227 protein-coding genes, 2 tRNA genes, 1 pseudogene and 1 riboswitch (2 of these 231 only partly in view) are annotated in these 220,851 nt (G+C 64.7%); of the genes and pseudogenes, 119 read left to right on the top strand and 111 right to left on the bottom strand.

Going from position 1 to position 220,851, the window contains the following annotated elements:
• Positions 1 to 113 carry the 5' portion of a flagellar basal-body rod protein FlgF gene (gene flgF, locus GDN70_RS14380; RefSeq protein WP_152102701.1) on the bottom strand. Its footprint begins 652 nt before the window's first position, so only the first 113 of its 765 coding nucleotides appear in the window; the start codon lies at positions 111 to 113; its stop codon lies off the left edge, out of view.
• A 378-nt stretch (positions 114 to 491) separates the two neighbouring features.
• Between flgF and fliL the strand changes: the two genes are divergently transcribed.
• The 5 genes from fliL (at position 492) to GDN70_RS14410 (ending at position 4,238) form a co-directional block, all read left to right on the top strand.
• Positions 492 to 992: a flagellar basal body-associated protein FliL gene (gene fliL / locus GDN70_RS14385; protein ID WP_038971605.1), complete on the top strand. Its 501-nt coding sequence runs from the start codon at positions 492 to 494 to the stop codon at positions 990 to 992.
• 30 nt (positions 993 to 1,022) lie between these two features.
• On the top strand, positions 1,023 to 2,225 hold the full coding sequence (gene fliM / locus GDN70_RS14390) for a flagellar motor switch protein FliM (RefSeq protein WP_018321852.1): 1,203 nt from the start codon (positions 1,023 to 1,025) through the stop codon (positions 2,223 to 2,225).
• Positions 2,222 to 2,668 (top strand): DUF6468 domain-containing protein, encoded by a 447-nt coding sequence (locus tag GDN70_RS14395; protein ID WP_028142759.1) that lies wholly within the window; start codon positions 2,222 to 2,224, stop codon positions 2,666 to 2,668. Before fliM ends, GDN70_RS14395 begins: the two co-directional genes overlap by 4 nt.
• Before the next feature lie 10 nt (positions 2,669 to 2,678).
• Complete coding sequence (locus GDN70_RS14400; RefSeq protein ID WP_028142760.1) at positions 2,679 to 3,443, top strand: MotE family protein; 765 nt, start codon at positions 2,679 to 2,681, stop codon at positions 3,441 to 3,443.
• Between the two features lie 597 nt (positions 3,444 to 4,040).
• Entirely contained in the window at positions 4,041 to 4,238 is a 198-nt protein-coding gene (locus GDN70_RS14410) for a hypothetical protein (protein WP_018321856.1), read from the top strand.
• 22 nt (positions 4,239 to 4,260) lie between these two features.
• Here the strand turns inward: GDN70_RS14410 and GDN70_RS14415 are convergent, their stop codons facing one another.
• Positions 4,261 to 8,409, bottom strand: coding sequence for a VCBS domain-containing protein (locus tag GDN70_RS14415; RefSeq protein ID WP_244625883.1), 4,149 nt, complete (start codon positions 8,407 to 8,409; stop codon positions 4,261 to 4,263).
• A gap of 396 nt (positions 8,410 to 8,805) precedes the next feature.
• Between GDN70_RS14415 and GDN70_RS14420 the strand changes: the two genes are divergently transcribed.
• The 3 genes from GDN70_RS14420 (at position 8,806) to GDN70_RS14430 (ending at position 14,374) form a co-directional block, all read left to right on the top strand.
• Positions 8,806 to 9,432, top strand: a complete 627-nt coding sequence (locus GDN70_RS14420) for a FecR family protein (protein ID WP_312017544.1) — start codon at positions 8,806 to 8,808, stop codon at positions 9,430 to 9,432.
• A 105-nt stretch (positions 9,433 to 9,537) separates the two neighbouring features.
• Positions 9,538 to 10,440, top strand: a complete 903-nt coding sequence (locus GDN70_RS14425; RefSeq protein ID WP_063712061.1) for a tetratricopeptide repeat protein — start codon at positions 9,538 to 9,540, stop codon at positions 10,438 to 10,440.
• Positions 10,441 to 10,621: 181 nt separating this feature from the next.
• Positions 10,622 to 14,374, top strand: coding sequence for a tetratricopeptide repeat protein (locus tag GDN70_RS14430; protein ID WP_173015812.1), 3,753 nt, complete (start codon positions 10,622 to 10,624; stop codon positions 14,372 to 14,374).
• 34 nt (positions 14,375 to 14,408) lie between these two features.
• On the opposite strand, the gene fliP is transcribed toward GDN70_RS14430, so the two are convergent.
• Positions 14,409 to 15,167: a flagellar type III secretion system pore protein FliP gene (fliP, locus tag GDN70_RS14435; protein WP_028142765.1), complete on the bottom strand. Its 759-nt coding sequence runs from the start codon at positions 15,165 to 15,167 to the stop codon at positions 14,409 to 14,411.
• Complete coding sequence (locus GDN70_RS14440) at positions 15,164 to 16,138, bottom strand: flagellar biosynthetic protein FliO (RefSeq protein WP_038971613.1); 975 nt, start codon at positions 16,136 to 16,138, stop codon at positions 15,164 to 15,166. The genes fliP and GDN70_RS14440 overlap by 4 nt, the downstream gene beginning before the upstream one ends.
• Positions 16,139 to 16,490: 352 nt before the next feature.
• Here GDN70_RS14440 and flgB point away from each other — a divergent pair, with 352 nt between their 5' ends.
• From flgB to GDN70_RS14490, 10 genes are all read left to right on the top strand, one after another.
• Complete coding sequence (flgB, locus tag GDN70_RS14445; protein WP_152102703.1) at positions 16,491 to 16,895, top strand: flagellar basal body rod protein FlgB; 405 nt, start codon at positions 16,491 to 16,493, stop codon at positions 16,893 to 16,895.
• Positions 16,896 to 16,935: 40 nt separating this feature from the next.
• Positions 16,936 to 17,361, top strand: a complete 426-nt coding sequence (gene flgC, locus GDN70_RS14450) for a flagellar basal body rod protein FlgC (RefSeq protein ID WP_018321863.1) — start codon at positions 16,936 to 16,938, stop codon at positions 17,359 to 17,361.
• Positions 17,362 to 17,377: 16 nt separating this feature from the next.
• Positions 17,378 to 17,686 (top strand): flagellar hook-basal body complex protein FliE, encoded by a 309-nt coding sequence (gene fliE, locus GDN70_RS14455; protein WP_018321864.1) that lies wholly within the window; start codon positions 17,378 to 17,380, stop codon positions 17,684 to 17,686.
• Between the two features lie 138 nt (positions 17,687 to 17,824).
• Entirely contained in the window at positions 17,825 to 18,088 is a 264-nt protein-coding gene (gene fliQ / locus GDN70_RS14460) for a flagellar biosynthesis protein FliQ (protein ID WP_018321865.1), read from the top strand.
• Between the two features lie 17 nt (positions 18,089 to 18,105).
• Positions 18,106 to 18,882: a flagellar biosynthetic protein FliR gene (gene fliR / locus GDN70_RS14465; protein WP_152102704.1), complete on the top strand. Its 777-nt coding sequence runs from the start codon at positions 18,106 to 18,108 to the stop codon at positions 18,880 to 18,882.
• Between the two features lie 4 nt (positions 18,883 to 18,886).
• Positions 18,887 to 19,966: a flagellar biosynthesis protein FlhB gene (flhB, locus tag GDN70_RS14470; RefSeq protein WP_028142769.1), complete on the top strand. Its 1,080-nt coding sequence runs from the start codon at positions 18,887 to 18,889 to the stop codon at positions 19,964 to 19,966.
• 155 nt (positions 19,967 to 20,121) lie between these two features.
• A complete protein-coding gene (gene cckA / locus GDN70_RS14475) occupies positions 20,122 to 22,701 on the top strand; it encodes a cell cycle histidine kinase CckA (RefSeq protein ID WP_038948109.1) in 2,580 nt (859 codons plus the stop codon).
• Between the two features lie 359 nt (positions 22,702 to 23,060).
• Positions 23,061 to 24,068 (top strand): Tim44 domain-containing protein, encoded by a 1,008-nt coding sequence (locus tag GDN70_RS14480; protein WP_152102705.1) that lies wholly within the window; start codon positions 23,061 to 23,063, stop codon positions 24,066 to 24,068.
• 144 nt (positions 24,069 to 24,212) lie between these two features.
• A complete protein-coding gene (locus GDN70_RS14485) occupies positions 24,213 to 24,896 on the top strand; it encodes a lectin (RefSeq protein ID WP_028142772.1) in 684 nt (227 codons plus the stop codon).
• Positions 24,897 to 25,076: 180 nt separating this feature from the next.
• Positions 25,077 to 25,784 (top strand): glutathione S-transferase, encoded by a 708-nt coding sequence (locus GDN70_RS14490; RefSeq protein WP_028142773.1) that lies wholly within the window; start codon positions 25,077 to 25,079, stop codon positions 25,782 to 25,784.
• A 1-nt stretch (position 25,785) separates the two neighbouring features.
• Here GDN70_RS14490 and GDN70_RS14495 read toward each other — a convergent pair whose 3' ends face one another.
• Positions 25,786 to 27,411, bottom strand: a complete 1,626-nt coding sequence (locus GDN70_RS14495; protein ID WP_095425273.1) for an AMP-binding protein — start codon at positions 27,409 to 27,411, stop codon at positions 25,786 to 25,788.
• 2 nt (positions 27,412 to 27,413) lie between these two features.
• Positions 27,414 to 28,058, bottom strand: a complete 645-nt coding sequence (locus GDN70_RS14500) for a TetR/AcrR family transcriptional regulator (RefSeq protein ID WP_028142775.1) — start codon at positions 28,056 to 28,058, stop codon at positions 27,414 to 27,416.
• A gap of 85 nt (positions 28,059 to 28,143) precedes the next feature.
• On the opposite strand from GDN70_RS14500, the gene GDN70_RS14505 reads away from it, so the two are divergent.
• A complete protein-coding gene (locus GDN70_RS14505; RefSeq protein WP_152103697.1) occupies positions 28,144 to 29,040 on the top strand; it encodes a crotonase/enoyl-CoA hydratase family protein in 897 nt (298 codons plus the stop codon).
• A 77-nt stretch (positions 29,041 to 29,117) separates the two neighbouring features.
• Here the strand turns inward: GDN70_RS14505 and GDN70_RS14510 are convergent, their stop codons facing one another.
• Both GDN70_RS14510 and GDN70_RS14515 read right to left on the bottom strand, forming a co-directional pair.
• Positions 29,118 to 29,411 carry a DUF1330 domain-containing protein gene (locus GDN70_RS14510; protein ID WP_152102706.1) on the bottom strand — a complete coding sequence of 98 codons (294 nt, stop codon included), beginning with the start codon at positions 29,409 to 29,411 and terminating at the stop codon, positions 29,118 to 29,120.
• Positions 29,412 to 29,445: 34 nt separating this feature from the next.
• Positions 29,446 to 30,438 (bottom strand): NAD(P)-dependent alcohol dehydrogenase, encoded by a 993-nt coding sequence (locus GDN70_RS14515; RefSeq protein ID WP_028142778.1) that lies wholly within the window; start codon positions 30,436 to 30,438, stop codon positions 29,446 to 29,448.
• Positions 30,439 to 30,541: 103 nt separating this feature from the next.
• Between GDN70_RS14515 and GDN70_RS14520 the strand changes: the two genes are divergently transcribed.
• Positions 30,542 to 31,507 carry an AraC family transcriptional regulator gene (locus GDN70_RS14520; protein WP_038971620.1) on the top strand — a complete coding sequence of 322 codons (966 nt, stop codon included), beginning with the start codon at positions 30,542 to 30,544 and terminating at the stop codon, positions 31,505 to 31,507.
• A 417-nt stretch (positions 31,508 to 31,924) separates the two neighbouring features.
• Here the strand turns inward: GDN70_RS14520 and GDN70_RS14525 are convergent, their stop codons facing one another.
• From GDN70_RS14525 to GDN70_RS14535, 4 genes are all read right to left on the bottom strand, one after another.
• Complete coding sequence (locus tag GDN70_RS14525) at positions 31,925 to 32,599, bottom strand: isoprenylcysteine carboxylmethyltransferase family protein (RefSeq protein ID WP_028142779.1); 675 nt, start codon at positions 32,597 to 32,599, stop codon at positions 31,925 to 31,927.
• Between the two features lie 83 nt (positions 32,600 to 32,682).
• Positions 32,683 to 33,804 carry a helix-turn-helix transcriptional regulator gene (locus tag GDN70_RS14530; protein WP_095425270.1) on the bottom strand — a complete coding sequence of 374 codons (1,122 nt, stop codon included), beginning with the start codon at positions 33,802 to 33,804 and terminating at the stop codon, positions 32,683 to 32,685.
• A gap of 362 nt (positions 33,805 to 34,166) precedes the next feature.
• Entirely contained in the window at positions 34,167 to 34,340 is a 174-nt protein-coding gene (locus tag GDN70_RS34935) for a hypothetical protein (protein WP_018321873.1), read from the bottom strand.
• A gap of 339 nt (positions 34,341 to 34,679) precedes the next feature.
• Positions 34,680 to 35,153 carry a hypothetical protein gene (locus tag GDN70_RS14535; RefSeq protein ID WP_095425268.1) on the bottom strand — a complete coding sequence of 158 codons (474 nt, stop codon included), beginning with the start codon at positions 35,151 to 35,153 and terminating at the stop codon, positions 34,680 to 34,682.
• Positions 35,154 to 35,275: 122 nt separating this feature from the next.
• Between GDN70_RS14535 and GDN70_RS14540 the strand changes: the two genes are divergently transcribed.
• The 3 genes from GDN70_RS14540 to GDN70_RS14550 all read left to right on the top strand — a co-directional run bounded on the left by GDN70_RS14540 (position 35,276) and on the right by GDN70_RS14550 (position 37,582).
• Positions 35,276 to 35,497 (top strand): hypothetical protein, encoded by a 222-nt coding sequence (locus GDN70_RS14540; RefSeq protein WP_152102707.1) that lies wholly within the window; start codon positions 35,276 to 35,278, stop codon positions 35,495 to 35,497.
• Positions 35,498 to 35,560: 63 nt separating this feature from the next.
• Positions 35,561 to 35,788 carry a type II toxin-antitoxin system RelE/ParE family toxin gene (locus tag GDN70_RS14545; protein WP_244625900.1) on the top strand — a complete coding sequence of 76 codons (228 nt, stop codon included), beginning with the start codon at positions 35,561 to 35,563 and terminating at the stop codon, positions 35,786 to 35,788.
• Positions 35,789 to 35,926: 138 nt separating this feature from the next.
• Entirely contained in the window at positions 35,927 to 37,582 is a 1,656-nt protein-coding gene (locus tag GDN70_RS14550; RefSeq protein ID WP_038948099.1) for a fumarate hydratase, read from the top strand.
• 57 nt (positions 37,583 to 37,639) lie between these two features.
• On the opposite strand, the gene GDN70_RS14555 is transcribed toward GDN70_RS14550, so the two are convergent.
• The 7 genes from GDN70_RS14555 to GDN70_RS14585 form a co-directional block, all read right to left on the bottom strand.
• Positions 37,640 to 38,689, bottom strand: a complete 1,050-nt coding sequence (locus tag GDN70_RS14555; RefSeq protein ID WP_152102708.1) for a DUF3616 domain-containing protein — start codon at positions 38,687 to 38,689, stop codon at positions 37,640 to 37,642.
• An 83-nt stretch (positions 38,690 to 38,772) separates the two neighbouring features.
• Positions 38,773 to 39,693, bottom strand: coding sequence for an SH3 domain-containing protein (locus GDN70_RS14560; RefSeq protein ID WP_152102709.1), 921 nt, complete (start codon positions 39,691 to 39,693; stop codon positions 38,773 to 38,775).
• A 14-nt stretch (positions 39,694 to 39,707) separates the two neighbouring features.
• Positions 39,708 to 40,004: a hypothetical protein gene (locus GDN70_RS14565; RefSeq protein ID WP_028142787.1), complete on the bottom strand. Its 297-nt coding sequence runs from the start codon at positions 40,002 to 40,004 to the stop codon at positions 39,708 to 39,710.
• A gap of 187 nt (positions 40,005 to 40,191) precedes the next feature.
• Entirely contained in the window at positions 40,192 to 40,746 is a 555-nt protein-coding gene (locus GDN70_RS14570; RefSeq protein ID WP_028142788.1) for an inner membrane-spanning protein YciB, read from the bottom strand.
• A 12-nt stretch (positions 40,747 to 40,758) separates the two neighbouring features.
• Positions 40,759 to 41,334: a hypothetical protein gene (locus GDN70_RS14575; protein ID WP_038948095.1), complete on the bottom strand. Its 576-nt coding sequence runs from the start codon at positions 41,332 to 41,334 to the stop codon at positions 40,759 to 40,761.
• Positions 41,335 to 41,410: 76 nt separating this feature from the next.
• On the bottom strand, positions 41,411 to 41,674 hold the full coding sequence (locus GDN70_RS14580) for a hypothetical protein (protein ID WP_028142790.1): 264 nt from the start codon (positions 41,672 to 41,674) through the stop codon (positions 41,411 to 41,413).
• Positions 41,675 to 41,749: 75 nt separating this feature from the next.
• Positions 41,750 to 43,147 (bottom strand): carotenoid oxygenase family protein, encoded by a 1,398-nt coding sequence (locus GDN70_RS14585; protein ID WP_152102710.1) that lies wholly within the window; start codon positions 43,145 to 43,147, stop codon positions 41,750 to 41,752.
• Positions 43,148 to 43,252: 105 nt separating this feature from the next.
• Here GDN70_RS14585 and GDN70_RS14590 point away from each other — a divergent pair, with 105 nt between their 5' ends.
• On the top strand, positions 43,253 to 43,993 hold the full coding sequence (locus tag GDN70_RS14590) for a TetR/AcrR family transcriptional regulator (RefSeq protein WP_038971628.1): 741 nt from the start codon (positions 43,253 to 43,255) through the stop codon (positions 43,991 to 43,993).
• Positions 43,994 to 44,114: 121 nt separating this feature from the next.
• On the opposite strand, the gene GDN70_RS14595 is transcribed toward GDN70_RS14590, so the two are convergent.
• Positions 44,115 to 44,720 (bottom strand): hypothetical protein, encoded by a 606-nt coding sequence (locus tag GDN70_RS14595; protein WP_038948092.1) that lies wholly within the window; start codon positions 44,718 to 44,720, stop codon positions 44,115 to 44,117.
• Positions 44,721 to 44,883: 163 nt separating this feature from the next.
• Between GDN70_RS14595 and GDN70_RS14600 the strand changes: the two genes are divergently transcribed.
• Positions 44,884 to 45,447 (top strand): SET domain-containing protein, encoded by a 564-nt coding sequence (locus tag GDN70_RS14600; RefSeq protein ID WP_038948090.1) that lies wholly within the window; start codon positions 44,884 to 44,886, stop codon positions 45,445 to 45,447.
• Between the two features lie 42 nt (positions 45,448 to 45,489).
• Here GDN70_RS14600 and GDN70_RS14605 read toward each other — a convergent pair whose 3' ends face one another.
• Positions 45,490 to 45,888 carry a hypothetical protein gene (locus GDN70_RS14605; protein ID WP_152102711.1) on the bottom strand — a complete coding sequence of 133 codons (399 nt, stop codon included), beginning with the start codon at positions 45,886 to 45,888 and terminating at the stop codon, positions 45,490 to 45,492.
• Positions 45,889 to 45,927: 39 nt separating this feature from the next.
• Positions 45,928 to 46,157: pseudogene (locus tag GDN70_RS14610) on the bottom strand (hypothetical protein).
• A gap of 100 nt (positions 46,158 to 46,257) precedes the next feature.
• Here GDN70_RS14610 and GDN70_RS14615 point away from each other — a divergent pair.
• Together GDN70_RS14615 and GDN70_RS14620 are read left to right on the top strand one after the other, a co-directional pair.
• The gene (locus GDN70_RS14615) at positions 46,258 to 47,079 is read left to right on the top strand and encodes a helix-turn-helix domain-containing protein (RefSeq protein ID WP_028142797.1); all 822 of its coding nucleotides are present in this window, start codon (positions 46,258 to 46,260) and stop codon (positions 47,077 to 47,079) included.
• 92 nt (positions 47,080 to 47,171) lie between these two features.
• Positions 47,172 to 47,837: a DsbA family protein gene (locus tag GDN70_RS14620; RefSeq protein WP_152102712.1), complete on the top strand. Its 666-nt coding sequence runs from the start codon at positions 47,172 to 47,174 to the stop codon at positions 47,835 to 47,837.
• Here GDN70_RS14620 and GDN70_RS14625 read toward each other — a convergent pair.
• The 3 genes from GDN70_RS14625 to GDN70_RS14635 form a co-directional block, all read right to left on the bottom strand.
• Positions 47,815 to 49,008 carry a GNAT family N-acetyltransferase gene (locus GDN70_RS14625; RefSeq protein ID WP_152102713.1) on the bottom strand — a complete coding sequence of 398 codons (1,194 nt, stop codon included), beginning with the start codon at positions 49,006 to 49,008 and terminating at the stop codon, positions 47,815 to 47,817. The two genes, GDN70_RS14620 and GDN70_RS14625, sit on opposite strands and share 23 nt — an antisense overlap.
• A 151-nt stretch (positions 49,009 to 49,159) precedes the next feature.
• Entirely contained in the window at positions 49,160 to 50,599 is a 1,440-nt protein-coding gene (gene ccoG, locus GDN70_RS14630) for a cytochrome c oxidase accessory protein CcoG (RefSeq protein WP_152102714.1), read from the bottom strand.
• Positions 50,600 to 50,630: 31 nt separating this feature from the next.
• Entirely contained in the window at positions 50,631 to 50,948 is a 318-nt protein-coding gene (locus GDN70_RS14635) for a helix-turn-helix transcriptional regulator (protein WP_152102715.1), read from the bottom strand.
• A gap of 93 nt (positions 50,949 to 51,041) precedes the next feature.
• Between GDN70_RS14635 and GDN70_RS14640 the strand changes: the two genes are divergently transcribed.
• Genes GDN70_RS14640 through GDN70_RS14650 form a run of 3 tightly spaced genes read left to right on the top strand, consistent with a single transcriptional unit; the run spans position 51,042 to position 52,323 of the window.
• Positions 51,042 to 51,470: a YeeE/YedE family protein gene (locus tag GDN70_RS14640; protein ID WP_028142802.1), complete on the top strand. Its 429-nt coding sequence runs from the start codon at positions 51,042 to 51,044 to the stop codon at positions 51,468 to 51,470.
• Positions 51,471 to 51,475: 5 nt separating this feature from the next.
• Positions 51,476 to 51,943: a DUF6691 family protein gene (locus tag GDN70_RS14645; RefSeq protein WP_152102716.1), complete on the top strand. Its 468-nt coding sequence runs from the start codon at positions 51,476 to 51,478 to the stop codon at positions 51,941 to 51,943.
• Positions 51,944 to 51,966: 23 nt separating this feature from the next.
• A complete protein-coding gene (locus tag GDN70_RS14650) occupies positions 51,967 to 52,323 on the top strand; it encodes a carboxymuconolactone decarboxylase family protein (protein WP_038948083.1) in 357 nt (118 codons plus the stop codon).
• 68 nt (positions 52,324 to 52,391) lie between these two features.
• On the opposite strand, the gene GDN70_RS14655 is transcribed toward GDN70_RS14650, so the two are convergent.
• Positions 52,392 to 52,718: a hypothetical protein gene (locus GDN70_RS14655; RefSeq protein ID WP_028142805.1), complete on the bottom strand. Its 327-nt coding sequence runs from the start codon at positions 52,716 to 52,718 to the stop codon at positions 52,392 to 52,394.
• Positions 52,719 to 52,831: 113 nt separating this feature from the next.
• Complete coding sequence (locus GDN70_RS14660) at positions 52,832 to 53,236, bottom strand: hypothetical protein (protein WP_028142806.1); 405 nt, start codon at positions 53,234 to 53,236, stop codon at positions 52,832 to 52,834.
• 177 nt (positions 53,237 to 53,413) lie between these two features.
• Between GDN70_RS14660 and GDN70_RS14665 the strand changes: the two genes are divergently transcribed.
• A complete protein-coding gene (locus tag GDN70_RS14665; RefSeq protein WP_038971667.1) occupies positions 53,414 to 53,638 on the top strand; it encodes a hypothetical protein in 225 nt (74 codons plus the stop codon).
• 13 nt (positions 53,639 to 53,651) lie between these two features.
• Entirely contained in the window at positions 53,652 to 55,688 is a 2,037-nt protein-coding gene (locus GDN70_RS14670; RefSeq protein ID WP_038971635.1) for a pyrroloquinoline quinone-dependent dehydrogenase, read from the top strand.
• A gap of 44 nt (positions 55,689 to 55,732) precedes the next feature.
• On the opposite strand, the gene GDN70_RS14675 is transcribed toward GDN70_RS14670, so the two are convergent.
• Positions 55,733 to 55,981: a PilZ domain-containing protein gene (locus tag GDN70_RS14675; protein WP_370092662.1), complete on the bottom strand. Its 249-nt coding sequence runs from the start codon at positions 55,979 to 55,981 to the stop codon at positions 55,733 to 55,735.
• A 176-nt stretch (positions 55,982 to 56,157) separates the two neighbouring features.
• On the opposite strand from GDN70_RS14675, the gene GDN70_RS14680 reads away from it, so the two are divergent.
• Entirely contained in the window at positions 56,158 to 56,451 is a 294-nt protein-coding gene (locus GDN70_RS14680) for an HdeA family protein (protein ID WP_026201704.1), read from the top strand.
• A 133-nt stretch (positions 56,452 to 56,584) separates the two neighbouring features.
• Here GDN70_RS14680 and GDN70_RS14685 read toward each other — a convergent pair whose 3' ends face one another.
• On the bottom strand, positions 56,585 to 57,049 hold the full coding sequence (locus tag GDN70_RS14685; RefSeq protein WP_028142810.1) for a PaaI family thioesterase: 465 nt from the start codon (positions 57,047 to 57,049) through the stop codon (positions 56,585 to 56,587).
• A 375-nt stretch (positions 57,050 to 57,424) separates the two neighbouring features.
• On the opposite strand from GDN70_RS14685, the gene GDN70_RS14695 reads away from it, so the two are divergent.
• Positions 57,425 to 57,721, top strand: coding sequence for a hypothetical protein (locus tag GDN70_RS14695; RefSeq protein WP_018316631.1), 297 nt, complete (start codon positions 57,425 to 57,427; stop codon positions 57,719 to 57,721).
• A 127-nt stretch (positions 57,722 to 57,848) separates the two neighbouring features.
• On the top strand, positions 57,849 to 58,103 hold the full coding sequence (locus GDN70_RS14700) for a hypothetical protein (protein ID WP_028142811.1): 255 nt from the start codon (positions 57,849 to 57,851) through the stop codon (positions 58,101 to 58,103).
• A gap of 82 nt (positions 58,104 to 58,185) precedes the next feature.
• Here GDN70_RS14700 and GDN70_RS14705 read toward each other — a convergent pair whose 3' ends face one another.
• Positions 58,186 to 58,419: a hypothetical protein gene (locus GDN70_RS14705; protein WP_028142812.1), complete on the bottom strand. Its 234-nt coding sequence runs from the start codon at positions 58,417 to 58,419 to the stop codon at positions 58,186 to 58,188.
• 167 nt (positions 58,420 to 58,586) lie between these two features.
• Positions 58,587 to 58,784 carry a hypothetical protein gene (locus GDN70_RS14710; RefSeq protein ID WP_028142813.1) on the bottom strand — a complete coding sequence of 66 codons (198 nt, stop codon included), beginning with the start codon at positions 58,782 to 58,784 and terminating at the stop codon, positions 58,587 to 58,589.
• Between the two features lie 351 nt (positions 58,785 to 59,135).
• Between GDN70_RS14710 and GDN70_RS14715 the strand changes: the two genes are divergently transcribed.
• Positions 59,136 to 59,393: a DUF2798 domain-containing protein gene (locus GDN70_RS14715; RefSeq protein ID WP_028142814.1), complete on the top strand. Its 258-nt coding sequence runs from the start codon at positions 59,136 to 59,138 to the stop codon at positions 59,391 to 59,393.
• A gap of 636 nt (positions 59,394 to 60,029) precedes the next feature.
• Here the strand turns inward: GDN70_RS14715 and GDN70_RS34940 are convergent.
• Positions 60,030 to 60,197, bottom strand: a complete 168-nt coding sequence (locus GDN70_RS34940; RefSeq protein ID WP_085971717.1) for a hypothetical protein — start codon at positions 60,195 to 60,197, stop codon at positions 60,030 to 60,032.
• 156 nt (positions 60,198 to 60,353) lie between these two features.
• Positions 60,354 to 60,554, bottom strand: a complete 201-nt coding sequence (locus GDN70_RS14720) for a hypothetical protein (protein ID WP_081494305.1) — start codon at positions 60,552 to 60,554, stop codon at positions 60,354 to 60,356.
• Between the two features lie 299 nt (positions 60,555 to 60,853).
• Here GDN70_RS14720 and recA point away from each other — a divergent pair, with 299 nt between their 5' ends.
• Both recA and GDN70_RS35495 read left to right on the top strand, forming a co-directional pair.
• Positions 60,854 to 61,942: a recombinase RecA gene (gene recA / locus GDN70_RS14725; protein ID WP_028142816.1), complete on the top strand. Its 1,089-nt coding sequence runs from the start codon at positions 60,854 to 60,856 to the stop codon at positions 61,940 to 61,942.
• A 617-nt stretch (positions 61,943 to 62,559) separates the two neighbouring features.
• Positions 62,560 to 62,856: a hypothetical protein gene (locus tag GDN70_RS35495; protein WP_028142817.1), complete on the top strand. Its 297-nt coding sequence runs from the start codon at positions 62,560 to 62,562 to the stop codon at positions 62,854 to 62,856.
• 117 nt (positions 62,857 to 62,973) lie between these two features.
• Here the strand turns inward: GDN70_RS35495 and gcvP are convergent, their stop codons facing one another.
• Genes gcvP through gcvT form a run of 3 tightly spaced genes read right to left on the bottom strand, consistent with a single transcriptional unit; the run spans position 62,974 to position 67,386 of the window.
• Positions 62,974 to 65,841 carry an aminomethyl-transferring glycine dehydrogenase gene (gene gcvP / locus GDN70_RS14735; protein WP_152102717.1) on the bottom strand — a complete coding sequence of 956 codons (2,868 nt, stop codon included), beginning with the start codon at positions 65,839 to 65,841 and terminating at the stop codon, positions 62,974 to 62,976.
• A 17-nt stretch (positions 65,842 to 65,858) separates the two neighbouring features.
• Positions 65,859 to 66,227, bottom strand: coding sequence for a glycine cleavage system protein GcvH (gcvH, locus tag GDN70_RS14740; protein WP_038971637.1), 369 nt, complete (start codon positions 66,225 to 66,227; stop codon positions 65,859 to 65,861).
• A gap of 10 nt (positions 66,228 to 66,237) precedes the next feature.
• Positions 66,238 to 67,386: a glycine cleavage system aminomethyltransferase GcvT gene (gcvT, locus tag GDN70_RS14745; RefSeq protein WP_038971638.1), complete on the bottom strand. Its 1,149-nt coding sequence runs from the start codon at positions 67,384 to 67,386 to the stop codon at positions 66,238 to 66,240.
• 144 nt (positions 67,387 to 67,530) lie between these two features.
• A riboswitch (glycine riboswitch) is annotated at positions 67,531 to 67,619 on the bottom strand.
• A 233-nt stretch (positions 67,620 to 67,852) separates the two neighbouring features.
• On the opposite strand from gcvT, the gene alaS reads away from it, so the two are divergent.
• Both alaS and GDN70_RS14755 read left to right on the top strand, forming a co-directional pair.
• Positions 67,853 to 70,534: an alanine--tRNA ligase gene (gene alaS / locus GDN70_RS14750; protein WP_038971669.1), complete on the top strand. Its 2,682-nt coding sequence runs from the start codon at positions 67,853 to 67,855 to the stop codon at positions 70,532 to 70,534.
• 4 nt (positions 70,535 to 70,538) lie between these two features.
• The gene (locus tag GDN70_RS14755; RefSeq protein WP_038971639.1) at positions 70,539 to 71,765 is read left to right on the top strand and encodes a cyclic nucleotide-gated ion channel; all 1,227 of its coding nucleotides are present in this window, start codon (positions 70,539 to 70,541) and stop codon (positions 71,763 to 71,765) included.
• A 4-nt stretch (positions 71,766 to 71,769) separates the two neighbouring features.
• On the opposite strand, the gene GDN70_RS14760 is transcribed toward GDN70_RS14755, so the two are convergent.
• Both GDN70_RS14760 and GDN70_RS14765 read right to left on the bottom strand, forming a co-directional pair.
• Positions 71,770 to 72,270, bottom strand: a complete 501-nt coding sequence (locus tag GDN70_RS14760) for a DUF3455 domain-containing protein (protein ID WP_038971640.1) — start codon at positions 72,268 to 72,270, stop codon at positions 71,770 to 71,772.
• A 95-nt stretch (positions 72,271 to 72,365) separates the two neighbouring features.
• Entirely contained in the window at positions 72,366 to 73,580 is a 1,215-nt protein-coding gene (locus GDN70_RS14765) for an NADP-dependent isocitrate dehydrogenase (protein WP_028142824.1), read from the bottom strand.
• A gap of 349 nt (positions 73,581 to 73,929) precedes the next feature.
• On the opposite strand from GDN70_RS14765, the gene GDN70_RS14770 reads away from it, so the two are divergent.
• Together GDN70_RS14770 and GDN70_RS14775 are read left to right on the top strand one after the other, a co-directional pair.
• Complete coding sequence (locus GDN70_RS14770; protein ID WP_038948071.1) at positions 73,930 to 75,129, top strand: TrmJ/YjtD family RNA methyltransferase; 1,200 nt, start codon at positions 73,930 to 73,932, stop codon at positions 75,127 to 75,129.
• A gap of 356 nt (positions 75,130 to 75,485) precedes the next feature.
• Positions 75,486 to 76,925, top strand: a complete 1,440-nt coding sequence (locus tag GDN70_RS14775; protein WP_028142826.1) for a DUF1254 domain-containing protein — start codon at positions 75,486 to 75,488, stop codon at positions 76,923 to 76,925.
• 97 nt (positions 76,926 to 77,022) lie between these two features.
• Here the strand turns inward: GDN70_RS14775 and GDN70_RS14780 are convergent, their stop codons facing one another.
• From GDN70_RS14780 to mddA, 3 genes are read right to left on the bottom strand one after another with little or no spacing between them, the layout of a single operon-like run.
• Positions 77,023 to 77,775 (bottom strand): hypothetical protein, encoded by a 753-nt coding sequence (locus tag GDN70_RS14780; RefSeq protein WP_028142827.1) that lies wholly within the window; start codon positions 77,773 to 77,775, stop codon positions 77,023 to 77,025.
• Between the two features lie 8 nt (positions 77,776 to 77,783).
• Complete coding sequence (locus GDN70_RS14785) at positions 77,784 to 78,761, bottom strand: NADPH:quinone oxidoreductase family protein (protein ID WP_152102718.1); 978 nt, start codon at positions 78,759 to 78,761, stop codon at positions 77,784 to 77,786.
• Positions 78,758 to 79,540 (bottom strand): methanethiol S-methyltransferase, encoded by a 783-nt coding sequence (gene mddA / locus GDN70_RS14790; RefSeq protein WP_152102719.1) that lies wholly within the window; start codon positions 79,538 to 79,540, stop codon positions 78,758 to 78,760. The genes GDN70_RS14785 and mddA overlap by 4 nt, the downstream gene beginning before the upstream one ends.
• Before the next feature lie 149 nt (positions 79,541 to 79,689).
• On the opposite strand from mddA, the gene GDN70_RS14795 reads away from it, so the two are divergent.
• On the top strand, positions 79,690 to 81,243 hold the full coding sequence (locus GDN70_RS14795) for an alpha/beta hydrolase (RefSeq protein ID WP_152102720.1): 1,554 nt from the start codon (positions 79,690 to 79,692) through the stop codon (positions 81,241 to 81,243).
• A gap of 72 nt (positions 81,244 to 81,315) precedes the next feature.
• Here GDN70_RS14795 and GDN70_RS14800 read toward each other — a convergent pair whose 3' ends face one another.
• Positions 81,316 to 81,555 (bottom strand): diguanylate cyclase domain-containing protein, encoded by a 240-nt coding sequence (locus GDN70_RS14800; protein ID WP_371731577.1) that lies wholly within the window; start codon positions 81,553 to 81,555, stop codon positions 81,316 to 81,318.
• A gap of 206 nt (positions 81,556 to 81,761) precedes the next feature.
• Positions 81,762 to 82,439, bottom strand: coding sequence for a TetR/AcrR family transcriptional regulator (locus GDN70_RS14805; protein ID WP_173015813.1), 678 nt, complete (start codon positions 82,437 to 82,439; stop codon positions 81,762 to 81,764).
• Positions 82,440 to 82,685: 246 nt separating this feature from the next.
• Between GDN70_RS14805 and GDN70_RS14810 the strand changes: the two genes are divergently transcribed.
• The 8 genes from GDN70_RS14810 (at position 82,686) to GDN70_RS35500 (ending at position 89,761) form a co-directional block, all read left to right on the top strand.
• Positions 82,686 to 83,228, top strand: coding sequence for an OsmC family protein (locus GDN70_RS14810; protein WP_152102721.1), 543 nt, complete (start codon positions 82,686 to 82,688; stop codon positions 83,226 to 83,228).
• Between the two features lie 35 nt (positions 83,229 to 83,263).
• The gene (locus GDN70_RS14815) at positions 83,264 to 84,397 is read left to right on the top strand and encodes an acyl-CoA dehydrogenase family protein (protein WP_173015814.1); all 1,134 of its coding nucleotides are present in this window, start codon (positions 83,264 to 83,266) and stop codon (positions 84,395 to 84,397) included.
• A 52-nt stretch (positions 84,398 to 84,449) separates the two neighbouring features.
• On the top strand, positions 84,450 to 85,328 hold the full coding sequence (locus tag GDN70_RS14820) for a sulfurtransferase (RefSeq protein ID WP_028142834.1): 879 nt from the start codon (positions 84,450 to 84,452) through the stop codon (positions 85,326 to 85,328).
• Positions 85,329 to 85,446: 118 nt separating this feature from the next.
• On the top strand, positions 85,447 to 86,823 hold the full coding sequence (locus tag GDN70_RS14825) for a CmpA/NrtA family ABC transporter substrate-binding protein (protein WP_028142835.1): 1,377 nt from the start codon (positions 85,447 to 85,449) through the stop codon (positions 86,821 to 86,823).
• A 166-nt stretch (positions 86,824 to 86,989) separates the two neighbouring features.
• Positions 86,990 to 87,829 (top strand): nitrate ABC transporter permease, encoded by an 840-nt coding sequence (ntrB, locus tag GDN70_RS14835; RefSeq protein ID WP_038971645.1) that lies wholly within the window; start codon positions 86,990 to 86,992, stop codon positions 87,827 to 87,829.
• Positions 87,830 to 87,834: 5 nt separating this feature from the next.
• Positions 87,835 to 88,758, top strand: a complete 924-nt coding sequence (locus GDN70_RS14840) for an ABC transporter ATP-binding protein (RefSeq protein WP_152102723.1) — start codon at positions 87,835 to 87,837, stop codon at positions 88,756 to 88,758.
• Positions 88,759 to 88,773: 15 nt separating this feature from the next.
• Positions 88,774 to 89,262 carry a cyanase gene (gene cynS, locus GDN70_RS14845; RefSeq protein WP_049801764.1) on the top strand — a complete coding sequence of 163 codons (489 nt, stop codon included), beginning with the start codon at positions 88,774 to 88,776 and terminating at the stop codon, positions 89,260 to 89,262.
• A 115-nt stretch (positions 89,263 to 89,377) separates the two neighbouring features.
• A complete protein-coding gene (locus tag GDN70_RS35500) occupies positions 89,378 to 89,761 on the top strand; it encodes a hypothetical protein (protein ID WP_028142838.1) in 384 nt (127 codons plus the stop codon).
• Positions 89,762 to 89,776: 15 nt separating this feature from the next.
• On the opposite strand, the gene GDN70_RS14855 is transcribed toward GDN70_RS35500, so the two are convergent.
• A complete protein-coding gene (locus GDN70_RS14855; protein ID WP_028142839.1) occupies positions 89,777 to 90,100 on the bottom strand; it encodes a DUF1476 domain-containing protein in 324 nt (107 codons plus the stop codon).
• 323 nt (positions 90,101 to 90,423) lie between these two features.
• Here GDN70_RS14855 and purC point away from each other — a divergent pair, with 323 nt between their 5' ends.
• Together purC and purS are read left to right on the top strand one after the other, a co-directional pair.
• Positions 90,424 to 91,191: a phosphoribosylaminoimidazolesuccinocarboxamide synthase gene (purC, locus tag GDN70_RS14860; RefSeq protein ID WP_173015815.1), complete on the top strand. Its 768-nt coding sequence runs from the start codon at positions 90,424 to 90,426 to the stop codon at positions 91,189 to 91,191.
• 13 nt (positions 91,192 to 91,204) lie between these two features.
• Positions 91,205 to 91,444, top strand: a complete 240-nt coding sequence (gene purS / locus GDN70_RS14865) for a phosphoribosylformylglycinamidine synthase subunit PurS (RefSeq protein ID WP_028142840.1) — start codon at positions 91,205 to 91,207, stop codon at positions 91,442 to 91,444.
• Between the two features lie 61 nt (positions 91,445 to 91,505).
• Here purS and GDN70_RS14870 read toward each other — a convergent pair whose 3' ends face one another.
• Positions 91,506 to 92,522, bottom strand: coding sequence for a magnesium and cobalt transport protein CorA (locus GDN70_RS14870; protein WP_028142841.1), 1,017 nt, complete (start codon positions 92,520 to 92,522; stop codon positions 91,506 to 91,508).
• A gap of 167 nt (positions 92,523 to 92,689) precedes the next feature.
• On the opposite strand from GDN70_RS14870, the gene purQ reads away from it, so the two are divergent.
• Positions 92,690 to 93,391 (top strand): phosphoribosylformylglycinamidine synthase subunit PurQ, encoded by a 702-nt coding sequence (gene purQ / locus GDN70_RS14875; protein ID WP_038971672.1) that lies wholly within the window; start codon positions 92,690 to 92,692, stop codon positions 93,389 to 93,391.
• Positions 93,388 to 94,359, top strand: coding sequence for a tripartite tricarboxylate transporter substrate binding protein BugD (locus tag GDN70_RS14880; protein WP_038971646.1), 972 nt, complete (start codon positions 93,388 to 93,390; stop codon positions 94,357 to 94,359). The genes purQ and GDN70_RS14880 overlap by 4 nt, the downstream gene beginning before the upstream one ends.
• A 50-nt stretch (positions 94,360 to 94,409) precedes the next feature.
• Here the strand turns inward: GDN70_RS14880 and GDN70_RS14885 are convergent, their stop codons facing one another.
• On the bottom strand, positions 94,410 to 94,799 hold the full coding sequence (locus GDN70_RS14885; protein WP_038971647.1) for a RidA family protein: 390 nt from the start codon (positions 94,797 to 94,799) through the stop codon (positions 94,410 to 94,412).
• A gap of 139 nt (positions 94,800 to 94,938) precedes the next feature.
• Here GDN70_RS14885 and GDN70_RS14890 point away from each other — a divergent pair, with 139 nt between their 5' ends.
• Positions 94,939 to 95,544: a TetR/AcrR family transcriptional regulator gene (locus tag GDN70_RS14890; protein ID WP_028142845.1), complete on the top strand. Its 606-nt coding sequence runs from the start codon at positions 94,939 to 94,941 to the stop codon at positions 95,542 to 95,544.
• Positions 95,545 to 95,719: 175 nt separating this feature from the next.
• Complete coding sequence (locus GDN70_RS14895) at positions 95,720 to 96,463, top strand: tetratricopeptide repeat protein (RefSeq protein ID WP_152102724.1); 744 nt, start codon at positions 95,720 to 95,722, stop codon at positions 96,461 to 96,463.
• Between the two features lie 13 nt (positions 96,464 to 96,476).
• Here GDN70_RS14895 and GDN70_RS35505 read toward each other — a convergent pair whose 3' ends face one another.
• The 3 genes from GDN70_RS35505 to GDN70_RS14910 form a co-directional block, all read right to left on the bottom strand.
• Entirely contained in the window at positions 96,477 to 96,851 is a 375-nt protein-coding gene (locus GDN70_RS35505) for a CPBP family intramembrane glutamic endopeptidase (protein WP_244625884.1), read from the bottom strand.
• A 413-nt stretch (positions 96,852 to 97,264) separates the two neighbouring features.
• Positions 97,265 to 98,224, bottom strand: coding sequence for a DMT family transporter (locus GDN70_RS14905; protein WP_152102725.1), 960 nt, complete (start codon positions 98,222 to 98,224; stop codon positions 97,265 to 97,267).
• A 76-nt stretch (positions 98,225 to 98,300) separates the two neighbouring features.
• The gene (locus GDN70_RS14910; protein WP_038971650.1) at positions 98,301 to 98,780 is read right to left on the bottom strand and encodes a PaaI family thioesterase; all 480 of its coding nucleotides are present in this window, start codon (positions 98,778 to 98,780) and stop codon (positions 98,301 to 98,303) included.
• A 184-nt stretch (positions 98,781 to 98,964) separates the two neighbouring features.
• Here GDN70_RS14910 and purL point away from each other — a divergent pair, with 184 nt between their 5' ends.
• Positions 98,965 to 101,175 carry a phosphoribosylformylglycinamidine synthase subunit PurL gene (gene purL, locus GDN70_RS14915; protein ID WP_038971651.1) on the top strand — a complete coding sequence of 737 codons (2,211 nt, stop codon included), beginning with the start codon at positions 98,965 to 98,967 and terminating at the stop codon, positions 101,173 to 101,175.
• Between the two features lie 122 nt (positions 101,176 to 101,297).
• Here purL and GDN70_RS14920 read toward each other — a convergent pair whose 3' ends face one another.
• Positions 101,298 to 102,485, bottom strand: a complete 1,188-nt coding sequence (locus GDN70_RS14920) for an acyltransferase (RefSeq protein WP_028142851.1) — start codon at positions 102,483 to 102,485, stop codon at positions 101,298 to 101,300.
• A 202-nt stretch (positions 102,486 to 102,687) separates the two neighbouring features.
• Between GDN70_RS14920 and GDN70_RS14925 the strand changes: the two genes are divergently transcribed.
• The gene (locus GDN70_RS14925) at positions 102,688 to 102,861 is read left to right on the top strand and encodes a DUF1328 domain-containing protein (RefSeq protein ID WP_028142852.1); all 174 of its coding nucleotides are present in this window, start codon (positions 102,688 to 102,690) and stop codon (positions 102,859 to 102,861) included.
• Positions 102,862 to 102,881: 20 nt separating this feature from the next.
• On the opposite strand, the gene GDN70_RS14930 is transcribed toward GDN70_RS14925, so the two are convergent.
• Positions 102,882 to 103,949: an alpha/beta fold hydrolase gene (locus GDN70_RS14930; protein WP_240536395.1), complete on the bottom strand. Its 1,068-nt coding sequence runs from the start codon at positions 103,947 to 103,949 to the stop codon at positions 102,882 to 102,884.
• 101 nt (positions 103,950 to 104,050) lie between these two features.
• Positions 104,051 to 104,410, bottom strand: a complete 360-nt coding sequence (locus GDN70_RS14935) for a DUF427 domain-containing protein (RefSeq protein ID WP_028142854.1) — start codon at positions 104,408 to 104,410, stop codon at positions 104,051 to 104,053.
• Between the two features lie 176 nt (positions 104,411 to 104,586).
• Between GDN70_RS14935 and GDN70_RS14940 the strand changes: the two genes are divergently transcribed.
• The gene (locus tag GDN70_RS14940) at positions 104,587 to 104,823 is read left to right on the top strand and encodes a BolA family protein (RefSeq protein WP_018316584.1); all 237 of its coding nucleotides are present in this window, start codon (positions 104,587 to 104,589) and stop codon (positions 104,821 to 104,823) included.
• Positions 104,824 to 104,848: 25 nt separating this feature from the next.
• Positions 104,849 to 106,042 carry a low temperature requirement protein A gene (locus GDN70_RS14945; protein WP_038948050.1) on the top strand — a complete coding sequence of 398 codons (1,194 nt, stop codon included), beginning with the start codon at positions 104,849 to 104,851 and terminating at the stop codon, positions 106,040 to 106,042.
• Positions 106,043 to 106,240: 198 nt separating this feature from the next.
• Here GDN70_RS14945 and egtD read toward each other — a convergent pair whose 3' ends face one another.
• Positions 106,241 to 107,212 (bottom strand): L-histidine N(alpha)-methyltransferase, encoded by a 972-nt coding sequence (gene egtD / locus GDN70_RS14950; protein ID WP_028142856.1) that lies wholly within the window; start codon positions 107,210 to 107,212, stop codon positions 106,241 to 106,243.
• A gap of 50 nt (positions 107,213 to 107,262) precedes the next feature.
• On the bottom strand, positions 107,263 to 108,558 hold the full coding sequence (gene egtB, locus GDN70_RS14955; RefSeq protein WP_173015816.1) for an ergothioneine biosynthesis protein EgtB: 1,296 nt from the start codon (positions 108,556 to 108,558) through the stop codon (positions 107,263 to 107,265).
• A 239-nt stretch (positions 108,559 to 108,797) separates the two neighbouring features.
• On the opposite strand from egtB, the gene grxD reads away from it, so the two are divergent.
• The 4 genes from grxD to GDN70_RS14975 are packed head-to-tail and all read left to right on the top strand — an operon-like array spanning position 108,798 to position 112,273.
• Positions 108,798 to 109,124, top strand: coding sequence for a Grx4 family monothiol glutaredoxin (gene grxD / locus GDN70_RS14960; RefSeq protein ID WP_018316580.1), 327 nt, complete (start codon positions 108,798 to 108,800; stop codon positions 109,122 to 109,124).
• A 3-nt stretch (positions 109,125 to 109,127) separates the two neighbouring features.
• Positions 109,128 to 109,679 (top strand): O-acetyl-ADP-ribose deacetylase, encoded by a 552-nt coding sequence (locus tag GDN70_RS14965; protein WP_038948047.1) that lies wholly within the window; start codon positions 109,128 to 109,130, stop codon positions 109,677 to 109,679.
• 46 nt (positions 109,680 to 109,725) lie between these two features.
• Positions 109,726 to 111,012, top strand: coding sequence for a serine hydrolase (locus tag GDN70_RS14970; RefSeq protein ID WP_038948046.1), 1,287 nt, complete (start codon positions 109,726 to 109,728; stop codon positions 111,010 to 111,012).
• Between the two features lies 1 nt (position 111,013).
• Entirely contained in the window at positions 111,014 to 112,273 is a 1,260-nt protein-coding gene (locus tag GDN70_RS14975; protein ID WP_038948045.1) for a serine hydrolase, read from the top strand.
• On the opposite strand, the gene GDN70_RS14980 is transcribed toward GDN70_RS14975, so the two are convergent.
• The 6 genes from GDN70_RS14980 to murI all read right to left on the bottom strand — a co-directional run bounded on the left by GDN70_RS14980 (position 112,274) and on the right by murI (position 117,196).
• Positions 112,274 to 113,341, bottom strand: a complete 1,068-nt coding sequence (locus tag GDN70_RS14980) for a low specificity L-threonine aldolase (RefSeq protein ID WP_152102727.1) — start codon at positions 113,339 to 113,341, stop codon at positions 112,274 to 112,276.
• 88 nt (positions 113,342 to 113,429) lie between these two features.
• Positions 113,430 to 114,047 carry a 30S ribosomal protein S4 gene (gene rpsD, locus GDN70_RS14985; protein ID WP_018316575.1) on the bottom strand — a complete coding sequence of 206 codons (618 nt, stop codon included), beginning with the start codon at positions 114,045 to 114,047 and terminating at the stop codon, positions 113,430 to 113,432.
• A gap of 199 nt (positions 114,048 to 114,246) precedes the next feature.
• Entirely contained in the window at positions 114,247 to 115,014 is a 768-nt protein-coding gene (locus GDN70_RS14990; protein ID WP_028142862.1) for an acyltransferase, read from the bottom strand.
• A 103-nt stretch (positions 115,015 to 115,117) separates the two neighbouring features.
• Positions 115,118 to 115,501 carry a cupin domain-containing protein gene (locus GDN70_RS14995; RefSeq protein WP_028142863.1) on the bottom strand — a complete coding sequence of 128 codons (384 nt, stop codon included), beginning with the start codon at positions 115,499 to 115,501 and terminating at the stop codon, positions 115,118 to 115,120.
• A gap of 68 nt (positions 115,502 to 115,569) precedes the next feature.
• Entirely contained in the window at positions 115,570 to 116,343 is a 774-nt protein-coding gene (locus GDN70_RS15000) for an HpcH/HpaI aldolase/citrate lyase family protein (RefSeq protein ID WP_028142864.1), read from the bottom strand.
• Between the two features lie 61 nt (positions 116,344 to 116,404).
• Positions 116,405 to 117,196: a glutamate racemase gene (murI, locus tag GDN70_RS15005; protein WP_028142865.1), complete on the bottom strand. Its 792-nt coding sequence runs from the start codon at positions 117,194 to 117,196 to the stop codon at positions 116,405 to 116,407.
• Positions 117,197 to 117,439: 243 nt separating this feature from the next.
• On the opposite strand from murI, the gene GDN70_RS15010 reads away from it, so the two are divergent.
• Positions 117,440 to 118,081, top strand: coding sequence for a glutathione S-transferase family protein (locus GDN70_RS15010; RefSeq protein ID WP_038971653.1), 642 nt, complete (start codon positions 117,440 to 117,442; stop codon positions 118,079 to 118,081).
• A gap of 10 nt (positions 118,082 to 118,091) precedes the next feature.
• Here the strand turns inward: GDN70_RS15010 and GDN70_RS15015 are convergent, their stop codons facing one another.
• The gene (locus tag GDN70_RS15015) at positions 118,092 to 118,898 is read right to left on the bottom strand and encodes a Crp/Fnr family transcriptional regulator (protein WP_038948040.1); all 807 of its coding nucleotides are present in this window, start codon (positions 118,896 to 118,898) and stop codon (positions 118,092 to 118,094) included.
• A gap of 252 nt (positions 118,899 to 119,150) precedes the next feature.
• Positions 119,151 to 120,230, bottom strand: a complete 1,080-nt coding sequence (locus tag GDN70_RS15020; RefSeq protein ID WP_038948039.1) for a preprotein translocase subunit SecD — start codon at positions 120,228 to 120,230, stop codon at positions 119,151 to 119,153.
• Between the two features lie 248 nt (positions 120,231 to 120,478).
• Between GDN70_RS15020 and GDN70_RS15025 the strand changes: the two genes are divergently transcribed.
• The 4 genes from GDN70_RS15025 to GDN70_RS15040 all read left to right on the top strand — a co-directional run bounded on the left by GDN70_RS15025 (position 120,479) and on the right by GDN70_RS15040 (position 128,126).
• Complete coding sequence (locus tag GDN70_RS15025; protein ID WP_028142871.1) at positions 120,479 to 122,386, top strand: acyl-CoA synthetase; 1,908 nt, start codon at positions 120,479 to 120,481, stop codon at positions 122,384 to 122,386.
• Positions 122,387 to 122,551: 165 nt separating this feature from the next.
• Positions 122,552 to 124,393 carry a caspase family protein gene (locus GDN70_RS15030; protein ID WP_028142872.1) on the top strand — a complete coding sequence of 614 codons (1,842 nt, stop codon included), beginning with the start codon at positions 122,552 to 122,554 and terminating at the stop codon, positions 124,391 to 124,393.
• Positions 124,393 to 126,264: a caspase family protein gene (locus tag GDN70_RS15035; protein WP_173015945.1), complete on the top strand. Its 1,872-nt coding sequence runs from the start codon at positions 124,393 to 124,395 to the stop codon at positions 126,262 to 126,264. The genes GDN70_RS15030 and GDN70_RS15035 overlap by 1 nt, the downstream gene beginning before the upstream one ends.
• Positions 126,265 to 126,305: 41 nt before the next feature.
• Entirely contained in the window at positions 126,306 to 128,126 is a 1,821-nt protein-coding gene (locus GDN70_RS15040) for a caspase family protein (RefSeq protein ID WP_049801763.1), read from the top strand.
• Between the two features lie 24 nt (positions 128,127 to 128,150).
• On the opposite strand, the gene GDN70_RS15045 is transcribed toward GDN70_RS15040, so the two are convergent.
• Positions 128,151 to 129,323: a M20 aminoacylase family protein gene (locus tag GDN70_RS15045; RefSeq protein WP_028142874.1), complete on the bottom strand. Its 1,173-nt coding sequence runs from the start codon at positions 129,321 to 129,323 to the stop codon at positions 128,151 to 128,153.
• A 148-nt stretch (positions 129,324 to 129,471) separates the two neighbouring features.
• Between GDN70_RS15045 and GDN70_RS15050 the strand changes: the two genes are divergently transcribed.
• Positions 129,472 to 129,966 carry a hypothetical protein gene (locus tag GDN70_RS15050; RefSeq protein WP_152102728.1) on the top strand — a complete coding sequence of 165 codons (495 nt, stop codon included), beginning with the start codon at positions 129,472 to 129,474 and terminating at the stop codon, positions 129,964 to 129,966.
• Positions 129,967 to 130,026: 60 nt separating this feature from the next.
• Here the strand turns inward: GDN70_RS15050 and purB are convergent, their stop codons facing one another.
• Entirely contained in the window at positions 130,027 to 131,334 is a 1,308-nt protein-coding gene (purB, locus tag GDN70_RS15055; protein WP_038948031.1) for an adenylosuccinate lyase, read from the bottom strand.
• Between the two features lie 563 nt (positions 131,335 to 131,897).
• Here purB and GDN70_RS15060 point away from each other — a divergent pair.
• Positions 131,898 to 132,485, top strand: coding sequence for a TetR family transcriptional regulator (locus GDN70_RS15060; protein WP_028142877.1), 588 nt, complete (start codon positions 131,898 to 131,900; stop codon positions 132,483 to 132,485).
• A gap of 15 nt (positions 132,486 to 132,500) precedes the next feature.
• Here GDN70_RS15060 and GDN70_RS15065 read toward each other — a convergent pair whose 3' ends face one another.
• The 3 genes from GDN70_RS15065 to GDN70_RS15075 form a co-directional block, all read right to left on the bottom strand.
• The gene (locus tag GDN70_RS15065) at positions 132,501 to 132,809 is read right to left on the bottom strand and encodes a hypothetical protein (protein ID WP_018316558.1); all 309 of its coding nucleotides are present in this window, start codon (positions 132,807 to 132,809) and stop codon (positions 132,501 to 132,503) included.
• Between the two features lie 107 nt (positions 132,810 to 132,916).
• Positions 132,917 to 133,567 (bottom strand): response regulator transcription factor, encoded by a 651-nt coding sequence (locus GDN70_RS15070; RefSeq protein WP_028142878.1) that lies wholly within the window; start codon positions 133,565 to 133,567, stop codon positions 132,917 to 132,919.
• A gap of 7 nt (positions 133,568 to 133,574) precedes the next feature.
• Positions 133,575 to 134,945, bottom strand: coding sequence for a sensor histidine kinase (locus GDN70_RS15075; protein ID WP_028142879.1), 1,371 nt, complete (start codon positions 134,943 to 134,945; stop codon positions 133,575 to 133,577).
• Between the two features lie 199 nt (positions 134,946 to 135,144).
• Between GDN70_RS15075 and GDN70_RS15080 the strand changes: the two genes are divergently transcribed.
• The 5 genes from GDN70_RS15080 (at position 135,145) to GDN70_RS15100 (ending at position 139,529) form a co-directional block, all read left to right on the top strand.
• Positions 135,145 to 135,930, top strand: coding sequence for a MotA/TolQ/ExbB proton channel family protein (locus GDN70_RS15080; protein ID WP_028142880.1), 786 nt, complete (start codon positions 135,145 to 135,147; stop codon positions 135,928 to 135,930).
• Entirely contained in the window at positions 135,927 to 136,613 is a 687-nt protein-coding gene (locus GDN70_RS15085) for a hypothetical protein (protein ID WP_028142881.1), read from the top strand. Before GDN70_RS15080 ends, GDN70_RS15085 begins: the two co-directional genes overlap by 4 nt.
• Positions 136,606 to 137,211 (top strand): hypothetical protein, encoded by a 606-nt coding sequence (locus GDN70_RS15090; RefSeq protein WP_028142882.1) that lies wholly within the window; start codon positions 136,606 to 136,608, stop codon positions 137,209 to 137,211. Before GDN70_RS15085 ends, GDN70_RS15090 begins: the two co-directional genes overlap by 8 nt.
• Before the next feature lie 132 nt (positions 137,212 to 137,343).
• The gene (locus GDN70_RS15095; RefSeq protein ID WP_152102729.1) at positions 137,344 to 138,084 is read left to right on the top strand and encodes a metallophosphoesterase; all 741 of its coding nucleotides are present in this window, start codon (positions 137,344 to 137,346) and stop codon (positions 138,082 to 138,084) included.
• A gap of 5 nt (positions 138,085 to 138,089) precedes the next feature.
• The gene (locus tag GDN70_RS15100; protein WP_038971662.1) at positions 138,090 to 139,529 is read left to right on the top strand and encodes a bifunctional serine/threonine-protein kinase/universal stress protein; all 1,440 of its coding nucleotides are present in this window, start codon (positions 138,090 to 138,092) and stop codon (positions 139,527 to 139,529) included.
• 25 nt (positions 139,530 to 139,554) lie between these two features.
• On the opposite strand, the gene GDN70_RS15105 is transcribed toward GDN70_RS15100, so the two are convergent.
• The 4 genes from GDN70_RS15105 to GDN70_RS35510 all read right to left on the bottom strand — a co-directional run bounded on the left by GDN70_RS15105 (position 139,555) and on the right by GDN70_RS35510 (position 141,386).
• Positions 139,555 to 139,746, bottom strand: a complete 192-nt coding sequence (locus GDN70_RS15105; RefSeq protein ID WP_028142885.1) for a hypothetical protein — start codon at positions 139,744 to 139,746, stop codon at positions 139,555 to 139,557.
• Between the two features lie 25 nt (positions 139,747 to 139,771).
• Entirely contained in the window at positions 139,772 to 139,951 is a 180-nt protein-coding gene (locus GDN70_RS15110; RefSeq protein ID WP_038971663.1) for a hypothetical protein, read from the bottom strand.
• Between the two features lie 314 nt (positions 139,952 to 140,265).
• Positions 140,266 to 140,967, bottom strand: coding sequence for a ribulose-phosphate 3-epimerase (rpe, locus tag GDN70_RS15115; RefSeq protein ID WP_028142886.1), 702 nt, complete (start codon positions 140,965 to 140,967; stop codon positions 140,266 to 140,268).
• Positions 140,964 to 141,386, bottom strand: coding sequence for a hypothetical protein (locus tag GDN70_RS35510; protein WP_240536400.1), 423 nt, complete (start codon positions 141,384 to 141,386; stop codon positions 140,964 to 140,966). The genes rpe and GDN70_RS35510 overlap by 4 nt, the downstream gene beginning before the upstream one ends.
• Here GDN70_RS35510 and GDN70_RS15120 point away from each other — a divergent pair.
• Positions 141,274 to 142,014 (top strand): EF-hand domain-containing protein, encoded by a 741-nt coding sequence (locus tag GDN70_RS15120; protein ID WP_240536397.1) that lies wholly within the window; start codon positions 141,274 to 141,276, stop codon positions 142,012 to 142,014. The two genes, GDN70_RS35510 and GDN70_RS15120, sit on opposite strands and share 113 nt — an antisense overlap.
• 13 nt (positions 142,015 to 142,027) lie before the next feature.
• Here the strand turns inward: GDN70_RS15120 and GDN70_RS15125 are convergent, their stop codons facing one another.
• From GDN70_RS15125 to GDN70_RS15135, 3 genes are read right to left on the bottom strand one after another with little or no spacing between them, the layout of a single operon-like run.
• Positions 142,028 to 142,240: a KTSC domain-containing protein gene (locus GDN70_RS15125; RefSeq protein WP_028142888.1), complete on the bottom strand. Its 213-nt coding sequence runs from the start codon at positions 142,238 to 142,240 to the stop codon at positions 142,028 to 142,030.
• Positions 142,241 to 142,291: 51 nt separating this feature from the next.
• Positions 142,292 to 143,287, bottom strand: coding sequence for a P1 family peptidase (locus GDN70_RS15130; protein WP_152102730.1), 996 nt, complete (start codon positions 143,285 to 143,287; stop codon positions 142,292 to 142,294).
• Positions 143,288 to 143,345: 58 nt separating this feature from the next.
• Entirely contained in the window at positions 143,346 to 146,153 is a 2,808-nt protein-coding gene (locus GDN70_RS15135; protein ID WP_028142890.1) for a PAS domain S-box protein, read from the bottom strand.
• A gap of 241 nt (positions 146,154 to 146,394) precedes the next feature.
• Between GDN70_RS15135 and GDN70_RS15140 the strand changes: the two genes are divergently transcribed.
• Positions 146,395 to 146,781, top strand: coding sequence for a response regulator (locus tag GDN70_RS15140; protein ID WP_028142891.1), 387 nt, complete (start codon positions 146,395 to 146,397; stop codon positions 146,779 to 146,781).
• Between the two features lie 81 nt (positions 146,782 to 146,862).
• Here the strand turns inward: GDN70_RS15140 and GDN70_RS15145 are convergent, their stop codons facing one another.
• The 5 genes from GDN70_RS15145 to GDN70_RS15165 form a co-directional block, all read right to left on the bottom strand.
• Positions 146,863 to 147,981 carry a branched-chain amino acid ABC transporter substrate-binding protein gene (locus tag GDN70_RS15145; protein WP_028142892.1) on the bottom strand — a complete coding sequence of 373 codons (1,119 nt, stop codon included), beginning with the start codon at positions 147,979 to 147,981 and terminating at the stop codon, positions 146,863 to 146,865.
• Between the two features lie 162 nt (positions 147,982 to 148,143).
• Positions 148,144 to 148,887: an ABC transporter ATP-binding protein gene (locus tag GDN70_RS15150; protein WP_026201689.1), complete on the bottom strand. Its 744-nt coding sequence runs from the start codon at positions 148,885 to 148,887 to the stop codon at positions 148,144 to 148,146.
• Positions 148,884 to 149,717, bottom strand: coding sequence for an ABC transporter ATP-binding protein (locus tag GDN70_RS15155; RefSeq protein ID WP_028142893.1), 834 nt, complete (start codon positions 149,715 to 149,717; stop codon positions 148,884 to 148,886). The genes GDN70_RS15150 and GDN70_RS15155 overlap by 4 nt, the downstream gene beginning before the upstream one ends.
• Positions 149,714 to 151,033 (bottom strand): high-affinity branched-chain amino acid ABC transporter permease LivM, encoded by a 1,320-nt coding sequence (gene livM, locus GDN70_RS15160; protein WP_028142894.1) that lies wholly within the window; start codon positions 151,031 to 151,033, stop codon positions 149,714 to 149,716. Before livM ends, GDN70_RS15155 begins: the two co-directional genes overlap by 4 nt.
• Before the next feature lie 11 nt (positions 151,034 to 151,044).
• Positions 151,045 to 151,962 (bottom strand): branched-chain amino acid ABC transporter permease, encoded by a 918-nt coding sequence (locus tag GDN70_RS15165; protein WP_028142895.1) that lies wholly within the window; start codon positions 151,960 to 151,962, stop codon positions 151,045 to 151,047.
• Positions 151,963 to 152,238: 276 nt separating this feature from the next.
• Between GDN70_RS15165 and GDN70_RS34950 the strand changes: the two genes are divergently transcribed.
• Entirely contained in the window at positions 152,239 to 152,421 is a 183-nt protein-coding gene (locus GDN70_RS34950; RefSeq protein WP_018316535.1) for a hypothetical protein, read from the top strand.
• Positions 152,422 to 152,646: 225 nt separating this feature from the next.
• Positions 152,647 to 153,183 (top strand): hypothetical protein, encoded by a 537-nt coding sequence (locus GDN70_RS15175; protein ID WP_038948021.1) that lies wholly within the window; start codon positions 152,647 to 152,649, stop codon positions 153,181 to 153,183.
• Here the strand turns inward: GDN70_RS15175 and GDN70_RS15180 are convergent.
• The 3 genes from GDN70_RS15180 to GDN70_RS15190 form a co-directional block, all read right to left on the bottom strand.
• A complete protein-coding gene (locus GDN70_RS15180) occupies positions 153,145 to 153,537 on the bottom strand; it encodes a carboxymuconolactone decarboxylase family protein (RefSeq protein WP_028142897.1) in 393 nt (130 codons plus the stop codon). The two genes, GDN70_RS15175 and GDN70_RS15180, sit on opposite strands and share 39 nt — an antisense overlap.
• 129 nt (positions 153,538 to 153,666) lie before the next feature.
• Positions 153,667 to 154,449 carry a 3-oxoadipate enol-lactonase gene (gene pcaD / locus GDN70_RS15185; RefSeq protein WP_038971675.1) on the bottom strand — a complete coding sequence of 261 codons (783 nt, stop codon included), beginning with the start codon at positions 154,447 to 154,449 and terminating at the stop codon, positions 153,667 to 153,669.
• A gap of 28 nt (positions 154,450 to 154,477) precedes the next feature.
• The gene (locus tag GDN70_RS15190) at positions 154,478 to 155,833 is read right to left on the bottom strand and encodes a 3-carboxy-cis,cis-muconate cycloisomerase (protein ID WP_152102731.1); all 1,356 of its coding nucleotides are present in this window, start codon (positions 155,831 to 155,833) and stop codon (positions 154,478 to 154,480) included.
• A gap of 173 nt (positions 155,834 to 156,006) precedes the next feature.
• Between GDN70_RS15190 and GDN70_RS15195 the strand changes: the two genes are divergently transcribed.
• The 11 genes from GDN70_RS15195 (at position 156,007) to adhP (ending at position 165,190) form a co-directional block, all read left to right on the top strand.
• Complete coding sequence (locus GDN70_RS15195) at positions 156,007 to 156,453, top strand: carbon monoxide dehydrogenase subunit G (RefSeq protein ID WP_028142900.1); 447 nt, start codon at positions 156,007 to 156,009, stop codon at positions 156,451 to 156,453.
• A 134-nt stretch (positions 156,454 to 156,587) separates the two neighbouring features.
• Positions 156,588 to 157,073 carry a (2Fe-2S)-binding protein gene (locus tag GDN70_RS15200; RefSeq protein WP_028142901.1) on the top strand — a complete coding sequence of 162 codons (486 nt, stop codon included), beginning with the start codon at positions 156,588 to 156,590 and terminating at the stop codon, positions 157,071 to 157,073.
• 27 nt (positions 157,074 to 157,100) lie between these two features.
• Positions 157,101 to 157,907 carry a xanthine dehydrogenase family protein subunit M gene (locus GDN70_RS15205; protein WP_028142902.1) on the top strand — a complete coding sequence of 269 codons (807 nt, stop codon included), beginning with the start codon at positions 157,101 to 157,103 and terminating at the stop codon, positions 157,905 to 157,907.
• A 62-nt stretch (positions 157,908 to 157,969) separates the two neighbouring features.
• On the top strand, positions 157,970 to 158,908 hold the full coding sequence (locus GDN70_RS15210) for a MoxR family ATPase (RefSeq protein WP_152102732.1): 939 nt from the start codon (positions 157,970 to 157,972) through the stop codon (positions 158,906 to 158,908).
• Positions 158,909 to 159,066: 158 nt separating this feature from the next.
• Positions 159,067 to 160,269: a VWA domain-containing protein gene (locus GDN70_RS15215; protein WP_173015817.1), complete on the top strand. Its 1,203-nt coding sequence runs from the start codon at positions 159,067 to 159,069 to the stop codon at positions 160,267 to 160,269.
• A gap of 10 nt (positions 160,270 to 160,279) precedes the next feature.
• Complete coding sequence (locus tag GDN70_RS15220) at positions 160,280 to 160,603, top strand: XdhC family protein (protein WP_007602422.1); 324 nt, start codon at positions 160,280 to 160,282, stop codon at positions 160,601 to 160,603.
• A gap of 2 nt (positions 160,604 to 160,605) precedes the next feature.
• Complete coding sequence (locus GDN70_RS15225) at positions 160,606 to 161,307, top strand: XdhC family protein (protein ID WP_028142905.1); 702 nt, start codon at positions 160,606 to 160,608, stop codon at positions 161,305 to 161,307.
• Positions 161,304 to 162,908 carry an NTP transferase domain-containing protein gene (locus GDN70_RS15230; RefSeq protein ID WP_152102734.1) on the top strand — a complete coding sequence of 535 codons (1,605 nt, stop codon included), beginning with the start codon at positions 161,304 to 161,306 and terminating at the stop codon, positions 162,906 to 162,908. Before GDN70_RS15225 ends, GDN70_RS15230 begins: the two co-directional genes overlap by 4 nt.
• A gap of 193 nt (positions 162,909 to 163,101) precedes the next feature.
• Positions 163,102 to 163,491: a DUF4189 domain-containing protein gene (locus tag GDN70_RS15235; RefSeq protein ID WP_028142907.1), complete on the top strand. Its 390-nt coding sequence runs from the start codon at positions 163,102 to 163,104 to the stop codon at positions 163,489 to 163,491.
• Between the two features lie 127 nt (positions 163,492 to 163,618).
• Complete coding sequence (locus GDN70_RS15240) at positions 163,619 to 164,029, top strand: DUF2000 family protein (RefSeq protein WP_028142908.1); 411 nt, start codon at positions 163,619 to 163,621, stop codon at positions 164,027 to 164,029.
• A gap of 135 nt (positions 164,030 to 164,164) precedes the next feature.
• Entirely contained in the window at positions 164,165 to 165,190 is a 1,026-nt protein-coding gene (gene adhP, locus GDN70_RS15245; protein WP_028142909.1) for an alcohol dehydrogenase AdhP, read from the top strand.
• 4 nt (positions 165,191 to 165,194) lie between these two features.
• Here adhP and GDN70_RS15250 read toward each other — a convergent pair whose 3' ends face one another.
• From GDN70_RS15250 to GDN70_RS15260, 3 genes are read right to left on the bottom strand one after another with little or no spacing between them, the layout of a single operon-like run.
• A complete protein-coding gene (locus tag GDN70_RS15250; RefSeq protein WP_028142910.1) occupies positions 165,195 to 165,608 on the bottom strand; it encodes a GFA family protein in 414 nt (137 codons plus the stop codon).
• Between the two features lie 12 nt (positions 165,609 to 165,620).
• Positions 165,621 to 166,085 carry an SRPBCC domain-containing protein gene (locus GDN70_RS15255; protein WP_028142911.1) on the bottom strand — a complete coding sequence of 155 codons (465 nt, stop codon included), beginning with the start codon at positions 166,083 to 166,085 and terminating at the stop codon, positions 165,621 to 165,623.
• The gene (locus GDN70_RS15260) at positions 166,082 to 166,417 is read right to left on the bottom strand and encodes a helix-turn-helix transcriptional regulator (RefSeq protein WP_028142912.1); all 336 of its coding nucleotides are present in this window, start codon (positions 166,415 to 166,417) and stop codon (positions 166,082 to 166,084) included. Before GDN70_RS15260 ends, GDN70_RS15255 begins: the two co-directional genes overlap by 4 nt.
• Before the next feature lie 110 nt (positions 166,418 to 166,527).
• Between GDN70_RS15260 and GDN70_RS15265 the strand changes: the two genes are divergently transcribed.
• The 6 genes from GDN70_RS15265 (at position 166,528) to GDN70_RS15290 (ending at position 172,650) form a co-directional block, all read left to right on the top strand.
• The gene (locus GDN70_RS15265; RefSeq protein WP_028142913.1) at positions 166,528 to 167,211 is read left to right on the top strand and encodes a TetR/AcrR family transcriptional regulator; all 684 of its coding nucleotides are present in this window, start codon (positions 166,528 to 166,530) and stop codon (positions 167,209 to 167,211) included.
• Positions 167,208 to 168,125, top strand: coding sequence for an HlyD family secretion protein (locus GDN70_RS15270; protein WP_240536402.1), 918 nt, complete (start codon positions 167,208 to 167,210; stop codon positions 168,123 to 168,125). Before GDN70_RS15265 ends, GDN70_RS15270 begins: the two co-directional genes overlap by 4 nt.
• Positions 168,122 to 169,054 (top strand): ABC transporter ATP-binding protein, encoded by a 933-nt coding sequence (locus GDN70_RS15275; RefSeq protein WP_152102735.1) that lies wholly within the window; start codon positions 168,122 to 168,124, stop codon positions 169,052 to 169,054. The genes GDN70_RS15270 and GDN70_RS15275 overlap by 4 nt, the downstream gene beginning before the upstream one ends.
• Positions 169,051 to 170,214 carry an ABC transporter permease gene (locus GDN70_RS15280; RefSeq protein ID WP_097668927.1) on the top strand — a complete coding sequence of 388 codons (1,164 nt, stop codon included), beginning with the start codon at positions 169,051 to 169,053 and terminating at the stop codon, positions 170,212 to 170,214. The genes GDN70_RS15275 and GDN70_RS15280 overlap by 4 nt, the downstream gene beginning before the upstream one ends.
• 29 nt (positions 170,215 to 170,243) lie before the next feature.
• Positions 170,244 to 171,551: an adenylate/guanylate cyclase domain-containing protein gene (locus GDN70_RS15285; RefSeq protein WP_028142917.1), complete on the top strand. Its 1,308-nt coding sequence runs from the start codon at positions 170,244 to 170,246 to the stop codon at positions 171,549 to 171,551.
• 184 nt (positions 171,552 to 171,735) lie between these two features.
• Entirely contained in the window at positions 171,736 to 172,650 is a 915-nt protein-coding gene (locus tag GDN70_RS15290; RefSeq protein ID WP_097668939.1) for a PhzF family phenazine biosynthesis protein, read from the top strand.
• Between the two features lie 132 nt (positions 172,651 to 172,782).
• Here GDN70_RS15290 and GDN70_RS15295 read toward each other — a convergent pair whose 3' ends face one another.
• Positions 172,783 to 173,244 carry a DUF488 family protein gene (locus tag GDN70_RS15295; RefSeq protein ID WP_028142919.1) on the bottom strand — a complete coding sequence of 154 codons (462 nt, stop codon included), beginning with the start codon at positions 173,242 to 173,244 and terminating at the stop codon, positions 172,783 to 172,785.
• Between the two features lie 8 nt (positions 173,245 to 173,252).
• Positions 173,253 to 174,089, bottom strand: a complete 837-nt coding sequence (locus GDN70_RS15300) for a DUF72 domain-containing protein (RefSeq protein WP_085967720.1) — start codon at positions 174,087 to 174,089, stop codon at positions 173,253 to 173,255.
• A gap of 102 nt (positions 174,090 to 174,191) precedes the next feature.
• Here GDN70_RS15300 and GDN70_RS15305 point away from each other — a divergent pair, with 102 nt between their 5' ends.
• From GDN70_RS15305 to GDN70_RS15320, 4 genes are all read left to right on the top strand, one after another.
• A complete protein-coding gene (locus GDN70_RS15305; protein WP_028142921.1) occupies positions 174,192 to 174,572 on the top strand; it encodes a hypothetical protein in 381 nt (126 codons plus the stop codon).
• 128 nt (positions 174,573 to 174,700) lie between these two features.
• Entirely contained in the window at positions 174,701 to 174,904 is a 204-nt protein-coding gene (locus tag GDN70_RS15310) for a hypothetical protein (protein ID WP_028142922.1), read from the top strand.
• A 241-nt stretch (positions 174,905 to 175,145) separates the two neighbouring features.
• A complete protein-coding gene (locus GDN70_RS15315) occupies positions 175,146 to 176,279 on the top strand; it encodes a glycosyltransferase family 2 protein (RefSeq protein ID WP_028142923.1) in 1,134 nt (377 codons plus the stop codon).
• Between the two features lie 6 nt (positions 176,280 to 176,285).
• Positions 176,286 to 177,788: a glycosyltransferase family 39 protein gene (locus tag GDN70_RS15320; protein WP_152102736.1), complete on the top strand. Its 1,503-nt coding sequence runs from the start codon at positions 176,286 to 176,288 to the stop codon at positions 177,786 to 177,788.
• Positions 177,789 to 177,981: 193 nt separating this feature from the next.
• On the opposite strand, the gene GDN70_RS15325 is transcribed toward GDN70_RS15320, so the two are convergent.
• Positions 177,982 to 179,868, bottom strand: coding sequence for a CHASE2 domain-containing protein (locus GDN70_RS15325; protein ID WP_095426156.1), 1,887 nt, complete (start codon positions 179,866 to 179,868; stop codon positions 177,982 to 177,984).
• A 61-nt stretch (positions 179,869 to 179,929) separates the two neighbouring features.
• Positions 179,930 to 180,448, bottom strand: coding sequence for a FecR domain-containing protein (locus tag GDN70_RS15330; RefSeq protein WP_028142926.1), 519 nt, complete (start codon positions 180,446 to 180,448; stop codon positions 179,930 to 179,932).
• Positions 180,449 to 181,108: 660 nt separating this feature from the next.
• Here GDN70_RS15330 and GDN70_RS15335 point away from each other — a divergent pair.
• Positions 181,109 to 182,200, top strand: coding sequence for a DUF2778 domain-containing protein (locus tag GDN70_RS15335; RefSeq protein WP_028142927.1), 1,092 nt, complete (start codon positions 181,109 to 181,111; stop codon positions 182,198 to 182,200).
• A gap of 30 nt (positions 182,201 to 182,230) precedes the next feature.
• Here the strand turns inward: GDN70_RS15335 and GDN70_RS15340 are convergent, their stop codons facing one another.
• From GDN70_RS15340 to GDN70_RS15350, 3 genes are all read right to left on the bottom strand, one after another.
• The gene (locus GDN70_RS15340; protein ID WP_038971687.1) at positions 182,231 to 183,580 is read right to left on the bottom strand and encodes a caspase family protein; all 1,350 of its coding nucleotides are present in this window, start codon (positions 183,578 to 183,580) and stop codon (positions 182,231 to 182,233) included.
• A gap of 111 nt (positions 183,581 to 183,691) precedes the next feature.
• Complete coding sequence (locus tag GDN70_RS15345; RefSeq protein ID WP_038948005.1) at positions 183,692 to 184,321, bottom strand: glutathione binding-like protein; 630 nt, start codon at positions 184,319 to 184,321, stop codon at positions 183,692 to 183,694.
• Positions 184,322 to 184,332: 11 nt separating this feature from the next.
• The gene (locus GDN70_RS15350; protein ID WP_038948004.1) at positions 184,333 to 184,926 is read right to left on the bottom strand and encodes a cysteine hydrolase family protein; all 594 of its coding nucleotides are present in this window, start codon (positions 184,924 to 184,926) and stop codon (positions 184,333 to 184,335) included.
• A 130-nt stretch (positions 184,927 to 185,056) separates the two neighbouring features.
• Between GDN70_RS15350 and GDN70_RS15355 the strand changes: the two genes are divergently transcribed.
• The 6 genes from GDN70_RS15355 (at position 185,057) to GDN70_RS15380 (ending at position 188,988) form a co-directional block, all read left to right on the top strand.
• A complete protein-coding gene (locus GDN70_RS15355) occupies positions 185,057 to 185,896 on the top strand; it encodes a LysR family transcriptional regulator (RefSeq protein WP_152103702.1) in 840 nt (279 codons plus the stop codon).
• A 187-nt stretch (positions 185,897 to 186,083) separates the two neighbouring features.
• Positions 186,084 to 186,155, top strand: a tRNA-Leu gene (locus tag GDN70_RS15360).
• 7 nt (positions 186,156 to 186,162) lie between these two features.
• Positions 186,163 to 186,228 (top strand) — tRNA-Lys (locus tag GDN70_RS15365).
• Positions 186,229 to 186,561: 333 nt separating this feature from the next.
• Positions 186,562 to 187,725: a slipin family protein gene (locus GDN70_RS15370; RefSeq protein WP_038948003.1), complete on the top strand. Its 1,164-nt coding sequence runs from the start codon at positions 186,562 to 186,564 to the stop codon at positions 187,723 to 187,725.
• Between the two features lie 161 nt (positions 187,726 to 187,886).
• On the top strand, positions 187,887 to 188,636 hold the full coding sequence (gene lepB, locus GDN70_RS15375) for a signal peptidase I (RefSeq protein WP_028142933.1): 750 nt from the start codon (positions 187,887 to 187,889) through the stop codon (positions 188,634 to 188,636).
• 64 nt (positions 188,637 to 188,700) lie between these two features.
• Entirely contained in the window at positions 188,701 to 188,988 is a 288-nt protein-coding gene (locus tag GDN70_RS15380) for a GIY-YIG nuclease family protein (protein WP_028142934.1), read from the top strand.
• Between the two features lie 133 nt (positions 188,989 to 189,121).
• Here GDN70_RS15380 and groL read toward each other — a convergent pair whose 3' ends face one another.
• On the bottom strand, positions 189,122 to 190,762 hold the full coding sequence (gene groL, locus GDN70_RS15385; RefSeq protein WP_095426158.1) for a chaperonin GroEL: 1,641 nt from the start codon (positions 190,760 to 190,762) through the stop codon (positions 189,122 to 189,124).
• Between the two features lie 42 nt (positions 190,763 to 190,804).
• A complete protein-coding gene (locus GDN70_RS15390; RefSeq protein WP_014494241.1) occupies positions 190,805 to 191,119 on the bottom strand; it encodes a co-chaperone GroES in 315 nt (104 codons plus the stop codon).
• Between the two features lie 377 nt (positions 191,120 to 191,496).
• On the opposite strand from GDN70_RS15390, the gene GDN70_RS15395 reads away from it, so the two are divergent.
• Positions 191,497 to 191,784 carry an usg protein gene (locus GDN70_RS15395; protein WP_028141201.1) on the top strand — a complete coding sequence of 96 codons (288 nt, stop codon included), beginning with the start codon at positions 191,497 to 191,499 and terminating at the stop codon, positions 191,782 to 191,784.
• A gap of 201 nt (positions 191,785 to 191,985) precedes the next feature.
• Here GDN70_RS15395 and GDN70_RS15400 read toward each other — a convergent pair whose 3' ends face one another.
• Entirely contained in the window at positions 191,986 to 194,115 is a 2,130-nt protein-coding gene (locus GDN70_RS15400; protein ID WP_152102737.1) for a tetratricopeptide repeat protein, read from the bottom strand.
• A 218-nt stretch (positions 194,116 to 194,333) separates the two neighbouring features.
• On the opposite strand from GDN70_RS15400, the gene GDN70_RS15405 reads away from it, so the two are divergent.
• Entirely contained in the window at positions 194,334 to 194,861 is a 528-nt protein-coding gene (locus GDN70_RS15405) for a cupin domain-containing protein (RefSeq protein ID WP_152102738.1), read from the top strand.
• Positions 194,862 to 195,132: 271 nt separating this feature from the next.
• The gene (locus GDN70_RS15410) at positions 195,133 to 196,350 is read left to right on the top strand and encodes a rhomboid family intramembrane serine protease (protein WP_038973679.1); all 1,218 of its coding nucleotides are present in this window, start codon (positions 195,133 to 195,135) and stop codon (positions 196,348 to 196,350) included.
• Positions 196,351 to 196,373: 23 nt separating this feature from the next.
• Here the strand turns inward: GDN70_RS15410 and GDN70_RS15415 are convergent, their stop codons facing one another.
• Complete coding sequence (locus tag GDN70_RS15415) at positions 196,374 to 197,624, bottom strand: NupC/NupG family nucleoside CNT transporter (protein ID WP_038949944.1); 1,251 nt, start codon at positions 197,622 to 197,624, stop codon at positions 196,374 to 196,376.
• 160 nt (positions 197,625 to 197,784) lie between these two features.
• On the opposite strand from GDN70_RS15415, the gene GDN70_RS15420 reads away from it, so the two are divergent.
• Positions 197,785 to 199,023 (top strand): MFS transporter, encoded by a 1,239-nt coding sequence (locus GDN70_RS15420; protein ID WP_095426284.1) that lies wholly within the window; start codon positions 197,785 to 197,787, stop codon positions 199,021 to 199,023.
• Between the two features lie 234 nt (positions 199,024 to 199,257).
• Here GDN70_RS15420 and GDN70_RS15425 read toward each other — a convergent pair whose 3' ends face one another.
• The 6 genes from GDN70_RS15425 to GDN70_RS15450 all read right to left on the bottom strand — a co-directional run bounded on the left by GDN70_RS15425 (position 199,258) and on the right by GDN70_RS15450 (position 204,777).
• Positions 199,258 to 200,016: an SDR family oxidoreductase gene (locus GDN70_RS15425; RefSeq protein WP_028141195.1), complete on the bottom strand. Its 759-nt coding sequence runs from the start codon at positions 200,014 to 200,016 to the stop codon at positions 199,258 to 199,260.
• A gap of 24 nt (positions 200,017 to 200,040) precedes the next feature.
• Positions 200,041 to 200,799, bottom strand: coding sequence for a proteasome-type protease (locus GDN70_RS15430; protein ID WP_028141194.1), 759 nt, complete (start codon positions 200,797 to 200,799; stop codon positions 200,041 to 200,043).
• Positions 200,800 to 200,913: 114 nt separating this feature from the next.
• Positions 200,914 to 201,321, bottom strand: coding sequence for a carboxymuconolactone decarboxylase family protein (locus tag GDN70_RS15435; RefSeq protein ID WP_152102739.1), 408 nt, complete (start codon positions 201,319 to 201,321; stop codon positions 200,914 to 200,916).
• 69 nt (positions 201,322 to 201,390) lie between these two features.
• Complete coding sequence (locus tag GDN70_RS15440) at positions 201,391 to 202,239, bottom strand: transglutaminase family protein (RefSeq protein ID WP_038949940.1); 849 nt, start codon at positions 202,237 to 202,239, stop codon at positions 201,391 to 201,393.
• A 170-nt stretch (positions 202,240 to 202,409) separates the two neighbouring features.
• Entirely contained in the window at positions 202,410 to 203,354 is a 945-nt protein-coding gene (locus tag GDN70_RS15445) for an alpha-E domain-containing protein (RefSeq protein WP_028141191.1), read from the bottom strand.
• A 4-nt stretch (positions 203,355 to 203,358) separates the two neighbouring features.
• Positions 203,359 to 204,777, bottom strand: coding sequence for a circularly permuted type 2 ATP-grasp protein (locus GDN70_RS15450; protein WP_038949939.1), 1,419 nt, complete (start codon positions 204,775 to 204,777; stop codon positions 203,359 to 203,361).
• 276 nt (positions 204,778 to 205,053) lie between these two features.
• On the opposite strand from GDN70_RS15450, the gene GDN70_RS15455 reads away from it, so the two are divergent.
• From GDN70_RS15455 to GDN70_RS15465, 3 genes are read left to right on the top strand one after another with little or no spacing between them, the layout of a single operon-like run.
• The gene (locus tag GDN70_RS15455; RefSeq protein WP_038949938.1) at positions 205,054 to 205,791 is read left to right on the top strand and encodes a molybdopterin-binding protein; all 738 of its coding nucleotides are present in this window, start codon (positions 205,054 to 205,056) and stop codon (positions 205,789 to 205,791) included.
• A gap of 36 nt (positions 205,792 to 205,827) precedes the next feature.
• Positions 205,828 to 206,355, top strand: coding sequence for a xanthine phosphoribosyltransferase (gene gpt, locus GDN70_RS15460; protein ID WP_028141188.1), 528 nt, complete (start codon positions 205,828 to 205,830; stop codon positions 206,353 to 206,355).
• Positions 206,356 to 206,379: 24 nt separating this feature from the next.
• Complete coding sequence (locus GDN70_RS15465; RefSeq protein ID WP_049806658.1) at positions 206,380 to 207,042, top strand: hypothetical protein; 663 nt, start codon at positions 206,380 to 206,382, stop codon at positions 207,040 to 207,042.
• A 25-nt stretch (positions 207,043 to 207,067) separates the two neighbouring features.
• On the opposite strand, the gene GDN70_RS15470 is transcribed toward GDN70_RS15465, so the two are convergent.
• Positions 207,068 to 208,090 carry a methionine synthase gene (locus tag GDN70_RS15470; protein WP_097668546.1) on the bottom strand — a complete coding sequence of 341 codons (1,023 nt, stop codon included), beginning with the start codon at positions 208,088 to 208,090 and terminating at the stop codon, positions 207,068 to 207,070.
• A 131-nt stretch (positions 208,091 to 208,221) separates the two neighbouring features.
• Between GDN70_RS15470 and GDN70_RS15475 the strand changes: the two genes are divergently transcribed.
• From GDN70_RS15475 to GDN70_RS15485, 3 genes are all read left to right on the top strand, one after another.
• Positions 208,222 to 208,923 carry a glutathione S-transferase N-terminal domain-containing protein gene (locus tag GDN70_RS15475; RefSeq protein WP_038949935.1) on the top strand — a complete coding sequence of 234 codons (702 nt, stop codon included), beginning with the start codon at positions 208,222 to 208,224 and terminating at the stop codon, positions 208,921 to 208,923.
• Positions 208,924 to 209,080: 157 nt separating this feature from the next.
• Entirely contained in the window at positions 209,081 to 209,689 is a 609-nt protein-coding gene (locus GDN70_RS15480) for a 2-hydroxychromene-2-carboxylate isomerase (RefSeq protein ID WP_038949934.1), read from the top strand.
• Entirely contained in the window at positions 209,689 to 210,666 is a 978-nt protein-coding gene (locus GDN70_RS15485) for an NADPH:quinone oxidoreductase family protein (RefSeq protein ID WP_038949933.1), read from the top strand. Before GDN70_RS15480 ends, GDN70_RS15485 begins: the two co-directional genes overlap by 1 nt.
• A gap of 201 nt (positions 210,667 to 210,867) precedes the next feature.
• On the opposite strand, the gene GDN70_RS15490 is transcribed toward GDN70_RS15485, so the two are convergent.
• From GDN70_RS15490 to GDN70_RS15525, 8 genes are all read right to left on the bottom strand, one after another.
• The gene (locus GDN70_RS15490; RefSeq protein WP_049801720.1) at positions 210,868 to 211,839 is read right to left on the bottom strand and encodes an IS110 family transposase; all 972 of its coding nucleotides are present in this window, start codon (positions 211,837 to 211,839) and stop codon (positions 210,868 to 210,870) included.
• A gap of 303 nt (positions 211,840 to 212,142) precedes the next feature.
• The gene (locus tag GDN70_RS15495; RefSeq protein ID WP_028141182.1) at positions 212,143 to 213,033 is read right to left on the bottom strand and encodes a crotonase/enoyl-CoA hydratase family protein; all 891 of its coding nucleotides are present in this window, start codon (positions 213,031 to 213,033) and stop codon (positions 212,143 to 212,145) included.
• A gap of 158 nt (positions 213,034 to 213,191) precedes the next feature.
• Positions 213,192 to 214,613: an amidase gene (locus GDN70_RS15500; RefSeq protein ID WP_028141181.1), complete on the bottom strand. Its 1,422-nt coding sequence runs from the start codon at positions 214,611 to 214,613 to the stop codon at positions 213,192 to 213,194.
• 2 nt (positions 214,614 to 214,615) lie between these two features.
• Entirely contained in the window at positions 214,616 to 215,779 is a 1,164-nt protein-coding gene (locus tag GDN70_RS15505; protein WP_038949932.1) for a M20 aminoacylase family protein, read from the bottom strand.
• Positions 215,780 to 215,792: 13 nt separating this feature from the next.
• Positions 215,793 to 217,298: a M81 family metallopeptidase gene (locus GDN70_RS15510; protein ID WP_038949931.1), complete on the bottom strand. Its 1,506-nt coding sequence runs from the start codon at positions 217,296 to 217,298 to the stop codon at positions 215,793 to 215,795.
• Positions 217,299 to 217,560: 262 nt separating this feature from the next.
• Positions 217,561 to 219,210 (bottom strand): ABC transporter ATP-binding protein, encoded by a 1,650-nt coding sequence (locus GDN70_RS15515; RefSeq protein ID WP_152103703.1) that lies wholly within the window; start codon positions 219,208 to 219,210, stop codon positions 217,561 to 217,563.
• A 14-nt stretch (positions 219,211 to 219,224) separates the two neighbouring features.
• Positions 219,225 to 220,112 carry an ABC transporter permease gene (locus tag GDN70_RS15520; protein WP_028141177.1) on the bottom strand — a complete coding sequence of 296 codons (888 nt, stop codon included), beginning with the start codon at positions 220,110 to 220,112 and terminating at the stop codon, positions 219,225 to 219,227.
• Between the two features lie 19 nt (positions 220,113 to 220,131).
• Positions 220,132 to 220,851: the 3' portion of an ABC transporter permease gene (locus tag GDN70_RS15525; RefSeq protein ID WP_028141176.1), read on the bottom strand. Its footprint extends 222 nt past the window's final position; only the last 720 of its 942 coding nucleotides appear in the window; its start codon lies off the right edge, out of view — the gene reads right to left on this strand; it ends in the stop codon at positions 220,132 to 220,134.

The following is a 220,851-nucleotide window of genomic DNA, read 5'->3' on the forward strand; positions in this document are numbered from 1 at the left end:
TGGTCGGCCTTGAAGCCGTTGGTGTTGGCATTGGCGACGTTGTTGGCGATGACATCCATCTGCCGTTCCAACGTCATCTGCCGTGACAAGCCGATCAGAAGCGCGTTCTGCATCGGAAATCTCCCCTGAGCGGATCTGCCATTTCGCTCTCCCAAGCGCCTTGGCGGACCCCGTGAACGAGACCGTCGGGTTCTCCCAAACCGTCGGGTCTCGGTCCTTTCTCAGCGAAAGCCGTGCCAACCTGGGAAAACTTCGTAATTTCAGTGGCTTGCTGATTTTTAGGGGGCGCTGGAGGGCGGCAGAAAGGTTCTGTTAGCCATGTCTGCCCGGCAGATTTTTCCTAGTGGAGGCCCAATCGAAAGATTCCGTTAACCATTATTACCGTAGCGTTTGCCATGAAGAGGAGCGCATTGCGCCGGGGCATTTGTATCGCGTCCTTGTCTTAAGGCTTCGCTCTTTCGACCCCTTTGAGAGATCCGGGCGCGGCGACCATGGCAGAGAATGAAGCGGAAGGCGGCGCAGCCACTGAGGGCGCGGAAGCCGCTCCGCCGAAGAACAAGCTGAAGCTCATCATCATGGCCGTCGGCCTGCTCGCCGTTCTCGGCGGCGGTGCTGCGACCTGGTTCTTCTTCTTCCGGCACGGCGACGACGAGCATCATGCCGAGGTCGCGCCTCCGCCGAAGCCGCCGTCCTTCGTCGACGTCCCCGACATCATGGTCAACCTCGCCGGTGCGCCCGGCGAGCGCGTGCAATATCTGCGGCTGAAGATCGTGCTGGAGCTGAAGGAAGAGAAGCAGATCGAGGCGATCAAGCCGACGATGCCGCGGGTCACCGACATCTTCCAGACCTATGTGCGCGAGCTGCGCCCCTCCGACCTCAACGGTTCCGCCGGCATCTTCCGCCTCAAGGAGGAGCTGACCAAGCGCGTCAACGCGGCGGTCGCTCCGGTCCAGGTCAGCGCGGTGCTGTTCAAGGAAGTCGTGATCCAGTGAGGACGCTGCGGAAGGTGATGGGCTAGCGTCATGGCCGGCAACGAGCAAATGGACCAGGATGCGATTGCCGCCCAATGGGAGGCATCGCTCGATTCGGAGGATCCCGCCGAGGCCGCGAAGGCTGCGGCCGAGAACGAGCTGTCGGAGACCATGGCCCTGCAATGGGCCGCCATGGTCGAGGACGGCAGCCGCGATCTCGGCAGCGGCAAGAATTCCGGCGAGCGGGTGCTGTCGCAGGAGGAGATCGACAATCTCCTCGGCTTCACCGTCGGCGACGTCACCCTCGACGACCATTCCGGCATCCGCGCGATCATCGATTCGGCGATGGTCTCCTACGAGCGTCTGCCGATGCTCGAAATCGTCTTCGACCGCCTGGTGCGGCTGATGACGACGTCCCTGCGCAATTTCACCTCCGACAACGTCGAAGTCTCGCTCGACCGCATCACCTCGGTGCGTTTCGGCGACTACATGAACTCGATCCCGCTGCCCGCCGTCCTCACCGTCTTCAAGGCCGAGGAATGGGAAAACTTCGGCATGGCGACGGTCGATTCCAACCTGATCTATTCGATGATCGACGTGCTGCTCGGTGGCCGCCGCGGCACCAGCCAGCTCCGCATCGAGGGCCGGCCCTACACCACGATCGAGACCGAGCTGGTCAAGCGGCTGGTCGAGGTGGTGCTCGCCGACGCCGAGCAGGCATTCCGGCCGCTGTCGCCGGTGACCTTCACGATCGACCGGCTCGAGACCAACCCGCGTTTCGCCGCGATCAGCCGTCCCGCCAATGCCGCGATCCTGGTGCGCCTGCGCATCGACATGGAAGACCGCGGCGGCAACATCGAGCTGCTGCTGCCTTATGCGACCATCGAGCCGATCCGGGGCGTCCTGCTCCAGATGTTCATGGGCGAAAAGTTCGGCCGCGACCCGGTCTGGGAAGGCCATTTCGCCACCGAGATCGTGCAGGCCGAGATCGCCGTCGATGCCGTGCTCTACGAGGCCGACATCCCGCTCAAGCAGCTGATGCGGCTCAAGGTCGGCGACACCCTGCCGCTGGACATGCGCGCCGACGCCAACGTCACCGTGCGCTGCGGCGACGTCACGCTGACCGAGGGGCGGATGGGCCGGGTCGGCGACCGCGTCGCGATTCGCGTGACGAAACCCTTGCGCAAGCCAAGTACGACACTTGCGATGTTCGAGAAGGTGGACGAGCAGAACAAGATGATGGAGGCCCCATGAACCACTCCCTGGGAATGGCGATCGAGACGCTGGTGGCTATCCTGCTGATGCTGACGATCGTTTATTGCGTCATGCTCAACAAGCGGCTGACGCGGCTGAAGGCGGACGAGCATTCGCTGAAGGCGGTGATCGGCGAGCTGATCACCGCGACCGAGATCGCCGAGCGCGCGATCGGCGGGCTGAAGCTGGCGGTGCGCGACGTCAACGAGAATCTCGGCAGCCAGCTCGCCGCGGCGACGCAGATGTCGGACCAGCTCTACAAGCAGCTCGGCGAGGCCGACAACGTGGTGCGCCGGCTGTCCAAGATCGCGATCGCCGCGCGCCCCATGACCGGTCCGGAAACGGTCGTCGCCCCCGCAGCCAAGCCATCGACGGCGAAGGCGGTGGCGGCTGCGGCCGAAGCCTTCTCGGAGCGCCGACGATCCAACGGCCTTGCCGCATGAAGTCAGGGGTATGAAGTCCTTTCGTAACATCCGCGTCATCCCGGTCGTCCTGGTTGCCGTCGCAGGCCTCGCCACGCTGAAGGTGGCGGGTCTCGTGATCAATGGCGGCTATGTGTTCGACTACAAGCCGAACCAGACCAGGAAATCCTGGGCGCAGGAGAATCTGAACTTCCCGACCGGCCGCGAGGAGCCGGAGATCATCACCGGCTCAACCCATGGCGCGCCGAAGGAGGCGCCCAAGCCGGCCGCGCCGGAGACCAAGCCGGAAGGCACCGTGGTCAAGGTCGACGAAGCCCAGCCGCAGGTCTCGGCCTCCGAGCGCGCGATCCTCGAGCGGTTGCAGGCGCGCCGCCAGGAGATCGAGGCCCGCCAGCGCGAGATCGACATCCGCGAGAGCCTGCTCAAGTCGGCCGAGAAGCGCATCGAAGGCAAGGTCGAGGAGATGAAGGCGGTGGAAACCCGCATCTCCGCGACGCAGGCCGAGCAGAAGGCCGCCGAAGCCCAGCGCATGAAGGGCCTCGTGACCATGTACGAGGGCATGAAGCCCAAGGACGCCGCACGGGTGTTCGACCGGCTGGAGATGGGCGTGCTGATCGAGATCGCCTCGGCGATCGCGCCGCGGAAGATGTCGGACATCATGGGACTGATGTCGCCGGAGGCCGCCGAGAAGCTGACGGTCGAGATGGCCCGCCGTGCCAATGGCGGCGGCGATCAGTCGGCCTCGGCCGGCGAATTGCCCAAGATCGACGGCAAGCCGACGCAAAAGCCGAATTGAGGGCGCGAGGCGAAGAGGGCTATCGCGACCTGGCGCGTTGTCGCGTGGCCAGTTCGACCGGCGCCCAGCGAGAGGCCTTGCGGGTCTAGTTCGCGAAGACCTGTTGCACCCTGCGAACAGGCGCCTGCTTCTCCAGCCGAGGAAGAGTATCGACCTGCTGCTTGATCAGCGCTGCCTTCGTGACGCGAGTCACGAGCTGCAGGGTGCTATGGCAACAGGAGCACTCATATATTTTCAGGGCATATCCTCTGGCGATCGGAACGATCGCTACGACCGCTCTTGCCCTGCTACACACAATGCAACCGGCTTCTCCGCTCATTGATTACCCCCAAAGCTAACCAATGCGATTCGCATCGCCGAGGTCACATCTGATTCAGAGTCGCGCGCGAACCGCAACGCTCCGAAGGTTGTGAGTGCGCGCGCTCAGCAACTCCTCAAGGCGGCAGATCAAGCTCCCGTGGCGGATGCAGTCGAAGCTGGCGGCATCTTCTGAGACTGCGATGAGTTGACGCGCGCAGGTGTGAAGTGGCGTACAGTGGCGCCCAAGGCCCGGTCCTACGCTTTGGCCAGTCGCAATCGGCAGCGCAGGAGGAGGCCATGAACTACTCGTCCGCAGCAGAACGCGTCATCGAGGCCCTCAACCGGCTGCTCATAGCGGCGATGACATCGGCGTGGACATCCGCCCTCAGCCATCAGCATGCAGAGCCGCCAGAAGGCGACGACGGCAACGATGATGAATCTTCTCTCGACGAAGACAGCTCCTCGGCACCGGAAGGTGCCGGCAAGCAACATTGAAGCCGCAATCGGCTTAAGGCCGTCACACGATCAGATCGTGCGACACATGGCCGTGAACGGTACCTGCCGAGAAAGGTGGATCGACATCGGACGGCGATGTTTCAGGCATGAATGCCGGCTCGGATCCATGCAATTCCCCAGCGTGCTCGTGACGACCGACGAAGTCCGAGAGATGATCCAGCATCGCGCTATGCAGCGAGCCCTGCGACGCCTGATCCCGGAACTGGAACGAGTCGCCGAGCTGCTGCGGATCGGCAGGCTTTGATCCAGACGCTCCCCCGGACGGGTTGTGCTGGTCCGCCCCGCTTGAGAGCGAATGGTTGGCACCGCCGGTCGATGACTTCAAAAGGCTTGGGTTGAGCGAAGTGTCTGCCGCTTCATCGCTGGTATGACCGTGGGAATGAGCCGCCTGGGCGGCGCCTCTTGGTGACGAGACGCCGTCATTCCCAGCGTCGCTTCCGAGCGCAAGCCCGCTACCGGCGTGCTGTCCGGCAGCGCCGTGGACAAAATTCAGCATGGCGATGTCGGGCACCTGGCCGCTTGCGGCAATCGCGCCATTCTTGCCAGCCAATGAGGCTGCGTCGAGCCCGGCCGGGTTGGTGAAGACAAAGCTGGCCTCGGTGAGTGGGATCACGTGCTGCACGATCAAAGACAATCCGCCGGCTGAGGGAGCTGCCGCGTCGCCGCGGGGCGTTTCGATCGCGAGCGTTTGCACTTCGTCTGAACTGGACAAGCTGGAATATCCGGTCTGCCTGATCTGGTCCCAGTTCGAATCGAGGCTGTAGGCCGCCTCGGTCGATTGGATGGTCGAACTTCCTGCAGCGAGAAGCGAGCCGTCGCCGCTGCCGGAATCGGACGAGACTTCGGAAGTGGTCGTCATCACGGCGGTCGCGTCACCCTGCGAGGTTGCGATGGGGTCGAGCAGTTCGCCGGCAGCCGCCATCACAGGTGCCGCTGCCGGCGCCGTGATGAAGTCCGACGCGTCGATGGTTGCGATGCCCTGCAAATGGATTTCGAGCAGACTGGAATCGCCGACGTGCAGGGTCTGGTCCGTTGAATTGACGTACACGATCGTTTCATTCGCCGCACTGTCATAGAGCCAGGCGATCGTATGTGCCGGCACGGCCGTGCTGGTTGAGCTCAATGCCAATATGGCGAACCCAAGCGCGCCCATGGCGGTCAAGTCGATCTTGTCCGCTCCCGATGCAAAGTCGGTGATGGTGTCGAACTGGCTTGCGTTGGAGTCGGCTACGAACAAGTAAGCGAAACGGTCGTTCCCATTGCTGCCGGTGAGCTGGTCCGCACCAAATCCGCCCGTTATGGTGTCGGCGCCGTTGTTGCCGTTGATGGTATCGCTGCCCGAGCCGCCGTAGATGGTGTCATCCCCATCATTGCCTTTGATCGTGTCATTGCCCGAGCCGCCATAGAGAACGTCGGCCTTTCCGGTCCCATTGACCGTGTCGCTGCTGGCCCCCGCATAGATGATCTGACCTGTGTTGCCGCCACCGGCAATGGTTTCGCTCCCCGGCGTTCCATACACGTTGGGGGGATCGGAGATCACGGCAGATCCGGTGGCCAGGTTATCAAAATCGTTCGGGTCTGCGTCGCTGGCACCATGAATGGCGACGGTCACCGTCTGCGTCGTACCGTCGATGGCAGTTATCGAGAAGGTGTCCGTCAAGGTGTCGCCGACCTCGAGCGCCTGAACCACGGTGTTGTTGTTATCGAGGGTGTAAGTCCATACGCCGGCTGCGGTCATCGTGAAGGTGCCGTATCCGCCGTCGCTAGCAGCCGGCGAAGAGACTGCGGTGAACGTGTTCGGAGCGTTGTCGACGTCCGTATCGGTGAGCGTGCCGGTCGTGACGGGAATGCCGGGCGAGAAAGTTCCTGCCTCTGTCACTGAGCCGGTCGTGGTGCCGGAAATAAGGGCGGCGTCGTTGCTGCCCTGAATGGTGATCGTCACCACCTGCGGCGTACCGTCGAGGGCGTTGACGGTGAAACTGTCGGTGAGCGTGCCGCCGACATTGAGCGCCTGCACCGCGCCGCTGGCGTTGTCCAAGGTGTAGGTCCACACGCCGGCGGCGGTTATCGTAAAGGTGCCATAACCATTCGTGCTTGCCTTGGGCGAACTCACCGCGCTGAAGGTATTGGACGGATTGTCGACGTCGGAGGCAAAGAGCGTGCCCGTTGTGCTCGGGCTGCCGGGTGTCGCGTTGGCAACGCCTCCGGCCTCGGTCACCGAGGCGGTCGTGGTGCCGGAAACGACGGCTGCATCGTTGGCGCCATGGATGGTGATCGTTACCACTTGGGCCGTTCCGTCCAGAGTGGTCACTGTGAACGTGTCGGTCAGTGTCTCGCCGGTATTGAGCCCCTGCACCGCGCCGTTGGCATTGTCGAGCGTGTAGGTCCACACGCCCGCTGCCGTCATGGTGAAGGTGCCATAGCCGGCGGCGCTCACCGTCGGCGATCCGACGGCCGTGAAAGCATTGGCGGTCGTGTCGACGTCGGCGTCGGTGAGGGTGCCGGTCGCGGTGGGTGTGCCGGGGTTTGCGTTGGCGACGTCGCCAGCCTCGATCACGTCGCCGGTCGTCGCGCCGGAAATGATCGCAGCGTCACTGGTCCCGTGGATGGTGATCGTCACCACCTGTGGGGTGCCTCCGATCGAGGTCACCGTAAAGCTGTCGGTCAGCGTCTCGCCGGCATTGAGTGCCTGCACTGCGAGGTTGGCATTGTCCAAGGTGTAGGTCCACACGCCGGCCGCCGTCATCGTGAAGGTGCCATAGCCACCGGCGCTCGCGGTTGGCGAACTCACGGCGGTGAACGTATTGGGCGGATCGTCGACATCGATGTCGGTGAGGGTGCCGGTCGCAAGCGGCGTGCCGGGCGTTCCGTTGGCGATGCCGCCAGCCTCGATGATCGAACCGGTCGTGGTGCCGGAGATGATTGCAGCGTCATTGACACCGTTGATGGTGATCGTGAAGGTCTGGGTGACGGAGGTGAGTCCGTCGGAGACGGTGATAACGAAACCGTCGGTCGTAGGCGCCTTCAGCGCGTTGATTGCGGCATTGTCGGGCACGAACGTATAAGCGCCGCTCGTGCTGTTGACGTAGAGAATCCCGTAGGAACTTGTCTTCGACAGATCGTACGTCACTCCATCCAGAACCGTACTGCCGGCGCTGGCCCCGATGATGCCGAAGGTCAGATTGCCGCCGCCGCTGGTGCTACTGGCACTGAAGGTTCCCGTCGTCGCCGTGAATGTGTCAAACACGACCGTATCGAGCTCGATTGGCCCAGCCCCGGTGCTGAGAGTCGGCGGTACAGGGTCCAAGAGCGCGAAAGTGATGAGTGGCAACGTCGTCGGCAAGATCTGCAGCGTGGGCGCATCCGGCTGAATGAAATTGATCGGCTGCAGTGGCTGGGGTTTGACGAAGAAAGGCGTGCTCGAGCCACGGGGCCCTTGTTCTCCTAGATTGGCGAGCACATCCTGTTGGGCGGCGCGCAACTCCTCCATGCGAGCCGCCGTGTTCGCGACGTGATTGACGCTGATGGTGGATCCCACCTTCTTGATGACGATCGTCTCGCCGGGATCTTCGACGATGATGCGTCGCGGGACCCGCTCCTTGGTCACGAGCTCAAATGCGCCGTGCGCAAGGTCCTTGTAGGTAATGGAGTCGTCATCCAGGAATGTGACATCCGGGTCCGCGGCCTCGGCATGCTGCGCGGCCGAGAAGGTCAATGCTGCAAGTGTCAGCATCCCGAAACCGCCCGCGTGGCCCCGGGCGCGAATGCCTGCAAGGGGCGTATTCAGCTGGAGCGCCCCGGTTTCCGCCAGCCGGCCCGGTACGAAACTGAAGCTCCCTCGGGTCACGTCGAACAAGGCTGCAGGTGGCATGCCTTCGACGTCGAAGACAAACTCGCTCAGCACAACGTGAGTGCTGCAGGCGATGTTGAAGAAAGTACCGTCGATGAAGCAGATTGTGATCTGCCCGTCGGCGTCGGTCTCCAGCACGTCGCCCCGGTAGATGGGCGCACCAGCTACGGCCTGTGTGGCGACGCAGCTCGCTCGCGTAAGCGCACAGCAACCGATCACTCTATGAATATGGCCGATGAGTTCGACGGGCAGGGCCATGGCGGCCCCGCTGTCAACCTGGATGCCGGATGCAACTAACATGGCTAGACCTCGCCCGGGTGATCGATTCAGGCTCGGCGTGCTGCCAAAACCTTGCTGGGGCCCTCGCCAAGGGACAAAATTTCCTGGGCGCTGGCAGCCCCGAAGGCTTGCCCGCCGAAAAAATCAAGTCGATCGAGAGAGATGCATTGCGCGGGAGAGAGCGACGCGTACCGCCATTCCCGCCGTGCCCCCTCCCGCCAATGTGATTAAATTGACAAACGAGACGTATTTAATTTGTGGCGCTCGTGTAGCGCTGGAGATAAATTAGGCTAGTTAATAAAATTAAACAACAATTATAGTTATTCTGGCAGCGCTGCGCGGTTCAAGAATGGGCCGCCGATAGCGACGAGATCTTCTCAGAAAGGGGGGATCATGTGCAGACCTGCGATAGCCGCTTTGACGACCGGCCTGGTTTTGGCCCTTGCCAATTTCTTGCCGAGTGAGGCTCGAGCGCAAATCGATTCCGCCAAGCCCGCCGTCGCTGCCTCGTCATCGAAACCGATTGGGAAGGTGGTGGTGGCCACAGGCTCGGTCACGATCGAACATGCGGGCGCCGTGGTCGTTCAGGCGAATGTCTCGAGTGACCCTGGCCGGGCCAACACGGGTGATCCCGTATATCTTGGTGACGTGGTGCAGACGGGGGCCGACGGCCGCGTCGGCATCAATTTTACCGACGGCAGCTCGTTCAATTTATCGAGCAACGCCCGCATGGTGTTGGATCACTATGTGTATGAGCCGGCCGGCAAGTCCAATGCGACCCTATTCAATCTCGCCAGGGGAACGTTCACTTTTGTTGCGGGCGGTGTCGCGAAGACCGGCGACATGAAGGTCGATACTCCCGTCGCCACGCTGGGGATCCGAGGCACGACGCCGCATGTCGAGATTTCGGACGATGGGTCGGTCAAAATTTCGACCCTGATCGAAGAGGGCAAGAGTAAGCTCTTGAAGAAACCGCCGACATCGGCGGCGCCGGAGCCCGATCGAACCAGCAATCGGAGGCTCAACATCTGCCGGGGATGCTGAGAAACTTGCTAGGCCCGAAGCCGCCGTGATGCCGCAGTGCCGGCCGGGCAGGGAGACCAGGATTGGCGCTTCGTTCGCTGTCGGAGCCGGACACTTGGTGTGGAAATGATTGCAAGAGCCAGTTTCATCAAGGCCGTGATGCTCATTCTTGTCCTTGTGCTGTCCAGTTCGTCGGGCTGGGCGCAGAAGAAGGGCAGCTCCCTCAAGAATGTTGAACTGTGTAACGGCTCAGACCGCGTGTCACCCGAAGCTCGGATCGATGGCTGCACGGCGTTTATCGATGCGGGCGAGGGAGCGGTGAACGGCTTCGTTGTCGCCTACAACAACAGGGGGAATGCCTATAGCGCCAAAGCCGACTACGAACGCGCGATCAAGGATTTCGTTGAAGCGACCAGGCTTGACCCGAATTATGCGAAAGCGTTCAACAACCTCGGCGTGGCCTATCTGAGAACGGGGGCGCGCGATCTGGCGATCGGCGCGTTTGACGAGGCGCTCAGGCTCAACCCGAACTACGGCTCCGCTTTTGCCAACCGTGCGGCGGCCCACCTGCAAGGGAACGCGTACGACCGCGCAGCGCGGGACTATGACGAGGCAATTCGCCTTGATCCGAAGCTGGAGGCGGTGCGGAGCGGACGCTGTTGGACCCGAGCCGTCCTTGGCGATTTGCAGGCTGCGCTGGAAGACTGCGATATTGCGCTTCGATCGGGAGCAAACAACGCGGCAACATACGATTCGCGCGCTCTCATAAATCTGAAAATGGGGCAATTCTCCGCGGCGATGCATGACTACAACTCAGCGCTGCGGTTCGCGCCCAAGCTTGCGAGCGCGCTCTACGGCCGAGGGATTGCCAAATTCAAGCTCGGCGACACAGATGGTAGCCATAGCGATATCTCGGCGGCCAGAAAAATCGACGCCGGAATCGACCAAGCCTTTGACCGCTATGGGGTGCCCGTGAAGGGACAGGTCAACCGCGACGGCACCGTTTTGCAGGTGTTAACGAGGCCTTAACCATCGGCGTCTCAAATTCAGACGCGGCGGATCCGCCCACGCTCGATGCGGCACGGCGTGCTGCCTCCAAAGCAAATCAAGATATAGCATTAACAAGTCCTTAATTGGCGAGACCTACAGTCGACGGCATGGGCCGGCCTTAGTGCCGGCATGGACCGCCGAACCGGAAGAAATGCCGCCAATGGCGCGAAAGGCTGCCGCTGGATTTGTGACGCGAGCCCGCGCCTTGGCGTCGGGGCTGTTGCGTCATGTCCGAACAGCGGGCGTGCTGGCGGCCTGCCTGCTGACCGGTCTCGGTGCGCCTGCCCGGGCGGCCGATCCGATCAGGGGCGAGGCGAGCTTTTCGGCCGGTGGCGGCTTTGCCCGTCTCGTCATCAAGCTCGGCGAGGACGTTCCTTCCGAGGTGACGACCGCAGGCTCCATCCTCATCATCCGGTTCGACCGGGCGGTCGACGTTCCCGTCGACCGCGTTCCCGAAGGCGCGCCCGATTACGTCAACTCCGCGCGCCGCGATCCTGACGGCGGTGCCATCCGCCTGTCGCTGGCGCGGCGCGTCACCGTCAACACCATGAATGCCGGCGAGCGCACCTTCGTCGACCTGTTGCCCGAGGGCTGGAAGGGACCGCCGCCGAGCCTGCCGATGGACGTGGTCAAGGAGCTCGCCGAGCGCGCCCGCGTGGCCGAGCGCGCGTTGCGTGCCCAGCGCGCCGCGGCGGAGACCAAGAAGCGTCCGCAGATCCGCGTGCGGGCCTCGGTGCAGCCGACCTTCGTGCGCTTCGTGTTCGAGATGCCCGACGGCGTCGGCGTCTCCTCCGTGCTCAACGAGCAGAAGCTCACGCTCGCTTTCAACGCCAACCTCAATTTCGATCTGGCGGACGCGGTTGTCGCGGCGCCGCCGAACGTCGCCTCGATCAAGCAGAAGGCCGACATCGATCAGACCAATGTCGAGATCGCGCTGATCGGCGATTCCGACGTGCATTCGTTCCGCGACGAGAAGAACTACGTCGTCGACGTCTCTTTTCAGCCCGACAAGGGCAAGACTGCCGCGACGCCCGAGGCGGCGATCGCGCAGATGAAGCCTGTCGGTCACGGACCGGCCCCCGACAAGCCCGCGGCCGAGAAGCCGAAGGACGCCCATCGCGAGATCGCGCCGCCGACCTCCGAGACGATCGCGCGCGAAGCCAAGATCGAGGTCAAGCCCGAGGTGAAGCCCGAAGCGCCCGCCGCGATGCCGCCCGCTGAAGCGCCGAAACCGGCGCCGGCCGCCGCGACTGAGGCTGTGCACGCCCCGGAAGCGCCCAAGGAAACTGCCAAGGAAACTGCGAAGGAAACTGCGAAGGAAACTGCGAAGCCCGCGCCGCCGGTTTCCGAAGCGGCGGCCGCGCCTGCCAAGCCGGCGCCTGCCGAAGCGCCCAAAGAGGCCGTCAAGGAAGCCGCCAAGGAAGCCGCCAAGGCTGCGCCCGTTGAGGCGCCGGCCGCGCCGCAGCCCACGATCGCCAGCGTCGATGCGCGCCGCGACAGCGACGGCCTGCGCGTGACGTTCCCAATTCAGGTCGCAACACCGGCGGCCGCGTTCCGCCGCGGCGACACGGTGTGGCTGGTGTTCGATACGCCGAAGCCGATCGACGTCGAGGCGATCCGCGCCAGGGGCGGGGCGATGATCGGCGAGGTCGGCCGCATCCCGCTCGACAAGGGGCAGGCGGTGCGCATCCGTCTCACCCGCCCGCTGGTCTACTCGCTGGCGAGCGAGGAGGTCGGCAAGGAGACCAACTGGCTGCTGACGCTCGCCGACAAGATCCAGTCGACGCCGCTGCCGCTGATGATGTCGCGCAACATCACCGACCCCGCGCTCGCCAACATCGCCATCCCCTTCGCCAATCCCGGCCTGCTGCACAAGCTCACCGACCCCGATGCCGGCGACGCGCTCTATGTCGTCACCGCGCAGCGGCCGGTGCGCGGCTTCATCAAGCGGCAGGATCTCGTCGATCTCTCGCTGCTGGAATCCGCGCACGGCATCGCGATCCGGCCGAACTCCGACGAGGTCGGCGTCGAGGTCGGTGCCGACAAGGTGATCCTCGGCAAGAAGGGCGGACTGACGCTGTCGCCGGTCGACATCTCGGCCGAGCGCGCGCCGACCGCGGTGCGCCCGATCTTCAGCCCCGAAGGCTGGCGCAAGGGCCAGTCGGACAATTTCATGGCGCGCCAGGCCGAGCTGATGACGGCGATCTCGGCCGTCGAACCGGCGCTGCGTTCCCTGCCGCGGCTCGATCTCGCTCAGTTCTACATGTCGCGCGCGATGTATCACGAGGCCAAGGCCGTGACCGAGCTGATGCTGAGCGATCCGCTCAACAAGGAGGAGAGCGGCGCGCTGATCATGCATGCGATCGCCAGCATCCTGATCGGCCGGCCGGCGCAGGGCCTGAAGGACCTCGCCAATCCCGTGATCGGCAACAGCCACGATTCCCAGCTCTGGAAGGCGCTCGCCTATGCTCGCCAGGGCAAATGGGCTGACGCGCGCGAAAAATTCAAGAACGTCGAATTCGCCATTGCCTCGCTGCCGCTCGACATCCAGCGCATCGTGACGATGGACGCGATGCGCGCCTCACTCGAGGTGAAGGACTACGCCGGCGCCTCCAAGCGCCGCAGCGAGCTCGAGGTGGTCGGCGTCTCGCCCGAGGCCGCGCCCGGCTTCGCCGTGCTGCGCGGCCGGCTCGCCGAGGCGCTCGGCCACGACAAGGACGCGCTCGACGACTACAGGTTCGCGGCCGCCTCGGCCGATCGGCCGGCTGCGGCCGAGGCCAAGCAGCTCGAGGTCGCGCTGCGGCAGAAGCGCGACGAGATCAGCAAAGAAGACGCGCTGCGCGAGCTCGAGACGCTGTCCATGACCTGGCGCGGCGACGCGATCGAGGTCAAGACGCTGCAGATGCTGTCGCAGATGTTTGCCGAGAACGGGCGCTACCGCGATGCGCTCACCGCGGCGCGCACCGCGACCAGGCTGCAGCCGAACGCCGAAGCCTCGCGCCAGGCGCAGGACCTCGCCTCGGACCTGTTCACGAAGATCTTCCTGGGACCGAAGGGCGACGAGCTGCCGCCGGTCGAGGCGCTCGGGATGTTCTACGAATTCCGCGAGCTGACGCCGATCGGCCGGCGCGGCGACGAGCTGATCCGCCGTCTCGCCGACCGTCTCGCCTCGATCGACCTGCTCGACCAGGCCGCCGAGCTGCTGCAGTACCAGGTCGATCACCGCCTCGAAGGCGCTGCGCGCGCCCAGGTCGCCGCGCGCCTGTCCATGATCTATCTCGCCAACCGCAAGCCCGACATGGCGATCACCGCGCTGCGCGCGAGCCGCATCAGCGACCTCTCCGGCGAGCTCAGGCAGCAGCGCCTGCTGCTGGAGGCGCGCGCCCAGAGCGACGTCGGCCGTCACGATCTCGCGCTCGACATCGTCTCCAACGTCTCCGGGCGCGAGGTGCTGCGCCTGCGTTCCGACATCTTCTGGGCGGCACGGCGCTGGCGCGAGTCCGCCGAGCAGATCGAGCTCTATTACGGCGAGCGCTTCCGCGACTTCAAGCCGCTCAACGCGGTGGAGAAGAGCGACATCATCCGCGCCGCCGTCGGCTATGCGCTCGCCGACGACTCGATCGGCCTGTCGCGCTTCCGCGAGAAATACGCGCCGCTGATGAGCGAAAGCGCCGACCGTCTCGCCTTCGACATCGCCAGCAAGCCGGCCGCGGCCTCCAGTGCCGAATTCGCCGAGATCGCCAAGCTGGCTGCCAGCGTCGACACGCTCGACGGCTTCCTGCGCGAGATGAAGCAGCGCTTCCCCGACGCCACCGCCCGCGCCCCTGGCTCACCGCAGGCCAAGGAACAAGTCGACCACACCGGCTCGCTGCCGACGATCCCCGTCGTGCGTCAGATCAAGATGACGCGGTAGGAAGGCTGCCGCGCCAAGCGCGGCCCTCGACGCCTCACCCTCCGTAACTCTGCACCAGGCTCCCCGCCACCAGCGACCAGCCGTCGACCAGCACGAAGAAGATCAGCTTGAACGGCAGCGAGATCGTTGCCGGGGGCAGCATCATCATGCCCATCGACATCAGCACCGAGGCGACGACGAGGTCGATGATCAGGAAGGGCAGGAACAGCAGGAAGCCGATCTCGAAGGCGCGCTTCAGCTCGGAGATCATGAAGGCGGGGACGAGGATGCGCAGTGCGAGGTCGTCGGGGGTGGCCGGCGGCGCCTCGCCTGAGAGATCCAGGAACAGCTTGAGATCCTTCTCGCGCACGTTCTTCTGCATGAAGCCGCGCAAGGGAACGGAGGCGCGCTGCAGCGCGTCCTCGACGCCGATCTGGTTGGCGACCAGCGGGCGGATGCCGTCGTCGTAGGATTTTTGCAGGACCGGCCCCATCACGAAGAAGGTGAGGAACATCGCCAGCGCGATGATCACCGAGTTCGGCGGCGCGGTCGCCGTGCCCAACGCGGTGCGCAGCAGCGACAGCACGACCACGATGCGCGTGAACGACGTCATCATAATCAGGATCGACGGCGCGATCGACAGCACGGTGAGCAGCGCGATCAGCTGGATCGCGCGCTCGGTGACGCCGCCGCCGCCAGCGCCGCCGCCGAGATTGATGCTGATGTCCTGCGCATGCGCCGGCATCGCTGCCGATGCCGCGCCGATCAGGACAGAAAGGAAAACAACTCTACGCGGGAGGGACGGCAGCCTCACGAAGACGGCTTCGGACGGCCGAGCAGAGAGGCCATCTCGTCTTCGAGATTCTCAAAGCTGGTCTTTTCCGCGGCAGGCTTTGCGGGCGGGGCCGGGGGTGCCGGCGGCTCGCTGCGGGCGGCGCGGGGTGGCGGCGGCGCAGGCGGTTCGGGCGCAACCGGAGGCGCGACCGTCTCGCCGGCCGGGCGACGCAAGGCTGCCTCCAGCCGCTGCGCCATTTCGGCGAGATTCTGCTCGGCGCTGGAGGGGGCCGCGGCGGGAGCCGGCGGCGGAACGGGGGGAGCCTGCGGCACCGGCGGAGGCGGCGGCGGCGCAGCGGCGCGCTCGGCGCGCACCGGCGGCATCTTCGGCGGCTCACTCTGGCGCGGCGGCCGCGGCATCAGTGGCGGCTCGCTGCGCGGAACGCGCGGCGGCAGCGGCTCGGGCCGGGGTTCGCGCTCGGGGCGCGGCGCGTTCGGCTCGGCCGTAAAGCCGGCGAGGGGATCGCTGCGGCGTTCGGCCAGCGCGGGAGCGGGCCGGCGCACCTCGTCGGCGAAGGACGGGCGCGCGGGCCGCGGCGGCGGCTCGGGCATCTGCGGCTCGGGATGATCGAGGAGTTCGGGCCGCGGTGCTTCGTCGGCCCAGCTGCTGGTATCCGGCATGGGCGCGAGCCGCGGCGGTTCCGCGGCGTTCGGACGCTGCGGAAGCTGGTCGCGGCCGGGCGCGGCGCGAACGATATTGGGCTCGACGACGATATCGGTCGGCCCGCCGATCATCAGGAGATGCTCGACATTGTCACGCCGGACCAGCACCAGGCGGCGCCGACCGTCGACCGCGGCAGCGTCGATCACCGCGAGCCGGGGCATCCTGCCGCGCTGGGTGTTGGCGCCGACCCGGCTGCCGGCGAATCGGCGAACCAGCCAGGCAGCGACGCCGATCAACGCCAGAACGACGATGAACGCGACGATGAAGGTGATAGGGCTGCCTTGCATACTTGTCCCCGACAAATGGCGCTGTTCTCGTGCCCGTGGTCAGACGCGCCAACCACCGGCTTAACGATGCCCCAAACTGCGATCTCTTAACGTCCCACGGCAAGTTTTGCCGTCCCCAACTCTTAATAACCTATGAATCGCTCGATCCAAAACGACTTCTTGGCCCGTGAATGCGCCGCCAAATGGTTGGGTTAATGCCATTTTTGGAGGCGTAGAATCACGGGGCGCAAAATAGTGTCCCGCCCGGGGACACGCCTCGAGGGCGTCCTTAACCAGCTGTTAACCATACACGCGGCAAATTCTGCCTAGTTGCGGACCTCAAGGTTCGCAAGAGGCGGAAGGAGCCGCGACGATGTCCATCAACGACCTCCCGGTGCTGTCGGCGCTTCGCACCAAGATGCAGTGGCACCAGGAGCGCCAGCGCGTCCTGTCCGAGAACGTCTCCAATTCCGACACGCCCAAATTCCGGCCGCGCGACCTGGTCGAGCCGAAGCTCGACAAGTCCGGGGCCGTCACAGGCTCGATGGGCCCCCTCACGCTCGCCCGCACCAGCGGTTCTCACATGACGCCGTCAGGGGCTGCTTCCGGATTCGACCAGAACAAGAATGCGGGGTTCGAGACCCGCCCCGCGGGCAACGCCGTCAATCTCGAAGAGGAGATGATGAAGGCGGCCGGCAACCAGATGGACTACGCGGCGGCGACCTCGCTCTATTCGAAGAGCCTGCATCTGCTCAAGACCGCGATCGGCAAGGGCTAGCCGCATGATCCGGGAACAGAAGAGCTAGAGGAGGCGCATCATGGCCAATGACAGCAGCGACTTTGCCCGCTCGATGGCGATCGCGACCTCCGGTCTGCGGGCGCAAGCCGGCCGCATGCGGGTGATCTCGGAAAACATCGCGAACGCGGATTCGACCTCGCAGACCGCAGGCGGAGATCCCTACCGGCGCAAGGTTCCGACCTTCTCCTCCGCGCTCGACCGCACGCTCGACGCGCAGGTCGTCACCCTCGGCAGGATCAAGCCGGACCAGTCGAACTTCCGCGTCAAATACGAGCCGAACAATCCGGTCGCTGACGCCAGCGGCAACGTCAAATATCCCAACGTGAACTCGGTGGTCGAGATGACCGACATGCGCGACGCGCAGCGGTCCTACGAGGCCAATCTCAACATCATCAGTGCGACGCGCCGGATGATCCAGCGCACGCTCGACATCCTCAAGAGCTGAACAGGACAATTGAGCCATGGCATCACCGACAATCGCGGCCAACGCTTATGCCAACCTCGCCCGGGTGCTGGAGAACAGCGGTGCCGGCAAAGCCACCGAGGCAGGCGGGCAATCCTTTGCCTCGATGCTGAAGGACGCCGTCGGCAGCGTCATGGAGTCCGGCCGCAAGTCGGATGCGCAGACCGTGGCGATGGCCTCCGGCAAGGCCAACGTGATGGACGTGGTGACGGCGGTGGCGGACACCGACGTCGCGGTGTCCACGCTCGTCTCGGTCCGCGACCGCGTGATCGCGGCGTATGAAGACATCATGAAGATGCCGATCTGACGCGCACTGTCATTCCGGGGCGCGACGAAGTCGCGAGCCCGGAATCCATGGTGCGACCGACGCTGCGGCCCGATGGATTCCGGGGTCTCGCTTCGCGAGCCCCGGAATGACGACAAACAATTCAGAGTAGGAATTCAAATGACCGGACCCGAGACCCTCGACGTTGCGCGCGATGCGATCTGGACGATCGTGATCGTGTCCTCACCCCTGATGGTGGTCGGTCTGGTGGTCGGCGTCATCGTGTCGCTGTTCCAGGCGCTGACGCAGATCCAGGAGCAGACGCTGATCTACGTGCCGAAGATCCTAGCCATCTTTGCCACGATGCTGCTGGCGCTGCCGTTCATGGCGGACGCGCTCCACGCCCACATGCTGCGGATCTCGTCGCGAATCATCGGCGGCTGAGGCAAGATGCGTCAATCATGCGCATCGACGTCTCGCTACTGCCGGCGCTCGCCGCTTCCTTCATGCTCGCCTTCGCCCGGGTCGGCGCGATGGTGATGCTGTTGCCGGGGCTGGGCGAGACCAACATTCCGACGCGGATCAAGCTGTCGATCGCGCTGGTGCTGACGCTGATCATCCTGCCGCTGCATCGTAACGCCTACCAGGTCGACATGGGATCGCTCGCGCCGCTCCTGGTCCTGATGCTGCATGAGATCGCGATCGGAATCGTGCTGGGCGCGACCGCGCGCGTGACGCTCTCGGCGCTCCAGGTCGCGGGATCCGTGATCGCACAGCAGATGGGACTCGGTTTCGTCACCTCGGTCGACCCGACGCAGGGCCAGCAGGGCGTGCTGGTCGGCAACTTCCTGACCATCCTCGGGGTAACGCTGCTGTTCGCCACCGACAGCCATCATCTGGTGATCGCGGCGCTGAACGACAGTTACGCGATCTTCTCGCCGGGCGAGACCGTATCGAGCGGCGATGTGGCCTCGCTCGCAACGCGCGCCTTTGCCGCCGCGTTCCGCCTCGGCCTGCAGCTCTCGGGGCCGTTTCTGGTGTTCGGCCTGGTCTTCAACATCGGCCTTGGCGTGCTGGCGCGGCTGATGCCGCAGATGCAGGTCTATTTCGTCGGTGTGCCGCTCTCGATCTTCGCGGGCTTCCTGGTGCTCGCCGTGGTGCTCACGGCGATGATGGGCACCTATCTGGATTACTTCATCGGTGTCATGCACCAGTTGATGCCGCTGAGGTCACGGTAGATCGATGTCAGAAGACAAGGACCCAGAGAGTCAAACAGAAGATCCGACGCAAAAGCGCCTGGACGACGCGCTCGAACGCGGCGACGTCGCCAAGAGCCAGGAGATCAACACCTGGTTCATGATGGCGGGCGGCACGCTCGTGGTCTCGACCTTCTCGGGCTCGGTGGGCAGCGGGCTGCTGGCGCCGATGCGGGGCCTGCTCGCCAATTCCTGGATGATCAAGACCGACGGCAAGGCCCTGCTCGCGCTGATGCAGCAGATCGAATTCGCCCTGCTCGCGGCGATCGGCGTGCCTCTCTTGATGCTGATGCTGGCGGCGATCGCCGGAAACATGCTCCAGCACCGCCTGGTCTGGTCGACCGAATCCCTGACGCCGAAGTTCAGCAAGATCTCGCCCGGCGCCGGCTTCAAGCGCATCTTCGGCAAGCAGGCGGCGGCCAATTTTCTCAAGGGCATCGGCAAGCTCGTGCTGCTCGGCGTGGTCATGACCATGATCCTCTGGCCGGAGCGGCACCGCATGGAAGCGATGGTCAGGCTCGATCCGGCTGCCATGCTCGGCGCCAGCACCAGCATGACGATCCATCTGCTGGGTGCGGTGGTCGCAGCGCTCGCGATCGTCGCCATTGCCGACTATTTTTTCCAGTACCGCAGCTGGTTCCAGCGGCAGAAGATGTCGCTCCAGGAGATCAAGGAAGAGTTCAAGCAGTCCGAAGGCGATCCGCACATCAAGGGCAAGCTCAGGCAGTTGCGGCAGCAGCGCGCCAAGAAGCGCATGATGGCGGCGGTTCCCAAGGCCTCGGTGATCATCACCAACCCGACCCACTATTCGGTGGCGCTGTCCTACGAGCGCGGCATGACGGCTCCGATCTGCGTCGCCAAGGGCGTCGACAATCTCGCCTTCAAGATCAGGGAGATCGCGCGCGAGCACGACATCCCGATCGTGGAGAACGTGCCGCTCGCCCGCGCGCTCTACGCCACCGTCGAGATCGACCAGGAAATCCCGACCGAGCACTACCATGCGGTCGCCGAAGTCATCGGCTACGTCATGCGGCTGAAGCGCGGATTCAGCGCCGGGCGAGAATAAAACACCCGAAAAGTACCGGAAATGGCCGTAATCTGGGAATCAGCGTACCTTTCGCCCCTGCTGCCCTTGCACCTCAGGGTCCGATTCAGGCAGGGAGGACCCCACGCGCCCCGTAGCGCGTTGATTCTCTGCCGACAGGCTGCGCCAGCTCGAGAATGACCGCCGAGACCGACCACGACCTCACCCGCGAGCCCGTTGCGACGCACGAGCCGTCGCCGCGCTCGGGTAGCATTGCGTTGGTGCTGCTGGTGGCCGCCGGCCTCGTCGCCGTCGCCGTCGGGCTGATGACGCTCGGGCGCGCGCAGGCGCAGCCCTATATCCTCGGCATCCTCGCCGTGCTGGCCATGGTCGGCCTGTTCAACCTGTTCGCCTTCGCCGCCGGGATCATCCGCTTCGCCGACCGCAGTCTCGATGATCCGGTCGTGGGCCGCATCGCCGATCATGGATTCGACGGGCTCGCGGTCACCGATGCCCGCGGCCACGTGGTCTATTCCAACGCCGCCTATCTGACGCTGACGGGCGCGACCGGGCCGCAGGACGTGCGCCCGGTCGAGCGTGTCTTCATCGGCAACCCCGACGTCTCCGAAGCCGTGTTCCGCCTGCTCAAGGCCGCGCGCGAAGGCAAACGGCAGCAGGAAGAGGTCCGCATCTCCGGCCAGGACGGCAGCCAGGGCCGTTGGTTGCGCATGCGGGTGCGCCCGCTCGGCACCGGCAAGCGCGAGGCGAAATACGCGGTGTGGTCGATCGCCGACATCACCCGCGACCGCGAGCGCCAGGAGGACGTGTTCCAGGAGCTCCAGCACGCGATCGAATATCTCGACCACGCGCCGTGCGGCTTCTTCTCGGTCAATCCGGCCGGCGAGCTCGCTTATGTCAACGCGACGCTGGCGAACTGGCTCGACTACGACCTCGCCGAGATCGGCTCGGGCGGCCTGAAGCTGACCGACATCGTCTCCGGCGACGGCGCCTCGCTGCTGACGTCGATCGTGGCGGTGCCGGGCGAGGTGAAGACCGAGGTCTTCGACATCGACCTGCGCATGCGCACCGGCAAGACCATGCCCGTGCGGCTCTATCACAAGCTCGCCTTCGGCGCTGACGGCGCGCCGGGGCCGTCGCGCACGCTCGTCATCAGCCGCGCCCGCGACGAGCGCAGCGATCCCGATCGCGCCGCCGAAGTGCGCTTCATGCGCTTCTTCGACCATACGCCGATGGCGATCGCGACCGTGGACCGCGCCGGCAACGTGGTGCGCGCCAACGCGCGCTATGCCAAGCTCGGGCAGGCGCTCGGGCTCGACAGCTCCTCCAAGTCGATCTTCCGCGCGGTGAATTCGCGCGACCGTCACCTCCTGATCGCGGCCATCAACCAGGCCGCCGATGGTCAGGCCGACGTCGCGCCGGTGGAAGTGGCGCTGGAAGGGCCGAGGGAGCGCTGGGGTCAGTTCTTCGTCACGCCGGTCGATGCCGCCGAGAATGAGGCGGAAGCCGCCATCGTGCACATGCTCGAGACCACCGAGCGGCGCGCGCTGGAGAACCAGATCAACCAGTCGCAGAAGATGGAGACGGTCGGCCAGCTCGCCGGCGGCATTGCCCACGACTTCAACAACGTGCTCTCCGCCATCATGATGGCGAACGACTTCCTGCTGAACGCGCACAAGCCGACCGACCCGTCGTTCCAGGACATCATGCAGATCAAGCAGAACGCGACGCGGGCCGCGACCCTGGTGCGGCAGCTGCTGGCGTTCTCGCGGCGGCAGACGCTGCGGCCGCAGGTGCTCGATCTCGGCGACGCGCTGTCCGATCTCGCCATGCTGCTGCGCCGCCTGATCGGCGAGAAGGTCAAGCACGAGACCATCCACGGCCGCGATCTCTGGCCGGTCAAGGTCGACGTCTCCCAGTTCGAGCAGGTGATCGTCAATCTCGCGGTGAACGCGCGCGATGCCATGCCCGACGGCGGCAAGCTGATCATCCGCACCGCCAACGTCACCGCGGAACAAGCGGCCAAGCTCGCCTACAAGGGCATGCCGGCCGCGGATTATGTCCGGATCGAGGTCGCCGACACCGGCACCGGCATTCCCGCCGACATCCGCGACAAGATTTTCGAGCCGTTCTTCTCGACCAAGGAAGTCGGCAAAGGTACGGGTCTTGGCCTTTCCACGGTCTACGGCATCGTCAAGCAGACCGGCGGCTTCATCTACGTCGATTCCGAGCCGGGCCAGGGCACCTCGTTCCACATCTTCCTGCCGCGTCACCACGCCGAGCCTGAAGCGCAGGTCGAGCAGCCGGCGGCTGTGGTGAGCGCGACCAGCGGCGCCGGGAAGGACGCCGCGGCGGCCGAGGCCAAGCCGCGCACCGATCTCACGGGGCAGGGCACCATCCTGCTGGTCGAGGACGAAGAGGGCCTGCGTGCGCTGAACGCACGCGGCCTGCGCTCGCGCGGCTACACCGTGGTCGAGGCCGAGAACGGCGTCGAGGCCATGGAAATGCTGGAAGAGCAGAGCGGCGCGATCGATCTCGTCGTCTCAGACGTCGTCATGCCCGAGATGGACGGCCCGACGCTTTTGAAGGCGATGCGGGAGAAAAATCCCGACATCAAGTTCATCTTCGTCTCCGGCTATGCCGAGGACGCCTTCGAGAAGAGCCTGCCCGAAGGCCAGCAGTTCGACTTCCTGCCGAAGCCGTTCACGCTCAGCCAGCTCGTGGCGGCGGTCAAGGAGACGATGGCGAAGCAGGGGTGAGGATAGGCGGCGCACGCCGTTCGCCCCTCCGTCATTGCGAGGAGCCCGCGACAAAATTGCGTAGCAGTTTTGCGCTGGTGCGACGAAGCAATCCAGAGTCTTTCCGCTGAGGCAGTCTGGATTGCTTCCGCCTTCGCCGAGGCTTCGGCGGACAAGTCGCTACGCTCGCATGACGGGGAAAGAGCGGAAATCTCGGCCCAAACCGCCGGTATCCCGCGACCACGGTTCCCCGGCGCGTCCGGCCAAGCCCCCGCCAAATATGGGCTTTTGCCACATCCCCGCGACTGAGGGCCGCAGCCATAGGTTCCGAAACCGGCTTCACTTTTCGGGAAGTCTGCCCATCTTAGGCGCACGTCCCCATGCCGGGGATTTGGGAAACGCACATGAATTTCTCGCTACGCTCCCGCAGTCTCTTCAAGACCATCGCTGTCGTGCTGGCGCTTGCGCTGCCGACTGCGCTGGCGATCTCGTCTGCCGACGCGCGCGTCGGCGGTGGCGGCTCGTCGGGTTCACGCGGCTCGCGCACCTATTCGGCCCCGCCCTCGACCACGACGGCGCCCGGCTCGGCCTCGCAGTTCAACCGCACCTACACCCAGCCGGGTCCAGGCATGAACTCGGCTGCTTCCGCGCCCGCGCGCGGCGGCCTGTTCGGCCGCGCCGGCGGCTTCATGGGCGGTCTTGCGGCCGGCTTCCTCGGCGCCGGCCTGCTCGGCATGCTGTTCGGCGGCGGCCTGTTCGGCGGCCTCGGCGGCCTGTCCTCGATCCTGGGCCTGATCATCCAGATCGCGCTCGTGGTGCTGGTGGTGCGGCTGGCGATGTCCTGGTGGCAGCGCCGTCACACGCCGCAGGCGGCCTATGCCAATGCGGAGGCGGGCGCAGGTTCCGGACCGCAGCCGAACCAGCGCGGCGGCCTTGGCGGTGGTCTTGGCGGCTTCGGCTTCGGCGCGAATGCCAATAACGCGCCGCTCGAGATCAAGCCGGACGATTACGAGGCGTTCGAGCGCCTGCTCGGCGATGTCCAGACCGCCTGGTCGAACGAGGACGTGGCCAAGCTGCACACGCTCGCGACGCCGGAGATGGTCTCCTATTTCGAGCAGGACCTCGCCCAGAACCGCGCGCGCAACGTCGTCAACAAGGTGACTGGCGTCAAGCTGCTGCAGGGCGATCTCGCGGAAGCCTGGCGCGAAGGCGAGACCGACTACGCCACGGTGGCGCTGCGCTTCGCGCTCACCGACAAGACGCTGGACCGCAACAGCGGCACGGTCGTCGCCGGCAGCGAGCAGCCGGGCGAAGTCACCGAAGTCTGGACCTTTGCCCGACGGCCCGGCAGCGGCTGGGAATTGTCGGCGATCCAGCAGACCAACTGATCGCAAAGCGATGGAGAACAAAGGGCGTCGTGCTCAAGCACGGCGCCCTTTTCTTTTGTGCCCCATTCATCGCGGCACCGGAATAAGTGGCGGCGCATCGGGTTGAAATCAGGCGGCCAACGACAAACACAACGGGAGGACAAGATGATCCGTATCAAGAGATCCGTGACGATTTCAGCGCTCGCTGCGGCCTCGCTTGCATTGCTTGGGGCGCCAGCCGTGGAGGCGCAGTCGGCCGACATGACGTTCTTCGTGACGTCCAACGGCCCGGGCAAGGGCGCCGATCTCGGCGGCCTGGAGGGAGCCGATGCGCAGTGCGCGAGGCTCGCACAGACCGCCGGCGCCGGTGCGAAGACCTGGCGCGCCTACCTCTCGACGCAGGCCGCCGACGGCAAGCCGGCCGTCAACGCGCGCGATCGCATCGGCAAAGGACCGTGGCAGAATGCAAAGGGCGCGGTCATTGCCAAGGATGTTGCCGAGCTGCACGGCTCCGCCAACAACCTCACCAAGCAGACGGCGCTCAGCGAGAAGGGCGAGGGTATCAACGGTATGGGTGACCAGCCGAACCGGCACGACGTCCTCACGGGATCGCAACCAGACGGCACCGCGTTTGCCGGTCCGGACGATCGCACCTGCAAGAACTGGACGTCGAGCACGCAAGGCACCGCGATGGTCGGCCATTTCGATCGCAAGGGCCTGCGCGATGACGAGCCGTCGAAATCCTGGAATAGCTCGCACCCCTCGCGCGGTCCCGATGGTGGCTGCTCGCAGGCCGATCTGAAGAGCACGGGCGGCGACGGCCTGCTGTATTGTTTCGCTGCGAATTGAGAGGCCGAGCTCCCTCGGCTCGTCATTGCGAGCGTAGCAATCCAGACTATCTCCGCGGAAAGGCTCTGGATTGCTCGCTAACGCCCGCAATGACGCGTGGGGCCGACGTTCCGCCTCATCACGACGGAACTTGCGCCGCATGCTAGGCTTGTCCTGCCTGCGTCTCAAAGGACCTCTCCCATGAAATACGAGCTCTATTACTGGCCCGAGATCCAGGGCCGCGGCGAATATGTGCGGTTGGCGTTGGAGGAGGCGGGGGCCGCTTATGTCGACGTCGCGCGCAGACCACGCGGCACAGCTGCGATGATGAAGATGATGGATGCACAGAAGGGCACGCCGCCCTTTGCGCCGCCGTTCCTGAAAGCCGGCAAGCTCGTCATCGGCCAGACCGCCAATATCCTGCTCTATCTCGGTAGCCGCCATGCGCTCGCGCCGAAGGCGGAAGCCGGCAGACTCTGGGTCCACCAGCTTCAGCTCACCATCACCGACCTCGTGGTCGAGATCCACGACACCCATCATCCGCTCGGACCCTCGCTCTATTACGAGGACCAGAAGCCGCCGGCGAAGAAACGCACGGCCGATTTCTGGGACGAGCGGGTGCCGAAATATCTCGGCTATTTCGAGCAGCTTCTCACCGGGAATGGCGGCGCCTATGTCACCGGCCGGCGGCTGACTTACGTCGATCTCTCGCTCTTCCAGATCGTCGCGGGGCTGCGCTATGCCTTCCCCAGGCGCATGAAGGCGTTCGAGACAGACATTCCGGGCCTCGTTTCCCTGCACGACCGCATCGCCGCGCGGCCGAACATCGAGGCCTATCTGGCGAGCGAGCGCCGCATTCCCTTCAACGAGCAGGGCATCTTCCGCCGCTATCGCGAGCTGGATGGCTAGTCTAGTCCATCCGCTCGAGCGAGCCCGCAGCCAGCGCTTCCCGCAGGCGGAACTTCTGAACCTTACCGGAGGCCGTCAACGGAAATTCGGAGCAGGCGAACCACAATATCGGCGTTTTATGTGGGGCCATTGCGTCGCGGCAATGCGCAGTCAGTCGCTCGGCGCATCCTGAAGCGCTTGACGACAGGCGAACGGCTGCTGCGACGACTTCGCCCCATTTCTCGTCCGGCGCCCCGAACACGGCGACGTCGGCGACCTCCGGATGGCGCAAGAGGCAGGCTTCGATCTCGACGGGATAGATGTTCTCTCCACCGCGGATGATCATGTCCTTGAGGCGACCGGTAACGCGGATATAGCCGCCCTCGTCGATCGTTCCCAGATCGCCGGTACGCAGCCATCCGTCGGACGTGATAGCCTGTTGGGTGTCGTCCGGTGCGTCGAAATAGCCGATCATCGTCTGGTACCCGCGGACTTGAATTTCGCCCTCTGTACCCGTCGGCAAGACACGAAAATCGCCGGGATCCGCGATGCGCACCTCGACGTTCCATAGCGGCTTTCCTACCGTATGAAGCCGTTCAAACTCCGGATCGTCGTCGCTCGTCTGCGCGACGATCGGGCTGAGCTCGGTCTGACCGAAGACGGTGACGACCGGAAGACCAAGCGCATCTTTCACGCGACGGTGTATCTCCGGCGAGACCGGAGCGCCCCCGGACAGCGCCACACGCAAGGACGACAGATCGTGCGGGGTGGCCTTCATCGCCTCGATCAGCGCGAGCAGCATCGTAGGAACGCCGAAGAGGACCTGCGCCCTGGACGCTTCGATGGCCTGCAGGACCGTTGGCGGATCGAAAAAGAGCGGGAGCACCAGTGTCGCGCGTGAGGTCATGCAGCCGAGCACGCTCATGACCGACCCGGCGGTGTGAAAGAGCGGCATCGGACTCAGCAGTACGCTGTCTTCTAGACCTGCTCTGGCCGCCACATAGCTCGCGTTCGTCACCAAGCCGCGGTGATGGAGGAGCGCCCCTTTAGGCTTGCCCGTGGTCCCGGAAGTGTACTGGATCTGCGCCGGATGCTGCGAATCGATCTCCGGCAACGCCGCTTCCGGCGTGTTGCGGATCTCGTCAAGCCAGCCTTCGAAGCAATAGCGGTGGATGCCGAGACCTTCCAACTCGCGGGCGATGGCACCTGTATCGACTTCGCGGAAACTCGATAGATGAAAGAGAGCTGATGATCTGGACTGCCGAAGAACGAATTCGAGCTCGCTCGGCTTGAACGCGGGATTGGCGGTGACCAGGATCACGCCGGCAAGCGCCGCCCCGTACTGCAAGACAACCCACTCCGGCACGTTCGGGGCCCAGACGCAGATGCGGTCTCCGCTCTCGACCCGTTGTAGCAGCCAACTCGCGCAACGCTGCGCATCGTTGTACAATTGAGCGTACGTCCACCGACGGTCAGTGCGTGAGGCCCCGACTGGGGAGGCCATCGATGACGGAACGACTTCGACCAGCGCTTCGCGATCAGGCACGGTGCCGGCAGCGGACGTGAGAGCACGACCGATGCTGACGTCGAGGATCGGCCGCGACGGATCGGCGGGATAGTAGGAATTGCGAAGCCTCGTTTCGTCCATGTCTAAGCCCCCTGACTCTTTTGTCTGTTTCGGACGTTGGATTTCGTCTCGAGAACCGTCCGCATCGCTTCTGCCCAGGCGGCGATGAGGCGCTCGCGCTTTCGCGCCGAGCTTCGGAGGTTGTCCGAGATCGCCAACCCCCTGATGAAATGGAGCGTCAGCGCCACGAATTCATCGTAGGCTTCCGATTCCGTCCATTTGCCAAAGAGCTGCAAATAGACTCGTTCGAGATCACGACGCGCGCCGCGCTCGGCCGCGATGAGCGCCTGCTTCAAAGCCGCGTCCGTGCGTGCGACGGCCCAGAGTTCAAGCTCGGCGAGATAGGCGGGCTGATGGGCGGCGAAGGCCAAGGCCTCGATGGCCGACTGCAGGGAATCCGACGATGCGCCGCTCGCCGCGCGGGATTGCGACACCGCCCGCTCATTGCGGCGGACAAGCTCCGCGACGGTCGCGGCCAGAAGCGATGCATGGTTGGGGAAATAATGCAGCAGGGCGCCCCGGCTAACTTCTGCCCGATGCTGGACAGCGAGGGTGGTCGTGCCGGCTACGCCGTGTTCGATCAGACATTCGACCGCGGCGTCGAGCACTCTCGATCGCATGGTCTCGGAGCCTTCAGACCCGCGCACGGACTTCGCCGCTCTGGACATGCACTTCCTCCTATCGACAGTCAGCGTTGACTGTAGCATGAGATGTGCTACAGTCAATGATGACTGTTTATGCCCGGAGGATACTATGCCGAATTTTTCGACGCTAAGCATCGTGACCCGCGAGGACGCTCCGCGCATCGCTCGCCTCGTCCTCAACCGCCCGGAACGCTTCAATGCCATCGACGATGCGATGCCGGCCGAAATCCGCGCCGCCGTGGAGTGGGCCGAGATGAATGACGACGTGCATGTCCTCGTTATCGAGGGCGCCGGCAAGGGCTTCTGCGGCGGGTACGATCTCGTCGCCTATGCGGAAAGCGAGATCGAGCATCCATGCCAGCAGGAGAGCGAGCCTTGGGATCCGCTCGTCGATTACGCAGTCATGAAGAAGAACACCGAAAACTTCATGAGCCTATGGAAATGCTCCAAGCCGACGATCGCAAAAATCCACGGCGCGGCGGTAGCTGGCGGTAGTGATATCGCGCTGTGCTGCGACCTGATCGTAATGGCAGAGGACGCCCGGATCGGCTACATGCCGACGCGGGTCTGGGGATGTCCCACCACCGCAATGTGGACATTCAAGCTCGGCCCGTCGCGCGCGAAAGAGCTCATGTTCACCGGCAACATGATCGACGGCCGGACGGCGGCCGAGTGGGGTCTGGCCAACGCCTGCGTGCCGATGGAGCAGCTCGAGAACGCGACCAGGAAGCTTGCGGACCGGATCGCCGGGGTGCCGAAGAGCCACCTTGCCATGCATAAAATGGTGGTCAACCAAGTCATGCTGAATATGGGATTGGAGCAGACGCAGTCGCTCGCCACCCTGTTCGACGGCATCACGCGTCACAATCCCGAGGGTCTGTGGTTCAGGCGGTACGCCCAGAAGCACGGCTTCAAGGCCGCGATCGAGTGGCGCGACAGCGGACGTCCGATTCCGGAGCGCGACGAGGCACGCAAGCAGATCAGCGAGTTGAAGAGCGGCACCTAGCGTGTTGCGCGAGAAGCGATCGATCGCGGCGCGATTTTCCCTTCTTCGAGAACGTCGCCGAAAGTGGACAGTCCGTCTCAGCCATCGACCCCCTGAACGATGATCGATCGATAGTCCGCGCCCAAAAAGCGGTGTCGGACGGCAGCTTGGTATTGGGGGCTGTCATAGAAGGTGCGCGCGGTCTCCATGGTCGGGAAGCTGACCATCACCACGCCTTCAGGCGAAGGCCCCTCCAGAACGTCCTGAGCGCCGTAGGCCGCGAGAACCGTCGCTCCCGAATTCCCCAGTAGGGGGGTGACCATTTCGGCATAGGTCTCCAGTTCACCCGCGTTGCGGGTGCGTTCGCGAATGAAGATGGCATAGACGCTCATCGATTAAAATCTCCGTTGAGGGTTCAAGATGAAATCAGTGCTGAACGACGATCTTGCCGAACACTTGGCGTCGACCCAGGTGTTCGATCGCCGCTCGCGCCTCCTCGAAGATGAAGGTACTGTCGATGACGGGTTTCAGGCCAGTTCGAGCGACGAAGCGCGTGAGCTCCTCAAGATCGCGGCGGCTGCCGGTCGTGATCGTCTGGAAGCGAGCAAAGCTAAAAAACATCGCCTTGTAATCGACGCTGCCCGCAAAGCCGCCGAGCACGCCGACCAGCGAAATCTGTCCGCTGGGAGCGATTGCCTTGATGGACTGCGCAAGCGAGGTCGCACCGCCCGTCTCCACGATACGGTCAATCCCACGATCGGTCATTGCGCGTGCCGTGGAGCCCCAGTCCTGATCGGCGCGATAATCGATGACCTCGTCAGCGCCCAGCGCTCGCAGACGATCGGCCTTTTCCGCGCTTGAGGTGGTGGCGATGACACGCGCACCCAACGCTTTGGCCAATTGCACTGCGAAGATTGAAACGCCGCCCGTGCCTTGCGTCAGCACGATGTCGCCCGCCCGGACGCCGGCAAGAGCCGACCAAGCAGTGACGCCCGCGCAGGTCAGAGCAGCGGCCTCTGCGAACGACAAAGTATTGGGCGCGGCGACCAGGGCTTCGGCGTCGACGACCTTATACTCGGTCAGCCAGCCATCCCGTTCGACCGAATATTGCTCTGCACCAGCCTCGAACGCGCCACCGAACCAGGTCGGAAAGAAGCTGCTGACAACGCGGTCGCCGATTGCAAAGCGGGTTACATCCGATCCTACCGCCTCGATTTCACCAGCCGCATCAGACAGCGGAACGACGTCCGCCTTGGCGGGAGCAGGGAATATCCCGGTGAGAAGGGCGAGGTCGCGAAAGTTAAGGGCCGTGGCGCGGACCCTGACCCGAACTTGTCCAGGTCCGGGAACGGGAAGATCCTCCTCGATGATCTTCAGGTCGTCGAGCGATCCAATCTTATTAGCTCTGTAGCTTCGCATGTCCCTCTCCAATCGATGAGGTGGGATAGATAGACTGGTTCGATCGTATGAGTAATGGCCCAAGCGCCTTGATTCCTGACCGATCGTCCGATATCGAATCGGGATGGATCCCTTCGACGACGTTGTGAGCGCGATGAGCGTGGCGAGTTCGCTCTATGTGCGATTCCGCTTTACCGCGCCGTGGGGTGTGGCATTCGATACCGGCTATCAGGCCCGGCTGGTGATGATCGCAGAAGGTGTGGGCTGGTTGCTGTCCGAGGGTGAGGTTCCCCTACCAGTGGCCAAGGGCGATTGTCTCATCGTCAAGGAAGGCACGCGGTTCGCGCTGGCGGATCGGCCCGACAGTGCCCTCGTGGATTGTGTGAACCTGTTTGCGGACCTGCCCGGCTTCTCGGAAGGGACCGGCTTCACCACCATCCCTGACCGCACGGTCAACTATGGCGGTAACGGCGCGCTGATGGAAATGGTATCGGCGCGTCTTTCATTCGATCCGATCGCGGCCGAGCCCTTGCTCGCCTTGTTGCCCGATCTGCTCCACGTTCGCTTGGCGCATGGTGACCTCGATCTGCTCGAGACCACCCTAGGCCTGATTGGCCTGGAAAGCCGCGCAGATGGGCTCGGCGCGGACTTAGTGGTAGAGCGACTGACGGACGTGTTGTTCATTCAAACGATCCGCGCGTGGGTTGCGGCGGACGGGACACGGGCCGGCGGGTGGCTTGCTGCGCTGAGGCACAGATCCTTGGCCAAGGTTATTCGCTCCGTTCATGCGGACATCGCACGCGACTGGACGGTCGAGGAGATGGCTCGTGTCGCAGGCGTCTCGCGCTCCACCTTCGCTCAGAACTTCCGTTCGGTTCTCGGAGAGACGCCGCTGAGCTATGTGACGCGGTGGCGGATGTATCGCGCCAAAACCCTGATGCGGAAGGGCGCGGCCTTGGCGGAAGTGGCGGTCAGGGTCGGGTATGACTCCGATACCGCGCTAAGCCGCGCCTTCCGGCGTGTCGAGGGACTGGCGCCTGGAGAGTGGCGGCGCACCTTGGCTGCGGAGGCGAACAGGCCTGCGTTATGATCCGCGGCGTGCGGCCGGGTCCAGATCTTCGTCAATATTGCGGGCCTCTCAACCCTTCTCGACTGCGCTCCAGCTAGAGCGTTTTCGAGCGAAGTGGATACCGGTTCGCGTCAAGAAACGCGTCAAAAAATAGAAACTTAGCCGGTCCGGAGGGAGGCTGGCGGCAGCCCCCGTTCCGGACCGGCCGCTTCGGGCGCGATCAATCGCCCGAAAACGTCATGGCTGCCGCCGGGCTGCGCGTGCGCCGGACCAGGATGACCGTCTGAAGCATCGGGAGCGGAAGAAAGCTCTGGCTGGTCGGGGCAGGGCGGCTTGCAGAACATCGTCGCGTCTTTCGTTGCGTTGCGTGCCGCCGCTGTCTAGCGAAGTCCGCTTTCGGCGGCGTCAGCCGTTCGGAGGAGGCAGCGCAATGCGCGCTCACCAAACGCCGGGCATCAGGCGATAGCGCACCCGCGCCGCATAATCGGCATAGCCCGGCAGGCCCTCGCGCAAGGTGCGCTCCTCGATTCCGATGCGGATCGCGAACAGGAGGACCAGGAGCGGGACCATCACGAGTCCCCACCACGAGCCCAGCAGCAGCGGCACGCCGGCGAAGAACAGGACCATGCCGCTATACATGGGATGACGCACATGGGCGTAGGGACCGCTCGAGATCACGCGCTGGGCGCGCTCAGCCTGCAGTTTCACCACCGGCGCAGCGAACGAGTTTTCGCGGAACACCCACATCGTGGACAGTGTCGAGGCCAGGAACAGCGCAAGGCCGAACGCCTGGAGTGCGACCGGCATGTCGGACGATTGAAGGCGCCGGTCGACGCCGATCAGCACCAGCCAGGCCAGCATCGCGACGACGAAGACGCTCATGAACAATTTGTCGGCTGCTGGCTGATCCTTCTGCAGCACCGGCCGCAGCCGCTCGGCGAGCAGCGCCGGATCGATCCGGTAGAGCCACCAGCCGCAGAGCGGGCCGAGCAGGGTGCATGTCGCGAGGAACACCCAGGCCGAAGGCCAGCGCAGCGTCCCTGCGGAGGCGAACAGCAGCGCGCCCATCGCGGCGGTGGTGATCGTGTTCTGCAGCAGCAGTCTGGCGATCATTGGCGATCTTGTTCTGTCCCACGCCGGCGTATTGATAGCCTGCTTTCCGGCAAACATGCGGCGCGAGGCGACAGGGACCGGGTTCAGACCTTGATCGGCGGTGTAAAGGCCGCGATGAGCCGAACCAGATCCGCCTGTCGTTTGGTTCCGGTCTTGGCGAAGATCCGGGCGAGATGGGTCTTGATCGTGGATTCGGCGATGCCCATGCTCCTGGCCACGTCGGGAACCCCGCCGATCTCGACGATGGACAGGAAGACGCGCAGCTCGGTCGGCGTCAGCCTGAACAGCTTGCGGATGAGGTCGGGCGCGACGATCGTATCGAGCGCTGCCTTGCTGACGAACAGGACGGCGCAGGCGTCGTAGCTCGCTGCGAACCTTTGCCGGCGCCCGGCGGTCAGCGGCAGGAGATGCGCGACAAAATGCGCGCCATCGCGGGCCGTCAGATGCAGCGAGATGCTCGCGCTCGTCATCGCGCGGTCGCCGACAACCGTGCCCGCCAGCGCCTGCCGCAGCACGCGATCGGCATTCGGCTCGGACGTCACCAGCCGGCCACGGACCGAACGAAGCACGTCGGCCTCGTCCAGGATGTCGCGCGCGCTGGCATTGGCGTGCGTGATACGAGCCTCGGCATCGAGCAGCAGGATGGCGGTTCGCAGGGCGTCGAGCGTGCGCATCGACGTCGTCTCCAATGCGTTCTGCTGCTGCAGCTTCTGCCTGACGACCATGGCCCGTTGCAGGTGCGGCGTGAGGTGGGAGATCACCTGGTACATCCTGCGGTCGACGGGGCCGCCGGCCTTCATGATCGAGAGGCGGGATATTCCCTCAGGCGATTTGTCGAGCAGGATATTGGCGGCGTCCTCGAGGCCCTGCGGCCGCGTCCATTCGTTGTAGAACATGGTGGTGCGGAATTCGTCGACGTCGATCCAGTCCCTGATGGTCTGGATCTGGCCGACCGGCGCGTGGAGCACGCTGCGCGACGGATCGAACGGTTCATAGGTTTCGATGTAGGACTGAACATAGGCCGGCTCGACACCAACGGCATGCGCGATCACGGCCTCGCCGTCTGCTCCGATCCGGACCAGACCGCCGCTTTGGCCGCCCGCCAGGTCGACGATGCAACGAAGCGTCGCCGACCATCGGGAATCGTCGAGCGCTGCATCGTAGATGCCCGCCACCAGCGACAGCAGCTCTTCATTCAGTTCCATGGTTTGTCCCATCGACGCATGCTCATTCGGCCTCGCAGATGAGCACGCCGCATGCGGAAATTTGATGAGCCGGATCACACTTGAAGGCCGCGCCGAGCTGGAGCGGTGGTTTTCGGGCCAATCGTGCGCGTAGGGAAAATGGCCGCGGTGGGGCAGGCGGGCCGGGTGCAAGGTTCGCGTGGACGCGAACAATCGCGCGCCCATGGCGGCAACGAGCGTGGTGTCAAGCAACGGCCGTCTTGCGATCATGCGCAGGTCCCGGGGTGGCCGCGCATGATGTTCCCGCTATCCGGCGAAGATGCGCCGGACACGAAACAGGCCCGATCGACCGGATCGGGCGATTCGTCCTTCGAGAAGATCGATCAGGCGAGCTGATCGATCCGCGTGCCCTGACCCGGCGGCAGCGGTGCGGGCGGCTGCGGCTTGTAGGTGGGGTCGGCGTCCTTGGTCTTGGTCTGATCGTCCTGCTGCTTGGTCGTGTCGTAGCTCGGAACCACGATCGCGATCGGCGGCGGCGCAACGGTGGAAACCTTCATCCGCAAATCCTCACACATGGAAACAATTGACCCTGCGCTGCGAGGAGCGAAAATTCCTTCAAGGCAATCGTTAAAATGCGAGCGATTGGTGTGGTAGGAGGCGCTGTTCGTGCCCTGCATCGTGCCTTATGCGAGCGACGACTAAAACCCTCCTCGTCATTGCGAGGAGCTCTTGCGACGAAGCAATCCAGACCGTCACCGGAAGGATTCTGGATTGCTTCCGCCTTCGCCAAGGCTTCGGCGGACAAGTCGCTCCGCTCGCAATGACGGAGTACGAAGCGAGCTGCGTCGCGTCGCAATTGCACCTTGTCCGCAGCAAGTGCGGAAGAGGGCCTCCGCCTATTCGTCCTTGCCGCGCGTGATCGCGATGGACGCGTCCTTCTTGGTGCGGGTGCATTCCATGTTGAGTCGCCGATAGCGCATGCTGATCTTGTCGCCGCGCAGCAGACCCATCCGCTTCAGGCAGCGTGTCGCGCCCGTCGTGGTGTCGTCCTTGGTCACGGTGAAGACGATCGCCGCCATCGACCCCACCAGCGCATAGAATTCCGGCGTCGGCTTGCGATCACCCTTGGCATAGAGCTCGATGGAATATTTGTCGCCGCGGCAACCCACGGACAGCTCCTTGGCCGCCGGGTGCGTCAGGTAGACGGTGTTCGCAGCGCGGAAGTTCACCTTGAGGCGATCGACCTGGTTCGCCAGCTCCTTGGCACTGTCGTCGCAGCGGTCGGCGCGTGCGGGCGAGGTGAGGGTCACAAGGCCGGTGATGGCGGCGGCGACCAGGATCGCGCCGCGGACGTTCAAGTTCAATGTCATGATGAAAAGCCCCTTAGGGCGCGCATTCAAGCGTCGTCGGGCGCGAAGCGCAAGGGTGGGAAGGGGCATTTCCCCGTGCGGCTTGGCTGTTCTCTCGCCTGCAATCTGCTATACTTGATTGTATGACCAAGCTCCTGGACGAGGCTATCCGTCAGGTCGTGCAGCTTCCCGAAGGCGAGCAGGATGCCGCCGCGGGGGCGTGGCTCGACTATGTCAAACACATGCGGGACATCCAGCTGACCGAGGAGCAGATCGCCGAAGTGCGCCGTCGCCGAGCCGATCCAAACCGCAAATTCCTCTCCCTTGATGAAGTGCGTGCGCGCGTCGAGCGCTTTGGGTCCTGAGGGGCCACGGAGCTGATCTTCGATGATCAGGCGGTTGCTGATCTCGAAGGTATCTTCAATTGGATTTCACAGGATAGTCCGGCCGCTGCCCGGAAGGTGACCGATCGGCTGCTCAAGAGTATCGGGCAGTTGACGTCCTTCCCCTTTATGGGGCACGTCGGGCATGATCCCCAGACATTTGAGTGGGTTGTGCCCCGGCTCCCCTATGTCGTGATCTATGAGGTCGATGGGTTACGCGCACGAGTTGTCGTAACTGCAGTATTTCACGGCGCACAGGCCCGAGATTCTTGAGTGGGCGCCTGCCCCTTGCCGGGAGACAGAATGGGGTCTCTTCCATGCGCTCCGCTCACTTCCCTTTGCAGCAAAAAAGCTTAGAACGCTTCTATGCTGAGAGGCCCGCCAGGGCTCCAAAAACCCGAGATTCGCTCCATGAACGCTCCGACCGCCTTCCCCGACCCGTCAAAGCCCGTTCCGCCCTACAAGCACACCCCGCTATTCCCGCTGGGCAAGGACGAGACGCCCTACAAGAAGATCACGGCCGAGGGTGTCAGGGTCGAGAAGGTCCTGGGCAAGGACATGCTGGTGGTGTCGCGCGAGGCGCTGCGGGCGCTGTCGGAGGCGGCTTTCGGCGACATCAACCATTATTTGCGCCCCGGCCATCTGAAGCAGCTCCGCGCCATCCTGGAGGACGGCGAGGCCAGCCCGAACGACAAGTTCGTCGCGCTGGACTTTTTGAAGAACGCCAACATCGCCGCCGGCGGCGTGCTGCCGATGTGCCAGGACACCGGCACCGCGATCATCATGGGCAAGAAGGGTTGCAACGTCATCACCGACGGCGACGACGAGGCGGCGCTGTCGGAAGGTGCGCGCGACGCGTATCTGCGCCGCAATCTGCGCTACTCGCAGGTCGCGCCGCTCTCGATGTACGAGGAGAAGAACACCGCCAACAACATGCCGGCGCAGTGCGAGATCTACGCCGAGGGCGATGACGCCTACAAGTTCATGTTCATGGCGAAGGGCGGCGGCAGCGCCAACAAGAGCTTCCTGTTCCAGGCGACGCCCTCGGTGCTGACCAAGGACCGGCTGCTCGCGTTTCTCAAGGAGAAGATCCTGACGCTGGGCACCGCGGCGTGCCCGCCCTACCACCTCGCGATCGTGATCGGCGGCACTTCGGCCGAGCTCTGCATGAAGACGGTGAAGCTCGCTTCCGCCCGCTATCTCGATGCGCTGCCGACCCACGGCTCGCCCGACGGCAACGCCTTCCGCGACGTCGAGATGGAGAAGGAAATCCACAAGATGACGCAATCGCTCGGCGTCGGCGCGCAGTTCGGCGGCAAGTACTTCTGCCACGACGTCCGCGTGATCCGCATGCCGCGTCATGGCGCATCGCTGCCGATCGGGCTCGGCGTTTCGTGTTCTGCCGACCGCCAGGTGCTCGGCAAGATCACCAGGGACGGCGTCTATCTCGAGGAGCTCGAGCACAACCCGGCGCAATATCTGCCGCAGGTCGAGCAGGCGCTCGGCGGCGAGGTCGTCAAGATCGATCTCAACCAGCCGATGAAGGACATCCTGGCGACGTTCTCCAAGCACCCGATCAAGACCCGCGTCTCGATGACCGGCACCATGATCGTCGCGCGCGATAGCGCCCACGCCAAGCTGCGCGAGCGACTGGAGAAGGGCGAGCCGCTGCCGGACTATTTCAAGAACCACCCGGTCTATTACGCCGGCCCGGCCAAGACGCCCGAGGGCTACGCCTCCGGCGCGTTCGGTCCGACCACGGCGGGCCGCATGGATTCCTTCGTCGACCAGTTCCAGGCCGCCGGCGGCTCGATGGTGATGGTGGCCAAGGGCAACCGCGCGCCGGCGGTGCGCGAGGCCTGCAAGAAGTATGGCGGCTTCTATCTCGGCTCGATCGGCGGCGCCGCGGCGAACCTTGCCGAGCACTGCATCAAGAAGGTCGAGGTGCTCGAATATCCCGAGCTCGGCATGGAAGCGATCTGGCGCATCGAAGTCGTCGACTTCCCCGCGTTCATCATCATCGATGACAAGGGCAACGACTTCTTCAAGGAGCTGAACCTGGGCTAGCCAATCCTGCGTCGTCCGCCGGTTCTCGGACCGGCGGACGATTTACGCAGAGCGCGCTCAGCGCTTTATTATGAACGACATCGCGCCGCCATTTTCGGCGCTGTCGAACATGACAAGCGCGCGGATGTTGGCTGCGTCTTCCTCGAGGGGAAGCAGAATTTCCGCTTTCGCCTCTTTTGGGGCTGTGCTCAGATCGAGCGTCGCCAGTGATTTGGCAGTCTTGCTGCTGCCGTCCCACAGCCAGACGCTATAGGGAACGTCTTCGTCACGCGTTGGCCCTGCGAGGATCAAGATGCCGTTGTTCACCACGGCAAGGTCGCGGATGCCGGTATTCTCCCCGAGATCGAGCGGCGTCGAGGCGGGTTTGAGATCGTCGTCCTTGGTAAAGAGCGCGCTTGCATCGACGCTGAGCACAAAGGCCTGACGGTTCAGCGATGGACCTCGCAGCCCGAAGTAAATACGGTCGTTCCTGACTGCAATCCCTTCGACGTTGACACCGCCTTCCGCGAGCGGCTTGTTGAACTTCGATCCGACGTCGTTACTCTTTTCAATCACTTCGCGCAGCCGCGGGCTCGGTTCGACGCCTTCGACCTTCTTGGCGTTGGGTTCGGTCTTGGGTGCGCCGGTTTGCGGATCCACGGCAATCCGAAACACGACGTAGCTCGACAGATTCTCCTTGTCGCTCTTGCGGCTTCGGCCGTGCGAGCCGGTTACATAGAAGAAGCCCTTTTCATACGCGACGCCTTCGGCATCGGGGTCCTTGTCGTCATCCGAAAGCCGGATGAGCTTCCGGGGAACTAGGACGTTGCCTTCGATCGAGAAGAACTGTGCGTATTTCTTCTCATCATTGGCGATCAGGCATGACGTGAACTTCGGCGTGGTGGGCACGCACGCCGCTCCGCTCAAATTCATGCGTGGCTGATCCTTGAACTTGTCGTCCTTGTCGTCTTTCTCGAAGATCGAGGCGGGCTTCCAGGCGGATGCCTCCGGGGCAATCTTCGGCGGCAATTGTTCGCCGTGCCCGGTCGACATCGCTGCTCCGAGCAGAATGCAAACGAACGCGGCTGTCAGTGATCGATGAAATGCATGCATGATGCTGTACGGCATTCTTCCCTCCCGGGTGCAATGCTCAAATACAATCCTGAATTGTTAAGAAGACAAGAGCGAGAATGTCGCGGAGCGCTCTCTTCTCAGCTGCAATTCGTGACCTGGTTCGAGCAGAGCGCGCGCCACCAGCCGCGGACGCCGTCATGGCTCTCGACCAGACCCCAGAAGCCGCTGCAGGCGAACAGACGCTTCGGGCCGCCGTCACCGTCGATCGGGCCGCCGAGCTCACGCTGCGCCGGCATCCATTTGGCATCGACGAAGGGAGCCTGGAACAGCCCGCCTGCGCGCGTATAGCCATTGGCGTAGCTCGCGCCGACCTTGTTGGACGCAACCCAGCCGCGCCCGGCATAGGGTTTGGGCGCGCTCCGCGGATATCTCTTCTCGTCCTCATAGTCCTTGCCCGGCGGCTTGGCGCCTTCGATCAGAAACCAGCCGCTCTTGAAGCCGATGATGCGGAATTCGGTGAGCCAGCCGCCGTCGGGCGTGTTCTCGGCGCCGCCTAACTTCAAGCGGTAAGGCGGCGGCAGCGTGCCGAGCACGCGCGCCGCCGCCGACGGCTCGGCGCGCACGTTGAGGCCACCGGGGTCCTTGTCAATGGACCAGGCGCCGAGACTGCAGGGCTCGGTGGCCTCGGGCAGCTTTGTTCGTCCGGCGGCGAGATCGGCGTGCAGCTTTGAGAAATCGCTGTCGTCATTGTCCGGATCGGGCTCTGTGCGCGGCTTCAACTCGGCTGAAACCGCGCGTGTCGCATCCGGTGTCAGCTTGACCACGAGGGCCTCGCGCGCAGCGAACACGCTTGCCGGTGTTTTTGGATCGTTCGATGGCGCGGGATAGACGGCGAGATATCCCATCGAGCCGTCGGTTCGATAAGCGGCGCCGGCGACATAACCTGCCGGGACCAGGGCGAGCGCGCTTGCGCGCCACGCCGGTTCGGTGTCATCCGCGCGCGCCGCTAGTGTCGCGACGCACAGCATCGTCGTCGCGATGAGACGAAGCACGCGCATGATGCTGCGCCGCCTTACGCGCGGGCGCCCGTGAACGGGAAGCTGCCCATCGGGCCGATGCCCATCTCGCCGTTCATGCTGTCGCCGGAGACGGTGCCGGCGAATTCGAGCGTGAGCGGCATCGGGTTGGTGATCGAGACCTTCCAGGAGACGTTGTCGCCAGCGACGGTGCCGTCGAAGATCTCGGCGGTATTACCTTCCGCGCCTTGCGTGCCCGTGAGCGTGCCGCCGGCGGCCTTGAGGCTCAGCGTCGCCTGGCGCTCGCCCATCGGCGTCGTCATGGTCAGATTCCAGTTGCCGTCTACGGCCATTCCCGTCTCCCGAACAAATCCCGGCGGACCGCGACGATCCGCGGCCAGTCCCGGACGAGCCTATAGCCCAACTCGCAGCTCCTGCCTAACGCTCCATTTGAGGCATGGAAGCATGTCCCGAAAAGTGCGTAGCGGTTTTCGGAAAAGATCATGCTCAGACAACAACCTAAAGCGATCACATCGCGCTTTAGGCGCGGGCTGCAGCGCGCCTGCGGCTGGTGACGATGAGCCTTAGAACGACATACTGCACGGCAAAGGCGAGGATCTTGGCGCCGCCGGCGACCACCGTGAGGTAGAACGCCCACAGCTTCAGATCGCCCGTGGAGGCGACGAGGATCATGCCGACGCCGATCACGAACATCAGCGCCGCCCAGGCATAGCCTGCAGCCGTCACATATTCCGGAACGGTCTCGACGACAATCGGCGGCATGTAGCGCAGCATCCAGCCGCGCTTGAGCATGATCGCGCCGATGGCGAAATGCGCGATCGAAGGCTTTGCCATCATGAAGCGGGGATCATTGGTCAGCAGAGTGATCCCGCCCAGTCCGACGACAAGCGCGAGGCTCGCATAGGTCATGTAGTTGAGTTGCTGCCCCTTGATGCGGGCGTGGATCACCTGCGCGATCGCGCCGGCGATCGCCACTGACGTCGCGAGGATGACGTTGTCGGTGGCGAGATAGACGACCAGGAAGACGATGGCGGAGAAGAGGTCGGAGCCGAGGCGGGCGAATACGTCCTTCATCGTCAATCCTGTTCAGCGGGCGGTGGGCAATGCGCGGGCGGGCGTACCGTACTTGATCTGGCGATACTCGGGATACCATTTTGTGAAGTAAATCGCGCTGTTGCGGGCGGCGAAGGCGACTGCAAGGCTCGACCAGAGCGGCAGGCCGGGGACGTAGAGCAGCACGAGATTGCCGGCCGCCATCAACAGCGCGGCCACGGTCCAGGCGCCGGTGATGACGTAATTGGCGGTGAGAAAGCCGGGCATCGCCGCGGTCTCGGCCGGCACTGATTCCAGCGCATATTGCAGCGTGAAGGGACGGCGGACCAGCAGCGAGCCGAGCGCGATGACGAAGATGCCGATATCGACCGACAGCTTGACGCCGAGCGTTCCGAGCTGCGGGTCGAGCAGCGCCAGGTAGAGGCCGATTGCGGCGAACACGATCGCCGAGCCCGCGGCCAGGGTCTTCACCGAGCGCCCGCGCGCCACATCGATTGCGACGGTGGCGAGGCAGATCGCGGAGGCCACGAACACGCTGATCGCGGCCGACGTTACCAGCATCAGGAAGCTGTAGGCGCCGTAGGGCGCAAGGATCAGGAAAATCGCCATTACCTACCTCGGTCAGGCCGATCTTTACGATGTAAAGATCAATAGGTCAGAGGCGAGACCGGGTCAAGCGAAATCTTTACAGTGTCAAAATGATGTAGGCGGCATGTAAAAGTTGAAGTGCCGCAACGGCTTGGTCGGACGCCTCGTCAGCCAATTCCGCCCAGGGCAGGCGCGACAGAATGGGGAGCGCGCAGGCGATCGCGAGGCCGAGGGCGAGCAGGATGCCGCCGTTGAAGAGGACTTGGCCGCTCCGCCGCAGATGGACCACCTCGAGTGTGAGCGCGGCGCAGACCATGGCGAGGATGGCGAGGAGGTCTGCGGTGATGGAGGGCATCTGCATACGGGCCTCTTTGGTGACACGTCCGTGCTGTGGCTCCGGGCGGGCGCCAAGTGGCGCGCCCCGGAATGACGGGAGCTACTGCGCCCCCACCCAATTGCCGTGAAAACCATCCGGCACGCGATGGCCGAGCTGCACCAGCGCGACGGGACCCGCTTCGACATCGGTGGCGTTGAACACGGCGAGGTCGCTGCGGTTCTCCCGCGCCCGCCAGACCACGGCGAGCAGCCAGCCATCGCCCTCAGTCGCATCCTTCGATCGCTCGACGAACACCGGCTCGGAGATGGTGTCGCCGGCGGGCAGCAGGTAATGGCCGAGACGTCTTCCGTTGCCGTCGACATGGACGACGCCGGAGAGCGCGCCGAACATCGGCAGTTTCGGATTGGCGCAGGCGTACCAGCCGTGACGGTTCTTCAGCCCGGCGCGGCGGTCGTCGATGCGCGGAAATTCGCCGGTGAGATCGTCGAGATAGGTCTGCTGGAAGCGATCGGTATTGCCGGAGAGATCGAAGGTCCAGCGGCAGTGCCGGGCGCGCGACTTGTCCGGATCGGTCGGCCGGCCGTCGGAATGCGGAAACAGCGGCGCTTCCTCGAACTGCATGACGTCGGCGATGATGCGGTTCTCGTCCTCCCACGCGTTCATGATGTGGAAGACGTAGCAGGCTTCACCGCGAAACCAGACGATGTCCTTTGCGGTGCCGCTCCGCTTCATCACGCCGACATAGGCGCCCTTGTCCGGCTCCCAGGCGTAGGGCGGCTGCCCGCGCATCGCGCGCTCCATGCTGCCGGTGATCGGCAGGATCGGAAACAGCACATGGTTCGCGGTGACGATGAAGTCATGGACCATGCTGGCATAGGGCGCCTCGAACCGCTCGAAGCGGGTCGCCTTGCCGGAGGCGTCGATCGAGCCGTAGGAGAGGGCAGGCGTCAACGGTCCTGCGGCGTTGTAGCCGAAGAACACGAGCTCGCCGGTGACGGGATCGATCTTCGGGTGCGCGGTAAAACTGCCGGCGACACGGCCCTGGTAGTTGTGATAGCCGCGCGTCGCCAGCGTGCCGGGCTCGATCTCGGTCGGCAGATGCGCCTCTTCCAGCGCCAGCAGCTTGCCGGCATGGAAGATGATGTTGGTGTTGGCGACGCCGCCGTCGGTGAGATCAGCAGGGGCATCGGGCAGCTTGCGGCCGAAGCCTCCGAACAAGGCGCGGCCGGCGTCGTGCTCGGCGAGCCATTTCAGCGTGCGGACCCAGCGGTTGCGATAGCTGGCGCGCCCGTTGTCGAGGTGGAACGCGTGCAGCATGCCGTCGCCGACGAACCAATGCGCGCCGGGGGAATCGAACTGCGGATTGGGGCCGTTGCGATAGAGTACGCCGTTCAGCTCGCGCGGCAATTCGCCGATGATCTTCAGGAATGGCGCGTCCGCTTCGAACGGGATCGGCGCGATGTTGTTGCGGCGCTCGGCGATGGCGTCGTGCTGCACGGCGTACACTCCCTATCTTTACATCGTAAAGATCGGATAGCGTCGATTGCCGCATCGGTCAAGCGAAATCTTTACACTGTCAATATTGCGTCATATAGCTTGCAAATGGCCAAGATCGACACCAAGACCGATACCAAGAGCGAAACGGCGCGACGCGCGCGTGCCCCCAGAAAGACGACGTCGACTGCGGCATCGCGCCCAAGGCGTGGCGCGGCGAGCGCGAAGTCCGAGACGCCCTATCACCACGGTGCCTTGCGCGAGGCGCTGCTGCAGGCTGCCGAACGGGTGCTGGAGCGCGACGGACTCGCCGGCCTCACCTTGCGCGCGGTGGCGCGGGAGGCGGGCGTCTCCCATGCCGCACCCACCCACCATTTCGGTGATCTCACCGGCCTGCTCAGCGAGCTCGCGGCCGTCGGCTTCCGCCAGTTCAACGCGGCGATGGCGGCATCTTGCGGTGCCGCCACCACGCCGCTCGAAGCCGCGCTGGCGCGGCCCAAGGCCTACGTCGCCTACGCGCAAGCCCATCCCGGCATGTACAGCATCATGTTCCGTACCGAGCGCCTGGACTATTCCAGGCCCTCGCTGCACGAGGCGGCCGAAGCCTCCTTCGCCGGGCTGGCGAATGCGATCGGCATGATGCGGCAGGAGCAGATCAGCGGTGACGCGCTGACGCTGAGCCAGGGTGCCGCGATCGCACGTGCCTGGTCGATGGTGCATGGCTTCACCATGCTGCTGCTCGACGGACGGCTCGAGGATATCTTGGGACGTCTGCCCGAGGGAACGACGGCCGAGCGGCTAATGGAGGCGATGCTGATGGCGCCGGTGGCCACCAAACACCCCGCATAGCGGTCGTGGGCCGCCAAGGCCTAAAGCATGATCCGGAAAAGTGCGCAGCGGTTTTCCGAAAAGATCATGCTTAAACAACAACCTAAAGCGCGATGACGATTCGTCCTAATCGCATCGCGCCTTAGCGCATCGTCGCAAGCTCGACGGCGCGGCCGCGCGTGCCGATGATCTTCACCTCGTCCTTGCCGCAAGCGAAGCCGCGGGCGAAATCGTCCGCGGCCTTGCGCGCAAGCTCGTTGGTGGTGGGGTTTGCGATCGCATCGACATAAGCAACGTGACAGACCGGGCCCGGCGGTAGCCGGGTCACGACCAGCATGGCCTTGGTGTTCGGCCGGCCCTGCTTGTCGGGATCGGCATTGTCGGCGATGTGCCAGCGCTGGATGATCGCGAACGGCTTTGCGCCCACGGCACGCCATTCGATCGTGGTCTCCGACGAATTGAACGGTGCGAACCAGACCTTGGCTGCCGGTTCCTCGGCCGCCTGCTTGCGATTGCGACCGACCGAGACGATTTCGCGAAGATCGTCCTCGGCGATCAGCACCAGGAGGCCGTCCTTGCCCGGACAGATGCGCGTCGTGCTGCCGTCGAGCTCGCTGGGCTTGCCGATCTGGCGGCAATCCTTGGGCGCGGTCGAGGTGTAGGTGCTGCCCACGGTTTGGGCGGCGGCGCTGTGCAGGCCGATGCAGATCATCAAGACGGCCAGGCCTGTGCAGGTGATGCGGTTCATCATGAGGGCTTCGATCGCAGGGAACTCCGCACCATCAGACGTCTTCATTGTGGGCAAGGTTCAAACAGGGGTGGGATAGACCTGACAGCGGCGCGGAATCGTTCTAGAAGAGCGGCTTCGCTTGGGCTCCTCCAGCCTCGTTCGCGTCCTCCTTTACTTGATCATGCCAGCCATCTCCTCGCAAAAACCCTATCGCGTCGGCCGCTCCAAGACCGGGCTCGGCCTCTTCGCCACCAAGCCGATCAAGAAGGGCACCCGGATCATCCGCTATTTCGGACCGATCCTGGATTCGCGGATTCCCGAGCAGGACGACATCGAGAACAAGTACCTGTTCGAGCTCAACGGCCGCTGGACTATCGACGGCTCGGTGCGCAAGAATCTGGCCCGCTACATCAACCATTCCTGCCGGCCCAACGCCGAGTCCGACGTCCGGCCGCGCGAGCGCAAGGTCTTCATCCGCGCCATCAGGAACATCGAGCCGGGTGACGAGATCAACTATGATTACGGTACCGACTATTTCAAAGCCTATCTGAAGCCGATCGGTTGCAAGTGCGAGTCGTGCGAGAAGAAGCGCAAGAAGCTGCGAGCCGAGGCGCGGGCGGAAGCCGCCAAGGTGAAGGCGCGCACGGAAGCCAAGGCCAAGAAGGCGGGCACGAAAAGCACGGCGAAAAAGAAGAAGCTGAACGGCAAGCACTTCGCCGGCAAGGTCGGCCGGGCGAGGGCGTAGTCGCAGGCGATGGCCGCGATTGGTGCGCGGCCAGGCCGGGCCTTACGCCGCCAACGCGCTCGCACTTCTCCGCAATCCCACATATTGCAGCTCGGCAAACACGCCGGTGGCGATCGCCTGCGCCACGACCATGAGCGCGCCGGCAAGGTTCGGCGACACCGCGCCCGAGAGCAGCAGCGCAATGCTGCCGACTGTCCAGGCCGCATTGCCGATCACGACCAGCAGCACGAGCGCCTTCGCCACCGAGGCGCGTGACGCCAGCCAGCCGACCAGCGCGGCGTAGGCGATCAGGAACAGGCCGGCCTCGCGCAGCAGCGCCTCCGGCAAATTGAACAGAGCTGCGAACGCGCTCGCGCCGAAAGTGAAGCCGAGGGCGGCGACGCCGCTGAAGATGGCATCGGCGAGCAGCGCGCGGCGCAGGAAGGTGGAAGCGTCGATCATCAGAGGTCTCCATGGTTGGGGTGGGCTCGGGGGTGAAACTCAGTGCCGTCCGCGCCACCAGGCGCGAGCAGGCGGGCGAGGCGGAACGGACAGAGGCTCCTGCCGACGCCGTGCTCGAAGGCCGTGACCTGCGCGAGCACATAGTCGCCGGTCGAATGCACCAGCGGCTCCGGCATGTTGAGGCTGCGCGCCAGCATCCGCGTTGCGAAGGCCATGGCCCAGGGAACAAGGTGGTCTGCGACGGTCCGGTAGAGCAGCAGCGCGATCATGGTCATCTCCTGTCGCCACTGAAGATGCGCGCGCCGGCGCGCCAATTCGATTACCTCGCGGGTAATGGAAGGGCCGAAATCCGCATGCTAGGTTCTGGTCATGAACGCACATGCATCCACGGCACAGGCCGACCGCAGCCAGCCGGTTCACATCGGCGACCATTTGCGCGAATGGCGGCAGCGCCGCCGCATGAGCCAGCTCGATCTCGCGGGCGAAGCCGAAATCTCGGCGCGTCATCTCAGCTTCGTCGAGACTGGCCGCGCCGCGCCCTCGCGCGACATGGTGCTGCGGCTCGCCGAGCGTCTCGACGTGCCCTTGCGCGAGCGCAACGTGCTGCTGGTCGCCGCCGGCTATGCGCCCGCGTTCCAGCAGCGCCCGCTGGAGGATCCCGCCTTGAAATCAGCCCGCCAGGCGATCGATCTCGTGCTGAGGGCGCACGAGCCCAATCCCGCGCTCGCGGTGGACCGGCACTGGAACCTGGTGTCGGCCAACCGCATGGTGGCGCCGCTGCTCGATGGCATTCCGCAGCGGCTGCTTGGCCAGCCCTTCAACGTGCTGCGGCTCGCCTTTCATCCCGAGGCGTTGGCGCCGCGCACGGTCAATCTCGCGGAGTGGTGCGGCCACCTTCTGGAGCGTCTGCACCGGCAATGCGAGGTGACGGCCGATCCTGAGCTGATCAAGCTCTACAACGACCTCAAGAGCTACCCCATCCCGGCGCGCGCGGGGCCGCTGTCGAGCGACAATGTCGCGATCCCGTTCAAGCTGCGCCACGGCGGGGAGATACTAAGTTTCTTCTCCACCACCATGGTGTTCGGCACGCCCGTCGATATCACCCTGTCGGAGCTGGCGCTGGAGACGTTCTTCCCGGCCGACGAGCGCACCGCAGAGCGGCTGAAGCAGATCGCGGCAGCCATGACCTAGAGCCCTTGACCTAGAGCCCTTGGCACCCTTGCCTCCGAGCGGCTTCGGCTTATCTTTGGGCCAACCTTGATCGCCCGAAGGAGGCGCCTGACATGAGCACGCTGAAACCGCTCCAGATCGATGTCGTCTCCGATGTGGTGTGCCCCTGGTGCTATATCGGCAAGCACCGGATCGAGAGTGCGCTGGCGCTCGTGCCGGACGTTCCCGTCAAGCTCAATTTCCGCCCGTTCTTCCTCAATCCCTGGGTGCCGCGCGAGGGCATCAGCCGCGAGGCCTATCTCACCCAGAAGTTCGGCTCGGTCGAAGCCTATAAAGGAATCGCGGGGCGCGTCGTTACGGCCGCAAGCGAGGAGGGCCTCCTCTACAAGCCCGAGCTGGTCGCGCGTCAGCCCAACACGACCGACTGCCATCGCCTCATCCTGTGGGCGGAAGCGATCGGCAAGGCGCCCGAGATGAAGCAGCGCCTGATGGAGCTGTATTTCCGCGACGGGGGCGATCTCACCGATGTGAACGTGCTGGTGCAGGCGGCCGCCGATATCGGCCTCGACGTCGAGGACGTGCGCCGGCGCCTTGCCACCGACGAAGACGTCGCGCGCGTCTCGGCCGATGCGCAGGAGGCCGCCGAGAAGGGCATCTCCGGCGTGCCGACCTACGTGTTCGCGCAGAAATACGCCGTCTCCGGTGCGCAGGACCCGACCCTGCTCGCGCGCGCCATCCGCCAGGTCTCGGAGGAGATCAACGCGCAGGCGGCGGAGTAGCTTTCGCTGATTTGCGGAGCCGGCGGACCACGTGTCGCGCGCCCTCGTGCGCGGCATTGAGTCCGGCCAGTGCTGCGTGAATCAGGGCCACGACCGGATCGTGCCGCCGCAGCGGGATCAGCACGTCGCCGACTGCAAAACGCCCGCGCCAGATCGGGTTGATCATGGGGTGATCGGCGCTCGCGGTGGAATCCGCGCTTGCGATGGCGGGATCGGCGCAGAGATGGCGGGTGAGCTCGATTGTGAGCTGCACGCCCGGCGAATATTTCGCAAAGCGTTCGTCAATGCCGAGCTTGAAGAAGAAAGCGCGGTCCTGATGGCGCAGCACGATGCCGGCGGCGACCGGGGTCGTCCCGGCGCGAAGCGTGATGATTTCGCACTGCGCGGTCTCCGCCAGCGCCGGCACCGCGCGGCGAATGAAGGTCGCATCGCCGACATGCTGCACCAGCGCGGTGCCGCGCTTGCCTTTCCAGCCGCTGGCTTCGAGCTGCAGGAATGTTTCGAGTGCGGGCCCGATCTCGTCAGGCCGGCGTGCGACGTCGAACATAACAGGGCCGTGCTCTTCGAGGCGATGGCTTTGTCGGCGCAGCTCCTTGAGCTTCTTGGTGCCGAGTGCGTCGCGCAGTAGCGTTTCGTCATCCTGCGTCGCATCGAGGCTGGCGCGGATGTAGGAGGAAAGCACGCGCGGCTTCAGGCCGTCGCGGGTCAGGACCTGCTTAAGCGCAGTCATCGCAGCGCCGTCGAGCGCGACGTCGTTGAGCACGAGCGCATGCGCGCCGGCCTCGCGCGCCCGCCGCAACAGTTGCGTCGCCGCCTCGATCGGGGCGTCGCGGTCGATCAGCGGACTGCACAGGGTGCCGTAGGGATGCGCGCTCACCAGCGCGGGCAGGGGAATCTTCAGGGCGCGCCACAGCGAGATCACCGGCATCAGCCCGATCAGCCGGGTCGACGCTCCGTCGAAAGCGGGCAATGCCGAAGCTGCGGTGCGGCCGCGCGCGGTGGCGCTGACGGCGAGCTCCCAGGCGGGCAGGTAATATCCGTTCGGCTCGATCGCGCGCTGCGCGAGCGCGCGCCATTGGCCGGGATCGATCGCTGTAAGCGGGACGCGCGCCGCCATGGCATCCTTTCTCGATGCCGCATGGATCGCTGCCTGCTGCGCGATGTCGACCACGTCCCCTCGTCCCGTTCACGCGGGCAAATGCCGCGTCACGTGGCCATGCTTAGCCCAAAGATTGGAAAATACCGTTGGGACGCGGCTCCAATTCGACCGGTAATGTTAACGTCTCGTTGAGCATCCGGTGCCGGATGCTCAACGCAGATCCCTATTTGTCGCCGGGCAGGAAGTGATCACGGGCGCTCGCCCGCCCCCCGCTGGCGGTATCGGTGATCGCAACCTCGAGATCGCGCGAGCTCTTCGGCAGATCGGCAGGCCCGACCTGCACCGACAGCCTGACCTCGCGGGTCTGGTCCTGCCCGACTTCTACGACGGGCTTGCCATCCGGAGCGACTTCAACGCCTGCGACCCGGATGTTCGCGCCGGGCAGTCCGGAGACCTCGATCGCAAACGATCGCTGTGCGCCCTTGTTGAGAATGCGCACGGTGTAATCGTTGCGGACCCCGCCGTCCGAGAGCTGAACGAACAGCGGATTGCGCTCGTGCAGCACGTTGACGTCCATGGTCGCGCGCGTGGCGAGGGTGTAGACCATGATGGTGCCGACGATGGCAATGGCTGCGGTATAGATCAGCGTGCGCGCGCGGACGATGCGATAGATCGGCGGCTTGCCGTCGCGCCGGCGCTGCATGTTGATATCGGTATCGTAGCCGATCAGGCCCTTGAGCCGGCCGATCTCGCGCATGACGTTGTCGCAGGCATCGATGCAGAGGCCGCACTGGATGCAGCCGAGCTGGATGCCGTGGCGGATGTCGACGCCAGTCGGGCAGACGTTGATGCATTGGTGGCAGTCGACGCAATCGCCGGCGAAATCGCCATGGGCGCGGGCAGCTTCCGCCTTCTTCACCGACATGCGCGGCTCTCCGCGGTCGCGGCGATAGGTGACGTTGAGCGCCGATTCGTCGGTCAATGCCGCCTGGATGCGCGGCCACGGGCACATGTAGATGCACATCTGCTCACGGGCGTGGCCGGCGAAGACATAGGTCGTCGCGGTCAGGATGCCGATCCAGAGATAGGCGATGAACGGGGCCTGGAAGGTGGCGAGCTCCTTCACCAGCGTCGGCGCGTCGTCGAAATACAGCACCCAGGCGCCGCCGGTCCACCAGGCGATCATGATCCAGAGAAAGTGCTTCAGCGCCACCTTCCGGATGTGGTCGAACGTCCAGTAGTGCTTGTCGCCCTGCATGCGCTCGCGCCGGTCGCCTTCGACCCAGCGCTCCACGGCGTAGAACAAGTCGGTCCACACCGTCTGCGGGCACAGATAGCCGCACCACAGTCGCCCTGCGACCGCGTTCATCAGGAACAGGGCCATCGCCGCGATGATGAGCAGCCCGGTGAAGTAATACACCTCCTGCGGCCACAGCTCGATGAAGAAGAAATAGAAGCGGCGATGCGGCAAGTCGATCAGCACGGCCTGGTCGGGCAGGCCGGGTCCGCGATTCCAGCGCATGAATGGCAAGAGATAGTAGATCCCGAGCGTGACGCACAGGATCGCCCATTTGATGCGGCGGAACGGGCCGTGGACCGATTGAGGATAGACCTTCCTGCGCTTCTCGTAGAGAGGTCCTTCGATGAAGGTGTCGTCGGTCATGCCGCGCTCCCGCGTTTGCGCCGGCGAAGTCCTAGGGTGCGCAGAAGAGGCGGTACAGCGTCTCCAGCACCACGCGGACTTCCCGGCTCGCGATGCTGTAGTATATCGTCTGGCCCTCCCGCCTGGGTTTGACCAGGCTCAATGCGCGCATCTTGCCGAGATGCTGCGATAGCGCCGCCGAGGACAGGCCTGCGATCTCGGCGAGTTCGCCGACGGACTTTTCGCCGTCCAGCATGTTGCAGAGAACCAGCAGGCGCTTGGGATTGCCCATAGCGGTGAGGAGGCGGGAGGCCTCTTCGGCCTTCTCCTCCAGAGCGAGCAATTCCTGATTGCGGGGCTTGCGATTCATGGTCGGCTAGTATATTAGTATATTCGAAAATAAGAAACAACTGAAATAAGGGTATCGCCGCCCGTGAAGGGCACTCTCGGTCCGGAGGGTCGAATGGTTGCAACGTCTTTCACGCCAATGGCTTCGCTCGTGGGCGGCGCGCTGATCGGCCTGTCCGCCGTTCTGCTGATGTGGGCGAAGGGACGGGTCGCCGGCGTCAGCGGCATCGCGGCAAGGTTGTTTCCGCCCTATGAGGACGGCGAGTTCGCCGGACGGCTGGCCTTCGTCGCCGGTCTTGTCGCCGCACCCGTGCTGGTGCGGCTCGCCACCGGAAGCCTGCCGTCGCAGACGATCGAGGCGGGCACGGCAATCCTGGTTGTCGGCGGCCTGCTCACCGGCTTTGGCTCGGTGTGGGGCAGCGGCTGCACCTCGGGCCACGGCGTCTGCGGCCTGTCGCGGCTCTCCACGCGTTCGCTGGTCGCGACCGTGACCTTCATGGCAGCCGGCATGGCGACCGTCTTCGTGATGCGGCATTGGAGCTGACGCCGATGGCCATTCTCGTTCAATTCGTGATCGGCCTGGTCTTCGGTCTCGGCCTGATCGTCTCCGGCATGTCCGACCCGGCGAAGGTTCTGAACTTCCTCGACGTCGGCGGCATTCCGGCGGGGACGTGGGATGCGAGCCTTGCCTTCGTGATGGCCGGCGCGGTGGCCGTGACCTTTATCGGCTTCAATCGCGTCCTGCGGCGCGCGCGTCCGTTCTTTGCCGAACGATTTTTCCTCCCGACGCGAAACGATATCGATCTCAGAATCGTCGCAGGTCCGGCGATCTTCGGTATCGGCTGGGGAATGGCCGGCTTCTGTCCGGGGCCGGCGCTGACCGCGCTCGGGTTCGGGTCTTCTTCGGCCTTCATCTTCGTCGCGGCGATGTGTGCCGGCATGGTGCTCGCACGCTTTGTCGCTCACCTGCCGTCGCTGACACGCTTCGTCGCGCCGGCCGATCCGCTCGAAACCTGAAGTCACTGCAGAGAGTAAAGACCATGGACAAGAACTATCCCGACATCGTCAGGCAAATCTCCGCCAATATGCGCAAGCTGCGGAGCGACATTCCCGAGACGATGAAGGGATTTTCCGCACTCGCCCAGGCCGCCACGCGGGACGGCGCGCTGGACAAGAAGACCAAGGAGCTGATGGCGCTGGCGCTCGGTGTCGCCGCGCGTTGTGACGGCTGCATCGGCTTTCACACCGAAGCCCTCGTCAAGCTCGGCGCGACGCGTCAGGAGGTCGAGGAGACGCTCGGCATGGCCGTTTACATGGGCGGCGGACCGTCGCTGATGTACGCGGCGGACGCGATCGCGGCCTACGAGCAGTTCCAGCAGCAATCCGTCGCCGCCTGATCCGATTCAATCACGTGACGGGACCGGGCGATTGTCTCGCCCGGTCCCGCCCATGCTGGATCTAGCAACTACCAGCGGTCGCCGACACCGACGCCCACGCTGACGCCGGGCGCGCGAATGCCGACGCCGCCGCGCGGCCCGTCATCCCAGTCGCGATAGGTGCGTCGCTCATAATAGCGATCGCGCGGCATGGAATTGTAGGAATCGCGCACGATCACGCGCGAACCACCGCGCGTGCGATAGCAGCGGCCGGCGTCGTCGCAGACAAGCCGGACCTGCTGGACGAGATCCGAATTGGTGTACTCGCTGCTCGTGTAGATATCGGAAGCCTTCGCACTCGACGCCGCCGCCAAAGCACCGACGCCCGCCAAAAGCGCAATCGTAAACGTCTTCATCCTGTCCTCCACCGAAACTGCCCTTGGCGGTAACAAGAAGGGGAGGCGGCGATCGTTCCCGATTGCGATGCTGGTTTTTCCCGGAACCGGAGCTTTGTTGCGCGGATTCGCTGCTAGATCGGCTCGTAGGTCTCCGTTCCGCAGATATCGTCGGCTTCCGCGCGGCGGCGGTCGACCACCTTTCCGCCAGATATCGTCACGATGTAGGTCTGGGCGCCGAGCGAGGTGCCGGTCGCGGAGGTGAGCTGGGCGCGGACGCAGGCGGTCCAGCCGGGCCCTCGCACCTCGCGATGGGGCGAAGCGACGTGCACCTCGCGCGGATAGGAGGTGGCGAGGAAGACGACGTCGATCTGCTCGCGCACCAGGCGCTTGACGTCGGGAGGCGCTTCGGGCGGCGGCTGCTCGGTTTCCTTCATGCGCATGAATTCCGGCACTGGGGCGCGGCTGTCGGCAACGCCGCAGGCGCCGAGCGCGAGCGCGCCGGCGAGCAGCGCCGCATGAGCAATGATCCGCAACATCCGTGAAGGTCCCCTGCGGGCCAACAGATAGGCAGGAATGCGATCCGGCGAAGTCCCCGGCGATCAAGATTTGCTGAAGTCTTTATGGAAGCCTTGATGGAATCCTTGGAACTCGCGGCATTTCATATTCCGGAATTGCAGGCTAAGTTTGTACCCCAGACGAGGGGGATTGCACCAATGAGGATTTTGGTCATCGCGGCCGCGGTCATGGCGCTGACGGTTGCCTCGGCGCAGGGGCAGGGCCGGCGGCCACCCAATGACGGAGCCAAACCGGCGGACAACAAGCCCAAGGTCGACGAGAAAGCCTACAAGGCCGCGCTCGAGCGCATTCCCGAGCCCAAGGACAAGTACGACCCTTGGGGCGGGGCCCGGCCGAGTGAGCCCGCCAAGAAGCCGAAATAGAGCGAGGGAAGCGTTGCGGAGCAGCCTGCGAATTCCGATCGGGCTCGTTGCGCTGCTGCTGATTGCCGTGCGGCCAAGCGCGGCCTGGGAGAGTTGGGGCGGCGATGCCGGCGGCTCGCGCTTCTCGCCACTGCAACAGATCACGCCCGACAATGTCGGCAATCTGGTTCGGGCCTTCGAATTCCGCACCGGCGATCTTGCGGTGCGTCCGCCGGAGGTGATGCGGCGAACCAAATTCCAGGCAACGCCGCTGTTCGTCGAGGACAGCCTGATCTTCTGCTCGCCCTTCAACGAGGTGATTGCGCTCGATCCCGGCACAGGCGCGCAGAAATGGCGTTACGATCCGAAGATCGCGACCAATCAGCGTCCCGCCAATCGTTACGTCTGCCGCGGCGTCACCCACTGGACCGACGATGAGGCGCCCGCGAATGCCGCCTGCCGATCGCGCATCTTCATGGGCACGAACGACGTCCGCCTGATCGCGCTGGACGCGAAGACGGGAATTCCCTGTGCCGGTTTCGGCAATGGCGGCGAGGTGAACCTCGATATCGGCATGGCCCTGGAATGGCCCGGCGAGTTCCAGATCACCTCGCCGCCCGCCGTTGGCCGGGGTGTCGTCGTGGTCGGCTCCTCGATCTCCGACAACCGACGCGTCGATGCGCCGAGCGGCGTCGTACGTGCGTTCGACGCGCGCAGCGGCCGGGCGCGCTGGACCTTCGAGCCGCTCAAGCGTGACGGCATCGAAGCCGGGCACGCCAACGTCTGGGCGCCGATGTCGGTCGACGCGGCGCGCGGCCTGGTGTTCCTGCCGACGTCCTCGCCGTCGCCGGATTTCTGGGGCGGCAAGCGGCCGGGCAACAACGAACATGCCAATTCGGTGGTCGCTTTGCGTATCGAGACCGGCGAGCTCGCATGGGCATTCCAGACCGTGCATCACGACGTCTGGGATTACGATCTGGCGGCGCAGCCGACGCTCGCGCGCCTCGATGCCGGTGACGGCCAGCGCGACGTCGTGATCCAGCCGACCAAGCAGGGTTTTGTCTTCGTGCTCGACCGCGATACCGGCAAGCCGGTCTGGCCGGTGGAAGAACGCGCGGTGCCGCAGGGCGGCGCGGACGGGGAGGCGTTGTCGCCGACGCAGCCGTTTCCGACGCATGTGCCGGCGCTGACGTCGCAGACGATCTCGACCGACGACGCGCTCTCGCCGTTGCCGGAACTGCGCCGCTCGTCCTGCGAGCGCCAGTTCACGGAGGCGCGCAACGAGGGTCTGTTCACGCCGCCTTCCGTGCGGGGCACGCTGGAGTTTCCCTTCACCGGCGGCGGCGTGAACTGGGGCAGCGCGGCCTTCGATCCGGTCCGGCAGATTCTCTACGCCAACACCGGGCGCGCCGTTCATCTCATCAGGCTGATCCCGCGCGCGGAGGCCGCTGGATTCAATCCGCCGCCGGGTCATGATTTCGGCCAGCAGCGCGGCGCGCCGTTTGCGATGTCGCGCGCGGTGATGATGTCGCCGCTCGGTCTGCTCTGCAACAAGCCGCCCTGGGGCGAGATGGTTGCGGTCGATCTGAAGGCCGGCAAGATCCTCTGGCGCTCGACGGTCGGCACCAGCGAAGATCTGGCGCCGCTCGGCGCGCCGCTGCCCTGGGGTGCGCCTCTCGTCAACGGACTGGCGGTCACGGCGGGCGGTCTCGTCTTCACCGGCGCGATGGATGCTTATCTGCGCGCCTTCGATGCGCGAAGCGGCAAGGAGCTGTGGCAGGGACGGCTGCCGGTGCCCGGCGTCGCCAATCCCATGACCTATCTGTGGAAGGGCGAGCAATATGTCGCGATCGGCGCCGGCGGCCACTCCGAAGCTGGCACCTCGATCGGCGACAGCGTGGTTGCGTTCCGCCTGGCGCGGCCGGGCGAGGCGCCGACATTGTGGTCGCGCACCATCGATCGTCCCGGTGGACGATTTTTTTGGGCATCCGCAGTGATCGGAATCGGGATCGCCGCGCTCGTGATCGCAAGCCTGCGCTGGCGTCGCCGTCGTCGTATCACGCAATCATAATCGTGTTGTGGATGCGATGCGAACGTTCGTTCACATCGAGCGCGCTATTGCACGAAGGCGAGGCCGACGCGCTTGTCACTGCGCCAAACTGTGCGACAATTCCGGACGAAATCGTCGCGCGCGATCGATAGCGTGAACGATTGCGGCAATGTGACGGGGGTGTCGAGGTCGATCGCCGCGCCGCCCGCTGACATGTTTCGCACAGTGCAGGGAATGCCGCTGCTTTCAAAGGTGATCGTTCCACCCTTGAAAACACGGTACCGCTGCGCTTCACGCTTCTCGATCATCCGCATTGGTCCATCATGTTGATTGTGAAGTAGTGCATAGAAATTACGTTGAACTAAACTCAATACTGGCGCTACTTGCACAGCGCTTCAGACTTCGTTTACGACGTTGACGCGGAGAGTCTCTCCGCCGACTTTCCTCACACGCTTTTCTTTTGTGGCGCTACGCGCCAATGGAGATACTGATGAAGACCACGCTTTCGATTTTGCTCGCCGCCGCGTTCTCGCTGTCGTCGATGCCCGCCCACGCCGTCAAGTGGGACCTCTCGACCATGAGCTGCAAGCAGTTCCTCGAGAGCGGCGAAGACAATATCCAGGTCGTGCTGACCTGGATGGACGGCTGGTACAAGGGCGACGAGGACAACGCGATCATCGACACCGACGTGTTCATCGAGAACGCCAAGAAGTTCGGTGCCTATTGCGGAAAGAATCCGACAGCCAGCATCGTCACCGCGGCCGACGAAGTGCTCGGAAAATAATCCCGGCAAGTCATGAAGCGTGCGGACCGAAGCGAGGATGCAATCGCGCTTCGGTCTCTTGCTTCGACACGATCGTGATGGAGAGCCGCGGTGCGCTTTACGCCCACGCGGCTCTCTTCTTTTGAGATGCTGCTCAGCCCGGCAGCATCGCGAACGCGCTCGATACCATCGCGACCGGCTTGTTGTCGGCGGCCGAGAGCAGCGTGACGCGGCCAAAGCTCATGGTGCGCCCGAGCCGCACTACGCGCGCGTCCGCCAGCACGTCCGACGAGGACACTGCGCGCATGAAATGCGTGGTCTGGTCGACCGTGGTCATCGGGCGGTAGCCGCGATTGGCAGCCAGGATCGCGATCACCATCGCGGTGTCGGCGAGCGCCATCAGGGCCTGGCCGCAGACCACGCCGCCGTTCCGGCACAGCCGCTCCGAGAACGGCATGCGCAGCAGCGCGCCCGGCTGCCAGTCCGGCGCATCCGCCGGCTGCACGTGCTCGAGGCGCTCGACGGCGAGATTGAGATCCTGGACCCAGGGCGCAAAAACCTCGCCGAGGATGCGTCTGGCGTCGGAGAGGCCGAATTCGGTGTCTGGCTGCATTTGCATTGCTGGCGCGCTCTCCTGTATTGCCGGATGTTTCGGCCCATTGTGCGCGCATCGGCGCGGCAAAGTCACCCGGTCTGGCGCCGGTCCCGTCGGCTTGAAAATGCCTGACTTGGCCCGATATGATGGCTTGCTCGGGGTATGGGTGGATGATGTTGCGTCGGTGTGTCCTCGTCTTTTGCATGGCCGCGCTCGGCCTGGCGCTGAGCGGCTGCACCAAATGCGGTCCGATCTGGGACGACTGGCTGCACGCGCCGAAATCGTGCAGATCGGATCGGCTCTAGCGGGCCCGGACGGCCTCGGCGGTCGCGACCGGCCGCGACAAGGATGACCAGGCACGGGCGATCCGTGCCTCCATGGATGATCAAGGAGTAGACGATGAAGCTTTTCCGTTTGGCCGCGGTGCTGGCCGTGCTGGCGGGACCTGCCTATGCGCAAATGCCCAATCTGAATTTGCTGCAGGACGCCCCGAGCAAGACCCCCGAGGAAAAGGCCGCGGAAGCCGAGCGTGACAAGGCCTACAAGGAAACGCTGAAGAAGATCCCGGATTCCAAGACCTCCAACGATCCCTGGGGCGGCATGCGCTCCGATCCGCCGAAGCAGCCGGCGGCGCCGAAGGCCTCGGCCGCAACCAGCGCGCCGAAGAAGTCCAAGAGCGGCACGGCCGCCAACTGACGAGCGGCACGGCCGCCAACTGACCCAGCTCCGTTCGGGAGGCGGTGCAACGCTTTTCGGACGGGACTCCTCTTCACCCGGCTCACGCCCTACATTGGGCTGAGCGTAGTGCGTAGAGGAGGAGGACATGGCCGACCGTCCGCGGGATCTCGCCGAGCGGATGGCGCGCCGGCGCAAGATCGCCGGCAAGCCGGGCCAAGCGGTTCGGGACGGCTATCTGCGCGAGACCTTCACGCTGCCGCGCGCGGCGGCGCGGGAAAGGGCGCAGGCCTTCTTCGCCCGCTACCCCAAGGCCGGCTATATGAGCGTTGTCGAGAGCTGGCGCGAGCTGCCCGGCGGCGATATCGAATTCACCATGCGGCGGCTGCCCAGCGCGGACTAGAGCATGATCCGGAAAAGTGCTCAGCGGTTTTCCGAAAAGATCATGCTCAAACAACAATCTAAAGCTTGATCCGGAGAGCTTGCTAGTCGAGGGTTTCGGCAACGATGCGGATCCGGAACACGGGCTCCTTGGTCTCGTCCAGCAGCTCCATGTGCCATTCGGAATTTTCCTGGAGCTTGCGGGCAATGCCTGCGGTCATGTCGGCGCAGACATTGGTCATCTCTTTCCAGGCCGAATTGCGATCGGCAAATTCCGTCGCCTGATCGGCGCAGCCGGAGTAACTTCCATTCCGGATCCGAAAGAAATACAACGGCATAGCTGGCACCGATCGCGCGCGTGATGGCCTCGCCCCCAAGGCCATGGGCGCGCGCAGTCCAATCCCAAACGACCGTCAGATCAATTCCGGGCGGCTACGGATGATGTTCCGCCGCAACCGCCAGCCGTGGTGCAGCGGGCGCAGAAGGCGCTATCCGATGCCGACTTTCATCCGGCCGGTTCACGCCGCCCGGCCGATCGCTTCAGCTCACGGTCGATACGCAGCTGCACGCGCCGGATCGCCAACAGGTCGATTTTCGTCTCGGTCTTGCCGGTCTTGACCTGCTCGCCAATGCGGAACTGCCACTGCCAGATTCCGGGAATCGCCGTCTTGGCGACGGTGAACTCGATGCCCCTGTGATTCATGGCGACCTCCCACGATTCACTCTCCATGACTGCAAACATGTTCGACGTGCCAATATTCCGGAGACAAGCAAATTTTGTCGGTAAGCCCTAGATAGTTCGGGGGTATCTCGAAAGCGCGCCTGCCCCGAAACAGGCGAAGCCGGCTCTCGAAAGACGCCGGTCCGTGAGACAGTGAGGCTGTCGCATACCCGTGGTTCTCCGACCATGAACAAAGTTCCTGGGCTGCACCCGGCTGCGTCGGTACGCCGATCGGACGGGCCGCGGGGGCCCGCGGAGGGGTTACCGGTTTCCCTGCAAGCGGCGGCATATGCCTTGCTTGGTCTGGCGATGGCAAAAACAGCAAGGGTCGTCATGCTGGGCATTCCCCGCCGCTACAGTCATTTCGTCTTCGGCATCATCCAGTCCGGGCTGACGTCGCTGATCGCGGCGGGGATCGCCAGCCTGCCCGCAGGCAGCGCGATGAGCTTCGTCGGGCACTGGATGGTGTCGTGGCTGATCGCATGGGCCGCGATGTTGCCGATCGTGCTGCTGGCTGCGCCCGCGATCCGCGCCTTCTCGCTGCTCCTGACGCAGGAGGAGCGGGACCCGCGAACCGCCCGGCAGGCATGAAAAAGCCCCGCCTGGGGAGAGCCAGACGGGGCAAAAAGTTATTGGAGGCTGAGGTGCTGGGCTGCAACACCATAGCGGCATCATCCTAGCCGGCTCCGCTTACGGCAGCCTGACAGGCGTCAGATTTCCGGACTCAACGCCGAGGCCGCAGACTGGCCCCGCACCGGTCCCAATTTCGACATCCGTTCGCACAACTGCGGACACACCGGTCGGCAAGATTCCACAGCGTTCGGCGCAGCCATGGGGGAAACGTGGCACGCCGACCACGGGGTGGCATCATGGATAACGTAGAGCGGTCATTCGCCGCCGCGACAGCGGCTGGCTTCGTGGTGCTGGTGATCGGCCTCGTGCTGCTGGCGCTGCTTTAAGGACAGGCACGCGAGCGGCAGCCTTTCCCTGGATGAACGGGGGTACAGGGCATGCCGCAAAATTGGAAAACAACCCCATGCACAGTAGGCTGCACGGAAGTTCCGTTGTCCTTTCAATAGCTTAAACTTGGTGTTTGGATGCCGTCAACGCGCTTGCGGTGATAGGGCGACCGCCTCCCGCCGCCACCTCCCGCAAGGTCATCAAAAGGGCCGCCGCCAGCCGTATCGCCGGCGCGCTCTTGTCAGCTTCGGAAGCCCCCGGTTGGGTCTAGTGGATCTTGATTTCATTCAGGGGAAGGTGGAGCTCGGCGGCGCGCTCTTGGCGGTCCTTCTTGCGGAATTCGTTTTCCTGGCGCTCGAACTTCATCAGCTCCTCATGCGCCGCCTCCAGCAGGGGATTGCGCCTGATCGTATCGCGGTTCGTGGTGTCCGTCATGACTGAGGTCCCCAGAGTTGCGGTCCCATCCTGGAGAAGGCCCGAGACCGCGAAAAGGTTCGGTGCCGCAGGATTGCGGAATTCTGACGGCGGCCGGCGGCTGCGTCTTTGATGCGCGTCAGCTTCCGCCGGGGGAATGACGTTGCGACAGCCCTGCTATTTCGGCGGTTGCAGCCCGGTGGATATGACCCAGTCGTGCAGATGATTGGCGACATCGGCCTGGCGGGCCTTCTTGAGCAGGGCGTCCCGCTCGGGCCCGGGCGGAAGCCTGGCGGCCTCTTCCTGGACCTGCTTCACCCATGCGGAGAGCCGGTCTTGAAGGGTCAACTGCTGCTTGAAACGTCGCCGCTTGAGCATGGCGCGCTCCTTTTCATGCGATGAAGGCGGGAGCGCAATCGGCGTTCTCGTCACCGATAGTGGCCACGGTTGGGGCGGTGATGGCCCATTGAGGACCATTAACGGGAGCCGCGTCTGTCCAGTTGTGTGCACAACGCGAATGGGGAGGGGGACGTGGCGATGCTCACGGACAAAGCCTCAAATCCGCAAAAGAACATATTGCGAACCTAGAACAAATAGGGTACGTTGCTTTTATCGACGAGCCGCCTCGCCAATCGTTTGTCCCTCACGCGAATCCTCGCCATAAGGAGCACGACCCAATGTCCGCCACTGCCCTGCGTATCGTCGAAGGATCTTCCATGGACAAGAGTAAAGCTCTGGCCGCCGCGCTCTCTCAGATCGAGCGCCAGTTCGGCAAGGGCTCGGTGATGAAGCTCGGCAAGAACGACCGGTCCATGGACATCGAGGCGGTGTCGTCAGGCTCGCTCGGGCTCGATATCGCGCTCGGCATCGGCGGCCTGCCGAAGGGGCGCATCGTCGAGATCTACGGGCCGGAATCCTCAGGAAAAACCACGCTGGCGCTGCATACGGTGGCCGAAGCGCAGAAGAAGGGCGGCATCTGCGCCTTCATCGACGCCGAGCACGCGCTCGACCCGGTCTATGCGAGGAAGCTGGGCGTCAACATCGACGAGCTCCTGATCTCGCAGCCCGACACCGGTGAGCAGGCGCTGGAGATCTGCGACACGCTGGTGCGGTCGGGTGCGGTGGACGTGCTGGTGATCGATTCGGTCGCGGCGCTGGTGCCGAAGGCCGAGCTCGAGGGCGAGATGGGCGATGCGCTGCCGGGTCTGCAGGCCCGCCTGATGAGCCAGGCGCTGCGCAAGCTGACGGCCTCCATCAACAAGTCCAACACCATGGTGATCTTCATCAACCAGATCCGCATGAAGATCGGTGTGATGTACGGCTCGCCGGAAACCACCACCGGCGGCAACGCGCTGAAGTTCTATGCCTCGGTCCGCCTCGACATCCGCCGCATCGGCGCGATCAAGGAGCGCGACGAAGTTGTCGGCAACACCACGCGCGTCAAGGTCGTCAAGAACAAGCTGGCGCCGCCCTTCAAGCAGGTCGAGTTCGACATCATGTACGGCGAGGGCGTCTCCAAGATGGGTGAGATCCTCGATCTCGGCGTCAAGGCCGGCATCGTCGAGAAGTCAGGCGCCTGGTTCTCCTATGACAGCCAGCGTCTCGGCCAGGGCCGCGAGAATTCGAAAGCGTTCCTGAAGGCCAACCCCGACATCACCGCCAAGATCGAGACCTCGATCCGCCAGAACTCCGGCCTGATCGCCGAGCAAATTCTCGCCGGCACGCCGGAGCGCGACGCCGACGGCGAGGAGCCGGCGGACGAGTAAGACCCTAACGCGAAAGTTTTTCGCGAGGAGCGGGCGCTGAAGACGTTGAGTTGCCGACGTCGTCAGTGCCCGTTTCGTTTTGCGTAAGGGTGAGGTGCGCCGACGATGAAGCGTGTGATCCTGACCAGTTCGGCGGGCGTCGGTCTTGCCCTCGCCGATCGCGCCGACATGGTCATCCCGTTCATCTATCGCTTCGTTTCGGGGCCACTTCCGACGGCTGACCACCTCATCCGCTATCTCGGCTGGCGGGAGTCCAGGACGTGGGTCGACCAAATGCACTGGTCGGATTGCGTCCCCGTGCGTCAGTCGCCCCTCATCAGGCGCCAGGATCGAGCCGGTGCCCTGCTCTGGGTCTGCAAGAATTACGGGGTCGATCTCATTGAACTGTGGTTCGACCCCGAACCCAACAGTCGATTGCAGTTGATCTGGATCCTCGATTACCTGCGTTTCGAGCCGTCACTTACTGAGAGTCTGAGACTACGACTCGTCGATTTCGATCTGCGCTGCCGTCGCCAGCGACGGGACTGGGGGCGACCGAGACGCGGCTTCTCGAACTCATCGCAAGCGGACGCAGTCGCACCGATGAGCTGTTTCCGTCAGGCACCTCCGAGGCTCGTGTGTTCGATCCGTGGGAGTTGGGCGCGCTGCTCGAAGGGCTCGCATTCGGCCCTGCGCCAGCGGTTGCGGGTCTGGACGGCAAGCTGGCGACACTCGATCCGGACAACGCGCGCGGTCGCAACGCCGCCTTTCGCCGGAGCCGGCTGTCGCTGACGGAGTTTGGCAAAGCGGTTCTGGAAGGTCGGGAGGATTTTCGCCGTCACAATCCGATTCGGCGCTGGTGGGGCGGCACGTTGCTGACCAATGAGCAACTCTGGCGTTGGGATCGTGAAAGTCGATTGTTGATTGCGCCTTAGGTCAGGAGCCGTAGGGTGGGCAAAGGCGCGTAAGCGCCGTGCCCACCATATTTCAACGCATACAAGGGTGGTGGGCACGCTTACGCTTTGCCCACCCTACAAGACCTCCGTCGCGTCTTACTCTGCCGCCTCCGCGTAATCGCTCACCGGCGGGCAGGAGCATACCAGGTTGCGGTCGCCATAGACGTTGTCGACGCGCCCCACCGGGCTCCAGTATTTGTCGGTGCGCGAGGTGCCCGCGGGGAAGCAGCCCTCGCTGCGGGTATAGGCGCGCTTCCAATCATCATCGGCGATGTCGTGCACGGTGTGCGGAGCATGGCGCAGCGGTGACGCCTCGATCTTGAAGCGGCCGGCCTCGACTTCGGCGATTTCTTTCCGGATCGCGATCATGGCATCACAAAAACGATCCAGCTCGGCCTTGGATTCCGATTCGGTCGGTTCGATCATCAGCGTGCCCGGCACCGGGAAGCTCATGGTCGGCGCGTGGAAGCCGTAGTCGATCAGGCGCTTGGCGATGTCGTCGACAGTGACGCCGCTCGTATTCTTCAGCGGACGGGGATCGACGATGCACTCATGCGCGACGCGGCCCTTCGCATTCTTGTAGAGCACCGGGAAGTGGGGATCGAGCCGCGCTGCGATGTAGTTGGCGTTGAGGATCGCGATCTCGGTGGCGCGCTTCAGGCCTTCACCGCCCATCATCAGGATGTAGATGTAGGAGATGGTGAGGATCGAGGCCGAACCGAACGGCGCGGCCGAGACCGGGCCGACCGGTGCGTCGCCTTGGGTCGCCGGATGACCCGGCAGGAACGGCGCCAGATGCGCCTTCACGCCGATCGGGCCCATGCCGGGGCCGCCGCCGCCATGCGGGATGCAGAAGGTCTTGTGCAGATTGAGATGGCTGACATCGGCGCCGTAATCGCCGGGCCTGCTAAGGCCGACCTGCGCGTTGAGGTTGGCGCCGTCCAGATACACCTGGCCGCCATGGCCGTGCACGATGTCGCAGATCTCGCGGATGTGCTCCTCGAACACGCCGTGCGTCGAGGGATAGGTGATCATGACCGCAGCGAGATCATTGGAGTGCTTCTCGGCCTTTGCGCGGAGATCATTGACGTCGACGTCGCCGTTCTTCTCGCAGGCGACCACCACCACGTCCATGCCGACCATCGCGGCCGAGGCCGGATTGGTGCCGTGGGCGGAGGAGGGGATCAGGCAGATCTTGCGATGGCTTTCGCCGCGCGCGGCATGGTAGCCACGAATGGCAAGAAGTCCCGCATATTCGCCCTGCGCGCCCGAATTCGGCTGCAGCGAGATGGCGTCATAGCCGGTGATGTCGCACAGCCATTTTTCCAGCCGCGCGAACAGCGCGTGATAGCCCTTGGCCTGCTCGCGCGGGACGAACGGATGCAGCGAGCCGAACTCCGGCCAGGTCAGGGGCATCATCTCGGTGGTCGCGTTCAGCTTCATGGTGCAGGATCCCAGCGGGATCATCGCACGGTCGAGTGCGAGGTCGCGGTCACTGAGCTTGCGCATGTAGCGCAGCATCTCGGTCTCCGAGCGATGCGCGTGGAAGACGGGATGGGTGAGGAATGAGGTCGCGCGCTTCAGCGCCTCCGGCAGCGCCTCGCGCGTGGTCGCCTCTAACTCGGCATAGGCCAGCTTGCCGCCGAAGGCGCGCCAGACCGCTTCGACCGTCGCGGGCGTCGTGGTCTCGTCGAGCGCGATGCGCAAGCTGGTGGCGCCGACGCCGAGATTGATCTTCTCGGCCGCCGCGCGCGCGACGATCTCGGCTCGCCTGGCGCCGGCATCGACGCTGATCGTGTCGAAGAAGTTCTCGCCATCAGGCGCGAAGCCGAGCTTGCGCAAGCCGCTCGCGAGCACGGCGGCGCGGCGATGCACATTGCGGGCGATCTGCGTCAGCCCTTCGGGGCCATGATAGACCGCGTACATCGAGGCGATCACGGCCAGCAGCACCTGCGCGGTGCAGATGTTCGAGGTCGCCTTCTCGCGGCGGATGTGCTGCTCGCGGGTCTGCAACGCGAGGCGATAGGCCGGCATCCCGCGGGAATCCACGGAGAGGCCGACGATGCGGCCGGGCAGCGAGCGCTTCAGCGCATCGCGCACCGCCATATAGGCCGCGTGCGGTCCGCCATAACCCATCGGCACGCCAAAACGCTGCGCCGAGCCGATCGCGATGTCGGCGCCGAGCTCGCCGGGCGAGGCGAGCAGCGTCAGGGCCAGCAGGTCGGCGGCCACGATCGCGAGCGCGCCCTTGGCCTTCAATGTTGCGATCGCGGGCCGGAGGTCGCGCACCGCGCCCGAAGAGCCCGGATATTGCAGCAGCGCGCCGAGCACGTCGGCCTTGTCGAGATCGGTGAGGGGATCGCCGACGATCAGGGTCCAGCCCAGCGGCTCGGCGCGGGTGCGCATCACAGCGAGCGTCTGCGGATGCACGTCCTTGTCGACGAAGAAGGCTTGCGCCTTGACCTGCGAGTGCCGCTCCGCCAGCGCCATGGCTTCGGCCGCGGCGGTGGCCTCGTCGAGCAGCGAGGCGTTGGCGACGTCGAGCCCGGTGAGGTCGCAGATCATGGTCTGGAAGTTGAGCAGCGCCTCCAGCCGGCCCTGGCTGATCTCGGGCTGGTAGGGCGTGTACGCCGTGTACCAGGCCGGGTTCTCCAGGATGTTGCGCTGGATCACCGCGGGCAAAATCGTGCCGGAATAGCCTTGGCCGATCAGCGAGGTGAAGACCTGGTTCTGGGCTGCGAGCTCGCCCATATGCGCGATCGCCTCGGTCTCGCTGAGCGGCTTGCCGAGATCGAGCGGGGCGGCCTGCCGGATCGAAGCCGGCAGCGTCTCCGCCATCAGGGCGTCGACGCTCTTGGCGCTGACGGTTTCGAGCATGGCGGTGACGTCGCGCGCCGACGGGCCGATATGGCGGCGAACGAAACTGGCGGCGGTGTCGCCGTTGGTCTTGCGGTGCGCGGTCATCGCTTGCTCCATCGTCCTTAAGCCGTGTGCGCCTTGTAGGCGGCTTCATCCATCAGGCCGCCGAGCTCGCTTCTGTCGGCCATCTTGATCTTGAAGAACCACGCCTTGCCTTGCGCCTCCGAGTTCACCAGCGCCGGCTCGGCCGCGAGCTCGGCGTTGGTCTCGAGCACTTCGCCTGTCACGGGCGCGTACACATCCGAGGCCGCCTTGACGGACTCAACCACGGCGGCGGCTTCCGCCTTCTTCAGCACGCGGCCAACCTTGGGCAGTTCGACGAACACGACGTCGCCGAGCTGCTGCTGGGCGTAATCGGTGATGCCGACGGTGGCGACGTCGCCCTCGATGGCGAGCCATTCATGGTCGGAGGTGTACAGCGTCGTGGTCATTCTCGAATCCTCAGCGTTTGTAGGTGTTCTTGACGAAGGGCATGGCCGCGACAGCGACCGGCAGACGCTGGCCGCGCACCTCGGCGAAGAGTTGTGTGCCGAGCGCGCTCGATGCGGTGGGCACATAGCCCATCGCGACCGGCGCATTCAGGCTTGGGCCGAAACCGCCCGATGTGACTTGTCCGATCGGCTCGCCGCCCGCGCTGTCAGCAAACAGCAGCGCGCCCTCGCGCACCGGCGCGCGTCCCTGGGCGAGCAGGCCGACGCGGCGGCGGGCCGCGCCGTTGTCGAAATGGGCGAGGATTTTTTCGGCACCGGGAAAGCCGCCGGCGCGCGCGCCGCCGCTGCGGCGGCTCTTCTGCACCGACCATTCCAGCGCGGCCTCGACCGGCGTGGTCGCGGTGTCGATGTCGTGGCCGTAGAGGCAGAGCCCGGCTTCCAGCCGAAGACTGTCGCGGGCGCCCAGGCCGATCGGCAGCACGTCGGGGTTTTCGAGCAGCGCTTTGGCGAGACGTTCGGCATCGGCCGCGGGAACCGAAATTTCAAAACCGTCCTCGCCGGTGTAGCCGGAGCGCGAGACGAAACAGTCGAGGCCGGCAACCTTGCGGGGGCCGGAATCCATGAACTTCATGGCGGGCGCCTCTGCACACAATTTCGCCAGCGCCGCCTCGGCCTTCGGCCCCTGCAGCGCGATCAGTGCGCGGTCTGTGAGGGAATCGACGCCGCAGTCCCCAGAGAGATTCGCGCGCAGATGCGCCTCGTCGGCTTCCTTGCAGGCGGCGTTGACGACCAGGAAGAGGTGATCACCGAAATTGGCGACCATCAGGTCGTCCAGAATTCCGCCACCGGCGTTGGTGAACTGGGCGTAGCGTTGCCGTCCCGGCGCAATCGCCACGATATCCTGTGGCACCAGCCGTTCCAGTGCGCGGGCGGCGTCCTCGACCCTGCCGGATTTCGGCCTGAGCGCGATCTGGCCCATATGGGAGACGTCGAACAGGCCGGCTGCGTTGCGGGTATGGAGGTGCTCCTTCAGGACGCCCGCGGGGTATTGCACGGGCATGTCATAGCCCGCGAACGGCACCATCTTGCCGCCCAGGGAGACATGAAGCCCATGAAGGGGCGTACGTTTCAGGGAATCTTGGTCGTCGCGCGCTAGCATCACAGGGGCCCTCGGCGGTTCCCCCGGGACGATTCCCTGAGGACACCAGTCGAAGCCCCATCTGTCGCTGTGCCTGAGAGTATTATCCCGTCGGCGGGAGCCATCCGGGTCTAAACCCGTCGGCGCCTCTTTCCAGATGCTGTCAAAGCCACGCGGTCCTTTTGCCTGAGAGTTTCCGGGGCGGTTGCTCCTTCGGCGCCGGCACCAAAGCCGGTCTCTCCCGACGTGGCCGTACGATACAGATGGGTACAGACCACAGGGCGGCCAAGCCTGTCAACGCGTCCGCTTGCCCTATCAACGGGATTGCAAAGGGGATTGAGCGCCTGCGGCAACCCTCTGATCTCCTTGCACAGTTTCTGGACAGCGAAGCTGGCCTTGTCTAAAAGCGCTGTGGCCCGCAGATATCAGCCTAAATGTCAGGTTTGGATGGCCTATAGCGGGTCCAAGCACACCCGATTGGATGAACATGAGCGGCGTCAACGAGATCAGGTCGACCTTTCTGAACTTCTTTGCCGAGAACGGCCACGAGATCGTGTCGTCCTCGCCATTGGTGCCGCGCAACGATCCGACGTTGATGTTCACCAATGCCGGCATGGTGCAGTTCAAGAACGTCTTCACCGGCGTCGAGAAGCGGCCCTATCAGCGCGCCACCACGTCGCAGAAATGCGTGCGCGCCGGCGGCAAGCACAACGACCTCGACAATGTCGGCTACACCGCGCGCCATCTCACCTTCTTCGAGATGCTCGGCAACTTCTCCTTCGGCGACTATTTCAAGGAGCGCGCGATCGAGCTCGCCTGGAAGCTGATCACGAAGGACTTCGGGCTCAACAAGGACAAGCTGCTCGTCACCGTCTACCACACCGACGACGAAGCGCACGGGCTCTGGAAGAAGATCGCGGGCTTCTCCGACGACCGCATCATCCGCATCCCGACCTCGGACAATTTCTGGGCGATGGGCGACACCGGCCCGTGCGGCCCGTGCTCGGAGATCTTCATCGACCGCGGTGATCACATCTGGGGCGGACCTCCGGGCTCGCCGGAAGAGGATGGCGACCGCTTCCTCGAATTCTGGAATCTCGTGTTCATGCAGTACGAGCAGGTGACGAAGGAGGAGCGCGTGGATCTGCCGCGTCCCTCGATCGACACCGGCATGGGCCTCGAGCGCATGGCCTGCATCATGCAGGGGGTCGACAGCGTGTTCGAGACCGACCTGTTCCGTCATTTGATCGATGCGACCTCGTCCGCGCTCGGGAGCGGGCCGAATGAGCAGACCGTGGCCTCGTTCCGCGTCATTGCCGACCATTTGCGCTCCTCGGCGTTCCTGGTCGCGGACGGCGTGCTGCCCTCGAACGAGGGCCGCGGCTACGTGCTGCGCCGGATCATGCGCCGCGCGATGCGCCATGCGCAGTTGCTCGGTGCCAAGGAGCCGCTGATGCATCGTCTGGTCTGGGCGCTGGTCCGCGAGATGGGCCAGGCCTACCCCGACCTGATGCGCGCGGAAAGCCTGATCGAGGAAACGCTGCGGCTGGAAGAGACCCGGTTCCGCAAGACGCTGTCGCGGGGCCTCGCCATCCTCGACGAGAAGAGCGCGTCCTTGAAAAAGGGCGACATGTTCGATGGCGACGTCGCCTTCACGCTGTACGACACCTACGGCTTCCCGCTCGACCTGACGCAGGACGCGCTGAAGTCGCGCGGCATCGGCGTCGACCAGGCTTCCTTCTCCGATGCGATGGAGCGCCAGAAGGCCAAGGCGCGCGAGTCCTGGAAGGGTTCTGGCGAGGCGGCTTCCGAAGCGATCTGGTTCCTGCTGCGCGAAAAGCTCGGCGCTACTGAATTCCTGGGCTACGAGACCGAGAGCGCTGAAGGCGTGGTCTCTGCCCTGGTGAAGGACGGTGCAGAGGTCGCCAGCCTGAAGGCCGGCGACACCGGTGCGATCGTGCTGAACCAGACGCCGTTCTACGCGGAGTCCGGCGGCCAGGTCGGCGACACCGGCGTGCTCACGGGCGAGGGCGGCGTCAAGTTCCGCGTCACCGACACGCAGAAGAAGCTCGGCGATTTCTTCGTGCATGTCGGCACGGTGGAGAGCGGCGAAGTCAAGCTCGGCACCGCGCTGCAGCTCGAGGTCGATCATTCCAGGCGCTCCTCGATCCGGGCGCATCATTCGGCGACGCATCTCATCCACGAGGCGCTGCGCCAGGTGCTCGGCGACCACATCGCCCAGCGCGGCTCGATGGTTGCGCCAGATCGCCTGCGCTTCGACTTCGTGCATCCGAAGCCGATCTCGGCGGAGGAGCTGGCCCGGGTCGAGGACATCGCCAATGACGTGGTGCTGGAGAACGACGAGGTCACCACGCGTGTGATGGGCGTGGATGAGGCTCGCGAAGCCGGCGCGCGCGCCCTGTTCGGCGAGAAATATGGCGACGAGGTCCGCGTCGTCTCGATGGGCCGGACCGCGCGCGAGCGCGGCGCCAACGCGCTCGGCTGGTCGGTCGAGCTCTGCGGCGGCACGCATGTGCGACGCACCGGCGATATCGGCCTGATCACGCTCACCGGCGAGAGCGCGGTCGCCTCCGGCGTGCGCCGCATCGAGGCGCTGACCGGCAATTATGCGCGCAGGCACGCCAACGAGACCATGGCGCTGGCCAAGACCGCGGCGAACGAGCTGCGCACCTCGCTCGACGACGTCCCGGCGCGCATCAACGCGCTGATGGAGGAGCGCAAGAAGCTCGAGCGCGAGCTTTCCGACGCCCGCAAGAAGCTGGCGATGGGCGGCGGCGCTTCGGCCGGCAGCAATGGCGCAGCCAGCGGCGTGCGCGAGGTCGGCAACGTCAAGCTGATGGCGCGCGCGGTCGAGGGCATCGAGATGAAGGATCTCAAGAGCCTTGCCGACGACGGCAAGAAGCAGATCGGTTCCGGCGTCGTCGCCATCGTCGGAGTCACCGAGGACGGCAAGGCCGGCATCGTGGTCGGCGTCACCGCGGACCTCACCGCGCGCTTCAACGCGGTGAACCTCGTGCGTGTCGCCTCCGAGGCGCTCGGCGGCAAGGGCGGCGGTGGCCGGCCCGACATGGCCCAGGCCGGCGGACCTGACGGAGCCAAGGCGTCCGAGGCGCTGAGCGCGATCGAAAAAGCGATGGCGGGCGCGTGAGGCCGTGCGCCCCGTTCCGCGAGGACGTGGCTCAGCCGATCCAAACTTGAGGGATCGCCTGTACGAATTGCTGGAGCACGATCCGCTGGCCTATTCAGCCGGGTCGCGCTTCATCCAGGTCATCATCGGCGTCATCGTGCTCAATGTGGCCGCGATGATCCTCGCCTCGGTGCCGGAGCTGGACGCGCAGTTCGGCGTCGTGTTCTCCGCGATCACCATTCTGTCGGTGTTCGTGTTCGCGCTGGAATATGCCGCGCGGCTGTGGACGGTGGCGGGCCACACCCAGCGCAAGGGCTCCGCGCTGTCCGACCGGCTCGGCTATGCCTTCTCCGCGCTCGGCATCATCGACCTCATGGCGTTCCTGCCCGCTTCCATCGTGCTCGCCACCGGCCGGCACGCGACGCTGGCGGCGCTCGGCGTGCTGCCGTTCTTCAAGCTGATCCGCTATTCGCCGGCGATGCGCTCGCTGCTCGCCGCCGTGCATGCCGAGCGTCGCGCGCTGATCGGCTGCATCGTCATCCTGATCGGCGCGGTCCTGACGTTCGCCTCGCTGCTCTACGCCATCGAGCGCGACGTGCAGCCGGACAAGCTCGGCACTATCCCGCAGGCGATGTGGTGGGCGATCGTGACGCTCGGCACCGTCGGCTATGGCGACGTCGTGCCGGTGACGCCGCTCGGCAAGCTGGTCTCCACCTTCGCCATCATCAGCGGCTTCGCCATGATCGCGCTGCCGGTCGCGATCATCTCAACCGCCTTTGCCGAAGAGGTGAAGCGGCGCGATTTCGTCGTCACCTGGGGCATGCTGGCGCGGGTGCCGCTGTTCTCGCATCTGTCGGCCGCGGAGATCGCCGACATCATGCGGCTGTTGCGGGCGCGCACCATCGAGCAGGGCGAGATATTGGTCCGCCGCGGCGATGCGGCCTCGTCGATGTATTTCATCACCGCCGGCGAGGTCGAGATTGCGCTGCCGAGCCAGCATGTGCACCTCACGGACGGCACCTTCTTCGGCGAGATCGCGCTGCTGCATAAGACAAAACGCAGCGGCACGGTGACGGCGACGCGCAAGACGCGCCTCCTGGTGCTCGACGCCCAGGATTTTCATGCCTTGATCGCGCGCATGCCGACGCTCGCCGACCACGTCCACACCACCGCCAAGGCGCGGCTCGCCGACAGCGGCGATCTCGCGGCGGCAGAGCTGGCGCAGGCCGAGAAGGACGACACCGACCGCTGAGCGGTCAGCCTTTCTTCAGGAAGACATATTCGGCGGAGTAGGGCGCGCTTCTGAACTCGCCGGCCTTGTCGCACGCACCGTCGAGCTTGCCGCCATGGGTGTTGATGCGCTGGACGGTGGTGACGGGCGTCAGGGTGCCGCTGCCGCGATGGGAGGTGACCTCCAGCTTCAGCCAGGGGATATCGGCAACCGTTGCGCCGGGCGCGTTGCCGATGGCCTTACCGACGACGGCGCTGCTGTCGGCAAGCTCCCAGTTGGGGCCGGCATAGTGGCGGCCGATGGTCTTGCCCTCGGACAGCAGCGTCGCGACCGGCTCGCGGAAGGCCCAGGCGAGCTTGCCGTCGGCGGCGGCCTTGCACTCATAGACTTGCGCGCCCTCGGCGTGAAGGCTCACCACCACGCTCTCGCCAGGTGCTGCGATGGCGTCGGGAAGCGGCTCGGCAGCTCCGGCCGGTCCGATCAGGGCCGCGAGCAGCAGTGTGGGGCCGGCAAGCTTGATGAACATGGTGGCATCTCCGCGCAAGGTCTCAAAAGAAACGGGCCGCGCTGTTGCGCGGCCCGTGATGATGTCTGGCCCAGTCGGGCGAAATTGCGGACGGCTCAGGCCGCCAGCTCCTTGGTCAGGTTCTCGGCGACCTTGTCGAGGAAGCCGGTGGTCGAGAGCCAGCGCTGGTCGGCGCCGACCAGGAGCGCGAGGTCCTTGGTCATGTAGCCGGCCTCGACGGTGTCGACGCAGACCTTCTCCAGCGTGTTGGCGAACTTGGCGAGCTCGGCATTGTTGTCGAGCTTGGCGCGGTGCGACAGGCCACGCGTCCAGGCGAAGATCGACGCGATCGAGTTGGTCGAGGTCTCCTTGCCCTTCTGGTGCTCGCGGTAGTGGCGGGTCACCGTGCCGTGGGCAGCTTCGGCTTCCACGGTCTTGCCGTCGGGGGTGAGCAGCACCGAGGTCATCAGGCCGAGCGAGCCGTAGCCCTGCGCGACCGTGTCGGACTGCACGTCGCCGTCGTAGTTCTTACAGGCCCAGACATAGCCGCCGGACCATTTCAGCGCCGAGGCCACCATGTCGTCGATCAGGCGGTGCTCGTAGGTCAGGCCCTTGGCCTCGAATTCCTTCTTGAATTCGCGGTCGTAGATGTCCTGGAAGATGTCCTTGAAGCGGCCGTCATAGACCTTCAGAATCGTGTTCTTGGTCGAGAGGTAGACCGGGTAGTTGCGCAGCAGGCCGTAGTTCAGCGAGGCGCGGGCGAAGTCGATGATGGAGTCGTCGAGGTTGTACATTCCCATCGCGACGCCGGCGTCGGGCGCCTTGAACACTTCCTTCTCGATCACGGTGCCGTCCTCGCCGACGAACTTCATCGACAGCGTGCCCTTGCCCGGGAACTTGAAATCGGTGGCGCGGTACTGGTCGCCATAGGCGTGGCGGCCGATGATGATTGGCTTGGTCCAGCCGGGAACCAGGCGCGGCACGTTCTTGCAGATGATCGGCTCGCGGAAGATCACGCCGCCGAGGATGTTGCGGATGGTGCCGTTCGGCGACTTCCACATCTGCTTGAGGTTGAACTCCTTCACCCGGGCCTCGTCCGGGGTGATGGTTGCGCACTTGACGCCGACGCCGACCTTCTTGATCGCCTCGGCGGCGTCGATGGTGACCTGATCGTTGGTGTGGTCGCGGTACTCCATGCCCAGGTCGAAATACATCAGCTCGACATCCAGGAACGGGGTGATCAGCTTGTCCTTGATGTACTGCCAGATGATCCGGGTCATCTCGTCGCCATCGAGTTCGACGACGGGATTGGATACCTTGATTTTTGCCATGATCGGGGAAGCCTCTTGGGAACGGCGCTTTTGGCGCGCCACGGGAATATCCGCCGCCTCTTAGCACCCGGACGCGGCGGGCGAAAGCCAAGGGATTATGCACTTTTAGCTCATCCAGCTTCCCCAGACGTGGGGGCAGGGCCGCCCTGCCGCAGGACCGGATCCGAGGATCCGGAGGAGATTCAAAAGTCGATTCCAACCCGTTATTTCCCTTGAGAATTTCGTCAGGACAGGCAAACGAGGCGGACAGCGCCGGCCGGCCCAAGGACGACTTGGGAAAGGCCGGCTTGAATCAATTCCTGAGAGTGCCCTGGCAAGGCCTTGAGACGAAGAGTGAAAGCGAAACGAGATGTCGGGGACTGACAAGAGCAAGGCGGGTTTGTCCCTCGACGGTCCCATCGTGATCCTGGTCGAGCCGCAGCTCGGCGAAAACATCGGCATGGCCGCACGCGCCATGGGAAATTTTGCCCTTGGCGCCTTGCGCATCGTCAACCCCAGGGACGGTTGGCCCAACATCGCGGCACAGCGCGCCGCGGCCGGCGCCGACCACATTCTGGAAAAGGTCGAATTGTTCGAGACGGTGGAGCAGGCGGTCGCCGACCTCGACCTGCTGTTCGCTACTACCGCACGTCCCCACGACCAGGCCAAGCCGGTGGTCGGGCCGGAGGCGGCGGCCAGCGAGATCGCGGGTCACGTCGCAACCGGCGGCAGGTGCGGTATCCTGTTCGGCCGCGAGCGCTGGGGCCTGACCAACGAGGAGGTCGGGCTCTCCAACCGCATCATCACCTTCCCGGTCAATCCGGGCTTCGCCTCGCTCAACCTCGCCCAGGCCGTGCTGCTGGTCGGCTATGAATGGTTCAAGCGAGCAACGTCCGGCGAACTGCCGCACGCCATGCCGGAGCGCTCCGAGCGCGCCTCGCAGCACCAGATGCAGGCGTTCTTCGACAACCTCATCCGCGAACTCGACAAGGTGGAATTTTTGCGCCCCGCCGAGAAGCGCGACACCATGCTGGTCAACCTGCGCAACATCTTCAGTCGGATGGAGCCGACCAAGCAGGACATGCACACCCTGCACGGCGTGATCATGGCGATCGCCGAGGGACGCAAGGGCCCGGCCAAGGGAGGCGTGCTCGATGGCGAGCAGGCGACGCGCCTGCGCGCGCTTTTGGCCGAGCACGGGCAGGGCGGCGGCGTGCCCGACAGCGGCTCCACTGTGCGCGGCCTCGCCCGCCTGCTTCGCCGCAACCCGACCGACGCCGAGCGTCTGCTCTGGCAGGCTTTGACCCGCGACCGTCGCTTCGCCGGCCAGTTCAAGCGCCAGACCCCGGTCGGCCGCCACATCCCGGACTTCGTCTCGTTCCCGCATCGGATCGCGATCGAGCTGGTGAATCCGGGCGAGGGCGAGGCGATTGCCGCTGATCGCGCAGGAAGGCGGACGTGGCTCGAGGCGCGGGACTATCGGGTGCTGGAGATCCGGGCGGCGGACATCGAGCGCGATCTCGAGGCGGAGCTGGTGCGGCTGCAGGGGATGATGGAGCAGAGCACGTAGCTGTCGTCGAGCGCCGGTCTCGTAGGGTGGGCAAAGCGGCTTGTCCGCCGTAGCTCGAAGAGCGAAGGCGGAAGCTTGCCCACCTATGTCGATCGACGAAGCTCAGACAGAGGTAGTGGGCACGGCGCTACGCGCCTTTGCCCGCCCTACGAGTTGGGAGTGCCAAGAGCACACGTCGTCTAGGGAAGGCTAGCGTTGGCGTAACCACCACCTCTACCGCCAGTTGACGCAGGCGTGGCGGCCACGCCCAGGCGAGCGAACGGCGCTGCGCCCAAGACCATCCAGCCCCATTGATGCATGTCAAGGAACATCGAACCCCGCCCGTTACGGTTTTGAGGCAACAGGGAGGGTTCGATATGTCAATCAGCCGTCGCCAAGCACTTGCCGCCTTCAGCGCCGCTGTATCGGCGCTCGCGATTTCCCGCACCGCACGTGCCGAGTTTGACGGTCCTGTTGTCAGGGCCCTGGAGGGCGGCGAAGATTTCTGGCTCGCCCAGGATGCCTATATCTACGGATATCCTCTCGTGACGATGGAGATGACCCGCCGGGTCATGACGAACGTTGCGGCGGTGGAAGGCACGCGCGGGCCGATGGGGCAATTCGTCAAGCTCCGTAAGTACCCTGATGCCACCTTCAAGGATGTCACGGCACCCAATGCCGATACGCTCTACACGACGGCTTGGATCGACGTGGGAGACGAGCCCTGGGTCCTGAGCATGCCGGACATGAAGGACCGCTACTTCCTGTTTCCGATGCTGGACGGCTGGACCAATGTCTTCCAGGTGCCTGGCAAGCGCACCACCGGCACCAAGGCGCAGACCTATGCGATCACCGGCCCGGGCTGGAAGGGAACGCTTCCCGCCGGCGTCAAGGAATACAAATCCCCCACGTGCATGGTGTGGATCTTGGGCCGCATCTACTGCACCGGTACGCCGGAGGACTACGCGGCCGTGCACGCCGCGCAGGACCAGTTCAAGCTCGTGCCGCTCAGCGCATACGACAAGTCCTTTACGCCCCCGGCAGGCAAGGTCGATGCGTCGATCGACATGAAGACGGCGGTGCGCGAGCAGGTCAACCGCCTGGACGCCGCGGCCTATTTCACCCTTCTCGCGCAATTGATGAAGCGCAATCCGCCGGCCGCCGCCGACGCAGCTGAGGTCGCCAAATTCGCGAAGATCGGTCTTGTCCCCGGCAAGGATTTTGACGCGAGCAAATTCGATGCTGCCTTCGCCAAGCGCGTCCCGCAGGTGGCATTCGACCGCATCATGCTCCAGTTCAAGGTCAACAAGGCGATCAAGAACATCAACGGCTGGGCCTTCGACAGCGAAGCCGGTATCTACGGCACCAATTATCTCAACCGTGCGCTTGTCACGGCCATCGGCCTTGGCGCCAACCGGATCCAGGATGCGTGCTATCCGACATCCCAGAAGGACGCCGACGGGAAAGAGTACGTCGGCAGCAACAAATACGTGATGCGTTTCCCGAAGGGGCAGCTTCCTCCGGTCGGGGGCTTCTGGTCGATCACGATGTATGACGAGAACTACTTCTTCGTCGCCAATCCGATCAACCGCCAGTCGATCAGCGCCCGCCAGAATCTCAAAGCCAATCCGGACGGTTCGGTCGATCTCTACATCCAGAAGGACAGTCCCGGCCCCGACAAGGAGAGCAATTGGCTTCCCGCGCCGGCGGGCAAGTTCGTCCTGATGTTGCGGATGTACTGGCCGAACGAGAAGTCACCCTCGATCGTCAACGGGACCTGGAAGCCGCCTCCCGTCCGGCAAGTGACGAGCAGCTAGGGAGATATCCTGCTCAGCCGGTGAACGATGGCGCGGGAGGCGAGATGCTGTTTCCGGATACCCCGACCGCCGCCTGCGCATGTCCGTCGGCGGCGAATTACCCGCGCCCGAGCTGTACGTCGCGCTCCACCGCAATCCATGTCGTCCGCGCCAACGCCAGCAATCTGCCGGCTTCATCATGAAGCGCGGCGTCGGCCGTGCGCTTGCGGCCGTCGCGGCCGGTGGGCCAGGCCGTGACGATGCAGAGCTCGCCGGGGCGGGGGCGCGCTTCGATGCGGGCTGACATCCGTCCGAGCAGGAGCGGGGTCTTCTCGAAGCTGCCGCTCTGCTGATCGTAATTGCAGGCAAAGCCGGTGGGGCAGTCGAGCGCGGACCAGAGGAATTCGGGCGCGATGAGGCCATCCCCGGCCGTGAGATTCGGATCGGGTGCCCAGCTCGCGGCGAGAACGGGAGTTTGTGCTTGACGGCGGAGCGGGCCGGCGAAGATGCGCAGGCCGTCGCCCTTCGCCCTTGCGGGACCGCAGACGAAACAGTGTGGCAGCGGATGTTCGTGCGGCCTGGACAGCGCATGCAATTCGGCCGCACGTGCTTCCAGCAAGTCAGCTGTCTCGATCTGCGCAAGCTCGACGCTCACGGCGCGGGCGGTGGCGACGGCTTTGCCGCCATCGCGAAGCTCCCATGTGCCGTCGTCCGTCGCGATGGCATCGAGCGGCGAGTCCAGCGGGGGCGGCGCGCGCAGCGTCACCTCTGCAGCCCCGGGAATGTGACGGGCGAGCCGGCCGCAGACATAGCCGCCGTTGCCGGAGTTCGGAGGACCGCAATAGCGCTTGTCGATGATGATCGAAGCCATGGCGCACTCTATCTGATTTTGAGCACAATTCGTCCCTGAACTGTCCGGTTGGCCACGGCGCGCATGGCGTCGCCGGCCTCCTCCAAAGGGAGGACGCGGTCGATATGCGGGCGGATTTGTCCTTCGGCCAGCAATCGCATCAGCGTGGCGTTCATGCGCGCTGCCTCGTTGGAGAATTTCTCCGCCCAGGCGCCGGCAAAGACGCCGATGATGGAATAGTTCTTCAACAGCGGCAGGTTCATCGGGATGGAGGGAATCTCGCCGCCGGTGAAGCCGATCGGCATCAGCCGTCCGCCCCATTTCATCAGCCGGGCCATCTGCTCGAAAATCCCACCGCCGACATTGTCGAAGCCGACATCGATGCCGTCTCCTGACGTGATCGACTTGATCCGGTCGCGCAGATCCTCGCTGCGATAGTTGATGACCTCGCTGGCGCCGTAGCCGCGGACCAGGGCCGCCTTGTCGTCAGAGCCGACACCGGCGACGACGCGCAGGCCGAGATGCCGGCCGAGGTCGACGGCGGCAAGTCCAACTCCGCCGGCAGCGCCAGTGACGAACAGCGTTTCGCCGCGCTCGGCTCGTGCCCGTTCGACCAGCGCATGATAGGCCGTGCCGTAATTGTGGAGGATGGTTGCCGCCGCTTCGAACGCGACGCCGTCAGGCAGGCGTACGGTCTTCGACTCCTTCGCGATCATCTGTTCGGCGTAGCCGCCGGTCCAGCTGCTGCAGGCCACGCGATCGCCGGACGCGAACCTTGTCACCGTGCCGCCGACCGCGACGACGGTTCCGGAGGCTTCCGTGCCGGGCACGAAGGGCGTCTGCGGTCGCAGCTGGTAGAGACCCGAGACCAGCAACTGGTCCATGAAGCTGACGGAGGCCGCGTGGACGTCGATGAGGATCTCATCGCCGGCAGGCTTGGGCGCATCGATCTCGCCGAGGCGCAAATCGCCGGGACCAGTGAACGAATGGCACAGAATGGCTTTCATCGGGGCGCTCCGATGCTCCGGGCCACGTCCTGGTCTTTCGTCCGGGTCCGCGCGAAAAGGCGCGGCACCAGCATCGGAACGCGGCGGCGATATTGCCGGTAGGTTTCCCCGAACTCCGCGATCAGATCGCGCTCTTCGAACTGCAACGCGGCCAGGATATAGGCGGTGTTCGCGAGCGCGAACAGCAGATGGCCGGCGGTCATCTCGGGCGTGGCCCAGAATGCGAGGAGGAAGCCGAGCATGATCGGATGCCGCACGATCTTGTAGAGCAGCGGCGCCTTGAAGGAGTGATCCTCCGGCTCGGTCCCGCGCAGCGCCGAGAAGGCCTGGCCCAGGCCGAACAGGTCGAAATGATCGATCATGTGGGTCGAGGCGAATGCGATCAGCCAGCCGAGCCAATGGACGCCGGTCAAACACCACGCCACGATTCCGCTGGTCTGCCAAACCAGTATCGGGATCGGACGCCACTGCCAGAACAGCAGGAGGAGGATGAGGCTGGAGAGCAGCACGTAGGTGCTGCGCTCGCAGGCCACGGGAAGAACTTTGGTCCACCAGCGTTTGAAGGCCGGGCGCGCCATGACGCTGTGCTGGATTGCAAACAGGCTCATCAGCAGCAGGTTGACGAGGATGGCCTCGGTCAGGCTGCCGACGTCGGTCCCCTGATCGATCGACTTCGGTACGACATAATTGCCGACGAAACCGAGTGCATAGAGGAAGGACAGCGTGAATACGGCATAGCTCACGATTGCGTAGAGCAGGATTGCGAGGCGTGAGAACATGGTTTTTTCCTATTGTGCCTGATCCAGCGGTGCCGCATGCAGAGCTCAAGGCGGTCGCCGGCGAGCCGGCTCGATCTGGGCCCATGGCTACCGCGGCGCCGTCCCCTGTGCGTCCCCTGGGGACGTCCCGAGGGGGAGAGAGGATTTCCATGACGGCTTTCTCGCTGGAGACATTCGGGTTCCCGGAGGTCCATGCTGACGGCCGTCCGATCAAGTTGAACCTGCGCAAGGGTCTTGCGCTGCTCGTCTATCTGGCGGAGGCCAAGGCGGCGGTCGCGCGCGACGTCGTTGCCACGCTGCTCTGGCCTGAGACCGATCGCGAGACGGGCCTTGCGCGGCTGCGGCGGCTGCTTCATCGCGTCGAGCTCGCGCTCGGTCAGCCGGTATTCGAGACCGACCGCACCAGCGTGCGGTGGTCTCCGGCGACCGTGCTGAAGGCCGATGCGCATTCATTCGAGAGCGCCTGCGACCGCGGCGACTTTGAAGCGGCCTGCCGGATCTGTCGCGGCGACTTCCTTGCGGGCTTCGCTCTCGACGATTGCCCTGAATTCGACGATTGGGCGTTCTTTCGCCGGGAGGCGCTGAGGGGACGGCTCATGCATGCGCTCGAGCGTCTCGTGCAGGACAAGAATGCCGCCGGCGACCATTTTGCCGCGGCCGCGCATGCGGGACGCCTGGCTGAACTCGATCCGCTCAGCGAGGTCTATGGCCGGCATCTGATCCGCAGCCTTCTGCTGGCCGGCGACCGCAGCGCGGCCGAACGTCAGCATGCTGCAATGACACAGCGGCTGCGGGACGAACTCGGGGTTGCGCCGGAAGCCGAGACCGAGGCGCTGATGAGTCCCGCAACGGCGCTGCACGCTGTTCCAACCACGCGCTATGTGAAGGGCGCCGGCGTGCATCTGGCGTATCAAACCTATGGCAGCGGCCCGCTCGATATCCTGGTGATGCCCGGCTTCGTGTCGCATGTGGAGCGGGCCTGGGAGAGCCCTGCAAGCCGGACGTTCCTGGCGTCGTTGATGAAGCTTGGACGGCTGATCGTTTTCGATCGTCGCGGGATCGGGCTGTCCGACCGGGTCGGATCGGCCCCGGGGATCGACGTCACCGCGGAGGATATCGGCACCGTGCTGCGGGCGGTGGATTCCCGCCGCGTCGTGCTGTTCGGCGCCTCCGAATGCGGGCCGGCCTGCGTCAAATTTGCGATCGATGAGCCGCGCCGCGTGGCCGGGCTCATCCTGTTCGGCGCACTGGCCAAGGGATGTTGGGCGGAGGACTATCCGTACGCGTTGCGCGCCAGCCAGTATGACGCCTGGAGCAGGCAGCTCGTCGCGCAGTGGGGCGGCCCGGTCGGCATCGAGACTTTTGCGCCGAGTTTGGCCGGCGATCCGCAGGCGCGCGCCTGGTGGGCCGGGCTATTGCGCGCGGCGTCCAGTCCCGGCGGCATCTCGGCCGTGCTCGAGGCCTTTCGCGACGCCGACGTGCGGCATCTCCTGGCTCAGATCACGGTGCCGACCCTGGTGATGCACCGGCGCGGCGACCAGGCGGTGCGGATCGCGGCCGGCCGCGATATCGCGAGCCGGATCAGCGGTGCGGAGTTTGTCGAGCTCGACGGCAACGATCATTGGTTCTTCGCGGGTGATCAGCAGCCGGTGCTGGCTGCCATCAAGCGATTCACGGATGCGTTGCCGCTTCGGAGGGCGTAACCCACCACTCCCATTGCTCGCTGATTCGATTTGGTGGACTACGCTTTGCTAATCCACCCTACGAGGTCTGTATCAGGCCGCGCTTGCGACCTCGTCCTTGGGGGTGCCGTGCTGGAGCTGGCGCAACGCCGCGAGGTTGGACTCGACCGACGCCAGGCAGCAACGCGATTTGCCGCCCGACTTCGCCTGGTAGAGCGCGGCATCGGCGACCGCCAGCAGTCCGGCGACGTCGGCGCCGTGATCCGGTGACAGCGCGATGCCGACGCTGGCGCCGATGCAGGCGTGCATTTCGCCGCTGAGCTCATAGGACAATGCGACCTCGCTGCAGGAAGATGCGGTTTGGTGCAGGTGTGGCGGTGGAGCGTGGGACCTAAGGCTGCGTCGAATGCAGGCTTCGAAGGGTGGGCAAAGCAAAGCGTGCCCACCATCTCGATCGACGAAGCTGAACGAGTTTGGTGGGCACGGCGCTTTGCGCCCTTGTCCACCTCACGAGATCTGCGACACGGGGTGGGAGGCGATCACACCGCCTCCAGCTGATCCGCCGCGCGCTTCTTCTTCGACTTGGACTGGCCGAGTAGGGGGCCGGCCGTCAGCGCCGCCGTATCTGCCACGCCGGGATCACGCGAGATCATCGCGGCCACGATCGCGCCGTCGATCAGGAGGCCGAGCTGATGCGCGAGCACCGCGGGCTCGCTCGAGCCAAGCTCGCCGGCGAGCTTCTCGATGTGGCCGAGCACGATCTTCTTGTGCTTCAGTGCGATGTTGCGGAACTGCTTGGCGTCCTTGTCGTGCTCGCCGACCGCGTTGATGAAGGGGCAGCCGTAGAAGCGCTCTTCGGCAAACCAGCTCTTCAGGGCCGGGAAGATGCGCGTCAGCTTGGCCTGCGCATCGCCGCCGCCGTCTTCCATGGCGCCGATGAACCATTCGCGCCATTGCTTGCCTTCGCTCTCCAGCACCGCGTTGACGAGGTTGGTCTTGGAGCCGAACAATTTGTAAAGCGTGGTCTTCGCGGTCCCGGCCTCTTCGATGATCGCATCGATGCCGGTGGCGTTGATTCCGTTCTTGCAGAACAAATGCGAGGCGGCGCTGAGCAGGCGCCCGCGCGCGGATTCGTCATCGCCCGCGCCTGAATGCGGCGCGTTCTTCTTCGACGACATCTTGTTCAGTGAGGGCTTGTTCAGTGAAGGTTTGGCCATGGATTGCAACTTAATCGCAGCCGCGCGGTATCATCAAGCCGCATCTGCTTCGCGCTAAAAAGATTCGCATCGGCCATCTCAGCTGCATCGCCTTTGAGCAGAGTGCGGCTGATCAATCCGCAGGCAGCCATCGCTAAGCGGCTCCAATGCCTCGCATTTCGTTTTCGGTCCCGTCTGGCACGCTCCATGCAAGGAAACAGACCGTTCGGTATCCTGCCGTTTTCCGCGGCTGCCAGGGAGAAGATGATGACTGCCGTCGTTCAAAAGACAGTGCTGACGGGGTGCCTTGCGCCCATCGACAAGAATGGCCTCGAGCAACTGATCGCGAGCGGCAAGGCCAATCCGAAGGTCGTCAAGACCTTGAAGTGCAAGACGGTCGCGGAAGGCAAATTCCGTCACGCCAACTACATCCGCAATCTGCCGCCCTATATCGTCGACGAGCCGCCGGGCCTTTTGGGTGACGACACCGCGCCCAATCCGTCGGAAGCCTCGCTTGCCGCGCTCGGCTCGTGCCTCGCCGTCGGCCTGCACGCCAACGCCGTGCATCGCGGCTGGATCGTCAACAAGCTCGAGCTCGAGCTCGAAGGCGACCTCAACATCACCGCGGTCTGGGGCACCGGCGATACCTCGGACAAGCCGGTCGGCTTCACCGACGTGCGGGTCAAGGTCGACATGGAATGCGAGGGCGTCTCGCAGGACGAGATCAACGCGCTGGTCGCCCATGTGAAGAAATGGTCGCCGGTCGCCAACACCTTCACGCGCCCGGTCAATCTCGAGGTCGGCATCTAGCTGATCGCAACCAGGACAAGGTGCGGGAGACGATCATGGGTTCACTGGCTTTATCGCGGGCCGAAAGTTTGGATCAGCCCGCACCGTCCATTGCAGGGGAGGTGGCGCGGATCGCGCGCGAAGATCTCGCGCCGCTCGCCGCCGGCATCGACGACGGCTCGGTCTATCCGGCCGAGGTGTTGCGCAAGTTCGGTGCGGTCGGCGCCTGGGGCAGTCACGTGCCGCACGAAGGTCCCGCCGACTTGCGCTGCGCCATCCAGGCGATGGCCGCGATCGGCGAGGTCTGCGGCGCCACGGCTTTCATGGCCTGGTGCCAGAACACGCTGGTCTGGTACGCCGCCAACTCGACCAATCTGAAGCTCGCCAAGCGGTTCGGCGATGCTTTCTCGACCGGCCGGGTGCTCGGCGGCACCGGGCTCTCCAACCCGATGAAGAGCTTTTTCGGCATCGAGAAACTGAAGCTGAAAGGGCGCAAGGTCGAGGGCGGCTACATCGTGCGCGGCGCGCTGCCCTGGGTCTCCAATCTCGGTCCCGACCATTATTTCGGCACCATCTTCGAGCGTGAGGACGATCAGGGCGTCGCAAGTGGCGAGCCCGGCACGGTCATGTTCCTGGCCGATTGCTCCGATCCCGCGATCACGCTGACGCCGTGCAAGCCGTTCATGGCGATGGACGGCACCGGCACCTATGGCGTTCAGTTCCGCGACGTCTTCGTGCCGGACGAGCTGATCCTCGCCGACCCCGCCGGCCCCTTCGTCAAGAAGATCCGCGCCGGCTTCATCCTGCTGCAGGCCGGCATGGCGCTCGGCCTCATCAAGGACTGCATCAACATCATGGGCGAGGTCGATAGTCCGCTCGGCCATATCAACCGCTATCTGCCGCAGCAGCCGGTGCACTTCCGCGACCTCGCCGCCGAGCTCGAGGCCGAGACCATGGCGCTGGCGCGCGATCCCTACAACGAGGACGAGACCTACTGGCGCAAGGTGATCGCGCTGCGCCTGCGCGCAGGCGAGGCCAGTGTCGCGGCGGCGCATGCGGCGATGCTGCATTGTGGCGCGCGCGGCTACCTCAGGAGCCACCGCGCACAGCGGCGGCTGCGCGAGGCCTATTTCGTCGCGATCGTCACGCCGGCCACCAAGCAGCTGCGCAAGATGCTCGCCGAGTCCTGAGCTTCACGAGTCCACCCCAGACCACCGCTTAACCTCAACGGAGAGGCTGCCAATGACGGACGTTCTGATCTCTGCCAGCGAACTTGCCGATCTCTTGAAGCTCGAACCCTGTGTCGTCATCGACACCCGCAATCCCGATGCCTATGGCGCCGGGCATCTGCCGGGCGCGGTGAACGTGCACGAGATCTTCACGTTTCTCGCGACCTCGACGCCGGAAGGCATGAGCGAGCTGAAGACCAAATTCGCCGACGCCTTCGGCGCTGCCGGTCTCTCCGGCAAGGAGACCGCGGTGATCTACGAGCAGTCGATGAATTCCGGCTTCGGCCAGTCCTGCCGCGGCTATTATCTGCTCACCATGCTCGGCTATCCCAAAGTCAAGGTGCTGCATGGCGGCTTCGATGCGTGGTCGGCCGCGGGTCTTCCGGTGACCAAGGATGTCCCGGCGCCGGCGAAGGCCTCGTTCGCGATCGTGCCGGAAGCCGGCGAGATCCTGATCGACGCGAAGACCATGCTTGCCGCGGTCGGCAAGCCCGGCATCGCCATTCTCGACGTGCGCGATGTCGACGAATGGATCGGCGACAGCTCTTCGCCCTATGGCAAGGATTTCTGCCCGCGCAAGGGCCGCATCCCCGGCGCGGTGTGGCTGGAATGGTACCGCATGATGAAGCCGACCGCCGAAGGGCCCCGCTTCAAGTCCAAGGACGAGATTTTGGCCGAATGCGCCACCGTCGGCATCACGCCGACGACGCCAGTCTATCTCTACTGCTTCAAGGGCGCGCGCGCTTCGAACACCTTCCTGGCGCTGAAGAACGCCGGCGTGAAGGACGTGCGGATGTATTTCGGCTCCTGGAACGAATGGTCGCGTGACCCCTCGCTGCCGATCGAGCAGGGGTTGCCCATTGCTGCCCAGGTAACGGGCAAGGCGGCATAGAACCTGCATGTTTCCAATGGCCCGGCTGCGCAAGCGGTAGCCGGGCCACGATGGAATTCTGACCTGACGCGGCGGACAACGGCGTCCGCCGCGCAGTGTGACAAAGGGGCGCAGCAGCATGTCCATGTTCGACGATCCGTTCGATGCCGACCGCAATCTCGGGGCGGGCTGCGTTTGCGGCCAGCACCGTTCGGCGAGGGAGCACGAGCAGGCGGCGCTGCGCTGCGAGCCGGTCGAGAGCGAGGAGAAACGCTACGAGGGCGTGATTGCGTCGGCCGTGATGCGCGCGATGTTCCCGCAGGATGTGGCACGGCGGGCGTTTCTGAAGTCGGTCGGGGCGTCCACCGCACTGGCCGCGCTGTCGCAGTTCTTTCCGCTGCAGACCGCAACCGAAGTATTCGCGCAAGCCGGTGTGCCCGAGAAGAAGGACCTCAAGGTCGGCTTCATCCCGATTACTTGCGCCACGCCCATCATCATGGCGGCGCCGATGGGCTTCTATGCCAAGCACGGTCTCAACGTCGAGGTGGTCAAGACCGCCGGCTGGGCCGTGATCCGCGACAAGACCATCAACAAGGAGTACGACGCCGCGCACATGCTGGCACCGATGCCGATCGCGATCTCGCTGGGCCTCGGTGCGAACGCCATTCCCTTTGCCGTGCCGGCGATCGAGAACATCAACGGGCAGGGCATCGTGCTGGCGGCCAAGCACAAGGACAAGCGCGACCCGAAGGACTGGAAGGGCCTGAAATTCGCCATCCCCTTCGACTATTCCATGCACAATTACCTGCTGCGCTACTATCTCGCCGAGCACGGGCTCGATCCCGATACCGACGTGCAGCTGCGCTCGGTGCCGCCGCCGGAGATGGTCGCCAATTTGCGTGCAGACAATATCGACGGCTTCCTCGCCCCCGACAACATCTGCCAGCGCGCGATCTATGACGGCGTCGGCTTCATGCATCTGTTGTCGAAGGAGATCTGGGACGGTCATCCCTGTTGCAGCTTCGCCGCCAGCCGCGAGTTCATCACGTCAGCGCCAAACAGCTTTGCGGCGCTGACCCGCGCCATCGTCGATGCGACCGCCTATGCCTCGAAGGCGGAGAACCGCAAGCAGATCGCGGAAGCCATCGCGCCGGCCAATTACATCAACGCGCCGGTGACGGTGCTGGAGCAGGTCTTGACCGGCACCTATGCCGACGGCCTCGGTGGCGTGAAGACCGATGCGAAGCGCGTCGATTTCGATCCATTCCCCTGGCAGTCCTTTGCGGTGTGGATGCTGACGCAGATGAAGCGCTGGGGCCAGATCAAGGGCGACGTCGACTACAAGGCGGTGGCCGAGCAGGTGTATCTGGCCACCGACACCAAGAAGCTGATGGCCGAGATGGGGCTCACACCGCCTGCGAGCGCGTACAAGTCGTTTGCGGTGATGGGCAAGACTTTCGATCCGGCCAAGCCGGAGGACTATGTCGCGAGCTTCAAGATCAGGAAGTCGTCGTGATGAGATCTCTCTCAGCATCGTCGTCCCGGCGAACGCCGAGACCCATACCGCGGAATCCATCGATTGCTATCGATGGGAGTACCGAACGACGAGTCTTCGCCAAACTTCTCCCTGGGGTTATGGGTCCCGGCGTTCGCCGGGACGACGGGCGGAGAGGTCTCGCGCGATGACTTCTTCTCTCCGCCTCCGCGCCGGTCTCGTCTCCATCGCGCTGCTCGCTGCATTCCTCGGCATCTGGCATCTCGCCACGCGCTCGACAGGCCCCGTCGCCACGATGAGCCCCGAATACGCCAAGCTGATGGGGCTGACCGCGACGCAGGGCAAATCGGCGATGCCCGGGCCGCTCGATGTCGGCGCCAAGTTGTGGGAGCATTTGCGGCGGCCGTTCTACGACAACGGGCCGAACGACAAGGGGCTCGGCATCCAGCTTGCCTATTCGATCGCGCGGGTCGGCACCGGCTATCTGCTGGCGGTGCTGGTCGCGATCCCGCTCGGATTTCTGATCGGCATGTCGCCGCTGCTGAGCAAGGCGCTCGATCCCTTCATCCAGGTGCTGAAGCCGATCTCGCCGCTGGCCTGGATGCCGCTCGCGCTCTACACCATCAAGGATTCCTCGATCTCGGCGATCTTCGTCATCTTCATCTGCTCGATCTGGCCGATGCTGCTCAACACCGTGTTCGGCGTCGCCAGCGTGCGCAAGGAATGGATCAACGTCGCGCGCACGCTCGAGGTCGGCACCATCAGGCGGGCCTTCACCGTGATCCTCCCCGCGGCGGCGCCGACGATCCTGACCGGCATGCGCATCTCGATCGGCATCGCCTGGCTCGTCATCGTCGCCGCCGAAATGCTCGTCGGCGGCACCGGCATCGGCTATTTCGTCTGGAACGAGTGGAATAATCTGTCGATCACCAACGTGATCATCGCGATCCTGCTGATCGGGATCGTCGGCATGCTGCTCGACCAGATCCTGGCGCGCTTCACGCGCATGGTCACGTTTCCGGAGTAGGGGAGATGACCGACAAATTCATCTCCATCGAAGCCATCGCGAAGCGCTATCCCAGCGCCGGCGGCGCCACGACCACCGTGTTCGAGAACCTGTGGCTGTCGATGGCGCGCGGCGAGTTTGCCTGCGTGATCGGGCATTCCGGCTGCGGCAAGACCACCGTGCTCAACATCCTCGCCGGCCTCGATGCGCCGAGCGAGGGCGCCGTCATCGTCGACGGGCAGGCGATTTCGGGCACCAGCCTCGACCGCGCCGTGATCTTCCAGAGCCACGCACTGTTGCCCTGGCGCACCGTGCTCGGCAACGTCGCCTATGCCGTGAGCTCGAAATGGCGGAGCTGGGACCGCGCCAAGGTGAGGGCGCATGCGCAGACCTTCATCGACCTCGTTGGCCTGACCGGCTCCGAGCACAAGCGGCCCTCGGAACTGTCGGGCGGCATGAAGCAGCGCGTCGGCATCGCGCGTGCGCTCTCGATCACGCCGAAGATCATGCTGATGGACGAGCCATTCTCGGCGCTGGACGCGCTGACGCGCGGCACGCTGCAGGACGAGGTGCGGCGCATCTGCCTGGAGACCGGGCAGACCGCGTTCATGATCAGCCATGATGTCGACGAGGCGATCTATCTCGCCGACAAGATCTTCCTGATGACCAACGGACCCGGTGCGGTGCTGGCCGAGGTCGTCGAGAACCCGCTGCCGAGGGACCGCGGCCGCACTGATCTGCACCGCCACCCGCTCTACTACGCACTGCGCAACCACATCATCGATTTCCTGGTGACGCGCAGCAAGACGTTTACCGCCGAGACACCCGATCACGATCCGCGTAATGTGCCGCTGGTGCATATCGGCAAGCCCGGACTGACGATCGCATCCAGTGGTGACGAGCAACGCCAGACCTGGACGCCCGGGACCAGTCCCGGACTGACTGCTTGAAAAGGAGACCCTGACATGAAACGCGAAGACCTCACTGAGAAGCTGCTCGACATCAAGCGCGAGAAGGGCTGGAGCTGGAAGCACATCTGCGACAAGATCGGGGGGTATTCCGAGGTCCTCATCGTCGGCGCCATCCTCGGCCAGATGAAATTGACGAAGCCGCAGGCTGCCAATGCCGGCGAGCTGTTCGGCCTGTCGAAGGCGGAAGTTGCGATGCTCAACGAGGTGCCGATGCGCGGCACCGGCACGCCGATGCCGCCGACCGATCCCCTGATCTATCGCTTCTACGAAATGGTGATGGTGAACGGCCCGGCCTGGAAGGCGCTGATCGAGGAAGAATTCGGCGACGGCATCATGTCGGCGATCGACTTCGACATGGCCATGGAGCGCGTCGCCAACCCGAAGGGCGACCGCGTCAAGATCACCATGAGCGGCAAATTCCTGCCGTACAAATATTACGGCGCCAGCGGCAACGTGCCGGAATACGGCTTCAAGGAGGAGTGACCGACGCAGTTAACCGCTGGTGAAGCGGCGGCCCGGTGTTTGCGGTCCATGGTTTGCCTGACGGCAACCTCTGGAGGCTAGGTAACGGGCCTCGCTTCAACCACAGGTACCCGTGATGAAATTCCGCTCGCGTTTTGTCTTGGCAGGCGTTGGTCTGCTGGTCGTGATAGCTCCCGCCAAGGCTCAGTCCCAGCGTGTCATCGCCGAGCAAGGCGGCGGTGGTCTGCGGCAGGAAGGATCGGTGCGTGTGCAGACTTCGATCAACTTCTTTGTCGCCGGTCCGACCGGGGACAGCGAGGAGGCCCAGAAACTGCGCGACCGCGCGCGCCGCACGGTCTATGAGATGGCGGCGCGCGAATGTGATCTCCTGCGCGAGGTGCTCGCCCGCGATTGCCGGATGGAGTCGGTCAACACCAACATCAACCGGCAGTTCGGACCGCAACAAGCGGAGGGATTCAATATCAGCGGATCGATGGGTTTTCAGATCACGCTGAAATAGAGCCAGACGGCGGGGTCACTTCCCCGCCTTCACCTCGGCGGCCGCCACCGCGAGCAGCTCGCTCATCTTGGCGCGAATCGCCTGCTCGGTGACGGCGACGTTCTTGGCGGTGAAATCGGCCGTGATCTTGCGCAGGACGTCGGCATCGCCGGCCTCCTCGAAATCGGCCGCGACCACCTCCTTGGCATAGGCGGTGGCGGCATCGCCTGACATGCCGAGCTTTTCAGCCGCCCACAGCCCGAGCAGCCGGTTGCGGCGGGCCTCCGCCTTGAATTTCTGCTCCTCGTCGAGGGCGTATTTCTTCTCGAAACCTTCCTGGCGCTTGTCGAACTCGCTCATGCCTTGTTCCAAATCCCCTGCTGAATGGAGCGGGAGCCTTCCGTTGCGGCGACCCGACTGCATGCCTACATAGATAGCACGAATCGGCAAAACAACGGGCCGTTAAGCCGCAGGCAAGATGGTATAAGTTGGCGCCGGACGGCCGGATCGATTGTGCTCGGTCAGCCAATCGGATAGGTTGCCTGAAGGCTCGGTTCCCGTTCTGTTTCCAAGGGTTATGGACGGGGTTCCGGGTCGTTCACGGCAGCTCCGCTGTGGGTCGTAAATCCTAGTAACCGGAGCACACCAAATACATGGATTTCAACAAAACACGGTACATCCCCATGAGCCGGCGGCGTCGCATTTATGAAGGCAAGGCAAAGGTTCTGTATGAAGGCCCGGAGCCCGGTACCCTGATCCAGCACTTCAAGGACGACGCGACCGCGTTCAATGCGAAAAAGCATCAGGTAATCGAGGGCAAGGGCGTCCTCAACAACCGGATCTCGGAGTACCTGTTTCAGCACCTCAACGACATCGGGGTGCCGACCCACTTCATTCGCCGTCTCAACATGCGCGAGCAGTTGATTCGCGAGGTCGAGATCGTGCCGCTCGAGGTGGTGGTGCGGAACGTCGCCGCGGGCTCGCTGTCGCAGCGCCTCGGCATCGAGGAGGGCACCCAGCTGCCCCGTTCGATCATCGAATTCTACTACAAGAACGACCAGCTCAACGACCCCATGGTGTCGGAAGAGCACATCACGGCCTTCGGCTGGGCGACGCCCCAGGAGATCGACGACATCATGGCGCTTGCCATCCGCGTCAACGACTTCCTCACCGGCCTCTTCCTCGGCATCGGCATCCGCCTCGTCGACTTCAAGATGGAATGCGGACGTCTGTTCGAGAACGAGATGATGCGCATCATCGTCGCCGACGAGATCTCGCCGGATAGCTGCCGTCTGTGGGACATCAAGTCGAACGAGAAGCTCGACAAGGACCGTTTCCGCAGGGATCTCGGCGGCCTGCTCGAGGCCTATACTGAAGTTGCAAAACGTCTCGGCATCCTCATGGAGAACGAGCGTCCGCAGGGCTCCGGCCCGGTGCTGGTGAAGAGCTGAGGGGATTTTCGACGTGAAGGCACGTGTCACCGTTACCTTGAAGACGGGCATCCTCGATCCGCAAGGCAAGGCCATCGAAGGCGCGCTGAAGTCGCTCGGCGTCGACGGCGTCGCCAGCGTCCGCCAGGGCAAGGTGTTCGACATCGAGCTCGCCGGCGCCGACAAGACCAAGGCGGAAGCCGCGCTGAAGGAAGCCGCCGACAAGCTGTTGGCGAATACCGTGATCGAGAACTATCGGGTCGAAATCGTCTAGGGCTGTCCGCCATGGTAGCCCGGATCGCGCTTCGATCCATCCGGGCTACGAAGCGATTTCCTCATAGCCATCCGGCGCGACGAAAACGCCAGTACAGCGCGGTGCACGCCGTCAGCATCACGCCGAGCAGCATGTAATAGCCGTAGTCCCATTCCAGCTCCGGCATGTGCTTGAAGTTCATGCCGTAGATGCCGGCAAGCGCGGTCGGGATCGCGATGATCGCGAGCCAGGACGCGAGCTTCTTGGACACCGCCGTCTCCTGCGCCTGGCCGACCAGCAGGCTGGCCTCGAATGCGAAGGCCAGCACCTCGCGCATGGAATCGATGCGCTCCTGGATGTTGCGGACGTGGTCGGTGACGTCGCGAAATAGCGGCTGCATGGCCTGCCGCACCATCGACAGCTCGTCATGCTCCAGCCGGCGGCAGACCTCCACCAGCGGCCCGATCGCGTTGCGCAGCCGCAACAGGTCGCGGCGCAGCATGTAGAGCCGCTCGATCTGGGCTTTGCTGATCGCCTTGGACAGCACGTCGTCCTCGATACCCTCGACTTCGTCGTGAATGCTCTCGAGCACGGGCGAGTAATTGTCGACGATGAAATCGAGGATCGCATAGAGGATGTAATCCTCGCCGCGGGCGAGCGCCCGCGGGCAGCTTTCGCAGCGTTCGCGCACCGGCCTGTAGGACGTCGAGGCGCCGTGGCGCACCGAGACCAGATAACCTTCGCCGACGAAGATGTGGGTTTCGCCGAAGACGATGCGGCCCTCGACCAGCTGCGCCGTCCGCGCCACGATGAACAGGGCTTCGCCATATTGCTCGATCTTGGGCCGCTGATGGGCGTGGTTGGCGTCCTCGATCGCGAGTTCGTGCAGGTCGAATTGCTTCTGCACCGCGCCGAGCAGCGCCATGTCGGGCTCGTGCAGGCCGATCCAGACCACGTGGCCGGGCTTGGCCCGCCAGCTCGAGGCCTCGCTGATGGCGATATTGGCGATACGGCGGCCATCGACATAGGCGCCGGCGGCGACGACGCCCTCGGTGGACACGGGCTCGGAGGGGGACGTGGGCAGCGACGGGACGTTCATGGCTTCAATCCCGGGCAAGATCGTCGGGCAAAAGTGCCTCGGCTATGGCCTGTGTACAAGGCCGTCCGGCAAGGCTAGCACTGGTAAAATCCCCGTCAAATGGCTATGTCTCTTCGCGAATTGGCCCTTTGGCCAGCCCGATTCCCATCACCGTCGGAACTTTTGCCATGAAAGCCGCCATCCTCGTCTTTCCCGGAATCAACCGCGAACGCGACATGGCGCGGGCGCTGAGGATGATCTCGGGCAGCGAGCCGGCGATGGTCTGGCACGCCGAGCCGTCGCTGCCCGCGGGCACGGATCTCGTGGTGGTGCCGGGCGGCTTCTCCTACGGCGACTATTTGCGCTGCGGCGCCATCGCGGCACGCGCGCCGGTGATGGACGCGGTGCGCGACTATGCGGCCAAGGGCGGCCTCGTGCTCGGCGTCTGCAACGGTTTTCAGATCCTCTGCGAGTCCGGCCTCTTGCCGGGCGTGCTGATGCGCAATGCGCGGCTGAAATTCATCTGTCACGACGTGCATCTGCGCGTCGAGCGTTCCGACACGCCGTTCACCCGCGGCTACAATGCCGGGCAGGTGATCCGCGTGCCGGTCGCCCATGGCGAAGGCAATTACGAGGCGGATGAAGAGACCATCAAGCGGCTCGAAGGCGAGGGGCGGGTGCTCTATCGCTATTGCTCCGCCGAGGGCGTGGTGGACGAAGCTCACAACATCAACGGCGCCGCGCATTCGATCGCCGGCATCGTCAACGACAAGGGCAACGTGCTCGGCATGATGCCGCATCCGGAAAACCACGTCGAAGACATCATGGGCTGCACCGACGGCCGCGGCTTGTTCGCGGGCCTGACCGCGCATCTGGAAAGAGCCGCGTGATTGCGTTCGCGGTGAAGCGGGCTCTCGCTGCGATCGCGGCGCTGGCATTCGTGACGGCCGCGTTCGCGCAGGACTATCCAAAACGTCCGATCACCATGATCGTGCCGTTCGCGGCCGGCGGCACCTCGGACGTGATCGCGCGCGCGGTGGCCGAGCAGATGGGCATCGCGCTCGGCCAGACCATCGTGATCGAGAACGTTGCGGGGGCCGGCGGCTCGACTGCGCTGGCGCGCGCCTCCCGTGCCGAGCCCGACGGCTACACCATCGCAATCGGCAATGCCGGCACCAATGCCGCGACCTACACGATCTATCCCAAGCTGCCGTTCACGCCTGATTCCTTCGTGCCGATCGCCATGGTGGCGAAGACGTTCGGCATCATCGCGCTGCGCAAGGACTTTCCGGCGAAGGACCTCAAGGAGTTCATCGCCTACGCCAAGGCCAATCCCGGCAAGATCAATCTCGGCCATGCCGGCGTCGGCTCCTCGAACTATCTGATCTGCAAGAGCTTCGTCACCGCCGCCAGCATCGACGCGACGCTGGTCGGCTATCGCGGCGCCGCGCCCGCGCTGACCGATGCCGTCGGCAGCCAGATCGACGGCGTCTGCGATGCGGCGGCCTCGGTCTCGCAATCGATCAACGAGAAGCTGGTGAAGGGGCTCGTGGTCGGCTCGACCGTGCGGCTCGCCACGCTGCCGGACCTGCCGACCTCGACGGAAGCGGGCCTGCCCGAATTCGAGGCGCAAGGCTGGAACGGCCTGTTCGCGCCCAAGGGCACGCCGCCGGCCGTGATTGCCAAGCTGAACGCCGCGGCGCGCACGGCCGTCGAGACCGACGCGGTCAAGAAGCGCTTTGCCGACCTGTCGACCGTTGCGCCCGATGCCAATGAGCATACGCCGGAGCTGCTGCAGCAGCTCGTGACACGGGACGTCGAAAAATATCGGAAAATGCTGGCGGACGACGCCAAGTAGTCGGCCGCTCCTGCCGGCTCCCGCATTGGCGGGAGACGGCTTTGCGCGACTCAAGGAATCCGCGCGACGACCTTGATCTCGAAGTCGAACCCGGCAAGCCAATTCACGCCAACAGCCGTCCAATTCGGATAGGGCGCGTCGCCGATCTCGGTGCTGCGGACAGCCATCACCGTATCGATCTGTTGGGCAGGATTGGTGTGAAACGTGGTGACATCCACCACGTCGTCCAGCGTGCATCCGGCAGCTGCGAGCACCGCGCGCAAATTGGCAAACGCACGCCGGACCTGGTCCTCGAACACGGGCTCGGGTGAGCCGTCCTCGCGGCTGCCGACCTGTCCCGAGACGAACAGCAAGTCGCCGGACCGGATCGCGGCCGAATACCGATGAGCTTCATAAAGTGCTTGACGGTGAGCGGGGAAGATGGCCTCGCGCTGGAGCATGTGGCTGTGCCTTTCGAAAGATCAGGGGCAGGGACCGCGAATTGCCTTGCGGCGCCGGTCGTGACATTGTTCATATACGGTTCGTATGTGAGCTTATCGCTCACATACGGGGCGTATGTCAACAGAAAATGGGTCGAGCATGATCGAGGGAAAACGTGCCGCAGCCATGGCGGAAAATCGGGCCAAGCTCATCCGCGCTGCGCGCAAGGCTTTCGCCACGCAGGGTTATGCAGAAGCGTCGATGGATGAGCTGACGGCCTCGGTCGGGCTGACACGGGGCGCGCTCTATCACAATTTCGAGGACAAGAAGGGGCTGCTCTGGGCCGTCGTCGCGCAGATCGATGGCGAAATGGCGGAGCGGCTGCGCGCGATCCGGGAGCAAGCGCCAACCTTGTGGCAGGGCCTGCTCGCAGAGGGCAGTGCCTATATCGAAATGGCGCTCGATCCTGAAATTCAGCGCATCATGCTTCTGGATGGACCTGCCGTACTCGGTGATCCATCCAAATGGCCCGGCGAGAACGCCTGCCTGGATATCACCATGCGAACGATCCGGTCACTGATCGACGAGAAGGTGGTGAAGCCTTTGGATGTTGAAGCAGCCGGGCGACTGCTGAACGGCGCCGCGCTCAGTGCCGCATTATGGGTCGCCGCAGCCAACGATCCGAAAGTCGTGCTGAACAAGGCCGTGGACGCGTTTCGACAGTTGGCGAGCGGATTGCTGCGCGACTCGAATGGCCGCGCATGATGCAAATTTCGCTCGTGAACCTCCGTCACGCTTGAGGCGACTGACTCCTCGTCGCCATCACGGCGCGTGCGTCCGGGGTCGCTGATTTTCTGCAAGGGGAGCAACTCAAAGTTGTTCCGCCGCTGCAATTGCGATATCACGGAGCGTGCGCTGTCGCTGTGCCCGTGGATGTCACATGCCCGTTGCCCTGATCGTTCTGCTGCTCGATCTCACGCTGATCTATCACGCCTCGCGAACCGGGCGGTTGCGGCCCTGGGCCTTCATCATCCTGCTGGTGCCGATGATGGGCGCGCTCGCCTATATCGCGGTCGAGCTCATTCCCGAATGGTTTTCCAGTCACGGTGCCCGGCAGGCGCGCCAGCGCGTCGCCAACCGGCTCGATCCGGAGAAGCGCTATCGCGAATTGTCGGACCGGCTGGCTGACGCCGACACCATCGCCAACCGCGCGGCGCTGGCGGACGAGTGCGCGAATATCGGCCGGTTCGCTGAGGCCGAGCAGCATTATGACCACATCCTGAAGCTGCCGATGGGGCACGATCCCGCCTATGTGTTTCGCAAGGCGCAGGCCGAGTTTTCCGCCAAGCGTCCGGTCGACGCGCTCACGACGCTCGACGATCTCCAGAAGCAATGGCCCGACTTCGATTCCGCGGATGCGCATCTGCTCTACGCCCGCGCGCTCGTCGAGGTCGGCCGGACCGACGAGGCGCTGGAGGAATATCACGCTCTCGCCGGCTACTACCCCGGCGCCGAAGCGCGGGTGCGCTACGGCCTGCTGCTGCAGGTGGTCGGCCGCACCGCCGAGGCGCGAATGGTCTTCAACGAGTTGCTGATCCAGATGCGCCGCGCACCGAAATATCTGCGCAACGCGCAGGCGGAATGGCTGTCGATCGCCGAGAAGCAATTGTCGGCGTCGCGCTAGTTGCCTTCGCGCTTCAGAACCAGCGCCAAATTCCGGCAAACGCGACCAGGTCAACGAGGTAATGCGCGAGCACGACCGGCCAAAGGGCGCCTGACCGCCAATGCATCACCATGAAAAGGATGCCGAATATTGTGGCGAGAAGGATGTTCCCGACCCCGGACCACCAATGATGGGCACCGAACATGAGAGAAGTGATGAGAACGGCAAAGGCGCCGTCACCCAGGTAAGGTCGGGCGGTGTTCCGAAGCAATCGCCTGAAGATGATCTCTTCGCTGGCCGCGACCAGTATCAGGCCAACGACAAGGAGACGTTGAGCCAGCCGATTGGGTGCGGATACTTGCCGACGATGGTCGCCGGAAATGTCGCATTCATGAGACGTAGCGGCCACTGACCCAACCGGTCCAGCAGCACTGACCCAGCAATCCAGACCCCGATTTCAAGTAGAGAGATCCGGCGTTTCTCCCTGCGATAGGCGATAGCGCGTGCTGCCGGAATCGCCGCAAGGATGACCAGAGCGGCGACTCGGCCGGCATAGTCCCAGACGAGCCAGCCCGCGGCACTATGCTGATGCCGTCGCATCAGTTGGGATGCAACGAGCGGGAAGAGCGCGAGCGCAAATCACCAGAGGCTGGGCGCGCGATCGGCCTTTGAATCGCCAATGGCGTCCGGTGAACGACTTTCCATGCTGGGCCCTGAGGGAGGGATGCGTCACGACAGGCTTGCGCCCGACTACCTCATATTCGTCCCGCGTGTGTCAATCGAGCTATGCCCGCGCTGGCGCTCAAAGCCCGCGCAATCGGCCTAGCGCAGCTTGAACTTCTCCGCCGGCACGGTCATCGCGGCGACACCCGCCATCACCAGCACTAGCCCCAGCGCCAGGTTCGACGGCACGCTCTCGCCGAGCAGCAGCACGGAGAGGCCGACGCCGATCGGAATGCGCAGATACCCTTGCGCATTCGTGGTTAGCGTACCGAGGCGGCCGAGGCAGACGTAGAACAGCATCAAGCCCAGCGCGCTCGAGACGATGCCCATGACGATGGTGGCGACGATCGCGGTCGGCGTCGGCTGCAGCGTCCAGGGCTGGTCGATGATCAGCGATGGCGGCAGCAGGATGAGACCGCCGAACAATAGCGAGCCGGCCGCCACCACCATCGGGTCGTATTCGGAGAGGCGAAGGCCGAAGATCGTGGCGCAGGCAAAGGAGATGGTGGCGAGCAGGATCGCGATCTCCGCCACGATCTCGATCCCGAAGCCGCGCAGTGCATCGAGGCCGACGATGAGAATGGTGCCGGCGAGGCCGAGGATCGCGCCGGCGAGCTTGAGCAGCGTTGCCGGCTCATGCCGGGTGATCAGCGAGGTGATCAGGAACGCGAAGATCGGCGTGGTCGAGGCCAGCACCACGGTGTTCGACGCCGGCACATAGAGCTGCGACCAGGTGATGATCAGGAACGGAAAGGTCGAGTTGATCAGCTGCTGGGTCGCGAACAGCTTCCACGCCTTCGCGTCGGTCGGGACGCTGATGCCGCGCATCCACAGGATCGCGAACAGGAAGGCAGCCGCGATCAGTGAGCGTGCCGAGATGAAGGTGATGGGCGGGATGGTGGGAAGCGCCAGCTTGGCCAGCGGGTAGGTCGAGCTCCAGCAGCAGGCGAGCGCGAGCGCATAGTCGCGCCAGTTGCGCGCGCCGGTGGCGGCCATGGACGGCAACGGCGATGAAACGGAGGCCGCTGAGCGCCCCGCCTCCGATGTGCTCTGCGGCACCTTGTTCCTGCTCCCCGGCGCGACAGCGCTTGCCGGGAAGTCTGGGCGAGGGGGCGCGAAAAGGGAAGGCGCCGAGCTATGCGTTTGGCTGAGGTAGCGCCTTTCGCTTCATCCGCTTGATCGTGCCGGAAAAGGTGAGCAGCACCCGCGTCCCGGACGTCATCTTGCCGCGCAGGAAGATCAGCGAGCCGCCGGCGCGGGTGACCTCGCCGGTGCATTCGATCAGCTCACCCTCGCGTGCCGCGTCGAGGAATTCACAGGCAAAATTGGTCGTCACAGCCCGGCTGTCCAGGACATGGGTGGCGATCGCAAACAGGGAGTAATCGGCAAAGGCCATGTAGCAGCCGCCGTGGACGTTCCCGGAGCCGTTGAGGTGCTTTTTCTCGACCCGGAAGGCGCTGCGGACGTTGCCATCCGCCTCGATCCGGTGCCAGAAGGGGCCGACATGGGACTCAAAACTGTCGCGAATCCAGGTCCGCCAGCCCACAAATTCGCCCTCGGTGGCGACGTGGAGGTCAGGGCGGCGGGGTGGGGGCGCTTTGGTCAATTCGTGCAAGGAAATGGGCCTTCAATTGCGGGTCTTCAGCCCTTAAATCCGATCCGTCCGCGCCGTGCAATTCCTGTTCCCGCCGTCCCCGCCTGCAAAACGTGGGACAGCGGGAAAATGCGCCATAAAGGGCTTTTCGCGAGCCCTGGATGTTCCTAAGAACGGCCAAACCGCCGCCGAAAGCCTGGAATCCATGAAGAACGAACCCAAGATCACCCCCGAACTGGTTGCCGCCCATGGGCTCAAGCCCGACGAATATGAGCGCATCCTGAAGCTGATCGGGCGGGAGCCGACCTTCACCGAGCTCGGCATCTTCTCGGCGATGTGGAACGAGCACTGCTCGTACAAGTCGTCGCGCATCCATCTCAAGGGCCTGCCGACCAAGGCGCCCTGGGTGATCCAGGGCCCCGGCGAGAATGCCGGCGTGATCGACATCGGCGACGGCCAGGCGGTGGTCTTCAAGATGGAAAGCCACAACCACCCGAGCTACATCGAGCCCTACCAGGGCGCCACCACGGGAGTCGGCGGCATTTTGCGCGACGTCTTCACCATGGGCGCGCGTCCCATCGCCTGCCTCAATGCGCTCAGCTTCGGCGCGCCCGAACATGCCCGGACACGGCATCTGGTCTCCGGCGTCGTCGCCGGCGTCGGGGGGTACGGCAATTCCTTCGGCGTGCCGACGGTGGGCGGCCAGGTGCGCTTCCACACCCGCTATGACGGCAACATCCTCGTCAACGCGATGGCTGTCGGCCTCGCCGATGCCGACAAGATCTTCTATGCGGCGGCGTCCGGCGTGAACATGCCGATCGTCTATCTCGGCTCCAAGACGGGGCGCGACGGCATTCACGGCGCCTCGATGGCCTCGGCCGAGTTCGACGACAAGTCCGAGGAGAAGCGCCCGACCGTGCAGGTCGGCGATCCCTTCGCCGAGAAGCTGCTGTTGGAAGCCTGCCTCGAGATCATGGAGAAGGGCTGCGTCATCGCGATCCAGGACATGGGCGCGGCGGGCCTGACCTGCTCGGCGGTCGAGATGGGCGCCAAGGGCGACCTCGGCGTCGATCTCGATCTCGATGCGGTGCCGACCCGCGAGACCGGGATGAGCGCCTACGAGATGATGCTCTCGGAAAGCCAGGAGCGCATGCTCATGGTGCTCAAGCCCGAGAAGGAAAAGGAAGCCGAGGCGATCTTCAAGAAGTGGGGCCTGGACTTCGCCGTGGTCGGCTACACCACGCCGAGCAAGCGTTTCGTGGTCAAGCTTGGCGGCGACGTCATGGCCGACCTGCCGATCAAGGAGCTCGGCGACGAGGCGCCGCTCTACGACCGTCCGCATGTCCCTTCCGCCGCGTTGCCGGTCGTGCATGCGCGCGATGTGCCGGCGCCGATGGGCGTAGGTGGCGCGCTGGAGAAGCTGATCGGCACGCCGGACATGTGCAGCAAGCGCTGGGTCTGGGAGCAGTACGACCACGTCATTCTCGGCAACACCATGCAGCGTCCCGGCGGCGATGCCGCCGTGGTGCGCATCGAGGACGGGCCGAAGGGGCTGGCGCTGACCGTTGACGTCACGCCGCGCTATTGCGAGGCGGACCCGTTCGAAGGCGGCAAGCAGGCGGTGGCCGAAGCCTGGCGCAACATCACCGCGGTCGGCGGCAAGCCGCTCGCGATCACCGACAACCTCAACTTCGGCAATCCTGAAAGGCCCGAGATCATGGGCCAGTTCGTCGGCTGCCTGAAGGGCATCTCGGAAGCCTGCCGCACGCTCGACTTCCCGGTCGTCTCCGGCAACGTCTCGCTCTACAACGAGACCAACGGCCGCGCGATCCTCCCCACACCGTCCATCGGCGGCGTCGGCCTGCTCGACGATTTCACCAAATCCGCCTCGCTCGCCTTCAAGGCCGAGGGCGAAGCGATCCTCCTGGTCGGCGAGACCCATGGCTGGCTCGGCCAGTCCGTTTACCTGCGCGACATCTGCGGCCGCGAGGAGGGCGCGCCGCCGCCGGTCGATCTCGCCGCCGAGAAGCGCAATGGCGATTGCGTGCGCGGCATGATCCATGGCGGCACCGCGACCGCCGTGCACGACCTCTCCGACGGCGGCCTCCTGATCGCACTGGCCGAGATGGCGATGGCGGGCGGCATCGGGGCCAAGCTGCTGGCGGCGCCGACTTCACTGGTCTCGCAGGCCTATTGGTTCGGCGAGGACCAGGCGCGCTATCTCGTCACCGTGCCGGAAACCGAAGCCGGCCGCGTGCTGGCCAAGATGCGCGGCTGCGAAGTGCCCTGCGTGCGAATCGGCACCACCGGCGGCGATGCGATCGCGATCGCGGGCGAAGCGCCCGTGGCGATCGACAGCTTGCGCAAATCGTTCGAGCGCTGGCTGCCGGAATATATGGGCGGGAAGGCGGCCTGAGCTGCTGCCACGCACTCCGTCATTGCGATGAGCGAAGCGACGAAGCAATCCAGACTACCTCCGCCGGGGGACTTTGGATCGCTTCGCTGCGCTCGCAGTGACGCGTGGAGGGACCTCGTGCCTCACAACACGTGGGACGCCCCCGGAATCTTCCGCAATGCCGCCGTCAGGCCCCAGCTCAGGATCACCGTGAGCACGAGGCCGATCGTGGCCTTCACGATCGCAGGCCACGCATAGTCGAACAGCGCGTACTGGATCCACAGCGCGATCGGGTAGTGCACCAGGAAGATGCCATAGGCATCCGCCTGCATGCGGTCGAGCAGGGTCGGCCCCGGCGCCTTCGAATGCAGGAAGAAGGCGAGGATCGCGAGCAGGATCGAGGCCGAGAACAGCACGAAGAACGTGCCGTAGAACACGTGGTACCAGTGCGGCAGGTGATCGGGATTCCCGAGGATCTCGCGCTTGATGTAGATCATGCACCACATCAGGCAGTAGGGGATCAGCGTGACGATCACCCATAGCCAGCGCTGCTTCGGCAACTGACCGTCGGCGCTGAGGATGCCGCGATCGAAATTCGCCGAACCGACGCTGGCGCCGATGAAGAAGTAGCTGAAGTAGAGCAGGATCCGGCTCGCCTGCACCGAGAACGGTCCGAACTCGAACCATTTGTTGGTACCGAAATAGAGCAGCGCAGGCAGATAGACGATGACGCTTACGGCGACGAGCATCAGCCAGAACACGGCCGGCTGCTGAAATCCGAGCAACGAGACGCGGTTGCCGGGATCGACCAGATGCGCCGAGACCCGGTAGAGCAGGCTCGCGGTCAGGTCGAAGGCGAGCAGCACCCATACGAACCAGATCGGGCCGCTCGGCCATGGGCCCGACGTCACCGTCTTCCACCAGAACGCTGCGAAGGTCAGCTCGGGCTCGGCCCGTAGCGCGATGGCGTAATAGGCGAGCGGGATGATGGTGAAGGCCGCGATCGCGAACGGCAGCCCGAGCCGCAGCAGGCGGTCACGCAAAAAGACCGACGGCGCCTTGCGCGCGATGCCCGGCCAGGTGAACAGGCCCGACAGGAAGAAGAACATCGCCATGAAGAAGCTGTCGGTGGCGAGCACGATCATGTCGAAACCGGCAAAGGAGGCCGGATCGGTGTGACCGAAATGCGTGTAGGGGATCACTGCATGATGCAGCAGCACCACGAGGGTCAGGAAGGTGCGGGCACGATCGAGCGACAAATTGCGCGCTTTGGTTTTCGGCGCGGCGTGTGCCTCCGCGCCGATCGTCGCTGAATCCGCCATCGTCATCATGGTCCCCCGCGCGCCTGCCCCGGGCCGGACTGTGCCGCCGCGAGCCCGATTCAGCAAGGCTCGTTTGCGCCGTAGTTGAGGCCCCACTTGAGCCCCAACCTGGGTCCTGACACCCGTAGGAACCAGTTCCGAACAGCGAAGTTAGCGTCCGCCGAAGGGAAGGGCTGACGGCCGCGAGGAGCGGCACAATTCGGAGCTGGCAATGACGATCCTGAAATGGGCGTTGATCTTCCTACTTGTCTCGATCGTGGCCGGCGTGCTCGGCTTCAGCGGCATTTCGGCCGTCTCCGCCGATATCGCCCGCTTCCTGTTTTATGTCTTCGTCGTGATCTTCCTGGTGTTGCTGATACTTGGGCTCACGATCTTCAGGGCGTAGCCGGGCGGCTGCACCAGTCCTCAGTGGGCTGCGAACGGCATGACGCGGGCCATCAGCTCGGCCAAGAATTCATCAGGACGATCGAACGGAATGAAATGGTCGCCGCCGCGAATCCGAGCAAACTCCTTGTGCGGGGCGGTGACCTCCTTGAAATATTGCTCGGCGGGTTCGCTCGGCGTGACGCCATCCGCATCGCCCTCGATGAAGAACATCGGGATCGAAAATTCGAACCCGAGCGAGGCCATATCGCTCTGAAACATCGGCCCGTTCCGTCCCGTCAGGTACTTTGCTGAGAAGGCGGCGCCCCTCCGCCAATTGTACAGATCAAGCAGCGAGACATCCGGCATGAAGAGCGGCGGGATGGGACCGGCGAGCTGGAAGCCGTCGGCGAGCGGCAGACCCAGCACATTGCTCCATTTGTCCGCAATCAGGCGATTTTCCGGGGTGAGGACCGGTTGTGAAGCGATCGGCGCCAATTCGGCCAGGGCCTCCCTGTTGGTGGCCGCTGCCGCAAGCCGTTGCAAACGCGCGATCGTGAGTTCGAAGGCCTTCTCGAAGGTCGCCTTGCCGACCACCTGGCCTGTGCCGACATAGGCCGAGAACAGATCCGGACGTTGCTTCGCCATTCGAATTCCCAGGAATGAGCCCCAGGAATGCCCGACCAGGACGATCTTGTCCTTGTGCAAATGCGTGCGCAGGTACTCGGCCAGTTCGATGCCGTCTTGCGTCATCCGCTCCAGTGTCATCGTGGGGGCGAGCGCGTCTCCAGCTGCGCCAAAGGTGCGGCCGGTGCCGCGCTGGTCCCATTGGACAACGGTGAAATGCTCTTCCCAGGGGCGCCAGCCCGACGAGATCGGCAGGGTGGAGCCGCCGGGGCCGCCGTGGACGAACAGGAGAACCGGGTTATCCCGATCCTCACCGCGGATTTGAATCCATTGCTTGATGCCGCCGATCTCGATGAACTCTCCCTCCTGCACGCCGGCGGGAGAGCGGATCGCGAGAGTTTGGGCAGCAAGGTGCTGACGATAGGCACGAAAACCCAGCCCGGCAGCAGCGAGCACAACAAGGATGCCGGACAATCCCAGCAACGAGACCCCAATCAGTCTTGTGGCCCGGCGCGGCATCTCGTGCCTTGTGTCGACTGGAAGGAGGCGATCCAGGATCGCCCCGGCGTCACAGCGCCGCGAGCCTACCCCACTTCCTCGATCTTCACCTTGTCCGGATAGAAGGCGAGATGGCCGGAAATCTCGCTCATCGCGGGAAAGGGCGTCTCGTAGGTCCAGATCGCATTATCGAGCACCTTGCCGTCGGCCTTTACGCTGTAATAGCTCGCATCCCCCTTGTAGGGGCAGTGGGTGACGCGGTCGGTGCGCGCCAGCAAGGCCATGTTGGTGTCCTCCCGCGGCACATATTGCACCGCCGGATATTTGGCCTCCTTCAGCGTCAGCGCCTTGCCGGTCTCGGCGATCACGATGTCGCCGGCGGTCACACGGACGCGCCGGGGATTTTGGGTGATGGTGATGGGATGGTCGGGCCCTGGAAGCTTCATGATTTCACGCCTTTTCGATCAATCTGCCGCGCGCGGCACTTTGTCGTGCCTTTATCCTGATGGGATCATGGATATAGTGCCGGAAAGCGTGACGCAGAAGTCCGTTCACGCTAAGTTTGGCACTGCCGGCGAGGGGACCCCGGCAGCGATTCGAGACTAGAAGGAGCGAGACCCGAATGCCCATGGACGCCCACGATATCGAGGCGATGATCAAGGCGGCGATCCCCGATGCCGAGGTGACCATCCGTGACCTCGCCGGCGACGGCGATCACTATGCCGCGACCGTGATCTCGGAATCCTTCCGCGGCAAATCCCGCGTCCAGCAGCACCAGATCGTCTATCAGTCCCTGCGCGGCCAGATGGGCGGCGTGCTGCACGCGCTGGCGCTGCAAACCGGCGTGCCGGGCGCCTGACCTGATCGCGCGACGGGAGACGACGATGGCTGCGGACAATTCTCGCGGCGCGATGTTTCGCGTCATCGTGCCGAACCAGCACAGCCGCGTCACCAACGTCGAGCTGTTCTTCGACCTCGTCTTCGTCTTCGCCGTCACGCAGGTGTCGCATACGCTGCTGCACCATTTCACGCCGCTCGGCGCGGTGCACGTCACGGTGCTGTTTCTCGCGGTGTGGTGGGTGTGGGTCTACACCGCCTGGGTCACCAATTGGCTCAATCCGGAGCTGACCCCGGTCCGCGTCATGCTCTTCCTGATGATGCTGGGCGGGCTGGTGCTGTCGACGACGATTCCGACCGCTTTCGAGGGGCGGGGCCTGTGGTTTGCGATCGCCTACGCGGCGATGCAGCTCGGGCGCACCGCCTTCTGGCTGTTCGCAACGCCGCGGCATCGGACCGCGGTCCGCCACAACGCGATCCGCATTCTGAGCTGGCTCTCGATCTCCGCGGTGCTGTGGATCGCGGGCGGCCTGTCCGAAGGCGAGACGCGGCTATGGCTGTGGATTGCGGCGGTCACGTGGGAATACGTCTCGCCGGCGGCGCGCTTCTGGGTTCCCAAACTCGGCTTCTCGTCGGTCGAAGCCTGGGCCGTCGAGGGCGGCCACATGGCCGAGCGTTGCTCTCTCTTCGTCATCATCGCGCTCGGCGAAGCCGTCGTCGTCAACGGGGCGACCTTTGCCGAACTGGAGTGGACCGCGGACAACATCATGGCCTTCGTCTCCGCATTGGTCGGCGCCATCGCGATGTGGTGGGTCTATTTCCACAAGGGCGCCGAGGCCGGCTCGGAGCGGATCTCGAAGTCCGCCGAATCCGGCCGCCTCGCGCGGCTCGCCTATACCTATCTGCACACGCCGATCATCGCCGGCATCATCCTGACCGCGGTCTCGGACGAGCTGGTGCTGAAGCACCCGACCGGCCATTCCGATATGAGGACGGTTCTGAGCACGATCGGCGGGCCGCTGGTGTTTCTGATCGGCACCATCCTGTTCAAGCACGCGATCCGCGGCTTCCTCCAGCTCTCGCACGGCATCGGCATCATGCTGCTGCTGGTGCTGTGGTGGTTCGCAGCCGACCTCCCGCCGCTCTGGCTGTCGATCGCGTCGACGGTGATCATGATCGTCGTCGCGGTGTGGGAATCGGTGTCGCTGGGGGCGGACAGAGAAGACGCCAAGGAACATTGAACTGCGAGCGGCCTGAGCAAGCGCCTCGTCCTTCGAGACGACCGCTGCGCGGTCTCCTCAGGATGAGGCTATTTGGCGTCGGCGCTTGTTGAAACTGCCTGCCACGCACTCCGTCCTCATCCTGAGGAGCCCGCCTAAGCGGGCGTCTCGAAGGATGCGCTGCGGGGAAAGCGCTCTCGCGGATAACCGCCGGAGCGTTTACTCCGCCACCTCCAGCGCATGCACCGAGAACATCTTCGCCGCATCCGTCCAGCTCTCGCGCACCCGCCAGCCGGCGCCCTGTGCCAGCGCAGCAAAACGCTCGATGCTGTATTTGTAGCTGTTCTCGGTGTGGATGCTCTCGCCGGGGCGGAACGAGAAGCTGGTGCCGAGCAGGCGCACGGTCTGGCTCTTCCTGCTGATCAGATGCATCTCGATGCGGTGCCGCTCGCGATTGTAGATCGCGCGGTGGGTGAAGGCGGAGAGGTCGAAATTGCCGCCAAGCTCGCGGTTGATCCGCACCAGAACATTGAGGTTGAAGCGCGCGGTGATGCCGGCGGCATCGTTATAGGCATCATGCAACACCCGCTCATCCTTTTCGAGGTCGGCGCCGATGATCATCTGCGCGCCCCGGCCCAGGATCTGGCGTGCGCTCTTCAGGAAAGCCTGGGCTTCATGCGGCTCGAAATTGCCGATGGTCGAGCCGGGGAAGAAGCCGACCTTGGGCATCGACGCGACCGCCCTCGGCAACTCGAACGGCGTGGTGAAGTCGGCAGCCACCGGATAGATGCCGAGCGAGGGGAAATCGCGCTTCAGGCCGTTCGCCTGCGCCTTGAGGAAGTCACCGGAGATGTCGACGGGGACATAGGCCGCAAACCTGCAATGGTTGAGCAGCAGGCGGACCTTCGTCGTCGCGCCGGCGCCGAACTCGACCAGCGCGGCATGCTCGGGAATGATCTTTGCGATCTCGCTGCCACGGTCCTTCAGGATCGAGAGCTCGGTCCGCGTCGGATAGTATTCCGGCAGGCGCGTGATTGCCTCGAACAGCTCCGATCCGGTCGCGTCGTAGAAATATTTCGGCGACAGTGTTTTGGGCTGCTGCGAGAGGTCCTTGATCGCCTCGCGGGCGAAGGCGGTGGTCTGCTCGTCGGGAAGATGGGCTTCGGCCAAAGCGCTGGCGTGCACATTCATGATACTCTCCTGAACGCGCTGTCCGGCGCGCATTTGTCGTCGGATGAGAACTAGTCGTAATCGGCGAGCCGCAGTCCCGTGAACTGCCAGCGGTGGTGCGGATAAAAGAAGTTGCGATAGGTGATACGGCTGTGGCCTTCCGGAGTTGCAAGCGAAGAGCCCCGCAGCACCAGCTGGTTGACCATGAACTTGCCGTTGTACTCGCCGAGCGCGCCTTCGACGGCGCGGTAGCCGGGATAGGGTGCGTACGAGCTGCGGGTCCACTGCCAGACGATGCCGAAGGCATCGTTGAGCTGGCCGGCGCGGGCCGCGACCTCCCACTCCATCTCGGTCGGCAGATGCTTGCCGGCCCAGCGCGCGAAGGCGTCGGCCTCGTAGTAGCTGATATGACAGACCGACGCGGTGGGATCGACCGGCTTCACACCGGCCAGCGTCATCACGTGCCACTGGCCATCGATCTCGCGCCAGTGACCCGGGGCCTGCCAGTCTTCCTGGCTGGCCGCGGCAAAGCCGTCCATCAGCCACAGCGTTGCGGTCCGGTATCCGCCGTCCCGCATGAAGGCCAGCCACTCGGCATTGGTGACGAGATTGCGCGCGACCCGGACCGGGCCGACCAGGGCGCGATGCGCCGGCTTCTCATTGTCGAAATGAAAGCTGTCGTCGACATGGCCGACGGTGTGGATGCCCTCGTTCAGCGTCAGCCAGTCATCGCCGGCGCGCGTCGCGGCCGGAAAGCGCCAGTCCGGGTCGTAGGCCGGATAGACCGGGTTCTGCGCGAAGGCGTGCAGGATGTCGGTGAATATTAATTCCTGGTGTTGCTGCTCGTGGTTGAGCCCGACCTCGACCAGCGCTGCGATCGCGCGAAGCTTGTCTTCCCCGGCCTCGCGGAAGAATTTGACGACGGCCGCATCGACATAGTTGCGATAGACGCCGACCTCGTTTGCGCTGGGACGGGTGATATCACCGCGATGATTGCGCGCGTGACGCGGGCCGGCGCTGACGTAATAGGAATTGAACAGGAATGCGAAATCGGGGTGGAACGGCCGGTAGCCGGCCGCGTGCTCGCCGAGCAAAAATTGCTCCCAGAACCAGGTGGTATGGCCCCGGTGCCATTTCGTCGGGCTCGCATCGGGCATGGACTGGATCTGCTGGTCCTCCGGCGACAGCGGCGCAGCCCGGCGTTCGGTCTCGTTGCGGACGGCGAGAAAAGCATCTTCCAGCCGCTGGGCGAGGTTACCGGCGGAGGACAGTGACGAAAGCGAGGTGGCGGCCGTAGCGGAGGCTTGTTTCGTCACGTTTTTCTCCAGACAGGACAAGAGAACGTTGTTGGCGTTGCCCGGTTCCAAAACCTGGGTTCGTCCTAGATAGGGGCTCCGTTACGGTATGAAAGTCCTCCCCGGCGATGATATTGATGTCATCAGCCTATGGATCCGGTTGGGGGGCAAACCGGCCAGCGGGGCGTGTCGCCGCCATTTTACTTTGGATGCACAACGGTTTGGGCTACATATATAGGCAGGTATCGGGTTAGATCGGCGGAGCCAGCCCGAATTGATTGGTGAGGGCTCCGCCCCAGAAGGACACGGAAATGAGCATCGAGGAATTCATCGCCAACGAAGTGAAGTCGAACGACGTGGTTCTGTTCATGAAGGGCACGCCGCAATTTCCGCAGTGCGGTTTCTCCGGCCAGGTCGTCCAGATCCTCGACCATATCGGCGTCGGCTATAAGGGCCTCAACGTTCTCGAATCCGCCGAACTGCGCAACGGCATCAAGACCTTCTCCAACTGGCCGACCATCCCGCAGCTCTATGTGAAGGGCGAGTTCGTCGGCGGCTGCGACATCGTCCGCGAGATGTTCCAGGCCGGTGAATTGCAGCAGCTTTTCACCGAAAAGGGCGTCGTCGTCGCGGCCTGATAGGTGACCCAGCTGACGCGCCGGATCGGCGGCGCCGAGCTCGAGGTCATTGTCGCAGACATCACCACACTGAGCGTTGACGCCATCGTCAACGCGGCCAACACGTCGCTCCTTGGTGGGGGCGGCGTGGATGGTGCGATCCATCGGGCCGCAGGGCCCGATCTGGTCGCCGAATGCCGCATGCTCCACGGCTGCAAGACGGGTGATGCCAAGATCACCAAAGGCTACCGGCTCAAGGCTGCCCATGTGATCCACACCGTCGGACCGGTCTGGAATGGCGGCACGCTCGGAGAGGACGATCTGCTCGCGTCCTGTTATCGCCGCTCGATGGAGCTGTGCGGGAAGCACAAGCTGACCTCGGTGGCATTCCCCGCGATTTCGACCGGCATTTTCCGCTTCCCCGCCGGCCGGGCGGCCGATATCGCCGTTCGTACCACAATCGAAGGGCTCGCCGTGGCGCCGTCCGTGGCCCGCGTGGTGTTCTGCTGCTTCGCCGAGCCGAGCGCCAAGCTCCATGCCGAGGCACTTGCGCGACACGCCGGCCCTTGTGCCTGATGACGCGGTCGGTACACTCCGCCGGACCATGTTCCGGGGAGGGGATATGATTTCACAGTCTGGACTGCGTGCGCTGGTCTGCGGCGCGCTGGTGTCGCTCGGTGCGATGTCGCTGGCGCGAGCGGAGGGCACCTACGAGATTCCGGCCGGTGCGCATTTCAATCAGGACAAGCTCGGCAAGATCAGCGAATTCTTCAAGAACGAGGTTGCGACCGGCAAGATCGCCGGCGCGACCGTGCTGATCCGGCAGCATGGCAAGCCGGTCTATCACGAAGCCTTCGGCGTGCAGGACGTGGTCAGCAAGGCGCCGATCACGGACAAGACCATCTTCCGCCTGTTCTCGATGTCCAAGGCAATCACTTCGGTGGTCGCGATGCAATTGGTCGAGGACGGCAAGATCAAGTTGGATGATCCCGTCTCGAAGTACATTCCGTCCTTCGCCAACGTGAAGGTCGGCGTCGAGAAGAAGGCGGAGGACGGCACCAAGTCGCTCGAGCTGGTGCCGCCGAACCGGTCGATGACGGTGCACGATTTGATGACGCACACCTCCGGCATCACCTACGGCTTCTATGGCGACAGCCTGGTCCGCAAGGCCTATCGCGATGCCAACATCTACGCGGGCGATTTCGACCTCGCCGAGTTCGCCGAGCGTATTGCCAAGCTGCCACTGCACAACCAGCCGGGCGCGCTCTGGCAATACGGCCATTCCACCGACGTGCTGGCACGCGTGATGGAGATCGCGGCCGGCAAGCCGCTGATCGACATCATGCGGGAGAAGCTGCTCGATCCGCTCGGCATGGTCGACACCGGCTTCTTCGTCACCGCTCCCGAGAAGCAGAAGCTTCTGGCGCAGCCGGTGCCGAACGACAGCGACTTCCGCGTTGGCCGGATCAACGATCCGACCGTGGTCAAGAAGATGCAGTTCGCCAGCGGTGGCATGGTGACGACCATGGCCGATTATGAGCGCTTCGCGCAGATGCTGCTCAACGGCGGCAGCCTCGACGGCAAGACCATTCTCAAGCCCGAGACGTTCAAGCTGATGACGACCGATCAGCTCGGCCCCAAATCAGGCGTCGACCGCGACTATTTCTATTTCCCCGGCGACGGTTTCGGCTTCGGCCTCGGGCTCGCGGTGCGCACCGATCCCGGCAACGCCAAGCCGCCGCCGCCCGGCAATCTCGGCGAGTTGAAATGGGACGGCGCCTCCGGCTGCTATTTCGTGATCGATCCCAAGCAGGACATGTTTTTCGTGCTGCTGGAGCAGACCCCGACCGAGCGCCAGCGCGTGCAGCGGACATTGAAGCAGCTGGTCTATGAAGCCATGGAGAAGTGACATGTTCGGGCGCCGCGCGCTGATCGCGGCGCTCGCCTTTCTGTTCGGTGTCGTGAGTGCGCAGGCGAGCTCCGAGCGCGCCGCGCGCAACCTCTCGCCCGAGGGCCTGGCAAAGGTTTCCGACTACATCCGGAACGAGATCGCCACCGGCAAGATTCCCGGCGCCATTCTGCTGCTCCAGCAGCATGGGAAGCCGGTCTATTACGAGAATTTCGGCGTTCGCGATGTCGCGACCGAGAGTTCGATGAGCGCGGACACGATCTTCCGTCTCTATTCGATGTCGAAGCCGATCACATCAGTCATGGCGATGATGCTGGTCGAGGAGGGCAAGCTCGCGCTCGACGATCCGGTCTCGAAATACATTCCTGCTTTCGCCGGCATGAAGGTCGGCGTGGAGAAGAAGGCCGAGGATAGCAAGGTCGCTCTGGCGCTGGAGCCGCTGGAGCGTCCCGTCACGATCAAGGACCTCTTGCGCCACACCTCGGGGCTGCCTTACGGCTATCATGACGGCGGCGCAGTGCGCGAGCTCTATGCCGAAGCCAATCTCTTCAACAGTAATCTCAGCAATGCCGACTTCGCCGCGAAAATCGCCACGCTGCCGCTGGTCGAGCAGCCGGGCACGGTGTGGGACTACGGCTTCTCCACCGACGTGCTCGGCCGCGTCGTCGAGGTGATCTCAGGAAAGACGCTGCTCCAGTTCGAGAGGGAACGGCTGCTCGATCCGCTCGGCATGACCGAGACGGCGTTCTTCGTCGCCGATCCCGCTAAATTTCCGCGCATTGCCGAGCCGATGCCGGAGGATCGCAACATCAATCCGACGACGCAGGTTCGCGATATCAGGCGGCCGGTGAAGTGGGAATCGGGCGGCGGGGGGATGGTCGGCACAGTCGGCGACTACGCCCGCTTCGCGCAGATGCTGCTGAATGGCGGCAGCTATGAAGGCCGGCGCTATCTCAAGCCCGAGACCATCGTGCTGATGGCGTCGGATCACATCGGGCCGGAAACGAAGATCGCGCGCGATCAGAACTATTATCCGGGCGGCAGCTCCGGCTTCGGCCTCGGCTTTGCGGTGCGCACTTCGGTGCCGCCGGGGACGTCATGGCCGCTTGGCGAATATCGGTGGGACGGCGTCGGCGGCACCTTCTTCTTCATCGATCCCGAAGACGATCTGTTCGGGATCTTCATGGTGCAGACCCCGTCGCAACGCGGCCGGATCCAGCTGGCGTTGAAGACGCTGATCTATCAGGCGATGGGGCGGTGATCACGCCCCGCGCACGATCTCTCTGACGTACCCGATCGTCTCCTCGATCTGGGCCGCATTGACGTCGAGATGGGTGCAGGCGCGGATGCGGCCGTCCATCATCGCAAGCGTCACGCCGCGCTGCCGCAGCGCTGCAACCATCTTGTCGCCGGCAATGCCGGCGCCGTCGGGCTTGAAAAACACGAGATTGGTCTCGGGCTCCTGCACCTCGACGCCGGGGATCTGCGACAGCCCGCGGGCGAGCGCGCGCGCATTGGCGTGGTCGTCGGCGAGGCGGTCGACGTGATGGTCGAGCGCGTAGATGCAGGCGGCGGCGCAGATGCCGGCCTGCCGCATCGATCCGCCGAGGCGCTGCTTCCATTGCCAGACCGCATCGATGAAGGCGCGCGAGCCCGCGAGCACCCCACCGATCGGCGCACCCAGACCTTTGGAGAAGTCGATCCAGGCCGAGTCCCAGCCGGCGGTCATGTCGCGCGGAGAGATGCCGCTGGCGACGGTGGCGTTGAGCAGGCGCGCACCGTCCATGTGGGTGACGAGCCCGTGCTGCTTGGCGATCGCGACGATCTCGTCGAGCACGGCCTTCTTCCAGATCGTGCCGCCGCCGATATTGGCGGTCTGCTCGACGCTGACGACGGTCTGCGGCGGCTGGTAGCGCGTGCGGGGATGCAGGGCTTTCCGGAACGTCTCCGGCGTGAACTGGCCGTTGGGGCCCTTCAACTGGGTGACCTGGAAGCCGCCGATCGCGGCATGTGCGCCGCCTTCGCGGGCGATGATGTGCGCGGTCTCATGCGCCAAAATCTCGTCGCCGGGACGGCAATGCACCAGCGTCGCGGTCACGTTGCACATCGTGCCCGAGGGCATATAGACCGCGGCTTCCTTGCCCATCAGCGCGGCGACGCGCTCGCACAGCGCATTCACAGTCGGATCGTCACCGACCTGCTCGTCGCCGACCTCTGCCCGCGCCATGGCGTCGCGCATCGCGGCCGTCGGCTTCGTCTGCGTGTCCGAGAGCAGATTGATGCGCACCGGCGGCGCCTTGGGATCGATGGGGGGAGGGGTGTAGAGCATGCGACGCCTCCTGCAGGCATGACGGCCACTGAAGTGTGGCTCTTAAGCAAAAAGGCCCCGGCGAACCGGGGCCTTCGATATTCAGATCTTAGCGCGAATAGAATTCGACGACCAGATGCGGCTCCATCTGCACCGGGAACGGCACGTCGGAGAGGCCGGGGATGCGCACGTACTTCGCGGTCATCTTGCCGTGGTCGACTTCGAGATAGTCGGGAGTGTCGCGCTCGGGGAGCTGGCTGGCTTCGAGCACATGGGCGAGCTGCTTGGAGGCTTCCTTGACCTCGATCACGTCGCCGACCTTGAGCTGATAGCTCGAGATGTTGACCTTGCGGCCGTTCACCTTGATGTGGCCGTGGTTGATGAACTGACGCGCGGCGAAGATCGTCGAGACGAACTTGGCACGGTACACGACCGCGTCGAGACGACGCTCCAGCAGGCCGATCAGGTTCTCGCCGGTGTCACCCTTGAGGCGGCTCGCCTCGACATAGATGCCGTGGAACTGACGCTCGGAGATGTTGGCGTAGTAGCCCTTCAGCTTCTGCTTGGCGCGCAGCTGCACGCCGAAGTCCGAGAGCTTGCCCTTGCGGCGCTGGCCATGCTGGCCGGGGCCGTATTCGCGGCGATTCACGGGGCTCTTCGGGCGGCCCCAGATGTTCTGGCCCATACGGCGATCGAGTTTGTACTTCGCCTCACTGCGCTTAGTCATCGCGTCCTCTTCAGGTACATGGTTTGAGGAAACGCGCCCTCCTGTGTGACGGGTTAGCCCGGCACTGACAGGTCCGATCCCCAAAGCTTCAAGGGAGAGGACCACGGGTCGCGAAACGCTTCGCGGGCCGAAATCGGCCCGCGAGCAGGCGGCTTTTAGGGGAGTTTGGGCCGTTCTGTCAATGCGAATGGGCCCGGAATCATGTCCCGACCACTCTTATCGGCTTCGCGCCGGCCGCCCGCAATTCGGCAGCGATTTCAGTGTTCAGGACTTGTTCCAGCCGGGTCAGGACCCGGGCGATCGGGGCCGCATCGGTAACCCGGTGGTCCCAGCGGATCACGACATGAATGGTCTGGTCGGGCTCAACCAGGCCGTAGCTGACGATGAAGGGGCCCGGTGTGATCGGGTGGAGCTCGCCGCCGCCATAGGCGGCCACCGAGCTCACCGCAAAGCTGCCGAACCAGTTGCCGCGCTGGCGGCCGAAATTGAGGCCGATCGCCCAGGACAGCCGCCGCAGCGGTAGCGGCAGCCGGGTTGCCCGCATGATCTTCCGGAACATCGGGACGTCGTCGATCGGCGCCGTCTTGCCGCGCCGGATCTCGGCATCGACCGCCGCCAGCGCCATGGCCTCGGGGGCCGCGATTCGCTGCGGCATCACGCATTCCTCGCCATCCTCGACCCGGGCGATCGCCACCGACGCCACGCTGTTCGGCAATTCGTAGAACGTCGGCCACGGCCATTTGGCGTAGACAGTGCGCAGGATCGGCTCGTCCCTGGCGACCAGGGCGAACGCCTTGACGAAGGTCGCAGCCCAGCCCGCTGGCGCGGCAGCTGCGGCGCGTGCCTCGAGCAAGGGGCGGATATTGAGTGAACGGGAAAGCGAAACGAACGGCACGTCCATCGACGCGCGCATGAGGTCGCAAATCAAGCGGCGCGGCAGCGAAATGGGCTTTGGCGTCCCCCGCATCGGTCTTCGGTTCCCATAGATGAAAAAATGTGCAGCGAGCGGGCTCCCGCTCGCCGTTCCTTTAGCACGAACCAACCCGCCAGGGGTTGAACGGTTCGACCAGTCAGGGAGCCGGCGAAGCCAGCGGCTTGGTCTTGTCGACGACGTAAACTCCCAGCACTTTCATGGCCTTATCGCCATGAGCCTTGGCGTCGTGCACGACGCCTGCCGGGATCTGGTAGGAATCACCGGCTTTCAGGGTTTTCTCCGGCTGACCGTCGATCAGGAGGTTCAGCTCGCCTTCGAGCACGTAGCCGGTCTCGATTCCCGGATGGGTATGGCGTCCGGCCGAGCCTCCCGCCGGGACTTCCGCGATGGCGGTGATGGTATTGTAGCCGTCCGGAAATTCGACCTTCTGGAGCGGGGTGCGCTTGATGCCGGGCTGCTGGGCGAAGGCCGCGAAGGCAAGGCCGGTAAAGGTCAGAGCGAGCAAAGTCTTCTTAAGCATGGTTTTTCCTCCCGATGCGGCCGACCCTAGCAGGGCCGCAGTTCCCGGCAAGGTGGCAATCAGCCTGCTCAGCGCCTGATGCCCTCGAACGCCGCCAGGATGCCGCGCTGGAGCAGCGACCAGTCGAAGCCGAGCGCGATGGCGCGGTAGCCGCGGTCGACCAGGGCGTTGGCCTGGTCCGCGGTGCGGGCCACGCCGCCGATCGGCACGCCGCTTCTGAGGATGCCGGCCTCGGCGCGCGCGACCAGCTCCAGCAGTTCCGGATCGTCCATCTGTCCGCGCTTGTTGATGGAGGTGGCGAGATCGCCAGGGCCGATCACCGCGACGTCGATGCCCGGCGTTGCCATGATCTCGTCGATGCGGTTGACGGCATCGACATGCTCGATGGTGATCATGCAGATCATCTCGTCGTCGGCGCTCGCCATGTAGTCCGGCATCGACTGGCCCCAGCGGAACGGGGCGTGGAACGGGCCCCAGAGCCGGTCGCCGCGCGGCGGGTAGCGCACGCTGCGGACCGCCTTCTCGGCATCACTGCGGTTCGTGATCATCGGAAAGTTGATGCCGAAGGCGCCGATGTCCATCGGGGCTTTCGCAAGCCACGGCTCATTCGCCGCGATCCGAACCAGGGGCGTGCACGGCGTGCCGGTCGTTGCCGCGATCATTGCGTGCGCTTCGGTCAGCCCGATGGGACCATGCTCGAGATCGACGATGATCCAGTCGAGCGAGCGCGCCATGATCTGCACCATCTGCACGCTCGGGATGGTCGCTATCGCGCCGAAAGCGGGGCGGCCATCGCGCCACAATTGGCGGAGGCGGTTGAGCGGCGGGGTCTGGACCGACATGGAAAGGCCTGCGGTGAGGTGACGACGGCAAAACCTAGCAGCGCGGCGCCGATGCGCAAAGTCAGGCCAGCGCGCGGCCGCCGAAGAACGGCGTCAGCGTGGCCGAAAGGCCGTGCACGCGGTTCGAGGTGAAGATCATCTCGGCGCCGGCCTGTGCGATGCCGCCGATGCGCGGGCCGAGCAGATCCGAGACGCGGCGGGCGATCGCCGGCGCGGGATCGATCCAGTCGACCGGCCAGGGCGCCAGCCGCTTCAGCCGGTCGAGCAGCAGCGGATAATGTGTGCAGGCGAGCACGACGGTGTCGGTGCGCGAGGTCGCGTCTTCGCCGACGAAGCAGGGGGCGAGTTCGGCCAGGATGTCGCCGTCGCTGACGGAAGTGCCGCTGAGCTCAGCTTCAGCCAGCGAGGCAAGCTCGGGCGACCCGACCAGCGTCACCTCGCAGCCCTGCGCGAAATCGCGGATCAGGGCCTTGGTGTATTCGCGCTTCACCGTGCCCTTGGTGCCGAGCACCGAGACGCGACGGGTCCTCGATTGCGCGCAGGCCGGCTTGATCGCCGGCACCGTGCCGACGAAGGGCACCGAATAAGCGGCGCGCAAGTGGGACAGGACCAGGGTGGACGCCGTGTTGCAGGCGATGACGACGATATCAGGGTCATGCGTGCCGATCAGTTCACCCATCAGCGGCACGACGCGGGCGATGATCTCGTCCTCGCTGTGGTGGCCGTAGGGGAAGAAGGCGTCGTCGGCGACGTAGGCAAAATGGGCGTCCGGACGCGCGGCGACAACCTCGCGGAGGACCGTAAGCCCGCCAAGGCCGGAATCGAACACCAGGATCGTCGGAGAATTGGTCACGTCATTACCCTAGCCCGCCATGGTTACCATTCGGTTTTTAGGGCGATTTTGCGGCGGTGCCGTTTGGGGGAGGCTGGACGCGCTGCGGACAGGAAAAACCCGGCTGGATGGGCCCGGCTCTGCAGCGCGCCGTCGCCGAGGGCGCTGCGCTGCGTCCTGGGCACAAGACCGAGATCCCACCCCTGGCAATGGCTGCTATATGCGTCGTCACGACGTGCCCAACTTACCGCTGCAGGAGGCCTCATGCTCACCGTCCATCACCTCGGCAAGTCTCAGTCCGAGCGCATCGTCTGGCTGTGCGAGGAACTGGGGCTTCACTACGAGCTGAAGCGCTATGCCCGCGATCCCGTCACCATGCTGGCGCCGCCGGAGTACAAGGCGCTGCACCCGAGCGGGGCCGCGCCGGTCGTGACCGACGGCGATCTCGTGCTCGCGGAGTCCGGCGCCATCGTCGACTACATCGTCGCAAAGTACGGCAACGGCCGTCTGGTGCTCGGCCCCAATGATCCCGCCTTCCCGCAGTTCCTGTACTGGCTTCACTTCGCCAATGGCACCTTGCAACCCGGCATGGGGCGGATGATGATTCTGAACCGGCTCGAACTTGCACAGGACAACCCGACCCTCCTTGCCATGAAGGGACGGCTCGATCGCTCCTACGATCTCCTCGACGCGCGCCTTCGCGACGCCGAATATCTGGCGGGCAACGCCTTCACTACCGCCGACATCATGATGGGCTTTTCGCTGACGACGATGCGCTACTTCCAGCCCTATGATGTCCAACGCTGCCCGAACGTGGTCAAATATCTCGGCCGCGTCAGTGCCCGCCCGGCCTACCGGCGCGCGATGGAGAAGGGCGATCCCGGCATGGCGCTGCTGCTAGGCTGAGCAGCGGCGATCACGCGATCCTGTTCGTCGTGGCCGCCCGCTCCGTGGCGAGCTGCTTCTGCAAACGATCGATGTTCTGCAGCAGGCGCTGGCTGGTCAGGACCAGGAAGTAATAGCCGAACTGCGGGTCCTGGAAGTAGATCTCGAGCAGCCGGTCATAGGTGATCGTCAGCACCTGACCGTCCTCGACGCATTCGATGGTTCCGGTTCGCCGGTTGTCGGGCGTCAGGAAGCCGAGCTCGCCCATGAGAGCTCCGGGCCCGATCTCGACATTGATCTCCTTGACCAGGAACTTGCCGGTGACCGTGAGGAGCATCTCCTTGGCGGGATCGCCCAGTTTGAACAGCGTATCGCCGCTTCGATATTTGCGCTCGGTCATGAATGGCTTGAGCCATTCGATCGACATGTCGCCTTCGGCGGCATGGCGCGCCTTCTTGACCAGCTTGAGCATCTGCCGCAGCCGAAGGGCGTTGATCGGAAGCATCAGCAGATAGAGCAGGAACGTCGCGACGTTGGCGGAGAGCGCGCCGAAGACGGCGAAGAATACGCAGCCGATCATGTTGGCGACGCGCAGCGGCACCATCGTTCGCATCAAGAGGGTGGCGACGAAGAAGCCGGCCCCGACCACGGCGAACAGATTGGCGAACGTGATGTTGTGGACGAAGATCTCCAGCAGCCGGTTAAAGATCGCGTCGTAGGTGACGTCGTTGGGATCGAGGCCCATCTGCACCAGGATTTTCGCGATTCTGAGATTATCCGTCGCCGCCTCAAGAATGCGGTCGAGGATCGAGGAAATGTCTGCGCTGCCGGACGGCATGGTACTAACCCCGCGTAAGGCTTTCAGTCCTGGTCGGTATGCTCGACACGTATAGCCGAAATCGAATGACGGCCGCCTGAAATGAAGCCTTTGGCCGTCACGCCGCAAGAGGCAAATTTTAGCCTGATCGGGCGTTTCGGCAATTGCCCGTTGGTTGTGCGTCCGGCCGCAACGCGGCCGTGATTCGGGGCGGGCTTCGGCGTCGCGGAACGGCCGGATGCCCCGGGTGGGGCGCGTCTGACGATCTTCGCCTTATGGCTTGGCGGCGGGTTGGATGACCTGCTGCTCGACGAGGCCAAGACGTCCGGGCAGCGAGCCGGCGCGCAGCAGCATGGCGACGCTGTTCGCCTCTTCCAGAGTGAAGTTGCCGGAAATCTGGCCTGAGCCGCCGGTGATGGGCTCGCGGATCACGGGGGCGGAGATCACGTTGTCGTCGAGCGCGATGGCGAAGGGCATTCCAACATTCTCTGCGGTGATGTGAGCGAAGCGCCGCGTACCGCGGCCGTTGAAGCGGAACGAGGCGATCGGCTCCTTCGTGTCGCTCGTGAATCCCGGTCCCGCGTAGCTGATGTCGTCACCGTCGAGCGCGCTGGCCTTGACGAGATAGGGACGCTTGTCCTTGAAGCCGAACATGACTTCCGTGCCCGCCGGAGGCGTGCCGGATTGCGCCTGCTCCGCCGACATTGTGACATCGATCAGGCGGAAGCTGACCTTGACCTTCCTGGCGAAGATCGCGGTGATGCGCTCGGGCTCCATCGTACCCGGCAGGAAGATGCGGATGCGGTCGGTTCCCTCAGGCTGGACGCTGGCAAGTGTGACGCCGGCGTCCTTGAGGCGCTGCTCGATCATGGCGATGGAATCCTCGACGAGATCGCGCAGCCGTGCGGCGGATGCGGCATCGGTCGGCGCAAGCCTGGTCAGCCCGTCTCCGGCGTCGGTCACGGCGAGCGCGTGCGTGGGCAATCCCTCTGCCGCCGAGGCGAGCTTGCGCGTGAGCAGTTCGCGGCCCTTGGCGTCCGCGATCTTGACATCGACGCCGCCGTCACGAATCGCAAGGCCGGAGAAGGCGATCCGACCCTCGCGCAGGGTCTTGTAGACGTCGTCGCGCAGATCCGTGGTGACCGCCTCCCGCAAGGCGTCAGGGTCCACCTTGTAGATGATGCGCGATCCGCCCAGCTTCTCCATCTTGTCGGTGATGAATGCCGCGATCTTGGCGCGCATCTTGTCGAACTGGCCGTCCGCGGCGAGCGCCGCGCGGGGCAGCGCGATCGTCGATGCGATGGCGAATGCGGCGATCAGCCGTGTGACGCGGTTCCGCAGGGGCGTCGTCATGATGACCTCAAGTCTTGCGGCAGGGCGCTGGCGAGCGAATTCAGCGCCAGTTCTTGGTCCCCGGATCGGCCGCGGAGGTTCAAACGCCGCTCAGGTTGCGTTCGATCGCCGGAGCCGTTGGCGATGGACGAACGCCAAATCATCCATCATTCTGTCCGCGCCGGGCCGGCCATCGGTCGGGGCCGCGCCGACCCAAAATGTCAAAAGACAGGGGGCGGGGACATGTATCTGAGGGAGGACGGAATTCCATGGCGGGCATCCACGCGCTCGATCGGCTCATTGGCAATGACTATCCGGATCTTTTGACCGACGAGGAGGTCCGGGCGTTCGAGCGGGTCCCCTATGCGGACCGCATCGCTGCCGAGAGCACGTTTGACGCCATCAAATTGGGCGCGGCGCGCAATCCCGACGGTGCGGCGATCCAGTTTCTGCAAAACGCTGATCCCGCCGACACGCCGCTAGTGGTCACCTATCGCGATTTCATTGCGCGCGTCACGCAGGCTGCCAACATGTTTCACGCGCTCGGCGCGGAGAAAGACGACGTCATCAGCTTCATGCTGCCGCTGGTGCCGGATGCCTTCGTGACGCTGTTCGGCGCGGAGGCCGCCGGCATCGCCAATCCCGTCAATCCGCTCTTGGAGCCGCACCAGATTGCGGAGATCCTGGAAGCTGCGAACACCAAAATCCTGGTGGCGCTCGGGCCGATGCCGGGCACCGACATCTGGCAGAAGGTCGAGCAGATCCGCCCGCAACTCAAGCACCTCAAGGCGATCGTGCAAGTGTTCGGCGGCGGCGATCCGGCGAATGGCATCTTTGCTTTCAGCGACCTGATCAAGCAGCAGCCGTCGGATCGGCTTGTCAGCGGGCGCAAGATTTCGGGTGCCGACATCGCGGCCTATTTTCACACCGGCGGCACCACCGGCACGCCCAAGCTGGTGCGGCACACGCATACCAACCAAGTCTATCAGGCATGGGCGCTCAACCTGCTGCTGAGAGCGAAGCCCGGCGCCAATTTGCTGTTCGGCATGCCGCTGTTTCACGTTGGGGGATCGCTGACACAGGTGCTGACGATGCTGTCGAGCGGCGGCTCGCTGGTCGTGCTGTCGCCGAGCGGCTGGCGCAATCCGAGTGCGGTGAAGAACATCTGGCGCCTGGTCGAGCGCTTCAAGCCGGAAGCGCTGTCGAGCGTGCCGACGGTGCTCGCCGCAACGCTCGCGGTGCCGCCTGATCATGCCGACATCTCCAGCCTCAAATATGCCGCCGGCGGCGGCTCGGCGATCCCCGTCGCGGTCGGCTCGGCGATCCAGGACAAGCTGAAGCTGCCCGTGGTCGAGGTCTACGGCATGACCGAGACCTCGAGCGTGCACACGCTGGCCTATCCATCACGGCCGATCCGGCTCGGGTCGGTCGGCCTTCCCATGCCTTATGCGCGCGTGCGCATAGTGCAACTCGATGCCGATGGCCGCCTGATCCGCGACTGCGCGCCTGATGAGATCGGCGTCGTCATCATGGCAGGGCCCGGCGTGTTCGGCGGCTATCTCAATGACGAGCACAACAAGGCCGCGTTCGTCGACGAGGTCTGGGTCAATTCCGGCGATCTCGGCCGGCTCGACGCCGACGGCTATCTCTGGATCACCGGTCGCGCCAAGGATCTCGTGATCCGTGGCGGCCATAACATCGATCCCGCGCCGGTCGAGGAGATCATGTTCCGGCACCCCGCGGTCGGCTTCGCAGCCGTCGTCGGCCAGCCCGACGCCTATGCCGGCGAACTACCGGTGGGATACGTGCAGCTGAAGCCCGGCGCGACCGTGGAGCCCGGCGAACTGGAATCCTGGGTTCGCGAGCGCACGCCGGAGCGGGCCGCCGTCCCGGTGCAGGTGATTCCGATCGACCCGATGCCGGTCACGGGTGTCGGCAAGGTGTTCAAGCCGCAGTTGCGCTGGGACGCGGCTGAGCGCGTGTTCACCAAGGTGCTCACGCCGCTGGTCGAGCGCGGCATCGATTGCAGGGTCAAAGTCGGTGCCCATGGCAGTCACGGATCGATCGCCACCGTGACCCTTGCCGGCCTGCCGTCGGACCAGCGCGAGGCGGTTGCGAGCGAGGTACACGCGCTGCTTGCACCCTTCGTGATGCGCCACGAGGTGGTGCAAATATAGCGGCCTCGACAGGCGGCGGCGTCACCTGGAAAGACCAGGGTGACGCTTCGCCGCATTATCCTTACCCCCGTTAGATCGGCTTGTGTGACGGAAATCACATAGGAAGAATTAGCAATCGGCGACGCTAGCGAATAGTCTCAGGGAATTGCATCCGGGGGGACGCAAGTGATTCCGTTTCGGCTGTTTGTCTTGTTGATATTCGCGATTGGCCTTGCCTGCGGACCGGCGCATGCCGACCGGCGGGTCGCGCTCGTGATCGGCAATTCCGCTTACAAGAGCGCGCCCAAGCTCAGCAATCCCGTGAACGATGCCACGCTGGTCGGCGGCATGTTCAAGAAGGCGGGCTTTGATTCCGTCGACGTCAGGCTGGATCTCAGTGCCAGCGAGATGCGGCGCATGCTGCGCGAGTTTGCCGGCAGGTCGCGCGATGCGGACATGGCGGTGATCTATTACGCCGGCCACGGCATCGAGCTCGATGGAGCCAACTATCTCATTCCGACCGACGCGACACTGGAGACGGATGGCGACGTTCTCGACGAGACCATTCCGGTCGAACGCGCGCTGTTCGCGGTCGAGCCGGCCAAGCAGCTGCGCCTGATCATCCTGGATGCCTGCCGCGACAACCCCTTCGCCAAGTCGATGAAACGCACGCTGGCTTCACGTGCCGTCGGGCGCGGCCTGGCCAAGGTCGAGCCGACCAGCCCGAACACCATGATCGCCTTCGCGGCCAAGGCAGGATCGACGGCGTCCGATGGCGATGCGCGAAACAGTCCGTTCGCCGCTGCGCTGGTCGAGCATCTGCCGAAGCCGGGCCTTGATCTGCGCAAGGCCTTCGGCTTCGTGCGCGACGACGTGCTCAAGACTACCGGCTACAAGCAGGAGCCCTATGTCTATGGCTCGCTCGGCGGCGACGACGTGCCCCTCGTCGTGAGGCCCGCCGCGACCGGTCCGCAGGCCAACCCGCAGGATGCCATTCGCAGGGATTACGAGCTCGCGCTTCAGCTTGCGACGCGCGACGGCTGGGAAGCGTTCCTGGCGGCGTATCCGGACGGTTTCTACGCCAACCTGGCCAAGGGCCAGTTGAACAAGATCGGCGCCGAAGAGACGCGCGCGTCGGCCGAGCAAAAGGCCAAGGCGGCCGAGCAGGAAAAGACGAGGCTGATCGCCGAGCGCGCCCAGAAGGCCGAGCAGGAGAAGGCAGCAGCAGCTGCCAAGGCGGCGGAAGAGGCGCGGATCGCCGCAGAGAAGCAAAAGCAGATCGAGCAGGCGAAAGCGGAAGCGGCCGAGCACCAGCGCAAGGTAGCTGAGGCGGCGGCTGCGAAGGCGCTTGCCGAGAAGCAGGCCGTGGAGAAGGCCAAGGCCGAGCTTGCCGCAAAGCAGGCGGCGGAGAGGGCTGAGCAGGCCGCCAAGCCGACGGCCGATCGGCAGATGCCCGAAGTCGAGAACCAGAAAGTCGCTGCGCTCTCGCCCGCGCCGGCATCCACGTTATCGGCGGCTGATTTGACAAAATCCGTGCAGAGCGAATTGCGCCGCGTCGGCTGCCTGTCCTCCGTCGCAGACGGCGACTGGAGCGCGACGTCGCAGCGCTCGCTGGCGCTGTTCAACAAATATGCCGGCACCCAGTTCGACGTGAAGCTCGCCAGCGTGGATGCGCTCGACGCGCTGAAGGCGAAGCCGGGGCGGGTCTGCCCGCTTGTTTGCAATTTCGGCTTCAAGGCCGACGGCGACCAATGCGTCAAGATCACCTGCCGCGCCGGTTATCGCGTCGGCGACGACAACGAGTGCGAGAAGGTCCAGGAGAAGAAGCCGGTCGCGACGCGCGAGGAGTCGCGGAGGCGGGATACGGATCGAAAGCAAAGGGAGGCCGCGCCGGCCGCGCCGCAAGCCTCGGGACAGATGATCTGCAATGCCGCCGGATGCAGGCCGATCGCCAAGGGATGCCGGCTCGGGACCGCTAATCATCCTTCCAATCCCGCGGCTAAGATACCGGCTGAAATATGCAACTGATGATGAAGCACATCTTTCGGGCTTGCTCCATCGCGCTGACGGCCCTTGCTTTTTTTGCTCTTGCAGGCTGTCTCGCCTGCAGCCCGGCGCTCGCCGACAAGCGCGTCGCGCTCGTCATCGGCAATTCCGCCTACAAGAGCGTGCCGAAGCTTGCCAACCCCGCGAGCGACGCCGGCTTGATCGGCGGCATGTTGAGGAAGGCCGGCTTCGATACGGTCGACGTCAGGCAGGACTTGAACGCGTCTGAAATGCGCAAGGCGCTGCGCGAATTCGGCGGGCGGACCCGGGATGCCGATGTCGCGGTCATCTACTATGCGGGCCACGGCATGGAGGTGGACGGCACCAACTATCTGATCCCGACCGATGCCGCGCTCGAGACCGACACCGACGTCTACGACGAGGCGTTGCCGATCGATCGCGTGCTGGTGAGCATCGAGCTTGCCAAGCAGCTTCGGCTCGTCATCCTCGATGCCTGCCGAGACAATCCCTTTGCGAAGACGATGAAGCGCACGGTGGCCTCGCGCGCGATCGGCCGCGGCCTCGCCAAGGTCGAGCCAACAACTCCGAACACGATGATTGCGTTTGCGGCCAAGGCCGGTTCGACGGCGTCCGATGGAGACTCCCGGAACAGCCCGTTCGCCACGGCTCTCTCGGACCACCTGCCAAAACCCGGCCTGGATCTGCGCAAAGCGTTCGGCTTCGTGCGCGATGACGTGCTGAAGAGCACGGCCAACAAGCAAGAGCCATTCGTGTATGGCTCGCTCGGCGGCGACGACGTGCCGCTCGTTCCTGCCAAGCCCGTTGCGACCGGCCCGCAAGCCAATCCGCAGTCTGAGCTCAGGCGAGACTATGAACTTGCGCTCCAACTCGGCACCCGTGACGGCTGGGAAGCGTTCCTGGCGCAATATCCTGACGGATTCTATGCGAATCTCGCCAAAGGCCAGTTGAACAAGATCGGCGCCGAAGAGACGCGCGCTGCGGCCGAGCAGAAGGCCAAGGCGGCCGAGCAGGAAAAGACCAGGCTCATTGCCGAACGCGCCCAGAAGGCCGAGCAGGACAAGGCGGCCGCTGCGGCCAAGGTTGCCGAAGATGCCCGCATCGCCGCAGAGAAGCAGAAGCAGATCGAGCAGGCGAGGGCCGAGGCGGCCGAGCAGCAGCGCAAGGTTGCCGAGGCGGCCGCAGCGAAGGCATTGGCCGAGAGGCAGGCGGCGGAGAAAGCCAAGGCCGAGCTTGCCGCGAAGCAGGCTGCGGAGAGGGCTGAGCAGGCCGCGGCCAGGCCCGCCGCCGATCGGCAGTTGCCGGAGGTCGAAAATCAGAAGGTTGCCGCGCTTTCGCCGGGGCCGACTTCAACGTTGTCTGCAGCTGACCTCGCCAAATCCGTGCAAAGCGAACTGCGTCGCGTCGGCTGCCTGACCTCGTCTACGGAGAGCGAGTGGACGGCGGCCGCGCAACGTTCGCTGACTTTGTTCAACAAATATGCTGGCACGCAGTTCGACGTGAAGCTCGCCAGCGTCGACGCGCTCGATGCATTGAAAGCAAAGCCGGGACGCGTCTGTCCGCTGGTGTGCAATTTCGGCTTCAAGGCCGATGGCGATCAATGCGTGAAGATCACTTGCCGCGCCGGCTATCGTCTTGGCGACGACAATGAGTGCGAGAAAGTATCCGAGAAGAAGCCGGTTGCCACGCGTGAGGATACGAGGAAGCGCGACCAAAGCCGAAAGGAAGCGGAAACCGCTGCCCCAAAATCGGAAGCCTCAGGACAGATAATCTGCAGGAGTGGTGTATGTAGGCCGGTCGCGAAAGGATGTCGCATCGTGCGAGATCCTACCCCGGGTGGCGCGGGCATGGGTCAAGCGGAAGTGTGCAACTAGCCTTCGAATGGTCACATGAAATGCATCAAGGCTGATAGGTAATGTGCGTGAATATTGTTCGATCTTTCTGCGCTTTGATCGTTGCCACTCTCGTAACTTGCGCGCCGGCGCAGGCCGAGAAGCGCGTCGCGCTCGTGATCGGCAATTCCGCCTACAAGAACACGCTGCGGCTCACCAACCCCGTGAACGATGCCGCCCTGATCGGTGACATGTTCAGGAAAGCCGGCTTCGATGCAGTCGACGTCAAGACAGACCTCAATGCCTCCGAGATGCGGCGGACGCTGCGTGACTTTGCCGGCAGGGTCCGCGACGCCGACATGGCGGTGATCTACTACGCCGGGCACGGCATCGAGCTCGACGGCAGCAACTATCTTATCCCGACCGACGCGATGCTGGAGACCGACGGCGACGTTCTCGACGAGACCGTTGCGCTCGACCGTGCACTGTTCGCCGTCGAGCCGGCAAAACGGCTCCGCCTCGTCATCCTCGACGCCTGCCGCGACAATCCCTTTTCCAAGACCATGAAGCGCATGGTGGCCTCGCGCGCCATCGGGCGAGGTCTTGCCAAGGTGGAGCCGACCAGCCCGAACACAATGATCGCGTTCGCGGCCAAGGCGGGATCAACGGCGTCCGACGGCGATTCCCGCAACAGTCCCTTCGCCGCGGCGCTGGTCGAGCACCTGCCGAAGCCCGGGCTTGATCTGCGCAAGGCGTTCGGCTTCGTGCGGGACGACGTCCTGAAGAACACCGGCAGCAGGCAGGAGCCCTATGTCTACGGCTCGCTCGGTGGCGACGACGTGCCGCTGGTGCCGGCGAAGCCGGTCGCTGTGGCGGGACCGCAGGCCAATCCGCAGGACAGCGTGCGCAGGGACTACGAGCTTGCGCTTCAGGCGGGGCTGCGCGAGGCCTGGGAAGCTTTCCTGCAGACCTATCCGGACGGCTTCTACGCGAACCTCGCCCGCGTGCAGCTCAAGAAGATCGCCGCCGAGGAGGAGCGCACGGCGGCGACCGAGAAGGCGCGGCTGGCCGAGCAGGAAAAGGTGAAGCTCGCTGCTGAGCGTGCCCAGAAGGCTGAGCTGGAAAAGGCAGCCGCCGCCGCCAAAGCGGCCGAGGACGCGCGGATCGCTGCGGAAAAGCAAAAGCAGATCGAGCAGGCGAAGGCTGAAGCGGCCGAACGCGAGCGCAAGGTAGCCGAAGCCGCGGCTGCGAGGGCGCTCGCGGAAAAGCAGGTCATGGAGAAGGCGGCGGCCGACGCCGCCGCGAAGCAGGTTGCGGACAAGCAGGCCAGTAATGCCGAGAGCAAGAAGGTTGCAGCGCTTTCGCCGCCGCCGAGCTCCGCTCCGGGGCAAGATCTGCCGAGATCCGTGCAAGTCGAGCTGCGGCGCGTCGGCTGCATGAAGGCCGAGCCGTACAGCGAGTGGAGCGAGACGGCGCAACGCTCGCTGACGCTGTTCAACAAATACGCCGGCACCAAATTCGATGCGAAGGTTGCGAACGCCGATGTGCTGGACGCCCTCAAGGGAAAGTCGGGGCGGGTGTGTCCCCTGGTTTGCGATCACGGTTTCAGGGCGGATGGAGACCAATGCAGCAAGATCGTGTGCCGTGCTGGTCACCGTATCAGCGACGACAACGAATGCGAAAAGATCCCGGAGAAAAAGCCCGTCGCGACGCGCGATGAACCCGCAAGGCGTGACTCGGACCGGAAAAAGAGTGAGTCATCGCCGGCTGCTTCACAAGCGAATTCGTCCGGCCAGATCGTATGCACAAATGCCGGCTGCCGGCCCCTTCGTCCCGGCTGCAAGCTGGGACGATCGCCGAGCGTTGCCATTAACGGTGGCGGCTTGACCGAGGTCTGCAATTGAAGCGGCCCCCGCTGAGGCGAGGGATTACCCCGCCGGCATCCGCGTCTCGACCAGACGCGCCCAGAACGACGCGCCGTGGCCAAGGATGTTGTCGTTGAAGACGTAGGCCGGGTGGTGGCACTCGTTGCCGTCGCCCATGCCGACCAGCACCATCGCGCCGGGACGCGCTTCGAGCATGAAGGAGAAGTCCTCGGCGCCCATCATCGGGATGAACTTGTCGTTGACGCGGTCGGTGCCGACGATGTCGCGGGCGACGTCGGCGGCAAGGCCGGCCTCGCGCGCATGGTTCATCGTCACCGGATACATCCGCGTGTATTTCGTCTCGGCCGACCCGCCATAGGCGCGGGCGACGCTCTCGGCGACTTCGCCGATGCGGCGCTCGACGAGATCGCGTACCTCGGGATCGAGCGTGCGCACGGTACCGCCGAGCTCGGCGACCTCGGGGATGATGTTGAAGGCGGTGCCGGAGTGGAATTGCGTGATCGAGATGACGGCTGACTTCAGCGGATCGACGTTGCGCGCCACGATCGATTGCAGCGCGTTGACGATCTGCGAGCCGATCAGCACGCTGTCGACGGATTTGTGCGGACCCGCGCCGGCGTGGCCGCCCTTGCCGTGGACCGTGATCTGGATGTTGTCGGAGGAGGCGAGCATCGCACCGGGGGTCGTGGCGAAGTGACCTTCCGGCAGGCCCGGCATGTTGTGCATGCCGTAGACCTCCTGGATGTTCCAGCGCGTCATCAACCCGTCCTCGACCATGGCCTTGCCGCCGCCGCCGCCTTCCTCGGCGGGCTGGAAGATCATGATCGCCGTGCCGTCGAAATTGCGCGTCTCGGCGAGATATTTGGCGGCACCCAGCAGCATCGCGGTGTGGCCGTCATGGCCGCAGGCGTGCATCTTGCCGGGGACCTTCGACGCATAAGGCACGCCCGAGGTCTCCATGATCGGCAGCGCGTCCATGTCGGCGCGCAAGCCAATGGTCTTGCCGGAGGCGGATTTGCGGCCGCGGATCACCCCGACGACGCCGGTGCGGCCGATACCCGTCACCACCTCGTCACAGCCGAATTCGCGCAACTTCTCGGCGACGATGCCGGCCGTGCGGTGGACCTCGTAGAGCAATTCGGGGTTCTCGTGGAAGTCATGGCGCCAGGCGGCCATTTCGTCGGAGAGGGCGGCAACGCGGTTGACGATGGGCATGGGGATCCGTTTCTTCTACGTTCGCAGGGGTCGATGGGCTGGAAGCGTACTCCGCGGCATCGCGGTCCGCAAATGGTCGCCGGGCTTTCGTCGCCCCGCTCCGTGGCTATAAGGTGCGGCAGCGATCCGCCGGGGACGAGGGCAGGGCATGAAGTTCGGACGCGATAGTCTTGTGCTGGCGGCCTGCTTCTCGATCATGGCCAGTCCGGCCTTCGCCTGCGATGTCGGCCCGGCCACTGCCGTGATTGGATCGATCAGTCAGAAGATCCAGGCGGGGCAGATCAAGCGGATCGATCTTCAGAAGATCTCCGACCGGCTGCTCACCAGCATCCCGATCTCGCCGGAGCATTTTTCGAGCTACGCGAGCGAACGCAAGACGCAGGTCCTGACCGCGACCGACGCGACCGAACTGGCGGCAGCCGTCAAGACGCTGGCGCCTGTACAATTGTCTTACCAGCCCGATTTGCGCTGGCAGCTCGTCTTCCTCGATGACGCTGGCAACAAGCTGCACACGATCTTCTTCAGCAAGCGCTACGTGCAAGGGCGCGGCCGCGCGGGCTATGTCGACGGCAATATGTGCGGCTTCATCGCCGCCACCATCGGCAGCCCCGCGCTCGTGAAATGGCTGCAGAAGCGACTATAGACCGCAATTGCACGAGCCCCGGCAGCCACGAGCGTGGCTCCTGGGCGACGCAAGCGGTGCTCAGCTTTCGCCGAACACGCGCTTGAAGATCGTGTCGACGTGCTTGAGGTGATAGCCGAGGTCGAATTGCTCCTCGATCTCGGCGTCGGTGAGATATTTCTTCACCTCGGCGTCCTTCTTCAGCAGAACAAGGAAATCGCCTTCGCCGCGCCAGACCGGCATCGCGTTGCGCTGCACGAGCTTGTAGGCGTCCTCGCGGCTCGCGCCCTTCTGCGTGAGCGCCAGGAGCACGCGCTGCGAATGGACGAGGCCGCCGAGGCGGTCGAGGTTTTTCTGCATGTTGGCGGGATAGACCAGGAGCTTGTCGATCAGGCCGGCGAGGCGCACCAGCGCGAAGTCGAGCGTCACGGTGGCGTCAGGGCCCATCATGCGCTCGGCCGAGGAGTGCGAGATGTCGCGCTCGTGCCAGAGCACGACGTTCTCCAGGGCAGGCGTCACATAGGCGCGCACCATGCGGGAGAGGCCGGTGAGGTTCTCCGACAGCACCGGGTTGCGCTTGTGCGGCATCGCCGAGGAGCCCTTTTGTCCTTCCGAGAAGAACTCTTCGGCCTCCAGCACTTCGGTGCGCTGCATGTGGCGGATCTCGACCGCGATGCGCTCGACCGAAGAGGCGATCACGCCGAGCGTCGAGAAATACATCGCATGGCGATCGCGCGGGATCACCTGGGTCGAGATCGGCTCGGGGACAAGGCCCATGGCTTTCGCAACGTGCTCTTCGACGCGCGGATCGATCTGCGCGAAGGTGCCGACGGCGCCTGATATGGCGCAAGTCGCGACTTCCTTCCGCGCCGCGATCAGGCGCTCCTTGGCGCGCGAGAATTCGGCATAGGCATAAGCGAGCTTGAGGCCGAAGGTCACGGGCTCGGCATGGATGCCGTGGCTGCGTCCGATGGTCGGCGTCATCTTGTGCTCGAAGGCGCGCTTCTTGAGTGCGGCCAGCACCTTGTCGAGGTCGGCGAGCAAGAGGTCGGCGGCGCGGGTGAGCTGGACGTTGAGGCAGGTGTCGAGCACATCGGACGAGGTCATGCCCTGGTGGACGAAGCGCGCCTCGGGGCCGACGATCTCGGCGAGGTGAGTGAGGAAGGCGATGACGTCGTGCTTGGTCTCGCGCTCGATCTCGTCGATGCGGGCGACGTCGAAGGTGGCGTCCTTGGCCTTGGCCCAGACCGTTTTGGCGGCCTCTTTGGGGATGGTGCCGAGAGCGGCGAGGGCGTCCGCCGCATGCGCCTCGATCTCGAACCAGATCTTGAACCGGGTCTGCGGCTCCCAGATCGAGGCCATTTCCGGGCGGGTATAGCGGGGGATCATCTGACGGCTCCAGGAAGGTGGGCGGGCGGTCCCAAGGGGCGGCGCCGGCCAAAATGCTTTTTACGCCGTGATTTAACAGAGCAGGCAGGGCGAAACAAACGGTCTGGACCCCGGGAGAGGGGGATCGCCGAGCTATCCACCGGACCGGATGGCAGGGGATGGCGACGCCAGCCGCAAATATTAACTGTCAATCACGGATCATTGACTGACAGATATTGAAATCTGTCAGCGGGACGTGTATATCCCTTCTCGGACGCTCCGATTGGGCGTCCCGCGGTTACCTCCAGGGGGAGCCCGACATCCGAAATACCTCTCGGATCGAAGGTCGCCATCGAAGGGCGAGGGCCGTGGACGAATGGAGATATAAGAAAATGACGACCGAAATCATCAATCTCACCGGGGCGATTGGGCATTGGCTCAATTTGCTGGTGGCGCGCCAGATCGCGGCGCAGGCTGCAAAACTGCCTCATTAAGGCGAAAGCTTTCCGAAACGGCCGGCATGGGCGCTTCGGAAGCAGCTCTATCGCCGGATAACTGAGCCCAAACGGGAACATGGTGCTGGCATGAATGAAGCCGTTGTCTTGACGCCGGAGCGGATCCTCGAAGTGACCGAGGACGTCTTGCGGCGTTACGGACTTGCCAAGGCCACCGTGGTCGACGTTGCCCGTGCGCTCGATGTGAGCCACGGCAGCGTGTATCGCCATTTCCCGAGCAAGGCCTCGCTGCGCGAGGCCGTTGCCAAACGCTGGCTGGACCGCATCGACGCGCCGCTCCGCCAGATCGCTGCGGAGCAGGGCCCCGCGCCGGCGCGGCTCGACCGCTGGCTGCGGACGCTGTTCGCCGCCAAGCGTTCGCGTGTGCTCGACGACCCCGAGATGTTCGAGACCTATCTGACGCTGGCGCGCGAGGCCTGCGCGGCCGTCAAATGTCACAAGGACACCATGATCGACCAGATCTCGGCGATCCTGACTGACGGCGTGAAGCAGGGCGCATTCGCCATCGGCGACGTCAAGACCACTGCGCGCGCGATCTTCGATGCCACCGTCCGCTTCCACCATCCGGCGCATGCCGACGAGTGGAAGGATGCGGATCTCTCCGCGCGCGTCGATGCGACGCTCGCGCTGCTGCTGCGCGGCCTGAAGGCGGCCTAGACCCGGAGGCCTATCTCACCCTCTTGCCTTGTGAAGAAGCGCACTCTCCCGAACGGGGGGCGCGGCTGTCGCGTGCCTGCGCGGCTGAAACGCACCGCCGTTGGTCGCCGGTACGACTGGCGGGCTCTCCGGATATGCATTGACCGCGATTTCAACGGCATCCTTTGACCGCTTTCGAAGGCGGTAGAATGTCAGCTCCTGCTCGAGCATGGGGCAGCGGAAGTGGACGACGGCCGTATCGGGCAGGCGGCAAAGTTCATCGATGAGCTCGCCTACGGTGATGATCGGGGGATGGTCGACTGCCTTGTGATGAGCCTTACTCATGGCGATTCCTCCACTCTACTCCTAACCGGAGCCGGATGGCCTCCGTTCCATCGGGCCCGGCAGATTCGAAATCTTCAAGTGACGTGGGGAAAGCGGCAGCCCCGCTGCTAGATCTTCGTCAGCCCGCAGGTCGCGGCGAGCCGCACCAGCTGCGCGTCGGTGCGCGCGCCGGTCTTGGTCTTGATCAGATAGTGGTAGTTCTGCACTGTCTTCACACTGAGATTGAGGTGCGTCGCGATCTGCTCGGTGGTGGCGCCGCCGGCGAACTGGCGCAGGATCTCGATCTCCCGCTCGCCCAACTGATCCAGCGCTGAGCCCGCCGACAGACTGTCCTCGGCGAGGATATGCGCGATATCGTCGCTCATGGCCCGCTCGCCGCGCGCGACGGCGCGGATCGCGGTGACGACGGCGGACGGTTCGCTGCTCTTGGTGACGAAGCCGCTGGCCCCCGCGCTGAAGGCGGCTTTCACCAGCACGGCCTCGTTGTGCATGGTGAAGACGAGGATCCGCGCCCGCGGACTGCGCGCGCGGATGTTGCGGATCGCCTCCAGCCCGCTCGCGCCGGGCATCGAGATGTCGAGCAAGACGACATCGGGATCATGCGCCTTGAACGCACTGTAGGCGTCCGCGGCGTTGTCGGCCTCCGCCACGACATGCAGATCGCCTTGGCTTTCCAGCACGCGCCGATAGCCTTGGCGGACGATCGGGTGGTCGTCGACGAGCAGCACGGAGATGCCTGTTGCTGCAACCTCGCTCATTCCGCCCTCACGCGGCGAGCGGGATGGTGGCGGCGACACTGAGGCCGCCGCGGGCGGGCAGGATCGAGAGCGATCCGCCGGCCGCCGTGACGCGCTCGCGGATGCCGGTCAGGCCGAAGCCGGCAGATTGCGAGACGCGCTCCGCATCGCCGCCGCCGTCGTCCTCGACACGGATGAGCAGCGCGTCATCCTCGCCGGCCCGGCGTTCGATGCGCAAAGAGATCTCGCGCGCCGTACCGTGACGCAGCGCGTTGGTCAGGCATTCCTGTGCCACGCGATAGGCCGTGGTGGCGGCCGGACCGCTGATGTCAGTGAGGTCACCCCTGAGATCGAGCTGGATCGTCGGCCGCGCCGCGCTCTGTGAGCGCCAGCTGTCGACGAGATTGACGAGGCTTGCCTCGAGCCCGAGCTCCTCGGGCAGGGGATTGCGCAGACGCTTCAGCGCATCGCGGAGCGAGGCCATCAGATGATGGGTGGCCTGCGAGATCATGCGCGCGTCCTGCGCGATGCCATTATCCCGATTGTCCTTCGTGCTCGCCGTTTCGATCGTGTTGGCGAAGGCGAGAATGGCGGAAAGATTCTGCCCGAACTCGTCGTGCAGCTCGCGGGCGAGGGCGCGGCGCTCGTCGTCGCGGATCTCGATCAGGCGCCGCGTCAGCGCGGCGCGCTGCTCTGTGGCTTCCTCCAGCCGGCCGCCGAGCTCGTCGACGGCGCCGCCGATCATCGCCAGCTCCATGGAGCGGAAACGCGGGAGTTTGGTGCGATACTGCCCGCGCGCCATGCGCTGCAGGGCGGTCACGATCGTGCGCGCCGGTGCCAGCGCATGCGCGATCGCCAGCGAAGCCAGCAGCGCGATCGCCGCCGCCATCAACAGCGCGACGTCGATCACGTTGAGGATGTATTCCCAGGCGAGTGAGACGGCGGCCGCGGCATCCGGCGTCGCGACCACGGTGCCGGCGGTCGCGGCGCGGGGACTGACCGGCCGGACCACCTCGGCGTGGCTGCCGAGGAAGGTCGGCACGATCGCGGCGAACCAGCGCGGCGGGGTCTTGCCCAGCCCCTCGCTCTGGCCGCAGAGCGGCTTCTCGAATGCGGCAGCCGGCTGGAACTCGACGCAGACGCCGGGCGAGATCAGCTTCATGGTCTCCAGGGTGCGCCAGTCCGGAACGGGCAGGAGGTGCTCGCGCGCTCTGCTGCTGCGCAACAAAAGCTCGCGCCAATACAGCGCCTGAAGCGCCTGCGCGACCCGCTGCGCCGAGGCCGCAGTCGACCGGTCAACGCTGCGATAGGCGTCGAATGTGGCCCATATGGTTGCCGCGCCAAGGCACAGGGCTACGATAAGCAGCAGACGGGCGACAAGCTGAAGCACGAGGCGCATGCGATCACCCTCGACGTTTGATAAGCTCAGCCTAACAACGCCGCCGCGCCTTGCCAATTGCGGGGTGTGGCGGGATTGCAGCTCGGGCAAATTTCCCAAGCCGGATTGGGCATGGGTCTTTGGACCTGATACGACGGCTTTGATCTAATCGACCGGAAATCTTTGCAGGCCAATCGTTGCGGGCCGGGAGCAGTGCAGCATGAGTTCGATCACGATCGGACCGATCGCGGGAACCGCGACCGACCCATCCGAGCGCAGCGCGCTCCTGTTCTGGATGATCTTCACGGGGCTCTCGGTCTTCGCCGTCGTGCTGCTGTGGCGGTTCGGCCTGATCCATCTGATGCTGACCTCGGACCGGACCTACATTTCGAGCGTCATCGCGGTGCTCTATGTCCTGACCTGCGGCCACTGCTTCCTGCGCACGCGGGCGATCGCGCGTGAAGGCGCAGCGGCCCGGCGCTGCCGCGAGGCGCTCGCCGCGCCTGAGGGCGGCAAGGTGCTTGACGCGAGCGCGGCGGTGCTGCCGCGCGGGCTGGTGCGCGACCACATCCAGAGCCTGGTGACGAAAGCGGCCGCGCAGGACTACCGCCCGGTCGACCAGACGCTGCTGCTGCGGACGCTCGCGGACCGGCTGCGCGGCTCCAATGGATTCGGCGCCTTCGTCTCGGATACGCTGATGAAGCTCGGCCTGCTCGGCACCATCGTCGGCTTCATCATCATGCTGGCCCCGATCGCGGGGCTGGATGCCGCCGACAAGGTCGCGATGCGCTCCTCGATGGGGCTGATGAGCGACGGCATGGCGGTCGCGATGTACACGACGCTCGCCGGCCTCGTCGGCTCGATCCTGGTCCGTATCCAGTACTACATGCTGGATGCCGCGACCCAGCGGGTGTTCTCGGATGCGGTGGTGCTGACCGAGACCTATGTGACGCCGGTGCTGGAGCGCAAGGGGTCTGGAATCAAGGGTGTCGGAATCCCGTCATGATGGATGATTTCGGTCTCTATCCGCGCGAGGAGCCGTTCGATCCGCTGGGCGTGATGCTGTTCAAGGCGCTCCAGGTGATCGCGTTCCTGTTCTTTCTTGCGCTGCTCGCGGTCTCCCCTGATGCCAAGGAGGGCAAGATCGATTCCAAGGCCGAGTTCATGATCACGCTGGACTGGCCGGATAGCCACCCCGACGACCTCGACCTGTTCGTGCAGGATCCCGTCGGCAATATCGCCTGGTACCGCCATCGTGAGGCCGGCTTCCTGACCCTCGATCGCGACGACCGCGGCGGGGCCAACGACTTCATCATGGTCAACGGCAAGAAGATCGCCTCGCCGATCCGCGAGGAGATCGTCACGGTGCGCGGCATCGTCGCCGGCGAATACACCGTCAACGTCTCGCATTTCGTGGCGACGACCGGCGAACCCGTCACGGCCAATGTGAAGGTGCAGAAGCTCAATCCGACCGCGCAGGTGGTCTTCGACAACAAGTTCACGCTCGACCACACCGGCGACGAGAAGACCGCGGTGCGGTTCCGGCTCGATGCCGAGGGCAAGGTCGTCAATGTGGACCAGCGGCCGAAATCGCTGCTGGAGACGTTCCGCACCGGGTGGCGCAACGGCGCCGATCTCGACCCGAGGACCGGTGTGAGCAACAACGCTGCGAGGGTGCGCCGTGACTAGCCTGCAAACGGTCATCCTCACGCTGTCGCTCGCCTATGCCGTGATCGGCGCGCTGCTGCTGGTCGTGCTGGTCTACGCGCGGCTGCACTGGTCGCTGAAGGCGATCGCCGTGGTCGTGACCAGCGCCTTCTACGTCGTCAGCTTCACCGAAATGCGCGGGCTGCTCGGTTGGGCCAGTGCCGACCGGCTGCCGGCGACTTTCAAGCTGCTGAAGGCCCGCATCGTCGAGCCGCATTCGCTTCAGGGTGATCCCGGCTCGATCTATCTGTGGGTCGAGCAGCTCGACGAGGACAATCGCCCGAGCGGCATCCCGCGCGCCTTCCGCGTGCCCTACGACGACAGGCTCGCCGACAAGACCCATGCCGCGGAGAACGAGATCGCGTTGGGACATCCGCAAGGCGGCCGCGCCGCCGATTTCGGCGGCGGCGATGGCAGCCTCATCGACATGGTCCGCGAATATGTGACGCCCAAGACCATTTTGGAGACCACCGGCGGCGATTCCTCGACCGGCGAATTCATCGCCCCGCCGGCCGGCGCGCAAGGCGTGAGCTTCACCCCGCTGCCGCCGCCCCGGATGCCGCCAAAGGACGAGCAATAGGCTCAATCATCATCACCGCAAGATCATCACCGCAAGGCTGCGCTGGTAATCGGCGCGGCGCTGGCGCATGGTTTTGACCTCCCTCAATTTGGCCTTACCGGCCTTCAATAAGAATTGGAGGGTGGAGGGTGCGTGCTCCTAGCTGTCTTTTCGGATATCCACGGCAACAGGCAGGCCTTCGAGGCCTGCCTGAAGGTTGCCCGTGCGAAGGGCGCTGAGCGGTTCGTCCTGCTCGGCGATTTCGTCGGCTATGGCGCCGATCCGGAATGGGTGGTGGATACCGCGATGGAGCTCGTTGCCCAGGGTGCGATCGCCGTGCGCGGCAATCACGACCAGGCGGTCAATTCCCCGACGGAGACCATGAACGCCGAGGCGCAAATCGCGATCGAATGGACCCGCGGCCGGCTTGATAGCGCGCAGAGGCGGTTCCTGACCGAACTGCCGATGCTGGTGGAGGATAGCGATCGTCTCTTCGTGCATTCGGAAGCCTCCAGCCCCCAGCGCTGGCACTATGTCCGCTCGACGGTGGACGCCGCCAAGAGCCTGATTGCAACGCCCGCTCATGTCACGTTTTGCGGCCACATCCATCGTCCCGCGCTCTATTCGATGTCGGTGACGGCCAAGATGACGAGCTTCGTCCCGAAGACCGAGGTCCCGGTGCAGCTTCTGCGCGGCCGGCAATGGCTCGCCGTGCTCGGCGCGGTCGGCCAGCCCCGCGACGGCGATCCGTCTGCGGCCTTCGTATTGTTCGACACCGAGACGTGCCAGATCACCTACTGCCGCGCGCCCTATGACATCGAGACCGCGGCGGACAGGATTCGCAACAACGGCCTGCCGCACTGGCTCGCCGACCGGCTCTCGCAGGGGCGCTGACGGCGATGCCGAAGCCCCTGGTCAAATCCGGCGCGTTGATCGATGGTTACACCATCGGTGAATGCGTTCATGCCGGCGGCATGGCGACGTTGTGGACGGTCACCCATCCCGGCATCGACGTGCCCTTGCTGATGAAGATTCCGCGGGTGTCGGAGGGCGAGGATCCCGCCGCGATCGTCTCCTTCGAGATGGAGATGATGATCTTGCCGCGGCTGGCGGGTCCGCACGTCCCGGCCTGTTTCGGCACCGGCGATTTCGCGCACCAGGCCTATGTCGTGATCGAGCGCATCGGCGGGACCACGCTCTACAAGCGGCTGCCCGACCTGCCGTTGCCTTACGACGAGGCGCGGCAGCTCGTCGCCAAGATCGCAACCGCGCTTGCCGATCTCCACCGCCAGAACGTGATCCATCACGACATCAAGCCGAGCAGCATCATGTTCCGCGATAGCGGCGAGGCGGTTCTGATCGACTACGGCCTGTCGCATCACAACCACCTGCCGGATCTCCTGCAGGAGGAATTCCGCCTGCCTTACGGCACCGCGCCCTACATGGCGCCCGAGCGGCTGTCAGGGGTGCGCGACGATCAGCGCAGCGATCTGTTTTCGCTCGGCGTGCTGCTCTATTTCTTCACGACTGGCGAGCGGCCCTTCGGCGAGGGCGAGACGATGCGCGCGATGCGGCGCCGGCTGTGGCGCGATCCGTATCCGCCGCGAAGCTTGCGCGCCGACTACCCGCCCTGGCTTCAGGAGGTGGTGTTGCGATGTCTCGAGATCGAGCCGGTGTGGCGCTATCCGACGGCGTCGCAGCTCGCCTTCGATCTCGCCCATCCGGACCAGGTCAAGCTCACCGCGCGCTCGGAGCGGGTGAAGCGCGACCCCATCGGCGTCGCTTGGCGGCGCCGCTTCAACCAGGGCGTCATGGCGCCGCGCGCGAAATCGGATGTCGCCGCTCAAATCGCATCGAGCCCTATCCTCGCCGTCGCGCTCGACACCGTGGAAGGCGCACCGGAGTTGAACGAGGCGCTGCGTGTGACCACCGAGCGCATCCTTGCCACCTTGCCGTCAGCGCGGCTTGCCTGTGTCAACGTGCTCAAGCTGAACCGGATCGCGATCGACCGTACCCTGGACGAGCAGGGGTCCAACAAGCATATCGACCGCCTGGTCGCGCTCAGGCATTGGGCGACGCCGCTCAAGCTGGATGAGAGCCGGCTGTCGGCTCATGTGCTGGAGGCGGTCGATCCCGCCGCCGCGATCCTGGAGTTCGCCGAGGTCAACCAGGTCGACCACGTCATCATCGGTGCGCGGCAGGGCTCGTTCAGGCGCACGCTGCTCGGCAGCGTCTCGGCCAAGGTGGCTTCGGAAGCGGCCTGCACCGTCACCGTGGTACGGCCGCCGCGGATGGCGGGGGAAGCCGGCGAGCCCAATGCCGGCGAAGTGTCGGGATAGGCCGCCTGGCCGATTTGAGGCTGGATCAGGCCGCGTGGGCGGAGTGAGCGGTGCGCTTGCGGCGGATCGGCCAACAGAATTGCGGGCCGGGCCCGCCGTGATCCGCGCTGCCGCCGAAATACTGGATGATCTCGCGGCAGGGCTCGCAACTGAACAGGTTACGCGACGCGGATGCCTTGGTCATTTCCTTGAGGCAGTTCGGGCAGTGCGGTTTCATGGGAGGTGGTCCGGAAAAGAGTGTCTCAGTGTCGGCGCTGCGACGGAAACGAATGATCGAGGTCCGAATTGTCGAGCCCGGCATCGTCGCCGAGTGCGCCATCGGCACGCTCGAGGCGGCCGAAGAAATAGTCGAGGCCCGGATGCGGGCGGCGGGGGATGCGGCACCTGCGCTTCGGCTGGCGCTTCACGAGTGCGATCTGCATGGCGCTCAGCCCCGGCGACGATGAAGGTGGATGATGCGGGCACAAGCCGCGGTCTTCACCGGTCGTGCGACAAAGAGGCTGCGAGTTGCAATCGCCGCGTTGAACCCGAACCACAACGCTACGCCAGTCCAAACCAGGGTCGTCGTCATGATGTGCTCCCGTCAAAAGCAGGCAGGAGTCACTTGCGGTGATTTGCGCGAATCAGTGAAGTCCGGATGAGTACGGATCAAGAGTGCAATTTTAGGCAATACGCGTCACAACACCCGTAAAAGCCGCGGGATTTTCCCCCGTCCGCCCATGCCGTTTGATCCAGCTCAAATCGCTTCGCCTCGAGCTCCTAGCGCGGCATTGCGGATCGCGGCGATGTTGGTCTTGTAGGCTTCCTGCGTGCCGCCCCTGAACACGGATGTGCCGGCGACGAAGGCGTTGGCACCGGCCGCGGCGAGCGCGCCTGCAACATCGGGGCCGACGCCGCCATCAACCTCGATATCGATCGGGCGTCCGGCCGTCATCGCGCGGATGTCGCGGATCTTGCCGATCGCGGAAGGGATGAAGGCCTGGCCGCCGAAGCCGGGATTGACCGACATCACCAGCACGAGGTCGACGAGGTCGAGGACATATTCGAGCGTGCTGACCGGGGTGCCGGGATTGAGCGAGACGCCGGCCTTCTTGCCGAGCGCGCGGATCGCCTGGAGCGAGCGGTGCAAATGCGGACCGGCCTCCGCATGCACGGTGATGTGGTCGCAGCCGGCTTTCGCAAAGGCCTCGAGATAGGGGTCACAGGGCGAGATCATCAGGTGCGCGTCGAACACCTTCTTCGTGTGCGGGCGCATCGCCTTGATGACGTCGGGGCCGTAGGAGATGTTGGGAACGAAGTGACCGTCCATCACGTCGAGATGGATCCAGTCCGCGCCGGCGGCGTCGACGCTGCGCACCTCCTCGCCGAGCCTGGAGAAGTCCGAGGCCAGGATCGAGGGCGCGATTGCCAGGGGGCGGGGGGCGAAGGCTTGGGTCATGGCGCGGTTTCCCGTGGCGGCCGAAAGAAGATTGGGCCTCGCCTAACATGGGCCTCCGTGGCGGGCAATGCAGGGCAGGCGTGCTTCCTGTGGGCGGAAATTTCTGCCGCGGCCGGCATGAATTGCCGGTGTTCCCGCGCCGTCCAAGGCGCGGTGGCGGCGGATTTCATTGAACTTTTTGCGCTGGCACGACGCTTGCTGACGTTACCCGACAGAACATTGGCCGCGGCATGCCGCGTCGGTTGGAGTTGTGCAATGCTGTTAGCCCTTGGCGCCGTGTCCAGCGCGCTCGACGCGATCCAGTCGCTGACGAACTCGAAGTCGTCCTCGTCGACGCAGAAGGCCGGGTCAACGCAGAAGGCCGGATCTTCGCAAGGCGCAACCAACCCGTTCGCGATCGACAGCAGCACGGGCAGCATGACGACCTCATTGGTCGGCTCAGGTAGTCCTCCACAGATCGCGCCGGAGACCATGAACGCGCTGCTCGCCGCGCAGAGCCAGTCGACCCACGGCGCGAGCAGTTCGGCGAGCTCGACCTCGTCGAGTTCGTCGTCCTCGATGTCGAAGGGCCGGGAGACTGCGCTCAAGGATCTGTTCTCGCAGATCGATGCGGACGGCGACGGCAGCATTACCAAGTCCGAGTTCGAGGACGCGCTGGGCGCCGGCGGCACCAACCTCGCGCAGGCCGACGATGTCTTCTCGAAGCTGGATGCGAATGCCGACGGCAACGTCAGCCTTGACGAGATGTCGAAGGCGCTGAAGAGCGGCCACGGACACCATCACGCGCAAGGCGCCGGCGGCGCGGGCGACGGATCGGATTCCTCGTCGAAGTCCGGCGGCGGATCGACCTCGACCACGACGACCGCTGCCGACGGCTCGACCACGACGACCGTCACCTATGCCGACGGCTTCAAGATGTCGACGACGGTGCCGGGCGCCTCCAGCCCCCGCAACTCGGCTTACGATCTGTTCGCGCAGTTGATGCAGCAGCAAGGCGGGCAGGGTTCTTCGGCGGCTGCCGGTTCGTCGATGTCGATGAGCGTGTGAGCGGCATCCGAGATTAGCCGGCATATTCCTGCGTGATGTCACGATAGGCGTACCGGTCGCGGATTTCGTGGTTGAAGAACGCCCCCTTTGAGCGCGTTTCCCTGAACGCGGCGGCGACCTCGGGCGGAACATCCTCGTAGACATAGAGGCGTCCGCTGACGAAAGCCACCTTCAGCTCGCGCGTATCCGGCGCATAGCAAAAGAAGCGGATCACGGAAGACGGCATGGCGGTACACCTTGGCCCGCCAGGATAACGCCGTATCCGCCGTTTCGGTTTCTAGCCGAACCGGTCCTTCCAGGACGGCTGCGCCCCCGGAAACGGCAGCGCGGCCGCGCTATAGACGCCGCGGGCGATTGCGCGCGCGACCACGTTGGCCGCGACGGTGCCGAGTTCGGTGAGGCCGACCAGCGGATCGATCGGCTTCTCACCGGTCGCGGCCGCAAACAGCACGTCTCCGTCGGTCGGTGCATGCACCGGATAGATCGCCCGGGCGAATCCGGTGTGCGCGATCATCGCGAGCCGCTTGGCCTGGGGCTTGGTCAGCACCGCGTCGGTGACGACTGCGCCAATGGTAGTGTTCTCGCGCGCGTTCGCGGCAGGGCCGCCCTTGATGCGCATGCGGAGCATGTCGTCGGTGAATTTGTCCGGCAGGCCGCGTCCGCCGAACTCGCCGTTCACCTCGAACGGCGCCGCCCAGAACCAGGGTCCGTTGCCGACGGTGACGCTTCCCACCGCGTTGACGGCGACGATCGCGGCGACCTTGACGCCATCAGGCGTTACCGCCGAGGCCGAGCCGAGCCCGCCCTTGAACGTTGCGGTGGTGGCACCGAGGCCGGCGCCGACGCTGCCGATCGCAAAGTCAGTGCCGGCGGCGGCCGCCGCGGCGTAGCCGAGGTCGCGATAGGGCGAGAACCGTCCCCAGGCCTTGTCGCCCCCATTGAGCAGATCGAACAGGATCGCGCCCGGCACGATCGGGATCAGCGCTTCCCGAACCCGGTGGCCGCGGCCCTGCTCGGCGAGCCAGGCCTGCACTCCGCCGCCGGTATCGAGGCCAAACGCGGAACCGCCTGACAGTGCGATCGCGTCGACGCGCTCGACGGTGTTGGCGAGATCGAGCAGCGCGTCCTCGCGCGTGCCGGGGCCGCCGCCGCGGACGTCGATCGCCGCGACCGCCGGCTGGTCGAAGATGATCGCGGTCGTGCCGGAGGCCACTTTCGTATCTTCGGCATGGCCGACGCGGACGCCGGCAATATCGGTGAGCAGATTTTTCAAGGCGGCCTCATCGTTGAGTGCAGTTCGCGAACTGCGATAGCGCAGAGAGGACGCAGGCTCAACTCGCCAGTGCCGTCCTGAGCATCTTGGCAAGTTCGGACTTGCGGTAGGGCTTTGCCAGCAGCAGCACGCCGGAATCCAGCCGGCCGTGGTGGACGATGGCGTTCTCGGTGTAGCCCGAGGTGAACAGCGTCTTGAGGTCGGGGCGGCGGCGGGCGGCTTCATCGGCAAGCTGGCGGCCGTTCATGTTGCCCGGCATGATGATGTCGGTGAAGAGCAGGTCGATGGTCTTGTCGTTGTCGATGATGGTCAGGGCCTCCGCGCCGTTGGCGGCCTCGAGCGCGGTGTAGCCGAGGCTCTTGACCTGGGTCACCACGTATTGCCGCACCAGTGCGTCGTCCTCGACGATCAGGATCTTCTCGTCGCCGCCCGTGATGGGCGCGTTCTGGAGCACTTCGATCTCGGTCTCCTGCACGCCGCTCGAGCGCGGCAGGTAGATCTTGACGCTCGTGCCGTGGCCTTCCTCGCTGTAGATCTTGATGTGGCCGCCCGACTGCTTGACGAAGCCGAACACCATGCTGAGCCCAAGCCCGGTACCCTTGCCAACCTCCTTGGTGGTGAAGAAGGGGTCGAACACCCGGTCGATCAACTCCGGCGGAATTCCGGAGCCGGTGTCGCTGACCGCGATCATCACGTAACTGCCGGCGACCATGTCGGCATTCATGCTGGCATAGCCGTCGTCGAGGAAGACGTTGCGGGTCTCCAGCACGAGGGTGCCGCCATCGGGCATCGCGTCACGCGCGTTCAGCGCGAGATTGAGGATCGCGGTGGAAAGCTGGCCGGGGTCGACCAGAGCCGGCCATGCATCCTCGGTGAGCTGCGGCATGATGGTGATCTGCTCGCCCAGAGTGGGGTGCAACAGCTTGGCGGCTTCGAGTGCCAGCGCATTGACGTCGATCTCGCGGGGCTGGAGCGGCTGCTTGCGGGCGAAGGCAAGCAGGTGCTTGGTCAGCTGCGCGCCGCGCTCGGCGGCGTCGTCGATCAGCTTGGTGATCGCAGCCAGCTCGGGCCGGTCGGCGACCGCGTCGGACAAGATGCCGATCGTGCCGGTGATGACGGTCAGCACGTTGTTGAAATCGTGAGCGACGCCGCCGGTCAACTGACCGATGGAATCCATTTTCTGGACCTGCCGGAACTGGGCTTCGGCGGCCTGCTTCTCCGTGAGATCCCGGCCGATGAAGAAGTGACGCTTCACCGGCTCGGACCAGGTGCCCATCCAGTTCAGCGTGACCTCGTGACCGTCGTAGTGATAGTAGCGCGCCTCGAAGCTGCGCTTGACCGCGCCGCGCCGCGCCGCGCGCATCTCCTCCCGGGTTCTATCGAGGTCGTCGGGGTGAATGAACTCGGTGGCGCTGTGCCCGATCAGATCTTCCGGGCTGAAGCCCAGGATGTCCTTCACGCTTGGGCTGACCTGGATGAAATTGCCGAAACCGTCGGTGACCAGGATCAGGTCCTGCGAAGTCTCGAAGATGCGCTGGCGCTCCTCGATCTCGCGGCGAAGCTTTTCCCTGGATTGCTTCTCCTCGGTGATGTCGTGGGCGATCTTGGAGGCGCCGATGATCTCGCCGCTCTCCGCCCGAAGTGGCGAGACGTTGAGGACGACGTCGAGCGCGCGACCATCCTTCCTGAGACGGACCGTCTCGTGCTGGGCAATCGACTCGTTGCTGCTGATGCGATTGAGAATGCTCCTGACTTCGGGCTTGCGATCCTCAGGCACGATGATGTCGATCGGCTTGCCGACGGCCTCTGCGGCGGAATAGCCGAACAGGTGCTCGGCGGCACGGTTCCAGCCGGTGATGGCGCCGTTGAGCGACTGGGTGATGATGGCGTCGTTGGAGGATTCGACGACGGCGCCATACAGGGCGAGGCGCTTGCCGTAGAAGTCGCGATCCGACGCCGATTGCTCGCGCAGCCTGCCGACAAGACCCACCGTCCGGGCCTGGAGGCGAACGTTCTCGATCAACAGCACCGCCAGCACGAAGCTCGACGCGCAGAGGCCATAGAGACGGCCGGCGTAGAAACCGAGATCGAAGCGCACGACGTTGACGATCGCAGACAGCGCGATGTCGAACAGCCATGCGCACATCACGACCATGAGCCATATGTCGATCACCGAATGCGGACGCCGGAACCACAGTGAAACGAGCGCGGCGAAGCTCAGTGACCAAACAAAGGAAACGACCCCGATCATGGTCGGTGTGTATCGGCTGTCGCGGAGCAGGACCGGCAACAGATCGTGCTGGGCGGTGACGATCCAGGTGAAGGCAGCCATGGTCGCGACGACGCCGAGCACGATGGCGTAGATCACGTTGCTTGTCGTGCCCCGGACCCTGGGGCCGCCGTCCTTTTCCTTCAGCCAGGCATAGCCCAGCACGAACAGAGGGAAGGCGCCGTGCCAGACCATGTAGAGCCAGACCGTGGTCTGACTGCCGGCGCCAAACAGCCCGGTCGGCGCGAACAGGCCGGGAAAGGTGAGGGCATGGACCAGCGCTGCCGCGGCGGTGAACAGGTAGCCGGTCGACAGCCACAACAGGGCGCGGGTCCGCAGCACCGAAAACTGCGACAGCAGCAGCACAGCCGTGATGATGTCGCTCACCGCCAGGGCGGATTGGTAGCTCGCGACGAAGGCGGGGACCGGCGGCAGCTGGATACCTGCAAACGGCACGGCCAAGGCGAACAGGATCGAAGAGATGCCGACGATCCACATTGCCGCGGTCCGGTCGGCCGATGCGGCCGGCAGAGTTGAAAGAAATGTGCTTCGGTCGATCGCAGGCACGTTCATCTCATGCAGACCCGTTTTGAGCATCTCCGCAGTTCCAGGATACGGCAGACTTGACGGCCCCCCACGGTAGCCCGATCCGGGCGCGTGTCGTGAACTGTTGCAGTGACGACTCAACCGAAGGTTACAGCTTACTTAATTTTGGTGGGAGCGCGGAATAGGGATCGGGTAAGATGCGCTTTACTGGGCGGTGTCATAATGCCCTGCCGCCGCGGCGGGTTCCAGGTTTGAATCATACGATTTGGATCGATCTGTGGGGGTCATTCCCATGCCTCGTATTCTCATCATCGACGACCAGAAGGACGTGCGCGCGATGGTCGCGATCGTGCTTCGGGTCAACCGTTACGAGGTTGCCGAGGCCGACAGCGGTGCGGCCGGGCTGAAAACCTTTGCGGAAGGCTCTTTTGACGCGGCGATTGTCGATATTTTCCTTGGCGACGTCAGCGGTGTCGACGTCATCGCGACCCTGCGCGAGCAGGCGCCGGGGCTTCCCGTCGTTGCGGTGTCCGGAATGACGGCGCTGGATTTCATGGAGCAGTCGTCCCACCTGGCCAACGTGGTCTGCCTGCAGAAACCGTTTCGGCCGAACGATCTCCTGCAAGCGCTTCGGAAAGCCCAGGCCGCGGCCAGCGGCGAGCTGCCTGCAGCCGTCTGAACCCGCTGCGAAAAGAAACGCCCCGGGCAAGCCGGGGCGTGGAGACGATCGTATGGCGGTCCGAGGGCGCGGCAAGCGGGCTTAGGTGCCGTTGCCCTTGATCTCGGCATAGTTGCCCTTGGCGTCCCATTTGTAGACGACGTAGTCGATCTGCTTGATGTCGCCCTTGGCGTCATACTCGACCGGACCGATTACGGTGTCCCACTTGCCGGCCTTCATCGCCTCCATGACCTTCTTGGCGTCGGTGGTGCCGGCCTTCTTGGCCGCCTGCGACCACACCTGCATCGCCGCGTAGGTGTAGAGGGTGTAGCCCTCCGGGTCGATATTCTTGGCCTTGAAAGCCTCGACGATCTTCTTCGCGGTCGGCTTGTTGCGCGGATCGGGGCCGAAGGTGAACAGCGTGCCTTCGCCGGCCGGGCCGGTGATGGAGGCGTACTCCTTGTCGGCGAGCGCGTCGCCGGCCATCAGCACGGTCTTGAGGCCCTGGTCGCGCATCTGACGCAGGATCAGGCCGCTCTCCTGATGGTACCCGCCGACATAGACGAGGTCGATGTTGTCGCGCTTCAAGCGCGAGACGATCGCGTTGAAGTCCTTGTCGCCCTTGTTGTAGGACTCGTACATCTTCTCGGTGACGCCGGCCTTGTTGAGCGCCTTCTTGGTCTCATCGGCAAGACCCTTGCCGTAGGTGGTCTTGTCGTTGAGGATCGCGATGTTCTTGCCCTTGAAGTTCTTGGCGATGTACTGCGCCGCGATCAGGCCCTGCTGATCGTCACGACCGCAGACGCGCGCCACGTTCCAGAGCTTGCGCTCGGTGAACAGCGGATTGGTCGAGGCCGGCGTGATCTGCAGCACGTTGCCGTCGGCATAGGCTTCCGAAGCCGGGATCGACGACGACGAGCAATAGTGCCCGGCCACGAACGGGATTTTCGCGCCGGCGATCTTTTCGGCGATCGAGCGCGCCTGCTTCGGGTCGCAGGCGTCGTCCTCGACGGAAAGCGCGAGCTTCTTGCCGTTGACGCCGCCTGCGGCATTGATATCGGCCACGGCCATTTCGGCGCCGTTCTTCATCTGGCGGCCGAAGGCGGACTCGCCGCCGGTCATCGGGCCTGCGACTGCGACGGTGACATCCTGCGCGAACGCCGCGCTCGACAGCGCGATCGACGCGCCGAATGCCAGACCGATGAGCTTCAGTGACTTCATGAGATACCTCGCGGGTGGTCGCCTGTGGAAGTTGCCGGGCGTGCCCGGTCCAAACCAACGCCATTCTCGAATGAATTTACCGAGAAGTCACCGGCAAAATACGGGCATCGGCAGAGATATCTCGCCACATTCGGCCGCACGCGGGTCGGGCTTGCCGGCCGGTCAGCCGTGCCGGCCGCCCTCCAGGTAGGCAGCGCGAATCTCGGGGCGCTGCAACAATTCGGCGCCGGTACCGGCCAGCGTGATCAGGCCATTGACCATGACGTAGCCGCGATGGGCGAGCTTGAGGGCGTGGTTGGCGTTCTGCTCGACGATCAGGACGGTCAGGCCGTCCTGCCGGTTCAGGGTGCGGATCGCATCGAAGATCTGGCGCGCGATCAGCGGCGCAAGGCCAAGCGAGGGCTCGTCGAGCAGGAGCAGGCGGGGACGGCTCATCAAGGCGCGGCCGATCGCCAGCATCTGCTGCTCGCCGCCGGACAGCGTTCCGCCGCGCTGGGCGTAGCGTTCCTTCAGGCGCGGAAACAGCGTGAAGACGCGTTGCAGCGTCGCCTCGCGTTCGCCCTCCGTGCATTCGGTGGCATCCGCCCCCATCTGGAGGTTTTCCGCCACGCTCATGCGCGGGAAGACGCGGCGGCCCTCCGGCGATTGCGCGATACGCAAATGCGCGATCTCGTGGGTCGGGACGTCGGTGATGTCGCGGCCTTCATACAGGATCTGGCCGGCGCGGGCGCGCGGCTTGCCGAAGATCGTCATCATCAGCGTCGACTTGCCGGCGCCGTTGGCGCCGATCAGCGCCACGATCTCGCCGGCATTGATCTCGACGTCGACGCCCTTCAGCGCCTCGATCTTGCCGTAGGCGGCGCGCAAGCCCCGGATCGCGAGCAGGGGAGAGGGCGCCGCGGTCACGACCCGCCCTCCATCACGGCTGCCGCCTCTTCCTCGTCGGCGCCGAGATAGGCCGCGATCACCTTGGGATCGTCGCGGACCTCGCGCGGCGTGCCTTCGGCGATCTTGACGCCATGGTCCATCACCACGATGTGGTCGGAGATCTCCATCACCACCGACATGTCATGTTCGATCAGGAGGATCGAGGTGCCGAGCTCGTCGCGGATCGAGAGCAGGAGCTCGCTCAAGGCCGCGCTCTCGCGCGCATTGAGGCCGGCGGCGGGCTCGTCCAGGCACAGAAGCGCGGGCTCGGTGCACATTGCGCGCGCGATCTCGAGCCGGCGCTGGTCGCCATAGGCGAAATTGCCTGCGGCATCGTCGGCGCGGTCGAGCAGATTGACCCGCTTGAGCCAGTCCGTGGCGAGATCAATCGCGCGCTTTTCGGCATCGCGATAGCCGGGAGCGCCGATCAGGCCGAGGAAGGTGAAGCCGGAGGCGCGCATCAGTGCGTTGTGCTGCGCCACCATCAGGTTTTCCAGCGCGGTCATGCCGGGAAACAGCCGGATGTTCTGGAAGGTGCGAGCCACCTTGGCTTGCTTGGCGATGCGGAAATCGTTCAGCCGCTCCAGCGCGATCGTCCTGCCGCCGGCATGGCTGAGGCGAATGGCGCCGCCGCTCGGTTTGTAGAACCCGGTGATGCAGTTGAAGACGGTGGTCTTGCCGGCGCCGTTCGGCCCGATCAACGCGGTGATCTTCTTCCGCTCGGCGGCGAAAGAAAGGTCCTGCACGGCAACGATGCCGCCGAAACGCATGGCGAGCCGGTCGACGCTGAGAATCTTGTCGCCGCTCATCCGTGCCCTTCCTTGACGAGGTCGGAGGAGATCGCTTGCGCCTTGGTCAGATACACGGTCGGTGCGCGATGGCCGATAAGGCCGCGCGGCCGCCAGATCATGATCAGCACCATGGCCATGCCGAACACCAGCATGCGATAGCCCTCCAGGCTTCGGAACAGTTCGAAGCCGCCGATCATGGCGAGCGCGGACAGCGCGACGCCGAGCTGCGAGCCCATGCCGCCGAGGACGACGATGGCGAGCACCAGCGCCGATTCCTGGAAGGTGAAGGATTCCGGGCTGATGAAGCCCTGCCGGGTGGCGAAGAACGCGCCGGCAAAGCCGCCGAACATCGCACCCGTCGCGAACGCCGTGAGCTTGGTGGTCGTGGTGTTGATGCCGAGCGCGCGGCAGGCGACCTCGTCCTCGCGCAAGGCTTCCCAGGCCCGTCCGATCGGGAGGCGGCGCAGGCGGATCGTCGCCCAGTTGGTGAGCAGCGCCAGCGCCAGGATCAGGTAGAACAGGAAGACGATGCGGTGCGTCGGCGAATATTCGATGCCGAGCCTGGCGGCGAGCCCGTCGTCGCTGTTGTCGAGCGGGATACCGAAGAAGGTGGGGCGGGGAATGCCGGAGACGCCGTTGGGGCCGCCGGTGAGATCCTGCCAGTTGATGATGACCAAGCGGATGATCTCGCCGAAGGCGAGGGTCACGATGGCGAGATAGTCGCCGCGCAGGCGCAGCACGGGGAAGCCGAGCAGGACGCCCCAGAAGGCGGCGAGGATGCCGGCGAGCGGCAGGCAGATCCAGAACGACCAGCCGAAATTGGTGGCGAGCAGTCCGTAGGAATAGGCACCGACAGCATAGAAGGCGACGTAGCCGAGATCGAGCAGGCCCGCGAGCCCAACCACGACGTTCAATCCCCAGCCCAGCATGACATAGGTGAGCACCAGGATCGCGAGGTCGAGGATGTAGCGCTGGTTATAGAAGATCACCGGCACCAGCAGCGTGAAGATCAGGAGCGCCGGCGCGAGGTAGCGGCCAATGAACGATATGCCGCTTTGCACCGCCGGCGGCACCAGCTTCTCGGCGCCGGTCGGGCCGATCCATTGCCGAAGCAGCTCGATCGCGATCGAGCCGCCGAACACGGCGGCGACGATGGACGCGAGGTCGCCGAAGCGGGTCCAATAGGTGAGCTGGCCGGAGGAGCCCGCCTCGGTGCGGATGCCGATCATCAGCGAGAACAGCACCAACGCGATCAGCGCATTGACGAAAGCCGTCTTCAGGAGAGCGGAGATGCCAGTTGCAGGTTTGGCCGTGTTGGTCGAGGGAGCTGTCACGCGCGCGACCGTCAGACTTTTTCGACTTCGGGACGGCCGAGCAGGCCGGTCGGCATGAAGATCAGCACCACGATCAGGATCGAGAACGCTGCGACGTCCTTGTACTCGACCGAGAAATAGGCCGACCAGAACGTCTCGATCAGGCCGATCGCGAGGCCGCCGAGCATGGCCCCCGGCAGCGAGCCGATGCCGCCGAGCACGGCAGCGGTGAACGCCTTGATGCCGGCGACGAAGCCCATGAAGAAATCGACGAGGCCGTAATAGAGCAGGTACATCAGGCCCGCGACCGCGGCGAGCGCGGCACCAATCACGAAGGTCATGGAGATGGTGCGGTCGACGTCGACGCCGAGCAGCGCCGCCATGGTCTGGTCCTGCTCGCAGGCGCGCATGTCGCGTCCGAGCCGGGTGCGCGATACCAGCCAGGTGAAGATCGCCAGCAGCACGATAGTGGTGATCACCACCATGATCTGGATGTTGGAGAGCTGGATCACGAAGCCGTCCGTGCTCTCATGCAGGGTGTAGCCACCGGTGATGAAGGGCGGGATCGGCTTGACGCGCGCGCCCTGCGCAACCTGCGAATAGTTGGTCAGCACGAAGGACATGCCGATCGCCGACAGCATCGGGGCGAGGCGGAAGGAATGGCGAAGCGGCCGGTAGGCGATGCGTTCGATGGTCCAGCCATAGAGCGCGGTGATCGCCATCGAGACCAGCAGCACGACCAGCAGGATCAGCGGGATCGCGGTCAGTCCGAACGAGATCAGGATCAGGAAGGTGATCAGGGCGATGAAGCCGCCGATCATGAAGACGTCGCCATGGGCGAAGTTGATCATGCCGACGATGCCGTAGACCATCGTGTAGCCGATGGCGATCAGGCCGTAGATCGAGCCCAGAACGAGACCGTTGATGAGCTGCTGGGCGAAGTAATCCATGGGCTGCCGTACCAAACCTGACGCGGGCTCAAAAGGAGCTCTTAGGAGAGTGGGTTTCTTGGGCCGTTTCTTGGGCCCCGGCAGCCCCTAAGCATTCTTCCGGATTTGTAACAGGAGGGAACTGGCGGCTGCAACAGCTCACGCTCTGGCAGAAGGTCTTGTACAGAGCTCATTTGGCCGTCGGTTCCGCAACTGCGAGGAACCGGGTTCCTCGGGCAACCAAAGCGGATGCCGGCCGTTATCTCGCCTCTGACGTCCAACAAGGGAGTTCCCCGAATGACGAAGCAGCAGAACCAGAATCCGGGTCAGCAGAGTCAGAACCCCGGCCAGCAGCGCCCAGGTCAGCAGCCGGGCCAGCAGCAGGGCGGCGGTCAGAAACCTGGACAGCAGCAGCAGAACGATCCGATGCGCCAGGGCGATCGCCCCGGCCAGCAGCAGGGCGGCCAGCAGGATAAGTAATTTGGGAGCCCGAGAAAGAAGGGTAGTGAGGAGGCCCCGCCGCAAGGCGGGGTCTTTTTTTGGCAGTTGGTTGCCGCGTCAATGCTGCGCATTGCCCCGGAACGACCGGGGGCAGGGCAGTTAAGGTAAACAAAGGGTTTAAATTGCCGCCACAGTCTGATGAGAGTTAGCTCCCGGCAAAGCCTTCCCAGCGGAAGGCGCGTGGTCGACGAAGCGGGAAGCGGCATGTTCAGGAATTGGCGGATAGGCTCGGTCAACGGCGCGCTGCTGGCGGCCTATTTCATTCCGGCCTGGACCATCGTCGCCTTCAACATCATCGTCGCACCGGTGCATGGCCTCTACGAGCGGCCGAGCGTCGCCGTCGCGCTGTTCCTCAGCGACCATCTCCAGATGGCAGGGATGAGCACGGTGCGCGCGGCCTGGCTGCTTGCGCTGGGCCGGCTCACCGTGGTGGCGTTCTTTGCGATCTATCTGGCTCTGCTCTGCGTCCCCCGGACCCGCAAGTCCGGCAGCAGCGACGAGGCGCTCGGGATCGCGCTGGCGATCGGCAGCCTGATCTCGTTTGCCAGCATGGTGATGGCTTCGAAGGTCGGCGAGATGGCCGCGCTCCGGCTGCACGCCACCGAGCTGCTGCTGCTGCTCGGTGCTGCCATCGTGATCCTGATCGAGCGGCCCGATGCGGCTCCGCAGAGCGTCGAGACCCCTGCCGAGATCCCTGCGTCGCTAGGTCTTGAGCAGGCCGAGCTCCTGCACAATCGCTGAGGCTTCCTTGACGGCGTGGTTCGCCGCCGGCACGCCGCAATAGATCGCCTGCTGCAGCAGGATTTCCTTGATGTCGTCGGGGGTGAAGCCCCCCTCCGCGAGCGCCGCACGCACATGCAGGCGAAACTCGTCCCATTGCCCGAGCGCGACCATGGTGCCGATCACCAGCACACGCCGCGTGCGCTCGTCGAAATGCGGCCGGGTCCAGATTTCACCCCAGGCGTAGCGGGTGATCATGTCCTGGAAGTCGGTGTTGAACGCATTGCGGTTCGCGATCGACTTGTCGACCCAGGCATTGCCCAGCACCTTTCGGCGCACGTTCATGCCGGCATCGCGGCGCTTCTGGTCGTCCATTGTGGTGCCTCCAGTCAATCATTCCGGGGCGATGCGAAGCATCGAACCATGGTGCGCAATTGCGCACCTGAGAATCTCGAGATTCCGGGTTCGCCTCTTCGAGGCGCCCCGGAATGACGGTGACAACAACTAGCGTTGCGTCAAGAACCCCACCACCGCGTCCGTAAACGCGTGCGGCTGCTCGACGTTGGAAATATGCGCGGCGTCGATGATGGTCATGCTTGCGCCCGGAATATTCGAGCGGATCAACTCGCCCGCCGAGATCGGCGTCGCCATGTCGTGACGGCCGGCGATCACCAGCGTTGGGCTCTTGATCTTCGGCAGCAGCGCGCGCTGGTCGAGCGTCGACAGCGCCTCGCAGCAGGCGAGGTAGCCTTCGACGGGGGAGGCGAGCAGCATCGACTTCATCCTCGCGGTGATGTCAGGCTCGCGCTCGCGGAAGTCCTGCGTCAGCCATCCCGCGATCACGGCATCGGCGACCGCGGCGATGCCGCCCTTCTTCACGGCGTCGATGCGCTCCAGCCATTTGGTCGGCTCGGCATAGTAGCAGGAGGTATTGGCGAGGATGAGCTTGCAGAAGCGCTCCGGCGCGTTGGCGCCGAGCCATTGCCCGACCATGCCGCCCATCGACAGGCCGCACCAATGCACCTTCTCGATGTTGAGGTCGTCGAGGATCGCGAGCACGTCGCGGCCGAAGCGCTCCATGGTGTAGGGGCCGGGCGCAACGTTTGACTTGCCGTGGCCGCGGCGGTCGTAGCGGATGACGCGGAACACCTGCGTCAGCGCCTTCATCTGCGGCTCCCACATCTGCAGCGTGCAGCCGAGCGAGTTGGACAGCATCAGCGTCGGCCCGCCGTCGCGGCCCTCGACGGAGACGTTGAGCAGGCAACCGTCGGCATCGATCATGGGCATGCGGCGTCTCCGTCGTGCTTTGCGGTTCTTATTCGCGGTCGAGGCTGTCGAGCAGCCGGTCGATCAAGGCTTGGGAAGCCCCTTGATAGGCCATCGGCTCGAACAATGCCGCAATTTTTTCCGGAGAAAGATGGGCAGTGACCTGCGAATCGGCCGTCAGCACCTCGCGCAGATGTTTCTTCTCGGCGACCGCGCGCTTGCTGGCGGTCTCGATGAGATGATGCGCATCGCTCTTGCCGATCTTGTCGGCCAGCGCGAAGGTGACAGCTTCCGCCATGATCAGGCCGTGCGTCGCATCGAGATTGCTGCGCATGCGCGCGGCGTCGACGTCGAGGCCTTCGGCGATGTCGACGATGGCGGCCAGCGCGCCTGAGGCGACCAGCATCAATTGCGGCAGCGTCGGCCATTCCGCGTGCCAGGGGCCCGCGCTGCGCTCATGATCCTGCACTTGGGCCGCAAATATCGTCGCTGCAAGCTGCGGGGCCATTGTGGCGGCGCCCAGCGCGCTTGCGGCGGCGACCGGGTTGCGCTTGTGCGGCATGGTCGAGGAGCCGCCGCGGCCTTCGCCCGCGGGCTCGAAGGCCTCCGCGACGTCGGTCTGCATCATCAGCGAAACGTCGCGCGCGATCTTGCCGCAGGTTCCAGCCAGAATAGCGAAAGCCGAAGCGGCCTCCGCGATGCGGTCGCGATGGGTGTGCCAGGGCGCTTCCGGTAGCGGCAGGTTCAGCTCCTGCGCCAGCCGCTCGGCCACCGCCAGCCCCTTGTCGCCGAGGGCCGCCAGTGTGCCGGCGGCGCCGCCGAATTGCAGCGCGAGGCCCTCGCGGGAGAGCCGCCGCAGGCGGCAGCGGGCGCGAGCGAGGCCTGCGGCATATTCGGCGGCTTTCAGGCCGAACGGCATCGGTAGCGCGTGCTGCAGCCAGGTCCGTGCCACCATCGCGGTGTTGCGATGGCTGCGCGCCAGCGCGGCGAACCCCTTGATGGCGCGGCTGAGGTCGGCGTCCAGCGCATCGAGGCCGGCGCGAAGCGTGAGCATGGTCGCGGTGTCGATGACATCCTGGCTGGTGGCGCCCCAATGCACGTAGCGCGCGGCCTCGGTGTCGGCCCTGCCGACATTGGCGGTCAGCATCTTGACCAGGGGAATCGCCAGATTGCCCGATCGCGTCGCGGCCTCTGCCAGCGCCGCCATGTCAAAGAAATCGGCCTTGCATGCGGCCTCGATCGAGCCCACCGCAGAGGCCGGAATCACATCCGTGGCGGCCTCCGCGCGTGCCAGGGCTGCCTCGAAATCGAGCATGTTCTGCAGGGTCGACCGGTCATCGCAGACCGCGCGCATGGCGGCGCTCGACAGCATCGGTGCGAGCAGGGGGGAGAGGGATGTGCTCATATTGCGCGCGACCTAATCATCATGGCCCGGCTGTGCCAATCCCCAACCGCCCGCACACGTCTTTTTGCAGTTGCGAATTTGCATTGCACTTGACCGGGTGTCGCCCTTTCCTTTGCCGCGTGCCTGCGTTACTTGATCAGCACTATAAGTTACGCGATCCGGGAGGCACCCTCATGGCCATGACGATGAACGGCGAAGTCCAGCTTGCGGCGCCGCGCGAGGCCGTGTGGGCCAAGCTCAATGATCCCGAGGTGCTGAAGGCCTGCATCCCCGGCTGCGAGGAGCTCGAGAGGACCGAGGACGGCGGCTTTCGCGCAACGGCGAAAATGAAGGTCGGCCCGGTGTCGGCACGCTTCAAGGGCAAGGTCACGCTCTCCGATCTCGACCCGCCGAACGGCTACAAGATCTCGGGCGAGGGCGAGGGCGGGGTCGCCGGCTTCGCCAAGGGTGGCGCGGTGGTCAAGCTGGCGGAGAAGGACGGCGGCACGCTGCTGTCCTACGATGTCGAGGCGCAGATCGGCGGCAAGTTGGCGCAGCTCGGCCAGCGCCTTATCAACGGCGCCGCCAAGAAACTCGCCGACGAATTTTTCGCGAACTTCGCCAAGGCGGTACAGGGCTGAAGGTCATCGCCTTCGGCATGGCACCTTGCGTCCCGGGCGATGTTGCCCCGGGGCATAATGGCCCATATGATGGGTTGGAATAATTATAAGAACCGCTTCGACGGGACCCGTCGGGGCGCTGATAGAGAGTGCTTATGGCAAAAATCTCCCTCATCGTGAACGGCAATCCAGTCACCGCCAACGTCGATCCCCGCACCCTCCTGGTGCAGTTTTTGCGCGAGAATCTGCGCCTGACCGGCACCCATGTCGGCTGCGACACCTCGCAGTGCGGCGCCTGCGTCGTGCATGTCGACGGCAAGGCCGTGAAATCCTGCACCACGCTTGCGGTGATGGCCGACGGCCACGAGGTCAGGACGATCGAGGGGCTGGCCGCAGACGGCGCGCCGCTGCATCCGATGCAGGAGGCCTTCCGCGAGCACCATGGCCTGCAATGCGGCTTCTGCACGCCGGGCATGATCATGACCGCGATCGACATCGTGCACCGCAAGGGCAACGAGCTCGACGACCATACGATCCGGGAAGAACTGGAAGGCAATCTCTGCCGCTGCACCGGCTACCAGAACATCGTCGCCTCGATCTCCGCCGGCGCCAAGGCGATGGCGAAATCCGACCTCGCGTAACGCGCATCCCGCGATCAGGACATTCAGATGTACGAATTCAAATATCATCGCCCCGGGACCGTGCGGCAGGCCGCCAACCTCCTGGTGAAGAACGAAGACGCCAAGGTGATCGCTGGCGGCCACACGCTGATTCCCGTCATGAAGCAGCGCCTCGCCAGCCCCCCGCATCTGGTCGACCTCTCCCATATCGAGGGGCTCAATACGATCGAGATGAAGGGCCGTTCGCTGGTAATCGGCGCCACCGCCAAGCACGCCGAGGTCGCGACCTCCGCCATCGTCGGAGAGGCGATCCCGGCGCTCGCGAATCTTGCCGGCGGAATCGGTGATCCCGCCGTACGTCACAAGGGCACGATCGGCGGCTCGCTCGCCAACAACGACCCGACCGCGGACTATCCGGCCGCCGTGCTCGCGCTGGGCGCGACCATCGTCACCAACAAGCGGCGCCTCAAGGCCGAAGAGTATTTCCAGGGCCTGTTCTCGACCGCGCTGGAAGCCGACGAGATCATCACGAAGGTGATGTTCCCGCTGCCGAAGAAGGCGGCCTACGTCAAGTTCCGCAACCAGGCCTCGCGCTATGCGCTGGTTGGCGTGTTCGTGGCGCGGCGTCCGTCCGACGTGCGGGTTGCCGTCACCGGCGCCGGCTCCGAAGGCGTGTTCCGCGTCACTGCGTTCGAGGAAGCCCTGAAGAAGCGCTTCGCCGCGAAGGCGCTTGACGGCATCGAGGTGCCGGCCGAGGGCCTCAACAGCGATATCCACGGCAGCGCCGAATACCGCGCGCATCTCATCGGCGTGCTGACCCGGCGCGCCGTCGACGCCGCCAACGCCAAGGAGTGAGGTGACCTCACGCCTCGGCCCAAACTTGTCCCCGGTGAGGGCGTAGCGAGACTGGCTTTTTCATGACTTCAGCGGCCAATACTTCCGGGGCCAATACTTCAGTTGGGTTGCCGGCATCGGTCGATGCGATGCTCGAGCTCCTGACGTCGCGCGGCTACCTCGCGGAGCGGTCGTTGGCGACGGTGACGTATCTCTCGCTGCGCATGGGCCGGCCGCTGTTCCTGGAAGGCGAGGCCGGCGTCGGCAAGACCGAGATCGCCAAGGTCCTGTCCGCTGCGCTCGGGCGGAAGCTGATCCGCCTGCAGTGCTACGAAGGCCTCGACGTCTCCTCCGCGGTCTACGAGTGGAACAGCGCCGCGCAGATGATCGCTATCCGGATGGCGGAAGCCGCCGGCGACACCGATCGCGACCAGCTCTCGAGCGACATCTTCGCCGACCGCTACATGATCAAGCGGCCGCTGCTCCAGGCGCTGGAGCCCGACGTCGCGGGACCACCGGTGCTGCTGATCGACGAGCTCGATCGCGCCGACGAGGCGTTCGAGGCATACTTGCTCGAAATCCTCAGCGACTTCCAGGTGACGATCCCCGAATTCGGCACCGTCAAGGCGCCGAGCCCGCCGATCGTCATCATCACCTCCAACCGCACCCGCGAGATCCACGACGCGCTGAAGCGGCGCTGTCTCTATCACTGGGTCGATTATCCCGCCGCCGAGCGCGAGCTCGCGATCGTCAAGACGCGCGTGCCCGGCATCTCCGCCAAGCTGTCGCAGCAGGTCGTGCGCTTCGTGCAGGCTTTGCGCAACCAGGACTTCTACAAGTCGCCGGGCGTCGCCGAGACCATCGACTGGGCCACCGCGCTGTCGGAGTTAGATGCCCGCTCGCTGACCCCGCAAGTGGTCGGCGACACGCTGGGCGCGCTGCTCAAATACCAGGACGACATCACCCGCATGCAGGGCGACACCCTGCAGAAGGTGCTGAAGGAAGCGACGAGCGAGAATTGATCTCGCGCTACAACAGAGCTCGTCATTCCGGGCGCGACGAAGTCGCGAGCTATGGTGCGCAATTGCGCACCTGAGAATCCATAACCACGATCGGGAGTATGGATTCGGGCTCGTGCCAAGTGGCGCGCCCCGGAATGACGAGGGATGGATACGAGACCATGGCCATCAACCACCTGGCGCCCGCGCAGACCGAGCAGTTCGCCGACAACATCGTCGGCTTCGCCCGCGCGCTGCGCTCTGCGGGCATGCCGGTCGGGCCGGGCGCTGTCATCGACGCCATGAGCGCGCTCCAGGTGATCGACATCAGTAACCGCGCCGATGTCTTCACCACGCTGGAGGCGATCTTCGTCAAGCGTCATGAGCACGCGCTGATCTTCAAGCAGGCCTTCAACCTGTTCTTCCGCGCCTCGGAAGAGTGGAAGCACATGCTGGATTCGGTGCCGCTGCCGGACCAGGCCAAGAAGAAGCCGCAGGCGGGCTCCCGCCGCGTGCAGGAGGCGATGTCGCAGCCGCGCATGACCGAGACGCCGCAGCACCAGGAGCAGGATCTGCGCCTGTCGGTGTCCGACAGGGAGATCCTTCAGAAGAAGGATTTTGCGCAGATGAGCGCCGCCGAGATCAGCGAGGCGCTGCGTGCGGTCGAGCGGATGCATCTGCCGCAGGCCGAGCTTCTGACGCGCCGGCACCGGCCTGATGCGCGCGGGCTTCGCCTCGACCTGCGCCGCACGCTACGCGCCTCCTTGCGCACCGGCGGCGACATCATCGACATCCATCGTCTCGGGCGGATCGAGAAGCCGGCGCCGATCGTGGCGCTGCTCGATATCTCGGGCTCGATGAGCGAGTACACCCGCCTGTTCCTGCATTTCCTCCATGCCATCGGCGATGCGCGCAAGCGCGTCTCGGTGTTCCTGTTCGGCACCCGGCTGACCAACGTCACCCGCGCGCTGCGCCAGCGCGATCCCGACGAGGCGCTGGCGAGCTGTTCTGCCTCGGTCGAGGACTGGGCCGGCGGCACGCGGATCTCGGCCTCGCTGCACAACTTCAACAAATTGTGGGCGCGGCGCGTGCTGAGCCAGGGCGCCATCGTGCTCCTGATCTCCGACGGGCTGGAGCGGGAGGCGGATTCCAGGCTCGCCTTCGAGATGGACCGGCTGCACCGCTCGTGCCGGCGGCTGATCTGGCTCAACCCGCTGCTCCGGTTCGGCGGCTTCGAGGCCAAGGCCCAGGGCATCAAAATGATGCTTCCGCACGTTGACGAATTCCGCCCGGTACATAATTTGAGTTCGATCCAGGAGCTGATCACGACGCTCTCCCGGCCGCTGCCGCCGCATCACCGCAGCCTGATCCGCTCCGCAGCTTGAGAGGCACCCCATGCTCGATCGCGACGAGGATATTCTGAAGGCGGCGGAGGACTGGCAGAAGGCCGGCCGTGGCGTCGCGCTCGCCACCGTGGTGGAGACCTGGGGCTCGGCGCCGCGCCCGGCAGGCTCCAGCCTCGTCATCAACGACGAGGGTACGTTCCTGGGGTCGGTTTCCGGCGGCTGCGTCGAGGGCGCCGTGGTCACCGAGGCCATGGACGTGATCCAGAGCGGCAAGCCGAGGATGCTGGAGTTCGGCGTCGCCGACGAGACCGCCTGGAATGTCGGGCTGTCCTGCGGCGGCACCATCCGCGTCTTCGTCGAAAAGGTCGGTTAGCCGTGAAGCTCGAGATCCTGCACGAACTCAACGCCGAGCGCGCCGCGCGCCGGCCGGTGATCCTGGTGACCGACACCGAGAGCGGCGAGCAGCGGCTGGTGAAGGCGAAGGATTTTGCAAAAGATCCCTTGCGCGCCGAACTCGACAAGCAACTCCGCATGGGCAAGAGCGCCAATGTCGAGGCCGGCGGCAAGAAGCTGTTCCTCAACGTCTACGCGCCGACCGCAAAACTCGTCATCGTCGGCGCGGTCCATATCAGCCAGGCCTTGGCGCCGCTGGCGCGCTCGCTCGGCTACGACGTGACCGTCGTGGATCCGCGCACGGCGTTCGCCAGCCCCGAACGCTTTCCCGACGTTCCGCTGGTGGCCGAATGGCCGGACACCGCGCTGCCGCCGCTCAATGTCGATGCCTACACCGCCTTCGTCGCGGTGACGCACGACCCCAAGATCGACGACCCCGCGCTACTGCACGCCTTCGAGCGCGGCTGCTTCTATATCGGCGCGCTCGGCTCGCGGAAGACGCACGCCAAGCGCGGCGACCGGCTGCGGGCGCAGGGCGCCAAGGAAAGCGACATCGCGCGCATTCACGCGCCCATTGGCCTTGCGATCGGCGCGGTCTCCCCGTCCGAGATCGCGGTGTCGATCATGGCGGAGATCACCGCGGTGCTCCGCCTGCCACCCAAAGAAAAAGAAGAAGCGGCATGAAGTTCGGCCCGGCGAGCCCCAAGGATGCAATCGGCGGGGTGACCGTCCACACCCTGCGCCAGGGACCGCTGGTGCTGAAGAAGGGCACGACGATCGGGCCTGCCGAGGTCGAGCAGCTCACGCGCGCCGGCATCAAGGACATCGTCGTGGTGCGCATGGAGGCGGGCGACGTCTCCGAGGACGTTGCGGCCGCCGGCATCGCGCTGGCCGTCGGCGGCGAGGGCATTCATGTCGAGCGTGCCTTCACCGGCCGTGCCAATCTGTTCGCCGCACGTCCGGGTGTGCTGGTGATCGACCGCGCCGCGGTCGACCGCATCAACAACATCGACGAAGCCATCACCTTTGCGACGCTCACCGCCTACAAGCCGGTGGTCGAGGGCGAGATGGTCGGCACCGTCAAGATCATCCCGTTCGGCGTCGAAGGCAGTTTGCGCGATGCCGCGGTGAAGGCCGCAGGCAAGGACGTGCTGAAGATCGCGCCTTACGTGATCCAGCGCGTCGGCGTGGTCTCGACGCTGCTGCCGGGCCTGTCATCCAAGGTGATCGACAAGACGCTGCGCGTCACGGCCGAGCGGCTCGCACCGGCCGGTGCCAGCATCATCGCCGAGCGGCGGGTCCAGCACGACGAAGCCGCGCTGTCGGCGGCGATCAAGGAATTGCTCGGCCTCGGTGCGGAGCTCGTCATCGTGTTCGGCGCGTCCGCGATCGCCGACCGCCGCGACGTGATTCCGGCGGCCGTCACGGGGATCGGCGGCGAGATCGAGCATTTCGGCATGCCGGTCGACCCCGGCAATCTCTTGCTGATCGCGCGGGCCGGCGACGTTCCGGTGCTGGGCGCACCGGGCTGTGCGCGCTCGCCGGTCGAGAACGGTTTCGACTGGGTCTTGATGCGGCTCCTCGCCGGCATCAAGGTGACGCGCTCGGAGCTGATGGGTATGGGCGTCGGCGGCCTCCTGATGGAGATCGTGACGCGGCCGCAGCCGCGCGCACAGCCCGAGACCGAGGGCAATAGCCAGGTCGCCGCCATCGTGCTCGCGGCGGGCCGTTCGACCCGGATGGGCGGGCCAAACAAGCTTCTCGCCGAACTCGACGGCAAGAAGCTGGTGCGAATCGCGACCGAGCAGGCGCTGGCCTCCAGGGCATCCGAGGTGATCGTGGTCACCGGCCACCAGACCGAGCTGGTCGAGCAGGCGCTGCAGGGCCTGAGAGTGAAGTTCGTCAGGAATCCGGATTTTGCCGGCGGGATCGCCAGCTCGGTCAAGGCCGGCATCGCTGCCGTCCCTGAAGCTTGCGACGGCGCCGTGGTGTGCCTGGGCGACATGCCGCTGATCGATGCCGGCCTGATCGATCGTCTCATCGACGGCTTCGCACCGGATCGCGGCAATCTCATCGTCGTGCCCGTGAGCGAGGGCCGCCGCGGCAATCCCGTGCTGTGGTCGCGCCGCTTCTTCAAGGAGCTGATGACGCTCGATGGCGACGTCGGCGCGCGCCATCTGATCGCCAAGCACACCGAGGCCGTAGCCGAGGTGCCCGTCGAGGGCGAAAGCGCCTTCCTCGATATCGACACGCCGCAGGCGCTGGAAGCTGCGCGAGGCGGATGACGGTGCCGTAGCTGCGTAGGGTGGATTAGCCGAAGGCGTAATCCACCACCTGTGTGTCTGCGCGGATACAAAAGAGGTGGATTGCGCTTCGCTAATCCACCCGTGCGCGCACGATTTCAACCACCCGTTCACCATCTGGAAACGACCGCCGCTTAGAGTCGCCTCCACCTGCCTTGGGGGGAGGGGATTTTCCATGGCTTCGAACGTCGTCGCGCGCCGTTGCGCGATGTTTTGCTTTGTCTTGTCAGTTGCCGTCACGGGCGCCCGCTACATCACCGAAGCCCATGCCGCCGGCGCGATTGCAGTCGGCAAATGCGGCGCTTATGGCCAGGCCTTTGATTACGGCCACGAGCACGAGGCGCGTGCCGCGGCGCAGAAGCAGTGCAAGGGCGATTGCACGACCGTGACGATGAAGCGCGCCTGCGCTGCGATGTCGGTCGATCTCGCCAACCCCTGCGGCGCTTATGGCTATGCCGTCAAGCCGAAGATCTCTGCCTCGCTCAACGCCGCCACGCGCGAATGCTACAAATACGGCGGCAAGGAATGCGTGATCCGCGCCTGGGCCTGCGACGCCAAGGGTTGATTTCCTCTTGCTGTCATTCCGGGGCGATGCGTAGCATCGAGCTATGGTGCGCAATTGCGCACCTGAGAATCTCGAGATTCCGGGCTCGGTCCTTTGGACCGCCCCCGAATGACAGTGGAAGGAATAGATGCAGTTCGACACCAAGATCGCGGTCGTGATCCGCACCGATCTTCAGGCCTGGCAGAAGCTCAACGTCGCGTCCTTCCTCACCAGCGGCATTGCCGCGGCTTTTCCCGAATGCATTGGCGATGCCTATGAAGACGCCTCGGGCACGAACTATCATGCGTTGATCGGCCAGCCGATCCTGATCTACGGCGCCGACGGGCCGGCACTATCGCGCGCGCTGGATCGTGCGCTCGCGCGCAACGTCAAGCCGGCGGTCTATACCGAGGACATGTTCAGCACCACGCACGATGCCGCCAATCGCGAGGCGGTGAGGGCCGTGGCGCGCAACGATCTCAACCTCGTCGGCATCGCCATGCGCGCCGAGCGCAAGGTGATCGACAAGATCGTCGATGGCCTGAAGTTCCATAGCTGACACGCCGGCATCGGCGCGGCGTCATCGTGGTGTCATGATGGGGCCGCCTTGCGCAAACTTTGTGCTGTTTGACGCCCATCAAAGGAGCGCGGCGCGGGGTCGTTATTCTGCTCCAAAATGCAGAGGAGCAGACAGATGCCGACCATGAAAGCCGCAGTCGTCAAGCAATTCGGCAAGCCGCTGGTGATCGAGGACGTGCCGGTGCCGCAGCCCGGCCCCGGCGAGATTCTGGTCAAGGTGAAGGCCTGCGGCGTCTGTCACACCGATCTGCATGCAGCCTCCGGCGACTGGCCGGTGAAACCGGTACCGCCCTTCATTCCCGGCCACGAGGCGGCCGGCACCGTCGCCGCGCTCGGGCCCGGCGTGAAGAATCTGAAAGTCGGAGATGCCGTCGGCGTCGCCTGGCTGCACGACGCCTGCATGTCTTGCGAATATTGCGAGACCGGCTGGGAGACCCTGTGCGAGCACCAGCACAATACCGGCTACAGCGTGAACGGCGGCTTCGCAGAATATGTGATCGCCTCGGCCGCCTTCGCCGCAAAGCTGCCGGCGACGGTCGATTTCGCCGCCATCGCGCCGATCCTGTGCGCCGGCGTCACCACCTACAAGGGATTGAAGGAGACGGAGGCCAGGCCCGGCGAGTGGGTGGTGATCTCAGGTGTCGGCGGGCTCGGCCATGTCGCGATTCAGTACGCCAAGGCGATGGGGCTCAAGGTCGCTGCCGTCGATATCGCCGAGGACAAGCTGGAGCTGGCGCGCGAAACCGGCGCCGATCTCGCGGTCAATGCCCTCACCGCTGGTGCGGTGGACCAGGTTCTTGCGGCAACCGGCGGCGGGGCCCACGGCGTGCTGGTGACGGCGGTCTCGACCGCCGCGTTCGCCCAGGCGCTCAAGATGGTGCGCCGGAAGGGCACCGTCAGCCTCGTCGGCCTGCCGCCGGGCGAATTCCCGACGCCGATCTTCGACGTCGTCCTCAAGCGCATCACGGTGCGCGGCTCCATCGTCGGCACGAGGCGCGACCTCGACGAAGCCGTCGCATTCGCCACCGATGGCAAGGTGAAGGCCGAAGTGACGAAGGTGCCGCTAGCGCAGATCAACGATGTCTTCGAGCGGATGAAGGCCGGCAAGATCGACGGTCGCATGGTGCTTGATTTCGGCTAGCGCCTCATCCAGGCGGCATGCCTTCGAACGTTACCAGGCTGGGATCGAGGCGATCCCAGTCATGGCCGCGCGCGGCGAAAGTGACTGCCTGCGGCTTGTAGCGGGCAGGCTCGTCGAGGCTCGCGGCGCGGATTGTGAAGACGTCGGGCTGCGCCGCGAAGGTCATGTACACAGGCACGCCGCACTGCGTGCAGAAGCCGCGCGTCTTCACGTTGCCGCTGTCGGCGACGATATCCCAATGCTTCGCCTCGCCGGTTAGCGTGACGCCGGCTCGTGCGAACGTCGCGTATGAGCCATGCGCACTGCCGCTTTCGCGCTGGCAGTCCCGGCACTGGCAGTGATTGCTGAACAGGGGTTCGCCGGCAATCGAATAGCGGATCGCGCCGCAGGCGCAGCCGCCGGTATAGGGCTTGTCCATTGAGGTGCTTCCCTACTTGTCTTCGCCGGAGATGGCATCCAGCCGCTGCAGCACCTTGACCCAGCCGTCGCTCATGTTGCGATAAGCGGTGTCGTTCGTCGGCGTCACGAAGCCGGAGTGCACCACGCGCACGCGCGTCCCTGCTTCGACCGGCGTGAGGGACCAGGTGACGACCGTGTCGAGCGCCGAGCCGTAACCGGTGTTACCCTCGTCGCCACCCTTCCAGGCATAGGCGAAGCGTTGGTTCGGCACGACCTCCAGAACGCGGCAATGGATCGTGCCATCCCACGCGCCGGCCGGGTTGGTCTTGAACGTGAAGGTGTTGCCTTCGACGGCCTCGAAACCGGTCGGCGGCATCAGCCAGCGCGCAATCAGCTGTGCGCTGGTCAGCGCCTTCCAGATCGTCGCGACGGCGTGAGGGAAGACCTCGTCGATGACGATGTCCTGGGTCTGGATCTTGGAAGCAACAGCACTCACGGATCGATCTCCTTCAAGAGGTCACGCAGATTCTGGAAGCGCTCGCGCCAGAACACGCCGTAATGGTCCATCCAGGTGACCAGCGGTTCGAGCCCCTGCGGCGCGGCGCGGTAATAGACGTTGCGGCCCTCTGCGCGCTCGGCGACGAGGCCCGCCTGTTTCAACGACTTCAGGTGCTGCGAGATGGCGCCCTGGGTTACGCCGCTGCCGCGCGTCAGCTCGGCGACGGTGATCTCCTTGCTCTCGAACACGCGCTCGAACACCGCCCGGCGCGTCGGGTCGGCGAGGGCGCGCATCACAGTGGTGACGGGGTTTGGAGCGGTTTCGATCATGTCATTCAATTAGCCGACGCTAATTCATTAGTCAATACTAATTCGTCTGAGGCTACCCAAGAGAACAGCCTTAACTTGACTATGACTGACTAGTCAGTCATATACATCTAATGATGAAGAAGTCGACCAAGCTCGCCAACAAGTCGGCACAGAGCGCGGAGCCTGCGGCAGCCCGCGGAGGGGTGCCTGCATCGAACCGTGCTGCGCGCGCGCAGGAGCGGCGCGCGGCGATCGTTGACGCCGCGATGGAGGAGTTCATCGCCCGCGGTTTTGCCGCAACGCGACTCGACGACATTGCCAAACGCGCCGGCGTCGCCAAGGGCACGATCTACCTGCACTTCAAGGACAAGGAATCGATGTTCGAGGAGCTGGTGCGCGTCGTGATCGTGCCGGTCGTGGCGCGGCTGACCGCACTGCCGCCGCCGACGGGCTCGGTGCGCGACCTCGTCGAGGCCTTTGCCAGCAATTTCCTGAAAGAGGTCATCGGCACCAGGCGGGGTGATCTGGTACGCCTGATTGTGGCGGAGGGCCCGCGCTTTCCGTCCGTCGCCGACTTCTACTACCGCGAGGTCGTCTCGCGCGGGATCGCCGCGATGCGCACGCTGATCGAGCTCGGCATCGCCCGCGGCGAGATCCGGGAGAAGGACCTCGCGCGCTATCCGCAGATCCTGGTCGCGCCCGCGATGATTGCGGTGATCTGGCAAAGCCTGTTTGCGCGGCACGCGCCGCTCGACGCGCAGGACATGCTGCGCGTTCATCTCGATTTGATTTTTGGCGAACGGAGGACGACATGACGTCGTCACGAACCATCTCTCACCTCATCCTGAGGAGCGCGGAACGCGCGTCTCGAAGGATGCAGGCCCGGCTGTGGCTTCTCGCCCTTCGAGACGCCGCTTCGCGGCTCCTCAGGGTGAGGGATCGACAGCCGAATCTGTCGCGCCTCTGTGCGATCGCGGTTCTGGCACTCGCCACCGGTCTCGCCGGGTGCAACGAGAAGCGTGATCCCGGCTTCCAGGGCTGGGTCGAGGCCGACATGATCTTCGTCAGCCCGGACGAAGCGGGGCGGGTGACGAAGCTCAATGTCCGCGAGGGCGACGAGGTCAAGGTCGGCGATGCCCTTTATTCCGTCGACGACGACCTTCAGCTTGCCGATCTCAATCAGCAAAAGGCGACGCTCGCCAACGCACAACAGACCTATGACCGCGCGGCCTCGCTGAGCAAGACCGGCTCCGGCACGCAGGCCAATCTCGATTCGGCCGTGTCTGCCTTGCGCGTCGCGGAAGCGCGGGTGGCGACGTCGGAGACGCGGATGGCGCGGCGCAAGGGCTTTGCGCCCGTTGCCGGCACCATCCAGCAGATCTATTTCCGCGAGGGCGAGATGGTAGCGGCGCAGCGCCCGGTGCTGTCGATCATGCCGCCCGGCAACATGAAGCTGCGCTTCTTCGTGCCAGAGACCGCGCTGCCGAAGCTTGCGATCGGCGACACGGTGCGGATCGGCTGCGACAATTGCGCGGCCGATCTCACCGCAAAGATCTACTTCATTGCGACCTCGGCCGAATACACCCCGCCTGTCATCTACAGCCTCGATGAGCGCAACAAGCTGGTCTATTTGATCCAGGCGCGGCCGTCGCGCCCCGACGCGCTGCGGGTCGGACAGCCGATCGACGTCTATCTCAATCCGAAGACACCGGTGGCGGACAAGCGATGAATGGCGAGAGCGGCATCGCGATCGACGTCAAGGGCCTGACCAAATCGTTCGGCGGCCGCGAGGTCGTGCACGATCTGTCGATGCAGGTGAAGCGCGGCTCGATCTACGGCTTCCTCGGGCCCAACGGCTCGGGCAAGACCACGACCATCCGTATCCTCTGCGGTCTCCTCACCCCGGATAGCGGCGAGGGCACCTGTCTCGGCTACGACATCCGCCGCGATACCGAAAAGATCAAGCGCCAGGTCGGCTATATGACCCAGCGCTTCAGCCTTTATCAGGATCTTTCGGTGCGCGAGAACCTCGAATTCGTCGCGCGGCTCTATGGCTTGGCCGATGCGCGCGGGGCAGCGCGCGACATGATCAAGCGGCTCGGGCTCTCGGGACGCGAGGAGCAGCTTGCGGGCGAGCTTTCCGGCGGCTGGAAGCAGCGGCTGGCGCTGGGTGCCTGCACGCTGCCCAGTCCGAAACTGTTGCTGCTGGACGAGCCGACCGCCGGCGTCGATCCCAAGGCGCGGCGTGACTTCTGGAACGAGATCCACGCGCTTGCCGCCGAGGGCCTCACCGTGCTGGTCTCGACCCATTATATGGACGAGGCCGAGCGCTGCCACGAGATCGCCTACATCGCCTACGGCCATCTGCTGGTGCACGGCACCGTGGAGGAGGTGATCGCGAAATCCGCGCTGACGACCTACACCGTGACGGGCGAAGACCTGAACGAGCTCGCGGCCGAGCTCACCGGCAAGCCCGGCGTGGATATGGTGGCGCCGTTCGGCACCTCGCTGCACGTTTCGGGGCGGGACGTTGCCGCGCTCGAAGCCAGCATTGCGCCGTGGCGCGAGCGAAGCGGCCTGCACTGGCAGAAGTCGCATCCCTCACTGGAAGACGTGTTCATCGAACTGATGGGGCGCTCCAAGGACAATTTCCAATGAGTGCCGTCGATCATCCCGCACCAAAGCATGAAATCCGCGAGCGCTTCGGCTTCCTGCGGCGCTCCTATGCGATGCTGATCAAGGAGTTCATCCAGCTGAGGCGCGACCGCGTCTCGTTCGCGATGATCGTGATGCTGCCGGTGATGCAGCTGATGCTGTTCGGCTATGCCATCAACACCACGCCGCATCATCTGCCGAGCGCGGTGCTGCTCCAGGAGGACTCCGATCTCGCCCGCTCGATCCTGAAAGCTCTGGAGAACACTGCCTATTTCCGCTTCCTTTACGAGGTGCACGATGTCGAGGATTTCGACAATCTGCTGAAATCCGGCAAGGTGCTGTTCGGTGTCGAGATCCCGCGTGGCTTCGAGCGCGCGGTGCGGCGCGGCGACAGGCCGGCGCTGCTGGTTGCGGCCGATGCCACCGACCCGGTGGCGGCGAGCGCGGCGATCGGCTCGCTCGGCATGGTCGTGCAGACCGCGCTCAAGCACGATCTCTACATCGGCGATCCCCCGGAGATGCCGTTCGAGATCCGCGCGCATGCCCGCTATAATCCGGCCGCGGCCTCCAGCCTCAACATCGTGCCGGGCCTAGTCGGCACCATCCTCACCATGACCATGCTGATCTTCACCGCGCTGTCGGTCACGCGCGAGGTCGAGCGCGGCACCATGGAGAGCCTGCTGTCGATGCCGATCAAGCCGGTGGAGGTGATGTTCGGCAAGATCGTGCCTTACGTGCTCGTCGGCTTCGTGCAGGCGTTTCTCATCATCGGCATCGGGGTTGGCCTGTTCGGCGTCCCCGTGCTCGGCAATCTGTTCCTGCTGGCACTGCTCTCGACGCTGTTCATCACCACCAATTTGTCGATCGGCTACACCATCTCGACCGTGGTGCAGAACCAGCTCCAGGCCATGCAGATGTCGATGATGTTCTTCCTGCCGAGCATTCTGCTGTCCGGATTCATGTTTCCCTTCGCGGGCATGCCGACCTGGGCGCAATATCTCGGCGAATGCCTGCCGCTGACGCATTACCTTCGCATCGTCCGCGCCATCATGCTGAAGGGCGCGACCATGCAGAATCTGCATTTCGACGCCCTGGCACTGGCGATCCTGATGGCGCTCGCCATGACCATCGCCGTGACGCGCTTCCGCCGCACGCTGGATTGAGGCACAATACCCCGGAATCGAGGGGCGGAATGGTCAGATTTGCCAGCAGGAGGACACGGCAGCACGCCGTGCTATCGGAGGATTTCGAGCGCGAGCTGACACGCGAAGTGCTTCGCACCGAGCTGCTCCGGGTGCGGGCGCTGATCATGACGGGCTGCGTCATGATGGTGCTGCTCACCGCGATCTATTTGATCGACCCCAGTGTGGTGAACCGGGTGTGGCGCGGAACGGAAGGGCTTGTCGAGGTCTACGGCCTGCTCGGCGGCTTCATCTTGTTCGAGGTTTGGGTCCACACCCAGATCAGGAAGAACCTCCGGCTCGATCGCGATCTGCCGGTGATCCGGCGCTATATCGGCACGCTGATCGAGACTTCGCTGCCAACGGTGATCCTGATCCTGCAAACCCGGACCATGGGCGCGAGCCAGGCGCTCGGTTTCGCCGTGCCGCTGATGTACTTCATCTTCGTCATCCTCTCGACCTTGCGGCTCGACTTCTGGCTCTCTGCGTTCACAGGCTTCGTCGCCGCAGCCGGGCTTCTGTCCGTCGCGCTGCTCTACAACGCGGCCGACGAGGCCGGCGAGCCCCTGATCTATTTCCACGCTGTGCGCAGCATCGTCATCCTGATCTGTGGCGCGCTGGCGGGCGCGGTCGGCGCTCAGCTGCGCCGCCAGTTCGCCGCGAGCATCGCGGCGGCGACCGCACGCGACCGGGTGACGAACCTGTTCGGCCAGCACGTCTCTCCGCAGGTGGTGGAGCGGCTGATGGCGGCGGGAACCAGTGGTGGCGGCGACGTCCGCCGCGTCGCTGTGATGTTCGTCGATTTCCGCGGCTTCACGGCGGGCGCGCAGTCGCGCACCCCACAGGAGGTGGTCGACCGGCTCGATGGCGCCTTTGCGGTGCTGGTCGACGTCCTCGATCGCCACGGCGGCATCGTGAACAAGTTTCTCGGCGATGGCTTTCTCGCGCTGTTCGGCGCGCCGCTGGAAGCCTCCGACGCCGCGCATCGCGCGGTTGCCGCAGGCCGCGAGATGCTGAGTGCGATGGACCGCATCAACGCGCAGACGAGCTGGCCGCTGCGCATCGGCATCGGCATTCATTTCGGCGAGGTCGTCGCCGGCAATATCGGCTCGCCCCGGCGCAAGGAGTACACGGTGATCGGTGACACCGTGAACTTCGCATCGCGCCTGGAGGCGCTGAACAAGGAGTTCGGCTCGCAACTGCTGATTTCCGCGACCGTGCGCGAGGCGCTGGGCAACGATGGTGACGATGCCGTTGCGCTCGGCGAGGTCGAGGTGCGCGGCTATGAGCGGAAGGTGGCGGTGTTTCAGCTCGGCTGAGGGGGCCTTCAAATGTGAGTCGCGTTTCGTTGCAGCGAGCCGCGGTTCGTTGAAGGCTTCTAGAATCTCTTCCGCGATTGCTCCGATTGCTCCGAATTTTGGGGCATGACGAGCGATGTCGCCGGCTTATAGACTGCCGCCCGATGCGGCCGGTCGCGGCCGCGACTTGCATGAGGAAGTGACGATGCAGCGCCGCTACATCACCGTCGACGTGTTCACCGACCGCGCCTTCGGCGGCAACCAGCTCGCCGTGGTGCTCGACGCCGGCGGGCTCACGACGGCGCAGATGCAGACGATCGCGACCGAGTTCAACTATTCCGAGACCACCTTCGTGCTGCCGCCGCGCGACAAGGCCCATGATGCCGAGGTGCGTATCTTCACACCGGTCCGGGAGATGCCGTTTGCGGGCCATCCCAATATCGGGACCTCCTTCGTGCTGGCGAGCCTCGCCAAGGAGCCGAAGCCGCGCCTGCTATTCGAGGAGAAGGCCGGGCTCGTGCCGGTCGATATTTTTCGCGAGCAGGGCCGGGTGGTCAGCACCGAGCTCACCGCGCCGCAGCCGCTGTCACGGCTTGCGCAGCTTTCTGCCGAAGACGTCGCGGCCTGCATCTCCCTGAGCGCCGATGACATCAGGACCGATCGCCATGCGCCGCAGGTCGTCGGCGTCGGAACGCCCTTCGTGGTGGCGGAAGTACGTTCGCGCGATGCGCTGAAGCGGGCCAGGTCCGACGCGGCGGCCTTCGGCAGGCTCTTGCCGCGCGACGGTGCAGTCTCGGTGTGGTTCTATACGCGCGATGTGCCCGCGGCGGAGGCGCCTAGCGAGATCCAGGCGCGGATGTTCATGCGCGGCGCCGGCGGCTACGCTGAGGATCCCGCCACCGGCAGCGCCACGGTTGCCGCGGCCGCGCTGTTCGCCGATCTCGATCCCGTGCGCGATGGCGAGTTGAAGCTCACGGTCGGCCAGGGCTTTGACATGGGCCGGCCGAGCCTGCTGCTGACGCGCGTGCGCAAGCAGGACGGCAAGATCGTCTCCGCCCATGTCGGCGGCAGCTGTGTGCGGATGATGGAGGGGACGTTCAAGCTGGCGGGGGAGGGATAGGATCCGTCATCCCCGCGCAATGGCGAAGCCGTTGTCGCTGGAGATGCGAGCCCTTGCGAGCCTCGAAGGATGCGCGGCCGAGGTGCAACCTGGGGCACGCCGTCGTGGTTTCGTTCCCCGCCCGAGCTCCGGCTACACCTGCCGTCCCGCCAAGTTCTTCACCGCAACCCCATCGCGCTCCTCGATGATCTCCGCGATCATTTGGCGGTGGCAATGCGTGTGGTCCCTCTCGTAGCAGAGCAGGCAGACGGGGCCGGCCTTCTTCACCAGCGCCGAGAGCTCGTCCATCGCCTCTTTGGCCTCGGGCGCCTTGAGGTGCTTTGAGAAGATCTTCTCCAGCACATCGTACTGACCGCTGCGTGCGGCGAGCCGGCCTTCCTTCGGCGTGCCGAGCGCGGCGAGGTGGACATAGGCGATGCCACGTTCGTCGAGCCCTGCCGAAAGCTGCTTCTTGGAAAAGCCCGGCCGGCGTGACGACGTCACCGCGCGCACGTCGACCACGAGCTTGACGCCGGCCTCTACCAGCTCATCCAGCACCGCCTTGGGCGGCGTCTGCTCATAGCCGATGGTGAACAGCTTTTTCGCCTTTGCCATGGCGCACCTCAGCTCACCCTTGCGATCAGTTCCATGGCGCCGGCCGGTGCGCGCACCTTGCCCTCGTGGATGACGTAGGCGAACACGTCGCGTGGCTCCTTCTTTGGCTTGGCCTTGTCAACTTTGGGCAGGTCGTCCGGTTCGCCGCCCGAAGCCCAGGCCTGAAGGCGCTCGGCCCAGGCATCGAGCTGCTTGGGCGGGTAGCAGGTCTTGATCTCGTCATTCCCCTTCTGCAGCCGGGCATAGACGAAATCACCGGCGACGTCGGCGATGGCGGGATATTTGCCGTGCTCGGCGAACACCACGGGCGTCTCGAACTCGCGGATCAGCGCCACGAAGTCCGGTGTGCAGAAGCTGTCGTGGCGGACCTCGACGACGTGGCGCAGCGCGCGTCCCTCGAGCTTGCGCGGCAATAGCTCGAGGAACTTGCCGAAATCGGCGCCGTCGAATTTCTTGGTCGGCGCGAACTGCCACAGCACCGGCCCGAGACGGTCGCCGAGCTCCAGCACGCCGGAATCATAGAACCGCTTGATGGAATCGCCGGCTTCCGCCAGCACCCGGCGGTTGGTGGCGAATCGCGGTCCCTTCACCGAGAACACGAAGCCGTCGGGCACCTCGCTCGCCCATTTGCGAAAGCTCTCCGGCTTCTGCGAGCCGTAATAGGTGCCGTTGATCTCGATCGAGGTCAGCTTCGAGGCCGCGTAGGACAGCTCCTTCGCCTGCGTCAGCTTCTCCGGATAGAACACGCCGCGCCACGGCTCGAACGTCCAGCCGCCGATGCCGATGAAGATGTTGCCTGACTTTTTGGACGCAGTTTTTGCTTTGGCCACGGAAGGATCTCGCATCGACGTGGAGGGGATGCCGTCATCCTAGTCAAACCAGTTGTGATTGGCCAGTTGCTGCGTCCCGTCTAAGGTCGCGGCAGGATCTGCGAAAAGGAGAAAAAGATGCGGATGCTGATGGTGGGAGCGGCGCTCGTCATGATGACATCTGCTGCCATGATATCTCCAGTCATGGCGGATGACGACGATGCGAAGGGCGCGCAGAAGCTCGCCATGCAGGGCCGCGACGATTACTGGCATTGCCTGGCGCGGGAATATTCGCGCGACAGCAATCGGGGAATGACGGAACAGGATTTTGGCCGCTCGGTCGCGGGCGCCTGTTCGTCGGAGCGGCAATATTATCGGGTGGCGCTGCTCGACTATCTCACCACGCAGTACCCGAGCATCGATGCCGGCGCCCATCTCGCTACCGCGAACAGGGCAGTGGAGGCCGCGCAGAAGGACATCGTGACGGCCTTCGTCAAGCAGAGGCCGCCGGCGAAGTAGGCAATGGCCAATAGCGAGCAGGGGAGAAGCCTGGACCGCCTCATCCGCCATTCGCCTTTCGGCAGCCCTTCCGGCTCCGCGCGCATCCGTGATATCACGGGGCGTATCTGGAACGGGGATGGGTTTCCATGGCGTCTGAGTCGGTAGGGGGCATTTTGGGCGTGATCGCTGCCGCGATCGTGCTTGCAGTCGCCGTCGTGTTCGGGCCGATTGGCCAGTACGGCAAGCCGCCTAAGCCGGCGAAAGTCGAGCCGGCGCCGGCTGCCGCACCCGCGGCTCCCGCCGCGCCGGCGCCGCGCGGGCCGATCATCCGGGAAGTGCCCAACCAATAAGGCACGAAAATCGTCCTTTTCGCCCCTTGCGAAGCGGTCTTGTCATTCCTATCTAGCTTTTAACGGCGCCGTTGAGCGAAAACTCCGGCGTTGGAACGACCTTGGAATAGCTTGGGCTCGCGCCGGATGTACGCGCGGCCCGCCGTTCCGGGGTCGTTGGCATTTTAGGGCCTCTTTTGGCCAAATTCCCTTGGAAACCCCGGCTTGGCAGCGCAGGACGCGGCGGATATACGCTGCCGTCATGAATGAAGCGATCAGACCGGGCTCCGACAATCCGCTGCAGGCTCAAGCAGGGCCGGAACTGTCGGTCATCGTCCCGACCTTCAATGAGCGCGACAATGTCACGGTGCTGTACCGGCGGCTGGAGGCGGTGCTCGCCAACGTCGCCTGGGAAGTCGTGTTCGTCGACGACAATTCACCCGATGGCACCTGGGACGTCGTGCGCGCGCTGGCGCAGCAGGACAGCCGCGTGCGCTGTATCCGCCGCATCGGCCGCCGCGGCCTGTCGGGCGCCTGCATCGAGGGCATCCTGGCGTCCAGCGCGCCCTTTGTGGCCGTGATCGACGCCGACCTCCAGCACGACGAGACGCAACTGCCGAAGATGCTGTTGCTGCTCGCAAGCGACGAGGCCGACCTCGTGGTCGGCAGCCGCTACATCGAGGGCTACAAGAGCGAGGGCTTCAACAAGCAGCGCGCCGGCGCCAGCGCGCTGGCAACCGAGTTCGCCAGGAAGATGCTGCGGGTCGAGATCGCCGATCCCATGAGCGGCTTCTTCATGATCCGCCGCGATCGTTTCGAGCAGCTCGCGCCGAAGCTGTCCGTGCACGGCTTCAAGATCCTGCTCGACGTCGTCGCGACCGCGCACGGCGGCTTGCGGGCGGTCGAGATTCCCTACACTTTCGGCGCCCGTCAGCACGGCGAGAGCAAGCTCGATTCCATGGTCGCGCTCGATTTCCTCGGCCTCGTGCTGGCCAAGCTGAGCAACGACATCGTCTCGCTGCGCTTCATCCTGTTCGCGATGGTCGGCGGTATCGGCCTCGTGGTGCATCTCACCACGCTGTTCATCGGACTTCAGCTGTTCAAGGTGCCGTTCGCGGAGGCGCAGGCCGCCGGCGCCATCGTCGCCATGACCAGCAATTTCATCCTCAACAACTTCCTCACCTATCGCGACCAGCGGCTGAAGGGCTTTGCGCTGCTGCGCGGCCTGATCGCCTTTTACATCGTGTGCAGCGTCGGCCTGCTCGCCAATGTCGGCGTCGCCTTCTCGGTCTACGACCAGGAGCCGATCTGGTGGCTGGCCGGCATGGCCGGTGCACTGATGGGTGTGGTGTGGAACTACGCGATGTCAGGCCTGTTCGTTTGGCGCAAGAAATAACCCACGATGGGCGGGGCTGACGCGCGGATCGTCCGCAATACCGTGCTGCTGATTCTGGCGCTGGTGGCCCTGCGGCTCGTCGCGGCCGCGTTCACGCCGATCACCTTCGACGAAGCCTATTACTGGATGTGGTCGAACAACCTCGCCGGGGGCTATTACGACCATCCGCCGATGGTCGCCTATGTCATCCGCGCCGGCACCATGATCGCCGGCGATACCGAACTCGGCGTCCGCCTCGTCTCGATCCTGCTCGCACTGCCGATGAGCTATGCGATCTACCGCTCCGCTGCGATCCTGTTCAGCGGCGCGCGCGTGGCGGCGACCAGCGCCGTCCTGCTCAACGTAACCATGATGGCCTCCGTCGGCACGCTGATCGTGACGCCGGATGCGCCGCTCCTGGTCGCATCCAGCTTCGTGCTGTTCTTCCTCGCAAAAGTACTGGAGACCGGCCGCGGCGTCTGGTGGCTTGCGGTCGGCGCGGCCGTCGGTGCGGCACTGCTGTCGAAATACACGGCGATGTTCTTTGGCGCCGGGATCCTGATCTGGCTCGCTTGCGTGCCGAAGCTCAGGCGCTGGTTCCTCTCGCCCTGGCCCTATCTCGGCGGTCTCGTTGCGCTGGCGCTGTTCTCGCCGGTGATCCTCTGGAATGCGGACCATCAATGGGTCTCGTTCGCAAAGCAGCTCGGGCGCGCGAAGATCGAGGACTTCCGACCCGTCTTCATCGCCGAGCTGATCCCCACCCAGGTCGCGTTCGCAACCCCGCTGGTCTTCATCCTCGGCGCGATGGGTCTGCACGCGCTGACCTTGCGCCGGGCCGGCGCACTGCCCTCGCGTGTGCTGATCGAGGCGATGTTCTGGACCATCGTCGCCTATTTCGTCTGGCATTCGCTGCATGCCCGCGTCGAGGCCAACTGGTTCGCACCGGTGTATCCGCCCTTCGTCGTCGCCGCGGCCGCTGCCGCCAACCTCGTGCAATGGAAGCCGCGCCAGCGCCGCCTGGTGGATTTCTGCCTGCGCTGGGCCGCGCCTGTCGGCATCGTGATGTTTGCAGCGCTCATCGTGCAGGCCAACACCGGCTGGCTCTCGGGTTATCGCCGCGATGCCACCGTGCGCAGCGTCGGTGTCGGCTGGCGCGAGCTCGCTGCCGAAATCGAAGCCGTGCGCGCGCGCCATGGCGCGACCTGCGTGCTCGCGCAGGACTACGGCACCACGGGCTGGCTGGCCTTTTACTTGCCCCGCGGCACCTGCGTGGTGCAGCAGAACCAGCGCATCCGCTGGGTCAACATGGGCGAGCCCGATCCAAAGCTGCTCGCGGGCAAGCTGCTCTATGTCGACGAGCTGCGCCCGGACGGTCATCCCGTCCTCAACGACCTCTTTGCGAAGGTGACGCAGGTCGCGCAATTGCAGCGCAAGCGCGGGCCCCTCGTGGTCGAGACCTACAGCGTCGATCTGCTGGAGGGCGCCAAGGGCGACGTTCTCGACCGCTCGCCGCCGCCGGAAGCGCGGTAGTAGGCCGCAATGCTTCCACAGCGTCGTCCCCGCGAACGCGGGGACCCATACCCCCAGGGAGCAGTTTGGCGAAGACTGTTCGTGGGCGATCTTTCAGTTGGTATGGCCAGCTGTGCTCATCGACAGATCACGCGGTATGGGTCCTGGCGTTCGCGGGGACGACAGCCGAGTGCTGGGTCGATAGCAACGACTATCAGTCGATCATCTCAGCCTTTGTCGCACCCTGGCCCGGCCCACTGTGATCCCGCCAGAACCACACGGTCACGACGCCGGAGCGGCCACGGACCTGGGCGAGCAGGGGGCCCGACAGGACGCCGTCGGGAGCCCCGTGGAAGTCGGCCGTATCCAGCAGCGTATTGCTCAGGGCGAGTCGTGCATCGTTCTGGACGGCGACTTCCATCAGCCGGCTCGCGACGTTGACCGTGTCGCCTGTCGCCGTGATGTGCTGGTGACTTTCGCCGAGGCGGGAGGCGACGATCTCGCCGAAATGCGCGCCGATCTTGAAGCCGAGCTGACCGCCGATCGCTGACGGCAGCGAGGCGATCCAGTGTTCGACACCGCGATGCAGGTCGATCGCGCATTTGAGCGCGCGCGCGGCGTCATCGGGCATCGCGGCCGGCAGACCGAACAGGATCATGGCGCCGTCGCCGAGAAAGCCGGTGATCATGCCGCCGCAATCGACCGCGGCCTTGTCGATCCGCGCGTGAAACGCCTGCAGGATCTCCTGAAGCGCGTCCGGATCGATCCGTTCGCTCAAGGAAGTGAAGCCGGAGAGATCGATGAAGACGATCGCGGCGTCTTGCCGGACCGGTTTGGACAGGAAATTCGGATCGCGCGCCAGCCATTCCTGCACGGCCGGTGCCTGGAATTGTGCGAGAGACCTGCTCTTGGCGGCGAGATATTGCGTGCGGCGGCCTCCGGCCCACAGCTGCACACCGGCAAAGATCGCAACCGGCGGCACCGCGGCGGCGAGCGTGGTTGCCGCATTCAGCCAGACGCCATGCGTGAACGCGAAGGCATTGAGGCCGGCCCAGGCGATCATCACCGCGGCCGCCGCCATGATGCCGAGCGCGCTACGCCGCCAGGCCAGCAAGCCGACCAGCAGCATCGGCAGCAGGATCGCAGCGAGCGCGTCGGCGATATGGACCCTATGGTCGCGCACGATGCCGTCGCCGGAAACGAGGTGGGTGATCGCGGTCGAGACCACCTCGACGCCGGGCATCAGGGAATCGAACGGTGTCGGGTAGAAGTCGCCGCCGCCGGCGACCGAGGCGCCGATCACGACGATCCGGTTCTCGATCGCGGCGCGATTGAGCGTGCCGTCGAAAATGCTCTGCGCGCTCACGGTGCGGATGGTGCGGCGGGGACCGTAATAGGTGATCGGCAGCGCGAAATCGGTGTCGGTCGGCACCGCGCGATCGCCGAGCATGAGGTGATCCGGCGCGATCGTCAGCGGCTTGTCGAGCGCGCGCGTCGCGACGCGCAACGGGAACGACAGCTCGACCTTGTCGCGGGTCCGGAACAGCATCGGTACCGAGAGCGGCGATCCCGATTGTCCGGTCGCGACATTGACGATGCCGACCTCGGCGTGGTCGGCGAACGCTGGCAGCGGCAGCAGGAAACGTTCGGCTTGCGGCAGCACGGCGAGGGGACCTGCACTGCCGGGCGCCACGTTCTCGCTGGCGGAGGGGAAGATCGCGGCGGCGGCGAGCACCATGGGGCCGGTGGCGAGCGTGTTTGCGAGCGTGGCGTCGCCGATCGCAGCGCTGCGGTCGACGAGCAGGAGATCGATCGCGACGACCTTCGGCTTGAACTGCACGATGGTGTCGACGACGCGGGCGAGATCGGCGCGCGGCAGCGGATAGCTGCCGCCGCGCTTCACCACGGTGTCGTCGATCGCGACGATGGTGACGAGATCGGGCGGACGCTGCACCCCGCGGACCTGTGTTCGCCAATCGGTCAGCGTTGCTTCGAGGCGGTCGAGAAAGCGCAGATGGCCGCCTGCGTGCGCGGCAAAGATGCCCGCGCCCCACAGCGCGGTGAGGGCGAGTGCCACCAGGATCTGAACGCGTCTCGTCATTACGTCGTACTGCAATCTTCTTTTTCTTCGGCCCTGTGGGCCGAGGTCTATTGACCAAGTCTTATTGACCAAGTCTTGCCATGAGAGCGTCGATGCGCGGCTGGCCCCACTGCTTCACTGTCAAAGGTCCGGTCGCTTCCACGTCGACGCCTTGGCCGGGGCCCAGCACGACGCCGCGCCCACGAGCCCTGCGGCTGACGTCGACACGGCCGTCGGCGACGAAGACGGAGGTCTTGGCCTCAGCGACGTCGACGGCCCATCTGGTGCCGCGCACCGCGGCAATCGCCTGCGGCGTCAGCACCTTGAAGGGATTGCCGCCCGGCTTCCTGGGCACTTCGACCAGCAGGGCTTTGCTGCTCAACTCGACGGAGTCAATATGTCCGTCGCGGTTGGCGTCCTTTAGTTCAAATCTGGCGCCGTTTTCTGCAACGATGGTGATGCCGTTGTCGCAGCGCCAGGTCTGCGTGCCGGCGGCCGAGGCCGACGATGTGCAAGCTGCATTGGCAGGCTGCGCGGCCGCGTATCCCATCAACAACGACGACGCCAGAGCAAGATATCCGGCGCGCGCGAACCTTCTCATGCCAGCCTCCGTTTGCATGCCCGGCACAATTCAAGGCGATGTTGATACGGTACCGTATCACACGCAGAGGCTGCTGAAAAGTGCCGCTTTACGAGCTATTTTCTTGCCGAGGCCTTTTCCAGAGCGGTGCGATCAACTTTCGGTCAGGGCGCGGTCGCCGTGTGGGCGGTCCGAGCGCTGTGTGATGTGCGTGATCTTGCCCGCCGTTCTCGTGTCACCCACGCGCCGGCGGGAAGGCCGGCGCACCAGCCTCGCGCAACGCTTCCCCGCTATCTTCCGGGTATCGAAGGCCACGAAAACGACTTGGTTGGGTGGCCCTAGAGAGGCGGCGGGAGACGATCGCTGAATGCGCCGCTCCTGCCGAGAATTATAGTTAACAGACGCGGCTAAGTCCGTAGTTCTGCGGGCTTTTTTCTCGAAATGGGACGACGCTAACGAACTGCCGCACATCTGCCCGAACTTAATCCGCATTTAACTAAAAGTCGCCTTAATGACGCTCCGACCCTCTGCGAGATGCTGTTCCCGGATCGTGACCAGCGGCACTTCGAAGGGGGACTGAGTGACACCGTCCTGGACGCAAGGCGAATGAGTAAGAGTATCGCTGCGCAGAGTAACGCGGCACGGAAGTCCAAGAATTCTCTTCGGAAGTCTTCCCGGAAAATGACCACGACCAATTGGCTTGGCGCCGCGGCCATCGGCTGCGTCGTGATGGGTGCCGGCTGGACTATCTACAGCAACGTCTTCGGCGCGAGCGTCTATCCGACCGTCGGCGGCATTGGCTACGACGAGCCGGTGATCAAGCGTGCGCCCAAGGTCGCGCTGCGCGAGGCCGGCGACGCCATCAAGGAAGCTTTTGCGCTCCTGCCTGACCGGTTGCAGGTCGCCGCCCCGATCTCGCGTGAGATGTTCAACGAGCGCTTTGCTGCCGCTGCGACCCAAGGCGTGGCATCGAACGCGGCCAGCGCGGCGCCAGCGACCCAGGTTGCGGTGGCCAAGGACGCGCCGAAGCAGAGCGTGATCGCGAAGGTCGCGGAAGCACTGAAGCCGTCGGCCCCGGCCAAAATTGCTGAGAAGTCCGCTGACAAGACCGGGGACAAGGCCAAGCGCGCTCCGGATGCCCAGATGCAACTCGCCTCGGCCGATCCGGCCCAGATCGTGCCGGCACCGGAAGCGAAGAAGTCGTTCGCCGATCGCGCCAAGGCCGCGGTGATGTCGATCACCGGTCCGCGGCAGTCGATGGTCGAAAAACTCTGGGGCAAGCGCGAGCCGTCCGGCGGGCTGCTGGCCTACGCCTCGGCCGATGCCAGCGTGACCGCGTCGATCGCGCCGAAGGAGCAGAACCCGATGTTCGGCGGCGCGCCGCCCTATGAGCGTGACACCGCGGTCTACGACATCACTGCCAAGACGGTGTATCTGCCCGACGGCACCAAGCTCGAGGCGCATTCCGGCCTCGGCTCCAGTCTCGACGATCCGCGCTCCCAGCGCACGCGCATGCGCGGCGTGACGCCGCCGCACATCTACACGCTGAAGCCGCGCGAAGCGCTGTTCCACGGCGTGCCCGCGTTGCGCCTGACCCCGATCGGCGGCGAGAGCGCGATCTACGGCCGTGACGGCCTGCTTGCGCACACCTTCATGCTCGGGCCGAACGGCGATTCCAACGGCTGCGTGTCGTTCAAGGACTATTACGCGTTCCTCGACGCCTACCGCAACAAGGGCATCCGCAAGCTCGCGGTGCTGGCGCGGGTGGAGTGAGGCGCAGCGCGCCTCACTCTTTCTGCACGATCAGCGCTTGACGAAGACCAGGTTGCAGGCGCGCGCCTCGTTGCGCTTGCCGGTGCCGCGGGTGCGATCGAACTGCGCGTCGACCGTAAAGGCGTAGGGCGAGCCGGGCGCAAGGTTGTTGAGCGTGTACGCGCTTGCCCCCGTTGTGCCGCGCGCGCTCAACGTCGTCTTGCCGTCGGCCGGGATTTGGCCGTCGATCTCCAGGCGGTTGACGCCGTCCTTGCTCTGAGCCTCGGCGTGAAACACGCCGTTGGTCACGGTGCCCGCCAAGGGCCTGGTAAAGCCCTGCGCCTTGCCGGAAGCCGGGCAGTTCAGCGTCACGTCCCAAGTGCCGTCGAAGTCCTTGCTGCCGCCGGCGCGAGTATTGGTCGCAGGCGCCAGCGCCACCTTCTGCTTCAGGCCCTCGATCCGCGCCTTGGCGAGACTGGCGAAGCTGCAACTGGAAAAACGCGTCAGATGGTCCTCGAAGGCGCTGACGGTGCCGATGGTGTCGGCAGCCTTCCAGTGCGCCTCCGCGGATGCGCACGGGTCGGCCCGCGGCGCGGCCTGCGGAGCTGCGGGTGCGATCGTGACCGACACCGGTCCGTTCAGGTAGAACTTGCCGATGATCGATAGCGACAGCTCCGGGAGCTGCGTCTTGCCGCTGGCATCATAGACGTCGCTGCTGATGTCGCGAAACACATCGCCGATCTCCTGCGGCTCTTCGATGTGCTTGAGGAACGCGGCCGTGTAGGGGCTGTTGCGGCCGACGCCGTCCGCCGCGGTCTGCCCTGATTGCGTCGAGAACGACACGATCGTGCCGCGCGGAGCTTCGACCTTCGACAGGCCGCGCCCGATCGAGGCGGCCCGCGTCGCCGAGCGCTTGAGAGTTTCCGCCAGCGGATTGTCGCGGCAGGAATCGAGCACCAGGATGCGGAGGTTCTTGGCTTGCTGCAGATCGTTCACGATGTCGTCGACCCGCACGAAGCGCTTCAGGTCGGCCTCATCGGTGAGCGTGGCGTCGACAGGCATCAAATAGTTCACGCCGTTGTACTGCATCGCATGGCCGCTGTAATAGAATATGGCAACGTCAGCTCTGCTCGCGGCGCGCGCGAAGCGGATGGTCAGATCCTGCATGTCGGCCTGGCGCAGGTCGATGCCCTGGATCACCTCGAAGCCGCTGCGCTTGAGCGAGGCTGCGACGTCCTCGGCATCGTGTGACGGGTTGGGCAGCTGCGCCGTCGATGTATAGGCGCCGTTGCCGATCACCAATGCCACGCGCGTGTCCGCAGATGCAGTATCGGGAGACAGCCAGCCGGCGAGGAGGCCCAGGCAAAATAAAGATGAGGACAATCTGGAAAGAGCACGCATGAATGCCTTCCAAGAAAATATCGAAAAATATCCCTCCAGATTAGCGTAAGCCGCGCCGACTTCAATGCCCTCGCCGGGAAAACGATCAGATTTCGCGACCGTGATGTCGGGTCACGCTGCCATCGCCTTGCGCAGGGCCATTTCGGTCGCGATCGCTTCCCGCACGGCCGGCCGCGCCTGCATGCGCCCGAGATAGGCTGACAGAGACGGCCATTGCGCGATGTCGACGCCTGCGGGACGGAGCAGCAGCAAGGCCCAGGTGAGGTGGGCATCCGCGACGGTGAAGCCGTCACCCACGAGGAATTCGCGCTCCGCCAGATGCGCCGACGGCACCGACAATGTCTGCGTGATTCTGACGCGCGGCTTGGCGAGCGAGCCATCGTCCTTGTACCAGAAGGTCGGAAACAGAAACGCCTTGTGGATCTCGGCGCCGATGAAGCTCAGCCACTCCTGCAGGCGATAGCGATCGGGATCCCCGAACGCCGGCGCAAGGCCCGCCGTCGGCTTCACGTCTGCGATGTATTGCAGCACTGCCGCGCTCTCGGTCAGCCGTTCGCCGTTCTCCAGCGCCAGGACCGGCACCGCGCCCTTCGGCGACACGCCGAGGAAATCGCTGCCGTCGTCCACGATCTGCTTGGTCCAGATATGGGCGAGGTGATACTGCGCCTCGATACCGGCCTCCATCAGCGCGATGCGACTCGAGAGCGAGCAGGCCATCGGAAAGAAATAGAGTTGCAGCATCGGATGCTCCGTCAAATCAGCGCATCGCTGCGCGCGATGATCGCGAAGCGGTCCGAGAGCTCGGCCAGCGCGACCTCGTGAATCGTCCGGGCGTCCAGTCTGCCGCCGCGGCCATCCGGCAGGTCACGGGTGGCGCAGGCATCGGCCGCGATCGTCGTCCGCAGGCCGAGGTCGAGCGCGGCGCGGGCGGTCGAGGAGATGCACATGTGGGTCATGAAGCCGGCCAGCACGATGTTCTTGCATCCGGTCGCGGCAAGCCGGGCTTGCAGATCGGTGCCGGCGAATGAGTTCGGCAGCGCTTTCTCGATCACGGGCTCGCCTGCTTGCGGCGTCAGGCGATCGACGATCGCGCCGCGCGCCGCCTCGCGATCGAACAGGCTGCCGGCGCGGCCCTTGTGCGCGACATGGATGATCGCAGCGCCGCTCTCCCGTGCCCGCGCCAGCAGGCGCGCCGCCGCGGCGATCGCCGGCTGTGCATCGGGAAGGGCCAACGGGCCTGCGCAATATTCGTTCTGGATGTCGATCAGCACGAGGCAGGCCTCGTTGAGCTTCGGGGGATTGAGATCGGCGCCGGCGAGTTCGAGCAGGGTCTTGGGAGCGGTCATGCTGGTCAGGCCTTCCAGGGAGATCGGATGGCGTCACATTAGCGCAGCATGGGCCTGCCATTGTGCAGGACTATTGCAGCTAATGGCTGCAGATTTGCAGGACGCGGCATCGCCTGCTAGGCTCGCCCGGATGAACTGGGACGATCTGCGCATCATTGCCGCGGTGAGGGACGAGGGCACCTATGCCGGCGCCAGCGCGCGGCTCCGCATCGACGAGACCACCGTCGGCCGCCGGCTCGCACGCATTCAGCGCGATCTCGGCGTGCTGCTGTTCGATGCCGTGGACGGCCAGCGCCGTCCGACGCGCCATTGCGAGGCGGTGCTCGAGCATGTCGGCGCGATGGCCGCCCATGTCGCGGCGATCGACCGCATCAAGGAGAGCCAGCCCGGCCCGGTCGGCCGCCTGCGCATCGCCTCGACCAACGCGGTCGCCGAAGAGTTGTTGGCGCCGCGCGCGAGCAGCTTCCTGCGCGATCATCCCGGCCTGACCCTGCAATTCCTGACGTCCAGCGGCAACGTCAAATTCTCGCGCTGGCAAGCCGACCTCGCCATTCGCCTGCGTAAGCCGGAGAAGGGCGACTTCACCATCTCCAAGCTCGGCGATGTCAGGCTGTATTTCTTCGAGCCCGCCGACCGCGCCGGCGGCGAGCCGGTCGCCTGCATCTATCCCGATGAGCTCGACACCATTCCCGAACAGCAGTTCTTGCGCGCGAAGCGGCTGACGAACGTTCGCTGCATCACCGACAATGTCCGCATCATCAGGACCATGATCCAGTCGCATCAGGCCGTCGGGGTGCTGCCCGAGCACAGCTGCGAAGGCCTGCTCGCCGACCGCAGCCTGCGCGCGACGCTTCTGCCGAGGCGGCGCGACGTCTGGCTCTTGGTGCAGAACCATCTCAAGCGCGATCCCGCGACGCGCGTGACGATCGACTGGGTGAGGGCGTGTTTCCAGGAAACTTCGCGCCCTTGACGCACATGGCGCTGTGATCCTCGCGTCACACTGCGCAAGCTGTGTCGAAAAATCCTCGAGCTCCCCCTTGCAACCCGAACGTGCCTGGTCTATTAGCCCGCTCCTTCGCTAGGCCATGTGTCCGGGCTCTCTGAGATCCCGGCTGGCGCGAGCCGGTCTCCGGTTTCGTGTTCCGCCGAATGAAGACGCAGGATGTAGCTCATGGAGAGCGCCGGAGTAAAATCCGGAGGCATCGGTTCGATTCCGATTTCTTGTACCAACCAAAGGATAGCTCAGTGGTAGAGCAGATGACGTTTAATCATCGTGACGCGGGTTCGAATCCCGCTCCAGCGCTACGGGTCAGCCTGAAAAACTGACACCTCTGACGAGGACCGGACGCGCGCTTCAGTCGCAGTCCGGCCGTTTTGCCGCAAGGCTTTCCGTCCGAACCTAGACACTGTGAGACCGGCTTTGCGCCGCGGGTAGATACCGCTTGCGTTGATGCCGGGTGGCTCCGCTCGGCCGCGCGACATCCGTCGCGCGATCGCGCGCGTGCGCCCGTCGTCATGCGAGCTCAAGCCTCGGTCCGTCGATCTCTCAGGAAGCGTCGTCCGCGTCCTCAAATCCTTTGCAAACGAAACCTGTTGTCCGGCATCCGGCCGGACGCAAAACGATGGAGGCGTGCCATGACTTCGAACAAGGGCTGGCATTTGCTGATGCTGAACGTGACGGTCAAGGATGGCGAGCGTGCGCTGCTCACGCGCAACGGGCAGCTCGTGCGCGTGCTCGCGCCCGGCAGGCATCGTCTGTTCGATCCCCTGCACGAGCTCAAGGCCGAGGTGCTCGATGTGGTCCGCAGCGAATTCTCTGCGGATCGCTACGCGGTGCTGAAGGCCGCACGGCCTGATCTCGCCGCCGAACTGTTCGAGGCGGTCGAGACCAAGGCGGACGAGATCGCCATCGTCAGCCTCGACGGCCGGCCCGTGCATCTGATGACGCCCTGGCAGGTGCGCGTCTACTGGAAGGTCGCAACGAGCGTCGATGTCGAGCGCATCGACGTGTCCAGCGATGTCAGGGTCGGCGCGCGGCATCTGGCCATGATCGAGCGTAACCGCTCGGCCGTGACGTCGGAGACGGTGGTCGAGAACCACGAGGCGGGCCTGCTCTATGTCGAGGGCCGGCTCGTCGAGCGGCTCGTGCCCGGTCGGCACGCCTTCTGGACCGTCGGCCGCAAGATCGAGGTGAAGCGCCTCGACCTGCGGCCCCAGGCGGTCGAGATCACCGCGCAGGAGATGCTGACCAAGGATCGCATCGCGCTGCGGGTGACGCTGACGGCGTTCCGTAAGGTGGTCGATCCCGAGCGGACGGTTGCGACCGTGCCCGACGTGGATGCGTGGCTGTACCGTTTGGTGCAGTTCGCGATCCGCGAGGCGGTTGCGGGCCGGACGCTGGACGAGGTGCTGTCTGCGAAGGCGGCGCTGGATGCGGAGCTGCGCGACTATGTGCGGGCACGCGTCGCGGAGTCCGGTGTCGAGGTCACCGAGCTCGGCGTCAAGGACGTGATCCTGCCCGGCGAGATCCGGGAGTTGGTGAACAAGGTGGTGGAGGCGGAGCGGGTCGCCAAGGCGAACCTGATCCGCCGGCAGGAGGAGACCGCGGCGACGCGTTCGCTCCTGAACACCGCCCGCCTGATGGAGGAGAACCCCCTGCTGCTGCGGCTCAAGGAGCTGGAGTCGCTGGAGCGGCTGGTCGAGAAGGTCGGCCGCATCGACCTCCACGCCGGCAACGGCGAGGGCCTCGATGCCCTTCTGACCCGGCTCGTGCGCCTGAAGGCCCCCGAGAGTGCGTAAAACCGAAGGGCCGCCCACGGGCGGCCCTTCACATATCTGTCGTCGTCGCTTGCAATGAACGCGGAACCGCGCCTGTGCGACCAAAATCACGGAGCCGGGATTGCGCGCGCGCGAAGGTTGCGTAATCTCGCGATGACCACGGGTTTGATCAGGGCAGGCGCATGACGATTCTTCAGGACTCCATCCGGCCGTCGCGAGCGCAATCGCGGGAATGGAAGGTGATCGTCATCCTGATCCTGTTGGTCCCGGTGCTGTGGTCCCCGCTGATCCTGTTTCGCTTCGTCCTCTATCAGCCGTTCAGCATCCCCTCCAATTCGATGGCGCCGACGCTGATGGTCGGTGACTACGTCTTCGCCGCCAAATATGCCTATGGCTACGGCCGGTATTCATTGCCGTTCGCGTCGTCCTGGATCTCGGGCCGCGTCTTTGCTGCCGACCCGGAATACGGCGACATCGTCGTGTTCCGGACGGCAAAGGACAGCTCGGTCGACTACGTCAAACGCGTGGTCGGGCTGCCCGGCGACCGCATCCAGATGCGGCAGGGCCAGCTCATCCTCAACGACCGGCCGGTGACGCGCGTCGCGCTCGAGGACGGGCTCGCCGACAACGCCTGCGGTGGGGATGGCGGCGTCAGGGTCAAGCGTTGGCGCGAGACGCTGCCGAGCGGCGCGTCCTATGTCACCAACGACTGCCTCGACAACGGTTTCCTGGACAACACCAACGTCTTCACGGTGCCGCCGGGCCATTTCTTCGTGCTCGGCGACAACCGCGACAATTCCACCGACAGCCGCATGATGTCGACGTTCGGTTTCGTGCCGATGGACAATCTCGTCGGCAAGGTGACGCGCATCTTCTGGTCGCTCGACGAAGACGGCGAGCCGCACATGGAGCGGCTGGGCAAGGTAGAGTGAGGGCCGTCGTCATTCCGGGGCGCGCGAAGCGCGAGCCCGGAATCCATAACCACAGGCGGATGGAATGGCCTATTACGTCTACATCCTCGCGAGTAAGAAGCATGGCACGCTCTACATCGGCGTGACCAACGACCTCGTGCGCCGTGTATACGAGCACAAGACGAAAGCCGTCCCCGGCTTCACGACGAAGTACGGCGTCGACAAGCTCGTCTTGTTCGAAATCTACGACGATCCTACGACGGCGATCGCCCGCGAGAAAGAACTCAAGAAGTGGCGGCGGGATTGGAAGACGCGCCTGATCGAAGAGCAAAACCCGAATTGGGATGATCTCTATCCGGGGATAGCCAACTGAGTTTAGTGGTTATGGATTCCGGGCTCGCGCCCAAGCGGGCGCGCCCCGGAATGACGAGCGGAGAGTGTTTGCCCCCCAAACAAAAACCCCGGCATCGCTGCCGGGGTTTCGTAGTTCTTGAGGTCGTTGGACCTTAGAAGTCCATGCCGCCCATGCCGCCGCCCGGGGGCATCGCCGGACCGGCGCCGCCCTTCTTGGGCAGCTCGGCGACCATGGCTTCCGTGGTGATCAGGAGCGCGGCCACCGAGGCAGCGTTCTGGATCGCGGTACGGACCACCTTGGTCGGGTCGATGATGCCCTTCTTGACGAGGTCGGCATATTCGCCGGTCTGGGAGTCGAAGCCGTAAGCGTAGGTCTTGCTCTCCAGGATCTTGCCGACGATCACCGAGCCGTCTTCACCGGCGTTGATCGCGATCTGGCGAGCCGGAGCCGACAGCGCCTTGCGCACGATCTCGACGCCGGTCTTCTGGTCGTCGTTCTTGGTGCGCAGGCCCTTGAGCTGCTCGGAGGCACGGAGCAGGGCGACGCCGCCGCCCGGAACGATGCCTTCCTCGACCGCAGCCCGGGTCGCATGCATCGCGTCATCAACGCGATCCTTGCGCTCCTTCACCTCGACCTCGGTCGCGCCGCCGACGCGGATCACCGCGACGCCGCCAGCGAGCTTGGCAAGACGCTCCTGGAGCTTCTCACGGTCGTAATCCGAGGTGGTCTCCTCGATCTGCGCCTTGATCTGGGCCACGCGCGCCTCGATGTCGGCCTTCTTGCCGGCGCCGTTGACGATCGTGGTGTTCTCCTTGTCGATCATCACCTTCTTGGCGCGACCGAGCATGTTGAGCGTGACGTTCTCGAGCTTGATGCCGAGATCTTCCGAGATCGCCTGGCCGCCGGTCAGGATCGCGATGTCCTGCAGCATGGCCTTGCGGCGATCGCCGAAGCCCGGAGCCTTGACGGCCGCGACCTTCAGGCCGCCGCGCAGGCGGTTCACGACCAGGGTCGCGAGGGCTTCGCCTTCGACGTCCTCGGCGACGATGACCAGCGGCTTGCCGGTCTGCACCACGGCCTCGAGCAGCGGCAGCAGCTCGTTCAGCGAGGAGAGCTTCTTCTCGTTGATGAGGATGTAGGCGTCGTCCATCTCAACGCGCATCTTGTCGGCGTTGGTGACGAAGTAGGGCGAGATGTAGCCGCGGTCGAACTGCATGCCCTCGACGACGTCGAGCTCGGTCTCGAGCGACTTGGCTTCTTCGACGGTGATGACACCCTCGTTGCCGACCTTCTTCATGGCGTCGGAGAGGAACTTGCCGATCTCCTGGTCGCCGTTGGCCGAGATGGTGCCGACCTGGGCGATCTCGTCGTTCGAGGTGACCTTCTTGGAGTTCTTCTGGAGGTCTGCAACGACGGCCTCGACCGCGAGGTCGATACCGCGCTTGAGGTCCATCGGGTTCATGCCGGCGGCAACCGACTTGGCGCCTTCGCGCACGATCGCCTGGGCCAGCACGGTGGCGGTGGTGGTGCCGTCGCCGGCCGCGTCAGCGGACTTGGAGGCGACTTCGCGCACCATCTGGGCGCCCATGTTCTCGAACTTGTCCTCGAGCTCGATCTCCTTGGCGACGGTGACGCCGTCCTTGGTGATGCGGGGAGCGCCGAACGACTTGTCGAGCACGACGTTGCGGCCCTTCGGACCTAGCGTGACCTTCACCGCGTTGGCGAGGATGTCGACGCCGCGCAGCATCTTGTCGCGCGCTTCAACCGAGAATTTGACTTCTTTGGCTGCCATCTGGAATTTTCCTTGAGGTTGACTGGAGGGAGAGAGGGGCTCTTAGGCCGCCTTCTTCTTGGAAGCGGGGACGTCGAGGACGCCCATGATGTCGCTTTCCTTCATGATCAAGAGATCGACGCCGTCGATCTTGACTTCAGTGCCGGACCACTTGCCGAACAGCACGCGGTCGCCGACCTTGAGGTCGATCGGGATCAGCTTGCCGGCTTCGTCGCGGCCACCGGGGCCGACGGCGACGACTTCGCCCTGGGAGGGCTTTTCCTTGGCAGTGTCGGGGATGATGATGCCGCCGGCGGTCTTCTCTTCTGCGTCGATGCGCTTGACCACGACGCGGTCGTGAAGCGGACGGAATTTCATGCAGCTCTCCTAAGCATTTGCACGAGTTGATGATTTTCGTCTGTTAGCAATCTGTGCCCGCGAGTGCTAGCACAGGCGAGGCTGAAATAGGACAGGAATTTTGCGGGAGCAAGGGCTTCTAGCAGAAAAATCAGCACCCGGAAGCGCGGACTGCCAGAATCTCTTTTCCATCGTTAACCGAGGCCGAGCCGTATTAGCACGGTGATCCATCTGCTGCTAACGCATTGAATTTCAACAGCTTGTTAAACTTTTGGGCTTGAGATGGGTTGTCAGTTTGCGTCACATTTCTCTCATGTGAGCGCATCAGTACCGGGTGGCTCGTAAGGCGCACACCGACCAGGCCGCCCCTTGAATGCGCTCCTGCAAAGGAGGTTGGCATGGGCGTGCGGAGTGGGGGCGTTTCCGAGGACTTTCGGAAACAGCTTTTAGGTTACGGGCTGACGACGGCACAAATCCTCTACCGGATGCCGGATCATCCCTCGCTGCTCCAGACCTACGTCTGGCAGAACTACGACATGTTTCCGAAATTCCCGGCGCTGAAGGATTTCCTGGCCTTCTGGCAGGAAAAGCTGGACGGTCCCCTCCATTCGGTCACCGTCGCGCACTCCAAGCTGATCAAGCCGGCCGAGCTGCGCGCCGTGGATGGCGTGTTCCGGCTGCATTGAGACGAATATCGGTCTCGTAGGGTGGGCCAAGGCGCTTAAGCGCCGTGCCCACCATCTCTCCATGATCGCGCGCGGAAGGTAGGCACGCTTCCGCCGTCGCTCTTCGAGCTATGGCGGACCAGTCGTTTTGCCAACCCTACCGATATCTCCCTTGCAGCTCGTCGGACGAACGCACTATTCCCGGGATCGCCTGAGGGGCGATCAGGCGCCCTCGCTGCAATAGCGTCTCCACATCGCGCGATAGGCCTCGTCGACCGCTCGCCCGTATGAGACGGGGTTGCTGGCGGCTGCGGCCCGGATCTTGTCGGGCAGCTCGCGGCGCAACCTGTCGAGCTCGCTGATCTCAGAACCTCGGCTCGTTGCGATTTCGATATACGCCTCATGGCTGTCCGTGACCCAGTCCGGCAAGCCGAGAGCGGTGAGGATGGAGCCGGCAGCACGGCTGGGCAGGCTGTTGCCGAGCTTCGCCACCACCGGCACGCCCATCTGCAAGGCTTCCCACGTGCTGACGCCGCCGTTCTGCGGGAACGGGTCGAGGCAGATATCGACGCGATTGAACGATGCCAGATGTTCGCTTCGCAAGGTGGCGCCGAGCAGATCGACGCGTTCGGCCGGCAATCCGCAAGCCTCGAACCGCGCCAGCAAATTTTCGCGGACCAGCTGGTCGTCCAGCGCAACATCCTTGATCAGCAGTCGCGAGCCCGGCACCCGCTCGAGAATCCTGGACCAGACTTGCGCCGCCTCGTCCGAAATCTTGCTGATGCGGTTGAAGACGCCGAAGGTGACGAAGCCGTTCGAGATCGCCGGCGTAGGTGCCCGCGGAATCTCGGTCGGCAGCGAGGCCAGCGTCACGAAGCACGGCAGGTCGACAACGGTCTCCGCAAACAGATGCCGAACCTCGAAGGGAATCGCGACCGGGTCCGAGAACAGATAATCGATCGTCGGCAGCCCGGTGCCAGTGCCGTGACCCCAGCCGTGCACCTGGATCGGTGCAGGCTTGCGCGCAAACACGCCGAGGCGGTTGCCTCTGGTATGGCCGGACAGATCGATCAGGATGTCGATGCCGTCGGCGCGGATCTCGGCGGTGAGGCGATCTTCGGTCCATTGCGAGGCGTCGCGCCAGCGATCGGCGATCCCCTGAAATTCACCGGTCGTCGCATCCACTTTCGACGAACAAGCGTAGCACACGACCTCGAACTGTGCCCGGTCATGGTGTTGGAGCACCGGCTTGAAAATCAACGCAGCCGAATGCGCGTTGAAATCCGACGAGACATAGCCGAGCACCAGACGGCGGTCCGGATCGCGGTTGTTGTCATGCGGGCCCGCCGCGCCTGAAGCGATTTTCGCGCCGACACGCTCCCACCACACCTGACGCGCCTGCTGATGCCGTTCAACGGTGGCGTCCCCCGCAAAATCGAGCGTGAATATCTTGTTGGAGATCGCGCTCTGCAGGTCAGGCTGGATGTCGAGGGCTCTGTCGAAACTGGCGAGGGCTTCGTCGACCCGGCCAAGTCCGGCGAGGCAAAGACCCAGCACCAGGTGAGCTTGAATGGAATCGGGATCGATCGCCAGCGCCTGCTGGCAGTCGTGGGATGCGTGGGCAATTTGCTGGATCTGGAGCAGGACACTGGCCCGCGCGAGCCACCCATTCGCGTCGTCGGGTGCCAGCGCAATTGCCTGATTGCCGTCTGCCAGCGCTTCGTCAAATCGCTGAAGTTCCCGTAAAGCCGTGGCACGGTTCGCCAGCGCCGCGGCATAGTCGGGCTTGATCGACAGCGCGCGGTTCAAGCTTGCGACGGCCTCGTCATAATTGCGTTGACGGCACAGCGCCCAACCCCGGCCGTTGTGGGCTTCGGCAAGGCTTGCGTCGAGTGCGATCGCCTTGTCGTAGCTGTGAAGCGCCTCCTCGTGAAGATCGAGGGCCACGCTCGCGTTACCGAGATTGGAGAGGGTTGCGGCGTGGTTGGGCCGCAAGGCGAGGGCCTTTCGATAGCTCGCGCAGGCCTCGTCGTGACGCCGCAGCCCGTTGAGCGCGACGCCCAGCCTCATATGAGCATCGGCAGATTGCGGATCCACGGCGACCGCCCGGCTCAGCAGGATTTCGGCTTGCTGAAAATTCTTGGCGTCGGACTCCAAAGCACCGAGCATGTGCAGCGCCATGAATTGGTTGGGCGCGAGCTGCAGGAGTTGCCGATAGGCAGCCTGGGCCTCGGCGAGAAGCCCGATCTTGTGTAGCTGGAGCGCATGCCCGAGCAACGGCAGCACTTCGGCCTTTTGCCGTTTCTGAAGCCGGGCATTTTGAAATGCACGCTGACCTACGCTGTTGCCCATGGCTTCAATCCCCCAGAATCTCTCTTCGAGATTAATTCAGCGGGAGGACGAATACGAGACGACGGCCGTTCGCCACGACAGCTTGGGACAAGCTACGACCGATCGGGTCATCGAGCCGCTAGCCTTGCGCCCGGCAATTGCCGCCTCATCCAAGACTGGATAATCTGTGCTCGGGTTGTACCCGTCCGGCGGGCGCGCTCAGATCAGGGAGGCAGACAATGGTCAAGCAAAAGGCATCAAGACCCGCAACGAAGACCGCAGTGAAGAAGCGGAGCGGCGCCAAAGCGGCGGCGCGATCCTCGGCACGCAAGGCGGTGAAGGCAAAGGCTCGCACTGCCGTACCGAAGAAGCCCGCACGTCCCAGGCAGCGCATCGCGATCAGCCATCACCGCGAGGAAGACTTCAAGGCCGATGGCCTGCGCGCTTACGCGAAATACCGCGACCTCGGCATCGCCGACGCTAGCCATGGCCTCGCGCAAGCGCACGTGATCCGGCTGCAAGGTCCTTGCGATCCGGCTGAGGTGTCAAAGCTGCATTTTCACGACGTCGACTTCCAGATGGTCTACGTGCTCAAGGGCTGGGTGAAGACTTATATGGACGGGCAGGGCGAGACGTTGATGAAAGAAGGCAGCGCCTGGACCCAGCCGCCGAAGATCAAGCACATGATCCTGGATTATTCGGATGACGTCGAACTGCTGGAGGTGATCCTGCCGGCGGAGTTCAGGACGGTGGAATTGAAGGCGTAGGCCGATCTCTCTCCTACGTCATTGCTGTGATGGGTACGTAGCCCGGATTGCGCTGCATTCCATCCGGGCTGCAGGACCGTCGCGACTCCAGCCCCCACACCGCCATCAAGCACGTCGTCAGCGTTCCCGTCACGATCGCTAAAAAGCACGCGATCTGGGAAACCGGGCAATTACCAGTCGGATGGTTTCAGCTGACCTGCAGGGCGGGCGCTAACCAATCGAAAATACCTCTCGCGGCAACTCAAGGATGTGAAAACGCGGGAGTGCTTTCATGGCGACCAACACTTTTGGCCGACGCGGCGTTACGGCGCCGCCGTCAAGAGCGTCGTTTCAACCCGTCGCCGCGCCGACCGTGCGGGAGATCGTGCGCGACCCCGCTCGGCCCTTGCCGAGCGAAGGGACGCTTTTTGGCGATAACAGGCTTCTGGCCGATATCCCTTTCCTCACCATTGGCCTGATTTTCGGTCTGCTTTTGATCTTCGCTCTGCAACGCAGCCTGGCCATCGACGTTGCGCGGGATGGTGACCTCGACGTCCGCTCGCTGATCGCCCAGGGCGCGTCGGGCTACGATCTCGTTGTCGGACGAGGAGAGTGGTGGAGGATTGGCCTTGCGCCGCTGCTGCACGGCAGCGGGTGGCACCTCGTCAGCAACTGCATTGGGTTGTTCATCGTCGGCGTCAGGCTGGAGTCTCTGATCGGCCGTGGCTGGTTTGCGCTGATCTTCGTCGCCAGTGCAGTGGCGGGCGAGGTCGGCTCTCTGCTGGGCAATGGCCCCGGCACGGTGGGCGTGGGCGCGTCCGGCGCCATCACCGGGCTCATCGCCGCGCTGTTCGTCGCGAGCTTCGAGCCCGAAGCGGACGCCGATCAAACCATATCGAGACTGAAGACGTCGCTCTTCTTCGGTGTTCCCGCACTGCTGCCGCTGGCATTCGGCGCCTCGGGCAATGTCAACTATTATGCCCATGCAGGCGGTGCGGTGGCCGGTGCCGCGCTTGCGATCACGCCGTGGCTCGCCTTCTGGTCCTATGACAGCCTGCCGCGGAGCGCCGGCATGACGTTGCTTGCAGCATCCCTCGGATCTCTGATCTGCGCCGGCTTCGCCGCCGTTCATTATTCGTCCTACATGGCCGATGCCGTGCACTATATCCGCGCGTCGGAAGTGCCGGCGAAGGCTGACGAGATGGTCAGCCGGTCGTTCGATCTCGTCACCCGCTACCCAAAAGACGCGCGGGCCCACGTGTTCCGTGCGGTCTTCTTCCTGGAACAAGCCAACCTCAGTGCCGCCGAGACGGAGGCGCGAACCGCCCTGTCGCTCGCCGCTTCAGATGTGGCGGGTGGGCCGGTGCGCTCCGGGGCACAGGGCTTGATGGCGGTGTTGCTGTGGGCGCAGGGACGAACGAGCGAGGCGAAGGCCATGGCGGTCGAGCCCTGCCGTGCCAAGCTGGCCGAGGTGCGCCGCATCTTGCAGAAGTCGAAATTGTGCAGTTGACCAGGCTACGGCATCACCACGGGTCACGTGATGACCCCCACCACCGCCCCCATCAAGCACGTCGTCAGCGTTCCTGATACGATCGACTTCAATCCCAGCGCGTTGATCTCCTCGCGCCGCTCCGGCGCCATCACGCCCAAGCCGCCGATCATGATGCCGAGGCTGGCGAAGTTAGCGAAGCCGCACATCGCGTAGAGCATGATCAGTCGCGAGCGCGGGTCGAGCGCATCGCCCGGCAGCTTCGCAAAGTCGACATAGGCGATCAATTCGTTGAGCACGGTCTTGGTGCCCATCAGGCTACCGGCCGTCACCGCCTGATCCCATGGCAGCCCCATCAGCCAGCACACCGGCGCCATCACGAGACCGAGCAGGCGCTGCAACGAGATCGCGGCGCCGCCAACATTCGGCAGCAGGCCGAGCATGGCGTTGACGAGATAGACCAGCGCCACCAGCACCAGCAGCATGGCGACGATGTTGATCAGCAGCTCGATCCCCGCGCTGGTGCCTTTCACGATCGCATCCATCGTGCTGGAGACTTCCATCTCCGGATCTTCGAGCGTGCCGCCGGTACGCGTGTTGGAGGTTTCAGGCACCATGATCAGGCTGACGAGGATCGCGGCCGGCGCGCCCAGCACGGAGGCGATGACGAAGTGCGCGGCCGCGTCGGGAATGAGAGGAGCAAGGAGCGTCGCATAGAGCACCAGCACGGTGCCGGCGATGCCCGCCATGCCGCCGGTCATCACCAGGAACAATTCGCTGCGAGTCATCTGCTTCAGATACGGCCGCACGAACAGCGGCGCCTCGACCATGCCGAGAAAGATATTGGCGGCGGTCGAGAGGCCCACCGCGCCGCCGACGCCGAGCGTCCGCTCCAGCAGCCAGGCCATGCCGCGCACGATCGGCGGCAGCACGCGCCAATAGAACAGCAGCGTCGTCAGCACGCTCATGACCAGCACGATCGGCAGCGCCTGGAACGCCAGGATGAAATCGGCGCCAGGCACCTTGAGGTCGAAGGGCAGGGCGCCGCCGCCGACATAGCCGAACACGAAGGCGGAGCCGGCGCGCGAGGCAGCCGAGATCGCGCCGACCGCATCGTTGATGGCGCCGAAGGCGTGCGCGACGACCGGCAGCTTCAGGAGCACGATCGCGGTGACGAAGGTGGCGACGAGGCCGATCGCCGCCTGCCGCAGCGACACGGCGCGCCGATTCTCCGCCAATGCGAAGGCGATCAACAGCAATGCGAAAATGCCGAGTGCCGATTGCAAACGCAGCATGATGTCCCCAAACCCTCAATGATTATGGCCGGGCCGGCGCTGCAAAGGCAATGCCGGGAGCCGCTAGAAGCGCCCCACTGTTGACAAGCGGGGCCACCTCGGCCACGCGGGGGCCTTCGACAGTGAGGGGGAGAGCGGTCCGAGGGTGACCCAAAAGGCGATGCCAGAGCAGCTAAATTCCGGACATCCGCCGGTCAGCGCCCGCGCGCTCCTCGCCCACCGCGCGTTCCTGTTCTTCCTGCTCTCGCGCAGCCTGTCGCGCTTTTCCAGCCAGATCGCGGCGGTCGCGATCGGCTGGCAGATCTACGATCTCACCGGCTCGGCCTTCGACCTCGGCATGGTCGGCCTCGTGCAGTTCCTGCCCACCGCGCTCCTGGTGTTCGTCGCCGGCCACGCCGCCGACCGCTATGAGCGCAAGCGGGTGGTCCAGCTCTGCCAGTTCGTTGAAGCGGCGACCGCGCTCTATCTCGCAATCATCACCTATCTCGGCGCGGTCGGCGAAGTCCAGATCTTCATCGCGACCTTCGTGCTCGGCATTGCCGGCGCGTTCGAGAGCCCGACCACGGCGGCGCTGCTGCCGCTGATCGCGCCGCAGGGCTCGCTTCAGCGTGCCACCGCAGTCTCCAGCGGGGCGGCGCAGGTCGCGACCATCACCGGCCCGGCGCTCGGCGGCTTCGCCTATGCGGTCGCCCCGCATCTTGCCTATGCCATGATGGTGCTGTTCTGGATCTTCGGCATGATCCTGACCGGCTTCATCCGGCCGCGTCCGCAGGCGATCGCGAAGCAGGGGATGGACTCGGACAACATCTTTGCCGGCGTTCGCTTCATTCGCAGCAATCCGGCGATCCTTGGCACCATCTCGCTGGACCTGTTCGCGGTGCTGTTCGGCGGCGTCACCGCGCTGCTGCCGATCTATGCCCGCGACATTCTGCAGACCGGTCCGGTCGGGCTCGGCGTGCTCCGTGCCGCGCCGGCGGTCGGTGCGCTCCTGATGACCATGGTGCTGGCACGTCACGCCATCTCGAGGCACGTGGGCCTGCGCATGTTTCAGGCCGTGATCGTGTTCGGCCTCGCCACCATCGTGTTCGCGCTGTCCTCCTGGATGTGGCTGTCGGTGCTCGCGCTCGCCGTGCTCGGTGCTGCCGACACGATCAGCGTCGTGATCCGCTTCTCGCTGGTGCAGCTGTCCACGCCCGACGAGATGCGCGGCCGGGTCGGCGCGGTGAACTTCCTCTTCATCAACGCCTCGAACCAACTCGGCCAGTTCGAAAGCGGAGTGGCCGCCGCACTGCTCGGCGCCATGCCGGCCGCCGTGCTCGGCGGCGTTGCCACCGTTGCGGTGGCGCTTTTGTGGATGAAGCTGTTTCCGAGCCTGCGGCAGGTGGAGAGTTTGGAGTAGGGGAATGTCTCGTGTCCCGGACGCGGTGCGGCGCGAAGTGACGCGCCGCTGAGCCGGGACCCAGGAGCACAAGCACGAGATCGCGGAGGCATGGGCCCCGGCTCAGCAGCGCGTCATTGCATGCCGCACCGCGTCCGGGGCACGGGACTGGATGCCCCCCGAAAGTCTCGGACAAAGCACAGAGGAATCAAAGAGATCCCTACTGTGCATGGGGTTGTTTTCGCAGTTTTGAGTTCAGCCCCGCCCCACGAACGGCATCTTGGTCGCCATCACCGTCATGGTCAGCACGTTGGCATCGAGCGGCAGGCCGGCCATGTAGGCCACGGCATCGCCGACCGCTTTCGCATCCATGCGCGGCTCGTGCTTGGTGGTGCCGTCAGGCTGCAGCACGCCGGGGCCGTTGACCATGCGATCGGTCATCGGGGTCGCGGCGTTGCCGATGTCGACCTGGCCGACGGCGATGTCGTACATGCGGCCGTCGAGATTGCTGGCCTTGGTCAGGCCGGTGATGGCGTGCTTGGTCGAGGTGTAGGCCGCCGAGAACGGGCGCGGCGCGTGCGCCGAGATCGAGCCGTTGTTGATGATGCGGCCGCCGCGCGGGGTCTGATCCTTCATGATGCGGAAGGCGTGCTGGGTACACAGGAACGGCCCGGTGAGGTTGGTGTTCACCACCGCCTGCCACTGCTCGAGGCCGAGATCCTCGAAGTTGACGGCGGGGGCGCCCATGCCGGCATTGTTGAAGAGCACGTCGAGGCGGCCGTAGGTCGCCTTCACCTTGTCGAACAGTGCCGCGATCGAATCAGGCTTGGTCATGTCGGCGGTGACGCACAGGCTTTTGCCGGCGGGGCCGAGCTTTGCCGTCTCCTCGAGCATGTCGAGCCGGCGGCCGACCAGCACCACGGTGAAGCCGGTGTTCATCAATGCCAGCGACGCGGCGCGCCCGACACCGGTGCCGGCGCCCGTCACCACTGCGATCTTCTTTGCTTCGCTCATTGTTTCCTGCCTTTTCTCATGCTGTCAGGTTTTGGGTTCTTTTTCGTTCTTGTAGGGCGGCCGAGGAATGTTCTGGTGCGCCGCGCGCAGCGCCGCCGACCAGCGCGAGCGCAGATCGTGGAAATAGGGCTCGCCCGCCTCGATGCGATGGTTGAGATCGGCCTCGCAGGCATCGGCACGCACCACCAGCACGTCGATCGGCAGCCCGACGCCGAGATTGGAGCGCATGGTCGAATCCATCGAGATCAGGCCGGTCTTCAGCGCCTCGTACAGCTCGACGTCGTAATGCATGGCGCGGTCGAGCACGGGCTTGCCGTATTTGTGCTCGCCGATCTGCAAGTACGGCGTATCGGTGGTGCACTCGATGAAATTGCCGGCGGTGTAGATCATGAACAGGCGCATCCGCGAGCCCTTGATCTGGCCGCCGAACAGGAACGAGACGTCGAACGAGACGTCCTCGGATCTCAGCGCGGGGCCCTCGGTCGCATGCACCGCGCGGATCGCCCGGCCGATGCGCTGGGCGGCCTGGAACATGGTCGGCGCGTTCATCAGCGTCTCGACCTCACCCGTGTTGGGGTCCTCCAGGCCTTCGGTCAGCGTGGACAGCACCGACTGGCTGATGGCGAGGTTGCCGGCGCTGGCGATCGCCATGATGCGCTCGCCGGGCTTCGAGAAGATGTGCAGCTTGCGGAAGGTCGAGACGTTGTCGAGGCCGGCATTGGTGCGGGTGTCGGCGATCATCACCAGACCATCCCGAACCAGGATTCCGCAACAATAGGTCATTTCCAGTCCCCGAACGCGTTTGCGCGGAATTACTAGCCAATTTCGGAGGCCGGTCCAACCCCCGATTCCCATGGGAAGGTCGTCATTCCGGGGAGCGGCAGCTAGCTCTGTCACTCAATCCGCCGCATCCACGAGAAACGCCTCGTCAACCGGCACGCCGAGTGCCGTGACCAGCCGGTTGGTCTCCGCGGCCATGCCGACGATGGCGAGCATCTCGGCATATTCGGCCTCCGTCATGCCCTTGGCCCGCGCAGCGGCGGTGTGCGAATGGATGCAGTAGCTGCAGCCATGCGCGATGGAAACCGCGACATAAAGCATTTCCTTGACCTTGGGATCGTGTGCGCCGGGAGCCATCACCTCCTTGATGCTCTCCCACGTCCTGCGCAGCGTCTTCGGATCATGCGCCAACGCGCGCCAGAAATTGTTGACGAAGTCCGACTTCCGCACCTTGCGGATATCGTCGAAGACGGCGCGCGCTTCGGTGGAGAGTTCATCGTCCGAAAGCAGCTTTACAGTGGCCATTGGTACCTCGCGGGGGGCAACTTCGATCCCCGCGAGTGTAGCACGACCCATGCGTTCGGACGGCTGCGCCTAGCTCTGCCGTTGGGATTGCGATTGCGACGGCCCGCCGCGGCCGGCCTGCTCGACCTTCACGGCCACGGCCAGCGTCTCAGCGCCGCCGCCATAGCGGGTGCCACGCACCGGGGCTGCGCCGAGATAGTCGAGGCCGATCGCGACGCGGACATGGGCGTCGGTGGCGCAGATGCTGTTGGCGGGATCGAATCCGACCCAGCCGAGATCGGGAACGTAGGCTTCAGCCCAGGCATGGCCGGCGTCCTGATGCACCGTGCCGTCCGAGCGCAGGAAGTGGCCGGAGACGAAGCGCGCCGGTACGCCGCCGGTGCGGGCGCAGGCAATGAAGATGTGCGCGTAGTCCTGGCAGACCCCGCGCTTGAGCGTGAACGCCTCCGCCGCCGAGGTTCCGCTGTTGGTCGGGTCCTCGTCGAAGGTCATGTGATCGCCGATCTCGGTCATCAGCGTATGCAGGAAGCCGAGCGTGTCGCTCTCGGCCTCGCTGCGCAACTGGCGCGCAACCGCCATCATCGCCGGATTGACCGAGGTGAGATCGGTGGCGCGCAAGAACATGCCGGCCGGAAAGCGCTCGTCGGTCCCGCGCAGCACGCCGCCGGTGTCGTGGGTCTCGATCAGGCCTTCTGCGGTGATCTTGATGTCGCCGACGGGCCCGCAGGACAGCACATGGGTGACGTTGCCGAAGGCGTCTTCGTGGGTGTCGAGCTTGGTGTCGGTGGAGACGTCGATCTGCCATTCCGCAACATACTGCCCGTCATGGCTGCCGGGCGTCATGCGCAGGATCTGGATCACGCTGGTGGCCGCCGGCTCGTAGCGATAGGTCGTGGTGTGCAGGATTCGCAGGCGCATGGTGGACCGTGTCGTTAGTGGTTAGGCCCGACTGTCGCCGCAAAGAAGCTCGTCATGCCCGGGCTTGTCCCGGGCATCCACGTTCTTCCTCGTCGCGCGAAAGCAAGAACGTGGATGGCCGGGACAAGCCCGGCCATGACGGTGTATCCCATGTCGTCAGCCGGGTGACATCAGATCAAATACTGCTTCGTGATGATTTCGCCCAGCCTGGAATTGTCGGTGATGAATTCCTGAATGAATTCATGCACGCCATGCTGGAAAATGTCGTTCATATTGCTGTGTTCCAGCCGGTTGCGGATGCCGCGGGCGTGGCGCTGGGCCGGGCCTTGGCGGCCATAGGCGACACCGATCTGGTCGAGGTTACGCACGAGATTGCCGTAGCAGCTGGCCAGCGAGCGCGGCAGCGTGTCGTTGAGGATGAGCAGGTCCGCGATCAGCCACGGCTTCAGCGTCTCGCGATAGACCCAGTGATAGGCCGTCAGCGCCGAGACCGAGCGCAGGATCGAGCTCCACTGATAGAAATCGAGCGGGCCGCCGACATGCTCCTCCTCGGGCAGCAGCACGTGATACTTCACGTCGAGAATGCGCGCGGTGTTGTCGGCGCGCTCCAGATGCACGCCCATCCGCGAAAACCAGTAGGCGTCGTTGCGCAGCATGGTCCGGTACGCCGAACCGTCGAAGCGCAGCGAGGTCTCCTGCACGAAGCGCAGGAATTTTGCGAGGTCCTCGCGCGTCGAGGTGCCCTTGCTCCAGACCGCCTGAAGCTCGATCCAGGCCGAGTTGATGGTGTCCCACATCTCGCTGGTCAGCGCGGTGCGGACCGAGCGCGAGTTCAGCCGCGCCGCCTCGATGCAGTTCCTGATCGAGGATGGGTTGTCCACGGAGAACGAGAGGTAGTCGACGACGTTGTGCTCGTTGGCTTCCTCGTAGGTCTGATAGAAGCTGGCAGCGACGCCGGCGGTGAGCAGCGCCGAGTCCCATTCATTGGTCTTGCCAATATAGGCGGCGGGAAGCGCGGTGACGCGCAGCGTCGCATCGATGGTGCGCGCGAGATACTCGGCCCGTTCGACGTAGCGGGCGAGCCAGTAGAGGTTTTCGGCGGTACGCGACAGCATCTGACTACTCGTCCAGGATCCAGGTGTCTTTGGTGCCGCCGCCCTGGCTCGAATTCACCACCAGGGAGCCTTCCTTCAGCGCGACGCGTGTCAGGCCGCCCGGCACGATGGTCGTGCTCTTGCTGCCGGTGAGCACGAAGGGGCGCAAATCGACGTGGCGCGGGGCGAGGCCGCTTGCGGTGCAAGTCGGGCAGGTCGAGAGCGCCAGCGTCGGCTGCGCGATGAAACCTTCGGGCTCGCGCTTGAGCTTCTCGCGGAACGCTTCGATCGTCGCCTTCGTCGCGGCGGGCCCGATCAGCATGCCGTAGCCGCCGGAGCCGTGCACCTCCTTGACGACGAGCTCGCTCAAATGATCCAGCACATAGGCGAGGTCCTTCGGCTCGCGGCAGCGCCAGGTCGGCACGTTCTTCAGGATCGGCTCCTCGCCGAGATAGAATTTCACGATGTCCGGCATGTAGGAGTAGATCGCCTTGTCGTCGGCAATCCCGGTGCCGACGGCGTTGGCGAGCGTGATGTTGCCGGCCGCATAGGCCGACATCAGCCCGGGCACGCCGAGCGCGGAATCGGGACGGAAGGTGAGGGGATCGAGGAAGTCGTCGTCGACGCGGCGATAGATCACGTCGACCCGCTTCACGCCCTCGGTCGTCCGCATGAACACTTCGTTGTTCTTGACGATGAGATCGCGGCCCTCGACCAGCTCGATGCCGAGCTTGTCGGCGAGGAATGAGTGCTCGTAATAGGCCGAGTTGTAGACGCCGGGGGTGAGCAGGGCGACCGTCGGCTCGCCCGAGGCGCTGAGCGGCGCGACGGAGCGGAGCGCCGAGAGCAGCTCGTCCGGATAGCGCTCGACCGGCGCCACCTTGTGGCGGGCGAACAGATCCGGAAACAACCGCATCATGATCTCGCGGTTTTCCAGCATGTAGGACACGCCGGACGGCGTGCGCGCATTGTCCTCCAGCACGATGAAGTCGTTGGCATCGACCCGGACGATGTCGATGCCGGCGATGTGCACATAGACGTCGTGCGGCACCTGCTGGCCGTTCATCTCGGGCCGGAACACCGGGTTCTGGAAGATCAGATCGTCGGGCACGATCTCGGCGCGCAGGATGTCGCGGCCATGATAGATGTCGCGCAGGAACATGTTGAGCGCGCGCACGCGCTGCTTCAGGCCCTTCTCCAGCAGTGCCCATTCCTTGCCCGACATGATCCGCGGGATCACGTCGAAGGGGATCAGGCGCTCGGTGGATTCGGCCTCTCCATAGACCGCGAAGGTGATGCCGATGCGGCGGAACAGCAGCTCGGCCTCCTGGCGGCGATATTCAAGCGCCTCGGGAGGCGTCTCCTTGAGCCAGCGCGCCAGCTCCTGGTAGGCGGGGCGAAGGTCCCCGCCCGGAATATTCATTTCATCAAACGCGACTGCCATAGATGCCGACTGTTCTCCGCAAGGCGTTGCGCCAATGGACAGGTCGCCAGGCCCTGGTGAAGCCGCAACGTCCTGACCATGCGGCAAGAGTGCATGACTTTCATGTGGTAGCAAGGGCCGGGCCAGCGCGATAAGCATGGACTGGCAGCATTTGTCGGGGATGGCCGGCGGCTTGCCTGAAAAAATGGCTGAGGACTGCTTATTTCGACAGCAAAACCGCGTGACTTCAACGCGTTACCTCGGCAAAGTCGGCGCCACAGGTGAGGGACTTAAGTTATGAGCGAGATCGTCACGGCGGGCATTCTGGTCATTGGGGACGAAATCCTGTCCGGCCGGACCAAGGACAAGAATATCGGCTTCATCGCCGAATACCTGACCAATATCGGCATCGACCTGAAGGAGGTCCGGGTCGTCTCCGATGACGAGTCCGATATCATCGCTGCCTTGGATGCACTGCGGCATCGCTACACCTACGTCTTCACCACCGGTGGCATCGGGCCGACCCATGACGACATCACCGCCGACAGCGTCGCCAAGGCGTTCGGAGTCGGCATCGACCACCATCCGGAGGTGGTCGCCCGTTTCAAGGAGCGCTGGAGCGAGCAGGATCTCAACGAGGCCCGGTTGCGCATGGCCCGCATCCCCGACGGTGCCGAGCTGATCCAGAGCGCGACCATCCTCGCGCCCGGCTTCAAGATCGGCAATGTCATCGTGATGGCCGGCGTGCCCTCGATCATGCAGGCGATGATGGACATCGTCTCGCCCAAGCTGAAATCGGGCGTGCGCATGCTCTCCGAATCGGTCCGCGCCAATGCGCGGGAAGGCGACATCGGCAGCCCCTTGCGCGCGATCGCCGCCGCCCATCCCGACACCATCATCGGCAGCTACCCCTTCATGGACGAAGAGCAGAAGCCGAATACGAACCTCGTGGTGCGCTCGCGCGATGCTGACAAGCTCGCGGCAGCCATGAGCGCGGTGAAGGAAATGCTGGCAGGATTGAACATCACTCGTTAGCAGGGAATTTGCCGGCAGGCGAAGCAGGAGACGACAATGGCAGGTGAAGCACCGGAACTGAGTGCGCAGGAGCGGGCGGGCAGGGCCTTCCCGGTCTCGTGGGACCAGTTCCACCGCGACTGTCGGGCGCTGACCTGGCGGCTCAACGAGGTCGGCCCGTTCCACGCCGTGATCGCGATCACCCGCGGCGGCCTGGTGCCGGCCGCGATCGTGGCGCGCGAGCTCGGCGTGCGCATCATCGATACGGTCTGCGTCGCCAGCTACGACCACGACAAGCAGGGGGACCTCCAGGTTCTCAAGGGTATTTCGGAACAGGCCATGAAGCTTGGTGGTGGCACTGGCAAGGGGCTGTTGATCGTCGACGATCTCGTCGACACCGGCAAGACCGGCAAGCTGGTGCGCGAGATGCTGCCCGACGCGCATTTCGCCACCGTCTACGCCAAGCCGAAGGGCCGCCCGCTGGTCGACACTTTCATCACGGAAGTCTCGCAGGATACCTGGATCTTCTTCCCCTGGGACACCGCGCTGTCCTACCACCCGCCGCTCCGCGACGGCGCGGCGTGACCAAGTGGGAATGGCGGGGGGCGAATGGCGAGTAGTGAATCCCCAATTCGCAATTCCCCATTCGCCACTCGCCCGCTCCAAAACCGCGTCACACCGCTCGGCGACATCATCGCCACCCCGCATCGCGGCACGTTCACCGGCAATCGCGGCATCATCCACGATCCCGCGACGAAGACGCTCCTGAAGAAGCGCTGGTCGTCGCCGGCCTGGATCACATGCCTGTGCGAATTCCGCGGCTGGCGCCGGCCGGTGATGGCGCGGCGGAGCTGGACCGAGCTGTTCTTTCTCGACGAGGCCACCGCCTTTGCCGCAGGTCACCGGCCCTGCTTCTTCTGCCGGCGCGAGGATGCCAACCGCTTTCGCGCGGCGTGGGAGAGGGGTAATGGCGTGAGCAAGGTGAGTGCGAAGGCGATGGACGCCCAGCTCCACCTCGAGCGTCTGGATCATGGCCGCAAGCGCCTGCACGCAGTGCCGGTGCCGCTCGCAGAATTGCCCGACGGCGCGATGGTTCAACGGGGCGAGGAGAGCTTTCTGGTGGTGCAGGGAAGGGCGCTGTTATGGTCGCCAGCCGGCTATGCCCCCGCCGAGCGCGAGCTGGAGAGCCCAATGCTGCTGACGCCCCCGTCCACGCTGCGTGCGCTGAACGCTGGATATCAACCGGCGCTGCATCCGACCGCGCTGGACTAGCAGGGCGGCCTGCGGATCCCAGCCGTCACCCGAGCTTCTCGCGCGCCAGCGCGGCACCGGCGCCGAGCGCCATCAGCTTGGCTTCGGCGATCTCGCGCCGCATCGGGGCCATGCCGCAATTGGTGGTGGCGATGATGTTGCTCTTGGGCACGAATTTCGACACCGCGTCGATCACCTTCACGACATCCTCCGCAGTCTCCACCGTGTCGCTCGCAACGTCGATCACGCCGGCCTGCACGATCTTGTTCTTGAGCAGCGCCAGCAGATCGAGCGGCACTTTCGAATTGCGGCATTCGATCGCGACCTGCTGGATCGGGCTGGCGTCGATCGCCGGAAAGATCTGCTCATACTGCCGCCATTGGCTGCCTAACGTTTCCTTCCAGTCGGTGTTGGCCTTGATGCCGTAGCCGTAGCAGATGTGCACGGCGGTGGCGCAGGTGAGGCCCTGCGCGGCGCGCTCCAGCGCCTTGATGCCCCAATCGTTGACCTCGTCCATGTAGACATTGAAGGCGGGCTCGTCGAACTGCACGAGATCGACGCCGTCGGCCTGCAGCGCCCGGGCCTCCTCGTTGAGCAGCTCGGCAAAGGCAAACGCCATCTTGACGCGATCGCCATAGTAGCGGTCGGCAATGGTGTCGATGATGGTCATCGGGCCGGGCAGGGTGAACTTCAGCTTCCTCTTCGTGTGCGTGCGCGCCGCGCGCGCCTCGAAGGCATGGACGCGGCCCTTGAGCCGGAGCGGGGCGACCACCTGCGGCACCATCGCCTTGTAGCGGTCCTTGCGGATGCCCATCTCGACCTTGTGCGCGAAATCGATGCCGTCGATCTTCTCCAGAAAACCGTGCACGAAATGCTGGCGGGCCTGCTCGCCCTCGGTGAGGATGTCGATTCCGGCGTCCTCCTGGATCTTCAGCCAGATCAATGTCGCGTCGCGCTTGGCGCGGAGCAACTCCTCGCCCTGTGACTTCCAGGGCGCCCAGAGCATATTGGGTTCGGCAAGCCATTCCGGCTTCGGCAGGGAGCCGGCGATCGTGGTTGGAAACAGCATGGCGGCCCTCCCGGCAGGTTGTGTTGCGCCCCTTCCTGCCATGTCCTAACGTCGAGGTACAGAACAACAAGAGTCGTTATTTTAGCTGGCGGCATCGACAGGGAAGGCCAAAGGATGCCGAGGGAAAGGTCATGATCGATCTCCATTACGCGCCGACGCCGAACGGCTGGAAAATCTCGATCATGCTGGAAGAGCTCGGACTTCCCTATACGGTGAAGCCCGTCGACATCCGCGCCGGCGAGCAGTTCAGTCCCGAGTTTCTGGCGATCTCCCCGAACAACCGCATCCCCGCGATCGTCGATCACGCACCCGCCGACGGTGGCAGCCCGTTCCCGGTGTTCGAGACCGGCGCAATTCTGATTTATCTCGCGGAAAAGACCGGCCGCTTCCTGGCCGCCGACTTGCGCGGGCGTTCCGCCACAATTCAATGGGTGATGTGGCAGATGGCCGGCCTCGGGCCGATGCTCGGCCAGCACGGGCATTTTGCGCTCTATGCGGCGGAGAAGATCCCCTATGCGATCGAGCGCTACCGCGACGAGGCGGCCCGGCTCTACGGCGTGCTCGATCGGCAGCTGGAGAAGACCGGCGCATATGTCGCCGGCGACTATTCCATTGCCGACATCGCCTGCTTCCCCTGGACCATGACCCACAAGGCGCAGGGCTTTACGCTCGACCACTATCCGAACGTCAAACGCTGGTATGCCGAGGTCCGCGCCAGGCCGCAGGTGCAGGCGGGGCTTGCGATCGGAAAATTCGTGAAAGAGCCGTTCGACGAGGAATCACGCAAGATCATGTTCGGCCAAAGGGCTAAGGAAGTGTTGGGAAGGAAGTGACGGCCACGCCGTCATTCCGGGGCGCGACGAAGTCGCGAGCTATGGTGCGCAATTGCGCACCCGAGAATCCATCGGGCCGCAGAGCCAGGAGCGAATGGTTTCCGGGCTCGCGCCCAAGAGGGCGCGCCCCGAAATGACGAGAGCAAAAGGAAACGCCATGATCGAATTCTTCTTCGACTGCTCCAGCCCCTGGACCTATCTCGCCTTCCACAACATCCGGCCGCTCGCCAAGGAGCTGGGCGTCGAGATCGTCTGGCGGCCGATCCTGGTCGGCGGCATCTTCAACACGGTCAATCCGAGCGTCTACGCGCAGCGCGAGACGCCGGTGCCGCTGAAGGCGCGCTACATGAAGAAGGATCTTCAGGACTGGTCGCGGTCGGCTGGCCTTGCGATCAAGATGCCCCCGACGGTGTTTCCGGTGAACAGCGTCAAGGCGATGCGCGGCTGCATCTGGCTGGCCGCGGACATGGTGCCGTTCGCGACCGCCGTGTTCGATGCCTATTGGGGCGAGGACAAGGATATCTCGCAGGACTCCGTGCTCGCCGAGATCTGCAGGAAGGTCGGCATCGACGAGCCGAAATTCTTCGCCGGCATCGCCGAGCAAGCGATCAAGGATCAGCTCAAGGCGAATACGGAAGAGGTCGTCGCGCGCGGCGGCTTCGGCTCGCCGACGATTTTCGTCAACAAGACCGACATGTATTTCGGCAATGACCGGCTGCCGCTGATCCGCGAGGCGCTCAAGCGCAGCAAGGCGAGTGCGGCCTGATGGTGCGCGCCGTCGTCTGCCACTCGCTCGGCGAGCCCGAAACCTTGCGGCTGGAAGAGTTTCCGTCGCGCGCCCTAAAGCCGGGCGAGGTGCGGGTCGCGATTCGCGCGGCCGGGCTGAATTTTCCTGATGTGCTGATGGCCGCCGGCCAATATCAGCTCAAGCCGGAGCTGCCGTTCACGCCCGGCATGGAAGCTGCCGGTGACGTGACCGAATTGGGTGCGGAGGCGAAGGGCGTTTCTGTTGGCGACAAGGTCATCGTGAAGATGCGGCACGGCGCATTCACCGACGAAGCCATCGTCGCGCCGTCGCAGCTCACCCTTAAGCCGTCGACGTTCGACTACGCCGAGGCTGCGACTTATCTTGCCGGCCATGGCACGGCCTATCATGCGCTGATCGATCGCGGGCGGATCGAGCCGGGAGAGGTGCTGCTGGTGCATGGCGCCGGCGGCGGCACGGGACTGGCGGCCGTCGAGATCGGCAAGATGCTGGGCGCGACCGTGATCGCGACGGCGTCCAGCGACGAGAAGCTCGCCATCGCCAAGGCCCGCGGCGCCGATCATCTCGTCCGCTATGACCGCGAGCCGTTTCGCGACGCCGTTAAACGCATCACCGACGGTCGCGGCGCGGACGTCGTGTTCGATCCCGTCGGCGGTCAGGTTTTTGAAGACTCGATGCGCTGCATCGCCTGGGGCGCGCGGCTGCTGGTGATCGGCTTCACCGGCGGCATCGGCTCGGCCAAGACCAACCTCCTGCTGATCAAGGGCGCCAGCGTGCTCGGCGTGCGCGCTGGCGAGGCGGTACGAAAGAACCCTGCGCTGGGAGAGGCGCGCCTGAAGGCGCTGCTGCAATGGGCGGAGGAGGGCAAGCTGCGCCCCAACGTTTCGCATCGCCTGCCGCTGGAAGGTTACGCGAAGGCAATGCGGCTCTTGATGGACCGCAAGGCGATCGGGCGTGTGGCGCTGATGATGGAGTGAAAGTGCCGTAGCAACCATTAAAGCACGCCCGATTTCCGCGAGCATGACGCCGTGCTTGCGGCCGTCAAGGCGTGGCCTGGCGGCAGTCGACGTGAGGTGAGACGAGCGCGACGGCCATCCTTGACGGCCGCGGCGCGCGGCGTCGTCTTGACGGCAGGTCGGGACGAAGAAACGGTCGCCTGATCGAACAAGGAAACGAGATCAGGTGACGGACACACTCGCGGTTCTGGGCGGTTCGGCGACCCACGGTGTTCCGCGGGCGACGACGGCGTTGATGATGACGATCAGCTTCCTGGCACAGGCGACCAGCGCGCGCTTGTGGCCCTTGCCGGCGGCGATCAGCCGGCTGTACAGGGCCATGAGCTGCGGATTCCAGCGGAAGGATGCCGGAAGAGCTGCGGTGTAGAGCGCCTGACGCAAGCGCTGGCGTCCGCCGTCAATCCTGCGGGCGCCGACATGCTTGCCGCTGTCGTCATCGTACGGCGCAAGCCCGGTGAGGGCTGCGGCTTGCTCGCGGGTGATCTGACCGATCTCGGGCATCCTGATCAAGATGGCAACCGCGGTCGGCAAGCCGCTGCCGCCAACGCTGTAGATCAGATCGAGCCGTGCGGCGAGATCGCGATGCTTGCGGATCGCTGCCACCAGGGCCTTGAACTCGGCTCGTCTGTGCTTGGCCAACAGAGCGATCTGCTCCTTCCAGAACTTCTGGATACGTTCGTCAGGGCAGCTCTCCAGCCGATTCTTGAGCTTTGCGATGTCCTCCTTGATCTGGTCGATCATCGTCAGATGCACGGCAAAAGGCTGCAGCCGGGGGTCTGGAGCGGGATGGATCTTCTTGACCGCGGCGGTGCAGGCCGCAATCAATGCGGCATCCATTTTGTCGTTCTTGGCCCGTTGCAAATGGAACGTGGCATAGGCGCGGACCTGGATCGGCTGAAACACGATGACGACAAACCGCTGGCGTCGCAGTTCGGCGACCGCCGCCTGCTCGTAACCACCGCTTGCCTCGATCCCAACCCGCTTGACCTTGTGGCGCTTCAGCCACTCCACCAGCTCCTGGTGGCCTTCCGCCGTGTTCTTGACCTGCAGCTCCTCCGAACTGCCATCGAGCGCCACGTCGAGCTTATCTTTGCTGGTATCGATTCCAGCACAGATCGTGTTACGTTTGGCCATCTTCCTCGACCCTCCCTTGTGATGCGAACCTGAAGTTCGTTCAACCATGCGGGTCCCGATGAAGTGCCGACCGCGATCTTGCTACAAAACGCAGCCCTCAAGGCTTCGGTGGGCATCGATCCGATCGATCGGCGGCCCAGCTCGGGCGGCCACCCGGGCTGGGCCATTCCTCACGGAACCAGGCCATTCTAATCCGGCGCGCTAATACAAGGGTGGGCAAAGGCGCAAAGCGCCGTGCCCACCATCTCTCTCGATGGCGAAAAGTGCGTGGGCACGCTTCGCTTTGCCCACCCTACGAGAGCGTCACTTGTACTCCCGTTCCGTCCACCACGGGAAATAGTCCGGCATATCGCTGGACACCTTGTTCTTGAACTGCGCGGGGCGCTTTTCCAGGAACGACACCACGCCTTCCTTGACGTCGTCGGAGCGGCCGCGGGCGTAGATGCCGCGGCTGTCGACCTTGTGGGCTTCCATGGGATCGTCGGCGCCCATCATGCGCCACATCATCTGGCGGATCAGCGCGACCGACACCGGTGCGGTCTTCGCCGCGAATTCCTTGGCGAGCGCGCGGGCGGTCGGCAGGAGATCGTCAGGGGCGACGACCTTGCTGACGAGACGACCCGCCAGTGCCTCCTGCGCCGGGAAGACGCGGCCCGAATAGCACCATTCCAGCGCCTGCGAGATGCCGACGATACGCGGCAGGAACCAGCTCGAGGCCGCCTCCGGCACGATGCCGCGCTGGGAGAACACGAAGCCGAACCGCGCGGCATCCGAAGCGATGCGGATGTCCATCGCGAGCTGCATGGTGACGCCGATGCCGACCGCAGGACCGTTCACTGCGGCGATGACGGGCTTGAGGCACTTGAAGATGCGCAAGGTCACCTGGCCGCCGCCGTCGCGCACCTGCGGATCGCTGTAGTCCACCTTGCCGTCGGCGAAACGTTTGACGGGGCCGCGCCGCGCGTCGCGGTCGAACGTGTCGGCGCCGGACGACAGATCCGCGCCCGCGCAAAAACCGCGGCCGGCGCCGGTGACGATAATGGCGCGGACGTTGTCGTCCTTGTCGGCGGCGTCGAACGCGTCGATCAGCTCTCCTTGCATCTGCGCGTTGAAGGCGTTGAGCTTGTCGGGCCGATTCAGCGTGATGGTGAGAATCTGCTCGGCGACCTCGTATTTGATCGTCTCATACGCCATGGCGGTTTCCTTCCTTGTTTCTTTATCGGTCTCTCTACCACGTCATTCCGGGGCGCGCGAAGCGCGAGCCCGGAATCCATCTCTCGGCATCAGTAGTGCCGATGAATGGATTCCGGGCTTGCGCCAAGAGGGCGCAACCCGGAATGACGACGGTGCGATTAGTTAGCCGGCGGCTTCGGCCAGGGTCGTTGCGGCCCGCGCAGGCCCTCAAAAGCCTTGGCCATGCCGAGCACGCCGATGTCGTCGAAGCGGCGGCCGACGATCTGCACGCCGATGGGAAAACCCTTGGCGTCGAAGCCGCCGTTGATCGAGATGGCAGGGTTCTCCGACATATTCCATGGCACGGTATAGGCGATGTGCTCGAACGGTTTCATGGGGTCGTTGGTCGGCGAGGCCCAGTCCGCCGGATAGTTCACGTTCGGTGCGGTCGGGGAGATCACGTAATCGAGCTCGCAGAAAAGCTTCGACGCCGCCGCGCGGATCGCCATGGTCTGGTTGAAGCCGCGGATGACATCCACGCCCGACAGCTTTGCGCCGGATGCGCCCCATTTGAAGATATAAGGCAGCACCTTCGCCTGCTCGGCCGGCGTCAACCTGGCCAGATCATCCCACATCCGCGCGCGCCAAAAGTTGTCGAGGCCGTCGAGCATCTCGCGGGTGAGGATGCCGTCGACCTCGGTCACGACGCTGCCCGCGGATTCGAACGCTTTCGCCGCCTTCACCGCGACCTCGCGCACTGGTTTCTGCAGCGCCAGGCCGCAGCCGGGATCGAGCATCAACCCGATGCGGAGTTTGCGCGGAGACTTCTCTGCTCCCTTCCAGTTCAGCGGCTCGGCGGGCAGGCTCATGCCGTCGCGCCGGTCGGGCTTTGCGATCACGCTCATCATCAGCGCGCAATCGTCGACCGTGCGGGTCATCGGACCGGCGACGCGGCCGACATAGGTGGGGTCGATCGGCACGCGGCCGAAGCTCGGCTTCAATCCGACGAGGCCGCACCAGCCCGCGGGCAGGCGGACCGAGCCGCCGATATCGGTGCCGAGATGCAGCGGACCGTAGCCGGCCGCGGCCGCAGCGCCAGCGCCCGCGCTGGAGCCGCCGGGATTCTTCGAGAGATCCCAAGGATTGCGCGCGAGTGCGTGGAAACTGGAGAGTCCGGACGACAGCATGCCGTAATCGGGCATGGTGGTCTTGGCGAAGATGACCGCGCCGGCCTCGCGCAGGCGCGCGGCGGGCGGGGCATCCTTCTCGGCCGGCACGAGCTTGACGCTGGCGGCGCCCAGCGGCACCGGCACGCCCTTGGTCGCGATGTTGTCCTTCACCGTAACAGGCACGCCGTCGAGCGCGCCGGACGGCTCGCCGCCGGTCCAGCGCGCGGTCGAGGCCTTGGCGGCCTCGCGTGCGCCGTCGGGATCGAACGCATAGAGCGCCTTCAGATGCGGCTCCCACGCAGCGACATGCGTGAGCAAATCCTCCAGCACCTCGCTCGGCGAGAACTGCTTGGCGCGATAGCCCGCGATCAGATCGACCGCGGACAGATCGTGCAGCGAGGTGACGGCATCTTCGACGCTCTTCTTATGCATCGCTAGCCCACCGGCATGCGCGTTTCGATGATCCGGGCGAACATGCTGGCGCCGATCGGCAGGATCTTGTCGTCGAGCACGAAGCCGGGATTGTGCACGGGCACGTTGCCATCATGGCCGACCCAGAAATAGGCGCCGGGAATCGTCTCCAGCATGTCGGCGAAATCCTCGCTGCCCATCTTGGGCTGGGCGCGGGTGATCACGTTGGCGGGGTCGACGATGGTGCGCGCGACGTCCTCGACCACCTTGGACTGCTCGACCTGGTTGACCAGCACGCCAAAGGTGTCGCGGATGTCGACGTCGATCACGCACTGGTAGGCGCTTGCAATGCCGGCGCAGATGGTGCGGATGCGTTCGCTGACCAGGGTGCGAACTTCCTTCGAGAAGGTGCGGATGGTGCCGCAAAGATGCGCGTCGCCGGGAATGACGTTGTAGGCGGAGCCCGCGTGGATCTGGGTGATCGACACCACCGCGGCCTGCAGCGGCTCGACGTTGCGGCTGACGATGGTCTGGATCGCCTGCGCCAGCGTGGTCGCGATAATCACCGCGTCCTTGGAGCGCTCGGGCATCGCGCCATGCGCGCCATAGCCGGTGATGCGCAGGTCGAAGAAGTCGGCGCTGGCCATCGCCGGGCCCGGCAGGATCGCGATCTCGCCGTGGTTGAGGTCGGGAGCGTTGTGCAGGCCGTACAGCTCGTCGCAGGGGAATTTTTCGAACAGCCCGTCCTTGATCATCGCGCGGGCGCCGCCGAGGCCTTCCTCGGCCGGCTGGAAGATCAGGTGCACGGTGCCGTCGAAGTTCTTGGTCTCGGCGAGGTAGCGCGCGGTGCCGAGCAGCATGGTGGTGTGGCCGTCATGACCGCAGCCGTGGAAGCGGCCGGGGATTTTCGAGCTCCACTTCAGATTGGTGTTCTCTTCCATCGGCAGCGCGTCCATGTCGGCGCGGAGGCCAATGCGCTTGTTGCCCGAACCCTTGCCCTTGATCACGCCGATCACGCCGGTGCCGCCGAGACCGCGATGCACCTCGATGCCCCAGCTCTTCAGCTTGTCGGCGACGATGCCGGAGGTGCGCACTTCCTCGAATCCGATCTCGGGATGGGCGTGCAGGTCGCGGCGGATGGCGGTGAGCTCGTCGGCGTAACCGTCGATGCGGTCGATCGTGGGCATGGGTTCTGTCCAGTTAGCTTGAGGGAGGCGAGAAAACGGGGCCGTTCGGCTTGATGCGAATGCCCGGCCGCAAACGCGTCCAGGGCAGGGTGGCGGTGTCGGCCGGCATCGCGCCGGGCGCGGCGCAGATCATCAGCTTTTCCGCGATCGGCTCGAAATCGGCGCGGAAGTGCACCGAGCTCTTGTTGACCAGAATCTTCTGTTCGGTCGGCTCGATGCCGACATAGCGGTACATCGCCTGGTCGGCGAGCTGCGCCTTGTGCGAGGAGACGACGACGCGGACGTCGCCGATGCGCAAGGCTGCCGAGGGACCCATCTCCATCTCGCGGCCGCCATAGTAAGGGCCCGGCGCGATGAAGCGGCCGTCGGACAGCTTTTCGACCACGAAGGTCTCGCGATAGGGCTCGTCGCCGGGGATGCCTGACTTGCCGCCGAGCGACAGCGTCACGGTGGCACCGACGCCGGCATCATGCGCGGCCTTGGCCGAGACGGGATCGTAGATCGCGCCAGTCGCGGCGCTCGCTCTGTTGCGCACCAGCGCGCGCAGCATGCCTGTGGTGTCGGAATCGCCGCCGGCGCCGGGATTGTCCTGGGTGTCGGCGATGATGATCGGCTTGCTCGCGCTCTTTGAAAGTTCCATGGCGTGGCGCACGCCCTCGTCGGGCGACCAGATCTTGCCGTCGAAATCGTCCTCGTGGCTTTCGATCAGCTTCACGATCGCGTCGGCGGCGCGGTCGGCATCCGCTTGCGTCCTGCCATAGGCGAACACGCTGGGGCCGCAATCGCGGAAATCGGCGGCGGGAAAGCCCGGCGCGAAAGACAGCGTCGGAACCGCATCGCTCTCCAGCGCGGCGAGCTGTTCGTAGATGCCTTTGGTCGGCTGGTCGTTGGTGCATTGCCAGCTGATCGGGATCAGGAACGGCAATTGCCGGAACGATTTGGCAAAGCGCTGCTTGGACTTGAGCAGCAGCGCGAGATGTCGCGCAGAGGCGCGGCCGGTCTCGGCCATGTCGACATGGGGGTAGGTGCGGTAGGCGATCAGCGCGTCGGCATGCGCGATCATTTCGGGCGTGACGTTGGCGTGCAGGTCGAGGCTGGTAACCAGCGGAACATCGTTGCCGATGACGCGGCGCACGCGCGCCAGTATCTCGCCTTCGCCGTCGTCGAGATGCTCGGTCACCATCGCGCCGTGCAGGTCGAGATAGACCGCATCGAGCGGGCCGGCAGCTTTGATGCCGTCGACCATCACCTTCACGATGCGCTCGAAGGCGTCCCTGGTGACGTGCGCCGACGGGCTCGCGCCGCAGGCGATCGTCGGAACAAGTTCCCAACCGTTGGCCTCGGCGCTGTCGACGAAGCCGGCAAGGCCGACATTGATGCGCCGCATCACCTTCAGCACGTCGGCGCCTTCAGTCATCGCCGGCCAGCCGCCGCCATGCTGGAAGTCGGCGAAGGTCGCCTTGGTGGGAGCGAAGGTGTTGGTCTCGTGCAGGAAGCCGCCGACGGCGATGCGTGTCATTCAGTTCAGTCCAATCAATCAAGAGGGCGCGACGTTAGCCTTGGCCCTGCGGCGAGAGCAAGGTGGGACGCACTCGCGCCGCGCATAGGGTCAAGCTGTTTTGGGAATGGTGCTCCGCCGTCCTTCCGGGGCGCGCCCGCTTGGGCGCGAGCCCGGAATCCATCCGACGACAGACTCTGAGGCGCGATGGATTCTCAGGTGCGCAATTGCGCACCGTAGCTCATCGCTTCGCGATGCCCCGGAATGACAGCGGTGAGTGTCGCTACGCCGTGGCCGCCACGCCCTCTGCCACCGGCCGGAAGTTCGCAAAATCCCAGTCGCGCCCCGGAGCGGCGTCCAGCAGAGCCCTGGTGTAGGCCTCCTTCGGATGCGTCAGCACCTCGGCAGCCGGGCCTTGCTCGACGACGCGGCCGTGCTGCATCACCACGACCTCGTCGCAGATCTGCGCTGCGACACGCAGATCGTGGGTGATGAACAGGATCGCGATGCCGAGACGTTTCTGGATCTCGTCGAAGAGTTCCAGCACCTGCGCCTGCACCGAGACGTCGAGCGCGGAGACAGCCTCATCTGCGACCAGCACGTCCGGATCGAGCGCGAGCGCGCGCGCAATGGCGATGCGCTGGCGCTGGCCGCCGGAGAACTGGTGCGGATAGCGCGATACCGCGTCAGCGGGCAGGCCGACGAGCTCGAGCAGCTCGCGGGCACGTTTCATCGCATCGGCATGCGCGACGCCGTAATTGATCGGGCCCTCCGCAATACTCTCGCCGACGGTGACGCGCGGGTTGAGCGAGCGATAGGGATCCTGGAACACGATCTGAATCTTTTGCCGGTGCGGCTGCAGCAGGCGACGCGAGATGCCGGCGATCTCGCGGCCGGCGAGGCGCACGCCGCCGGAGGTCGGATCGATCAGGCGGACGATGCAGCGCGCCACGGTCGACTTGCCGGAGCCGCTTTCGCCGACGATGCCGAGCGTGCGGCCCTTGCGCAGCGTCAGCGTCACCTTGTCGGCGGCGACGACCTCGCGGCCTTTGCCGAAGAAGGCGCGCTCTTTATAGACCTTGCTGAGGTCGTTGGCCTCCAGCACCACCGGCTCGCGGCTCTCCTCGCGCGGCGGCCGCGGCACCAGGCTCGGCACCGCCGAGAGCAAGTTGCGGGTGTATTCCATGGTCGGATTGCGCAGCACGGTCTCGAGCGGGCCGGTTTCGACCAGCCGGCCCTGCCGCATCACCGCGACGCGGTCGGCGATCTCGGCGACCACGCCCATGTCGTGGGTGATGAACAGAACGGCCGTGCCGTGATCGCGCTGGAGCTCGCGGATCAGGGACAGGATTTGCTTCTGCGTGGTGACGTCGAGCGCGGTCGTCGGCTCGTCCGCGATCAAGAGCTTCGGCTCCAGCACCAGCGCCATCGCGATCATGATGCGCTGGCGCTGGCCGCCGGAGAGGCGGTGCGGGTAGGAGGCGAAGATGCGCTCGACCTGGGGCAGGCGAACCTGCTCCATCATGTCGAGGATGCGCTTCTTCCGCGCCCTGGCGTCGAGATTGGTGTGCGCGCGCAGCACCTCGTCGATCTGGCGGCCGACCGGCACGACCGGATTGAGCGCGGTCATCGGCTCCTGGAAGATCATCGCCATCTGCGTGGCGCGCAGCTGCCGCAGGCGGCGGTCGGTTGCGGTGAGCAACTCCTCGCCGACCAGCTTGATGCTGCCGGCAGTGGGAACCAGCGTGCCTTTCGGCAGCAGGCCCATCGTGGTGAGCGAGGTCACCGACTTGCCCGAGCCGCTTTCCCCGACGAGGCACAACGTCTCGCGCTCGCGGACCTGGACCGAGATGCCGTCGATGATCTTTGGCCCGCCGGGCTTCTTGCCGACGGACACGACGAGGTTGTTGATGTCGAGGACGGTGTTGGTCATCACTTGATCGGTCATCACTTGCCTTCCCGCTGCTTCATGCGCGGATCGAGTGCGTCGCGGGCGGCGTCGCCGATCAGATTGATGCTGAGGATGGCGATCGAGAGCAGAAGGCCCGGCCAGAAGATCAGCGACGGCTTGATCTGGAAGTACTGGCGGCCCTCGGCCATGATGTTGCCCCAGGTCGGCGTCTCCGGCGAGATGCCGGCGCCGAGGAAGGAGAGGATCGCCTCGGTGAGGATGGCGCTGGCGCAGATATAGGTGCCCTGGACGATCAGCGGCGCCACCGTGTTCGGCATCAGATGCCGCCACATGATCTTCGGCAAGGACGAGCCGACCGAGATCGCCGCCTCGACGTAAGGCTCCTCGCGCGCCGACAGCACGACCGAGCGGACCAGGCGCGCCACGCGCGGAATCTCGGGGATCGTGATCGCGATCAGCACGGTCCAGAGGCTGGCACCGGACAGCGACACCACGGCGATCGCGAGCAGGATGCTCGGCATCGCCATCAGGCCGTCCATGACCCGCATCAGCACGGCATCGACCAGCTTGAAGAAGCCGGAGACGAGGCCGATCGCAAGGCCGATGACGATCGACAGGATCGCCGAGCCGATACCGATCAGCAGCGAGATGCGGCCGCCATAAACGACGCGCGACAACAGGTCACGACCATAGGCATCGGTGCCGAGCAGGAATTGCGCGGACGACGGCTTGAGCCGTTGCGACGGCGCGAGCTGGATCGGATCATGCGGCGCGATCAGCGGCGCCAGGATCGAGATCAGGATGATCAGTGCGAGCAAGACTGTCGCCGTGGCGATGATCGGCGTCGAGGTGAGGAAGCCGAAGCGCGGCCGCAGCGGCGACGTGATCGGAATGGAGGACTGGGGAAGGGTATCGACCGACATGTTTGTCCTTATCCTTGCCTCAGTACCGGATCCGGGGATCGAGCAGGGTGTAGGCGACGTCGATGAGAAGGTTGACGACGACATAGATCAGCGACGTCAGCAGGATCATCGCCTGGATCACCGGATAGTCGCGCGCCAGCACCGCATCCACGGTGAGGCGGCCGATGCCGGGAATGTTGAACACGCTCTCGGTGACGACGACGCCGGAGATCAGCAGCGCAAAGCCGGTGCCGATCACGGTGATGACGGGCACGGCGGCATTGCGCAGCGCATGGCGCATCATCACGGCGACCTCGTTGATGCCCTTGGCGCGCGCCGTGCGCACATAGTCCTCGCCGAGCACGTCGAGCATCGCCGCGCGCGTCATGCGCGCGATCAGCGCGATGTAGATGAAGGAGAGCGCGCAGGTCGGCAGGATCATGCGCTCGAAAAACGGTCCGAAGCCGTTAAAGATGCTGCGGAAGCCCTGCACCGGCACCCAGCGCAGTTCGATCGCGAAGATCTGGATCAGGATGTAGCCGACCACGAACACCGGCACCGAGAAGCCGAGCACGGAAAGCCCCATCACGAAGCGATCGATCCAGGTGCCGTGCTTCCACGCGGCGATCACGCCGAGGGGAACCGCCACGATCACGGCGAGGATGATGGTACACAGCGCAATCGAGATCGACGGCTCGACGCGCTGGCCGATCATCTTCATGACAGGCAGATTGGAGATCAGCGAGGTCCCGAGATCGCC

The sequence above is a fragment of the Bradyrhizobium sp. TM102 genome, assembly GCF_009176685.1.
Classification (GTDB): domain Bacteria; phylum Pseudomonadota; class Alphaproteobacteria; order Rhizobiales; family Xanthobacteraceae; genus Bradyrhizobium; species Bradyrhizobium ottawaense.

Excerpts from the sequence above, each read along its gene's own strand:
- GDN70_RS14760 (WP_038971640.1), bottom strand. The coding sequence starts at position 72,270 with ATGTTCATCAAGCTTGCCGGCCCCACACTGCTGCTCGCGGCCCTGATC.
- egtD (WP_028142856.1), bottom strand. The coding sequence starts at position 107,212 with ATGAATGTGCACGCCAGCGCTTTGGCCGAAGCCCATCTTCCCGACGAG.
- alaS (WP_038971669.1), top strand. The coding sequence starts at position 67,853 with ATGAGCGGCGTCAACGAGATCAGGTCGACCTTTCTGAACTTCTTTGCC.
- GDN70_RS14945 (WP_038948050.1), top strand. The coding sequence starts at position 104,849 with ATGGCTGCGGACAATTCTCGCGGCGCGATGTTTCGCGTCATCGTGCCG.
- GDN70_RS15240 (WP_028142908.1), top strand. The coding sequence starts at position 163,619 with ATGCAGTTCGACACCAAGATCGCGGTCGTGATCCGCACCGATCTTCAG.
- GDN70_RS15290 (WP_097668939.1), top strand. The coding sequence starts at position 171,736 with ATGCAGCGCCGCTACATCACCGTCGACGTGTTCACCGACCGCGCCTTC.
- GDN70_RS14505 (WP_152103697.1), top strand. The coding sequence starts at position 28,144 with ATGCCGAATTTTTCGACGCTAAGCATCGTGACCCGCGAGGACGCTCCG.
- GDN70_RS14500 (WP_028142775.1), bottom strand. The coding sequence starts at position 28,058 with ATGTCCAGAGCGGCGAAGTCCGTGCGCGGGTCTGAAGGCTCCGAGACC.
- GDN70_RS14430 (WP_173015812.1), top strand. The coding sequence starts at position 10,622 with ATGGCGCGAAAGGCTGCCGCTGGATTTGTGACGCGAGCCCGCGCCTTG.
- GDN70_RS14680 (WP_026201704.1), top strand. The coding sequence starts at position 56,158 with ATGAAGACCACGCTTTCGATTTTGCTCGCCGCCGCGTTCTCGCTGTCG.
- GDN70_RS15175 (WP_038948021.1), top strand. The coding sequence starts at position 152,647 with ATGTTCAGGAATTGGCGGATAGGCTCGGTCAACGGCGCGCTGCTGGCG.
- GDN70_RS14620 (WP_152102712.1), top strand. The coding sequence starts at position 47,172 with ATGAGCACGCTGAAACCGCTCCAGATCGATGTCGTCTCCGATGTGGTG.
- flgB (WP_152102703.1), top strand. The coding sequence starts at position 16,491 with ATGTCCATCAACGACCTCCCGGTGCTGTCGGCGCTTCGCACCAAGATG.
- groL (WP_095426158.1), bottom strand. The coding sequence starts at position 190,762 with ATGGCAGCCAAAGAAGTCAAATTCTCGGTTGAAGCGCGCGACAAGATG.
- GDN70_RS14415 (WP_244625883.1), bottom strand. The coding sequence starts at position 8,409 with ATGTTAGTTGCATCCGGCATCCAGGTTGACAGCGGGGCCGCCATGGCC.
- GDN70_RS14535 (WP_095425268.1), bottom strand. The coding sequence starts at position 35,153 with ATGACATTGAACTTGAACGTCCGCGGCGCGATCCTGGTCGCCGCCGCC.
- GDN70_RS15510 (WP_038949931.1), bottom strand. The coding sequence starts at position 217,298 with ATGACACGCATCGCCGTCGGCGGCTTCCTGCACGAGACCAACACCTTC.
- GDN70_RS14890 (WP_028142845.1), top strand. The coding sequence starts at position 94,939 with ATGATCGAGGGAAAACGTGCCGCAGCCATGGCGGAAAATCGGGCCAAG.
- GDN70_RS14925 (WP_028142852.1), top strand. The coding sequence starts at position 102,688 with ATGACGATCCTGAAATGGGCGTTGATCTTCCTACTTGTCTCGATCGTG.
- GDN70_RS14440 (WP_038971613.1), bottom strand. The coding sequence starts at position 16,138 with ATGCAAGGCAGCCCTATCACCTTCATCGTCGCGTTCATCGTCGTTCTG.
- GDN70_RS15380 (WP_028142934.1), top strand. The coding sequence starts at position 188,701 with ATGGCCTATTACGTCTACATCCTCGCGAGTAAGAAGCATGGCACGCTC.
- GDN70_RS15520 (WP_028141177.1), bottom strand. The coding sequence starts at position 220,112 with ATGTCGGTCGATACCCTTCCCCAGTCCTCCATTCCGATCACGTCGCCG.
- gcvP (WP_152102717.1), bottom strand. The coding sequence starts at position 65,841 with ATGACCGCGCACCGCAAGACCAACGGCGACACCGCCGCCAGTTTCGTT.
- GDN70_RS14840 (WP_152102723.1), top strand. The coding sequence starts at position 87,835 with ATGACCGACAAATTCATCTCCATCGAAGCCATCGCGAAGCGCTATCCC.
- GDN70_RS34935 (WP_018321873.1), bottom strand. The coding sequence starts at position 34,340 with ATGAAGGTTTCCACCGTTGCGCCGCCGCCGATCGCGATCGTGGTTCCG.
- GDN70_RS15125 (WP_028142888.1), bottom strand. The coding sequence starts at position 142,240 with ATGCCGTCTTCCGTGATCCGCTTCTTTTGCTATGCGCCGGATACGCGC.
- recA (WP_028142816.1), top strand. The coding sequence starts at position 60,854 with ATGTCCGCCACTGCCCTGCGTATCGTCGAAGGATCTTCCATGGACAAG.
- GDN70_RS14665 (WP_038971667.1), top strand. The coding sequence starts at position 53,414 with ATGAGGATTTTGGTCATCGCGGCCGCGGTCATGGCGCTGACGGTTGCC.
- GDN70_RS15275 (WP_152102735.1), top strand. The coding sequence starts at position 168,122 with ATGAATGGCGAGAGCGGCATCGCGATCGACGTCAAGGGCCTGACCAAA.
- GDN70_RS15110 (WP_038971663.1), bottom strand. The coding sequence starts at position 139,951 with ATGCAGATCGCACTCGTGAAGCGCCAGCCGAAGCGCAGGTGCCGCATC.
- GDN70_RS14940 (WP_018316584.1), top strand. The coding sequence starts at position 104,587 with ATGCCCATGGACGCCCACGATATCGAGGCGATGATCAAGGCGGCGATC.
- GDN70_RS15450 (WP_038949939.1), bottom strand. The coding sequence starts at position 204,777 with ATGGCAGTCGCGTTTGATGAAATGAATATTCCGGGCGGGGACCTTCGC.
- fliM (WP_018321852.1), top strand. The coding sequence starts at position 1,023 with ATGGCCGGCAACGAGCAAATGGACCAGGATGCGATTGCCGCCCAATGG.
- GDN70_RS14660 (WP_028142806.1), bottom strand. The coding sequence starts at position 53,236 with ATGTTGCGGATCATTGCTCATGCGGCGCTGCTCGCCGGCGCGCTCGCG.
- GDN70_RS15200 (WP_028142901.1), top strand. The coding sequence starts at position 156,588 with ATGGCAAAAATCTCCCTCATCGTGAACGGCAATCCAGTCACCGCCAAC.
- GDN70_RS15010 (WP_038971653.1), top strand. The coding sequence starts at position 117,440 with ATGCTCACCGTCCATCACCTCGGCAAGTCTCAGTCCGAGCGCATCGTC.
- GDN70_RS15345 (WP_038948005.1), bottom strand. The coding sequence starts at position 184,321 with ATGCTGCAACTCTATTTCTTTCCGATGGCCTGCTCGCTCTCGAGTCGC.
- GDN70_RS14590 (WP_038971628.1), top strand. The coding sequence starts at position 43,253 with ATGGCCAAGATCGACACCAAGACCGATACCAAGAGCGAAACGGCGCGA.
- GDN70_RS15335 (WP_028142927.1), top strand. The coding sequence starts at position 181,109 with ATGACCACGACCAATTGGCTTGGCGCCGCGGCCATCGGCTGCGTCGTG.
- GDN70_RS14685 (WP_028142810.1), bottom strand. The coding sequence starts at position 57,049 with ATGCAAATGCAGCCAGACACCGAATTCGGCCTCTCCGACGCCAGACGC.
- GDN70_RS15260 (WP_028142912.1), bottom strand. The coding sequence starts at position 166,417 with ATGATCGAAACCGCTCCAAACCCCGTCACCACTGTGATGCGCGCCCTC.
- GDN70_RS15505 (WP_038949932.1), bottom strand. The coding sequence starts at position 215,779 with ATGCCCACGATCGACCGCATCGACGGTTACGCCGACGAGCTCACCGCC.
- GDN70_RS15425 (WP_028141195.1), bottom strand. The coding sequence starts at position 200,016 with ATGAGCGAAGCAAAGAAGATCGCAGTGGTGACGGGCGCCGGCACCGGT.
- purL (WP_038971651.1), top strand. The coding sequence starts at position 98,965 with ATGAAGAACGAACCCAAGATCACCCCCGAACTGGTTGCCGCCCATGGG.
- GDN70_RS14540 (WP_152102707.1), top strand. The coding sequence starts at position 35,276 with ATGACCAAGCTCCTGGACGAGGCTATCCGTCAGGTCGTGCAGCTTCCC.
- GDN70_RS14635 (WP_152102715.1), bottom strand. The coding sequence starts at position 50,948 with ATGAATCGCAAGCCCCGCAATCAGGAATTGCTCGCTCTGGAGGAGAAG.
- GDN70_RS14595 (WP_038948092.1), bottom strand. The coding sequence starts at position 44,720 with ATGAACCGCATCACCTGCACAGGCCTGGCCGTCTTGATGATCTGCATC.
- GDN70_RS14655 (WP_028142805.1), bottom strand. The coding sequence starts at position 52,718 with ATGAAGACGTTTACGATTGCGCTTTTGGCGGGCGTCGGTGCTTTGGCG.
- GDN70_RS15155 (WP_028142893.1), bottom strand. The coding sequence starts at position 149,717 with ATGAGCGGCGACAAGATTCTCAGCGTCGACCGGCTCGCCATGCGTTTC.
- GDN70_RS15315 (WP_028142923.1), top strand. The coding sequence starts at position 175,146 with ATGAATGAAGCGATCAGACCGGGCTCCGACAATCCGCTGCAGGCTCAA.
- GDN70_RS14705 (WP_028142812.1), bottom strand. The coding sequence starts at position 58,419 with ATGCCGTTGTATTTCTTTCGGATCCGGAATGGAAGTTACTCCGGCTGC.
- GDN70_RS15000 (WP_028142864.1), bottom strand. The coding sequence starts at position 116,343 with ATGTCGGTCCAGACCCCGCCGCTCAACCGCCTCCGCCAATTGTGGCGC.
- GDN70_RS15295 (WP_028142919.1), bottom strand. The coding sequence starts at position 173,244 with ATGGCAAAGGCGAAAAAGCTGTTCACCATCGGCTATGAGCAGACGCCG.
- GDN70_RS14825 (WP_028142835.1), top strand. The coding sequence starts at position 85,447 with ATGTCCATGTTCGACGATCCGTTCGATGCCGACCGCAATCTCGGGGCG.
- GDN70_RS15085 (WP_028142881.1), top strand. The coding sequence starts at position 135,927 with ATGATGGATGATTTCGGTCTCTATCCGCGCGAGGAGCCGTTCGATCCG.
- lepB (WP_028142933.1), top strand. The coding sequence starts at position 187,887 with ATGACGATTCTTCAGGACTCCATCCGGCCGTCGCGAGCGCAATCGCGG.
- fliQ (WP_018321865.1), top strand. The coding sequence starts at position 17,825 with ATGACCGGACCCGAGACCCTCGACGTTGCGCGCGATGCGATCTGGACG.
- GDN70_RS14495 (WP_095425273.1), bottom strand. The coding sequence starts at position 27,411 with ATGGACGAAACGAGGCTTCGCAATTCCTACTATCCCGCCGATCCGTCG.
- ccoG (WP_152102714.1), bottom strand. The coding sequence starts at position 50,599 with ATGACCGACGACACCTTCATCGAAGGACCTCTCTACGAGAAGCGCAGG.
- GDN70_RS14975 (WP_038948045.1), top strand. The coding sequence starts at position 111,014 with ATGTTCGGGCGCCGCGCGCTGATCGCGGCGCTCGCCTTTCTGTTCGGT.
- GDN70_RS15415 (WP_038949944.1), bottom strand. The coding sequence starts at position 197,624 with ATGCTGCGTTTGCAATCGGCACTCGGCATTTTCGCATTGCTGTTGATC.
- GDN70_RS14570 (WP_028142788.1), bottom strand. The coding sequence starts at position 40,746 with ATGAAGGACGTATTCGCCCGCCTCGGCTCCGACCTCTTCTCCGCCATC.
- GDN70_RS14490 (WP_028142773.1), top strand. The coding sequence starts at position 25,077 with ATGAAATACGAGCTCTATTACTGGCCCGAGATCCAGGGCCGCGGCGAA.
- GDN70_RS15445 (WP_028141191.1), bottom strand. The coding sequence starts at position 203,354 with ATGCTGTCGCGTACCGCCGAAAACCTCTACTGGCTCGCCCGCTACGTC.
- GDN70_RS15215 (WP_173015817.1), top strand. The coding sequence starts at position 159,067 with ATGGCCATCAACCACCTGGCGCCCGCGCAGACCGAGCAGTTCGCCGAC.
- GDN70_RS15075 (WP_028142879.1), bottom strand. The coding sequence starts at position 134,945 with ATGCGCCTCGTGCTTCAGCTTGTCGCCCGTCTGCTGCTTATCGTAGCC.
- GDN70_RS14815 (WP_173015814.1), top strand. The coding sequence starts at position 83,264 with ATGGGTTCACTGGCTTTATCGCGGGCCGAAAGTTTGGATCAGCCCGCA.
- GDN70_RS15430 (WP_028141194.1), bottom strand. The coding sequence starts at position 200,799 with ATGACCTATTGTTGCGGAATCCTGGTTCGGGATGGTCTGGTGATGATC.
- GDN70_RS15340 (WP_038971687.1), bottom strand. The coding sequence starts at position 183,580 with ATGCGTGCTCTTTCCAGATTGTCCTCATCTTTATTTTGCCTGGGCCTC.
- GDN70_RS14885 (WP_038971647.1), bottom strand. The coding sequence starts at position 94,799 with ATGCTCCAGCGCGAGGCCATCTTCCCCGCTCACCGTCAAGCACTTTAT.
- GDN70_RS14980 (WP_152102727.1), bottom strand. The coding sequence starts at position 113,341 with ATGCTCTACACCCCTCCCCCCATCGATCCCAAGGCGCCGCCGGTGCGC.
- GDN70_RS14820 (WP_028142834.1), top strand. The coding sequence starts at position 84,450 with ATGACGGACGTTCTGATCTCTGCCAGCGAACTTGCCGATCTCTTGAAG.
- GDN70_RS14395 (WP_028142759.1), top strand. The coding sequence starts at position 2,222 with ATGAACCACTCCCTGGGAATGGCGATCGAGACGCTGGTGGCTATCCTG.
- GDN70_RS14555 (WP_152102708.1), bottom strand. The coding sequence starts at position 38,689 with ATGCCGTACAGCATCATGCATGCATTTCATCGATCACTGACAGCCGCG.
- purB (WP_038948031.1), bottom strand. The coding sequence starts at position 131,334 with ATGATCCCCCGCTATACCCGCCCGGAAATGGCCTCGATCTGGGAGCCG.
- GDN70_RS14715 (WP_028142814.1), top strand. The coding sequence starts at position 59,136 with ATGCTGGGCATTCCCCGCCGCTACAGTCATTTCGTCTTCGGCATCATC.
- GDN70_RS15440 (WP_038949940.1), bottom strand. The coding sequence starts at position 202,239 with ATGCGCCTGCGAATCCTGCACACCACGACCTATCGCTACGAGCCGGCG.
- GDN70_RS15105 (WP_028142885.1), bottom strand. The coding sequence starts at position 139,746 with ATGAAACCGCACTGCCCGAACTGCCTCAAGGAAATGACCAAGGCATCC.
- GDN70_RS14425 (WP_063712061.1), top strand. The coding sequence starts at position 9,538 with ATGATTGCAAGAGCCAGTTTCATCAAGGCCGTGATGCTCATTCTTGTC.
- GDN70_RS15400 (WP_152102737.1), bottom strand. The coding sequence starts at position 194,115 with ATGGGCAACAGCGTAGGTCAGCGTGCATTTCAAAATGCCCGGCTTCAG.
- GDN70_RS15020 (WP_038948039.1), bottom strand. The coding sequence starts at position 120,230 with ATGACGACGCCCCTGCGGAACCGCGTCACACGGCTGATCGCCGCATTC.
- GDN70_RS14675 (WP_370092662.1), bottom strand. The coding sequence starts at position 55,981 with ATGCGGATGATCGAGAAGCGTGAAGCGCAGCGGTACCGTGTTTTCAAG.
- GDN70_RS15355 (WP_152103702.1), top strand. The coding sequence starts at position 185,057 with ATGAACTGGGACGATCTGCGCATCATTGCCGCGGTGAGGGACGAGGGC.
- GDN70_RS15330 (WP_028142926.1), bottom strand. The coding sequence starts at position 180,448 with ATGAGAAGGTTCGCGCGCGCCGGATATCTTGCTCTGGCGTCGTCGTTG.
- GDN70_RS14995 (WP_028142863.1), bottom strand. The coding sequence starts at position 115,501 with ATGCTTAAGAAGACTTTGCTCGCTCTGACCTTTACCGGCCTTGCCTTC.
- GDN70_RS14615 (WP_028142797.1), top strand. The coding sequence starts at position 46,258 with ATGAACGCACATGCATCCACGGCACAGGCCGACCGCAGCCAGCCGGTT.
- GDN70_RS14810 (WP_152102721.1), top strand. The coding sequence starts at position 82,686 with ATGACTGCCGTCGTTCAAAAGACAGTGCTGACGGGGTGCCTTGCGCCC.
- GDN70_RS14695 (WP_018316631.1), top strand. The coding sequence starts at position 57,425 with ATGAAGCTTTTCCGTTTGGCCGCGGTGCTGGCCGTGCTGGCGGGACCT.
- GDN70_RS14870 (WP_028142841.1), bottom strand. The coding sequence starts at position 92,522 with ATGAACGTCCCGTCGCTGCCCACGTCCCCCTCCGAGCCCGTGTCCACC.
- GDN70_RS14645 (WP_152102716.1), top strand. The coding sequence starts at position 51,476 with ATGGCCATTCTCGTTCAATTCGTGATCGGCCTGGTCTTCGGTCTCGGC.
- GDN70_RS14480 (WP_152102705.1), top strand. The coding sequence starts at position 23,061 with ATGCCGGGGATTTGGGAAACGCACATGAATTTCTCGCTACGCTCCCGC.
- GDN70_RS15140 (WP_028142891.1), top strand. The coding sequence starts at position 146,395 with ATGCCTCGTATTCTCATCATCGACGACCAGAAGGACGTGCGCGCGATG.
- GDN70_RS15040 (WP_049801763.1), top strand. The coding sequence starts at position 126,306 with ATGTGCGTGAATATTGTTCGATCTTTCTGCGCTTTGATCGTTGCCACT.
- GDN70_RS15145 (WP_028142892.1), bottom strand. The coding sequence starts at position 147,981 with ATGAAGTCACTGAAGCTCATCGGTCTGGCATTCGGCGCGTCGATCGCG.
- GDN70_RS15230 (WP_152102734.1), top strand. The coding sequence starts at position 161,304 with ATGAAGTTCGGCCCGGCGAGCCCCAAGGATGCAATCGGCGGGGTGACC.
- GDN70_RS14605 (WP_152102711.1), bottom strand. The coding sequence starts at position 45,888 with ATGATCGACGCTTCCACCTTCCTGCGCCGCGCGCTGCTCGCCGATGCC.
- GDN70_RS15250 (WP_028142910.1), bottom strand. The coding sequence starts at position 165,608 with ATGGACAAGCCCTATACCGGCGGCTGCGCCTGCGGCGCGATCCGCTAT.
- rpsD (WP_018316575.1), bottom strand. The coding sequence starts at position 114,047 with ATGACTAAGCGCAGTGAGGCGAAGTACAAACTCGATCGCCGTATGGGC.
- ntrB (WP_038971645.1), top strand. The coding sequence starts at position 86,990 with ATGACTTCTTCTCTCCGCCTCCGCGCCGGTCTCGTCTCCATCGCGCTG.
- purC (WP_173015815.1), top strand. The coding sequence starts at position 90,424 with ATGAGCCGGCGGCGTCGCATTTATGAAGGCAAGGCAAAGGTTCTGTAT.
- flhB (WP_028142769.1), top strand. The coding sequence starts at position 18,887 with ATGTCAGAAGACAAGGACCCAGAGAGTCAAACAGAAGATCCGACGCAA.
- GDN70_RS15195 (WP_028142900.1), top strand. The coding sequence starts at position 156,007 with ATGGCCATGACGATGAACGGCGAAGTCCAGCTTGCGGCGCCGCGCGAG.
- GDN70_RS15370 (WP_038948003.1), top strand. The coding sequence starts at position 186,562 with ATGACTTCGAACAAGGGCTGGCATTTGCTGATGCTGAACGTGACGGTC.
- GDN70_RS14410 (WP_018321856.1), top strand. The coding sequence starts at position 4,041 with ATGAACTACTCGTCCGCAGCAGAACGCGTCATCGAGGCCCTCAACCGG.
- GDN70_RS14400 (WP_028142760.1), top strand. The coding sequence starts at position 2,679 with ATGAAGTCCTTTCGTAACATCCGCGTCATCCCGGTCGTCCTGGTTGCC.
- purQ (WP_038971672.1), top strand. The coding sequence starts at position 92,690 with ATGAAAGCCGCCATCCTCGTCTTTCCCGGAATCAACCGCGAACGCGAC.
- GDN70_RS14575 (WP_038948095.1), bottom strand. The coding sequence starts at position 41,334 with ATGGCGATTTTCCTGATCCTTGCGCCCTACGGCGCCTACAGCTTCCTG.
- GDN70_RS15080 (WP_028142880.1), top strand. The coding sequence starts at position 135,145 with ATGAGTTCGATCACGATCGGACCGATCGCGGGAACCGCGACCGACCCA.
- GDN70_RS15025 (WP_028142871.1), top strand. The coding sequence starts at position 120,479 with ATGGCGGGCATCCACGCGCTCGATCGGCTCATTGGCAATGACTATCCG.
- GDN70_RS15015 (WP_038948040.1), bottom strand. The coding sequence starts at position 118,898 with ATGCCGTCCGGCAGCGCAGACATTTCCTCGATCCTCGACCGCATTCTT.
- GDN70_RS14710 (WP_028142813.1), bottom strand. The coding sequence starts at position 58,784 with ATGAATCACAGGGGCATCGAGTTCACCGTCGCCAAGACGGCGATTCCC.
- adhP (WP_028142909.1), top strand. The coding sequence starts at position 164,165 with ATGCCGACCATGAAAGCCGCAGTCGTCAAGCAATTCGGCAAGCCGCTG.
- GDN70_RS15390 (WP_014494241.1), bottom strand. The coding sequence starts at position 191,119 with ATGAAATTCCGTCCGCTTCACGACCGCGTCGTGGTCAAGCGCATCGAC.
- gpt (WP_028141188.1), top strand. The coding sequence starts at position 205,828 with ATGGCAGGTGAAGCACCGGAACTGAGTGCGCAGGAGCGGGCGGGCAGG.
- GDN70_RS14550 (WP_038948099.1), top strand. The coding sequence starts at position 35,927 with ATGAACGCTCCGACCGCCTTCCCCGACCCGTCAAAGCCCGTTCCGCCC.
- GDN70_RS14770 (WP_038948071.1), top strand. The coding sequence starts at position 73,930 with ATGTCGGGGACTGACAAGAGCAAGGCGGGTTTGTCCCTCGACGGTCCC.
- GDN70_RS14855 (WP_028142839.1), bottom strand. The coding sequence starts at position 90,100 with ATGAGCGAGTTCGACAAGCGCCAGGAAGGTTTCGAGAAGAAATACGCC.
- GDN70_RS15395 (WP_028141201.1), top strand. The coding sequence starts at position 191,497 with ATGGGCGTGCGGAGTGGGGGCGTTTCCGAGGACTTTCGGAAACAGCTT.
- GDN70_RS14920 (WP_028142851.1), bottom strand. The coding sequence starts at position 102,485 with ATGATGACGATGGCGGATTCAGCGACGATCGGCGCGGAGGCACACGCC.
- GDN70_RS15165 (WP_028142895.1), bottom strand. The coding sequence starts at position 151,962 with ATGGATTACTTCGCCCAGCAGCTCATCAACGGTCTCGTTCTGGGCTCG.
- fliR (WP_152102704.1), top strand. The coding sequence starts at position 18,106 with ATGCGCATCGACGTCTCGCTACTGCCGGCGCTCGCCGCTTCCTTCATG.
- GDN70_RS15135 (WP_028142890.1), bottom strand. The coding sequence starts at position 146,153 with ATGCTCAAAACGGGTCTGCATGAGATGAACGTGCCTGCGATCGACCGA.
- GDN70_RS15420 (WP_095426284.1), top strand. The coding sequence starts at position 197,785 with ATGCCAGAGCAGCTAAATTCCGGACATCCGCCGGTCAGCGCCCGCGCG.
- GDN70_RS14775 (WP_028142826.1), top strand. The coding sequence starts at position 75,486 with ATGTCAATCAGCCGTCGCCAAGCACTTGCCGCCTTCAGCGCCGCTGTA.
- GDN70_RS14805 (WP_173015813.1), bottom strand. The coding sequence starts at position 82,439 with ATGGCCAAACCTTCACTGAACAAGCCCTCACTGAACAAGATGTCGTCG.
- GDN70_RS15190 (WP_152102731.1), bottom strand. The coding sequence starts at position 155,833 with ATGAGCACATCCCTCTCCCCCCTGCTCGCACCGATGCTGTCGAGCGCC.
- GDN70_RS15070 (WP_028142878.1), bottom strand. The coding sequence starts at position 133,567 with ATGAGCGAGGTTGCAGCAACAGGCATCTCCGTGCTGCTCGTCGACGAC.
- GDN70_RS15470 (WP_097668546.1), bottom strand. The coding sequence starts at position 208,090 with ATGCTGTTTCCAACCACGATCGCCGGCTCCCTGCCGAAGCCGGAATGG.
- GDN70_RS15480 (WP_038949934.1), top strand. The coding sequence starts at position 209,081 with ATGATCGAATTCTTCTTCGACTGCTCCAGCCCCTGGACCTATCTCGCC.
- pcaD (WP_038971675.1), bottom strand. The coding sequence starts at position 154,449 with ATGCCCATGATCGATGCCGACGGTTGCCTGCTCAACGTCTCCGTCGAG.
- GDN70_RS15100 (WP_038971662.1), top strand. The coding sequence starts at position 138,090 with ATGCCGAAGCCCCTGGTCAAATCCGGCGCGTTGATCGATGGTTACACC.
- cckA (WP_038948109.1), top strand. The coding sequence starts at position 20,122 with ATGACCGCCGAGACCGACCACGACCTCACCCGCGAGCCCGTTGCGACG.
- GDN70_RS14565 (WP_028142787.1), bottom strand. The coding sequence starts at position 40,004 with ATGGCCGTAGACGGCAACTGGAATCTGACCATGACGACGCCGATGGGC.
- GDN70_RS14895 (WP_152102724.1), top strand. The coding sequence starts at position 95,720 with ATGCCCGTTGCCCTGATCGTTCTGCTGCTCGATCTCACGCTGATCTAT.
- GDN70_RS35500 (WP_028142838.1), top strand. The coding sequence starts at position 89,378 with ATGAAATTCCGCTCGCGTTTTGTCTTGGCAGGCGTTGGTCTGCTGGTC.
- GDN70_RS15455 (WP_038949938.1), top strand. The coding sequence starts at position 205,054 with ATGAGCGAGATCGTCACGGCGGGCATTCTGGTCATTGGGGACGAAATC.
- GDN70_RS15465 (WP_049806658.1), top strand. The coding sequence starts at position 206,380 with ATGGCGAGTAGTGAATCCCCAATTCGCAATTCCCCATTCGCCACTCGC.
- GDN70_RS15485 (WP_038949933.1), top strand. The coding sequence starts at position 209,689 with ATGGTGCGCGCCGTCGTCTGCCACTCGCTCGGCGAGCCCGAAACCTTG.
- GDN70_RS14935 (WP_028142854.1), bottom strand. The coding sequence starts at position 104,410 with ATGAAGCTTCCAGGGCCCGACCATCCCATCACCATCACCCAAAATCCC.
- GDN70_RS15270 (WP_240536402.1), top strand. The coding sequence starts at position 167,208 with ATGACGTCGTCACGAACCATCTCTCACCTCATCCTGAGGAGCGCGGAA.
- GDN70_RS14650 (WP_038948083.1), top strand. The coding sequence starts at position 51,967 with ATGGACAAGAACTATCCCGACATCGTCAGGCAAATCTCCGCCAATATG.
- GDN70_RS15410 (WP_038973679.1), top strand. The coding sequence starts at position 195,133 with ATGGCGACCAACACTTTTGGCCGACGCGGCGTTACGGCGCCGCCGTCA.
- GDN70_RS15235 (WP_028142907.1), top strand. The coding sequence starts at position 163,102 with ATGGCTTCGAACGTCGTCGCGCGCCGTTGCGCGATGTTTTGCTTTGTC.
- GDN70_RS15305 (WP_028142921.1), top strand. The coding sequence starts at position 174,192 with ATGCGGATGCTGATGGTGGGAGCGGCGCTCGTCATGATGACATCTGCT.
- GDN70_RS15060 (WP_028142877.1), top strand. The coding sequence starts at position 131,898 with ATGAATGAAGCCGTTGTCTTGACGCCGGAGCGGATCCTCGAAGTGACC.
- GDN70_RS14700 (WP_028142811.1), top strand. The coding sequence starts at position 57,849 with ATGGCCGACCGTCCGCGGGATCTCGCCGAGCGGATGGCGCGCCGGCGC.
- mddA (WP_152102719.1), bottom strand. The coding sequence starts at position 79,540 with ATGTTCTCACGCCTCGCAATCCTGCTCTACGCAATCGTGAGCTATGCC.
- GDN70_RS34940 (WP_085971717.1), bottom strand. The coding sequence starts at position 60,197 with ATGACGGACACCACGAACCGCGATACGATCAGGCGCAATCCCCTGCTG.
- GDN70_RS15205 (WP_028142902.1), top strand. The coding sequence starts at position 157,101 with ATGTACGAATTCAAATATCATCGCCCCGGGACCGTGCGGCAGGCCGCC.
- GDN70_RS15515 (WP_152103703.1), bottom strand. The coding sequence starts at position 219,210 with ATGACCAACACCGTCCTCGACATCAACAACCTCGTCGTGTCCGTCGGC.
- GDN70_RS14560 (WP_152102709.1), bottom strand. The coding sequence starts at position 39,693 with ATGCGCGTGCTTCGTCTCATCGCGACGACGATGCTGTGCGTCGCGACA.
- GDN70_RS34950 (WP_018316535.1), top strand. The coding sequence starts at position 152,239 with ATGACGAAGCAGCAGAACCAGAATCCGGGTCAGCAGAGTCAGAACCCC.
- GDN70_RS14600 (WP_038948090.1), top strand. The coding sequence starts at position 44,884 with ATGCCAGCCATCTCCTCGCAAAAACCCTATCGCGTCGGCCGCTCCAAG.
- grxD (WP_018316580.1), top strand. The coding sequence starts at position 108,798 with ATGAGCATCGAGGAATTCATCGCCAACGAAGTGAAGTCGAACGACGTG.
- rpe (WP_028142886.1), bottom strand. The coding sequence starts at position 140,967 with ATGACCCAAGCCTTCGCCCCCCGCCCCCTGGCAATCGCGCCCTCGATC.
- GDN70_RS14970 (WP_038948046.1), top strand. The coding sequence starts at position 109,726 with ATGATTTCACAGTCTGGACTGCGTGCGCTGGTCTGCGGCGCGCTGGTG.
- gcvT (WP_038971638.1), bottom strand. The coding sequence starts at position 67,386 with ATGCTAGCGCGCGACGACCAAGATTCCCTGAAACGTACGCCCCTTCAT.
- GDN70_RS15435 (WP_152102739.1), bottom strand. The coding sequence starts at position 201,321 with ATGGCCACTGTAAAGCTGCTTTCGGACGATGAACTCTCCACCGAAGCG.
- GDN70_RS14485 (WP_028142772.1), top strand. The coding sequence starts at position 24,213 with ATGATCCGTATCAAGAGATCCGTGACGATTTCAGCGCTCGCTGCGGCC.
- GDN70_RS14720 (WP_081494305.1), bottom strand. The coding sequence starts at position 60,554 with ATGCTCAAGCGGCGACGTTTCAAGCAGCAGTTGACCCTTCAAGACCGG.
- GDN70_RS14765 (WP_028142824.1), bottom strand. The coding sequence starts at position 73,580 with ATGGCAAAAATCAAGGTATCCAATCCCGTCGTCGAACTCGATGGCGAC.
- GDN70_RS35510 (WP_240536400.1), bottom strand. The coding sequence starts at position 141,386 with ATGCTGCCCGTGCTGCTGTCGATCGCGAACGGGTTGGTTGCGCCTTGC.
- GDN70_RS15325 (WP_095426156.1), bottom strand. The coding sequence starts at position 179,868 with ATGACGAGACGCGTTCAGATCCTGGTGGCACTCGCCCTCACCGCGCTG.
- GDN70_RS14520 (WP_038971620.1), top strand. The coding sequence starts at position 30,542 with ATGGATCCCTTCGACGACGTTGTGAGCGCGATGAGCGTGGCGAGTTCG.
- GDN70_RS15285 (WP_028142917.1), top strand. The coding sequence starts at position 170,244 with ATGGTCAGATTTGCCAGCAGGAGGACACGGCAGCACGCCGTGCTATCG.
- cynS (WP_049801764.1), top strand. The coding sequence starts at position 88,774 with ATGAAACGCGAAGACCTCACTGAGAAGCTGCTCGACATCAAGCGCGAG.
- fliE (WP_018321864.1), top strand. The coding sequence starts at position 17,378 with ATGGCATCACCGACAATCGCGGCCAACGCTTATGCCAACCTCGCCCGG.
- flgC (WP_018321863.1), top strand. The coding sequence starts at position 16,936 with ATGGCCAATGACAGCAGCGACTTTGCCCGCTCGATGGCGATCGCGACC.
- GDN70_RS15045 (WP_028142874.1), bottom strand. The coding sequence starts at position 129,323 with ATGCCCATCGTCAACCGCGTTGCCGCCCTCTCCGACGAAATGGCCGCC.
- GDN70_RS15035 (WP_173015945.1), top strand. The coding sequence starts at position 124,393 with ATGATGAAGCACATCTTTCGGGCTTGCTCCATCGCGCTGACGGCCCTT.
- GDN70_RS14530 (WP_095425270.1), bottom strand. The coding sequence starts at position 33,804 with ATGGAACTGAATGAAGAGCTGCTGTCGCTGGTGGCGGGCATCTACGAT.
- GDN70_RS15320 (WP_152102736.1), top strand. The coding sequence starts at position 176,286 with ATGGGCGGGGCTGACGCGCGGATCGTCCGCAATACCGTGCTGCTGATT.
- GDN70_RS14795 (WP_152102720.1), top strand. The coding sequence starts at position 79,690 with ATGACGGCTTTCTCGCTGGAGACATTCGGGTTCCCGGAGGTCCATGCT.
- GDN70_RS15495 (WP_028141182.1), bottom strand. The coding sequence starts at position 213,033 with ATGGCGTATGAGACGATCAAATACGAGGTCGCCGAGCAGATTCTCACC.
- GDN70_RS15265 (WP_028142913.1), top strand. The coding sequence starts at position 166,528 with ATGATGAAGAAGTCGACCAAGCTCGCCAACAAGTCGGCACAGAGCGCG.
- GDN70_RS14580 (WP_028142790.1), bottom strand. The coding sequence starts at position 41,674 with ATGCAGATGCCCTCCATCACCGCAGACCTCCTCGCCATCCTCGCCATG.
- GDN70_RS15280 (WP_097668927.1), top strand. The coding sequence starts at position 169,051 with ATGAGTGCCGTCGATCATCCCGCACCAAAGCATGAAATCCGCGAGCGC.
- GDN70_RS15180 (WP_028142897.1), bottom strand. The coding sequence starts at position 153,537 with ATGGACGACCAGAAGCGCCGCGATGCCGGCATGAACGTGCGCCGAAAG.
- GDN70_RS15310 (WP_028142922.1), top strand. The coding sequence starts at position 174,701 with ATGGCGTCTGAGTCGGTAGGGGGCATTTTGGGCGTGATCGCTGCCGCG.
- GDN70_RS14990 (WP_028142862.1), bottom strand. The coding sequence starts at position 115,014 with ATGCGGGGGACGCCAAAGCCCATTTCGCTGCCGCGCCGCTTGATTTGC.
- GDN70_RS15475 (WP_038949935.1), top strand. The coding sequence starts at position 208,222 with ATGATCGATCTCCATTACGCGCCGACGCCGAACGGCTGGAAAATCTCG.
- GDN70_RS15490 (WP_049801720.1), bottom strand. The coding sequence starts at position 211,839 with ATGGCCAAACGTAACACGATCTGTGCTGGAATCGATACCAGCAAAGAT.
- GDN70_RS14515 (WP_028142778.1), bottom strand. The coding sequence starts at position 30,438 with ATGCGAAGCTACAGAGCTAATAAGATTGGATCGCTCGACGACCTGAAG.
- GDN70_RS14640 (WP_028142802.1), top strand. The coding sequence starts at position 51,042 with ATGGTTGCAACGTCTTTCACGCCAATGGCTTCGCTCGTGGGCGGCGCG.
- GDN70_RS15350 (WP_038948004.1), bottom strand. The coding sequence starts at position 184,926 with ATGACCGCTCCCAAGACCCTGCTCGAACTCGCCGGCGCCGATCTCAAT.
- GDN70_RS14525 (WP_028142779.1), bottom strand. The coding sequence starts at position 32,599 with ATGATCGCCAGACTGCTGCTGCAGAACACGATCACCACCGCCGCGATG.
- GDN70_RS15300 (WP_085967720.1), bottom strand. The coding sequence starts at position 174,089 with ATGCGAGATCCTTCCGTGGCCAAAGCAAAAACTGCGTCCAAAAAGTCA.
- GDN70_RS15210 (WP_152102732.1), top strand. The coding sequence starts at position 157,970 with ATGACTTCAGCGGCCAATACTTCCGGGGCCAATACTTCAGTTGGGTTG.
- fliL (WP_038971605.1), top strand. The coding sequence starts at position 492 with ATGGCAGAGAATGAAGCGGAAGGCGGCGCAGCCACTGAGGGCGCGGAA.
- GDN70_RS15220 (WP_007602422.1), top strand. The coding sequence starts at position 160,280 with ATGCTCGATCGCGACGAGGATATTCTGAAGGCGGCGGAGGACTGGCAG.
- GDN70_RS15500 (WP_028141181.1), bottom strand. The coding sequence starts at position 214,613 with ATGCATAAGAAGAGCGTCGAAGATGCCGTCACCTCGCTGCACGATCTG.
- gcvH (WP_038971637.1), bottom strand. The coding sequence starts at position 66,227 with ATGACCACGACGCTGTACACCTCCGACCATGAATGGCTCGCCATCGAG.
- GDN70_RS15065 (WP_018316558.1), bottom strand. The coding sequence starts at position 132,809 with ATGAGTAAGGCTCATCACAAGGCAGTCGACCATCCCCCGATCATCACC.
- GDN70_RS14510 (WP_152102706.1), bottom strand. The coding sequence starts at position 29,411 with ATGAGCGTCTATGCCATCTTCATTCGCGAACGCACCCGCAACGCGGGT.
- GDN70_RS14780 (WP_028142827.1), bottom strand. The coding sequence starts at position 77,775 with ATGGCTTCGATCATCATCGACAAGCGCTATTGCGGTCCTCCGAACTCC.
- GDN70_RS15050 (WP_152102728.1), top strand. The coding sequence starts at position 129,472 with ATGAAGTTCGGACGCGATAGTCTTGTGCTGGCGGCCTGCTTCTCGATC.
- GDN70_RS14785 (WP_152102718.1), bottom strand. The coding sequence starts at position 78,761 with ATGAAAGCCATTCTGTGCCATTCGTTCACTGGTCCCGGCGATTTGCGC.
- GDN70_RS15405 (WP_152102738.1), top strand. The coding sequence starts at position 194,334 with ATGGTCAAGCAAAAGGCATCAAGACCCGCAACGAAGACCGCAGTGAAG.